The sequence below is a fragment of the Pseudonocardia sp. CA-142604 genome, assembly GCF_050948475.1.
GTDB lineage: Bacteria > Actinomycetota > Actinomycetes > Mycobacteriales > Pseudonocardiaceae > Pseudonocardia > Pseudonocardia alaniniphila.
In genome coordinates this window covers 1,421,504-1,649,807 of sequence record NZ_CP192045.1, presented here as the reverse complement: position 1 = coordinate 1,649,807, position 228,304 = coordinate 1,421,504, and the positions used below count along the sequence as shown (strand labels likewise).

Annotated in this window: 213 protein-coding genes and 2 tRNA genes (1 of these 215 only partly in view); 103 read left to right on the top strand and 112 right to left on the bottom strand. The window is 71.7% G+C overall.

Annotated elements, in window-relative coordinates:
• Positions 1-82, bottom strand: partial view of a hypothetical protein gene (locus ACQPZQ_RS07615; RefSeq protein WP_433293441.1) — the 5' portion only. The gene continues 1,766 nt to the left of window position 1, outside the view; 82 of the gene's 1,848 nt are visible here — the first part of the coding sequence; the start codon lies at positions 80-82; the stop codon falls past the left edge of the window.
• 845 nt (positions 83-927) lie between these two features.
• Here ACQPZQ_RS07615 and ACQPZQ_RS07610 point away from each other — a divergent pair.
• From ACQPZQ_RS07610 to ACQPZQ_RS07585, 6 genes are all read left to right on the top strand, one after another.
• Complete coding sequence (locus tag ACQPZQ_RS07610; RefSeq protein WP_433293439.1) at positions 928-1,074, top strand: hypothetical protein; 147 nt, start codon at positions 928-930, stop codon at positions 1,072-1,074.
• A 114-nt stretch (positions 1,075-1,188) separates the two neighbouring features.
• On the top strand, positions 1,189-2,562 hold the full coding sequence (locus ACQPZQ_RS07605) for an NtaA/DmoA family FMN-dependent monooxygenase (protein ID WP_433293437.1): 1,374 nt from the start codon (positions 1,189-1,191) through the stop codon (positions 2,560-2,562).
• Positions 2,559-3,404 (top strand): sulfurtransferase, encoded by an 846-nt coding sequence (locus ACQPZQ_RS07600; RefSeq protein WP_433293435.1) that lies wholly within the window; start codon positions 2,559-2,561, stop codon positions 3,402-3,404. The genes ACQPZQ_RS07605 and ACQPZQ_RS07600 overlap by 4 nt, the downstream gene beginning before the upstream one ends.
• Complete coding sequence (locus ACQPZQ_RS07595) at positions 3,401-4,270, top strand: ABC transporter permease (RefSeq protein WP_433293433.1); 870 nt, start codon at positions 3,401-3,403, stop codon at positions 4,268-4,270. Before ACQPZQ_RS07600 ends, ACQPZQ_RS07595 begins: the two co-directional genes overlap by 4 nt.
• Before the next feature lie 37 nt (positions 4,271-4,307).
• On the top strand, positions 4,308-5,273 hold the full coding sequence (locus ACQPZQ_RS07590) for an ABC transporter substrate-binding protein (protein ID WP_433293431.1): 966 nt from the start codon (positions 4,308-4,310) through the stop codon (positions 5,271-5,273).
• A complete protein-coding gene (locus ACQPZQ_RS07585; protein WP_433293429.1) occupies positions 5,270-6,043 on the top strand; it encodes an ABC transporter ATP-binding protein in 774 nt (257 codons plus the stop codon). The genes ACQPZQ_RS07590 and ACQPZQ_RS07585 overlap by 4 nt, the downstream gene beginning before the upstream one ends.
• Positions 6,044-6,064: 21 nt before the next feature.
• On the opposite strand, the gene ACQPZQ_RS07580 is transcribed toward ACQPZQ_RS07585, so the two are convergent.
• Complete coding sequence (locus ACQPZQ_RS07580; RefSeq protein ID WP_433293427.1) at positions 6,065-7,279, bottom strand: cytochrome P450; 1,215 nt, start codon at positions 7,277-7,279, stop codon at positions 6,065-6,067.
• Positions 7,276-7,845, bottom strand: a complete 570-nt coding sequence (locus tag ACQPZQ_RS07575) for a PadR family transcriptional regulator (protein WP_433293425.1) — start codon at positions 7,843-7,845, stop codon at positions 7,276-7,278. Before ACQPZQ_RS07575 ends, ACQPZQ_RS07580 begins: the two co-directional genes overlap by 4 nt.
• A 182-nt stretch (positions 7,846-8,027) precedes the next feature.
• Between ACQPZQ_RS07575 and ACQPZQ_RS07570 the strand changes: the two genes are divergently transcribed.
• The 5 genes from ACQPZQ_RS07570 to ACQPZQ_RS07550 all read left to right on the top strand — a co-directional run bounded on the left by ACQPZQ_RS07570 (position 8,028) and on the right by ACQPZQ_RS07550 (position 14,040).
• Entirely contained in the window at positions 8,028-8,732 is a 705-nt protein-coding gene (locus ACQPZQ_RS07570) for a TetR/AcrR family transcriptional regulator (RefSeq protein WP_433293423.1), read from the top strand.
• Positions 8,733-8,905: 173 nt separating this feature from the next.
• Positions 8,906-9,391 (top strand): hypothetical protein, encoded by a 486-nt coding sequence (locus ACQPZQ_RS07565; protein ID WP_433293421.1) that lies wholly within the window; start codon positions 8,906-8,908, stop codon positions 9,389-9,391.
• A gap of 43 nt (positions 9,392-9,434) precedes the next feature.
• The gene (locus ACQPZQ_RS07560) at positions 9,435-10,400 is read left to right on the top strand and encodes a hypothetical protein (RefSeq protein WP_433293419.1); all 966 of its coding nucleotides are present in this window, start codon (positions 9,435-9,437) and stop codon (positions 10,398-10,400) included.
• 196 nt (positions 10,401-10,596) lie between these two features.
• Positions 10,597-13,416 carry an ATP-binding protein gene (locus ACQPZQ_RS07555; RefSeq protein ID WP_433293417.1) on the top strand — a complete coding sequence of 940 codons (2,820 nt, stop codon included), beginning with the start codon at positions 10,597-10,599 and terminating at the stop codon, positions 13,414-13,416.
• 27 nt (positions 13,417-13,443) lie between these two features.
• The gene (locus ACQPZQ_RS07550; protein WP_433293415.1) at positions 13,444-14,040 is read left to right on the top strand and encodes a COG4315 family predicted lipoprotein; all 597 of its coding nucleotides are present in this window, start codon (positions 13,444-13,446) and stop codon (positions 14,038-14,040) included.
• A 43-nt stretch (positions 14,041-14,083) separates the two neighbouring features.
• Here ACQPZQ_RS07550 and ACQPZQ_RS07545 read toward each other — a convergent pair whose 3' ends face one another.
• Together ACQPZQ_RS07545 and ACQPZQ_RS07540 are read right to left on the bottom strand one after the other, a co-directional pair.
• On the bottom strand, positions 14,084-14,485 hold the full coding sequence (locus ACQPZQ_RS07545; RefSeq protein ID WP_433293413.1) for a nuclear transport factor 2 family protein: 402 nt from the start codon (positions 14,483-14,485) through the stop codon (positions 14,084-14,086).
• A 129-nt stretch (positions 14,486-14,614) separates the two neighbouring features.
• The gene (locus ACQPZQ_RS07540) at positions 14,615-15,919 is read right to left on the bottom strand and encodes an NAD(P)/FAD-dependent oxidoreductase (RefSeq protein ID WP_433299060.1); all 1,305 of its coding nucleotides are present in this window, start codon (positions 15,917-15,919) and stop codon (positions 14,615-14,617) included.
• 191 nt (positions 15,920-16,110) lie between these two features.
• On the opposite strand from ACQPZQ_RS07540, the gene ACQPZQ_RS07535 reads away from it, so the two are divergent.
• The gene (locus ACQPZQ_RS07535; protein WP_433293411.1) at positions 16,111-16,380 is read left to right on the top strand and encodes a hypothetical protein; all 270 of its coding nucleotides are present in this window, start codon (positions 16,111-16,113) and stop codon (positions 16,378-16,380) included.
• 120 nt (positions 16,381-16,500) lie between these two features.
• Positions 16,501-17,334 (top strand): SAM-dependent methyltransferase, encoded by an 834-nt coding sequence (locus ACQPZQ_RS07530; RefSeq protein ID WP_433293409.1) that lies wholly within the window; start codon positions 16,501-16,503, stop codon positions 17,332-17,334.
• Here the strand turns inward: ACQPZQ_RS07530 and ACQPZQ_RS07525 are convergent.
• Positions 17,304-17,927, bottom strand: coding sequence for a TMEM175 family protein (locus tag ACQPZQ_RS07525; protein WP_433293407.1), 624 nt, complete (start codon positions 17,925-17,927; stop codon positions 17,304-17,306). The genes ACQPZQ_RS07530 and ACQPZQ_RS07525 overlap by 31 nt on opposite strands.
• Before the next feature lie 100 nt (positions 17,928-18,027).
• Here ACQPZQ_RS07525 and ACQPZQ_RS07520 point away from each other — a divergent pair, with 100 nt between their 5' ends.
• Positions 18,028-18,855: an SDR family NAD(P)-dependent oxidoreductase gene (locus ACQPZQ_RS07520; RefSeq protein ID WP_433293405.1), complete on the top strand. Its 828-nt coding sequence runs from the start codon at positions 18,028-18,030 to the stop codon at positions 18,853-18,855.
• Positions 18,856-18,862: 7 nt separating this feature from the next.
• On the opposite strand, the gene ACQPZQ_RS07515 is transcribed toward ACQPZQ_RS07520, so the two are convergent.
• Positions 18,863-19,906, bottom strand: coding sequence for a cupin domain-containing protein (locus ACQPZQ_RS07515; protein ID WP_433293403.1), 1,044 nt, complete (start codon positions 19,904-19,906; stop codon positions 18,863-18,865).
• Between the two features lie 120 nt (positions 19,907-20,026).
• On the opposite strand from ACQPZQ_RS07515, the gene ACQPZQ_RS07510 reads away from it, so the two are divergent.
• Complete coding sequence (locus ACQPZQ_RS07510) at positions 20,027-20,533, top strand: MarR family winged helix-turn-helix transcriptional regulator (protein WP_433293401.1); 507 nt, start codon at positions 20,027-20,029, stop codon at positions 20,531-20,533.
• Between the two features lie 26 nt (positions 20,534-20,559).
• Here ACQPZQ_RS07510 and ACQPZQ_RS07505 read toward each other — a convergent pair whose 3' ends face one another.
• Positions 20,560-20,904 (bottom strand): MerR family transcriptional regulator, encoded by a 345-nt coding sequence (locus tag ACQPZQ_RS07505; protein ID WP_433293399.1) that lies wholly within the window; start codon positions 20,902-20,904, stop codon positions 20,560-20,562.
• A gap of 198 nt (positions 20,905-21,102) precedes the next feature.
• Here ACQPZQ_RS07505 and ACQPZQ_RS07500 point away from each other — a divergent pair, with 198 nt between their 5' ends.
• Both ACQPZQ_RS07500 and ACQPZQ_RS07495 read left to right on the top strand, forming a co-directional pair.
• Positions 21,103-21,477, top strand: coding sequence for an STAS domain-containing protein (locus ACQPZQ_RS07500; protein WP_433293397.1), 375 nt, complete (start codon positions 21,103-21,105; stop codon positions 21,475-21,477).
• Positions 21,478-21,555: 78 nt separating this feature from the next.
• Positions 21,556-22,173 carry an ATP-binding protein gene (locus ACQPZQ_RS07495; protein WP_433293395.1) on the top strand — a complete coding sequence of 206 codons (618 nt, stop codon included), beginning with the start codon at positions 21,556-21,558 and terminating at the stop codon, positions 22,171-22,173.
• Positions 22,174-22,185: 12 nt separating this feature from the next.
• On the opposite strand, the gene ACQPZQ_RS07490 is transcribed toward ACQPZQ_RS07495, so the two are convergent.
• The 6 genes from ACQPZQ_RS07490 to ACQPZQ_RS07465 all read right to left on the bottom strand — a co-directional run bounded on the left by ACQPZQ_RS07490 (position 22,186) and on the right by ACQPZQ_RS07465 (position 27,188).
• The gene (locus ACQPZQ_RS07490) at positions 22,186-23,148 is read right to left on the bottom strand and encodes a PfkB family carbohydrate kinase (RefSeq protein ID WP_433293392.1); all 963 of its coding nucleotides are present in this window, start codon (positions 23,146-23,148) and stop codon (positions 22,186-22,188) included.
• Complete coding sequence (locus ACQPZQ_RS07485; protein ID WP_433293390.1) at positions 23,117-24,142, bottom strand: ADP-ribosylglycohydrolase family protein; 1,026 nt, start codon at positions 24,140-24,142, stop codon at positions 23,117-23,119. Before ACQPZQ_RS07485 ends, ACQPZQ_RS07490 begins: the two co-directional genes overlap by 32 nt.
• 25 nt (positions 24,143-24,167) lie before the next feature.
• Positions 24,168-25,769, bottom strand: a complete 1,602-nt coding sequence (locus tag ACQPZQ_RS07480) for a DNA polymerase ligase N-terminal domain-containing protein (RefSeq protein WP_433293388.1) — start codon at positions 25,767-25,769, stop codon at positions 24,168-24,170.
• Positions 25,770-25,817: 48 nt separating this feature from the next.
• Positions 25,818-26,375 (bottom strand): hypothetical protein, encoded by a 558-nt coding sequence (locus tag ACQPZQ_RS07475; protein WP_433293386.1) that lies wholly within the window; start codon positions 26,373-26,375, stop codon positions 25,818-25,820.
• 111 nt (positions 26,376-26,486) lie between these two features.
• The gene (locus tag ACQPZQ_RS07470) at positions 26,487-26,957 is read right to left on the bottom strand and encodes an SRPBCC family protein (protein WP_241034690.1); all 471 of its coding nucleotides are present in this window, start codon (positions 26,955-26,957) and stop codon (positions 26,487-26,489) included.
• An 81-nt stretch (positions 26,958-27,038) separates the two neighbouring features.
• The gene (locus tag ACQPZQ_RS07465; protein WP_433293384.1) at positions 27,039-27,188 is read right to left on the bottom strand and encodes a hypothetical protein; all 150 of its coding nucleotides are present in this window, start codon (positions 27,186-27,188) and stop codon (positions 27,039-27,041) included.
• 59 nt (positions 27,189-27,247) lie between these two features.
• On the opposite strand from ACQPZQ_RS07465, the gene ACQPZQ_RS07460 reads away from it, so the two are divergent.
• Positions 27,248-28,009, top strand: coding sequence for an IclR family transcriptional regulator (locus tag ACQPZQ_RS07460; RefSeq protein ID WP_433293382.1), 762 nt, complete (start codon positions 27,248-27,250; stop codon positions 28,007-28,009).
• Between the two features lie 99 nt (positions 28,010-28,108).
• On the opposite strand, the gene ACQPZQ_RS07455 is transcribed toward ACQPZQ_RS07460, so the two are convergent.
• The 4 genes from ACQPZQ_RS07455 to ACQPZQ_RS07440 all read right to left on the bottom strand — a co-directional run bounded on the left by ACQPZQ_RS07455 (position 28,109) and on the right by ACQPZQ_RS07440 (position 32,074).
• A complete protein-coding gene (locus ACQPZQ_RS07455) occupies positions 28,109-29,674 on the bottom strand; it encodes an alpha-N-arabinofuranosidase (protein ID WP_433293380.1) in 1,566 nt (521 codons plus the stop codon).
• A gap of 131 nt (positions 29,675-29,805) precedes the next feature.
• The gene (locus tag ACQPZQ_RS07450; protein WP_433293378.1) at positions 29,806-30,282 is read right to left on the bottom strand and encodes a hypothetical protein; all 477 of its coding nucleotides are present in this window, start codon (positions 30,280-30,282) and stop codon (positions 29,806-29,808) included.
• Positions 30,283-30,381: 99 nt separating this feature from the next.
• Positions 30,382-31,236: an IspD/TarI family cytidylyltransferase gene (locus ACQPZQ_RS07445; protein WP_433293375.1), complete on the bottom strand. Its 855-nt coding sequence runs from the start codon at positions 31,234-31,236 to the stop codon at positions 30,382-30,384.
• A 535-nt stretch (positions 31,237-31,771) separates the two neighbouring features.
• A complete protein-coding gene (locus ACQPZQ_RS07440; RefSeq protein ID WP_433293372.1) occupies positions 31,772-32,074 on the bottom strand; it encodes a hypothetical protein in 303 nt (100 codons plus the stop codon).
• On the opposite strand from ACQPZQ_RS07440, the gene ACQPZQ_RS07435 reads away from it, so the two are divergent.
• Positions 32,046-33,623, top strand: coding sequence for an LCP family protein (locus ACQPZQ_RS07435; protein WP_433293370.1), 1,578 nt, complete (start codon positions 32,046-32,048; stop codon positions 33,621-33,623). The two genes, ACQPZQ_RS07440 and ACQPZQ_RS07435, sit on opposite strands and share 29 nt — an antisense overlap.
• A gap of 24 nt (positions 33,624-33,647) precedes the next feature.
• On the opposite strand, the gene ACQPZQ_RS07430 is transcribed toward ACQPZQ_RS07435, so the two are convergent.
• Both ACQPZQ_RS07430 and ACQPZQ_RS07425 read right to left on the bottom strand, forming a co-directional pair.
• Positions 33,648-34,370 (bottom strand): response regulator, encoded by a 723-nt coding sequence (locus tag ACQPZQ_RS07430; protein WP_433293368.1) that lies wholly within the window; start codon positions 34,368-34,370, stop codon positions 33,648-33,650.
• Positions 34,367-36,040 (bottom strand): sensor histidine kinase, encoded by a 1,674-nt coding sequence (locus ACQPZQ_RS07425; RefSeq protein ID WP_433293366.1) that lies wholly within the window; start codon positions 36,038-36,040, stop codon positions 34,367-34,369. The genes ACQPZQ_RS07430 and ACQPZQ_RS07425 overlap by 4 nt, the downstream gene beginning before the upstream one ends.
• A 136-nt stretch (positions 36,041-36,176) precedes the next feature.
• Between ACQPZQ_RS07425 and ACQPZQ_RS07420 the strand changes: the two genes are divergently transcribed.
• The 6 genes from ACQPZQ_RS07420 to ACQPZQ_RS07395 all read left to right on the top strand — a co-directional run bounded on the left by ACQPZQ_RS07420 (position 36,177) and on the right by ACQPZQ_RS07395 (position 41,433).
• Positions 36,177-37,547 (top strand): cation:dicarboxylate symporter family transporter, encoded by a 1,371-nt coding sequence (locus tag ACQPZQ_RS07420; RefSeq protein WP_433293363.1) that lies wholly within the window; start codon positions 36,177-36,179, stop codon positions 37,545-37,547.
• A gap of 292 nt (positions 37,548-37,839) precedes the next feature.
• The gene (gene mihF / locus ACQPZQ_RS07415; RefSeq protein ID WP_241034699.1) at positions 37,840-38,151 is read left to right on the top strand and encodes an integration host factor, actinobacterial type; all 312 of its coding nucleotides are present in this window, start codon (positions 37,840-37,842) and stop codon (positions 38,149-38,151) included.
• A 158-nt stretch (positions 38,152-38,309) separates the two neighbouring features.
• Positions 38,310-39,176: an alpha/beta fold hydrolase gene (locus tag ACQPZQ_RS07410; protein ID WP_433293361.1), complete on the top strand. Its 867-nt coding sequence runs from the start codon at positions 38,310-38,312 to the stop codon at positions 39,174-39,176.
• A gap of 45 nt (positions 39,177-39,221) precedes the next feature.
• Entirely contained in the window at positions 39,222-39,392 is a 171-nt protein-coding gene (locus ACQPZQ_RS07405; protein WP_433293358.1) for a hypothetical protein, read from the top strand.
• A gap of 722 nt (positions 39,393-40,114) precedes the next feature.
• The gene (locus tag ACQPZQ_RS07400; protein WP_433293356.1) at positions 40,115-41,005 is read left to right on the top strand and encodes a ParA family protein; all 891 of its coding nucleotides are present in this window, start codon (positions 40,115-40,117) and stop codon (positions 41,003-41,005) included.
• Complete coding sequence (locus ACQPZQ_RS07395) at positions 41,002-41,433, top strand: hypothetical protein (protein WP_433293353.1); 432 nt, start codon at positions 41,002-41,004, stop codon at positions 41,431-41,433. The genes ACQPZQ_RS07400 and ACQPZQ_RS07395 overlap by 4 nt, the downstream gene beginning before the upstream one ends.
• 89 nt (positions 41,434-41,522) lie before the next feature.
• Here the strand turns inward: ACQPZQ_RS07395 and ACQPZQ_RS07390 are convergent, their stop codons facing one another.
• From ACQPZQ_RS07390 to ACQPZQ_RS07360, 7 genes are all read right to left on the bottom strand, one after another.
• Positions 41,523-42,341, bottom strand: a complete 819-nt coding sequence (locus ACQPZQ_RS07390; protein ID WP_433293350.1) for a DUF1684 domain-containing protein — start codon at positions 42,339-42,341, stop codon at positions 41,523-41,525.
• 49 nt (positions 42,342-42,390) lie between these two features.
• The gene (locus ACQPZQ_RS07385) at positions 42,391-43,542 is read right to left on the bottom strand and encodes an LLM class flavin-dependent oxidoreductase (protein ID WP_433293346.1); all 1,152 of its coding nucleotides are present in this window, start codon (positions 43,540-43,542) and stop codon (positions 42,391-42,393) included.
• A gap of 85 nt (positions 43,543-43,627) precedes the next feature.
• On the bottom strand, positions 43,628-45,310 hold the full coding sequence (locus ACQPZQ_RS07380; protein ID WP_433293343.1) for a dipeptide ABC transporter ATP-binding protein: 1,683 nt from the start codon (positions 45,308-45,310) through the stop codon (positions 43,628-43,630).
• Positions 45,307-46,221, bottom strand: a complete 915-nt coding sequence (locus ACQPZQ_RS07375; protein ID WP_433293341.1) for an ABC transporter permease — start codon at positions 46,219-46,221, stop codon at positions 45,307-45,309. The genes ACQPZQ_RS07380 and ACQPZQ_RS07375 overlap by 4 nt, the downstream gene beginning before the upstream one ends.
• Entirely contained in the window at positions 46,218-47,162 is a 945-nt protein-coding gene (locus tag ACQPZQ_RS07370; protein ID WP_433293339.1) for an ABC transporter permease, read from the bottom strand. The genes ACQPZQ_RS07375 and ACQPZQ_RS07370 overlap by 4 nt, the downstream gene beginning before the upstream one ends.
• 4 nt (positions 47,163-47,166) lie before the next feature.
• Positions 47,167-48,822, bottom strand: a complete 1,656-nt coding sequence (locus tag ACQPZQ_RS07365) for an ABC transporter substrate-binding protein (protein ID WP_433293337.1) — start codon at positions 48,820-48,822, stop codon at positions 47,167-47,169.
• 351 nt (positions 48,823-49,173) lie between these two features.
• Positions 49,174-49,572 carry a hypothetical protein gene (locus tag ACQPZQ_RS07360; RefSeq protein ID WP_433293334.1) on the bottom strand — a complete coding sequence of 133 codons (399 nt, stop codon included), beginning with the start codon at positions 49,570-49,572 and terminating at the stop codon, positions 49,174-49,176.
• A gap of 88 nt (positions 49,573-49,660) precedes the next feature.
• On the opposite strand from ACQPZQ_RS07360, the gene ACQPZQ_RS07355 reads away from it, so the two are divergent.
• From ACQPZQ_RS07355 to ACQPZQ_RS07330, 6 genes are all read left to right on the top strand, one after another.
• On the top strand, positions 49,661-50,380 hold the full coding sequence (locus ACQPZQ_RS07355) for a GntR family transcriptional regulator (RefSeq protein ID WP_433293332.1): 720 nt from the start codon (positions 49,661-49,663) through the stop codon (positions 50,378-50,380).
• 204 nt (positions 50,381-50,584) lie between these two features.
• A complete protein-coding gene (locus ACQPZQ_RS07350) occupies positions 50,585-51,892 on the top strand; it encodes a sugar ABC transporter substrate-binding protein (protein ID WP_433293329.1) in 1,308 nt (435 codons plus the stop codon).
• Positions 51,889-52,872, top strand: a complete 984-nt coding sequence (locus ACQPZQ_RS07345; protein WP_433293327.1) for a carbohydrate ABC transporter permease — start codon at positions 51,889-51,891, stop codon at positions 52,870-52,872. The genes ACQPZQ_RS07350 and ACQPZQ_RS07345 overlap by 4 nt, the downstream gene beginning before the upstream one ends.
• Positions 52,869-53,699, top strand: coding sequence for a carbohydrate ABC transporter permease (locus ACQPZQ_RS07340; RefSeq protein ID WP_433293325.1), 831 nt, complete (start codon positions 52,869-52,871; stop codon positions 53,697-53,699). The genes ACQPZQ_RS07345 and ACQPZQ_RS07340 overlap by 4 nt, the downstream gene beginning before the upstream one ends.
• Positions 53,696-55,114 (top strand): glycoside hydrolase family 3 protein, encoded by a 1,419-nt coding sequence (locus tag ACQPZQ_RS07335; RefSeq protein WP_433293323.1) that lies wholly within the window; start codon positions 53,696-53,698, stop codon positions 55,112-55,114. The genes ACQPZQ_RS07340 and ACQPZQ_RS07335 overlap by 4 nt, the downstream gene beginning before the upstream one ends.
• Positions 55,115-55,202: 88 nt before the next feature.
• Positions 55,203-56,711: a S1C family serine protease gene (locus ACQPZQ_RS07330; RefSeq protein WP_433293321.1), complete on the top strand. Its 1,509-nt coding sequence runs from the start codon at positions 55,203-55,205 to the stop codon at positions 56,709-56,711.
• A 68-nt stretch (positions 56,712-56,779) separates the two neighbouring features.
• Here ACQPZQ_RS07330 and ACQPZQ_RS07325 read toward each other — a convergent pair whose 3' ends face one another.
• The 9 genes from ACQPZQ_RS07325 to ACQPZQ_RS07285 form a co-directional block, all read right to left on the bottom strand.
• Entirely contained in the window at positions 56,780-57,937 is a 1,158-nt protein-coding gene (locus ACQPZQ_RS07325; RefSeq protein WP_433293319.1) for a CaiB/BaiF CoA transferase family protein, read from the bottom strand.
• A gap of 39 nt (positions 57,938-57,976) precedes the next feature.
• Entirely contained in the window at positions 57,977-58,366 is a 390-nt protein-coding gene (locus tag ACQPZQ_RS07320) for a PPOX class F420-dependent oxidoreductase (protein WP_433293317.1), read from the bottom strand.
• Positions 58,367-58,377: 11 nt separating this feature from the next.
• Positions 58,378-59,784, bottom strand: a complete 1,407-nt coding sequence (locus ACQPZQ_RS07315; RefSeq protein ID WP_433293315.1) for an MFS transporter — start codon at positions 59,782-59,784, stop codon at positions 58,378-58,380.
• A gap of 74 nt (positions 59,785-59,858) precedes the next feature.
• Positions 59,859-60,362, bottom strand: coding sequence for a MarR family winged helix-turn-helix transcriptional regulator (locus ACQPZQ_RS07310; protein ID WP_433293313.1), 504 nt, complete (start codon positions 60,360-60,362; stop codon positions 59,859-59,861).
• A gap of 68 nt (positions 60,363-60,430) precedes the next feature.
• On the bottom strand, positions 60,431-61,165 hold the full coding sequence (locus ACQPZQ_RS07305) for an alpha/beta fold hydrolase (protein ID WP_433293311.1): 735 nt from the start codon (positions 61,163-61,165) through the stop codon (positions 60,431-60,433).
• A gap of 13 nt (positions 61,166-61,178) precedes the next feature.
• Positions 61,179-63,353: a phage holin family protein gene (locus tag ACQPZQ_RS07300; protein ID WP_433293309.1), complete on the bottom strand. Its 2,175-nt coding sequence runs from the start codon at positions 63,351-63,353 to the stop codon at positions 61,179-61,181.
• Positions 63,354-63,513: 160 nt separating this feature from the next.
• On the bottom strand, positions 63,514-64,116 hold the full coding sequence (locus ACQPZQ_RS07295; protein ID WP_433293307.1) for a DedA family protein: 603 nt from the start codon (positions 64,114-64,116) through the stop codon (positions 63,514-63,516).
• Positions 64,113-64,955 (bottom strand): MBL fold metallo-hydrolase, encoded by an 843-nt coding sequence (locus ACQPZQ_RS07290; protein WP_433293305.1) that lies wholly within the window; start codon positions 64,953-64,955, stop codon positions 64,113-64,115. The genes ACQPZQ_RS07295 and ACQPZQ_RS07290 overlap by 4 nt, the downstream gene beginning before the upstream one ends.
• A 116-nt stretch (positions 64,956-65,071) precedes the next feature.
• Positions 65,072-66,403, bottom strand: a complete 1,332-nt coding sequence (locus ACQPZQ_RS07285) for an ATP-dependent 6-phosphofructokinase (protein ID WP_433299058.1) — start codon at positions 66,401-66,403, stop codon at positions 65,072-65,074.
• A 274-nt stretch (positions 66,404-66,677) separates the two neighbouring features.
• Here ACQPZQ_RS07285 and ACQPZQ_RS07280 point away from each other — a divergent pair, with 274 nt between their 5' ends.
• The gene (locus tag ACQPZQ_RS07280; protein WP_433293303.1) at positions 66,678-68,105 is read left to right on the top strand and encodes an MFS transporter; all 1,428 of its coding nucleotides are present in this window, start codon (positions 66,678-66,680) and stop codon (positions 68,103-68,105) included.
• A 50-nt stretch (positions 68,106-68,155) separates the two neighbouring features.
• Here the strand turns inward: ACQPZQ_RS07280 and ACQPZQ_RS07275 are convergent, their stop codons facing one another.
• Both ACQPZQ_RS07275 and ACQPZQ_RS07270 read right to left on the bottom strand, forming a co-directional pair.
• Entirely contained in the window at positions 68,156-68,530 is a 375-nt protein-coding gene (locus tag ACQPZQ_RS07275) for a VOC family protein (protein WP_433299056.1), read from the bottom strand.
• Between the two features lie 44 nt (positions 68,531-68,574).
• Complete coding sequence (locus ACQPZQ_RS07270) at positions 68,575-69,429, bottom strand: alpha/beta fold hydrolase (RefSeq protein WP_433293301.1); 855 nt, start codon at positions 69,427-69,429, stop codon at positions 68,575-68,577.
• A gap of 165 nt (positions 69,430-69,594) precedes the next feature.
• On the opposite strand from ACQPZQ_RS07270, the gene ACQPZQ_RS07265 reads away from it, so the two are divergent.
• Positions 69,595-75,297, top strand: a complete 5,703-nt coding sequence (locus tag ACQPZQ_RS07265; protein ID WP_433293299.1) for a carboxyl transferase domain-containing protein — start codon at positions 69,595-69,597, stop codon at positions 75,295-75,297.
• 58 nt (positions 75,298-75,355) lie between these two features.
• On the opposite strand, the gene ACQPZQ_RS07260 is transcribed toward ACQPZQ_RS07265, so the two are convergent.
• Positions 75,356-76,540: a glycoside hydrolase family 3 N-terminal domain-containing protein gene (locus ACQPZQ_RS07260; RefSeq protein ID WP_433293296.1), complete on the bottom strand. Its 1,185-nt coding sequence runs from the start codon at positions 76,538-76,540 to the stop codon at positions 75,356-75,358.
• A 116-nt stretch (positions 76,541-76,656) separates the two neighbouring features.
• Between ACQPZQ_RS07260 and ACQPZQ_RS07255 the strand changes: the two genes are divergently transcribed.
• Positions 76,657-76,809 (top strand): hypothetical protein, encoded by a 153-nt coding sequence (locus ACQPZQ_RS07255; RefSeq protein ID WP_433293294.1) that lies wholly within the window; start codon positions 76,657-76,659, stop codon positions 76,807-76,809.
• Here the strand turns inward: ACQPZQ_RS07255 and ACQPZQ_RS07250 are convergent.
• From ACQPZQ_RS07250 to ACQPZQ_RS07225, 6 genes are all read right to left on the bottom strand, one after another.
• The gene (locus ACQPZQ_RS07250; RefSeq protein ID WP_433293292.1) at positions 76,802-77,800 is read right to left on the bottom strand and encodes a glutathione S-transferase family protein; all 999 of its coding nucleotides are present in this window, start codon (positions 77,798-77,800) and stop codon (positions 76,802-76,804) included. The two genes, ACQPZQ_RS07255 and ACQPZQ_RS07250, sit on opposite strands and share 8 nt — an antisense overlap.
• Before the next feature lie 282 nt (positions 77,801-78,082).
• Positions 78,083-79,606 carry a GMC family oxidoreductase gene (locus ACQPZQ_RS07245; RefSeq protein WP_433293290.1) on the bottom strand — a complete coding sequence of 508 codons (1,524 nt, stop codon included), beginning with the start codon at positions 79,604-79,606 and terminating at the stop codon, positions 78,083-78,085.
• Between the two features lie 173 nt (positions 79,607-79,779).
• On the bottom strand, positions 79,780-80,403 hold the full coding sequence (locus ACQPZQ_RS07240) for a GtrA family protein (RefSeq protein WP_433293288.1): 624 nt from the start codon (positions 80,401-80,403) through the stop codon (positions 79,780-79,782).
• 94 nt (positions 80,404-80,497) lie between these two features.
• Positions 80,498-81,046, bottom strand: coding sequence for a protocatechuate 3,4-dioxygenase subunit alpha (gene pcaG / locus ACQPZQ_RS07235; protein WP_433293286.1), 549 nt, complete (start codon positions 81,044-81,046; stop codon positions 80,498-80,500).
• Entirely contained in the window at positions 81,039-81,785 is a 747-nt protein-coding gene (gene pcaH, locus ACQPZQ_RS07230; RefSeq protein ID WP_433293284.1) for a protocatechuate 3,4-dioxygenase subunit beta, read from the bottom strand. The genes pcaG and pcaH overlap by 8 nt, the downstream gene beginning before the upstream one ends.
• Positions 81,782-82,951 carry a 4-hydroxybenzoate 3-monooxygenase gene (locus tag ACQPZQ_RS07225; RefSeq protein ID WP_433293282.1) on the bottom strand — a complete coding sequence of 390 codons (1,170 nt, stop codon included), beginning with the start codon at positions 82,949-82,951 and terminating at the stop codon, positions 81,782-81,784. The genes pcaH and ACQPZQ_RS07225 overlap by 4 nt, the downstream gene beginning before the upstream one ends.
• Before the next feature lie 80 nt (positions 82,952-83,031).
• On the opposite strand from ACQPZQ_RS07225, the gene ACQPZQ_RS07220 reads away from it, so the two are divergent.
• The 5 genes from ACQPZQ_RS07220 (at position 83,032) to ACQPZQ_RS07200 (ending at position 88,109) form a co-directional block, all read left to right on the top strand.
• Positions 83,032-83,772: an IclR family transcriptional regulator gene (locus tag ACQPZQ_RS07220; RefSeq protein WP_433293280.1), complete on the top strand. Its 741-nt coding sequence runs from the start codon at positions 83,032-83,034 to the stop codon at positions 83,770-83,772.
• Between the two features lie 324 nt (positions 83,773-84,096).
• Positions 84,097-84,822 carry a YoaK family protein gene (locus ACQPZQ_RS07215; RefSeq protein ID WP_433293278.1) on the top strand — a complete coding sequence of 242 codons (726 nt, stop codon included), beginning with the start codon at positions 84,097-84,099 and terminating at the stop codon, positions 84,820-84,822.
• A 216-nt stretch (positions 84,823-85,038) separates the two neighbouring features.
• Positions 85,039-86,037: an acetamidase/formamidase family protein gene (locus ACQPZQ_RS07210; protein WP_433293276.1), complete on the top strand. Its 999-nt coding sequence runs from the start codon at positions 85,039-85,041 to the stop codon at positions 86,035-86,037.
• Positions 86,038-86,214: 177 nt separating this feature from the next.
• Positions 86,215-86,973 (top strand): SDR family NAD(P)-dependent oxidoreductase, encoded by a 759-nt coding sequence (locus ACQPZQ_RS07205; RefSeq protein ID WP_433293274.1) that lies wholly within the window; start codon positions 86,215-86,217, stop codon positions 86,971-86,973.
• A 2-nt stretch (positions 86,974-86,975) separates the two neighbouring features.
• The gene (locus ACQPZQ_RS07200) at positions 86,976-88,109 is read left to right on the top strand and encodes an epoxide hydrolase family protein (protein WP_433293272.1); all 1,134 of its coding nucleotides are present in this window, start codon (positions 86,976-86,978) and stop codon (positions 88,107-88,109) included.
• A gap of 286 nt (positions 88,110-88,395) precedes the next feature.
• Here ACQPZQ_RS07200 and ACQPZQ_RS07195 read toward each other — a convergent pair whose 3' ends face one another.
• Together ACQPZQ_RS07195 and ACQPZQ_RS07190 are read right to left on the bottom strand one after the other, a co-directional pair.
• Positions 88,396-89,688: a competence/damage-inducible protein A gene (locus ACQPZQ_RS07195; RefSeq protein WP_433293270.1), complete on the bottom strand. Its 1,293-nt coding sequence runs from the start codon at positions 89,686-89,688 to the stop codon at positions 88,396-88,398.
• Positions 89,689-89,716: 28 nt separating this feature from the next.
• Positions 89,717-90,709, bottom strand: coding sequence for a patatin-like phospholipase family protein (locus tag ACQPZQ_RS07190; protein ID WP_433293268.1), 993 nt, complete (start codon positions 90,707-90,709; stop codon positions 89,717-89,719).
• A 165-nt stretch (positions 90,710-90,874) separates the two neighbouring features.
• On the opposite strand from ACQPZQ_RS07190, the gene ACQPZQ_RS07185 reads away from it, so the two are divergent.
• Positions 90,875-92,149, top strand: coding sequence for a glycosyltransferase family 2 protein (locus tag ACQPZQ_RS07185; RefSeq protein ID WP_433293266.1), 1,275 nt, complete (start codon positions 90,875-90,877; stop codon positions 92,147-92,149).
• Positions 92,150-92,181: 32 nt separating this feature from the next.
• Here the strand turns inward: ACQPZQ_RS07185 and ACQPZQ_RS07180 are convergent, their stop codons facing one another.
• A complete protein-coding gene (locus ACQPZQ_RS07180; RefSeq protein WP_433293264.1) occupies positions 92,182-92,643 on the bottom strand; it encodes an acyl-CoA thioesterase in 462 nt (153 codons plus the stop codon).
• A 206-nt stretch (positions 92,644-92,849) separates the two neighbouring features.
• Here ACQPZQ_RS07180 and ACQPZQ_RS07175 point away from each other — a divergent pair, with 206 nt between their 5' ends.
• The 3 genes from ACQPZQ_RS07175 to ACQPZQ_RS07165 all read left to right on the top strand — a co-directional run bounded on the left by ACQPZQ_RS07175 (position 92,850) and on the right by ACQPZQ_RS07165 (position 94,931).
• Positions 92,850-93,248, top strand: a complete 399-nt coding sequence (locus tag ACQPZQ_RS07175) for an STAS domain-containing protein (RefSeq protein WP_433293262.1) — start codon at positions 92,850-92,852, stop codon at positions 93,246-93,248.
• A gap of 67 nt (positions 93,249-93,315) precedes the next feature.
• Positions 93,316-93,411, top strand: a tRNA-Sec gene (locus ACQPZQ_RS07170).
• A 125-nt stretch (positions 93,412-93,536) separates the two neighbouring features.
• The gene (locus ACQPZQ_RS07165; RefSeq protein WP_433293260.1) at positions 93,537-94,931 is read left to right on the top strand and encodes an amidase; all 1,395 of its coding nucleotides are present in this window, start codon (positions 93,537-93,539) and stop codon (positions 94,929-94,931) included.
• A gap of 36 nt (positions 94,932-94,967) precedes the next feature.
• Here ACQPZQ_RS07165 and ACQPZQ_RS07160 read toward each other — a convergent pair whose 3' ends face one another.
• Both ACQPZQ_RS07160 and ACQPZQ_RS07155 read right to left on the bottom strand, forming a co-directional pair.
• The gene (locus tag ACQPZQ_RS07160; RefSeq protein WP_433293258.1) at positions 94,968-96,368 is read right to left on the bottom strand and encodes an alkaline phosphatase PhoX; all 1,401 of its coding nucleotides are present in this window, start codon (positions 96,366-96,368) and stop codon (positions 94,968-94,970) included.
• A gap of 195 nt (positions 96,369-96,563) precedes the next feature.
• Positions 96,564-97,667: a PLP-dependent cysteine synthase family protein gene (locus ACQPZQ_RS07155; RefSeq protein ID WP_433293256.1), complete on the bottom strand. Its 1,104-nt coding sequence runs from the start codon at positions 97,665-97,667 to the stop codon at positions 96,564-96,566.
• A 336-nt stretch (positions 97,668-98,003) separates the two neighbouring features.
• Here ACQPZQ_RS07155 and ACQPZQ_RS07150 point away from each other — a divergent pair, with 336 nt between their 5' ends.
• Both ACQPZQ_RS07150 and ACQPZQ_RS07145 read left to right on the top strand, forming a co-directional pair.
• The gene (locus tag ACQPZQ_RS07150) at positions 98,004-98,711 is read left to right on the top strand and encodes a hypothetical protein (protein ID WP_433293254.1); all 708 of its coding nucleotides are present in this window, start codon (positions 98,004-98,006) and stop codon (positions 98,709-98,711) included.
• Positions 98,708-101,953, top strand: a complete 3,246-nt coding sequence (locus tag ACQPZQ_RS07145; protein ID WP_433293252.1) for a bifunctional cytochrome P450/NADPH--P450 reductase — start codon at positions 98,708-98,710, stop codon at positions 101,951-101,953. Before ACQPZQ_RS07150 ends, ACQPZQ_RS07145 begins: the two co-directional genes overlap by 4 nt.
• A 30-nt stretch (positions 101,954-101,983) precedes the next feature.
• Here ACQPZQ_RS07145 and selD read toward each other — a convergent pair whose 3' ends face one another.
• Entirely contained in the window at positions 101,984-103,018 is a 1,035-nt protein-coding gene (gene selD / locus ACQPZQ_RS07140) for a selenide, water dikinase SelD (protein WP_433293250.1), read from the bottom strand.
• 173 nt (positions 103,019-103,191) lie between these two features.
• Between selD and ACQPZQ_RS07135 the strand changes: the two genes are divergently transcribed.
• From ACQPZQ_RS07135 to ACQPZQ_RS07115, 5 genes are all read left to right on the top strand, one after another.
• The gene (locus ACQPZQ_RS07135) at positions 103,192-103,974 is read left to right on the top strand and encodes a hypothetical protein (protein ID WP_241034751.1); all 783 of its coding nucleotides are present in this window, start codon (positions 103,192-103,194) and stop codon (positions 103,972-103,974) included.
• A 97-nt stretch (positions 103,975-104,071) separates the two neighbouring features.
• Positions 104,072-105,415 carry an L-seryl-tRNA(Sec) selenium transferase gene (gene selA / locus ACQPZQ_RS07130; protein ID WP_433293247.1) on the top strand — a complete coding sequence of 448 codons (1,344 nt, stop codon included), beginning with the start codon at positions 104,072-104,074 and terminating at the stop codon, positions 105,413-105,415.
• A complete protein-coding gene (selB, locus tag ACQPZQ_RS07125) occupies positions 105,405-107,252 on the top strand; it encodes a selenocysteine-specific translation elongation factor (RefSeq protein WP_433293245.1) in 1,848 nt (615 codons plus the stop codon). Before selA ends, selB begins: the two co-directional genes overlap by 11 nt.
• 58 nt (positions 107,253-107,310) lie before the next feature.
• Complete coding sequence (locus ACQPZQ_RS07120; protein WP_433293243.1) at positions 107,311-107,724, top strand: anti-sigma factor antagonist; 414 nt, start codon at positions 107,311-107,313, stop codon at positions 107,722-107,724.
• A gap of 286 nt (positions 107,725-108,010) precedes the next feature.
• Positions 108,011-108,304: a WhiB family transcriptional regulator gene (locus ACQPZQ_RS07115; RefSeq protein WP_277398639.1), complete on the top strand. Its 294-nt coding sequence runs from the start codon at positions 108,011-108,013 to the stop codon at positions 108,302-108,304.
• Positions 108,305-108,357: 53 nt separating this feature from the next.
• Here ACQPZQ_RS07115 and ACQPZQ_RS07110 read toward each other — a convergent pair whose 3' ends face one another.
• The 4 genes from ACQPZQ_RS07110 to ACQPZQ_RS07095 all read right to left on the bottom strand — a co-directional run bounded on the left by ACQPZQ_RS07110 (position 108,358) and on the right by ACQPZQ_RS07095 (position 113,401).
• Complete coding sequence (locus ACQPZQ_RS07110) at positions 108,358-108,804, bottom strand: hypothetical protein (protein WP_433293241.1); 447 nt, start codon at positions 108,802-108,804, stop codon at positions 108,358-108,360.
• 298 nt (positions 108,805-109,102) lie between these two features.
• Positions 109,103-111,316 carry a SpoIIE family protein phosphatase gene (locus ACQPZQ_RS07105; protein ID WP_433293239.1) on the bottom strand — a complete coding sequence of 738 codons (2,214 nt, stop codon included), beginning with the start codon at positions 111,314-111,316 and terminating at the stop codon, positions 109,103-109,105.
• A gap of 53 nt (positions 111,317-111,369) precedes the next feature.
• Positions 111,370-112,773 carry an Nramp family divalent metal transporter gene (locus ACQPZQ_RS07100; RefSeq protein ID WP_433293237.1) on the bottom strand — a complete coding sequence of 468 codons (1,404 nt, stop codon included), beginning with the start codon at positions 112,771-112,773 and terminating at the stop codon, positions 111,370-111,372.
• Between the two features lie 94 nt (positions 112,774-112,867).
• Positions 112,868-113,401, bottom strand: coding sequence for an N-acetyltransferase family protein (locus tag ACQPZQ_RS07095; protein ID WP_433293235.1), 534 nt, complete (start codon positions 113,399-113,401; stop codon positions 112,868-112,870).
• Between the two features lie 40 nt (positions 113,402-113,441).
• Here ACQPZQ_RS07095 and ACQPZQ_RS07090 point away from each other — a divergent pair, with 40 nt between their 5' ends.
• On the top strand, positions 113,442-114,005 hold the full coding sequence (locus tag ACQPZQ_RS07090; protein WP_433293233.1) for a helix-turn-helix domain-containing protein: 564 nt from the start codon (positions 113,442-113,444) through the stop codon (positions 114,003-114,005).
• Between the two features lie 51 nt (positions 114,006-114,056).
• On the opposite strand, the gene ACQPZQ_RS07085 is transcribed toward ACQPZQ_RS07090, so the two are convergent.
• From ACQPZQ_RS07085 to larE, 9 genes are all read right to left on the bottom strand, one after another.
• Positions 114,057-115,853 (bottom strand): IlvD/Edd family dehydratase, encoded by a 1,797-nt coding sequence (locus ACQPZQ_RS07085; RefSeq protein ID WP_433293231.1) that lies wholly within the window; start codon positions 115,851-115,853, stop codon positions 114,057-114,059.
• Between the two features lie 17 nt (positions 115,854-115,870).
• Positions 115,871-116,632, bottom strand: coding sequence for an SDR family NAD(P)-dependent oxidoreductase (locus ACQPZQ_RS07080; RefSeq protein WP_433293229.1), 762 nt, complete (start codon positions 116,630-116,632; stop codon positions 115,871-115,873).
• Between the two features lie 15 nt (positions 116,633-116,647).
• Positions 116,648-118,189, bottom strand: coding sequence for a UxaA family hydrolase (locus ACQPZQ_RS07075; protein ID WP_433293227.1), 1,542 nt, complete (start codon positions 118,187-118,189; stop codon positions 116,648-116,650).
• Positions 118,189-119,490: a hypothetical protein gene (locus tag ACQPZQ_RS07070; RefSeq protein ID WP_433293225.1), complete on the bottom strand. Its 1,302-nt coding sequence runs from the start codon at positions 119,488-119,490 to the stop codon at positions 118,189-118,191. Before ACQPZQ_RS07070 ends, ACQPZQ_RS07075 begins: the two co-directional genes overlap by 1 nt.
• Positions 119,491-119,518: 28 nt before the next feature.
• Positions 119,519-120,514, bottom strand: coding sequence for a 4-hydroxythreonine-4-phosphate dehydrogenase PdxA (gene pdxA, locus ACQPZQ_RS07065; protein ID WP_433293223.1), 996 nt, complete (start codon positions 120,512-120,514; stop codon positions 119,519-119,521).
• The gene (locus ACQPZQ_RS07060) at positions 120,511-121,593 is read right to left on the bottom strand and encodes a four-carbon acid sugar kinase family protein (RefSeq protein WP_433293221.1); all 1,083 of its coding nucleotides are present in this window, start codon (positions 121,591-121,593) and stop codon (positions 120,511-120,513) included. The genes pdxA and ACQPZQ_RS07060 overlap by 4 nt, the downstream gene beginning before the upstream one ends.
• 67 nt (positions 121,594-121,660) lie before the next feature.
• Positions 121,661-122,809: a nickel pincer cofactor biosynthesis protein LarC gene (larC, locus tag ACQPZQ_RS07055; RefSeq protein ID WP_433293219.1), complete on the bottom strand. Its 1,149-nt coding sequence runs from the start codon at positions 122,807-122,809 to the stop codon at positions 121,661-121,663.
• Positions 122,806-123,471, bottom strand: a complete 666-nt coding sequence (gene larB, locus ACQPZQ_RS07050; protein WP_433293217.1) for a nickel pincer cofactor biosynthesis protein LarB — start codon at positions 123,469-123,471, stop codon at positions 122,806-122,808. The genes larC and larB overlap by 4 nt, the downstream gene beginning before the upstream one ends.
• On the bottom strand, positions 123,468-124,304 hold the full coding sequence (gene larE / locus ACQPZQ_RS07045; RefSeq protein WP_433293215.1) for an ATP-dependent sacrificial sulfur transferase LarE: 837 nt from the start codon (positions 124,302-124,304) through the stop codon (positions 123,468-123,470). Before larE ends, larB begins: the two co-directional genes overlap by 4 nt.
• A gap of 198 nt (positions 124,305-124,502) precedes the next feature.
• On the opposite strand from larE, the gene ACQPZQ_RS07040 reads away from it, so the two are divergent.
• From ACQPZQ_RS07040 to ACQPZQ_RS07025, 4 genes are all read left to right on the top strand, one after another.
• The gene (locus tag ACQPZQ_RS07040; protein WP_433293213.1) at positions 124,503-124,901 is read left to right on the top strand and encodes an STAS domain-containing protein; all 399 of its coding nucleotides are present in this window, start codon (positions 124,503-124,505) and stop codon (positions 124,899-124,901) included.
• Positions 124,902-124,969: 68 nt separating this feature from the next.
• Complete coding sequence (locus ACQPZQ_RS07035) at positions 124,970-125,410, top strand: ATP-binding protein (RefSeq protein WP_241034770.1); 441 nt, start codon at positions 124,970-124,972, stop codon at positions 125,408-125,410.
• Positions 125,407-126,186 (top strand): SigB/SigF/SigG family RNA polymerase sigma factor, encoded by a 780-nt coding sequence (locus ACQPZQ_RS07030; protein WP_241034771.1) that lies wholly within the window; start codon positions 125,407-125,409, stop codon positions 126,184-126,186. Before ACQPZQ_RS07035 ends, ACQPZQ_RS07030 begins: the two co-directional genes overlap by 4 nt.
• 30 nt (positions 126,187-126,216) lie before the next feature.
• Positions 126,217-127,440, top strand: a complete 1,224-nt coding sequence (locus ACQPZQ_RS07025) for an NAD(P)/FAD-dependent oxidoreductase (protein WP_433293211.1) — start codon at positions 126,217-126,219, stop codon at positions 127,438-127,440.
• Positions 127,441-127,449: 9 nt separating this feature from the next.
• Here ACQPZQ_RS07025 and ACQPZQ_RS07020 read toward each other — a convergent pair whose 3' ends face one another.
• A complete protein-coding gene (locus tag ACQPZQ_RS07020) occupies positions 127,450-127,671 on the bottom strand; it encodes a DUF3618 domain-containing protein (protein ID WP_433293209.1) in 222 nt (73 codons plus the stop codon).
• Positions 127,672-127,793: 122 nt separating this feature from the next.
• Between ACQPZQ_RS07020 and bcp the strand changes: the two genes are divergently transcribed.
• On the top strand, positions 127,794-128,261 hold the full coding sequence (bcp, locus tag ACQPZQ_RS07015) for a thioredoxin-dependent thiol peroxidase (RefSeq protein WP_433293207.1): 468 nt from the start codon (positions 127,794-127,796) through the stop codon (positions 128,259-128,261).
• Here bcp and ACQPZQ_RS07010 read toward each other — a convergent pair.
• Positions 128,251-129,630 carry a 6-phospho-beta-glucosidase gene (locus tag ACQPZQ_RS07010; protein ID WP_433293205.1) on the bottom strand — a complete coding sequence of 460 codons (1,380 nt, stop codon included), beginning with the start codon at positions 129,628-129,630 and terminating at the stop codon, positions 128,251-128,253. The two genes, bcp and ACQPZQ_RS07010, sit on opposite strands and share 11 nt — an antisense overlap.
• A 155-nt stretch (positions 129,631-129,785) precedes the next feature.
• Here ACQPZQ_RS07010 and ACQPZQ_RS07005 point away from each other — a divergent pair, with 155 nt between their 5' ends.
• On the top strand, positions 129,786-130,973 hold the full coding sequence (locus ACQPZQ_RS07005) for a PfkB family carbohydrate kinase (protein WP_433293203.1): 1,188 nt from the start codon (positions 129,786-129,788) through the stop codon (positions 130,971-130,973).
• A gap of 694 nt (positions 130,974-131,667) precedes the next feature.
• Positions 131,668-131,742: transfer RNA gene (locus tag ACQPZQ_RS07000), tRNA-Leu, on the top strand.
• Between the two features lie 38 nt (positions 131,743-131,780).
• Here ACQPZQ_RS07000 and ACQPZQ_RS06995 read toward each other — a convergent pair.
• The gene (locus ACQPZQ_RS06995; RefSeq protein ID WP_433293201.1) at positions 131,781-132,464 is read right to left on the bottom strand and encodes a TVP38/TMEM64 family protein; all 684 of its coding nucleotides are present in this window, start codon (positions 132,462-132,464) and stop codon (positions 131,781-131,783) included.
• A gap of 129 nt (positions 132,465-132,593) precedes the next feature.
• On the opposite strand from ACQPZQ_RS06995, the gene pcaC reads away from it, so the two are divergent.
• Positions 132,594-132,998, top strand: coding sequence for a 4-carboxymuconolactone decarboxylase (gene pcaC / locus ACQPZQ_RS06990; RefSeq protein ID WP_433293199.1), 405 nt, complete (start codon positions 132,594-132,596; stop codon positions 132,996-132,998).
• A gap of 83 nt (positions 132,999-133,081) precedes the next feature.
• On the opposite strand, the gene rdgB is transcribed toward pcaC, so the two are convergent.
• From rdgB to clpS, 12 genes are all read right to left on the bottom strand, one after another.
• Positions 133,082-133,672 (bottom strand): RdgB/HAM1 family non-canonical purine NTP pyrophosphatase, encoded by a 591-nt coding sequence (gene rdgB, locus ACQPZQ_RS06985; protein ID WP_433293197.1) that lies wholly within the window; start codon positions 133,670-133,672, stop codon positions 133,082-133,084.
• Positions 133,669-134,421, bottom strand: a complete 753-nt coding sequence (gene rph / locus ACQPZQ_RS06980; RefSeq protein ID WP_433299054.1) for a ribonuclease PH — start codon at positions 134,419-134,421, stop codon at positions 133,669-133,671. The genes rdgB and rph overlap by 4 nt, the downstream gene beginning before the upstream one ends.
• 85 nt (positions 134,422-134,506) lie before the next feature.
• Entirely contained in the window at positions 134,507-135,292 is a 786-nt protein-coding gene (locus ACQPZQ_RS06975) for an MBL fold metallo-hydrolase (protein ID WP_433293195.1), read from the bottom strand.
• A gap of 10 nt (positions 135,293-135,302) precedes the next feature.
• Positions 135,303-135,704, bottom strand: coding sequence for a hypothetical protein (locus ACQPZQ_RS06970; protein ID WP_241034780.1), 402 nt, complete (start codon positions 135,702-135,704; stop codon positions 135,303-135,305).
• Positions 135,697-136,059 carry a hypothetical protein gene (locus ACQPZQ_RS06965; protein WP_433293193.1) on the bottom strand — a complete coding sequence of 121 codons (363 nt, stop codon included), beginning with the start codon at positions 136,057-136,059 and terminating at the stop codon, positions 135,697-135,699. The genes ACQPZQ_RS06970 and ACQPZQ_RS06965 overlap by 8 nt, the downstream gene beginning before the upstream one ends.
• 76 nt (positions 136,060-136,135) lie before the next feature.
• Positions 136,136-136,972: a glutamate racemase gene (gene murI / locus ACQPZQ_RS06960; RefSeq protein WP_433293191.1), complete on the bottom strand. Its 837-nt coding sequence runs from the start codon at positions 136,970-136,972 to the stop codon at positions 136,136-136,138.
• A 10-nt stretch (positions 136,973-136,982) separates the two neighbouring features.
• On the bottom strand, positions 136,983-137,612 hold the full coding sequence (locus ACQPZQ_RS06955) for a rhomboid family intramembrane serine protease (protein ID WP_433293189.1): 630 nt from the start codon (positions 137,610-137,612) through the stop codon (positions 136,983-136,985).
• Positions 137,613-137,787: 175 nt separating this feature from the next.
• Positions 137,788-138,738: a PLP-dependent cysteine synthase family protein gene (locus tag ACQPZQ_RS06950; RefSeq protein ID WP_433293187.1), complete on the bottom strand. Its 951-nt coding sequence runs from the start codon at positions 138,736-138,738 to the stop codon at positions 137,788-137,790.
• Positions 138,739-138,768: 30 nt separating this feature from the next.
• A complete protein-coding gene (locus ACQPZQ_RS06945; protein ID WP_344725643.1) occupies positions 138,769-139,041 on the bottom strand; it encodes a MoaD/ThiS family protein in 273 nt (90 codons plus the stop codon).
• A 49-nt stretch (positions 139,042-139,090) separates the two neighbouring features.
• Complete coding sequence (locus ACQPZQ_RS06940) at positions 139,091-139,570, bottom strand: Mov34/MPN/PAD-1 family protein (RefSeq protein ID WP_241034786.1); 480 nt, start codon at positions 139,568-139,570, stop codon at positions 139,091-139,093.
• Positions 139,571-139,637: 67 nt separating this feature from the next.
• Entirely contained in the window at positions 139,638-140,189 is a 552-nt protein-coding gene (locus ACQPZQ_RS06935) for a DUF2017 domain-containing protein (protein WP_433293184.1), read from the bottom strand.
• Complete coding sequence (gene clpS / locus ACQPZQ_RS06930; protein ID WP_241035040.1) at positions 140,186-140,482, bottom strand: ATP-dependent Clp protease adapter ClpS; 297 nt, start codon at positions 140,480-140,482, stop codon at positions 140,186-140,188. Before clpS ends, ACQPZQ_RS06935 begins: the two co-directional genes overlap by 4 nt.
• 78 nt (positions 140,483-140,560) lie before the next feature.
• Between clpS and ACQPZQ_RS06925 the strand changes: the two genes are divergently transcribed.
• Both ACQPZQ_RS06925 and ACQPZQ_RS06920 read left to right on the top strand, forming a co-directional pair.
• Positions 140,561-141,868, top strand: coding sequence for a nicotinate phosphoribosyltransferase (locus ACQPZQ_RS06925; protein WP_433299051.1), 1,308 nt, complete (start codon positions 140,561-140,563; stop codon positions 141,866-141,868).
• On the top strand, positions 141,865-142,431 hold the full coding sequence (locus tag ACQPZQ_RS06920) for an isochorismatase family protein (RefSeq protein ID WP_433293182.1): 567 nt from the start codon (positions 141,865-141,867) through the stop codon (positions 142,429-142,431). The genes ACQPZQ_RS06925 and ACQPZQ_RS06920 overlap by 4 nt, the downstream gene beginning before the upstream one ends.
• A 74-nt stretch (positions 142,432-142,505) precedes the next feature.
• Here the strand turns inward: ACQPZQ_RS06920 and ACQPZQ_RS06915 are convergent, their stop codons facing one another.
• The gene (locus ACQPZQ_RS06915; RefSeq protein WP_433293180.1) at positions 142,506-143,411 is read right to left on the bottom strand and encodes a hypothetical protein; all 906 of its coding nucleotides are present in this window, start codon (positions 143,409-143,411) and stop codon (positions 142,506-142,508) included.
• A 138-nt stretch (positions 143,412-143,549) separates the two neighbouring features.
• Between ACQPZQ_RS06915 and ACQPZQ_RS06910 the strand changes: the two genes are divergently transcribed.
• Positions 143,550-145,571, top strand: a complete 2,022-nt coding sequence (locus ACQPZQ_RS06910) for an ATP-dependent DNA helicase (protein WP_433293178.1) — start codon at positions 143,550-143,552, stop codon at positions 145,569-145,571.
• Positions 145,572-145,584: 13 nt separating this feature from the next.
• Here the strand turns inward: ACQPZQ_RS06910 and ACQPZQ_RS06905 are convergent, their stop codons facing one another.
• The 6 genes from ACQPZQ_RS06905 to ACQPZQ_RS06880 form a co-directional block, all read right to left on the bottom strand.
• Positions 145,585-146,298 carry an aminoacyl-tRNA hydrolase gene (locus ACQPZQ_RS06905; RefSeq protein ID WP_433293176.1) on the bottom strand — a complete coding sequence of 238 codons (714 nt, stop codon included), beginning with the start codon at positions 146,296-146,298 and terminating at the stop codon, positions 145,585-145,587.
• A 20-nt stretch (positions 146,299-146,318) separates the two neighbouring features.
• Positions 146,319-147,551 (bottom strand): phosphoserine phosphatase SerB, encoded by a 1,233-nt coding sequence (gene serB / locus ACQPZQ_RS06900; protein ID WP_241034792.1) that lies wholly within the window; start codon positions 147,549-147,551, stop codon positions 146,319-146,321.
• A gap of 22 nt (positions 147,552-147,573) precedes the next feature.
• Positions 147,574-149,328, bottom strand: a complete 1,755-nt coding sequence (ctaD, locus tag ACQPZQ_RS06895; protein WP_433293173.1) for an aa3-type cytochrome oxidase subunit I — start codon at positions 149,326-149,328, stop codon at positions 147,574-147,576.
• A gap of 170 nt (positions 149,329-149,498) precedes the next feature.
• Positions 149,499-150,308 (bottom strand): PIG-L family deacetylase, encoded by an 810-nt coding sequence (locus ACQPZQ_RS06890; RefSeq protein ID WP_433293171.1) that lies wholly within the window; start codon positions 150,306-150,308, stop codon positions 149,499-149,501.
• Positions 150,309-150,381: 73 nt separating this feature from the next.
• Positions 150,382-152,244, bottom strand: a complete 1,863-nt coding sequence (locus ACQPZQ_RS06885; protein WP_433293169.1) for an AAA family ATPase — start codon at positions 152,242-152,244, stop codon at positions 150,382-150,384.
• A 91-nt stretch (positions 152,245-152,335) separates the two neighbouring features.
• Positions 152,336-153,445, bottom strand: a complete 1,110-nt coding sequence (locus ACQPZQ_RS06880; RefSeq protein ID WP_433293167.1) for an NDMA-dependent alcohol dehydrogenase — start codon at positions 153,443-153,445, stop codon at positions 152,336-152,338.
• 271 nt (positions 153,446-153,716) lie between these two features.
• On the opposite strand from ACQPZQ_RS06880, the gene ACQPZQ_RS06875 reads away from it, so the two are divergent.
• From ACQPZQ_RS06875 to ACQPZQ_RS06845, 7 genes are all read left to right on the top strand, one after another.
• Entirely contained in the window at positions 153,717-155,321 is a 1,605-nt protein-coding gene (locus tag ACQPZQ_RS06875; RefSeq protein ID WP_433293165.1) for a benzoate-CoA ligase family protein, read from the top strand.
• Between the two features lie 13 nt (positions 155,322-155,334).
• The gene (locus ACQPZQ_RS06870; RefSeq protein WP_433293163.1) at positions 155,335-155,754 is read left to right on the top strand and encodes a GNAT family N-acetyltransferase; all 420 of its coding nucleotides are present in this window, start codon (positions 155,335-155,337) and stop codon (positions 155,752-155,754) included.
• A 183-nt stretch (positions 155,755-155,937) separates the two neighbouring features.
• Entirely contained in the window at positions 155,938-157,281 is a 1,344-nt protein-coding gene (locus ACQPZQ_RS06865; RefSeq protein ID WP_433293161.1) for an ABC transporter substrate-binding protein, read from the top strand.
• A complete protein-coding gene (locus ACQPZQ_RS06860; protein ID WP_433293159.1) occupies positions 157,278-158,258 on the top strand; it encodes a carbohydrate ABC transporter permease in 981 nt (326 codons plus the stop codon). The genes ACQPZQ_RS06865 and ACQPZQ_RS06860 overlap by 4 nt, the downstream gene beginning before the upstream one ends.
• Positions 158,255-159,133, top strand: a complete 879-nt coding sequence (locus ACQPZQ_RS06855; RefSeq protein ID WP_433293157.1) for a carbohydrate ABC transporter permease — start codon at positions 158,255-158,257, stop codon at positions 159,131-159,133. Before ACQPZQ_RS06860 ends, ACQPZQ_RS06855 begins: the two co-directional genes overlap by 4 nt.
• A complete protein-coding gene (locus tag ACQPZQ_RS06850; protein ID WP_433293155.1) occupies positions 159,130-160,332 on the top strand; it encodes a Gfo/Idh/MocA family protein in 1,203 nt (400 codons plus the stop codon). Before ACQPZQ_RS06855 ends, ACQPZQ_RS06850 begins: the two co-directional genes overlap by 4 nt.
• Positions 160,333-160,364: 32 nt before the next feature.
• The gene (locus ACQPZQ_RS06845; protein WP_433293153.1) at positions 160,365-161,192 is read left to right on the top strand and encodes a sugar phosphate isomerase/epimerase family protein; all 828 of its coding nucleotides are present in this window, start codon (positions 160,365-160,367) and stop codon (positions 161,190-161,192) included.
• Between the two features lie 83 nt (positions 161,193-161,275).
• Here the strand turns inward: ACQPZQ_RS06845 and ACQPZQ_RS06840 are convergent, their stop codons facing one another.
• On the bottom strand, positions 161,276-162,130 hold the full coding sequence (locus ACQPZQ_RS06840; protein WP_433293151.1) for a sugar phosphate isomerase/epimerase family protein: 855 nt from the start codon (positions 162,128-162,130) through the stop codon (positions 161,276-161,278).
• Between the two features lie 17 nt (positions 162,131-162,147).
• Complete coding sequence (locus tag ACQPZQ_RS06835; RefSeq protein WP_433293149.1) at positions 162,148-163,146, bottom strand: LacI family DNA-binding transcriptional regulator; 999 nt, start codon at positions 163,144-163,146, stop codon at positions 162,148-162,150.
• Between the two features lie 158 nt (positions 163,147-163,304).
• On the opposite strand from ACQPZQ_RS06835, the gene boxC reads away from it, so the two are divergent.
• Together boxC and boxB are read left to right on the top strand one after the other, a co-directional pair.
• Positions 163,305-165,002: a 2,3-epoxybenzoyl-CoA dihydrolase gene (gene boxC / locus ACQPZQ_RS06830; RefSeq protein ID WP_433293147.1), complete on the top strand. Its 1,698-nt coding sequence runs from the start codon at positions 163,305-163,307 to the stop codon at positions 165,000-165,002.
• Positions 165,003-165,016: 14 nt separating this feature from the next.
• Positions 165,017-166,429, top strand: coding sequence for a benzoyl-CoA 2,3-epoxidase subunit BoxB (gene boxB / locus ACQPZQ_RS06825; protein ID WP_433293145.1), 1,413 nt, complete (start codon positions 165,017-165,019; stop codon positions 166,427-166,429).
• A 1,791-nt stretch (positions 166,430-168,220) separates the two neighbouring features.
• Here the strand turns inward: boxB and ACQPZQ_RS06820 are convergent.
• Both ACQPZQ_RS06820 and ACQPZQ_RS06815 read right to left on the bottom strand, forming a co-directional pair.
• A complete protein-coding gene (locus ACQPZQ_RS06820; RefSeq protein WP_433293143.1) occupies positions 168,221-169,750 on the bottom strand; it encodes an alpha/beta hydrolase in 1,530 nt (509 codons plus the stop codon).
• A 333-nt stretch (positions 169,751-170,083) separates the two neighbouring features.
• On the bottom strand, positions 170,084-171,130 hold the full coding sequence (locus tag ACQPZQ_RS06815) for a D-2-hydroxyacid dehydrogenase (protein WP_433293141.1): 1,047 nt from the start codon (positions 171,128-171,130) through the stop codon (positions 170,084-170,086).
• Between the two features lie 121 nt (positions 171,131-171,251).
• Between ACQPZQ_RS06815 and ACQPZQ_RS06810 the strand changes: the two genes are divergently transcribed.
• From ACQPZQ_RS06810 to ACQPZQ_RS06800, 3 genes are all read left to right on the top strand, one after another.
• Complete coding sequence (locus tag ACQPZQ_RS06810) at positions 171,252-172,313, top strand: alpha/beta fold hydrolase (protein ID WP_433293139.1); 1,062 nt, start codon at positions 171,252-171,254, stop codon at positions 172,311-172,313.
• Positions 172,314-172,413: 100 nt separating this feature from the next.
• A complete protein-coding gene (locus ACQPZQ_RS06805; RefSeq protein WP_433293137.1) occupies positions 172,414-172,947 on the top strand; it encodes an RNA polymerase sigma factor in 534 nt (177 codons plus the stop codon).
• Positions 172,944-174,227: a VOC family protein gene (locus tag ACQPZQ_RS06800; protein WP_433293135.1), complete on the top strand. Its 1,284-nt coding sequence runs from the start codon at positions 172,944-172,946 to the stop codon at positions 174,225-174,227. Before ACQPZQ_RS06805 ends, ACQPZQ_RS06800 begins: the two co-directional genes overlap by 4 nt.
• Positions 174,228-174,247: 20 nt before the next feature.
• Here the strand turns inward: ACQPZQ_RS06800 and ACQPZQ_RS06795 are convergent, their stop codons facing one another.
• Positions 174,248-174,994 carry an SDR family NAD(P)-dependent oxidoreductase gene (locus ACQPZQ_RS06795; RefSeq protein WP_433293133.1) on the bottom strand — a complete coding sequence of 249 codons (747 nt, stop codon included), beginning with the start codon at positions 174,992-174,994 and terminating at the stop codon, positions 174,248-174,250.
• Positions 174,995-175,095: 101 nt separating this feature from the next.
• Here ACQPZQ_RS06795 and ACQPZQ_RS06790 point away from each other — a divergent pair, with 101 nt between their 5' ends.
• The 5 genes from ACQPZQ_RS06790 (at position 175,096) to ACQPZQ_RS06770 (ending at position 180,275) form a co-directional block, all read left to right on the top strand.
• Positions 175,096-175,995, top strand: a complete 900-nt coding sequence (locus tag ACQPZQ_RS06790; protein WP_433293131.1) for a helix-turn-helix transcriptional regulator — start codon at positions 175,096-175,098, stop codon at positions 175,993-175,995.
• A gap of 62 nt (positions 175,996-176,057) precedes the next feature.
• Positions 176,058-176,477, top strand: coding sequence for an ArsR/SmtB family transcription factor (locus ACQPZQ_RS06785; protein ID WP_433293129.1), 420 nt, complete (start codon positions 176,058-176,060; stop codon positions 176,475-176,477).
• Entirely contained in the window at positions 176,477-177,907 is a 1,431-nt protein-coding gene (locus ACQPZQ_RS06780; protein WP_433293127.1) for a substrate-binding protein, read from the top strand. The genes ACQPZQ_RS06785 and ACQPZQ_RS06780 overlap by 1 nt, the downstream gene beginning before the upstream one ends.
• A 98-nt stretch (positions 177,908-178,005) precedes the next feature.
• Positions 178,006-179,550, top strand: a complete 1,545-nt coding sequence (locus ACQPZQ_RS06775) for an amidase (protein ID WP_433293125.1) — start codon at positions 178,006-178,008, stop codon at positions 179,548-179,550.
• A 245-nt stretch (positions 179,551-179,795) separates the two neighbouring features.
• The gene (locus ACQPZQ_RS06770; protein ID WP_433293123.1) at positions 179,796-180,275 is read left to right on the top strand and encodes a MarR family winged helix-turn-helix transcriptional regulator; all 480 of its coding nucleotides are present in this window, start codon (positions 179,796-179,798) and stop codon (positions 180,273-180,275) included.
• Between the two features lie 157 nt (positions 180,276-180,432).
• Here the strand turns inward: ACQPZQ_RS06770 and ACQPZQ_RS06765 are convergent, their stop codons facing one another.
• Positions 180,433-180,906, bottom strand: coding sequence for a GNAT family N-acetyltransferase (locus tag ACQPZQ_RS06765; protein WP_433293121.1), 474 nt, complete (start codon positions 180,904-180,906; stop codon positions 180,433-180,435).
• A 53-nt stretch (positions 180,907-180,959) separates the two neighbouring features.
• Between ACQPZQ_RS06765 and ACQPZQ_RS06760 the strand changes: the two genes are divergently transcribed.
• From ACQPZQ_RS06760 to ACQPZQ_RS06750, 3 genes are all read left to right on the top strand, one after another.
• Positions 180,960-181,592: a class I SAM-dependent methyltransferase gene (locus ACQPZQ_RS06760; protein WP_433293119.1), complete on the top strand. Its 633-nt coding sequence runs from the start codon at positions 180,960-180,962 to the stop codon at positions 181,590-181,592.
• Between the two features lie 10 nt (positions 181,593-181,602).
• Positions 181,603-182,454, top strand: coding sequence for an MOSC domain-containing protein (locus ACQPZQ_RS06755; RefSeq protein WP_433293117.1), 852 nt, complete (start codon positions 181,603-181,605; stop codon positions 182,452-182,454).
• Positions 182,455-182,542: 88 nt separating this feature from the next.
• Positions 182,543-183,355 carry an MOSC domain-containing protein gene (locus ACQPZQ_RS06750; protein ID WP_433293115.1) on the top strand — a complete coding sequence of 271 codons (813 nt, stop codon included), beginning with the start codon at positions 182,543-182,545 and terminating at the stop codon, positions 183,353-183,355.
• Positions 183,356-183,427: 72 nt separating this feature from the next.
• Here ACQPZQ_RS06750 and ACQPZQ_RS06745 read toward each other — a convergent pair whose 3' ends face one another.
• Positions 183,428-184,228: a TIGR03084 family metal-binding protein gene (locus ACQPZQ_RS06745; RefSeq protein ID WP_433293113.1), complete on the bottom strand. Its 801-nt coding sequence runs from the start codon at positions 184,226-184,228 to the stop codon at positions 183,428-183,430.
• A 229-nt stretch (positions 184,229-184,457) separates the two neighbouring features.
• Between ACQPZQ_RS06745 and ACQPZQ_RS06740 the strand changes: the two genes are divergently transcribed.
• The gene (locus ACQPZQ_RS06740) at positions 184,458-185,312 is read left to right on the top strand and encodes a metallophosphoesterase (protein WP_433293111.1); all 855 of its coding nucleotides are present in this window, start codon (positions 184,458-184,460) and stop codon (positions 185,310-185,312) included.
• 13 nt (positions 185,313-185,325) lie between these two features.
• On the opposite strand, the gene ACQPZQ_RS06735 is transcribed toward ACQPZQ_RS06740, so the two are convergent.
• The 8 genes from ACQPZQ_RS06735 to ACQPZQ_RS06700 form a co-directional block, all read right to left on the bottom strand.
• Entirely contained in the window at positions 185,326-185,955 is a 630-nt protein-coding gene (locus ACQPZQ_RS06735) for a TetR/AcrR family transcriptional regulator (RefSeq protein WP_433293109.1), read from the bottom strand.
• A gap of 115 nt (positions 185,956-186,070) precedes the next feature.
• Positions 186,071-187,324: an alpha-D-ribose 1-methylphosphonate 5-triphosphate diphosphatase gene (locus ACQPZQ_RS06730; protein ID WP_433293107.1), complete on the bottom strand. Its 1,254-nt coding sequence runs from the start codon at positions 187,322-187,324 to the stop codon at positions 186,071-186,073.
• A 143-nt stretch (positions 187,325-187,467) separates the two neighbouring features.
• Positions 187,468-188,211: an ATP-binding cassette domain-containing protein gene (locus ACQPZQ_RS06725; protein ID WP_433293105.1), complete on the bottom strand. Its 744-nt coding sequence runs from the start codon at positions 188,209-188,211 to the stop codon at positions 187,468-187,470.
• Between the two features lie 5 nt (positions 188,212-188,216).
• On the bottom strand, positions 188,217-190,040 hold the full coding sequence (locus ACQPZQ_RS06720) for an alpha-D-ribose 1-methylphosphonate 5-phosphate C-P-lyase PhnJ (protein ID WP_433293103.1): 1,824 nt from the start codon (positions 190,038-190,040) through the stop codon (positions 188,217-188,219).
• Positions 190,037-191,236 carry a carbon-phosphorus lyase complex subunit PhnI gene (locus ACQPZQ_RS06715; RefSeq protein ID WP_433293101.1) on the bottom strand — a complete coding sequence of 400 codons (1,200 nt, stop codon included), beginning with the start codon at positions 191,234-191,236 and terminating at the stop codon, positions 190,037-190,039. Before ACQPZQ_RS06715 ends, ACQPZQ_RS06720 begins: the two co-directional genes overlap by 4 nt.
• A 2-nt stretch (positions 191,237-191,238) precedes the next feature.
• Positions 191,239-191,826 carry a phosphonate C-P lyase system protein PhnH gene (gene phnH, locus ACQPZQ_RS06710; RefSeq protein ID WP_433293099.1) on the bottom strand — a complete coding sequence of 196 codons (588 nt, stop codon included), beginning with the start codon at positions 191,824-191,826 and terminating at the stop codon, positions 191,239-191,241.
• Positions 191,823-192,281 (bottom strand): phosphonate C-P lyase system protein PhnG, encoded by a 459-nt coding sequence (locus ACQPZQ_RS06705; RefSeq protein WP_433293097.1) that lies wholly within the window; start codon positions 192,279-192,281, stop codon positions 191,823-191,825. Before ACQPZQ_RS06705 ends, phnH begins: the two co-directional genes overlap by 4 nt.
• Positions 192,278-193,030, bottom strand: a complete 753-nt coding sequence (locus ACQPZQ_RS06700; RefSeq protein ID WP_433293095.1) for a GntR family transcriptional regulator — start codon at positions 193,028-193,030, stop codon at positions 192,278-192,280. The genes ACQPZQ_RS06705 and ACQPZQ_RS06700 overlap by 4 nt, the downstream gene beginning before the upstream one ends.
• 276 nt (positions 193,031-193,306) lie before the next feature.
• On the opposite strand from ACQPZQ_RS06700, the gene ACQPZQ_RS06695 reads away from it, so the two are divergent.
• From ACQPZQ_RS06695 to ACQPZQ_RS06680, 4 genes are all read left to right on the top strand, one after another.
• Positions 193,307-194,257, top strand: coding sequence for a phosphate/phosphite/phosphonate ABC transporter substrate-binding protein (locus ACQPZQ_RS06695; RefSeq protein WP_433293093.1), 951 nt, complete (start codon positions 193,307-193,309; stop codon positions 194,255-194,257).
• Between the two features lie 53 nt (positions 194,258-194,310).
• A complete protein-coding gene (gene phnC / locus ACQPZQ_RS06690) occupies positions 194,311-195,081 on the top strand; it encodes a phosphonate ABC transporter ATP-binding protein (protein WP_433293091.1) in 771 nt (256 codons plus the stop codon).
• A 101-nt stretch (positions 195,082-195,182) separates the two neighbouring features.
• Positions 195,183-196,856, top strand: coding sequence for a phosphonate ABC transporter, permease protein PhnE (gene phnE / locus ACQPZQ_RS06685; RefSeq protein ID WP_433293089.1), 1,674 nt, complete (start codon positions 195,183-195,185; stop codon positions 196,854-196,856).
• A 29-nt stretch (positions 196,857-196,885) separates the two neighbouring features.
• Complete coding sequence (locus tag ACQPZQ_RS06680) at positions 196,886-197,419, top strand: HD domain-containing protein (protein ID WP_433293087.1); 534 nt, start codon at positions 196,886-196,888, stop codon at positions 197,417-197,419.
• A gap of 7 nt (positions 197,420-197,426) precedes the next feature.
• Here the strand turns inward: ACQPZQ_RS06680 and ACQPZQ_RS06675 are convergent, their stop codons facing one another.
• Positions 197,427-197,744: a hypothetical protein gene (locus ACQPZQ_RS06675; RefSeq protein WP_433293085.1), complete on the bottom strand. Its 318-nt coding sequence runs from the start codon at positions 197,742-197,744 to the stop codon at positions 197,427-197,429.
• Between the two features lie 133 nt (positions 197,745-197,877).
• On the opposite strand from ACQPZQ_RS06675, the gene ACQPZQ_RS06670 reads away from it, so the two are divergent.
• Positions 197,878-199,059, top strand: a complete 1,182-nt coding sequence (locus tag ACQPZQ_RS06670) for an acyl-CoA dehydrogenase family protein (protein WP_433293083.1) — start codon at positions 197,878-197,880, stop codon at positions 199,057-199,059.
• 9 nt (positions 199,060-199,068) lie between these two features.
• Here the strand turns inward: ACQPZQ_RS06670 and ACQPZQ_RS06665 are convergent, their stop codons facing one another.
• Both ACQPZQ_RS06665 and ACQPZQ_RS06660 read right to left on the bottom strand, forming a co-directional pair.
• Complete coding sequence (locus ACQPZQ_RS06665) at positions 199,069-199,839, bottom strand: crotonase/enoyl-CoA hydratase family protein (RefSeq protein ID WP_433293081.1); 771 nt, start codon at positions 199,837-199,839, stop codon at positions 199,069-199,071.
• Complete coding sequence (locus tag ACQPZQ_RS06660) at positions 199,836-201,365, bottom strand: AMP-binding protein (protein WP_433293079.1); 1,530 nt, start codon at positions 201,363-201,365, stop codon at positions 199,836-199,838. The genes ACQPZQ_RS06665 and ACQPZQ_RS06660 overlap by 4 nt, the downstream gene beginning before the upstream one ends.
• Positions 201,366-202,095: 730 nt before the next feature.
• On the opposite strand from ACQPZQ_RS06660, the gene ACQPZQ_RS06655 reads away from it, so the two are divergent.
• Entirely contained in the window at positions 202,096-202,908 is an 813-nt protein-coding gene (locus tag ACQPZQ_RS06655; RefSeq protein WP_433293077.1) for an SAM-dependent methyltransferase, read from the top strand.
• An 11-nt stretch (positions 202,909-202,919) separates the two neighbouring features.
• On the opposite strand, the gene ACQPZQ_RS06650 is transcribed toward ACQPZQ_RS06655, so the two are convergent.
• A complete protein-coding gene (locus tag ACQPZQ_RS06650) occupies positions 202,920-203,861 on the bottom strand; it encodes a glutamate ABC transporter substrate-binding protein (RefSeq protein WP_433293075.1) in 942 nt (313 codons plus the stop codon).
• Positions 203,862-204,002: 141 nt separating this feature from the next.
• On the opposite strand from ACQPZQ_RS06650, the gene ACQPZQ_RS06645 reads away from it, so the two are divergent.
• The gene (locus tag ACQPZQ_RS06645) at positions 204,003-204,758 is read left to right on the top strand and encodes an SDR family NAD(P)-dependent oxidoreductase (RefSeq protein WP_433293073.1); all 756 of its coding nucleotides are present in this window, start codon (positions 204,003-204,005) and stop codon (positions 204,756-204,758) included.
• 15 nt (positions 204,759-204,773) lie between these two features.
• Here the strand turns inward: ACQPZQ_RS06645 and ACQPZQ_RS06640 are convergent, their stop codons facing one another.
• A complete protein-coding gene (locus ACQPZQ_RS06640) occupies positions 204,774-206,477 on the bottom strand; it encodes a bifunctional metallophosphatase/5'-nucleotidase (protein WP_433293071.1) in 1,704 nt (567 codons plus the stop codon).
• A gap of 228 nt (positions 206,478-206,705) precedes the next feature.
• Between ACQPZQ_RS06640 and ACQPZQ_RS06635 the strand changes: the two genes are divergently transcribed.
• From ACQPZQ_RS06635 to fdhD, 7 genes are all read left to right on the top strand, one after another.
• Complete coding sequence (locus tag ACQPZQ_RS06635) at positions 206,706-207,641, top strand: LysR family transcriptional regulator (RefSeq protein WP_433293069.1); 936 nt, start codon at positions 206,706-206,708, stop codon at positions 207,639-207,641.
• 69 nt (positions 207,642-207,710) lie between these two features.
• A complete protein-coding gene (locus ACQPZQ_RS06630; protein ID WP_433293067.1) occupies positions 207,711-208,193 on the top strand; it encodes an NAD(P)H-dependent oxidoreductase subunit E in 483 nt (160 codons plus the stop codon).
• Entirely contained in the window at positions 208,190-209,764 is a 1,575-nt protein-coding gene (locus ACQPZQ_RS06625) for a formate dehydrogenase beta subunit (protein ID WP_433293065.1), read from the top strand. Before ACQPZQ_RS06630 ends, ACQPZQ_RS06625 begins: the two co-directional genes overlap by 4 nt.
• Positions 209,765-209,834: 70 nt before the next feature.
• Positions 209,835-212,660, top strand: coding sequence for a formate dehydrogenase subunit alpha (gene fdhF, locus ACQPZQ_RS06620; protein WP_433293063.1), 2,826 nt, complete (start codon positions 209,835-209,837; stop codon positions 212,658-212,660).
• Positions 212,661-212,663: 3 nt separating this feature from the next.
• On the top strand, positions 212,664-212,891 hold the full coding sequence (locus ACQPZQ_RS06615; protein WP_433293061.1) for a formate dehydrogenase subunit delta: 228 nt from the start codon (positions 212,664-212,666) through the stop codon (positions 212,889-212,891).
• Positions 212,888-214,081: a molybdopterin molybdotransferase MoeA gene (locus ACQPZQ_RS06610; RefSeq protein ID WP_433293059.1), complete on the top strand. Its 1,194-nt coding sequence runs from the start codon at positions 212,888-212,890 to the stop codon at positions 214,079-214,081. The genes ACQPZQ_RS06615 and ACQPZQ_RS06610 overlap by 4 nt, the downstream gene beginning before the upstream one ends.
• Positions 214,069-214,941, top strand: a complete 873-nt coding sequence (gene fdhD, locus ACQPZQ_RS06605; protein WP_433293057.1) for a formate dehydrogenase accessory sulfurtransferase FdhD — start codon at positions 214,069-214,071, stop codon at positions 214,939-214,941. Before ACQPZQ_RS06610 ends, fdhD begins: the two co-directional genes overlap by 13 nt.
• A 103-nt stretch (positions 214,942-215,044) precedes the next feature.
• On the opposite strand, the gene ACQPZQ_RS06600 is transcribed toward fdhD, so the two are convergent.
• The 4 genes from ACQPZQ_RS06600 to ACQPZQ_RS06585 form a co-directional block, all read right to left on the bottom strand.
• On the bottom strand, positions 215,045-215,356 hold the full coding sequence (locus tag ACQPZQ_RS06600; RefSeq protein WP_433293055.1) for a hypothetical protein: 312 nt from the start codon (positions 215,354-215,356) through the stop codon (positions 215,045-215,047).
• A gap of 13 nt (positions 215,357-215,369) precedes the next feature.
• A complete protein-coding gene (locus ACQPZQ_RS06595; RefSeq protein ID WP_241034850.1) occupies positions 215,370-215,597 on the bottom strand; it encodes a hypothetical protein in 228 nt (75 codons plus the stop codon).
• Between the two features lie 70 nt (positions 215,598-215,667).
• The gene (locus tag ACQPZQ_RS06590; protein ID WP_433293053.1) at positions 215,668-217,122 is read right to left on the bottom strand and encodes an MFS transporter; all 1,455 of its coding nucleotides are present in this window, start codon (positions 217,120-217,122) and stop codon (positions 215,668-215,670) included.
• A gap of 160 nt (positions 217,123-217,282) precedes the next feature.
• The gene (locus tag ACQPZQ_RS06585) at positions 217,283-219,019 is read right to left on the bottom strand and encodes an alpha-keto acid decarboxylase family protein (RefSeq protein WP_433293051.1); all 1,737 of its coding nucleotides are present in this window, start codon (positions 219,017-219,019) and stop codon (positions 217,283-217,285) included.
• Positions 219,020-219,224: 205 nt separating this feature from the next.
• Between ACQPZQ_RS06585 and ACQPZQ_RS06580 the strand changes: the two genes are divergently transcribed.
• From ACQPZQ_RS06580 to ACQPZQ_RS06570, 3 genes are read left to right on the top strand one after another with little or no spacing between them, the layout of a single operon-like run.
• The gene (locus tag ACQPZQ_RS06580) at positions 219,225-220,277 is read left to right on the top strand and encodes a FecCD family ABC transporter permease (protein ID WP_433293049.1); all 1,053 of its coding nucleotides are present in this window, start codon (positions 219,225-219,227) and stop codon (positions 220,275-220,277) included.
• Entirely contained in the window at positions 220,274-221,134 is an 861-nt protein-coding gene (locus ACQPZQ_RS06575) for an ABC transporter ATP-binding protein (protein ID WP_433293047.1), read from the top strand. Before ACQPZQ_RS06580 ends, ACQPZQ_RS06575 begins: the two co-directional genes overlap by 4 nt.
• 37 nt (positions 221,135-221,171) lie before the next feature.
• Positions 221,172-222,113: an ABC transporter substrate-binding protein gene (locus ACQPZQ_RS06570; protein WP_433293045.1), complete on the top strand. Its 942-nt coding sequence runs from the start codon at positions 221,172-221,174 to the stop codon at positions 222,111-222,113.
• A 20-nt stretch (positions 222,114-222,133) separates the two neighbouring features.
• Here ACQPZQ_RS06570 and ACQPZQ_RS06565 read toward each other — a convergent pair whose 3' ends face one another.
• Together ACQPZQ_RS06565 and ACQPZQ_RS06560 are read right to left on the bottom strand one after the other, a co-directional pair.
• Positions 222,134-223,051, bottom strand: a complete 918-nt coding sequence (locus tag ACQPZQ_RS06565) for a hydroxymethylglutaryl-CoA lyase (protein WP_433293043.1) — start codon at positions 223,049-223,051, stop codon at positions 222,134-222,136.
• A 1-nt stretch (position 223,052) separates the two neighbouring features.
• Positions 223,053-224,291: a CaiB/BaiF CoA transferase family protein gene (locus tag ACQPZQ_RS06560; RefSeq protein WP_433293041.1), complete on the bottom strand. Its 1,239-nt coding sequence runs from the start codon at positions 224,289-224,291 to the stop codon at positions 223,053-223,055.
• A 121-nt stretch (positions 224,292-224,412) separates the two neighbouring features.
• Between ACQPZQ_RS06560 and ACQPZQ_RS06555 the strand changes: the two genes are divergently transcribed.
• From ACQPZQ_RS06555 to ACQPZQ_RS06545, 3 genes are all read left to right on the top strand, one after another.
• Positions 224,413-225,222, top strand: coding sequence for an IclR family transcriptional regulator (locus tag ACQPZQ_RS06555; RefSeq protein WP_433293039.1), 810 nt, complete (start codon positions 224,413-224,415; stop codon positions 225,220-225,222).
• Positions 225,223-225,446: 224 nt separating this feature from the next.
• Positions 225,447-226,880, top strand: a complete 1,434-nt coding sequence (locus ACQPZQ_RS06550) for an MFS transporter (RefSeq protein ID WP_433293037.1) — start codon at positions 225,447-225,449, stop codon at positions 226,878-226,880.
• A 164-nt stretch (positions 226,881-227,044) separates the two neighbouring features.
• Positions 227,045-228,298: an MFS transporter gene (locus ACQPZQ_RS06545; RefSeq protein ID WP_433293035.1), complete on the top strand. Its 1,254-nt coding sequence runs from the start codon at positions 227,045-227,047 to the stop codon at positions 228,296-228,298.
• The last annotated feature ends 6 nt before the right edge of the window (positions 228,299-228,304 follow it).

Sequence of the window (228,304 nt, the reverse complement as noted above, 5' to 3'; positions counted from 1 at the left end):
CCGCAAGGGCCGGTACGGCTGTGGCCGGTGTGACGAAGCGGCGGCGCCCGCGTGAGGTACGCAAGGCGTGGGACGAGGACACGGTTCTCCTGAGAAGCGATCTGGGTGGGGGGCCGATCGGCCGCGCGCACGGGTCACGCGGCCCAGCTACTCCCCTGTGAGAACTGCCCGGCTCGTCGTCCGGTCCAGAACGGTTCGAGCACGCCGGACGGCCGGGACGGCGCGCTGTGGGAGAAGGGGGCCACGGGAGCTCCGGGATCCAGGGCTGGACGCATTGCGCGCCCGGCGGGTCGGGGGACCGCATGCCGGCGGGTGGCCCGTGGGCCGCGGCGATCGGTCAGGGGAGAACGGACGTCCCCGGACAGGACTGGTCGAAATCGTTCCGGCGCCGGGTCGGCCAGAACGACTCGAGGTCGACGATCAACACGAATGTGACTATGGCGACGGACCGTGTGGAGGATCAACCCATCCGTGGCGGATGTGACGGGACTCACTGTAACACTAGTTGCACAGTCACCCTCTGTGATGTAGAGGATTCAACGAAGTCAAGCCGGAGGACCACTGGCCCATCCGGCTCCACCATACTGCGCTGATCGGTCTAACGGTTGGACGGAAGATCCGTTACGACCAACTGCCGCTTCACCCGGGTTCGCACAGGTCCGACCGGCTCGCCGCAGCCGCGGAGTTCGGGACCACCAGGATGATGCCGGACAATCACCGCTTACCAGACTTCCCCAATTGGCCGGACATTCTTTCCCGCCCCCGAAGCACAGCCCTCAGAAATGTACTGACAATGCGATGCGAATTGCGCGAGATTCGCATCACAACGGCCCATAACATTTGATTTGCGGGAGCTGATGTCTATACCGTCAGATCATTCGGGCGATCGCACCTCGGGCCGCCCGGCGACCGGCGGAAGGAGACGACGTGGACCACAGCCGCGTCGACCCGTCCTACCGCCTGCGTCGTGCTGATGGCGGAACCGACGTGCTGTCCGTCGTCCGCCCCTTGCTGCTCGTTCGCCGCCGGTGCGTCGACCTGCTGAAGGTCGCCACCTGCCTCTGTCGCGGCTGAGTCCGCCGATCGTCATCCGCTTCGGCAGGCGACGGTCGATGCATCTCCCCTTTTTCGTCAGCGGCCGCCGCCCGGCGCGCGGTCCGCCCTTCCGCGCCGAAAGGCAGCTTTCGTATGTCCGAACCAGCCCGTCGGATGCATCTCGGTCTCACGATCTGGCCCACCGGTTTCCATCCAGGAGCCTGGCGCCTGCCCGGATCCCGCAATGACGGCAACTCCAACCCGCGCCTGCTGCAACACGCCGCCCGCACGGCCGAGCGCGGTCGTTTCGACTTCTTCTTCATCGGTGACCGGCTGGTCGGGCTCACCGCCTCCCAGTTCGCGGCGCCCAACGAGGTGCTGCGGCCCGAGGCGCTGACCCTGGCCGCGAACATCGCGGGGATCACCGAACACATCGGGCTGATCACCACGGTCAACACCACCTACTCCGACCCGTACAACGTCGCCCGGGCGGCGGCCACGATCGACCACCTCAGCGGCGGGCGCGTGGGCCTCAACATCGTCACCGGTAAGAACGTCGAGGCGGCGCGCAACTTCGGTCGTGAGCAGCACTGGGACAACGAGCACCGCTACGACTGGGCCACCGAGTACATCCAGGTCCTGCAACTGCTCTGGGACAGCTGGGAGGACGACGCCCGCGTCGCCGACGCGGTGACCGGCCAGTTCGTCGACCCGGACCGCGTGCACCACATCGACTTCGAGGGGAAGTTCTTCTCCGTGCGCGGGCCGCTGAACGTCGAGCGGCCGGTTCAGGGGCAGATCCCGATCATCAACGCAGGGGCCTCCGAACGCTCCCGCGACCTCGGTGCGCAGTACTCCGACCTGCGGTTCACCAACTCCTCGACCCTCGGTCTCGACGGAGCGCGGGAGTACTACGCCGACCTCAAGAACCGGCTGCCGCACTACGGGCGCTCGGCGTCCGACCAGCTCGTCGTGCCAGGCATGGCGGTGTACGTCGAGGAGTCGCAACGGGCGGCGCACGAGGCCTACACGACCCTGCAGGAACTGCTCGAAACCAGCCCGGTGCACCGGGCGCGGCTCTCCGAAGCGCTCGGCGCGGCCGTCACCGACGCGGCGCCGGACGCCCCTCTCGCCGAGGTGGCCGACCTCGCGCAGCTGTCGGAGGACGGCCGCCGCATCGCCGACTCCGCCCGCGAGCTCTACGGGCGCGAGCGCGTGACCGTTGCCGAGGTCAACGCCTCCTTCATCCGCGGCGGGATGTTCAAGGAGGTCGTCGGCTCGCCCTCCCGGGTGGCCGATGTGCTCGAGGAGTGGTTCTCCACGGGCGCCGCGGACGGGTTCATGATCTTCCCGCCGACCGTGCCGCACGGGGTGGAGGCGTTCGTCGACCTCGTCGTCCCCGAGTTGCAGCGCCGTGGCCTGCACCACCGCGAGTACGCCGGGACGACCTTGCGTGAGCACTTCGGCCTTCCCCGGCCACCGAGCCGGTTCGCCACAGCCGCGGCAACGGCGGGGAGCGGGCGATGACCGCGCCCACGGTTCCGGTCTTCGTCGGCGTCGCGGAGCTCGACAAGTGGCTGCACGACAACCCGGAGCGGATCCGCCTGCTGGAGATCCGCTACGACCAGAAGAGAACCGGAGGGGACGACGGCAGCGCGGGGCACCTGCCCGGAGCGGTGATCGTTGACCTCGCCACCGAGCTGTCCCGCACCGACGCGGCCCCGACCGACGGGCGACGGCCCCTGCCGCACCCAGCCGACCTGCAGCGTTCCGCCCGGCGGTGGGGCCTGCGCGCGGACTCCACCGTGGTCGTCTACGACACGAGATCCGGGCTGTCCGCCGCGCGGGCCTGGTGGGTGCTGCGATGGGCGGGGCTGTCGCGGGTGAGCATCCTCGATGGAGGGTTGCAGGCCTGGAGCGCGGCGGGCCACCCGCTCGGTACCGACGAGCCGGAGGTCGCGCCGGGCGACGTGGAGCTCGGCTCGGGCGGCATGCCCGAACTCGACGCCGACGCGGCAGCGGCCCTCGCGGGGCGTGGCCTGCTCGTCGATGCCCGGGACGCGGCCGCGTACCGCGACGGGCACATCCCCGGCGCCCGCAACGTCCCGTCGCAGGGTGTGCTGGCCGCCGACGGGACTCTCGGCGACCGCGACGAGGTGCGCGCGCACTACGGGGTCACCACCGCCGACGCGCCCGTTCCCGGGCTCTCCTGCGGAGGCGGGGTGGCGGGTGCCTTCGCCGTGGCCGCCCTCGCCCACACCGGGGTGACCGCGCCCCTCTACGTCGGGTCGTTCTCGGCGTGGAGCGCCGACCCCGAACGGCCGGTCGCCACGGGAGCCGAACCGGGAACCACCGGGGAATCCCTGTGACGGAGAGCCTGTCGCTCACCCGCGACGGCCGGGCGGGCCGCGTGCCCGGCGACGAGGACACCCGGCGCCCGTCCGATGCCGGGAGCGCGCTGCTGGAGCAGGACCGCCGTGAGGCCATCCGCTTCCGGCGAGCCGTCCTGATCGGCCGTGTGGCCGTGGCGGTCGTCGTGCTCGGCGCCTGGCAGCTCGCCTCCGGCAGGCTCGTGTCGGAGTTCTTCGTCTCCTCCCCCAGCGACATCGTCGGCAGGCTGGTGCAGCTCGTCGCCACCGGGGAGCTGTGGCCGCACCTGACGCAGACGCTCGTCGAGGTGGGAGCCGGGCTCCTCATCGGCGTGCCGCTCGGGATCGCCCTCGGTGTGGCGCTCGGGACGTCACAGCTGCTCAGCGGATGGCTGCTGCCCTACGTGATGGCCCTCTACAGCCTGCCCCGGGTGGCGCTGGCGCCGCTGTTCATCGTCTGGTTCGGGATCGGGCTGCTCTCGAAGATCACCATGGTCGTGACGATGGTGCTCTTCGTCATCTTCTACAACGTCTACCAGGGCGTTCGCGACATCGACCAGGACCTGCTCGACGTGGCCCGCTCGTTCCGGGCGAGCCGCCTGCAGACCCTGCGCTGGATCGTGCTGCCGTCGCTGACGCCCTGGCTGGTCACCGCCCTGCGGCTGTCGATCGGCATCGCGCTCATCGGCGCGGTGATCGCCGAACTGATCGCCGCGAGCTCCGGCCTCGGCTACTACATCAAGCTCTCGTCCAACCTGCTCGACGTCACCGGTGTCTTCGCCGGTCTCGCCGTCATCACCGCCGTGGCGATCGTCCTCGACCAGGTACTGGGGCACGTGGAGCGCCGGGTCGTGCGGCACCACTGAGAAACGTCTCCACCGGAGAAACGAGGACCTCGACCCCATGTCCCTTCCTCTACGCGCGCCACGGCGGTGGGCCGCTGCACTGGTGCTCGCCGCGCTGCTCGCCGCAGGCTGCTCCTCCGAACCCGGCCCGCCGACGATCCGTGTCGGCCTCGTCTGCGGCGGTGTGGGCCTCGCCGCGCTCACGATCGACTCCGGCGCGCTCCCCGGCGGCCTGCAGGCGCAGAAGGTGTGCTTCGACAGCGGCTCAGACGCCGTGCAGGCGCTGGTCGGCGGCAGCATCGACGCGTTCGTCGGCGCGGGTGAGCACGTGATCGACAACCGCGCCAAGGGTCTCGACGTCAAGGGCTACGCGGTCATCAGCGAGGCCCCGCCCTACTCCCTGGTGAGCACCGCAGGCTCCGGCGTCCACACCGTGGGAGACCTCGCCGGGAAATCCGTGGCCGTCACCGCGCCGGGCAGCCTGTCGGACACCGAACTCCAGAAGGCGACTGCCGAGGCGAACGTGCCGTACTCCGGCCTGCGCGTGGTGGGCGCGGGCACCGGCGCCACCATGCAGGCCGCGATCGAGAAGGGCGGCGCCGCGGCGGGAATGGTCAGCGACCCGCTGCTCACCACGATGCTGCAGTCCGGCGCCTTCACCCTCACCTGGAAGCCGGACTTCCGCTACATCGCGCTGGCGGTCATTGCGAAGCCGGACTGGGTGAACGACAACAAGCCCGCGATGCAGGCGTTCCTGCAGGCCCTGCGCGCCACGCAGGACCGGGCGAACGCCGACGTGTCGAGTGTTCTCACCGCCGCCAAGCAGCAGGCCCCGACGCTCGACCCCGCCACGCTGCGCACCGTGGTGGCGGCGACGATGGCCCAGGCCCCGCCGAAACTGACGATCGACGAGGGCCCCTACCAGGACACCACCCAGGTGCTCACGCAGGTCGGGCAGGTCCAACCGGCCAAGATCCCGTCGTTCACCGACTCGTTCGACTTCAGCCTGCTGAGGACGTCATGACGGCGAAGGTGGCGGTGCGCGATCTCCGGGTCGCCTATCGCACGCGGAAGGGCCGCCACCTGGCGCTCGACGGGGCCGATCTCCGCATCGGCCACGGCGAGTTCGTCGCGCTCGTCGGGCCCAGCGGGTGCGGCAAGTCGACGTTGCTCAAGGTCGTCGCCGGGCTGGTCGAGCGCTCCGGCGGCGAGGCGCTGATCGACGGCCGGCCGATCGACGGCGCCCCCGCCGGAGTCGGGATGCTCTTCCAGAACGACGCCCTGCTCCCCTGGCGCACCGTGCACGAGAACGTCCGTCTCCCGCTCCAGGTGGCCGGAGGGGACCGCGCGAAGCAGGACGCCCGGATCACCGAACTGCTCGCCACCGTCGGGCTCGACGGGTTCGCCGGCTACCTGCCGCGCCAGCTCTCCGGGGGCATGCGCAAGCGCGTGGCGCTCGCGCGCACCCTCGCCTCCGACCCGGACCTCTTCCTGATGGACGAGCCCTTCGGTCCGCTCGACGCGCTCACCCGGCGCCGGATCGGGGCGGAGTTCCTGTCGCTCTGGGAGACCCTCGGGACGAGCGTGCTGTTCGTGACGCACGACGTCGACGAGGCCATCACGCTGGCCGACCGCGTGGTGGTGATGAGCGCGGCGCCCGGGCGCGTGCTCGACGAGTTCCCGGTGGCCCTCGACCGGCCCCGCGACGTCCGGGAGCTGCGCTTCACCCCCGCCTTCCGCGACCTGCACGACGCGATCTCCGACGCCCTGGTTGCGCAGGCGAATGTGCCCTGACGCCGGGGGCCGCGCACGGCGTCACCAGGTGACGGGCAGCTCCGACACCCCACCGGTGATGCGGTCGGTGCGCACCACCAGGTCGTCCACTCCCACGGCGAGGCGCAGGCCGGGGAACCGGCGGAACAGGGCGGAGAAGACGGCCGTGAGCTCCGTGCGCGCAAGGCTCGCGCCGATGCAGAAGTGCGCGCCGTGGCCGAACGACAGGTGCGGGTTGGGGCTGCGGCTCGGGTCGAACTCGGTGGCGTCGGCGAACGCCGAGGGGTCGCGGTTCGCCGCGGCGGTGGAGAGCATCACGGCGTCGCCGCGGGCGATCGTGACGCCGCCGATCTCGATGTCCTCGTGGGCGTAGCGGAGCAGGCCGAGGTTCCCGGGCGCCGAGAGTCGCAGGATCTCCTCGACAGTGCGCTGCACCTGGCCGTCGGGGTCGGCAACGAAGGCATCGCGCCGGTCGAGGTCGACAAGCAGCATGAGCACGCCCATGTCGATGCGGCCCACGGTGGTCTCGTGCCCGGCGAACAGCAGCCCCGCGGCCAGGCGGGCCAGCATCGCGTCGGTGAACCGGGGGTCGGCCTCCTGTGCCCGCACCAGGTCGGACACCACGTCCTCCTGGGGATCCGCGCGCTTGGCGGCGGCCAGCCCGCTCATGTACCGCTCGAACTCCACCATCGCCTCGGCCGCGTCGCCGCCGGTACCCATCCGCCCGACCCGGTCGGACAGCCCGTGGAAGTACTCCCGGTCGCCGAACGGCACACCGAGCAGCTCGCAGATCACCAGCACCGGGAGCGGGAAGGCCAGCGTGGCGTGCAGGTCGACGGGCGCCTCCGGGTCGCGGGCCTTCGCCGCCTCCATCGCGTCGAGGCACCCGTCGACGAGCTCCCGCACGTGGTCGCCGAGCAGGCGCATCCGCTTGGCGGAGAACGCCGGGACGAGCATCGCCCGCATCCTGGCGTGGTCGGTCTGCTCGGTCTCGTAGTCACCGGAGGGGCCGTTGAGGATGGCGGCGTCGGACACCGTGGCGGCCTCTGCCGGGTTCGGGTGCGAGCGGCCCAGCCGGGAGTCGCCGAAGAGCGCGCGCACCTCCTCGTACCGGGTGACCAGCCAGGCGGGATCCCCCGCGGGCGTCCGCACCGGGGTGATCGGGGCCTCGGCCCGCAGCACCGCGAGGAGCGGCGCGACCTCGAGCACGTTGGGGCGGTCGAAAGGGAGCTGCGGCGCTGGGGCCGTGGTGGTCATCGGGCGTCCTCCTCGGATGGTGGGGGCGAGCAGGCAGGCGGGGCGGTCGGCGCCGTGAGGGCGCTGCCACGCACGGTGGCGATCCAGTGCTCCTCGGCGTGGGAGCGGCGCAGGAGTTCGTCGAGCACGAGCAGACCCCAGCGGTTGCGCGACGCGTCCGCGGCGGACCGGGCCAGGGCCTGGATGCGGGCCCGGCGTGCGGCGATCGCGCGCTCCCGGGCGTCGAGCACGCCGAACCGCTCGGCGGGGGTGAGCCGCTCGAAATGGCCGACGCGGGACAGGAACTCCGCCTCGTCGGCCGCGAGCTCGTCGGGGAGCTCGGCCAGCATGTCGTGCAGCAGTTCCCGGCCCACGTCGGTGATCGCATAGACATGCCGTGCCGGAGCACCCTGGCTCTCCACGGCGGTCCGCGTCACCGCCCCGGCGTCGTAGAACCGGCGCAGCGCTGGATACAGGGAATTGTTCGACAGTGCGTAGCCGCTGTTCTGCTCGACCCGTCGGCGCAGCTCATAGCCGTGGGCGGGCTGACCGGTGAGGTTCGCGAGCAGCAGCAGGTCGACCCACACCTATGTCACGTTAACTTATTTGATAGCCCTCGCCTACCGCGGCAAAACGGGCGAATCGGGTGCCGTGGGACATATATCCGCTGCTGGGCGGCGTTCCGCGGAGCGGAATCGCGAGGGCTTTGACCACACAAGGAGTTAAACTCTTTCAGGCACACTTCTTATAATTAACTGCCGGAGGACTCATGACCGTCGACAGCCGGTCCGAGAAAACCCGGCCGGATCGGGCCGCCGCCACCCGCGATCGCATCCTCGACGCCGCGGAACGTCTCTTCGCCGAACGTGGGGTGCTGGCGGTGTCGAACCGGCAGATCGGCGAAGCGGCGGGCCAGGGAAACAACTCCGTGGTCGGTTACCACTTCGGCGGCCGGTCCGAGCTGGTGCTCGCCATCCTGCGGCGACACGCGGTGGCCGTGGAGAAGCTGCGTACGGATCTGCTCACCCGCGTCGGCCCCGGATCCGCTCTGCACGACTGGGTCGGGTGCATCGTCCGGCCGCTCCCCGCCCACCTGGCAGAGCTGGGTGACCAGAGCTGGCATGCACGGTTCCTCGCCCAGGCGTCCAACGAGCCCACCTTGCGTGCGGTGATCCGGGCCGACGCCAAGGCGTCACTCAGCCTGCGACAGGCGCGGGAGGGGATGTTCCGGCTGCTCCCCGCCTTGCCGGCCGAGGTCCGCGCCGAGCGCGGCGAGATGAGCCGCCTGGTCGTCGTGCACATGTGTGCCGAATACGAACGGGCGCTGCAGAACGGCGCCGCATCCCCGAACCGCACCTGGGAGATGGCCGCAGCGCGCCTCGTCGACGCCGTCGTCGGGCTCTGGCTGGCGCCCGTGACGCCTGCCGTCCTCGAGCCCGACGCCGCTCAGCGGTGGCGGCAGCTGAGCGGGTGAAACGCAGAATCCACGCCTCGACCACGTCGTCGAGGGGTGGGAGCGTCTCCGGTGGCGCCGCGGAGGTGGCGGTTCCTTGAGCGATCCGCGGGGAGACCCTCACGCCTTCATGGGATGTGTCGGCCCCGGGCACCCTGGACTCTGCACTCGTTCGCCTCATCAAGCTACGAACGGTGATCCCGATGTGCCACCACAGCCTTGACGTGCTCCTCTTCGTCTTCCACGACGCGCGTCGCGCCGCCTCTGTGCTGAAGAGAGCCCGCAGACTGCCCGAGATGCGCCACGTCGCGGTTGTCGCCCGCTCCGCGGACGGGGAGATCCGCGTCGAGGATCGAAGAGCGACCGGCGCGCGCCAGGAGGTGCTGACGCGGGTCATCGATGCGCTCAGCCGGCCGCTGCGTGACCTCGTGCCCTTCGGGAGCGACGGCGCCACAGCGGGACCGCCGATGACGCTGCCCGACACCGGTGCCGGGCTCGCCGCGTTCGCCCGCCTCATCCAGCCCGGCCAGCCCGTGCTGCTCGTCGCGAGCTGCGCAGGCCTCAACAAGACCATGGACGAGGTCGCCCAGTACCTCGGAGCGGCGCTCTACCGGGTCCCGGCCGGGATGCTTCCGGGCTCCCGGTCCTACCGCATCCCGACGACCCCCTGGATGGCCTGACCACAGGCGACGCCGGCCCACCGCCGGCGGATCGGAGAGCGAGATGACCGGAACGACGGCAGGGCACGGCCGCCCCACCTCGTCGACCGGCGCGGACAGCGCCCGATCCGAGCGGATCGCCCAGGCCTGCGCCCTGGGCGATCCGCTCGCCGACACCGTCGCCGCCGAACTGCGCGACCGTGGGCGAATCGCCCGCCGGTCCCTCGCCGGGTTGCTGGCGGCAGGCGACACGGCCGGGACGCTCACGCATGCGCAGGCCGATCTGTGGCACGACGTGCAGTCCGCGGGGGTCGAGGACCTGCTCGGCCGCGGCGCGCTCGTCCACCACCGCGCCGACCCGGAGTTCGTCCGGATCGTGCACGGGGCCAGCTCCGTCGCCCACGTCGGGGCGGCGTCCGACAGCCCCTGGTCGACGAGCCGGCTGGTCCGCGACGGGCGACTCCGTCCCGTAGCGCACCGGCGCGTGGCGGACACCGTGCACTGGGCGGTGAGCGCGCTGGAGCCGGGCAGCCTGCTCGCCGGCGGCCCCGGCCATCGGGCCACGCTGCGGCTGCGCCTGCGGGCCGCCGTTCTCCGCCACGCCCAGCTGCACGGGCTCGCGGCCCACGCCGACCCGGTGCTGCCCGGGACACCCATCACCCAGGTCGACCTCCTGCGCTGCTGGCTCGGCGCCACCGCGCGCGCCCGCGCACTCCTCACCGAGTCGCGTGCCGTGGCCGCGCCCGTCCCTGCCGAGCTGCGCCGGATCTGGCAGCACCTGGGACACCTGCTCGGGGTGCACGCCGAGCTGCTCGACGCGCCGGCCCACCTCCTCGAACTCGCGGCGCCCGGCGGCGTCGACGTCCGGCGGGACTCCTCGCCCGCGCTCACCTCAGCCGTAGCCGTCGCTGTCGTCGACGCGCTCACCGGCGAGCAGCCGCTCGTCCGGTCCCCTCGCGAGCGCATCCTGCGCACCGTCCGGACGGTGCACAGGCGTGCGCAGAAACCTCCGGAGGCGTTCGCAGGCTGAGCCACGTCCTCTCCCCGCAGCGCGCTCCACGTCACACAGTGAGCGGGCGGAGAGAGTCATCTGACCGATGCCCACGCTCGTCTCATCGTCAGACGATGTGGTGCAACGGGACGTTTGCGCGCCATCGGTGCCTGCGCATCGGGGTCCCCAGGCGGACATCGCGGCGTCTGCGATGCGCATGTGATCGGAGAAGACCATGGTTGCGAGTCACGGCGAGGTTCCCCTCCGCGGGCGGGCCGCGGAGCTGGCCGACGTCCGTGAGAGCCTCGAAGCGGTACGCAGCGAGGGCGGTTCGATACTCGTCGTTCGCGGTGCTGCCGGGGCCGGCCGCTCCCGTCTACTCGCCGAGGCCCGCCGGATGGCGGACGCCATGGGGATCCGATCCCTGTCCGGATCGGCCGACCCGCACTCACGGGCGGTGCCGCTCGCCCCGATCATGGAAGCGCTGCTGAACGGTCCGGACCCCGTCCTGGAACCCGATGCGCTGCCGGCCGCCCTCTTCACCAGCGCCGATCATCGTTTCCTGCTCCTGCAGACGATGCGCCAGCAACTGGAGCAGGCATCGCTGCAGGTGCCACTGCTCCTGACCTTCGACGACCTGCAATGGGCCGATGCCGCCACCCTGCTGGCGATGCGCAGCCTGCCCCGCCGGCTCGCGCAGCGCCCGTTGGTCTGGATGTTCGCGGTGCGCGACGGGGCGATGACCGATGCCCTGCGCACGACGCTGGACCAGCTCGCAGCGGCCGGGGCACACACCATCACCTTGAAGCCGCTCGAGACCTCGTCGGTCGAGGCCATCACTCACGACGTTCTGGGGGACGACGTCGACGAGTCGGTGAGACGCCTGGCCGAACGTGCGGCGGACCGGCCGTTGCTGCTCGTCGAACTCCTGCGCGGGGTCGCCGAGAAGCACACGGCCGGTCCGACAGGGGACGACCTCGAGTCGCTCGGAGGGCTGCCAGAGCGGTTCCGGGACCTCGTGGCCCGCACGGTGGAGCGGCTGCCCGACCGGGTGCGCCGGACCGTGCAGATCGCGGCGGTGGTCGGGCCCCGATTCACCGTCCGCCAGCTCGAGGCCCTGCTCGACGAGCCCGCGTCGGCGCTGCTCGAGCCGCTGCGCTCGGCCATCGCCGAGGACCTGATCGTCGCGCACGCCGACCACTTCACCTTCCGTCACGATCTCGTGCGCGAGGCGATCGTGGCGAACCTGCCTGCCGACCTGGTCCGCGGGCTGCGCCGGCAGGTGGTGGACGCCGACCTGCGGGCCGGACGTCCGCTGCCCGAAGCGGCCACCCTCCTCGCCGCCGTGGCGCTACCCGGCGACGCCGAGGCGGTGTCGCTGCTGCGGGAGGCCGCGCTGATGGTGGCGCCGTCGGACCCGGCGGCTGGGGCCGATCTGAGCGTGCGTGCCCTGGAGCTCACCTCGCAGAGGGCGCCCGAGTGGGCCGACCTCGTCACCGAGACCATCCAGCTGCTGCTCGCCGCCGGGCGCGCGGGCCCCGCCGCCGCTCTCGCCGAGCAGTCGCTCGAGGTCCCGCTGGGTCCGGAGGCCGAGGCCCGGGTCCGACTGGGCGGCGCGCTCGTCGGCCTGCAGTTCGCCTTCGTCGACGCGGTGCGGCACTGCCGCACGGCACTCGAGCTGCGTAACCTGTCGCCGTCGCTGCGGGCCGACCTCCTCGCCGTGCTCGCCCTCGCAACGGCGCTCGACGGGGACCCGGAGGCGGCGGGTGAGTTCATCGCGCCGGCGATGTCAGCGGCGCGGGCGTGCGACAACACGCGGGCCGAGGCGGTCACCGTGTGCGTCGGATCCATCGTCGACCTCCACCGGGGCGACTGGCGCACGGCACTGGCCGGTGCCGACGCCGCGGTCGACCTGAGCAAGCGGGTGGAGGTTGCACACCGCCTGAGCGACCCGGAGATCTGGCGGGCGGTGGCACTGGCCGGCGTGGGTCGGCTCGACGACGCGCTGGCCGTCACGGAGCCACAGCAGCGTCAGGCCGGTGTGGGGGCCGGCCTGGCGGTGACCCGCCTCTGGAGTGCCACCCGCTCACGGCTGCTGCTCGAGGCCGGTCGACCGGCCGAGGCACGCGCCGCCGCCGAGGAGGCGCTCGCAATGGTCGACGAGATCGGCCACGGTGACTTCGCCGCAGTGACCGCGATCTGCGCTCTGGGCCGGGTGGCGGTGCTCACCGGGGACGAGGAGGCGCTCGCCACCGCGGAACGCAACGCCCACGTCATGCAGGCGAGCAAGTCGACGTCCGTGCGCAACGCAGGGGCCTGGCTCGCCGCCCTCGTCGCCGCATCCGACGGCGATCCGGGCCGGGCGATCGCGAGCCTGACCGACGGGTCCGCCCGCTACAGCGACAGCGGACCATGGCGCTGCCACCCGCTCGACGTCGCCGATGTGCCCTGGTTCGTGCGGGTCGCGCTCCAAGCCGGGCAGCATGACTTCGCCGAACGTGCGGCCGCGACCGCGGAGCGCCGGTCCGAGTCGAACCCGGACATGCCACTGTTCTGCGCCGTCGGCGCGCACGCCCGTGGGTTGCTCCTGCAGGACCACGAGGAGCTGGCCAGGGCTGCGTCGCTGTACGAGGCAGCCCAGCGGCCGCTGGCCCGCGCAGCCGCGCTGGAGGACGCCGGCAACGCGGCGGCCCGTCACGACCGCGCCGAGGCGGTCCGGTTGCTCGAGACGGCGATGCGCATCGCGGACGAGGCGGGCGCGCAACGTGATGCGGCACGCGTCCGGTCCGCGTTGCGCGAGCTGGGCGTGTACCGGCGCCGCAGCACGCGGCCCTGCACGGGCCAGGGCTGGCAGGCGCTCACGCCGAGCGAGCTGGAGGTCGTGCGGCTCATCGCCCGCGGGGCGACCAACAGGGCCGCCGCCGAGCGGCTCTACGTCTCGCCGCACACGGTGAGCACCCATCTCAAGCACGCGTTCACCAAGCTCGGCGTCACGTCGCGGCTCGAGCTGGCCCGTATCGCGCTGACCCGTGCGCAGTCGAACGTCGTTCCTTGACCCGATGGGTGCCAGGAGGTGCATTCGATGACCGGAGGCCGTGAGGCCTGCAGCTTCCGGCGCAGCAGATGGTGGGCGGGCGCAGGTGCCGCTGCCCTCACGGCGACCGCGCTCCTGGCAACGGCCTGCAGCACCGAGGACGCCACATCGCCCGCGGCGCTGGCGCAGTCTCCTCCGCACGTGAAGGCGATGCCCCTGCCGGAGGCCGACGGCGCGCTCGTCGGGCCGCAACCCACCACCAACCTGGGCACGGTTCTCGTGGACGGAGAGGGCCGCACGCTCTACGAGTACGCGGGCGACACGGAGAACAAATCGGCCTGCACCGGGGACTGCGCGCAGACCTGGCAGTTCGTCCCGGCGCCCTCCCCCTTACCTGCCTCCATGCCCGGGGTGATGGGCGCGCTCGGCAGCGCGGCCCGGCCCGAGGGCGGGCAGCAGCTCACGATCGCCGGTCATCCCGTCTACACGTTCGCCGGCGACGTCGCGCCCGGCCAGACCAACGGGCAGGGCAAAGTCGTCGACGGAAACGTGTGGTCGGCCGTGTCCGCCACCGGCACGCCCGTGCAGAGCTCTCCGGCGGCAGCAGGCCCGGTGACCACCTCGCTCGTCGGTATCCCGTACTGACCGACCGACCGGTCCCCCCTCCGGCCAGCCGCTCACGGGTGACTCAGCAGTATTCGTCGGTGAAGAAGCGGTCCATCCCCTCCAGGTCGTCGAGGTAGGTCTCCACCTGGACGATCCTGCCCGCCCGCACGGTGCAGACCGTGGCGATGTGCTCGTCGAGCACACGGTCGCCGCGGCGGGCCGTGGCGTGCAGCCCGAGCGCGATGTTGTCGCGGCTCACCAAAACGCGCTCGAGCGTCGAGGTCATCCGGTACGTGCCGATCAGCTGTGCACGCGCGATGACGTCGTCGATGCCGGCCGCGGTGCCCGAGATGGCGTTGTGGCCCGGCAGGCTCCACGTGGCGTCAGGACTCATGATCTCGCGGAGCAGCGCCCAGTTCTTCGTGCGCAACGCCCAGAAGAACGCCGTGCCGAGATCGACCTGGGGTGACGCGGTCATGGTCATCAGCTGCCTCCAAGGGGGGGTGGCACCTCATCTTCGAACCATGGTCAGGCCTACGCCGCATACACCACATCACGTGTTGATGGGAGGTCACTCATCGACGCGACGGTGAACGGGGGCGAAATCGGACGATCATCCGGTGCGCGTCCCCTGCTCGGCGCGCCGGGGAAGCTCGGTATCCAACGGTACGGCCGCCGAGCGTACGAGCCCGAGCTGCACTGTCTGGCGGCCCGCGGCGACGTCGAGGATCCAGTCGACCGCGGTGCGCAGCCGGTTGCCCGGCATGCTGAGAAGGTGGTAGCCGCGGGTCACGGCCTTCGCCGGCAGCCCGGAGAGCGGAATGCGCAGCGGGTTGGCCGCGGCCTGAGTGCCACCGAGGTCGACCACGAAACCGAGGTCGTGGTGCTTGTACCGGCGCATCCGCCCGTGGCCGAGCGATGCGGCGACGTTGCGCCCCGCGAGCTTGCCCTGGCGAGTCGCATGCTGGGCGGTCATCGCCGTCACCTCGCCGCGCCTGGTCAGGTCGGGAACCGCGGCGGCATCACCGCAGGCGAAGACGTCGGGGTGCCCAGGCACCACGAGCGTCGGGTCCACCACGAGTCGGCCTTTGAGGGTGGACAGGCCGGTTTCCTCGACCAGCGGGTCGGGACGGACCCCGACACACCAGACGAGGGTCCGCGTCGGGACGAACTCGCCGGTGGTGAGGTGCACGCCCTCGCGGGTCGCCTCCCGGACGGAGACACCCGTCCCCACCTCGACACCCCGATGCCGCAGCACCCGGTCCGCTGCTCGGGACAGGCGTGGATCCAGCTCGGGGAGCACCTTCGGCGCGAGGTCGAGCAGGAGCCAGCGCACCTTCTGATGGCGCAGGTGTGGGTGGCGCTCGACGATCCTGTCGGTGAACAGCGGGCCCTGCGCCGCCACCTCGGTGCCGGTGTAGCCGGCCCCCACCACGACGAACGTGCACCGGGCCGTCCGCTCATCGGGGTCGTCGGTGGCGTCGGCGAGCTCGATCTGCCGGATGATGTGGTCGCGCAGGTAGAGCGCTTCGGCCACGTTGCGGAAGCCGTGGGCGTGCTCGCCGACCCCCGGGATCGGCAGCAGCTTGTTCACGCTCCCCGCGGCGAGGATCAGCCGGTCGTAGCCGAGGCTGTGCGCGCCACCCTCGGGATCTGTGTAGTGGACGGTCCGCTCGTCGAGCGACACCGAATTCACCTCGCCCAGCACGAGGCGCACCCCGGGCAGCGTCGCCGGGAGCGACACCGTGATCCGCCGCGGATCGATCACCGCCGCGGCCACCTCGGGCAGCAGCGGCAGGTACAGGAAGTAGTCCATGGGGTTCACCAGCACGATCTCCACGCCGGAGTCCGGCGGGAGCGCCTTCGTGAGCGAGCGCGCAGCCTCGTACCCGGCGAAGCCTGCGCCGACGATCACCACGCGCTTCGGCGTCGCCCGAGGCGTGCGTCCGTCGAACCCGTCCGGCTGTTCCGCGCGCCCCGTCTGCGTTTCGCGCACCTGCGCCTCCTCCTACCGTCCCCCGGCTCGGATGACCCTCTACCGAAGTCTGCCTGCACATCGGGGGCTACCCGTGGTGGAATCGACACACACGACGGCACGGGGGATACGACATGTGGCTGGTCAGCGGGATAGACGAGGAGCACCGGTTTCCGCAGTGGACCGAAGCCGTCGAGTTCTACCGGCAGATCGTCGGCGACTGGGTGGCTGCCCACGGTGATCCGGACGCCGCAGCGGCGCGCGACCTGACCACCTCCATCGCCGACCTGCCCATGGGTCAGCCCCACCAGGTGGGCTTCCCGGCGAACGGCGGCGACGCGGTCCGCTTCGAGCTGACCTGGGAAGTTCCGTCCGTTGGGATGGATCACTTCACAGCGTGCTGAATGCGATGTCACCCACCGAAAGGTGGGCTTGCGACTTGTGCCGCTGATCACGCTACTCTCTTCGGCGCAAGCATCGGACGGGACTCGGCCGCTGGTGACCGGCCCCGCGAAGGAGGATCCGTGTCGGGTGGTCACTCCGGGTCCGGGCCGGACGGCCAGGGCGCGCGTAGCGGTGCGCGCCGCGACCTGAACTTCCGGAGGCCGTCGATCGCCCGCGTCTACGACTACGTGCTCGGCGGGCGCGACCACTTCGAGATCGACCGCAAGGCCGCCCACAGCTTCCTCAACGTGGTGCCGGAGGCGGGGCAGCTCGCCAAGGACAACCGCCACTTCATGCGCCGCAGCGTGCGCTTCATGGTTGCCGAGGCCGGCATCCGGCAGATCATCGACATCGGCTCCGGGCTGCCGACCGCAGGCAACGTGCACCAGGTGGCGCACGAGATCGACCCCTCGGTGCACGTGGTCTACGTCGACAACGACCCGATGGTGCTGGCGCACGCCATGGCGATGCTCGACGACGACACCACCACGGTGATCACTTCCGACCTCCGCACGCCCGAGGCGATCTTCGACGACCCGGAGACCCACAAGCTCATCGACACGAGCCAGCCGTTCGGTGTGCTCATCGCGGGCATCCTGCACCACCTCTCCGACGAGGACGACCCCGCCGGTATCGCGGCCGAGATCAGGGAGCGGCTCAGTCCCGGCAGCTACCTGGCGATCTGCAACTTCCTCGGCGAGGAGCCACGAGCCAGAGACCTGGAGCGCGGGTTCCTGGACGGTCTCGGATCCGGGCGCTTCCGCACGTGGGAGGAGAACCGCAGCTACTTCGAAGGGCTCGAGATGGTGCCACCCGGCCTGGTGTACGCCAACAAGTGGCGGCCGGACGAGGCCACAGCCAAGGACCATCCGGTGGAGACCCTCTACGTCGGCGGGGTCGGCCGCAAACCCTGACGCGCGGCGCGACGATCCTCCACCCGGCCGAGCAGCGGTGTGACCACCCGGTTCAGCAACGAGCTGAACACGAGCAGCAGGAGCGCGAGGTAGGTCACCCCCGGGACCAGGGCCGTCAGCACGAACGCCACCACGAGGATCGCGGTCGTGCTCACCGCACCTGACGCGCCGACCGGTCCATGGATCATGAACGCCAGCACGGTCAGGCAGACGCTGCTCGCGAGGATCGTCCCGACGTAGAAGACGGCCGTGAACCAGTCGTCGCCGTATCCGCCGATCATCTCTGTCGGAAAGGGCAGCACGACGATCGTGAGCAGCCACGCCATGCTCCAGAACAGCAGCGGCGTGGAGTCGGCCACCACCTTCTCGAACATGCGCCGGTGCACGATCCAGAGGCGCGCGATGACGGCGAAGCTGAGCAGGAAGCTGTAGATCTGCGGCTGGTGCTCGGTGATCACCTCGACCGGAGTCACCCGTGCAGCGACCGACTCTCCGACGGCATCGACCAGCGGCAGCACGAGCAGCGTGATCGCGATCGCGACCACCGCATCGGTGAAGGTGACAAGTCGGTCCAACGGTTTCAGCGCGCTCACGCGGACAAACGTAAAGCACCGGCCGTCACTCTCAGCTCACCTTCAGCTTCCTGGGCGCTTCTCAGCGTCACCACAGGGGCGCCTCCCTAGCGTTCGTTCCATGCCCACCGCACTTGTGACAGGCGCCAGCCGGGGTCTCGGAGCCGTCTTCGCCGACCGTCTCGCCCGACGCGGCATCGACCTCGTCCTCGTCGCCCGCGACCGCGACGGGCTGGAGCGCACCGCGGCGACGGTGCGCGGGCACGGTGCGGTGGCCGAGGTCCTCGTCGCGGACCTCGCCGACCCCGCCGCCAGGGCCTCGGTCGAGCTCCGGCTCTCCGATGCGGACCGGCCCGTCGACATGCTGGTGAACAACGCCGGCTTCGAGGTGACCGACGAGTTCGTGAACAGCGAGCTCCGCGACCTGCAGACCCAGATCGACACGAACATCTCGGCGGTCATGTCGCTGACCCATTCCGCGCTCCCGGGCATGATCGCGCGCGGCAGCGGATCGGTGATCAACGTCGCGAGCTTCGCCGGCTACCTCCCCTCGCCGGGCAGCTCCTACGCCTCGACCAAGGCGTGGGTGCTCGCGTTCACCGACACGATGGCCGCGTCACTCGCGGGCAGCGGCGTCGGCATGATCGCCCTGTGCCCCGGGCGGATGCTCACCGGCAAGCACAAGGCCCCGGACTCACCCTCGCCGCTGTGGCTGGAGCCCGCGGCGGTGGTGGAGCGGTGCCTGCGCGACCTCGAGCGGGGCCGCACGCTCTGCACGCCCGGCTGGATCTACCGCACCGTGGTCGGCACGCTGGAGATGCCGCGCCGCTCGCTGCGTGCGGCCGCGAAGCTCGCAGGCCGCGGGCGCACGCAGCGACGCCCGAAGGCCGGCACACAGCACGACATCCAGTCGTTCACCCGGCCACCCTCGCTCAACAGCGTCGGCTGACTGCGCGTCAGGCCTCGGGTCCTGGCTGGTCGTCGCGCCACATCCCGAGCGCCTGCAAGGCAGGCCGGTTGCTGTAGGAGAAGACGAACGTGTCCTCCGCGGTCGGGTTGACCAGCCGGTAGGGCTGCCAGCCGGGTACCGCGATCACGTCCTTGGGCCCGAAGTCGAAGCGCTCCTCGCCGATCTCGACATGCCCATGGCCCTGCACGACGTGCAGGACGGCGCTGGCGGTGGTGCGGCGGGGCTGCCCGTGGAAGTGCGGGCGCAACCGGCTGATCCGGCAGTCCATGGTCGGCAGTACCGAGCCGCCGGTCCACGGGTTCGTGTACTCCAGCACGATCCCCTCCGACTCACTGCCCTCGGCGTCGTCGGCGATCGCCGCGAACGCCTGCTCGGTCTCCCGCCACGGATAGTTGCCCACGGGCGAGGACAGCCGCTCGGGCTGCTCCCAGGCCGGGTTGAGCCTGCCGTGGATGAACCGGCGGCTGGAGAGGTCATCGGGCACGAGCGATTTCTGCGCACGGTCCCCGAACAGCTCGAAGAATCCTGCTTCGAAAGCGTTCGTGAGCGGGAAGTCGAGGCCATCCAGCCACATCATCGGGTCGTTTCCCTCGTGCCGGTGGTCGTGCCAGTGCCAGCCGGGGGTCAGCAACAGATCACCCGGATTCATGTGGAGTCGTTCACCGTCGACCGTGGTGTATGCCGAGGCGCCCTCGATGATGAAGCGGAAAGCGTTGGCCGTGTGCCGGTGCGCCTGCGCCGTCTCGCCGGGAAGGATGATCTGAATCCCGGCGAACAGGCTGTTCACAGTGGCGGGCGGATCCTGCATGCCGGGATTGACCAGCATCAGCACCCGTCGCTCTGCCTCGTCGAGCGACAGCGTGCGGGTGAAGTGCAGCATCAACGGCCGCAGGGCGGCATAGTCCCACCGATGCGGCAGGGCGACGCTGCGCGGTTCGGGCGAGAAGAGCGACCCGTAGTGCCTCCACAACGGTGCGGCAGCGAGTTCGTCGAGCGTCCGATATGCGGCTTCCGATGATTCGACGGTCAACTTCAGCTCCTTTACCGATAAGTGATACTCAGTACACTGACCATCTATTCGAACTGTAGGACGGGGCATAGCGCGGCGCAAGGACCGGCCGATCCACCGCACGGCATCTAGACTCGCGGTATGTCCTCACGGGCCGACCACCAGCCCTCCGAGGTGGACGAGGACGCGTTCGAGCTACGGACCGCCCCCGGCCACCTCCTACGCAGGCTGCAGCAGGTGCATCGGGAGATCTGGGCGCGGGAAGCGCCCCCGGAGCTCACCTCCGTGCAGTTCGCCGTGCTGAACATCCTCGCCGACAAACCCGGAATCGATCAGCGGATGCTCGGCGAACTCGGCGGAATGGACCGTTCGACCACGGCGGAGATCGTGCGGAGACTCACAGCGAGGCGGTTGCTCGCCCGCTTCCCGGACGCCGCCGACGCCCGCCGCAATCTGCTGCGGCTGACCCCCGCAGGCCGCGAAGCGCGACGCGCGGCGCTTCCCTCTGCCGCCCGGGTGAGCGAGCAACTGACCCATGCCCTCGACGGGCAGGAGCGCAAGGAACTCGTCCGCCTGCTCAACCTCGTGGTCGACAGCCACGACGAGCCGTTCGACCGGCGCCCACCCCCCGGGAGTCGTCCGAAATAAGCCCGCCGGCCGGGGCCGCGGGGCGGTCAGTCGGTGGTGGGCGTTCTCTCGTCGAGTTGCTCCGTCATCCGGGCGATCTCCTGTTCGAGTTCGGTGATCCGCGCCCGGGCCGTGTCGAGATCGTCCTGTAATTCGACGATCCGGACGGCGGCATCGAGGGTGCACCCCTCGTCGAACAGGGCCCGCATCCGCGCGGCGAGCACCAGTTGGCGGCGTGAATAGCGCCGATGTCCGCCACTCGACCGCTGCGGCTTCAGCACGCCGGCCGCGTCCAGGCTGCGCAGGAAGGCCGGCTGGACCTCGAGCAGTTCGGCGGCCTGACCCATCGCGACAGCGGGAAAGTCCTCGTCGTCGAGGCGGCCGACCCCCATGGTTTTCCTCCGCAGATGTGAAGTCAGTGGTGCAGATCCTATCAATCCGTCGCCGCAAATTGCAGCGTCGACGCTGGTCGGCGCCGTTGCGGCGCTGCTCGTCCCCGACTTAGGATCGATTCCTCGGTTGAGCGCACAGCCGGCCATTTCCTGTACGGCCGGCTGTCGCACAGGAAGACCTCCGCGGAGGGAGCACCCGTGACCGAGCTGGGCAACAGGCCCCCGACCACACAGTGCGCCTGCGCGCCACCTCTGCACGTCGACCTCGTGTCGTCGGGCACCGACACCGGGCTGCGAGTCGATGTCCGGCTCGAGGGCGAGCTCGACCTCGCCACCGTCGATCTTGTGACCGATGCGCTCGCCTGTCTGCGCGACGAGCGGCCCGAGCTGGTTGTGATCGATCTCTCCGCTCTGCGTTTCGTCGACGCGCACGGGCTCCGCGCGGTCGACAACATCCACCGCGAGTTGTGCGGCGCAGGGGGCCGCCTCGTCCTGGCCATGCCGAGCCGGCACGTCGCCCGGGTCCTCGCCGTCGCCGAGCTCGACCCACAGATCTCCGTGTGGAGCGCGTGAGACCACGCACGGCGCAGCGATCGACGTTCTGGACATCCCGCGTGTGTAAACGACGCCGAGACCGGCAAAACCTGGGCGGTGACGGTTTACGCAGGAGACGACGGTGCGCGCTCCGGCCGGACGGTCCGGTGGGCGGGGGCGGCCGACCCCGTCGTCGACACGCTGACGATGCACATGCTCGCCGAGCCGACCACGCCGTCGGTCGTGCGCGCCCGATTTCGCAAGTGGCTGGAAGGTCACGGCTGGCCCGCCGACGCCGTGGATGACGTCATTCTCTCCGTGCACGAGGCCGTGGCGAACGTGATCGACCACGCCTACCCGGCCGGATACACGGGCGACGTGGCCGTGACCGCGACCCTCCTTGCCGAGGCGGGCCGGCGGCGGGTCCGGATCGTCGTCCGGGACCGGGGCCGATGGCGCTCGCCGCCGACAGACCCGGGCTATCGCGGGCGCGGCCTCCAGATGGTGCACAGCTGCATGGAGGACGTCGAGATCCTCCCGGGCGTGCACAGCCGGGACGGCACCGAGATCACGATGCTCAGTCCCCCGGTCACACCGGTTGTGGGAGTCGGGCGCAGTTCCCCGGGGCCCAGGAGCACCACCTGCCGTCCGCGGTCCACCGTCGCCGCGCCCGGCGGCAAGGCGCGATCGTTGGCGATCACCTGGCGCTGCCCACCCGTTCCCCCCGCACCCTGACGAGCGCAACCGTCACGACGTCGATGCCAGCAGCACGTCGACCTCCGCACGGCCGGGGGCGGTCGCCGGCCCGCTGCGGGTGACCGCGAGCGCGGCGGCGGCGTTGGCGCGCACCGCGGCGGTGTGCAGGTCCGCACCACGCAGCAGTTCGGCGGCGAACACCCCGCAGTGCGCGTCGCCGGCTCCCGTGGTGTCGACGGCCACGACGGGAAATCCGGGAATGTGTTCGGTGTGGCCGTCGCGAGTGAGCAGGCACCCGGCCGCTCCGTCGCGCACGACGACCACTCCTGGCACGGCGAGCCGGCGCGCGAGCACCTGCGCGGCGGTGCGCAGGTCGTCGGCACCCGAGAGGGTGCGCGCCTCGGGGGCACTGGCACTGAGCATCGTGGTGCGGGCGAGCAACCTGTCCCAGACCGGGCCGTCGACCTGGCCCGCGAGCGGCCCGGGGTCGACCAGCACGCCCGCGCCGTCGACCGTCTCGAGCAGGTCCAGCACAGCGCGGCCCTTCGCCTCCACGAGCAGGCTGTACCCACTCACGTAGACGAGATCCGCGCTGGTCACGGGCACAGCGCCGAGCGCTGCGGGATCGACCTCCGTCTCGATTCCGCTGCCGGTGACGAACGTCCGCTCGCCTGAGTCGTCGACGAGCACGACGCAGACGCCGGTGTCGCCATCGACCGACGCCGGCAGCGAGGCGACGATGCCTTCCGCGGCCAGCGCGGCACGGACCATGTCGCCGAACCGGCCTGCGCCGTGCCCGCCGGCGTAGACGACGGGTGCGCCCGCGCGGGCCGCGGCGGCCATCACGTTGAACCCGCCGCCGGGAAGCAGGTCCACGGCGGAAGCGACCACGTCACCGCCGACGGGCGGCACCCCCGGCACCCGCATCACCAGGTCCAGCACGACCTGGCCCGTGTGCAGGAGTCGACCGGGGCCGCCCCGATCAGGACCGTCGGCCACCGTCGACCCCCGCACGGCGACGCAGCTCCAGCAGCCGGTCGGCCACTGGCGCCAGGTCGAGGCCGTTCACCCGGCAGACCGTGGCGACCAGGTCGCCGGGAAGACCGGCCACACCGTGGTGCGCACCCAGCACCGCGCCGCAGATCGCGCCGACCGTGTCGGTGTCGCCGCCGAGCCCGGCCGCGAGGGTGAGCGCGTCGAGCGGTTCCGTTCCCAGAGCCTCCACCAGCGCGAACGCCGCGACCACCGACTCCTGCGCCGCGACCGAGGTGCCCACCACGTCGGCGACGGCGTCGGCGAGCGCCGCCCGGCCCATGCCGCGCACCCAACCGCGCACCCAGCGGACCCGGGCACCGACATCGCCGCCCGCCCTCCAGTGGCCCCGCCGCGCGCCTGCGGCCGCGGCCCGCTCGGCTGCGTCCAGGGCGTCGGCGAGACTCGCTCCCGCGACGCCGGCCGAGACCGCTGCTGCCACGGCGGCGGCAGCAGCGATCGCAATGCCCGTGTTGTGGGTGACCCTGCTGGCTGCCACCACGGCGTCCACCAGGGCATTCGAGTCGGTGACCGGCACCGCGATCCCGACGGGCGTGATCCGCATCGCGGCGCCGTTGGTTGTGCCGTCGCGGCCGGTCTCGTCGGGCGACTCGCCGTCGTGGAGACGCTGGATCGCCCGTTTCGTCGACGGGCCGAGCAGATCGGCGGAGCCGCGCCGCACCATGTCGGCCTCCCACCGGCTGAGTGCGCGGGCGAACGCGACAGCGTCGATCTCGCCCGCGCCGTCGATGAGCAGGCGGGCGAGCAGCAAGGCCTGCTCGGTGTCGTCGGTGACCGTCCCGGCGGGCAGGCCCGGCGCGATCGGCTGGTCCGGGGCGGCGTCGCGCAGGCCGGTGATCGGCCCGTAGCGCTCGGCGATCCGCGCGCGGGACATCGACTGCGTCGGCATCCCCAGCGCATCACCGAGTGCCAGGCCGGCCAGAGCACCGATCGCGCGGTCCCGGATCCCGTTCATGACCACCCGACGCTACTGCCGGCTGTCAGAGCTCCGGCAACCGCTGGGGCCGTCCGATCAACGGGGCCAACGGGTCGCCCGCACGCCGCATCCGGTCGATCACGGTCCGGATCGTCCAGCGGTCGGGTCGCAGGCCGGGGTCGTCCAGCTCGTCCCAGCGAACGGGCACCGACACCGGGGCCACGGGGGCGGGTCGCGCGCTGAACGGCGCGATCAGCGTCTTGTTGATGGCGTTCTGCGTGTAGTCGAGCCGCGCGAGCCCGTCCCGCCGGTCCTTGTGCCACTCCCAGCTCACGAGGTCGGGCACCGTCCGCCCGACGGCCCGCGACAGCTTCTCCACCCATGCCCTGGTGTCCGCGAAGGTGTAGCCGAGCCCGACGGGCACCCAGATCTGGATCCCCCGCTTGCCTGTGACCTTCGGGGCGGCCGCGACCCCGAGATGCTCGAGGGCGGCGCGGTAGAGGCGGGCGAGCACGACCACGTCCGCGAAGTCCGTGCGCTCGCCGGGATCGATGTCGATCAGCGCCCAGGTGGGCTCGTGTACGTCGGGCAGCCGGGACGTCCAGGGGTTCAGCTCCACCGCCGCGAAGTTCGCCATCCAGACGAGCGACGCCGGCTTGTCGACCACGGCGTAGCACTCCGTCTCGCCCCGATCCGCCTCCTTGTTGCGCCATCGGGTCAGCCACTCCGGCGCGTGGGTCGGCACCTCCTTGTGCCAGAACCCCGGATTCTCGACGCCTTCGGGGTAGCGGTGCAGGTTCACGGGCCGGTCGTAGAGGTACGGGAGCATGTACGGCGCGATGAGCGCGTGGTAGCGGATGAAGTCGCGCTTCGTGACCGGGCTCTCTCCGTCCCTCCCGGGGAACAGCGCCTTGTCCAGGTTGGTGAGCCGGACCTCGAAGCCCTGCACCTGCCACCGGCCCTGTCGCCCGAGCGCGTCGAGTGCGGCGAGCTCGTCCTCGGTGGGCGGGTCCCATGACGGGGGCACCAGGCGCTCCAGTGGGACGGCGGCCTCGGCCGGGGGCAGGTCGCTGCGCCAGAGCGTGTCGGGGGCGGCCGCCACCTCGTCGTTCGTGCGGCCGCTCTTCACCGACAGCGGGTGCTCCTCGGGATCCCACCCCGGCCGCGCGTGCTCGTCGTTCTTGTGGACGAGGATCCACTGTTCCTTGCCGGATCGACCGGCCCCGCCCCGGCGGACCAGCACGAACCGTCCGGCCAGCTTCTCGCCGTGCAGGTCGAAGTGCAGCTCACCATCCTCGACGGCACGCAGAGGGTCGTCGGTGCCGGATGGTTCCCACGTCCCCCGGTCCCACACGATGACGTCGCCCCCGCCGTACTCGCCGCGCGGGATGACGCCCTCGAAGTCGACGTAGTCGACCGGGTGGTCCTCGACGTGCACCGCCATCTGGCGGGCCTTCGGGTCGAGCGTCGGGCCCCTGGGCACCGCCCAGCTCACCAGCACGCCGGCAACCTCGAGGCGCAGGTCGTAGTGCAGGCGGCGGGCTCGGTGCCGCTGCACCACGAACCTTCGCGAACCGTCCGCGGACTCCGATCCGGCCGGCTCCGGCGTGGCTGTGAAGTCACGCTTGGCCCGGTAGGTCGCAAGCCGCTCCTGCTGGTCGGACATGCGGCGGGGGTACCACCGCGGCCGGTTCGCGACTCGCCACCCAGCGGGTCACTCGCAGGCGGTGCCGTCGTTGTCGCTGTCCAGGTCGTAGATGTCGGTGCCGGTCACGCGCACGGGACCACTCGCGTACGCCGGGCCGTTGCCGGAGCCTCCTTCGCAGTCGACGTCGCTGGCGATCGGAACGCACCCGCTGTAGTTCGGATCGCAGTCGTTCCTCGCCGGCGCGGGCTGCGGCTTCGCCACCGGCTTCGGTTCGGGCTTCGGCTTCGGTTCGGGCTTGGGCTCGGGCTTCGGCTGGGGCTGCGGTTGGACCAGCGGCCGGGGCTGTTGCTGGACCGCAGGCTGCGGAACCGACACCTGCTGCCGGACGACGGGCGCCGCCGCAACGGTGGTGGGGGTCGTGCTGGTCGGTGGTGCCGTGGTGGTGGGCGTGGCGGTGCTGGTCTGCGCCGCGGCCAGGGGCTGCGCAGGAGGAGCGGCGGCCCCGCCGCAGCCGGTGGCCATGAGCAGGGTGGCGGCAGCGGCCGCGATCAAGTAGACCCTGGCGCGACGGAACCGTCGTGTCTTCTCGCGGTCGGGACGGGACAGGGGCGGCGGGACGGCCATGTGATCTCCAGTGTGGCGTTGGGCACTGGAAGATCGTGAGCTTTCAACCATCGTTACCGGTTTCGGCGTGTCGTCCCCTGTCGTCGCGCCGCCGATGCGTCGGGCACCAGGTCAGGCCGCCGCTTCGCAGTGGTTCTTGAGGCTGACGCCGAGCGTCTCGCCCCACGCGCAGTTGCAGAACGCGTACCACCGGGCGTCGCTCGACCAGCCCTCCTGACGGAACTCCAGCACCGTGAACTCCTCACCCCTGACGAGCGGCTCGAGCAGCGAGCCGACCCGGTCCCTCCGCACGGTGCGCAGGGCGAAGGTGAAGCGGTGGCCGAGCCAGTCGGATGCCGGGTTCGTGGGGTCCTGGAAGTCGGAGAGGCAGCGCCACTCCACCCACTCGCCCGGCACGAGGTCGACGATCCGCATGCGCAGCAGATCGCCGAGACCGTGGTCGAACTCGACGACCGACCCGATCTCGGGCGCAGCCGTCAGCACCGTTCCCCACCAGGCGTCGAGGCCGTCCTTGCTGGTGATCGCCTCGAAGACCGCCTTGCGGTCCGCGTTGATCCACACCTCGTGATGGATGGTGCCCACAGTTCCTCCTTCGGCCCGGCTTATTAGTAGGCGAAAGCTTACGTAGGCGATCACCAACTCTTCAAGAGCTCCGCCCGCATGTCACCCGGCCAGGAACCCGGCGAGCACCGGGGCGAGGACCTCGGGGTGCTGCAGGACCGCGTGGTCCTCTCCCTCGATCGTGCGGTGCTGGGCGCCGGGGACGGCCGCGTCGACCGCGCGTGCCTGGGCAGGACTCGACGCCAGCTCCAACCGGTATCGTCGCGGTTCTTGAATCACTCCTTTCCCCGTGGCAGAACCGGAGCGCACCCATGACGGTGTCCCGCGCTGCGGGCACCGGTCCGGTGCTGGCCCGCGCGTTGCGGATCCTCGGCGCGTTCTCGGCCGACCATCCGGCCATGACGCTCAGCGAGCTGGCACGCCGCACCCGCCTCCCGGTCTCGACGGTGCACCGCCTGCTCGCCGGCCTCGTGGAGTGGGGCGCCCTGGAGCGCGGCGACGACGGGTACTACCGCGTCGGGCTGCGCCTCTGGGAGGTGGGCGCCCTCGCCCCGCGCGGCCAAGGCCTGCGCGAGCGTGCGCTCCCGTTCCTCGAGGACCTCTCCCAGATCACGCGGGAGAACGTGCAGCTCGCCGTGCGCGAGGGCAGCGAGCTCGTGTTCGTCGAGCGGATCGCCGGCACGGGGGCGGTGCCGGTGCTCACCCGCGTCGGTTCCCGGTTCGCGCTCACCCTCACCGGCGTCGGGCTGGTACTGCTCGCCCACGCCCCCGTCGAGCTGCAGGAAGAGGTGCTGGCCGCGCCGATCGACCGCTTCACACCGTGCACCGTCACCGACCCCGCCACGTTGCGACACATGCTCGCCGACATCCGCAGGTCCGGCTTCGCGGTGAGCGACCGGCAGGTCACGATGGACGCGCTGTCGGTGGCCGTTCCCGTGCAGGACGGCCGCGGCACCGTCGTCGCGGCGGTGTCACTCGTCGTCCGGCACGGAAGCGTTCAGCCGCACTCACTGGTGCCGCTGCTCCGCACCAGCGCGAGAGCCATCTCCCGATCCCTGGCACAGCCCTCCTGACCGCGGGCCGGGCCGCGACATGGACACATGTCGCTCTTCCGGGAGCGCTCATTCCGCCTCAGGTGACCATTTCGCGCACAACGCCACCGAACGCCGGAACTACCGCTCGCGATCGGCCGGTTCGGCGAAGCGCAGGAGCGACCAGGAGGCGGCTGGCAGCTCGACCTGCACCACGCCGTCCCGCATCTCGGGCAGCTCCTGGTAGCGGACGCGCACGGCGTCGGGATCAGCGGCGCTGTTGACGCGCGGCTCGCCTGCGGCGATACCGAGGTGGCCCACCGGCACCCACCGGCCCCGCGGCAGCCGCACGGACGTGCGCAACGGGGCATCCGGCGAGCGGTTGACGAGGAAGACCGACAACGCTGCGCCCGCCGGGTCGGGAACGGCGGGGTCGAGGCTGGGGTCCGGAGCCGGCGCGAGGGTGGCGGTGGCATCGAGTTGGGCGACGTCCCCGTACCGGCCCGTCGGCAGCATCGGCGAGGTGACGGCGGCCTGCAGCACGTCGCCGCGTGCGTGACGTGCGGTCAGCGCGAACGGGTCGAAGATGCTCTGCCGCCAGGCCGGGCCGCCCGGCTCCGTGCGGATCGGTGCGATCACGTTCACCAGTTGCGCCTGGCAGGCGATGGCCACCCGATCGGAGTGCCGCAACAGAGCCAGCAGCAGGTTGCCGACGACGACGGCGTCGAGTGCGCTGTAGTCGTCCTCGATCAGGGCCCGGGTGTCGGCGAACTCCAGGGAGTCCTCGCCGCCGAACCGGGACTGGTACCACACGTTCCACTCGTCGAACGACAGCTTGATCTTCTTGCGGCTGCGCCGGCGGGCACCCACGGCATCGGCGGTGGCGACGACGGCGTCGATCATGTGGTCCATGTCGACGGCGCTGGCCAGGAAGCTCGCGGCGTCACCGTCGTGCTCCTGGTAGTAGGCGTGCAGGGAGACGTAGTCGACGAGGTCGTAGGTGTGTTCGAGGACCTCCGCCTCCCACGCACCGAAGGTCGGCATCCTGCTGTGCGAGCTGCCGCAGGCCACCAGCTCGATCCGTGGGTCCAGCCTGCGCATCCCCCGCGCCGCCTCGGCCGCGACCCGCCCGTACTCGGCCGCGGTCTTGTGCCCCATCTGCCACGGGCCGTCCATCTCGTTGCCCAGGCACCAGAGCCGGACGTCGTGCGGCTCGCGGGCGCCGTTGCGGATCCGCAGGTCCGACCAGGCCGTCCCACCCGGATGGTTGCAGTACTCGAGCAGCTCGCAGGCCTCCTGCATTCCCCGCGTCCCGAGGTTCACCGCGAGCATCGGCTCGGCACCGAGCCTGCGCACCCAGCGCAGGAACTCGTCGGTGCCCACCTGGTTGGTCTCCACGGCCTTCCACGCCCGGTCCAGCCGCACCGGCCGGTCACCGCGCGGCCCGACGCCGTCCTCCCAGCGGTAGCCGGAGACGAAGTTGCCGCCCGGGTAGCGGACGACGGACGCACCCAGCTCGCCGGCCAGCTCCAGGACGTCCCGGCGGAAGCCGTCCTCGTCGGCCGTCTCGTGCCCTGGTTCGTGGATGCCGCCGTAGACACACCGCCCCATGTGCTCGACGAACGAACCGAAGAGCCGGCGCGGTACCGGTCCGACGCGGAACGCCTCGTCCAGAACGACCTCGGCGGCGGCGTCGGTGAGCGGCATCGGCAGAACCTCGTTCCTCGGGGGCGGGACGAACCGTGTCGCCGTCCATCGTGATGCCGCCCCGGCACGCCCTCGACGCGGGGGGCCACCCCCGGGCGTGCGCACACTCGGACGCACGCCCGCCCACTCGCTCAGGCCGTGGCGACCGGCCTCTCGGGCCGTGCGACGCGGCCGACATCCGTGGTCAGAGGCGGGCACGGTAGAACGAAGCGACCGCGCGACTTACCCGTGGTCGCCACGGCCGGCACGCGGCCGGCAAGCTCGCGTTCGGCGTGTTCGACCGTCGCGAACATCGAGAACCGGGCAAGCGCAGCGCTGATCCCGGACGGCAGCAAAGCCTCGCGCCCGGCCAGCCCGCAGAGGTGCAGCCGCAGTCCTACGGCGGCAGCCGCGTCCTCCACCGCGACCAGCGCGGTGAAGTCGTCGGTACCGAAGAATCGCACTTCGCCCAGGTCGATCACCACGTGCCCGGTGCACAGCCCCAGCTGAGCCCCGGCCACATTCGACACTCTGGTGATCGTCGCGGGGTCGAGCACCCCCGCCAGCCGGACCACACGCAACCGCGACCCCCGGGCCTCCACCGACACCTGCGCCCCATCGAAAGGCACCCGACACCTCCTGACCTCGACCCGACTGATCGGGTCCGCCACTTCCGGCGTTGGGTCGATACCCGTTTCCGGGAACCGAAACCTCTCGAGGGACCGCCGTCACACTTTCTCGTGGTCCCCGACGAGTGAGGCCGCCACTTCCTGTGCAAGTACGAGGTCGTGGGGATAGGTGATCTTGAAGTTGCGGGCCTCGCCCGCAACCCATCGGATCGGCACAGCCGGGGCGAACCGCTGCATGCAGGACGCCGTGTCGGTGCCGGCGAAGCCCTCCCGAGCGGCCTGCTCGTAGGCCGCCAGCAGCGGCGCGGCCGAGAACCCCTGAGGCGTCTGCACGGCCACGAGACCCTCCGGCGCCGGACCGGCGAGTCCGCTTCCGCCGGGTCCCGCCGCGGCGAGATCGTCACGGGGCACGCCCGGCACCGCGCCCCCGCACTCCCGCGCTACCCGCAGCACCTCGCGGACGAGCGAGCGGCCGGCGAACGGTCGGGCGCCGTCGTGGATGAGCACCGTGTCGACGCGCCCGTCGCGGATGCGGTCCGCCAACTGTCGCAGACCGGCGAGCTCGGACTCCTGACGGGTCGAACCCCCGGTCACGACCTCCACGGCGGCGTCCACCTCACGGTCGATCACCCGATCGGCGAGCTCACGGTCCTCGGCCCGCACGACGAGAACGAGCGGGCCGATCTCGGGCAGCACCGCGAACATGTTCAGCGAGATGCCGATCATGATGCGCCCCGCGACGGGCAGATAGACCTTGTTGCTCTCGCCGCCGACGCGCGTGCCGCTGCCGCCGGCGAGCACCACAGCCGCCGCGCGTCCGACTTGCCCGGCCGCAGCGCCACTGCGCTCGCCGGTGGCCGCATCCCCCTGCTGACCTGCGGCTGTATCGCCGAGCCTGCCGGCGGGCGCACCGCCCCGCTGTTCGGCCGCTGCGCGGCTGCGCTGATCGGGCACGCGGTCAGTGGAGCGCCAGTGGGGCCACCGGGTCAAGCGGGTCACGACGTGCGATAATTCTCAACTCGCACCGAATGACGCGCGCTCCGACGGCCTCCGTCGGCCGCAGGTGCCGGGTCGCGGCTCGGGCTTTCGGCCCGCCCGCCCGGGAACCACGGCGGGGGTCCGAACGTCTCACCGGAATGGGGTACCAGCTGGGCGAATTTCCTCCCACCGAGGTGCGCCGTGGAGCCACTTGTCACGGGCAGTAGGCTCCGGCGGGCTCACCGCCGAGTCCTGGTTGTTCCCTATTCGTTCGGATGCAGGGAGTGGGCACGGTGAACGATGAAAGCCGGCGCTCCCCGCGCGGCGGCGGCCAACCCCTGCCCCCGCAACAGCCATGGCCGCGGCGCAGCGAGCGCGAACAGCGCCCCGCACCACCCCGCCACGCCGAGCCACCGCCGCGGCGTGCGCCCAGGTCCGCAGACGCTCCACCCCGGCCCATGCCGCCCCGGCGCGTCGATCGCACCAACGACTCCGAGCTGCCGACGCGGCCTCAGCCCCGGCTGGCCCACGAGCGCAAGTCGTCGGTGACGCCGCACCCCGGCAGCACCGCGCCGCCCAGACCGAAGAGCCCCGGGACCAGGACCTCCGCTCCGCGGACGCACTCGGCACGCTCGGGCGGGACGACGATCGGGCGGGCGACCCCCACCACGAAGTCCGACACCACGATGATCCCCGCCGCGAAGGGGTCCGGCGCCACGCGCTCAGCGGCGAAGGCAACGCCCACGTCGACGAGGAGCGGGTCCTCCCGGGTGGGTCCGAAGCGGGTGTCCTCCGCTGACGGCTCGACCGCCACGGGCGCCACCACTTCGCGGAGTGCCCGGCGCCGCAGCGGCACCGGCCGCCCTCGACGCACGCTCGGCCGGGCGCTGCTCGCCACCGCAGCGTCCACAGTGGCCCCGGGCTCGGGCCACCTGATGCTCCGCCGGCAACGCACCGGCGCACTGATCCTCGGCGTGTTCCTGCTGGCCCTCGTCTTCCTCGTGGCACTCGGGGTCAGCGCACGCCGGTCGGCCATCCTCGAGAACCTGCTGTCAACGCGCGTCCTCACGATCATCGCGATCGGCTGTGTGGTCGTCGCGCTGGCCTGGATGGCCGTGATCGTCCGCACGTACATGCTGGCCCGGCCGTCGCGGCTGGCCGCCGGTCAGCAGGCACTCGGCGTCGGGGTGGTGGTCGTGCTCTGCCTCGTGGTCGCAGCGCCGCTCGGGTTCGGCGCCAACCTCGCCAACTCGCAGCGCTCCCTACTCGACTCGCTGTTCACCGGCGGGGGCGGCACAGCTGTGGCCGAGGCCATCGCCAAGCCGCGGCTCAACATCCTGATGGTCGGGAGTGACGCGGGGCCGGACCGCAAGGGCACCCGCACCGACACGATGATGGTGGCGAGCATCGACACCAGAACCAGCCGCACCACGCTCTTCGCGCTCCCCCGCAACATCGGCCACGCCCAGTTCCCGCCGGGGTCGCCGATGGAGGAGAAGTTCCCCGACGGTTTCTACGACGAATCCGACCCGCTGTCGGGCAACTACCTGCTCAACGCGGTGTACGCCTACGGGCTCGAGTACCCGGCGCTCGCACCGTCGGGGCCCACCGCCGACCCCGGGCTGAACCTGCTGCACCAGACCGTCTCGTACATGCTCGGGCTGCAGTTGGACTACTACGTCGAGGTCAACATGGCGGGGTTCGCGTCGATCATCGACGCGCTCGGCGGCCTGACCGTCGATGTCGGACCCAACCGGCTCCCGGTCGGCGGCATCACCCCGAGCGGCCAGCACGTGGCGCCCGACTACTACATCCCGGCGGGCGTGCAGAACCTCAACGGCGAGCAGGCACTCGCGTTCGCCCGCTCCCGCACCGGTTCCGACGACTACACGCGGATGGGACGCCAGCGCTGCCTGCTCCAGTACATCTTGGAGCAGAAGAGCCCCGCCGACCTGCTGACGAACTTCCAGGGCGTCGCGAAGGCCACCACGAACAGCGTGGCGACGAACCTCCCGCAGCAGGTCCTGCCCCAACTGGTGTCGCTCGCGGGCAACGGCAACCTGACGCTGGAGAGCGTGTCGTTCGACCCCAACCTGCCCGACCCCAATGAGGACGACGGCAAGTTCAACACCCTGTGGCCGGACTTCGAGTACATGCGCGACGTCGTGCAGAGCTCGATCAACAAGCCACCACCACCGCCGCCCGCCGCGACCGGGGCGCCGAACCCCGCGGCCGACCCGACTACCGCGCCGACCACCACCAAGAGCAGGTCGGGCAGCACAGCCACCACCAAGGCCGCCCCGGAATCCTCTGCATCCTCGGACGCCTCGCAGCCGCAGTCGCTCGCCGCGTCCTGCAACTGAGCGGCGGGCGGGCAGCGCCACCGGTCAGGGCACCGCACCACCGGGCGCCGCTCGTCGTCCGGGCACTCCGGCGGCCCGCCACCGGTACTCCACCTGTGGACGACCGGTGCTCCCGTACCGGGAGTGCCGCTCGGCGAGACCCGCCTCCGCCAGGTACTCGAGATAGCGCCGGGCCGTCACGCGGGACGCCCCGAGGCCCTCGGCCACCTCGGCGGCGGTGAGCCCGGCATCCCCGGCCGCAGCCAGTCTGCGGGCCACGGCATCGAGGGACTCGCGGCTCACACCCTTCGGGAGGCCGCCGGCGGGAGCGGGCGCACGCAGGGTGTGGAACAGGCCGTCGACGTCCTCCTGCGCGACCATCGGGCCCGCGCCGAGCCGCGACCGGTACTCCAGGAAGCCCTCCAGCTTCGTGCGCACCGCGCTGAACGTGAACGGCTTGACCAGGTACTGCGTGGCGCCGAAGGAGATCGCCGCCTGGACCACGGCGAGATCGCGCGCCCGCGTCACCATGATGACGTCGGTGGTGTGCCCCGCGGCCCGCATCCGGCGCAGCACCTCGAGCCCGCTGGTGTCGGGCAGGTGCACGTCGAGCAGGACGAGTTCCACCGTGCGGCTGTCGAGCAGCCGCAGCGCCTCGGCCCCCGATCCCGCGCTCCCCACCACCTCGAAACCGCGCACGCGGCCGACGTAGCTGGCGTGAGCGGCGGCCGCGATGGGGTCGTCCTCGACGATCAGGGTGCGAATCATGCCCTCACCAGCGGGAGGTGCACAGCGAACTCGGCGCCCCGCGCGCGGTCCCGTCCGGATCGGTCCACATCGGCTCCGTCCGTTTCGGATGATCCCAGCTCGGCCCCGTTCCGGCCGGGGGCGTCCCCATCGGACGTACGGAGCCGCACCCACCCGCCATGCCGCTGGGCCGCCTGCCGTGCCAGCGCCAGCCCCAGACCGCGGCCCAGCCCGTCGTGCGGCTTGGTGCTCCAGCCCCGCTCGAAAGCGCGCTCGCCGTCGTCTGCTGCGATCCCGGGACCGCTGTCGGTCACGCACAGCTCCACGGCGTCGCCGGTGACGCGGGCACTGATCCGGACCCAGCGAGGTGCGGGGGCGTCCTCGGCGGCGTCGATCGCGTTGTCGAGCAGGTTGCCCACGATCGTGACGAGGTCGCGGGGGTCGGCGATCCCGGCCGGCACCCGGGTGCCCTCGGCCACCTGCAGCGTGACGCCCCGCTCCCCCGCCTCTGCCGCCTTCCCGACGACGAGAGCCGCCAACTCGGGCACGGCGATCCCGACCAGCACGGCGTCGGTGAGCTGCTGGGACACGGCGAGCTCGGACGCCGCGAACTCCAGCGCGTCGTCCGGGCGGCCGAGCTCGATCAGCGAGATCACGGTGTGCAGCTGGTTGGCCGCCTCGTGGGCCTGGGCATTGAGCGAGTCGGCGAAACCGCGGATCGTCTGCAGCTCGCTGACCAGGGCCCGCAGCTCTGTGTGATCGCGCAGCGTCACCACGGTGCCGAGGTGCCGCCCCGCCCACCGCGCAGCTCCCTGGCTCACCACCACGATCCGGTCGGCCGTCAGATGGATCTCGTCCTCGCGCGCCTCACCGGTGGCGAGCGCGGCCCCCAGCTCGGCCGACAGCCCGATCTCGTCGACGCGACGGCCCTGCGCGTCGGGCGGCAGCGCCAGCAGCCGCTGGGCCTCGTCGTTGACCAGCTGCACCCGCCCGGAACGGTCGAGCAGCAGCAGTCCCTCCCGCACGGCGTGCAGCACCGCGTCGTAGTACTCGTACATGCGCGCCAGCTCGGCCGGCCCGAGGTCATGGGTGCTGCGCCGCAGCCACCTGCTCACCAGCCACGAACCGGCCGCGGCGAGCAGCAGCGCCACGCCCGCAGCCCCGAGCACCAGCGGCATCTCGCGCTGCAGCTCCCGTGACACCTTCACGACCGTGCGCCCGACCGACACCAGCGCCACGACGTTCCCATGGTCGAGCACCGGGACGACGGCACGCACCGAGGGACCGAGGGTGCCGGTGTAGGTCTCCGTGAACTGCTGATCCCCGCGCTTCGCCGGCTCGATCGTGCCCTGGAAGACCTGCCCGATCTGGGCCGGGTTCGGGTGCGAGAGGCGGATGCCGTCCAGCCGCATGACGACGACGAAGTCGGTGGCGGTGTCGATCCGGATCTGCTCCGCGAGGGGCTGCAGCACGGCCACGGGGTCGCGCTCGCCGAGGGCGGCGCGCACGTCCGGCGAGGCGGCGAGGGTGTGCGCGATACCGAGCATCTCCTCCGCGGCCGCGTCGCGGTTGGTCTCGTTCAACTGGACGTACGTGGCCGCCGCGACCCCCGTCAGCACGATCACCACGATCGCCGCCTGGAGTGCGAAGAACTGGCCGGCGAGGCTCCACCGGCTGCGGCGCCTGGCCACCGTCGTCACCGCCCGTCGTACGAAATGAACGAAATGGTGACGGCCACCACGTCGCCCCGCATAGTCGCCGCGATAGTTGCCGGTACACGGGTGCCGGCGCAACGTCCGACGCTGCCGTCGGCTCCCCGGAGGACACGTGTCAACCACCGAAACACCGCCCAAGAAGGACCGGACCCACTACCTGTACATCACCGTGATCGCCGCGGTCGTGCTGGGGGTCGTCGTCGGTCTGGTCTCGCCGGACCTGGGCAAGGACCTCAAGCCCCTCGGCACGGCGTTCGTCAACCTGATCAAGATGATGATCTCCCCGGTCATCTTCTGCACGATCGTCCTCGGCATCGGATCGATCCGGAAGGCCGCGACGGTCGGCCGCGTCGGCGGCCTGGCTCTCGCCTACTTCATCGGCATGTCCACGTTCGCGCTGGCGATCGGGCTCGTCGTCGGCAACGTCCTGCAGCCCGGCACCGGGCTGCAGCTCGCCGAGGCCGCGCACTACAACGCGCCCGAGGCCGAGTCGCTGTCGGACTTCCTCGTCGGGATCATCCCGACCACGCTCTTCTCCCCGCTGGTCGGCGACAGCGTGCTCTCGACGCTCTTCGTCGCGCTGCTGGTCGGTTTCGGCGTGCAGGCCCTCGGGCGCTCGGGCGAGCCGATCCTGCGCGGCGTGAAGCACATCGAGCGGCTCGTCTTCCGGGTGCTCGCGATGGTCATGTGGGCGGCCCCGATCGGCGCGTTCGGCGCGATCGCGGCAGTGGTCGGCGAGACCGGCTGGTCCGCGGTGATCGCACTGTTCCAGATGATGGCCGCCTTCTACCTGACCTGCGCGATCTTCGTGTTCGTGGTGCTCGGGCTCGTGCTGCGGCTCGGCGCCGGGATCAACATCTTCTCGCTGCTGCGCTACCTGAGCAGGGAGTTCCTGCTCATCGTCTCCACCTCGTCGTCCGAGTCGGCGCTGCCGCGGCTGATCGCGAAGATGGAGCACGTCGGCATCTCCCGTCCCGTCGTCGGAATCACGGTCCCGACCGGCTACTCGTTCAACCTCGACGGCACCGCGATCTACCTGACGATGGCGTCGATCTTCATCGCCGACGCGCTCGGCAGGCCGATGTCGATCGGCGAGCAGATCGCGCTCCTGCTCTTCATGATCATCGCCTCCAAGGGTGCGGCCGGCGTCTCCGGCGCCGGGCTCGCCACGCTCGCGGGCGGGCTGGCCTCGCACCGTCCGGACCTCGTCGACGGCGTCGGCCTCATCGTCGGGATCGACCGGTTCATGTCGGAGGCCCGCGCGGTCACGAACTTCGCAGGCAACGCCGTCGCCACCGTCCTGATCGGCAACTGGGTCGGCGAGTTCGACCGCGAGCGCGCCGAACGCGTCCTGAGCGGTGCCGAGCCCTTCGACGAGGCCACGATGCTCGACGACGACCACGGCTCGGCCGAGCCTGCCGACCGGGACGCGGAGACCACCGCGCCGACGCCGCAGAAGCGAGCCGAGGACGCCACGGTCTGACCCCGAACGGACGTATCTCCCGGGCCGGGACGGACCCGCAGGCGTTTCGTCGAGGTCAGGGCGGGTAATCCCGGCGGCCTCCACCGTCGACACGGACGGCGAGGTGTGGGTCGCGCGCCACGCGGCTCCACCCCCTCTCGTACCTGGGCGGATACGCCCATTCGAGTGACACACGAGGGCCCGCCGCGAGGGGTGGTTGTGCGTGGCGTTGCACGGTTCTGTCAGGCTGAGCAGTGAAGATGACCTGCGGACATCCGATTCGCGGTGTCCGCACGGAGAGGAGAACCACGACATGGCACTGCCCACGCTTACGCCAGAGCAGCGCGCTGAGGCCCTGAAGAAGGCCGCCGCTGCCCGCACTGCCCGCAAGGAGCTGCGCGACGCGATCGCCCGCGGGGAGCAGACCATCCCGGCGGTACTCGACCGCGCGAAGTCCGACACGGTCGTCGGGAAGACGAAGGTGGCCGATCTGCTCAAGAGCCTTCCCGGCTACGGGCCGGCCAAGGTCTCCGCGCTGCTCGAGCAGACGGGCATCGACGCCTCCCGGCGCGCAGCCGGACTCGGCGAGCGCCAGCGCCAGGCGCTGCTCGACGCCCTGAAGTAGACCCGCACCACCACCACCTGCGTCAGGCGCCGTGAGAGCGGCCCCGACGCTTCGGCCCGTGACTGGTACCCGGCGTTCGCGCCGGGACCGGCCACGGCGGGCGAGTTCGTCTGCGCTCCGGATCGACACGCACCACTGCCGACCGGCAGGCTGTGCCCGTGGAACGCTACGTCGATGTCGCCCCGGGCGTCCGGCTCTGGGCGGAGGACATCCCCTCGACAGGCCCGCAACCCGGTGAGCCGCTGCTGCTCGTGATGGGAGCCGGTACGTCCGGCGTGGCCTGGCCAGACGCCCTGATCGAACTGCTCGCGGAACATCACCGGGTCATTCGCTACGACCATCGCGACACCGGCCGCTCCTCCACAATGTTCGAGGAGGAGCCCTACGGAATCACCGATCTCGCGAGGGACGCCGTCGCCGTCCTCGACGCCTTCGAGGTCCCACGTGCCCACGTCGTGGGCATGTCGATGGGTGGCCTGCTCGTGCAGCTGATGCTGCTCGACCACCCCGAGCGGCTCGCCTCCGCCACCCTGTTCTGCACCGGTGCCCTGGCGATGCAGGGCGCGCCGGAGCTCCCCGAGCCCGAGACCGCCCTGCTGCGGCTGTGGGGAGAGCTCGACGACCCCCGCGACGCCGAGGGCGAGCTCCGCTGGCGTGTGGAGCACTGGCGTCTGCTCAACGGCTCCGGCACCCCGTTCGACCCTGCCGAGTTCCGTGCGCTCGAGGAACGCGTCGTCGCGCACGCCGGCCGGACCGAGGCCGTGGTCGCCCACGCCCGCATGGACACCAGCGGGCTGGACCGCGGGGCCGAGCTCGCCACCGTCACGGTGCCGACGCTGGTGATCGAGGCACCGGAGGACCCCGCGTACCCGCCGCCGCACTCCGGTCACCTCGTCCGGACCCTCGGCCAGGCCCGGCTGGTCCGGATTCCGGGAATGGGCCATGCCATCAACCACACGGTCGTCTCGCCGCTCGCCGCGGCGATCCTCACCCAGACCACCCAGACGGCCACTCCGGCAGCCTGACCGGCCGCCCCGCCCCGCCGACCGAGACGACGAGAGGTACGGAGCATGGGAATCGAGGATCCGGACGCCGACGTGGCCGAGCAGCACCAGCCCGTCGATGACGACGACAGCGCCGACACCGTCGAGGACCCCGACAGCCTGCCGCTGGAGGCCGACCCGGCCGACGTCGCCGAGCAGCGCGAGATCGTGCCCGAGTACGACGACGACGCGAGGTAACGCCCGGGCGACCGGTTCCGATGTACGACGCCGAGCCGGTCACCGGGCGTCCCTGGTGTCACAGGAGACCCGGCTGCCGCGCGTTCGATCCCATACGGTGGACAACCACTGTCATCCGACCGGGTGGTTTATCGAAGGTTCCCATCGGCGTGGATGGCCGGACACGCCGGTCGACCCCTCGGCTCGGGCCCGCTCGGCGATGCGGAGCGACAGCTGCCGCCACACGATTCGGGCGCCCTTTCCTTCATTTCTCACACCCGTGCGAAGGAGCGCCGATCGACGGCGCGGAGTGCTTCTGTTTCGCAACGTAGCCGTGCGATCACCGAGTGTCTACGCGACGAGAGTTGCTGATGTTGCTCCCGATCATCGCCATCGACCCGGACGGCACGCCCGTACGGGAGCAACGGGCCTCTCACCTGCACCTCCGGCAGAAGCCGGGCACGTAGGGCAACTCCGGCGGCGAGCGCTCGCGAAGCCGCGGCGCCGCGGCGCGTCGAGCCGCCCCCCGATCGGTTCGGAACGTCCCTCCGTAGCGCACCACAACGCCGTGGAACGCGAGCGCGATTTCGCGTCAGAACGACACTCCCGCGCGCGGCCCCGCCCGGCCCTCGAACAGCCCGTCGTCGCCCACCGAATGGGTTACACGACACGCAGTGACCTAGGAGCGGGGCGGTTCGGCCCATATGGCATCGTTCCCGCCGCGTGACGCGGGGAGGAGAACGGTGAAGGTCATCTCGATCATCAACCACAAAGGCGGAGTGGGTAAAACCACCCTCACCGCCAACCTCGGCGCCGGGCTCGCAGCCCGGGGTCAGAAGGTGCTACTCGTCGATCTGGACGCACAGGCCAGCCTGACGGTCTCGTTCTTCACCCAGAGCGAGTGGACGGCCGACCTGCTGCCGAGCAGGACCATCAAGCACTGGTTCGACGGCATCGGCACGACGGAGGCGATGGCAGATCCATCATCTCTCGTATCGTCGCCGCCGCGTGTCCACGACAAGCTCGCTCGCAGCAGCGGCACGCTCAGCCTCATCGCCGCGCACCGCGACCTCTCCGACATCGAGACCGAGCTGGCCGCGGAGCTCCTGAGCGAGCCCAAGCGCTTCGCGGAACTGCACGGGCGGCTGCGCGACGGCCTCGTCCACCCGGCCTTCGCCGACTACGACGTCGTACTGATCGACTGCGCGCCGAACTTCGGCCTCATCGCGAAGAACGCCGTGGCGGCGAGCGACCTGCTGCTGATCCCCACCAAGCCGGACTACCTGTCGACCAACGGCATCGACTCGCTCGGACTGAAGATCCGGTCCTTCATCGAGGAGTACAACGACTACTCCCCGGTGCCTGTCGAGCGCCCCGCAGCGGCGGTCGTCTTCACCATGGTCCAGAACCACGACGGAGCGCCCATCGAGGCCCAGCGCAGCGTCATCAGCCGCATCGTCGCCCGCGAGGTGCCGACCTTCGCCACGACCATGCGGGACAGCAAGTCGGTCTACGGGCCCGCGCCCGAGCACGGGGTGCCGGTGATCCTCGGCGGCACCGGCCGCGCCCAGACGCGCGAGCTGCGCGACATGGTTTCCGAGCTCTCAGGCCGCCTCGAAGGGATCGCTGCATGACAGGCACGACCACCACCGCCCCGCTCACCGCAGCCCTTCAGCAGGCCACTGAGATGGTCAGGACGCTCACCCCGCAGCAGCTCGACGATCTCGCCGCCGGCCGCGGTGAGCTCGTCTTCCGTCGCGCCCCGCACGCCGCCAGCACCCGTTCCAGCGCCCCCACCCGCAGGCCCCGCCCCGAGGTGGACGTCAGCGCGGACGTGGCGGAGATCAACCGCCTCGGCACGCCCGGCGAGGTGGACGACTACCTGCACCAGCACGACGGCCGGTTCACCGTGCCGGTCCTGCGGCAGATCGCCAGGGCGCTCGGCCCGACGGTCCTGACCACGGGACGCACCAAGGCCGAGATCCGGCGCGACATCGTCGCGGGTACCGCAGGCTTCCGCACGCGGTCGGCCGCGATGTCCGGCGGAGCCTGGGCCAAGTAGAGCAGCGCGAGAAAACTACGAGCCGCACGTCAGCGCCCTCGGCGGGGCGTTGACGTGCGGCTCGCAGTGGTCACGGGGCCGATACGCGACTACGCGCGATCGGGCCGCAGCGGGCTGCGCTCCCCCGCCTCCACGGCTACCGACAGCATGTTGCCCGCGGGCGGCAGCGGGCAGGTGGCGAAGTCCGTGAACGCGCACGGCAGGTTGACCACCCGGTTCAGATCCAGGGTCAGCGTGCCGTCGGCCGCAGGGTCGTCCGTGCGCACGACCCGGCCGCCCGGGTAGGTGGAGACGCCCGAGGTGGCGTCGCGGAAGTGCAGTGACAGGCCACCGGCCTTCCCTGCCATCGCGACGAGCACGTGCTCCTGCCCGTAGAGCTGGAAGCGCACCTCACCCACGGCCGTCAGGTAGTGGTGGAGCCCCTCCACCACGGCGTCCACGGTGACCGGGCGCGGGCCGGCGTAGGGCTCGAACCGTGCGTCCAGCACCCAGCACTCGTCCACGGGGAACGTCGGCACGCCCGTGAAGGCCGTGCGCGTGATCGCCTCGGGGTCGCGCACGCGGATCGCGTGGGAGTCGGTGCGGCGGACGACCTCGATGACGGCGTCGCCCCTCTCGACGAGGGAGCCGGGCAGGCCGTCCATCGGGTGCAGAGTGACCGTGCCGTCGATCGGGCGGGGCTCCCGTACCGAGCGGACCACGAGCCCGTCGGCGGCCGTGGCCGTGACCACCACGCCATCCGGAGTGGCGCTCCACAGGCCCGGGATCCCGTCGAAGCCTGCGGGCTCCGGCGTGAGCCAGTGCAGGGCGGTGAGGCTCAGCCAACCGTGCGGAGCGCGCAGCTCCTCCTCGCGCTCGCGGTGCCAGCTGCTCCAGCCGCGCACCAGGTCGGGCAAAGTGCTCGTCATACCGGTTCCAACGCCGGTCGATCTCGGTTCATGCCAGGATCATGCCTCCTCATCCAGCGGCCCAGGCCTTTGCGAGTAGCTCGTAGCTGCGCACCCGGTCGGTGTGCTCGGTGGTGATCGTGGTGACGATCAGCTCGTCGGCCCCGGTCACCCGCGCCAGCGTCCACAGCTTCTCCACCACCGTGGACGGCGAGCCGACGATCTGCGTGGACACCCGGTCGGCCACCGCGGCCCGTTCCTCGTCCGTCCACACGCGCGCTCTCGCCTGCTCCGGCGTCACGTAAGGCTCGGCGCCCGTGCCCCTCCGGATGCCGAGGACCCACTGGCCGTAGGGCGCGGCGAGCTCCTCGGCGGTGGCGTCGTCGTCTGCCACCACGACGTCGGCCGAGACGGCGACGTAGGGCCGTTCCAGGCGGCGCGGACCCGTCCCGGGCCGGAACGCCGTGCGGTACGCCTCGACCGTGTCCAGCACGGACGACGGCACGACGTGGTACGCGGCAGCGAGCGGCAGGCCGGCCGCACCCGCCGTCGTCGCGCTGTCGCCGCTGCCGGCCGCGAGCACCCAGACCTCGAGATCCGCTCCCTCGGCCACGGCCACGTGCAGTGGGAGGCCGTCCGCAGCGATCGCCGTGCCGTCCAGGTAGGACAGGATGTCGGCCACCTGCTGTGCGTAGTCGGCCGATGCGGTGTCGAAGCTGATGCCGAGCAGGGGTGCGAGCACGGTCACCCGCGCCGGGAGGCCACCGCCCGGCGGCGGGGTCGGGATCAGGAGGCCGTCGACGACCCGGTCCTCCGGCGGGGTGCCCCCCGAAGCGGGAGAAGCCGCCTGCGCAGCGGGCGACCGGCGCCGGGACGGCCCGGTGCGCCCGAGGCCCAGGTCGATCCGTCCGGGGTGCAGAGCGGCGATCTCGCCCATCTGCTCGGCGGCCACCATCGGCAGTGCGGGAGGCATCAGCACTGCGCCCGAACCGACCCGGATCCGCTCGGTCGCCCCGGCGATCATCGCGACCAGCACCGGCGCCGACGACGACGCGACTCCGGTGACCCCGTGATGCTCGGCCACCCAGAACCGGTTGTAGCCCGCTCGGTCTGCGGCCCTGGCGAGGTCGACCGAGTTGCGGATCGCGTCGGCCGCGGTGCCGCCCGCGGGCACCGGCGCGAGGTCCAGGATCGACAGGGGAAGCTCCGGGTGACTCGTCATCCCAGCGTCTCCTCCCGGGAGGTCGCTCGGCCGGGATCGATCGCGGTGCGCTCCACGGCTCGCGTCGGAACGGTCGTCACAGTCGTCATGTGCCCACTTCCAGGGTCGGTACGCCGCGCCGCCGCCCGGCGATGGCGGCGAGCAGCTCTCGGGTGTAGTCCTCACCCGGGGCGTCGAACAGCTCGGCGGTCGGGCGCAGCTCCACGAGCCGCCCGTCCCGCATGACGCCCACGCGATGCGCGACCCTGCGCACCACGGCGAGATCGTGGGAGATGAACAGGTATGCCAAGCCGGCACCTGCCTGCAGCTCCGCCAGCAGATCGAGCACCTGTGCCTGCACCGAGACGTCGAGCGCCGACACCGGCTCGTCACAGACTACGAGGTCGGGTGAGAGCGCCAGCGCACGTGCGATCGCGACACGCTGGCGCTGACCGCCGGAGAGCTCGACGGGCCTGCGCACCAGCACCGACGCCGGCAACGCCACCTTCTCCACCAGCTCAGCGGCTCGGCGCCGCTGCTCGGTGGCCGATCCGACCCGGAAGGCCCGCAGGGGCTCGGTGACGACGTCCTCCACGCTGAATCTCGGGTCCAGCGAGGCGTAGGGGTTCTGGTAGATCAGCTGCGCGCGCCGGCGAAGCTCCCGCCAGTCCTTCCCCTTCGCCCTCGTGATGTCCGCGCCGTCGAAGATCACCTGCCCGGCCGTCGGGTCGGCGAGCCGCAGCACGAGCCGCGCCGTGGTCGACTTGCCCGACCCCGACTCGCCCACCAGCGCGAGCGTCTGGCCGCGGGTGATGGTGAAGCTGACGTCGTCGACGGCGCGCAGCACGCCTCGGCGGCCGTTCACCCGGGGCAGCGGGAAGTCCTTGACCAGGTTGCGCACCTCGACGAGCGGCTCGCCCGCGGGGGCGGGCGCCGGGGCCGGCTCCGTGGAAGCGGGGCGCAGGCCCGGTGCGCTCGCCAGCAGCGTGCGCGTGTACGGGTCGGACGGGGAGGCGAGTATCGGGCCGACCGGCCCTTCCTCGACGATCCTGCCGCCCGACATCACGAGGATCCGGTCGGCCCGGTCGGCGGCCACCCCCAGGTCGTGGGTGATGAGCAGCACCGCGGTGCCGGACTCGCGGGTGAGCTCCTCGAGATGGTCGAGGATGCGGCGCTGCACGGTCGCGTCGAGCGCGCTGGTCGGTTCGTCGGCGATGAGGAGCCTGGGGTTCGCCGCCACCGCGATCGCGATCAACACCCGCTGCCGCATGCCACCGGACAGCTCGTGCGGATACTGCCCGGCCCGAACCCGCGGGTCGGGCAGCCCGGCCCTGGCCAGGAGCTCGATCGCGTCGATCGCCGCCCGGCGCCGGTCGGCCAGCCCATGAACACGCAGCGCCTCCGCCACCTGCGTGCCGATCTTCTGCACGGGGTTCAGCGACACCGTCGGGTCCTGCGGGACGAGCCCGATCCGGCGTCCGCGGATCGACCGCATCGCCTTCTCCGGCAAGCCCGCCAGCTCCTCGACCGGCCCCTGTCCGGTGGCGAGCCGAATGCTTCCCCGCGCGACCGTGCCGCCCGGCGGCAGCAGCCCGATCACGGCCTGGGCCAGCGTGGACTTGCCCGACCCCGACTCCCCCACGACCGCCACCACCTCGCCGGGCGCCACCGTCAACGACGCGCCGCGAACGGCATGCAGCAGCCCGCCGGCCGTCCGGTAGGAGACGTCGAGGCCCTCGACCTGCAACAACGGCTCGGCTGACGCGGAGCGTTCGGTCGACCCGCTCATGACGCCCGGCTCCATTCCCCGTCCAGTGCGCGGGAGATCCGGTTGACCGACAGCACGGTCGCGGCGATCGCGAACCCCGGCATCGCGCACAGCCACCAGGAGGCGGCGATGTAGTTGCGGCCCTCCGCGATGAGCGACCCCCATTCCGGAGCAGGCGGCGGCGCCCCGTAACCGAGGAAGCTCAGCGACGACACCGCGAGGATCGCCAGGCCGAACTCCAGCACCGCGAGCACCAGCACAGGCCCGGCCGCGTTGGGCAGCACGTGGCGCACCAGCGTGACGCGCCACCGCGTCCCCACCGAGCGCGCCGCCTCCACGTAGGTCGACTGCCGGATCCGCAGCGTCTCCGCCCGCATCACCCTGGCGAAGTTCGCGACGCTCGCGATGCCGACGGCGATCGCCACCTTGATCGTGCCGTAGCCCAGCGCCGTGATCAGGGCCAGCGACAGCAAGATCGCCGGGATCGCCATCAGCACGTCGACCACACGCATCAGGCCCTCGTCGACCCACCGCCCGACGAACCCGGCGAGCAGGCCGATGAGTCCACCGACCACCAGCGCCACGGCGACCGCGATCACCGTGGCCTGCAGCGAGAGCGCCGCCCCGTGGACGACCCTGGTGTAGACGTCGCGGCCCAGGTAGTCGGTGCCGAACACGTGGGCGGCGCTGGGCGGCTGGAGCTTGTCCGCCGGCACGCCCGCCGCTGGGTCGCCGCTCGCCAGCACCGTGGGCGCGAACGCCGCGATCAGCACCAGCACGACGAACACGATCGACACGACGAGCCCGGGCCTGCGCACGAAGAAGCGCAGCGCGCGGGCCACCCGCTCCCGCGGCGTCGCGGCGACGGGCTGTGCGGTGGTCGAACCCCGGGGGACCTCGCCCAGGGGTTCCCTGATCAGCAGTTCGGTCATACCGCCGCTCCCGTCGCGATCCTGGGGTCGAGCACCGGATAGATGAGGTCGACGAGCAGGTTGACCGCGACGAACACCGCGGCGGCGAAGACGACGATCCCCTGCACCAGCGGGATGTCCTGGACGCTCACGGCCGAGACCGTCAGCCTGCCCAGCCCTGGCCGGGTGAACACCGTCTCCACCACCACCGAGCCGGCCAGCAGGTTGCCGACCACGTACCCGAGCACGGTGAGCGCCGGGAGTGCCGCGTTGCGCAGCGCGTGCCGCAGGTGGATCGCCACGCGTCCGGCGCCCTTTGCCCGTGCGGTGACGACGTAGGGCTCGTCGAGAGCGGCCGAGAGGCTCTTCGCGAGCACCTGCGCCACGAGCGCACCGGTCGGCAGGCCGAGAGTGATCGCCGGGAGCACCAGCGACTCGAGCCCCTTCGCCCCCACCGAGGGCAACAGCCGCAGCTGGAAGGAGAAGACCTGCACCAGCATCAGCCCGACCCAGAACACCGGCAGCGACACGGCCAGCGACGGCAGGGCCATGAGCAGCTGCCGCAGCCAGCGGGCCGACGTGTAGGTCGCGACGAGCGCCACCGCCCCGCCGAACACGATCGCGAAGGCCAGGCCGGCCACCGAGATCTGGATCGTCGGTGGCAGGGCCTCCCGAATCGCTTCCCCTACGTCCTTCCCGGATTGGATGGACGTGCCGAAGTCGCCGTGCAGGGCGTCCCACAGGCGGGTGCCGTACTGCACGATCAACGGCTGGTCGAGGCCGTAGCGGGCACGCAGCGCGTCGAGGGCCTCCGGGGTGAGCGGCTCGCCGTCGAGCCCGCCGCTGGCCATGGTGGCCACCGGGTCGCCGGGCAGCAGGTAGAGGACGACGAACGAGACCGTGAACGCCGCCCAGAGCACCCCGATCGCCAGTGCGACGCGTCTGACGAGGTAGATGGCCATCGCGCTACTCCGACTTCCAGGCATCGTGCAGGACGATCCGCGACGACGCGTCGAACGTGACGTCGTGGGTGTTCTCCGCGACGCCGAGCACCGTGGTCAGCTCCACCACCGGCACCGCATAGTCGCGCTGCAACAGCAGGCCCTGCGCCTGGCCGACGAGCCCGGCTCGCTCGGCCGCGTCGGGCTGCGCGGCCTGCTCGGCCAGCACCTGGTCGAGCGGCCCCGGCGGGAGCCGGTAGAAGTTGGCGCTCTCCGTGGAGTAGGAGGTTCGCAGGACGTCCGGGTCGGGGCGGGTCGTGTTGCCCCAGGTCGCCTCGAAGTCACCGCTCTGCTGCACCGGCGTCAGGTCGGAGATCGGCCGTTCCCGCAGCCGCAGGTCGATCCCGACCTTCCTGACCTGTTGCTGGATGAGTTCCAGCGCGGGCTTGTTCGTGGCCGCGTTGGCGAAGAACGTCAGCTCGATCGAGAGCGGCTGCCCCGCCTTGGCCCGGATGCCGTCCGGGCCGGGGACCCAGCCTGCCGCATCGAGGGTGGCGGCCGCCTTCGCCGCGTTGAACCCGAGCTGCGCCGACGCGTCGGCGTACGACGGCGTGCTGGACGCCAGCACACCGGTCGCCGGCTTGGTCTGGGAGGTGTAGACGGCTTCGGCCACCTCCCGCCGGTCGATCGCGAGCGACAACGCGTCCCGCACGGCAGGGTCCGACACGATCGGCTTCTGGAGGTTGAAGAAGATCCCGAACGGGATGCCGGGGTTCGCCCTGGCCAGCAACTTGACGCCCACCGCCGTGAGCGGGGCCTCGTCCTGGGGGCCGATGCTGCTGATCGCGTCGACCTCGCCGGACTGCAAGCTCCCGGTCCGCACGCCCGACTCGGGGACGACGCGGAACTCGATGCTGTCCAGGTAGGACTCGCCCCGGTGCTTCCACAGCGAGGAGCCCCAGTCGTAGCCGGCCCGCTTGGTGAGCACCGTCGACTGGTTCATGGTGTAGCTCTCGAGCACGAACGGACCCGACCCCACCACCCCCGCGCAGCGCTCGTCGTCGCTCCGGGCGACCGAGGCGGGCGAGAGGATCCCGAGGCTGAACGTCGAGGTGCCCTGCAGGAACTGCACGTTGGGATGGCTGAAGGACACCGTGAACGTCGTCGGGCTGGTCACGGTGGTGCCCTGGTAGCTCGCCAGGTAGCTCTTCGCCAGCGGGGCGCGCGCACCCAGGTGCGGCACCCTGTCGATGTTGGCCGCCACGGCGTCGGCGTCCAGCGGGGAACCGTCGCTGAAGGTCACCCCCTCGCGCAGCGTGAACGTGTACGAGGTGGCGTCGGGATTGGTCTGCCATGTGGTGGCGAGCCACGGCTTGATCTCCCCGGTGACGGGGTCCTGGTCGGTGAGCGAGTCGACGATCTGGCGCATCGGGTAGATCGAGTCGTTGCTTGTCACCTGCTGCGGATCGACGCAGCCCTGGTCACTGCCCACCGCGAAGCGCAGCGTGCCGCCGGGCTGTGGTGGGCCCGCGGCGGCACCGCCGGATTTCGCGCCGCCGGTACCGCACGCGGCCAGCACGAGCGCCGCGACCGCACCGAGTACGGGTATGGCGAGCCGGCGGCGGGGAGCAGGCCGGGAGATCGATGTCGTCGGGGAGGAACTGACGTCCGATGCGGACATGAGGGTGTGCCACTTTCCGCGGCGACGGCCGCGACAGTCGGGGAGAGCAGAGGGACCGGGCGGACTCAGGCCCGACAGCAGGCGCCGGCGACGCGCAGCAGGTCGATGTGCAAGCGGTGGCGGCAGCCGGTTCCGCGGTAGAACGAGCTCACGTGCCCCCCTCGACTCCGGCCAGGGCACCCGATCGCAGGGCGAGGGTGCTACGGCGCCGTCGAACCACGTCTCTCGGACGGATGGATCGGACGGTACGTAACGGTGCGCGGACGATCAACCCGGCAGAACGAGCCGCTCCTGTGACGTGGAGCGCTCCCGGCTCGCGATATCCCGGGCCAGGCGCACCGCAGCCGGGCGTCACGCTCCTGCGCCGGCCACCTCGCGGTCGAGCACGGCGGCGACCCGCCCGGCCCACCGCTCGTGCGCGGACTGCCGGGTGACACCGGCGGCGTGCGCGATCTCCTCCCAGGTGGCGCCGTGGCGCCGCAACCCGATGAGCACGGGCAGCGGGTCCATCCCCGCGCCGAGCCCGATGCGCAGCTGCAGCAGTTGCCAGGCCCGCTCGCGGCGGAGGGGAATGTCGGTGCCCTCCTCCGCATGCCATTCCACGCTGCCGGGCAGGGGCGGCTTCCCGAGAAGCGCGTCGGCCTGCCGGCCCGCCTCGGTGACCGCCGCGACCTGCACCGCGCCTGCCGCTGCCGTGACGTCGACGGTGAGGGCGATGGCCACGAGATCGTCCGCGTCGAGATCGAACATCTTGTCAGGATGATCCTGACAAACAACGCTGTCAACCACCCGGGCGTTGCGTTGGCCCTGGACGCGATCCTTGGTGTACCAATGGGCTATGAGCGCGCCGCCCAGCGAGACCGACAAACAACGGCGGCTGCGCGCGCACCTCGGCGAGCTGATCGCCGCCATGGCACCCGGTGAACCACTCCCGGCCGAGCGCGACCTGGCACGCGACCTGGGCGTCGCCCGGATGACGCTGCGCCGCGCGGTCGACGGGATGGTGGCCGACGCACTTCTGGTGCGCCGGCAGGGTGCGGGCACGTTCGTCGCGCCGGCGAAGGTGGCGCACCGCCTCTCGGCCAACTCGTTCTCCGCCGACATGCGCGCCCGGGGCCTGCGCCCGGGCAGCCGCACGCTCTCGAGCAGCCGCGAGCCCGCCGGCGTCATGCTGGCCGCGCTGCTGGAGGTGCCCGCGGGCTCTCCGGTGCTGCACGTCCGCAGGCTCCGGCTCGCCGACGACGAACCCATGGCCGTGGAGGACCTGCACGTCCCGGGCGACCTCGTGCCGGGCCTCACGGGTGCCGATCTCGAGGACCGCTCCTACTACGAACTGCTCGCACAGCGCTTCGGCCACCGCATCGTCTCGGGCACGCAGACCGCCGAGGCGGCGTTGACCGGCGCGGAGGACGCCACCGTGCTCGGCATCGAGCCGGGTGCTCCGGCCTTCTGCTTCGAACGCACCTGCCGCGTGGACGGCGGGCGCGTGGCGGAGTTCGTGCGATCGGTCTATCGCGGCGACCGCTACCGGATCATGGTCGACATCTTCCCGTCCTGACCCCCGGCCCGGCCCCTCGATTCGCCCGGAACCGGGCGCGCCCTCCGTGGCCTGCGGCGTCATCCGATCTTCGCGCTCATGATTGCCCAGCGCGGTCTTGACGCCGCAGGGGTGACGAGCGCTACAGTTTCGGACATTTAGACCTCTGGTCTCAATGAGCGGTCTGCTCTGCTGCACCCATCGGAAGGGGAACCCATGTGGTCGATGCCCGGATCCCGGGGGGCGCGGCGTAGCACCGTCCGCGTCGCTGCCCTCCTCGCCGCCTCGGCGCTGGCTCTCACCGCCTGCGGCGGTTCAGGGGGCGGCGAGGCTGCCGACGCGGGCGGCGATCGCACCCTCACCGTCTGGATCATGGAAGGCACCAACCCCGACGCCCGCCCCTTCTTCGACGAGCTGTCCACCGCCTTCCGCAACCAGACCGGCGCCACGCTCGACGTTCAGTACGTGCCATGGGCGTCGGCCCACGACAAGTTCGTCACCGCGATCGCCGGAGGCACCACGCCCGACGTGGCCGAGGTCGGCACCACCTGGACCGGCGAGTTCGGCGACGCGGGCGCGCTGGCCGACCTCACCGGGCGGGTCCAGCAGGCGGGCCTGTCCGACGGCCTGGTCACGGGCCTGACCGAGGCCGGCACCGTCGGCGACGCCCTCTACGGGATGCCCTGGTACGCGGGCGTCCGGTCGATCGTCTACCGCACCGACGTCTTCACCGAGGCCGGCGTCACCCCGCCGACCACGTGGGACGAGCTGGCTGCGGCGGGAGAGAAGATCAAGGCCGCCCGCCCGGACATGGTCCCGTTCCCGGTGGCCGGGGACAACGAGTACGGCGTCTACCCCTTCATCTGGGGAGCGGGCGGTGAGATCGCCACCCAGAACGGCGGCAACTGGACGAGCACCCTCGACACACCCCAGGCGCGCCAGGGCATCCAGTTCTACGCCGACCTCGCGCTGAAGCACGGGCTCTCCACTCCTGCCGCGGCCACCTGGAAGGAGACCGACCTGCAGGACGCGTTCGCCAAGGGCCAGGCCGCGATGATCATCTCGGGGAGCTGGACGCCGAAGGCGATCCTCGAGGCAGCGCCGGACCTCCAGGGCAAGATCGGCGCGTTCCCGATCCCCGGTCCCACCGGCGGCCTCGCCCCGTCGTTCCTGGGCGGCTCGCACCTGTCGATCTTCGAGGCCAGCCCCAACCAGGACCTCGCCTGGCAGCTCGTGCAGCTGATGAGCACCGGTGACTTCGCCGCGAAGTGGGGCACGGAGTCGAGCTTCTTCCCCGGTACCACCGCGCTGCTGCAGGAGGCCGCGCAGTCGTCCGATCCGCTCGTGGCACCGTTCGCGAAGCAGATGGTGGAGGCCGGCCGCAGCGTGCCGGTGACTCCGCTCTACGGGCAGGTCCAGGGCAAGAAGACGGTCCAGGCGATGATGGCCGCAATCCTCAACGGCACGCCCGTCGACCAGGCCACCTCGTCCGCCACCGCGGAGATGAACCAGATCTTCGCCGGCGGAGCGTGACCGACGTCGTGACGACGCTCCGGGAGCGCACCCGTCCGGGACGCGGGACGGCCACCGCCGGCCCGCGCCCCCGACGCTCCCGCCACACCGGCGCCCGGGCTGCCCGGCCCTGGCTGCTGCTCGCGCCCGCTCTGCTCGTGATGGGCGGGCTGCTGCTCTACCCGCTGGTGCAGGTCGTGGTGATCTCGCTGCAGGACTTCGGCCTGCGGCAGCTCGTGTCCGGCCGCACCAGCTGGGTCGGCTTCGACAACTACGTCGAGCTGCTCGGCAACGGCGACCTGTGGCGCACGGTCCTGCCCAACACCGTGGTGTTCGCGGTGGTGGCGGTGGCGCTGACGGTGGTGGTCGGCACCCTCGTGGCGCTGCTGCTGGCCCGGCTGCGCCCGTTCACCCGTGGCGTCGTCACCACGGCGATCATGCTGGCCTGGGCCGTGCCGGCCGTCACCGGAACCTACGTCTGGGTGTTCCTGTTCACCCCGGGCGACGGGCTCGCGGTGCAGGTCCTCGACGCACTCGGCCTGGCCGACGCCGCCACCACCAACCCGTTCGCCTCCCGCTTCTCCTTCTACACGGTGGCCGCCCTCAACGTCGTGCACCACGGCTTCCCGTTCGTGGCGCTCACCGTGCTCGCCGGGCTGCTCACCGTGCCGCAGGAGGTGACCGAGGCCGCGATCGTGGACGGCGCGGGCGCGTGGCGGCGCTTCTGGTCGGTCACCTTCCCGATGCTGCGACCGGTCTTCGCCGTGGTGACGGTGCTGTCGACGATCTGGGACTTCAAGGTGTTCACCCAGATCTACCTGATGCCCGGCGGCGACGGCGTCAACCGCGACGTGCTGAACCTCGGCACATGGTCCTACGTCGAGTCGTTCGCCCAGAACCGCTACGGGCTCGGCGCGGCGATCGCCGTGGTGCTCACCGCGCTGCTGCTGATCATCACCGTGGGCTATCTGCGGCTGCTGTTCCGTGAGGAGGAGCTGTGACGGGTCATGCCTCACCGATGAGACGTGCGCTGCGCGGGCTCGGGGTGGCCGCGGTGCTCGTCTTCACGCTCTTCCCGGTCTGGCTCATGGTCGCAACGGCGCTCAACGGGCGGGCGAACGCGGGGTCGCGTTCACTGTGGCCGCAGGAGTGGACGCTCGAGAACTTCACGTTCGTGATCGGTGAGGGCGGCTTCGGCCGGTATCTCATGAACTCGCTGCTCGTGGGGCTCGGCACCGTGCTCGCCGGCGCCCTGCTCGCGCTGCTGGCGGCCGTTGCCGTCTCCCGGTTCCGCTTCCGGTTCCGCACATCGGTGCTGGTGATGATCCTGATCATCCAGATGGTGCCGGTGGAGGCGCTGGTCATCCCGCTCTTCATCCAGGCGCGGAGCCTCGGGGCGCTCGACACGCTGCTCGGGCTCGTCGTCGTCTACCTCGCGTTCTCCCTGCCGTTCGCGATCTGGACGCTGCGCGGGTTCGTCGCCGCGGTGCCCGTGGAACTGGAGGAAGCGGCCTACCTCGACGGGGCGTCGTGGGGGCGGATGTTCTGGTCCGTTCTGCTGCCACTGGTCGCCCCGGGCCTCGTGGCCACGAGCGTGTTCTCCTTCATCACGGCGTGGAACGAGTTCATCTTCGCCCTGACGTTCATGGCCAACCAGGACAACTACACCGTCGCCGTCGGGCTGCGCCGCTTCTTCGGGCAGTACGGCACCGACTGGGGCGCGGTGATGGCAGCCTCCACACTGATCACGGTGCCCGTCATGGTGTTCTTCGTGATCGCGCAGAAGAGGCTGACCGACGGGCTCGTGGCCGGGGCGGTGAAGGGGTGACCCCCGGAGCGGCCGGCACGGACGGGCGGCTGGTCGACGCCGTGCTGATGCCCGGATTCAGCGGCGAGACGGTGCCCGACTGGCTCGCGCGAGCCGTCGACGGCGGGCTCGCGGGCGTGTGCGTCTTCGCCTCGAACGTCGGACCGGCGTTCACCGAGCTCACCACCGCTCTGCACGACCGGCGCGCCGGGATGCTCGTGGCGTCCGACGAGGAGGGCGGGTCCGTCACCCGGCTCGACCACCGCGACGGTTCGTCCTGGCCGGGCGCCGTCGCGCTGGGCCGCCTCGACGACATCGGCGTGACGGAGGCGGTCGCCGCGGCGATGGGCCGTCAGTGCCGGGCGGCGGGCGTGGACATCGCACTCGCGCCGGTGGTCGACGTCAACGACGAGCCGGAGAACCCGGTGATCGGCATCCGGTCCTTCGGAGCCACCCCGGACCTGGTGGCGCGGCACACCGGGGCGTTCGTGCGGGGGCTGCAGGGCGCAGGCACGGCGGCCACGGCGAAGCACTTCCCCGGCCACGGCTCCACCACCGTCGACTCGCACCGGGCGCTCCCCGTGGTCGACGCCGACCTGGCGACGCTGCGGTCGCGCGACCTGCCCCCGTTCGCGGCGGCCGTCGAGGCCGGGGTGCGCTGCGTGCTCACCGCACACGTGCTGTTCCCGGCCCTGGACGACCGACCGGCCACGATGAGCGCGGCAGTGCTCGGGCTGCTGCGCCGCGAGCTCGCTTTCGAGGGCGTGGTGATCAGCGACGCCGTCGACATGGAAGCCATCGCGGGCACCGTCGGACGCGGGGCGGGTGCAGTCGCCGCGGTGGCGGCGGGCGTCGACCTCGTGTGCATCGGCAATCCCGCCAACGGCTACGACGACGAAGCCGTCTACCTCGAGGTACGCCACGCCCTGCTCGCCGCGCTGGCCGACGGCACGCTCACCCGGCCCCGTATCGCCGATGCGGGGCGGCGGGTGGCGCAACTGGCGGAGTGGGTGCGCGGGGCCAGGATCGCGGCGGACGGCCCCGCCGACGACCTCGGCAGGCAGATCGTCCGGCGCGTCGTGGAGGTGCGCGGGGACGTGCGGGTCGGGGCGGCTCCGCATCTGCTCGATCTCACGGGTCCGGCGAACGTGGCGGCCGGGCGGCGCCGGGAGCCGTGGCTGGCTGCGGCACTGCGCCTGCACGACCCGGGGGTCACCGCGGGCGGGCGGGACCTTCCCGATGCCGGGAAGCCGCTCGTCGCCGTCGTCGCCGGCCCGTCGGCGGCGCTGGACGCCGTGCGCGACGCCCGGCCCGACGCGGTGGTCGTCCATGTCGGGATGCCGGACCGCTGGCGGCCCTCGGCCCCATCCGTGACGGTGTGGGGCGACGGGCGTGCGCAGGCCGATGTCGCTGCAGAACTGCTGATGGGAAGGTGAGGAGAGCAGGGGTGACCGGCGGGATTTTCGTGCGGTTTCCCAGACACTCCTCAGGCAGTTCCCAGGTTCCGGGCGCATCGTCGTTCTCATGAGCGACGAGCAGAGGGAGCAGGGCCGGGACGCGAGCGCCTCGACCGATGGCCCCCGCACCGACCAGCACCCCGCGCAGTCGTACGCGCCCGGTCCGGAGAACACCGTACCTGCCATGGGACCGAGCCCCGTGGGAGCGAACAGCATGGGATCGAACTACGCGGGCGCTGAGCAGCCGGCGGGCAACCCGTATCAGCACTCCACGGCCGCATACCCGCCGCCGAACAGTGGCTTCCCCTACGGCCCGCCGCCGCCCACGCCGGGACACCAGCCGCGCAAGCCGCGCGCGATGGTCGGCATCGTCGCGGCCGCGTTGATCGCCGGACTCGTCGGTGGCGGGGCAGCCTTCGGCGGGGCCTATGCCCTCACGGGGAGCCACCCGGTCAACACCATCCTCACCTCCTCCCCCGCCAGCCCCGCGTCCACCAACGCCACACCGGGCACGGTGGCTGCGGCCGCCCAGAAGGCCATGCCCAGCACGGTCGACATCCGCGTCGAGCTTCCTCAGGGCTCGGCCGAGGGCAGCGGCGTGATCCTCACCGCCGACGGCGATGTGCTCACGAACAACCACGTCGTGGCGGGCTCCACCGGGCAGATCGTCGTGACGCTCGCCGACGGCAGCCAGCACAACGCCACGGTGGTCGGCACCGCGCCGAGCTACGACCTCGCCGTGATCAAGCTCCAGGGCGTCTCCGGTCTCACCCCGGCCACGCTCGGCCAGAGCTCGAGCCTGCAGGTGGGCCAGCAGGTCGTCGCGATCGGGTCGCCGCAGGGCCTGACCGGCACCGTCACCACCGGCATCGTCAGCGCCTTCAACCGCACCGTCCAGGTGCAGGGCGAGAACGGGACCGGCGTCGTCTACAACGGCCTACAGACCGACGCCCCGATCAACCCGGGCAACTCCGGCGGCCCGCTCGTGAACCTCGACGGCCAGGTCATCGGCATCAACTCCGCCATCGCGACCGGCGGCGGGCAGAGCGAGGGCAGCGTCGGCCTGGGCTTCGCGATCCCCGTCGACCAGGCCAAGCGCGTGGCGCAGGAGCTCATCAACACCGGCACGGCGACCAAGCCGGTGCTCGGCGTGCAGGGCAACGCGTCGGCCACGGCGTCGGGCGCCAGCGGGGGCGCACCGATCGCCGCCGTGCAGGCCGACTCACCGGCCGCGCAGGCGGGGATCGCCGCCGGTGACGTCGTCACCAAGGTCGGCAGCGCCCAGGTCCAGGACTTCGCCGATCTCATCGCCCGGATCGGCTCCTACGCCCCCGGCCAGCAGGTGCCGCTCACGATCTCCAACGGCAGCGGCAGCACCCGCACCGTCAACGTGACGCTGGGCAGCCAGCCCGACAAGAGCCCCACCACCGCCGGCGGGCAGAACGAGGGCGGCAACCAGAACCCCTTCGGTGGCCAGAACCCCTTCGGTGGGAACCCCTTCGGCGGCAACGGCGGCGGGAACGGCAACGGCGGCGGAGGCAACGGCGGGGGCGACGACAACCCCTTCGGCAACTGACCGGAGCACTCCAGCGCGACGCCACCTTCACGCGGCTGCGTGGAGGTGGCGTCGCTGTGTGTGGGGTGTCAGGAGCTGCCGAGCAGCCAGTCGCGGATCTCGGCCCCGTGGGCGCCGAGCGCGGGTGGCGGCAGGCGGTAGGACGGTGGGGTGGCGGAGTACGTCACAGGGTTGCGGACGCTCGGGACGCCACCGGGTGCCACCACGGGGTCGAGCCCGAGCCGCTCGGCGAGGGCCAGCCCGTCGTCGATGGTGTTGATCGGGCCGCACGGCACCCCGGCAGGCGCGAGGATGTCGAACCACTCCTGCGCCGACTTGGTGGCGAGGCGGGCCAGCAGCAGCGGACGTAGCTCGTCGCGGTGGGCGTTGCGGTCCCCCATCGACCCGAAGCGGGGGTCCTCGAGCAGCTCGGGCGCACCGATCGCGATCGCGAGCCTGCGGAACTGACCGTCGTTCGCCGCGATGACGATCAGCTCGCCGTCGCCGGTGGGGAGCGGCTCGTAGGGGAACAGGCTCAGGTGGGCGTTGCCGAGCCGCCCGGGCACGACGTCGCCGGTCAGCACCGCCGACGTCTGGTTGACCAGCCCCGACAGCGCGGCGGAGAGCAGGTTCGTCTCCAGCTTCTGCCCCTCGCCGGTTCGCTCGCGGTGTTGCAGCGCGGCAAGGATCGCGACTGCTGCGTGCAGCCCGGTGATCACGTCGAACACGGCCACCCCGGCGCGGTAGGGCGGACCGTCGGCGGATCCCGTGAGACTCATCAGCCCGGACGTGGCCTGCACCAGCAGGTCGTAACCCGGCAGCGCGGCCCCGGCGGCGGTGCCGAAGCCGGAGATCGAGCAGTAGATGATCCGCGGGTTCCCCGCCGCCACGGTCTCGTGGTCGAGCCCGAACCGCGCCAGACCGCCCGGCTTGAAGTTCTCGATCATCACGTCGGCGCGCGCGGCGAGCCGCTGTGCCACGTCGAGGTCGGCAGGGTCGGCGAGGTCGAGCACGATGGAGCGCTTGCCCCGGTTGATCGCCAGGTAGTAGGTGGCCGTGCCGTCGGCCGACCTGGGTGGCACCCACGTCCGCGTGTCGTCGCCCGTGCCCGGGCCTTCCACCTTGATCACCGTGGCACCGAGATCGGCGAGCAGCATCGTGGCGTAGGGGCCGGCGAGAATGCGGGAGAAGTCGGCGACGACCACGCCGGCCAGGGGGCCGGTTGCCGGCTGGTCCTCATCGAGCACGCACCGACCCTATGCCAGCGACGCGGCGTGCCCCCGTCGTCACACCGAGAAGCCGGTGACCTTGCGCGGCGTGACGCGGACGATCAGCCGGCGCACCGTGTCGGGCTCAGCAGGCGGGTCCTCACCGAGGTACTTATGCGAGAGCCTGCGTGGCAGCGCCTTCTCCGGATCCGCGACGAGCTCCGCTGTGCCTGCGATGTCGATGGACCGGTAAGGGTTCGCGGTGTCGAAGACGGTGAGGCTGATCCGCGGGTCGTGGGCGAGGTTGCGTGCCTTCCGGCGCGCCGCCGTCACGGAGAACAGCACGGTGTCGCCGTCCCTCATGATCCAGACCACCGACGTGTGCGGATCGCCGTCCACGTTCAGCGTCGCGACCGTGGCGAAGTTCCGCCCGTCCAGCAACGCGCGCGTCTCGTCGTCGAACGTCATGGGAAACGACCTCACTTCTTGTTCAGCACGGTCAGTGCGATCAGCGCGGAGACGGCCACGGAGGCCGCGGCGACCGCGAAGGCCAGGTGGTAGCCGGCCGCGAGAGCCTCCTGCAGCGGAGCACCGGCGGCCGTCGCCCCGTCGGTACGAGCGGTGGCGAGCGCGGCCAGCGCCGCGATGCCCAGCGCACCGCCCACCTGCTGGCTGGTGTTGGCGAGCCCCGAGGCCAGTCCGGCGTCGGCGGGCGTGGCGTCGGACATCATCACGGTCGTCACGGCCGGGAGGCTGAGCCCGGCGCCGACACCGAGCACCAGCATCGACGGCAGCACGTCCGTCACGTAGCTGCCGACCGGATCACGGGTCAGCAGCAGCAGGCCTGCCACGAGAAGCACCTCGCCGGTGAGCAGCACCGCGCGCGGCCCGAACCGCCCGATCAGCCGTCCCGACCAGGCGAGCGAGACCACCGCGATCGTCACCGGGATCGGCAGGATCGCCAGGCCGGTCTGCGCCGGTGGGTAGCCGAGGGCGCGCTGCAGGTACAGCGTCGCCGTGAACTGGAAGCCCAGCATGCCGGCGACCATGAGCATCTGGACGAGGTTGCCGCCGGACACCGCGCGCGAACGGAAGATGCCGAGCCGCACGAGTGGCTCCGCGGCCACCCGCTGGCGGACGACGAACCCGGCGAGCAGTGCCGCTGCCAGCACGCCGAGACCGAGCCGCATCCCGGACCCCGACTCGTCGACGATCGCGAACACCGCGAGCATCAGCCCGGCCGTCACGAGCGCACCACCCAGCACATCGGGCCGCGCAGCACCGCTGATCGGGCGGTCCCGCTCGATGAGGCGCATCGACAGCAACGCGGCGACCAGCCCGATCGGCACGTTGACGAGGAAGATCCAGCGCCAGCCGACCGTCTCGGTGAGCACGCCGCCGAGCAGCGTTCCGATCGACGCCCCCGCCGCGCCCACGAACGCGTACACGCCCATCGCCTTCGCCCGCTCCGCCGGCTCGGGAAAGAGCCCGACGATCATGCCGAGCACCACGGCCGACGCCATCGCCGCGGCCACCCCTTGCAGGAACCGGGCCGCGACGAGCATCCCGGCGCCGGTGGCGAGCCCGCAGAGCAGCGAGGCGAGGACGAAGAGCACGAGGCCGGAGACGAGCATCCGGCGCCTGCCCAGGAGGTCGCCGAGCTTGCCGGCGAGCAGGAGCAGCCCTCCCAGGGGAACGAGGTAGGCGTTGACGGTCCAGGCCAGGCCGGAGGCGGTGAAGCCCAGGTCGGCCTGCACCGCCGGAAGCGCCACGCTGACGATGGTGCCGTCGAGAATGATCATGAGCATGCCCGCGCACAGGACCGTGAGGGCAGCCCAGCGGGAGCGGGTCGTGCGTTCGGCGCGTTGCGTGCCGAGTGACGTCATGTCGGGAACCTCCTGGATCGTGAACCAGGAGGGACCGTAACAGATAGTTTTTTTCTAGACTATCTAGATCGGCATCATGAGCTTCGGGACGAACGCTGGGACCGCCGCCGGGGCGTGTTCGGAGTGGGCTCCACGGCGGACAGGGGGCCGTCGGCCCCGACCAGCGCGACCAAGGCGTCCAGGAAGGCGGCGCGCTGCTTCTCGGGCAGGACGGCGAGCACGTCCTCGTAAACCCCGTCGATCACCGTGCGAGCCTTGCCGACGACCTCCCGGCCCGAGTCGGTGGTCTGCACGATCCGCGCCCTGCGGTCCTCGGGGCAGGGCGTGCGCCGGGCCAGACCGGCACCCTCGAGGTTGTCCATCGTGACGACCATGGTCGTCTTGTCGAGCAGTGCGATCTCCGCCAACTCGCCCTGGGTCAGCTCGCCGGGCGCCGCCTTGGTGAGCACGCAGTAGTCCCGCGGCGTGATGTCGAGATCGGCGAGCGCAGTGGTCATCCGAGCGGCGAGCGCCTGGCTCGCCTTGTCGAAGAGGTAGCTGAGATCGCCACGGATCTCGTCGTTGCTCCGCTGGACCATGCAGCGATGGTATCGATGTTCTGTCATGGGATCATCCCGTAGCGGAACGATCCAGACCGAAGCAGTGGTCAGCGCAGCAGCTCGGCGGCCGTCGCCTCCGGTGCGGTGATCATCGCGTCGTGCCCGGTGGCGATCTCCCGCCACTCCCAGCCTTCCCGGCGCGCGATCGCCTGGCCCGCGAGAAGCGTGTGGAAGGGCGGGTCGGTGCAGCGGATGTAGGTGATCGGCACTCCTTTGCCCAGCGGGTCGCGCAGCCCGAACGACTCAGTGTAGGACCGCAGCGGATGCGGGGTGAGCCGCCGGTCCACCCACGCCAGGTCGTCGGGATCGGACAGGCCGAACACGGTGGCAGGCGACGGCCCGAACGCCAGCCCGGTCGGCGACGCCTTCGCCGACGCGACGCGCTCCTCGATCACGTCGGGAGGCACACCGTCGAACCCGGACGCGCCCGGTTCCACCACCAGCCCGTCGAGCAGGACGATCCGGCGCAGCCGGTGCGGCACCCGGTCGGCGACGCCCAGCGCGACCAGCGCGCCGAAGCTGTGCCCGACCAGCACGACGTCGCGCAGTTCCTCGTTCTCCAGCACCGCGACGATGTCCTGCACCATCGTGGCCGGACCGACGTCCTCGGTCAGCAGGTGGGCCCGCTCACCCAGGCCTGTGAGCGTCGGCGTGAAGACCTCGTGGCCCGCCGCGCGGAGCAGGCGCGCGACCCGCACCCAGCACCATCCGCCGTGGCCGGCGCCGTGCACCAGCACGAAGGGATCGCGATGTGCTGCCTGATCGCCCGCGGCCTCGCTCATGACCGACAGTCTGTCAGGGAACCTGCGAGCGATGTGCGACGTCGTCCACGGCCACGCCGCGCGTCGCCGACACGCCGACCGCGGGCTCCGGATGCCCGAGATGGGTCAGCCAGCCGCGCAGCACCCGGTGCAGCGCCTCCGCGCCCACGATCTCCCCGGGCGCCGGCAGCTCCGCGGGATGGATCAGGAAACCCCTCGACTGCGGGCCGCCCATCCCCCCGTGCGAGCCGACGTGCGGTTCGAACGGTGAGGCGTCGCCCGTGACGGGGTCGTAGCGACTGTTGATCATGATGTCGGGGCAGTGGTCGAACTCGTCCACGCGCCGGACGAGGTCGGCGGCGTGCGGCCCGTAGCCATCGAGCGGGTCCTCGCCGATCACCCGTCCGGTGGCCAGCCGGTGCACTCCGTCGCGGCCGAGCACCACCGGCCCGAACTCCGCGCTGCGCACCAGCAGGAAGCCGACCCCCGGGTGGTCGACGAGGGACGGCAGCAGGTCGGGGAACTCGCGCTCGATCGTCTCCAGCCCGACCCGGCCTTCGTGCTCGGTGAACGACACCATCGCCACGTGGCCCGAGGCGACCACGACCACACCGGGCGCGACGCGGGTGACCGCACCGGGCGCACCGCTCACGGTCCGCGGCCGGTCGGCCTCCGAGCCCGTCCGCTCCACGCGCGCCCGGAGCCTGCGTGCGATCGGCCCGCTGCCCGTGGACGCCGCGGCCAGGGCCGCGCCCACCTGCCAACCCTCCGCAGGCCTGCGGGCATCCGAGTTCACGCCGCGGCGCGGCTCCGGCTGGGGAGCCCCGCACAGGCGCCCGACCAGCGCCTCGACCGACTCCCCGAACCGGTGCGTGAACGCCCAGCCCTGCGTCTGGCCGTGGTCCGACAGCGCCACGATGTGGTACCGGCGCGGTGCGAGCTGGGTGGCCCGGTGCAGCCTGCCGATCTGCTGGTCGATCGCGCGGAGCACCGCGAGCGCGTCGAACCGCTCCACGCCCGAGTGGTGGGCCACCTCGTCGTACCCGAGGAAGTCGGCGTAGACCACGGCCCGGCCGGCGAGCATGTCCTCGATGATCGCCGAGACGACCACATCGCGGACGATCACCGTGGTGGCGCTGCGCGCGAACGGATAGAAACCGCCCCGGTTCACGCGCGGCAGCACGCCCGCGCGCCGCTGCCGGGTGGACGCGGAGATCTCGCGGACGACGTCGACCAGCGCACCGGCGAGCGTCCGGAGCGTGTTGGCCGGGTTCGCGAAGTAGGCGTAGTAGCCGGCCCCCACCCCGTCCGACCCGCGGCGCCGGCGGGCCGCCCCGGCCAGGAGCGGCAGCGCGCTCATCGTCAGGCTCACGTGCTCGGCGTCGCCGGTGAAGAGGTTGCCGTGGCCTGCGCCGTCGACGCTGAGCAGCCCACCGCCGTCGGAGTGGCGCCGCTCGATCTCGGCGGCGTCCTCGGGATGCGAGCACGCCATGACATGGTCGCGGTCCTTCTCGTACCAGCGGAACCCGAGGATGTCGGAGTTGTCGCCGTGCAGGATGCCGCAGACGCTCGCGCCGGTCTGGGAGCTCCAATCCGTGTGCCAGTCGGTGAGCCGGTGGCTCCCGTCGGCCAGCCAGCGCGCGAAGGTCGGCATGTCCCCGTCACGCACCGCGCGGCGCACCGTGTCCATGCCCAGCCCGTCGACCTGCAGGAACAGCACGCCGGGCGGCATCTCGGCGTCCCCGCCCGTACCCCGGCGCGCCCTGCGCCGCGCGGCCCGGCGGAAGAACAGCTCGTCCTCGTCGAGCGCCAGCAGGCTCGACCCGAGCGCTCCGAGAGCGGACACCGCGACCGCGACGACCACCGCCGTCTCGAAGTCGGCGATCACCACACCCGGCACGGCGAAGGAGATCGCCAGCACCCCGGCGCCGAGCAGCAGGAACGACCCGATCCCCAGCGTGAACACCGCGATCGGCAGCGCGACCCGCAGGATCAGCGGCCACACCACCCCGCTGAGCACCCCGAACAGCAGCGCGCACACCGTCGGCTGCCACCAGTCCGCCATCGAGAAGCCGGACAGCCACACGTCGAGCAGCCGCAGCGCCGCCGCCACCAGCACCCAGACGAGAAGCACCCGCGCGGCGACCCGCCCGCCCCGCAGCAGCCGTCCGGCACCGTTCCGCGCCCCGGTCTGCGCTCCCCCGCTCATCGCTCGCCCTCGCTGCGCTCGGTCGGCGCTGCGCGAAGGCGCTGTATCGATGATTCACTCGCAAGCTCGCGCTGTATCGATGATTCACTCGCAAGCTCGCGCTGTATCGATGATTCACTCGCAAGCTCGCGCTGTATCGATGATTCACTCGCAAGCTCGCTCATCGGTCCGCTTCCCGGCGCCTGCGCCGTACGTACGTGGCCACCAGCGAGCTGAGGCCTCCGACCACCAGCACGAGCAGCGCCGCCAGGAGCGTCGCGATCAACGGGTTGTCGAACAGCCCGCCGCTGACGATCCCCAGCGCGGCGTACGCGATCGCCCACAGCAGGCACGCCGCCACCGCGGCCGGCACCAGCCGGCGCCACGGGTAGCCCAGCGTGCCCGCGGCGAGCAGCACCGGGATCCGCCCGGCCGGCACGAGCCTGCCCACCACGACGAGCTGCCAGCCCCGTGTGGCGAACCGCGTGCGGGCGGCGGCGAGACGCTCCGGCGGCTGGCCCCGTGCCACCCAGCGCAGCGCCGCATCGCTGCCGACCCTGGCCACGCCGAACGTCGCCAGATCACCGAGCAACGCCCCCACCGTGGCCAGCAGCACGACGATCGGAAGCGACAGGTGATCCGTGGTCGTCGCGATCGCGGCCGCGGCTCCGACCACCGCGCCGGTCGGCACGACGGGCACCAGCGAGCCGAGCAGAACTCCGCCGAAGACGGCGGGATAGCCGATCGCAGAAGGGTCCGTGAAACCGCCCGCCAGCGCGATCACCGCGCATCCGGTGCCGGCGGCGTGCCGGGCAGCGACGACGGGTGCGGAAGGGCGACCGTGGCGCCCGGCTCGGTGATCGCCACGCAGGTGGCCTCGCCCGTGGCCGTCACCGCGTCGGCGAACGTCCTCGGCGGCTCGACGAGCAGCCGGCGCATCCGCGCACCGGCGCGCCCAGGGGCCCCCACCAGGCCGGCGACGGCCAGGGTGCCCCAGTGCACCGGCACCGCCACGCGGGGGCGCAGCATCTGCACCGCCGCGGCGGCGCGAGCCGGGTCGAGGTGGCCGGGACCGAGCGTCGGCCCCCACCCCCACACCGGCAGCAGCGCGACGTCCAACGTGGGCCCGGCGAGCTCGGCCATGCCGGGGAACAGGTCCGTGTCGCCCGCCGCGTAGACCCGCACGTCCCGGCTCGTCAGCATGTGGCCCATGGCCAGTGCCTGCGGACCACGCGTGGAACGGGGTCCCCAGCGGTGCCCGCTGTGCACGGCCGGCACGCCGGTCACCCGCAGGTCGCCGTCCTCGAGGTCCTCGCCGGGGGCGAGCTCCTCGACCCGGGCGATCCCGCGCCCGCGCAGCCAGTCGCCGGCACCCCGCGGGACCACCACCCGCGCGCTGCGCGGCAACCGGCGCAGCGACGGCAGGTGTAGGTGGTCGCCGTGCAGGTGGGAGATCAGGACGAGGTCGACGTCGTCGAGGTCGCCCGGCGCCGGGGTCGGCCCTCCGACCCGTCGTAGCGGCCCGATCCCCCGCGTCAGGACGGGATCGGTGAGCACCACCCGGCCGGCCAGCTCCATCCTCACCGTGGAGTGACCGAGGAACCGCATAGCCAGGCCGCGCACCGGATCAGTATCGCGGGCGAGCCGCCGACCCCGCCTCGCGAGGTGAAGATCGTCGCGAGGTCGGGGTTTGCGCCCCCGCCGGGGCCGATTCCCGGATCTCGCGGCGATCATGACGGTCAGCCGAAGCGGACGGGTTGCCCCGTGGACTCCAGCACCGCCATCCACAGGTCGCCGTGGGGGTCGACCTGGTTGCGCCGGCTCACCGCCACCCCCATCGGGATGTGGACGAACCGGCGCCGGTAGCGGCCCACCACCATCGCCGTGCGCCCCGACATCGCCGCGTGCACGGCCGCCTGCGAGAGGCGCACGCAGTAGACGGAGTCGTAGGGATTGGCCGGCACGCTGCGGATGGCGTAGCTCGGGTCGATGTAGCGGATGGAGGTCTCCACCCCGGCGTCGGCGAAGTGGTCGCCGATCCGCCGCCGCAGGTAGGGCCCGATGTCCTGCAGGCGGGCGTTGCCGGAGGCGTCGCTCCCCGCGCCCGCGTCCGGGAGCAGTTCCTGCCCCGCCCCCTCGGCCACCACGACGACGGCGTGCCCCCGCTCCGCAACGCGGCGGCGCAGGTGCGCGAGCAGCCCTTCATCGCCGTCGAGCGCGAAGGGCACCTCGGGGATCAGGACGGCGTCGGCGCCGCTGCGGGCCAGCGCGGCGTAGCAGGCGATGAAGCCGGAGTGCCGGCCCATGAGCTTGACCAGCCCGATCCCGTTGGCCGTGGACTTCGCCTCCACCTGCGCGGCGCGGATGGCGTCGCTCGCGAGGCTGAAGGCGGTCTGGAAGCCGAAGCTCTGGTCGATGTAGGGGATGTCGTTGTCGATGGTCTTCGGAATGCCCACCACGGCGATCAGCAGGCCGCGCTCGGCCACGGTGCGCGCGATCTCCATCGCCCCGCGCATCGAGCCGTCCCCGCCCACGACGAACAGCACGTTGATGTGCAGCCGCTCCAGGCAGTCGACGATTTCCTCGGGGTCCTGCGGCCCGCGGGACGTGCCGAGCACCGTGCCGCCGTCGGTGGCGATGTCCCGCACGGATTCCGGGGTCAGCTCGACGACGTCGTGCCCGTAGTCGGCGACGAAGCCCTGGTAGCCGTTGCGGATGCCCACCACGCGGCGCACGCGGTAGTGGTAGGTCAGTGTGCGGACGAGCCCGGCGATCACGTCGTTCAGGCCGGGACACAGACCGCCGCACGTGACGATCGCGGCCCGGGTCTTCGACGGGTCGAAGAAGATCTTCCGCCGCGGCCCGCAGGGCTCCATCCCGGGCAGCTCAGCGGCCGGCACCCCGCGGGAGCTGATGCCGGCGAGGGTGTCGTCGAGCAGCACGCGGTCCAGCTCGTCGACGTAGTGCTCGGTGGTCTGGCGGGCGTCCAGCAGTGGCGCCATCGGCGAGGTGATCCGGCACGCGCCGAGGCTGGTGATGGACAGGTCGGGTGTGGGACGGATGCGCGACAGCTCGACGACGGTGCCCTGCTGGTCGCCGGAGGAGGAGAAGGCAGTGCTCACGAGCGCTCCCCTGATCGACGGGACGACCACGCCGCGGCACCGGGGACGCTGGTCTTCTTGACCGTTCCAGGATGCCGCGTCCTCCGGGGCGGTGGCTAGTCGGTACCGGCGCTCCCGACACTTCCGCAGGGACGATCCGGACTGATCTGCATCGACGTGATGTTCCTCCCGGATCGGGGCAAAAAGCTTGCTTATGGCAACGATCGCGTGCTCATGTGGACAGGTGGTCGCACCGTCAGCCCGCCCGGCACTCGTGATCGGCGTTCTCGCATCGTGTGGGCTGGCGGTCTCGGTGATGCAGACCCTCGTGGTGCCGCTCCTGCCGCAGTTCCCGCGGCTGCTCTCGGCCTCCCCCGCCACGGTGGGATGGCTCGTCACGGCCACGCTGGTCGCAGGCGCGGTGTGCGCGCCCGTGCTCGGCAGGCTCGGGGACATGTACGGGAAGCGGCGCCTGATGCTCGTGGCGCTCGCGATGGTGACCGCCGGATCGACGCTGGGCGCACTCGCACCGAACATCGGCGTGCTGATCGCGGCCCGCGCGCTGCAGGGCGCCGCGATGGGCGTGATCGCGCTGGGGATCAGCATCATGCGCGACCTGCTGCCCCCCGAGCGCGTCGGAAGCGGGATCGCCCTGATGAGCTCCTCGCTCGGCATCGGAGGAGCGATCAGCCTCCCGATCACCGGCCTCGTCGCGCAGCAGGCGAGCTGGCGGTGGCTCTTCGGGGCGGCAGCGGTGCTGAGCGCGCTGCAGTTCTTCCTGGTCCGCGCGATGGTGCGGGAGTCGCCGCAGCGCTCCGGCGGCCGCTTCGACCTCCCGGGAGCCGTCGGGCTCGGCCTCGCGCTGGTCTGCGTGCTGCTCGCGATCTCGAAGGGCGCCGAATGGGGCTGGAACAGCCCGCGCGTGCTCGGCCTGCTGGCCGTGGCCGTGGTGCTGTTCGCGGCCTGGGGCCGGCTCGAGCTGCGGGTGCGATCGCCGCTGGTGGACCTGCGCGTCTCGGCCAGGCCCACAGTCCTGTGGACGAACATCGCATCGGTCCTCATCGGCTTCGGGATGTTCGCGGGCTTCCTCCTGACCACGCAGGTGCTGCAGGCCCCCACAGCGAGCGGCTACGGATTCGGGCTCTCCCTCGTCGCCGCCGGTGTGGTGCTGCTCCCGATCGGCGGGGCCATGACGATCTTCTCGCCGGTCTCGGCACGTGTGTCGCGCCGCCGGGGCGCCCGCACCACGCTGGTGCTCGGCACGTCCGTGCTCGCCATCGGGAACGTCGCGATGGCGACGCTGCCAGGATCGATCCCGCTGGTGATGGCGGCGTCCACCGTCACGGCCATCGGGGCCGCGCTCGCCTACTCGGCGCTGCCGCTGCTCATCATGGACGCGGTACCCGCGTCCGAGACCGCGGCGGCCAACAGCCTCAACACGCTGATGCGCATGCTCGGCACCTCCTCCTGCAGCGCGGTCGTCGCCGCTGTCACCACCAGCCTGACCATGGCGGTGGACGGACAGGTGCTGCCCTCGGCCGCCGCGTACACGGTGGTGTTCCTCGCTGCGGCGGTCGCAGCAGTGGGCGGGGCCGTGATCGCCGCCGTCACGCCGGCGAGGCAGGCCGGCACGGTGGCCCCGGAGCCGGTGGCAGCGGCAGCACGGGCCTGACGCGGTCGCGCCGGAACCGCGTCACGGGACCATCCCGCCGGGAGTTCGGGCTACCGGTGGTGCCGGGAGTCCCGGCGGATCGGGTGGTCGGCCGGGACCTGCACCAGCACGATCCGGGTGCCGTCGGGGTCGGTGATCCACATCTCGTGCAAGCCCCAGGGCTCCTGGCGCGGTTCACGGACCACGTGGGCGGCAAGCTCTCGGTGCGCGGCGGCCAGGTCGCGCACCTGCAGCCAGAGCGCGATCGCCTCGCCCGCCGGTTCCTGCGCGCTCCCGGAAAGCTCCAGATAACCGCCTCCGAGGAAGAACACGGTGCCACCGGGGAACTCCCTGAAGATGGCGAGCCCGAGCACGTCCCGGTAGAAGTGCAGGCTTCGCTCCAGGTCGACCGGGTGCAGGAGCACCCGGGAGGCGAGGACCTCCATCAGCACCACCGGTCACAGGCCATGGCGGACGACCCTAACGCACGTCAGCCCGGATGCTCCCGGAACTGCTCGAGAAGGAGGTCGGCGAGCTGATCGGGCGCTTCCTCCAGGATCCAGTGGCTCACGCCCCGCATCTCGACGTAGCGGAAGGGCCCGGCGACCTCGGTGTGCGTCAGCTCCGTGGACTGCCGGGTGATGGCCGTGTCGCCGTCGCTCCACACGAACAGGGTGGGCACCTGCACGGGCGGGGTGTCGTCGGAGAAGGGGCCGGTCAGCAGGGCTCGGTACCAATTGATCGCGGCGGTCAGCGCCCCCGGGTCGGCGAGCACGGCCGCGTCCCGTTCCGCGGCGGGCCGGGACTGGCCGGAGCGCTGCAGGGCGGCCACGAGCCTCGGGGAGAACGGGCGCCCGCCCGCCCCGAGGAAACGCTCCGGCAGGAGCGGAAGCTGCAGTGCGTAGATGTACCAGGACGCGAGCGCCTGCCTGGTGGTGAACAGCGAGCGGACGTACACGCCGGGCGGCGGCACCGAGATGGCGTTGAGCGAACGGACGCGGCCGGGGTGGCGCGCCGCCAGCGACCAGGCGACCGCGGCGCCCCAGTCGTGCCCGACGAGGTGCACGCGGCCCGCCGGGCCGACCAGCGAGTCGATGACGGCCAGCGCGTCGCCGACGAGGCCGGACATCCGGTAGGCACGCCTGCCCCGCGGGCGGGCGCACGGCGAATAGCCGCGCTGGTCGGGGGCGAGCGTCCGGAAGCCTGCCGAGGCGAGCCGGTCCGCGACGGCGTCCCATGCCGTGCCACGCTGTGGGAATCCGTGCAGCAGAAGAACCGGGACACCATCGGCCGAACCGCGCTCGTGAACGTCGAAGGTCAGGTCACCGTGGGTCACCGTCAGCACACGAGCATCATGCAATGCCGCTCACTCGGGGGGTTACCCGCTCGTCGGTTGTGCGACAGCGGGAGGTCGAGTTGGGTGGGCCCGGGCCGGGAGTTCCAGGCGCTACGGTCCCCGCCGGTACTGCCGCGGGAGGGGCCGTGGCACCAGTGACGAGAGTGAGCAGATGTGACGGATCAGTCGTTCCACCGGGTCGTCATCGTCAACCGCGGGGAACCGGCAATGCGGTTGATCAATGCGGTACGCGAGTGGAACGCCGAGGTCTCATCACCCGGATCTCCCGAATCCCTAGGCGACCGGCGGGAGCTGCGCACGATCGCGCTGTACACGGCGGTGGACCGGCACGCGATGTTCGTCCGCGAGGCCGATGAGGCGGTGTTGATCGGGCCGGACGATCCGGACCAGGCCTTCGCCGCGAGCCCGTACCTCGATCACGCGGAGCTGGAGCGTGCGCTGCGGGAGGCGCGGGCCGACGCGGTGTGGCCGGGCTGGGGCTTCGTGTCGGAGAAGGCCGACTTCGCACGCCTGTGCCGCGAGCTGGGCATCGTGTTCATCGGCCCGTCGCCCGAGGTGATGGAGCGGCTCGGCGACAAGATCGCCGCGAAGAAGCTGGCCGAGGAGGTCGGCGTGCCGCTGGCCGCGTGGAGCGGCGGCGCCGTGGCCGACGTCGCCGCCGCGCGGGAGCACGCGGAGCGGATCGGCTACCCGCTGATGGTCAAGGCCACCGCCGGTGGTGGTGGCCGCGGCATCCGCCGCGTCGACTCGCCCGAGCAGCTCGAGGAGGCCTTCGAGCGGGCGAGCTCCGAGGCGTCGAAGACGGCGGGAGATGCCACGGTCTTCCTCGAGCGCGCGATCCGCGGCGGGCGGCACGTCGAGGTGCAGGTGGTCGCCGACGCCGACGGCGACGTGTGGACGCTCGGGGTCCGCGACTGCTCGGTACAGCGGCGCAACCAGAAGGTGATCGAGGAGTCCGCCTCCACCGCGCTCGACGCGGAGCAGGAGGAGATCCTGCGCGCGTCGGCGGCCGAGCTCGTCCGGGCGGCGGGCTACGTGAACGCCGGCACCGTCGAGTTCCTCTACGAGCCCGGGGAGCGGCTGCTGTCGTTCCTCGAGGTCAACACGCGCCTGCAGGTGGAGCACCCGGTCACCGAGGCCACCACGGGCATGGACATCGTCAAGCTGCAGCTGCACGTCGCCGCGGGCGGCAGGCTCGCCGACATCGCGCCGGAGGCCCCGCCCGCCCGTGGGCACGCGATCGAGGCGCGGCTGACGGCGGAGGACCCGGAGCAGGGCTTCGCACCGGCCCCGGGGCGCATCGAGCACCTGGCCCTGCCCAGCGGGCCCGGGATCCGGGTGGACACCGGCGTCTGCTCCGGCGACCTGATCCCGCCGCAGTTCGACTCGATGATCGCCAAGGTGATCGCGTGGGGCCGCGACCGGGGCGAGGCGCGGGCCCGGCTGTCCCGGGCGCTGCGCCAGACCGCCGCCGTGATCGACGGCGGCACCACCAACAAGGCGTTCCTGCTCGACCTGCTGGACCGTCCCGAGATCCTCTCCGGCGACACCGACACCACCTGGCTCGACGCCATGATGGCGAACGGCTACTCCCCGCCGCGACGGCTCGACGTCGCACTGCTCGCCACGGCCGTCGAGGCGCAGGACGCGCACGTGGCACGCCAGCGCGACCGGCTCTTCGCCTCCGCCGAGCGCGGCCGCCCCGAGGTGGGGCACGAGACCTGGCACCAGGTGGACGTGCGCGCTGCGGGCCAGTCCTACCGGCTGCGCGTGGCCCAGGCCCGGGGCAACCGCTACCGCGTGGAGCTCGACGGCCACGTCGTGGACGTCGACGCCGAGCGCACCGGACGCTTCGAGCGCAAGCTCACGGTCGCCGGGCAGACGTTCGCGGTGCTCTCGGTGCCGCAGGGCTCCGACTACCTCGTCGAGGTCGACGGGGCGGTGCACCGCATCTCCGGCGGCGAGGCCGGCCTGGTCCGCGCGCCGGCGCCCGCGATGGTGGTCTCGATCCCGATCAAGCCCGGCGACGTCGTCGAGGCGGGTGACGTCGTGGCGGTCGTGGAGAGCATGAAGCTCGAGACGGCCCTGCGCGCGCCCGTGGCCGGACGGGTCTGCGAGATTCTCGTCGCCCCGAACACGCAGGTGGAGGGCGGCACGAAGCTCGTCCGCCTGGAACCCGACGCCGACGCGGCGGGCGCGGGCGACGGTGAGCGCGCCGACCTCTCCGGGCTGGCCGGGCCGCCCGCGGTCGGGGCCGACGCCGCCGCCGTGGCCGCGGATGCGCTGATGTCGCTGCGGTTCCTCGTGCTCGGCTTCGACATCGACGAGCGCGACGCCCGCCCGCTGCTGGCGGCCCTCTCCTCGGCCCGGAACGCGCTCCCCCCGGACGACGCCCGCGTGCTCGCAGGCGAGACGGCCGTGCTGCGCATCTTCGCCGACCTGTGCGCGCTGTCGCGCAACCGCCGGGGCCCCGAGGACGAGACGCAGCAGATCGACCCCGCCGGCGAGGAGGCCCGCAACCCACAGGAGTTCCTGCACGCCTACCTGCGCTCCCGCGACGCCGACGCCGAGGGCCTGCCGGAGTCGTTCCGGGAGAAGCTGCGCCGCGCGCTCGCGCACTACGGCGTGCCGGACCTGACGCCGGCCGCCCCGGTCTCCGCCGACGCCCTGAACAGCGCGCTGTACCGGATGTTCCTCGCCCACCGCCGGGCCACCGCCCACGTCCCGGTGGTGCTGGAGCTGCTGCAGTGGCGGCTGCTGCACCCCGGCTCGCTGCCGGAGTCGACGCGTGAGGAGTACCAGCACACCCTCGACCGCCTGGTCCGCGCCACCCAGCTGCGGCACCCCGTCGTCGGCGGGTTCGCCCGCCGCGTTCGGTACACCTGCTTCGACGAGCCGGTGATCGCCGCAGAGCGCGCGGCGGGCCAGGCCAAGGTGCGCGCCGAGCTCGACCGGCTGTCCGACGACCCCGCCGTGCGCGCGGGGCAGATCGACACGATCGTCGCGGCAGCAGAACCGATCCTCGGCGTGTTCGGCGAGCGGCACCACGCGGCGATGCTCGAGGTGATGACGCGGCGGTACTACCGCGGGCGGACGCTGACCGACGTCCGGCTCGAGGACCGCGGCGGGCGTCCGCTGCTCACCGCCGCCTACTCCCTCAAGGACGGCGCGCGACCCCTCGACCGGGTCGACGACCTCGGCCCCGACCAGGCAGCGCATCTCGAGCAGATCGTGCTCGCCACCACGGTGCACACCGCGCCGGACGCCCCACCCGCGGGCGATCCGATGGCCGTGCAGGGCGACCTGCGGCGGATCATCTCGCAGCTGCCGGACAGCTGCACCGTGCTGCTCGACCTCTACGTCATCGCAGGCGAGGCGCCGGACGCCGACCCCGAGCGTTCCGCGGAGAAGATCAGCGCGATGCTGGGCAGGCTGCCCAACCGGCTCGCGCGTGTGGCCGTCGCGGTGCGCAGGCCCGGTGGCGACGAGCGCTCGGCGTGGTTCACGTTTCGGCCCGACCCCACCGACCGCCGCCCCGTCGAGGACCGCACACTGCGCGGGCTGCACCCGATGGTCGCCGAGCGGCTCGGCCTCTGGAGGCTCTCCGGGTTCGAGCTGACCAGGCTGCCCTCGCCGATCGACGTGCACCTCTTCCGCGCCGTCGGCAAGGACGTGCCCGGCGACCGCAGGCTGATCGCGCTGTCCGACGTACGCGAGTTGACGGTGCTGCGCGACGAGCGGGGCCGCATTCGCGCGCTGCCGCAGCTGGAGCACGTGCTCGACGCCTGCCTGGACGCCATGCGCTCGGCCCGGGCCACCGATCCCGGCGACGCCAAGGTGGACTGGAACCGGGTGCTGCTCTACGTCTGGCCCGTGGTCGAGGTGCCCGTCGACGAGGTGGACTCGGTGATCCGGGTGCTGGCCCCGCGCACCGAGGGGCTCGGCCTGGAGCAGGTGCTGGTGCAGTTCCGCCACTCCGGCGGGGACGGCGACCACGAGCCGCGCGACCTCCTGCTGCGGATGTCCCGCCCGCCGGGCGCCGGCCTCACCGTCCAGGTCACCGAGCCGCCGACCGCTCCGCTGCGGGAGCTGGACGCCTACGCGCAGAAGGTGATCCGGGCCCGCCGCCGCGGGGCGGTCTACCCGTACGAGCTGGTCCCGATGCTGCTGCGCGATCCCGACCGCCGCGGTGCCGACGCACGAGCAGCCGAAGCCGTGCGGGGGGTGTTCACCGAGTACGACCTGGATCCGGACGGTGCCCCGGTCGTGGTCGACCGCGCTCCCGGCGGCAATACCGCCAACATCGTGCTCGGCACGGTCACCACCCCGTCGCAGCGCTACCCCGAGGGCATGACGAGGGTGGTCCTGATCGGCGACCCGACCAAGGCGCTCGGTGCGCTCGCCGAACCGGAGTGCCGGCGCGTGCTCGCCGCGATCGAACTGGCCCGTCGTTTCGACGCGCCCATCGAGTGGTTCGCGGTGTCGGCCGGGGCCAAGATCGCGATGGACTCCGGCACGGAGAACATGGACTGGATCTCCCGTGTGCTGCGCGGGATCATCGAGTTCACGCAGGACGGCGGTGAGATCAACGTCGTCGTCACGGGCATCAACGTGGGCGCCCAGCCGTACTGGAACGCCGAGGCCACGATGCTCATGCACACCAAGGGCATCCTCGTGATGACGCCGGACAGCGCGATGGTGCTCACCGGCAAGCAGTCCCTCGACTACTCGGGCGGCGTGAGCGCCGAGGACAACTTCGGGATCGGCGGCTACGACCGGATCATGGGCCCGAACGGGCAGGCCCAGTACTGGGCGCCGGACCTGTCCGGCGCGGTGGACGTGCTGCTCACGCACTACGCCCACACCTACCGGGCGCCCGGCGAGCGGTTCCCCCGCCCGGCACTCACGGCCGATCCGGTGGATCGCGACATCAGCGACTCGCCGCACTCCGGCCCCGGCTGCGACTTCACCAGCGTGGGCGAGGTGTTCACGGCCAACCCGGGGCGCAAGAAGCCGTTCGACATCCGCTCGCTGCTCTACGCGGTGGCCGACTCCGACCACCCGACGCTGGAGCGCTGGGTCGACATGATCGACGCCGAGGGCGTCGTGGTGCTCGACGCGCACCTGGGCGGGCAGCCGATCGCGCTGCTCGGCATCGAGTCGCGCCCGCTCCCCCGCCGCGGGCGCCCGCCGGTGGACGGGCCCACGACGTTCACGGCAGGCACGCTGTTCCCGAAGTCGTCGAAGAAGACGGCCAGGGCGATCAACGCGGCCAGCGGGAACCGGCCGCTGGTGATCCTGGCCAACCTCTCCGGCTTCGACGGGTCACCGGAGTCGTTGCGCCAGCTGCAGCTGGAGTACGGCGCCGAGATCGGCCGGGCCGTGGTCAACTTCGACGGCCCGATCGTGTTCTGCGTGGTCTCCCGCTACCACGGCGGTGCGTTCGTCGTGTTCTCCGGAACGCTGAACGACAGCATGGAGATCGCCGCCGTCGAGGGGTCCTACGCATCGGTGCTCGGCGGGGCGCCCGCCGCAGCGGTCGTGTTCGCGGGCGAGGTGAACAAGCGGACCGCCGCCGACCGGCGCATCTCCGATCTCGAGGGGCGCATCGCGGAGGCCCGGCAGGCCGGCGCCGAGTCCGAGGCCGCCCGGCTCACCTCGGAGCTCGCGGCCCTGCGTCCCGGCGTGCGGTCGGAGATGCTCGGGCAGGTCGCCGACGAGTTCGACACCGCGCACAGCGTGGAGCGGGCACAGCGGGTCGGGTCGGTGCACTCGATCATCGATCCCACGCGCCTGCGCCCCTATCTCGCCGACGCCGTTCAGCGCGGTATGGCGAAGACGGGATCGCACCGCTAGCGAGCAGCCGGCGACTCGGCCCGTCGCTCGACGGGCCGAGTCGTACGGGGCGCTCCGATCAGGAGCAGACCTGCTTGGCCTTCAGCACCCTCGTCACCGCGGCATCGTTCGCCGCGGGGTCGATGCGGCCCGCCTGCAGGTCCTGTTCCAGCCGGTCCAGCACCGGGGTGACGCGTCCGCCGCTGGACCACAACGCCATGTCGGCACCTGCAGTCAGGGCTCGTTCGACGGCCGTGGGCAGGTCGAAGGTGTCGGTGATGGCCTTCATGGCGCCCAGGTCGTCGGTGAGCACGAGACCGTCGAACCCGTAGTCGGTGCGCAGGAGGTGGTAGGCCGCGGGCGTGAGCGTGGCGGGCAGGTCGGTGGTGAGCCCCGGCACGTCCAGGTGCCCGACGAGCACGCCCGTGCGGCCGTCGGCGAGCGGGCCCCCAGGGCCCAGGAGGGTGGCGTAGGGACGCAGGTCGTCGGTCCGCAGTTGGTCGAGCGGCGGGGTGGTCGCCTTGCCCTTGTGCGAGTCGCCGACAGCACGGCCGTGGCCGGGGAAGTGCTTGAGCACGGTGAACACGCCCGCCTCGCGCTCGCCCTCGGCGAAGGCGGCCGCGTACTTCGCGACCGTGTCGGGGTCGGTGCTGAAGGAGCGGTCCCCGATCACCGCGTTCGCCGGCTGATTACCCATGTCGACGACCGGGGCGAGATCCATCGTGATCCCGCGGGCGAGCTGCTCACGACCCCGCTGGAGGCCTTGCTCCTTCACCTGCGCCGGCGTCATCTGCGCGGCCATCACCCGTGCGCTCGGCATGTTGCCGTCCAGGGCGTCGATGCGCTGCACGCGCCCGCCCTCGTCGTCGACGGAGACGGCGACCGGGATCCGGGCCATCGCCTGCACACCGCGCAGAGCCTGGTTGGTGAGCAGCTGGGTGGGGTTGTCGCCGACGAAGATGCCGCCCACCTGCGTGGCGCGCACGGTCTCGGCGGTGGTGGCCGGGTCGGAGGCGTCGACGCCCACCATGAGCCGCTGCGCGAGCTTGTCCCGCGGGCTCATCGCGTCGACGACGGCAGCGCAGCGTGGCAGCCGGTCCGCGCCCAGGTTCGCGCCGGTGAGCGGCGGCGCCGGGGCGGGCGGTGCTGCGGCGGCGGGCAGCGCGGTGAGTGCGGCCATCGTGGCCGCCAGCAGCGCGGCGAGGGAACAGGCCCGGGAGCGCCCGGGCCTCGCGGGCAGGAAGAAGCGTGATCGGCTCGACATCGCACGCCATCCTTCCCCCGCGAGCCGCCGCGCGGGGGGCGGGGGACAGCGAGGCCAATCACAGGCCCCCGTCGACGTCACGGCTCGTCGGCGCTCCGTCCGCCGATGTCCTGCGCGTGGCGGAAAACACCGCAGTGATCAGCGGCGGCGTCTACGACCTCGTGGTCGCTCTGTCCGCCGCACGGGCCGGCGACGTGTTGCTGAGCCTCGATCGGCGTGCCGCCACCACCTACGGCGCCGCGGGTGTCGATTACGAGTTGCTCAGCTGATCGCGGGCACCCGCTCGCCCTCAGGCGGGGGACCGGGCGGGGTGCCGTCGCCGAACGGGCGGCCGCCGAGCGCTTCCCGCCCGTGCGGGGTGAGCCAGTTCCGGACGTCCGGGCCGAGGGGCACCACCCGGGTCGGGTTGATGTCCGTGTGCACCCCGTAGTAATGCTGCTTGATCTGCTCGAAGTCGATCGTGTCGCCGAAGCCCGGCGTCTGGAACAGGTCGCGCGCGTAGGCCCACAGCACCGGCATCTCGGTGAGCTTCTGCCGGTTGCACTTGAAGTGGCCGTGGTAGACGGCGTCGAAACGCACGAGCGTGACCCAGAGCCGGATGTCGGCCTCGGTGATCGTGTCGCCGACGAGGAAGCGACGCGCCTCGAGCCGCTCCGACAGGACGTCGAGCCGGGCGAACAACGCCCGGTAGGCCTGCGCATAGGCGTCCTGGCTGTTCGTGAAGCCGCACTTGTAGACGCCGATGTTGACGTCCTCGTACACCGCCTGGTTGATCTCGTCGATCTCGGCCCGGTGCTCCACGGGGTAGAGATCCGGCGCGCCGTCGCGGTGGAAGGCGGTCCACTGGGTGGAGAAGTCGAGGGTGAGCTGCTGGAACCCGTTGGTCACCACCTTCCCGGTGGCGATCTCCACCACGGCGGGGACCGTGATGCCGGCGTCGAAGCCGGGGTCGGCCTTGCGGTAGGCCTCACCGAGGTACTCGATGCCCAGCACCGGGTCCCGGTTGTCCGGGTCGAGGTGGAACCGCCAGCTGCGCTCGTCGTGCAATGGACCTGCTAGACCCATCGACAGCACGGGCTCCAACCCCAGCAACCGGCGGACGATCACGCTGCGGTTCGCCCACGGGCACGCCCGAGCCACGACCAGGCGGTAACGACCGGCCTCCACCGGCCAGGGAGACGAGCCGTCGGACGTGATCCGCTCGTTCAGTGCCACAGGCTTGTACTCGAATGCCTCGCTGCTGGACTGTGTGGCAGTCATACCTGCAATCTAGGCCGCGCCGCCGTTCACGCAGAAGCCACGACCGACGCGCCCTCGGCACGAGGCTCGGACCGTGTGCGACGAGGGAGGGCGACGCCGTGAACGTCGCCGCCCCTCGTCCGCCCGCGGCGTCCCTCGAGACCGGTCCCCTCGTCCGTCCCGTCCGCAAGCAGGACAAGTCTCGATCGGGAGTGCGCCGCTCGCGCCCGGGGTGACCACGGGCTCGACCCCGGGTGCAGGCCCGTGGGGGACGACCGGGGACCGTTTCGCGCGGCCCGATCGTCAGGGCCGGACGAGCTCCGCTGCACGTTCGGCGATCGCGTAAACGGTGGCGTTGGTGTTGGCGCTCACCGGCGTGGGCATCACGGAGGCGTCCGCCACCCGCAGCCCCTCGACGCCGCGCACTCGCAACTCCGGGTCGACCACGGCGTCGTCGTCGGTACCCATGCGGCACGTTCCCGCGTAGTGGAAGTAGCTGTGCAGACTCCGGCGCAGGTAGGCACGCAGCTCGGCGTCGTCCTGCACGTCGGTGCCCGGCTGGGCCTCCTCACCCCGCCAGGACGCGAAGGCGGGTGCGTTGCCGAGCTCACGGGCGGCGCGCAACCCCTCCACAGCGGCGTCGAGGTCGCGGCTGTCGGTGTAGTAGCCCGGATCGATCACCGGGGCGCTGCCCGGCACGGCCTCGGCCAGCCGCACCGAACCGCGGCTGAACGGCGCCATCAGCGAGACGACGATCGTGTAGCCCGCACCTCGCTCCGGGCCCGGCACCTTGTCGTTCAACAGCGGCGCGATCGCGCAGAAGAGCTGCAGGTCGGGCCAGGGAGCTGCGGCGACGCTGCGCATCGTGCCCTTGGCCTCGCCCCCGCCGTTGCTCGTCGAGGCGACGACCGGCTGGACGGAGTGGTAGACGATGCCGCTCATGGGGTGGTCATGGAAGTTGGCGCCCACCCCGGCGAGGTCGGCGAGCACGTCGATCCCGAGCTCACGCAGGTGGGCCTGCGGACCGATGCCGGAGAGCATCAGCAGCTGCGGCGTGCCGATCGCGCCGGCCGTCAGGACGACCTCGCCCCCGCTCTGCACGGTCACGGTGTCGCCGCCGACGCTGTACTCGACCCCGGTACAGCGCTCGCCGTTGAACAGCAGCCGGTGCACCAGCGCGTCGGTGACCACGTCGAGGTTGGGGCGCTCGAGCGCGGGCCGGAGATAGGCGTCGGCGGCGCTCTCCCTCCTGCCGTCGACGATGGTGTACTCGGCCCAGCCGAACCCCTCCTCCAGGCCGCTGTCGATGTCGTCCACGATCGGATGCCCGACCTGGCGAGCTGCCTCCAGCGCGGCCTCGGTGAGCGGGTGCGGCGAGGTGGGCGACCAGAGCCTCAACGGCCCGTTCCGGCCGCGCACCGCAGGGTCGCGGCCCGCGGCGTGCTCGCTGCGCATGAAGTAGGGCAGCAGGTCGGTGAACCCCCAGCCGTTCGCCCCGGCCGTGACCCACGCGTCGTAGCTCGCCCGGTGGCCACGGATGAAGGACAGCGCGTTGATGGCGGAGGAGCCGCCGAGGGCACGGCCCCGCGTCAGCGCCACCCGTCCGATGCCGGGCGTGTCCACCGACTCGTTTCCCCAGTCCATGGAGGAACCCGCGAGGGTGGGCCACGCCCGGGGGTCGGCCGCGGCGGCCAACGGCTCCCGGCCGCCTGCCTCGAGAAGGAGAACCCGGGTATCGGCGTCCTCGGACAGCCGGGAGGCGAGCACGCAGCCCGCAGTACCGGCACCGACGACGATGACGTCATAACGGCGTACAGGAGCCCCCACAACCAGCCCTTCTTCCGAATGCGATCGGCACACGTCCCACACGAACGCTGCCACGCCCGACAAGCCGATCGCCCCGTGATTCCCACCGGTGCGGCTGGGAACCGGCGATCGGCCGGGGCGGGCGAAGGTGCACCGACGCCCGGGAAAGCTGCCGCGGATGACCGGCGGGACCGTCAGCCCAGCTGTTCGGATCCGCGCGCCGCGCGTTGCGACGTCCCGGAGCCTTCCGACCGCGAGTCGTCGTGGGCGTCCGGCTCGAACACCCAGTACCGCAGGACGAGGAACCGGCCCAGACCACCGAGAACGCTGGCCACGGCCACCGCAACGGTCTGCTCCCAGGCGGTCGGGGAGTCGATCGTGGCCGCGAGCAGCATCAGCACCGCGGAGCTGTAGAAGGCGTAGAACAGCACCGTGCCGCCGCTCTGCACGTGGGAGCGCAGCCAATGCACCCGGGCGCCCTCGAAGGTGAACCGGCGGTTCGCCTCGGTGCTCACCACGGTGCTCAGGACGAGGGCCACCAGATTGGCCGGGATGGTGTCCCACCACGTCCGCAACAGCAGGAAGATCACGGCGTTCACGAGCGTGCCCAAGCCGCCGATCACCGCGTACCGGGCCAGCTGCACGAGCAGCGGGTGGCGCTGCTCGTGCCCCGACGGCCCTCGACCGGACGGCATGCCGCCCAGCGGAGCGCCCACCGGGAGCGCTGCGCCCGCCACTTCGACCACGTCCCCCCACAGCTGCGCGAACCTCGTGGTCCCCGTTATCGCAGGGGCGTCGATGACCACGCTGTTCGTCACCTGTGACAACGATGTGGACGATCTCCGATTCCCGAGATACCTACATCGTGCAGTGATCGTCGCCACCTGGCGCAACCGGGGGTCGCGGACGTCGTCAGACGGAGAGGAAGACGGTCTCCCCGGCGCCCTGCAGGCGGATGTCGAAGCGCAGCTCGTCCGGGCCCGCGTCCTGAGCCACCAGCGTGGCCGCCCGCTCCGGCGGGAGCGACGCGAGCAGCGGGTCGGCGGCGTTGGCCGCGGCCTCGTCCGGGAAGTAGATCCTCGTCACCACGCGGTCGAGCAGGCCGCGCGCGAGCACGGTGACGTCGATGTGGGGCGCCTGGCCGTCACCGATCGCGCCGGGCTTGACGGTGACGATCTCGAAGCGGCCATCCCCGTCCGTCGCGCAGCGCCCGAAGCCGCGGAACCCGGAGCCCGTCGCGCCCCGCGGGTCGTCCGGGTGGTCGAAGCGGCCGTCGGCGTCGGCCTGCCACGTCTCGACGAGACCGTCCACGACCGGTGCACCGGCTCCGTCGGTGAGAACCCCGGAGATCCGGATCGCCCCGGGCGTGCCCTGCGGCACGACGAGGTGCCCCTCCAGCCAGGTGAGCCCGAGGCTCAGGAACGGTCCGACGGTCTGCGACGGGGTCAGCAGCTCACTCATGGGGCTCCTCGAAGGGGGTCTGCTCGCGGCCGCGGAGGACGATGTCGAAGCGGTACGCCAGTGCCCATTCCGGGCGCGTGGCCGACAGGTCGAACGTCGAGACCATCCGCTGCCGGGCGGCGGGGTCGGGCACGGAGTTGAAGATCGGGTCCTGGTCGAACAGCGGGTCGTCCGGGAAGTACATCTGCGTCACGAGCCGCTGGGTGAACGACCGGCCGAACAGCGAGAAGTGGATGTGCGCAGGGCGCCAGGCGTTGTGGTGGTTGCCCCACGGGTAGGCGCCGGGCCTGATCGTGGTGAACGAGTAGTTGCCCTGGGCGTCGGTCACGACGCGACCGCCGCCGGTGAAGTTGGGGTCCAGCGGTGCGGGCCAGTTGTCCACGACGTGGGCGTAGCGGCCTGCCGCGTTGGCCTGCCACACCTCGACGAGCGTGTTCGGCACCGCACGGCCGTCGCTGTCGAGCACGCGGCCGAAGACGACGATCCGCTGCCCGATCGCCTCACCGGCGTGCTGCGTGGTCAGGTCGTTGTCGTTCGGGCCGATGTCGCCGGTGAGCAGCGGGCCCGTCACCTCGGTGAGCCGGTGACGCAGCACCACGGGCGCCTGGGACGGCGCTCGCAGGCCGGTGCTCCGGTAGCCCCCGAACGACAGTGCCGGGTGGTTCCCCTCCGCGGCCGGGCGGTAGCCGGCGGGATGCGGGGTCGACGTGGTGGGTTGCGATTTCGCGAGTTCGGTCAACGGTTCTCTCCATGGGGCAGGCCGACGTAGTTCTCGGCGAGGGAGGTGGCCGCCGCGCGGGAGGTCACCGTGTAGTGCAGCTGGGACAGCTGCAGGCGACGGGCGAAGGGGTCGGGCTCCGGGGAGACGTGCAGCATCGAGGTCATCCACCAGGAGAAGTGCTCGGCCCGCCACACCCGCCGCAGACAGGTGTCGGAGTAGGCGTCCACCCCGGACTCGTCGCCGTGGCGGAGGTAGCCGGTCAGGGCCTCGGCGAGCACGCGCACGTCGGCGATCGCGAGGTTCATCCCCTTCGCGCCCGTCGGCGGCACGATGTGCGCGGCGTCGCCCGCCAGGAAGAGCCGGCCGTGGCGCATCGGCTCCGCCACGAAGCTGCGCATGCCGGTGATGCTCTTCTCGATGAGCGGCCCCTCGTTGAGGGTGAAGCCGTCGGCGGCGAGTCGGACGCCCAGCTCGTCCCAGATCTGCGCATCCGACCAGGTGCCCGCGTCGGTGTCCGGCGGCACCTGCAGGTAGAGCCGGGTGATCTCGGGGCTGCGCATCGAATACAGCGCGAACCCGCGCGGGTGGTTGGCGTAGGCGAGCTCGTGCTGCGTGGGAGCGGCCTTCGCGAGGATGCCCAGCCAGGCGTACGGGTACTCGCGGTCGAACATCTGCGGCTCGAACGTGCCACGGCTGATGCCGTGGAAGCCGTCGCACCCGGCCACGGCGTCGCACCGCAGCTCCTGCCGCTGTCCGTCGGCATCGGTGAAGCCGATCACGGGTGCGTCGGCGAGCCCGTCGATCGTCACGTCCGACACCTCGAACCGGAGATCCCCGCCGTCGCGCAGCCGGGCGGCGATGAGGTCCTTCACGACCTCCTGCTGGCCGTAGACGGTGATGCCGCGCCCGACGAGGTCGGCGAAGTCGATGCGGTGGTCACCACCGTCGAAGCGCAGGGAGATGCCCTCGTGCGGCATACCCTCGCGGTCCAGCCGCTCGGCGAGCCCGACCTCGCGTAGGAGTTCCACCGTGGGGTGCTCCAGCACGCCCGCCCGCACCCGGCGCTCGACGTAGTCGCGGCTGCGCGCCTCCAGCACCACCGAGTCGATACCGACGCGGGCCAGGAGGTGGGACAGCAGCAATCCTGCCGGTCCGGCTCCGATGATCCCGACCTGCGTTCGCATACCGGCAAGACTGGCCTACCGACCTGCAAGCGCTCGACTCGGCTTCCGCTCACCGGAAGCCCGAGGCAGACTGGCTCGCGATGGCACAGTCGGTCACGGCCCGTGTTCTCCAGGTGCTCGCCGCGTTCAGCGCCGAGCGCCCCGAGCTCACGCTCACCGAGATCAGCAGACGCACGGCGCTCCCGCTGACCACCGCGCACCGCATCGTCGGCGAGCTCGCCGAGTGGGGCGCACTGGAGCGCGCCACCGATGGCCGCTACCGCGTCGGGCTCCGGCTCTGGGAAGTAGGAGCGCTCGCCCCCCGCGGGCTGGGGCTGCGCGAGACGGCCATGCCGTTCCTGGAGGACCTCTACGAGGTGACCAGGCAGAACGTGCAGCTCGCCGTGCTCGACGGCGACGAGGTGGTGTACGTGGAACGGCTGTCAGGACGCGGCGCCGTGCACGTCCTCACCCGGGTCGGCGGCCGGCTGCCGCTGCATGCCACAGGCGTCGGGCTCGTCCTGCTCGCCTTCGGCGGGGCAGAGCTGCAGGAGAGGGTGCTCGCCGGCGCCCTCAAGCGCTACACGGATCGGACGCTGTGCGACCCCGAGGACCTGCGCCGGGCGCTCGCCGAGGTCCGCCGCACGGGCGTGGCGGTCACCGCCGGCCACGTCGAACTGGTCGCCACCTCGGTCGCGGCGCCGGTGCGGGGACCGCGAGGCGACGTGGTGGCCGCCCTCTCGGTCGTGGTGCCCTCCGCCAACTCCGACACAATGGCGTTCGTCCCGGTCGTCCGAGCCGCCGCAATGGGGATCTCCCGGCGCCTCAGTGCCCCCGACTGATCCTTCCGGGCGTCGGAAGTGGACGGCCAGCCGCTCGGCATCGGGCCGACCCTGGTCGGTGACGACGCCGAAGGAAGCCCCGATGGCCACCACGCTTCAGGTGCACGACCTCGTCGTCTTCGGCGTCACGGGTGCTGCGCGGTGAGGACGCCACGGTGAGGACACCACATGGGTGAGGACACCACATGGAGGACATTGCGCGCGCACTTGTCGACCTCGGCGCCGCCCGTGGGCAACGATGAGAACAGACGGCACGGATGCGAGGACGGTCCTGTTCGCCGGGTGCCGACGCGGGGTGGTTCCGTCGGGTACCGAGGAGGTGGAATGGCGAGCGCCGGGTCGCGGCTGTGGACCGAGCTCGCGCGGCACGAGGCGGACGGCCCGCTGCCACTTCTTCTGCTGGTGCTCACCCTGACGACGGGTGTGCTGGACGCGGTCAGCCTGCTCGGCCTCGGCAGGATCTTCGTCGCCAACATGACCGGCAACGTGCTGATCGTGGGGTTCGCGATCGCGGGGACACCGGGGTTCTCGCTGGCCGCCTCCGTGGCGGCCCTGGTGGGATTTCTCCTCGCGGTGTTCGTCGGAAGGCGGCCCGTCGAACGGTGGTACGGCCACCGTGGCCGGCTGGTGCGCAATGTCGCGGCCATCGAGTTCGGGCTGCTCCTGGCCGCTCTCGTCGTCGCGATCGTCCGTCCCGCCGCTCCCGACACGCCGAGCACCGTGGTCGTCGCCGCGATCCTGGCCATCGCGATGGGCCTCCAGAACACGACCGTGCGCCGCCTCGGGGTGCCGGACCTAACCACCACCGTGATCACGATGACGATGGTCGGCATCGTGGCGGACCGCGGGATGTCCGCCCGGGTCAAGGCCGCGCGCCGGATCCTCGCCGTCGTGATGCTGCTCGTCGGGGCGATCGCGGGAGCGTTACTGATGCTGCATGCCGGTATCGTCCCGGCGCTGGTGGTCGCGACCGCGCTGCTCGGGATCGTGTTCCTGGTCGCCGCCGTGCGCAGCCGCCGTCTTGAGACCTGGCAGCTCGGAAAGAACTGAGGCATCGGGTACCCGCAAGTGATCATGGCTCGGTCGGCCCCTCGAGCTGCGCGAGCGACGCTGCCGTTGCGTCTGCTTCCGGCCCAGCCGTGATGATCGTCCCCGCGTGGTCGGCCCTCCCACGACGGGCCCGGTCGCGCCGTTATCCCCTACCGGCCGCTCCGTAACCTCCTGGGACTTGCGCGTCAGTAGTCGTTGACACGACGATCACCCCCCGTGGACGTCGTCGAGTTCCGCCCCGAGCCCGAGCAGTACGCATGGACATTCGGTGGGGTTGCACCCACCCACCGCATCACGCCCGGCACCGTGCTGCGGCTGTGGACGGAGGACGCCTTCTCCGGCCGGCTGCAGCGCACCTCCGACAAGCCGTCGCAGGTGCTGGACATGACCCAGGTGAACCCGCAGACGGGGCCGTTCCACGTCGAGGGCGCTGAGCCGGGCGACACGCTCGCACTACACATCGTCGACCTCACCCCGGCACGGGACTGGGGGGCGTCGACCACCATCCCGTTCTTCGGCGCGCTCACCGGCACCGACCGCACCGCCCTGCTGAACGAGCCGCTCCCCGAGCAGACCTGGATCTACCAGCTCGACCGCGCCCGGGGCACCGTGCTCTTCGAGGCCCAGCGCTCGCAGCTCGAGATCGAACTGCCGCTCGCCCCGATGCTCGGCACCGTCGGTGTGGCGCCGCCCGGGCGCGAGGTCCGCTCGAGCCTGGTGCCCGACACCTTCGGCGGCAACATGGACACCCCTGAAATGCGGGCGGGCACCACCTGCTTCCTCGGCGTGAACGTCGAAGGTGCCTTGTTCTCGGTCGGTGACGGCCACTACCGCCAGGGCGAGGGCGAGAGCTGCGGCACCGCGGTCGAGGGCGCCATGAATGTGACGCTGATCGTGGAGTTGATCAAGGGTGGCGCTCCGGCGTGGCCCCGGCTGGAGCACGACGACCACTACGCCGTCGTCGGCTCGTCCCGGCCGCTGGAGGACGCCTGGCGGGCCAGCCAGGTCGGCATGGTCGGTTGGCTCGGCGAGCTCTACGGGCTCGACCCGCTCGACGCCTACCAGCTGCTCACCCAGATCAGCCGCTCACCGCTGGCGAACGTCTGCGACACCAACTACAGCGCGGTCACCAAGATCGAGAAGGCACTGCTGCCCGGCGCGGACGCGTACGGGGGCATGCACCGCCATCTGCGTGACCAGGCCCGCAGCCTTTAGTGCCGAGGAAGCGAGGTCGTCTTACCCGCCTCCGGCGCCCAGGCGGCGCCTCGCGGCGTTGTCGTCGGCGCCGATACAACAGCGGTATCGGCGCCTCCTCCGCCTTGCGATGCATCCGCCTGGACACCGGATCCGGGCAAGGAACCCCGTTTCCGCGACACTAAGAAAGGACCTTCGATGGATCTACAGCTGACAGGCCGGATCGCACTGGTCACCGGCGGCACGAAGGGCATCGGCCGCGCCGTCGTGGAGGGCCTTGCCACCGAGGGCGCCAAGGTCGCCTTCTGCGCTCGCACCGAGGCCGATGTCGCCAAGGTCGAGGCGGAGCTGCGCGGCGCGGGCCACGACGTCACCGGCACCGCACTCGACGTCGCCGACGCCGACGCGCTCACCGCATGGGTGGCCGCATCGGCGCAGCACTACGGCGGTATCGACATCGTGGTGGCCAACGTGAGCGCCCTCTCGATCGGCCCCGGCCCGGAGCACTGGAAGCCGAGCTTCGAGGTCGATCTCATGCACACCGTGCGCACGGTCGACGCGGCCCTCCCGCACCTCGAGGCGAGCGGCGTCGGATCCGTCATCGCGGTGTCGAGCGTCTCCGGCCGGGAGGTCGACTTCGCCGCGGGCGCGTACGGCGTGATGAAGGCAGCGCTCGTGCACTACACGTCCGGGCTCGCGTTCCAGCTCGCCGGGAAGGTTCGCGCCAACGCCGTCTCGCCCGGCAACACGTACTTCGAGGGCGGCGTCTGGCACAGCCTCGACCAGAACGACCCGGAGTTCTTCGCCCAGGCGCTCGGGCTCAACCCCACCGGCCGGATGGCCACCCCGGAGGAGATCGCCTACGGCGTCATCATGCTGGCGAGCCCCCGGGCAAGTTTCATCACCGGTACGCATCTCGTCGTCGACGGCGCCCTCACCCGTGGGGTACAGCTCTAGGCATGCGCGAGTTCCGAGTCGAGGTCCCCGAGACCGAGCTGGACGACCTGCGGGAGCGGATAGCCCGCACCCGCTGGCCCGAACCGGCCACCTCGCCGGGCTGGACTCAGGGCGTGCCGCTGGACTACGCCCGCGAACTCTGCAGCTACTGGGCCCGCGAGTACAACTGGCGGCGCTGCGAGGCCGAGCTCAACGCGCTCCCGCAGTTCCGCACCGGACTCGACGGCGGCGGTGACGACACCGTCGAGGTGCACCTGATCCATGCCCGCTCCCCGCACCCCGGCGCGTTGCCGCTGCTGCTCACCCACGGCTGGCCGGGTTCGGTCGTCGAGTTCCTGGACGTGATCGAGGCCCTGACCAACCCGCCCGACCCCCGCGACGCGTTCCACCTCGTCGTGCCGTCGCTGCCCGGCTACGGCTTCAGCGCCAAGCCCACGGTTCCCGGGTGGGGCATCGAGCGGATCGCCACGGCGTGGGCGCAGCTCATGGACCGGCTCGGCTACGACCGTTACGGCGCTCAGGGCGGCGACTGGGGCTCACTGATCACCTCCGCCCTGGGCACGGGCGCCCCGGAGAGCCTCGTCGGCATCCACCTGACGATGCCGCTCGCCGAGCGCCCGCCGGACGCCGAGGCCCAGCCGCTCACGGTCACGGAGAAAGAGGCCTTCGCCGCGCGCGAGATCTTCCAGAAGCTCGGCACGGGCTACTCCAGCGAGCAGTCCACCCGGCCGCAGACGATCGGCTACGGCCTGCTCGACTCGCCGTCGGCGCAGTGCACCTGGATCGTGGAGAAGTTCTGGGACTGGACGGACTGCGCCGGTCATCCCGAGAACGTCATCTCACGCGACCGGCTGCTCGACAACGTCATGCTCTACTGGCTCCCCGGCAACGGCGCGTCCTCGGCGCGGCTGTACTGGGAGAGCTTCAAACGGCGGCGGATGGACGAGGTGCCGGTGCCCACCGGCGTCACCCAGTTCCCGCAGGAGCTCGTGCGGCTGCCCCGGCACTGGATCGAGCGGCGCTACACCGACCTGCGGCACTGGAGCGAGCCGAAGACGGGCGGCCACTTCGCCTCGCTGGAACAGCCCGAGGTCTTCGTGGACGAGCTGCGCACGTTCTTCCGCCCGCTGCGCTGACTTCCCGTGGGCTGACTTCCCGTGGGCTGACTTCCCGTGGGCTGACTTCCCGTGGGCTGACTTCCCGTGGGCTGACTTCCCGTGGGCTGACTTCCCGTGGGCTGACTTCCCGTGGGCTGACTTCCCGTGGGCTGACTTCCCGTGGGCTGATCCCTGCCTCAGGTCCGGTCGCCGCCGACGACGACGGCGGCCGGACCGACCCCCGACGGGCCGGGCTGCCAGAGCGATCACCACCGGGAGATTGCAATGTAGGTGCAGCGAGACCGGTCGGCCACTCGGAGCGCGATCACTCCGCCCGGCGCGGCGCGGCCGCTTGCAGCAGCAGGTGCATCCCGAGGTCCGTCGAGCGCTCCCGCACGTCGGAACGCCCGCCCGGAAGGCGCGGATCGCGCGCCAGCACGAGACCGTCGCCGGTGGTGACACAGAAGCAGACGTAGCCGACCGGCTTGGCCTCCGTGCCGCCGTCGGGGCCGGCGACACCGGTGATCCCGACGCCGACGTCGGCTCCGAACCGCTCCCGGGCGCCGTCGGCGAGAGCGCGCGCCACCTCGGGCGACACCGCTCCGTGCTCCTCGATCATCTCCGCCGGCACGCCGAGCAACTGCGTCTTCGCGGTGTTCGAGTAGGCCACGACACCCCCGGCGACGTACGCGGACGAGCCGGGCCGGTCGACCAGCCGCGACGCGAGCATCCCGCCCGTGCACGACTCGCCGGTCGCAACGGTCCAGCCACGCTCCAGCAGCGCACGGGCGAGCAGCTCGTCGGTGGTGGAGCCGTCGTCGCTCACCAGATGCCTCGCGTGCCGGGCCGCGAGAGCACCGTGCAGCTCGGCCGCGAGGACCGCGGCGCCGGGCTTCGGACGCAGATCCACCTCGAGCTCGGAACGGCGCAGGCAGGTGGTCACCTCCACCCCGGAGAGATCCATCTCGGAGTCGAACTCACGCAGCGTCGACGCGATCTCGGACTCGGGCAGCCCGAAGAACCGCAACGACAGCGACGTCGCCGCGGGCACCCCGGCGAGCAGCTCACGGAACGGCGGCGCCTCGAGCGCGGCGGGCCACATCCCCTGCAGCTCACGGGGCGGCCCGGGCAGCACCACCACGAGCGGGCCGCCCGGCCGTGGCACCACCAGCCCCGGCGCCGTGCCGACCGGCAGCAGGGCCGTGGCGCCCCGCGGGACCATCGCCTGCTTGCGGTTGGCCTCATCGAGGGCGGGGCCGCCGAAGCCGGTACGGGTCGCCCAGCCGCGAAGGATGCCGGCGATGTGCTCGCGAAGGTCCTCGTCGAGAACCAGCTCGACGCCTGCGAAGGACGCCACTATCTGAGCGGTCAGGTCGTCCGCCGTCGGCCCGAGGCCCCCGCTCGTGACGACCAGTACGCAGCCCGAGTTCACGGCGAACCGCAGTGCGGCGTCGAGATCGTCGGGGCGGTCGCCGACGAGCAGCACGTGCGCGACCTCGAAGCCGAGCTCGCCCAGTTCACGGGCGAGCCACGGGCCGTTGCGGTCGGTGATCGATCCCGTCAGAAGCTCGCTGCCCGTGACGATGACGGCCGCGCGCGGCCGCTCCCCTGACTCCATGCCACCGACGTTATCCGCCGGAAGCGGATCAGGCGGGGTCGAGGTCGCGCCGCTGCGCGGCGACCGACTCGATGGCCGCGACGACGGACTCGTCGCCGACCCGCACCGCCTCGCCCACCAGCGCCGGATCGACGCACAGGGAACCCATGCCGACCGATCGGGAAGGCCCGATCGCCGCCAGGTGCCCGGGACCGCGGTCCGGATGGGCGGCATCGGTGACCAGCCGCAGGTCGGCGCCGTAGCGGCGGGATCCCTGCGCGACCGTGCCCAGCCCCGGCACCACCCTGTCGAGGGCCCGGGCCCAGAGCGACAGCCCCGCGTCGGCGTCGGGATGCAGGTCGTCGGTGCCGCGGCAGAGAACGACGAGCACGTGGGTGGCCCCGCCGCGCAGCGCCCGCGCCATGGCCAGCGGCTCGCCCACCGACCCGTCCACCCAGCGGCGCCCCCCGTAGGAGACCGGTGGGCCGCAGAGCAGCGGGATCGACGCGCTCGCCCGCAGCGCCAGCCGCCAATCCGCGACCGTCTCCATCCCCTCCAGGGTGTGCGCGCTGAGGTCACCCGCGTCCGTCGCCACGATCCGCAGCGACGCCGGGGTCTTGCCCAGCTCGTGCCACGCCATCGGCTTGCGGTCGTCGAGCACCTCGTGGATCAGGTGGTCGAGCGCCACGACGGGACGCCTGCTGCCGAGCCTGCGCATGTTGATGAACACGTCGGTGCAGAGGTCCTCGGGGTAGCTGGCCGCGCAGGCCGCGGCGTCTCCCGTGAGGAAGGCCGCCGCGCTGAAGGCCCCCGACGACGCGCCGTACACCTCGTCGAACGCCGGGACCAGACCAGCCCGGTCCAGCGCCCGCAGCATGCCGGCGACGTAGGCGCCCCGCATCCCGCCGCCGCCGATGACCAGGGCAACCCGGTGATCGTCCGAACGCTCTCCTGGCTCACTCCCCTCGGCCCTGCGATCCAGCAGGACGCTGATCACATCCCGGTCGCCGTGGAGGAAGGGGACGAGCGCCGCCGATGCCACGGCAGAAGGGTACGTGCCGCCTGGCGCATTTCTCAGGGTGGCCACAGACGTCTCGCAGACCAGTCCGGACCGATGGACGCGAAAAGGACACACCTCACCCTTCGGACTGTCCGATTCCCCTTAGCGTTCCTGCGCCCCCCATAGCCCAACTTTGGAAGGCCCCGGTTGTCCCCCTGGACCCCTCCTCATTCGCCGACCTGGGTCGGCGAGCTGGACCGCCGTGCCGCCGTCTCCAACCTCGTGGTGGCCCCCCACTTCACCGCGGCCCGGCTCCTCGTCACCTCGAGCGGCGCCCCCGTCGGCATCGCCGAACTCCCGCTCGTCGCCGGCATCGCCCGCGCCGCCACCGTCCGTGCCGCCATCGACGTACAACTCGGCGAGGTACCCGACCCACCCCTCCCCCCGTGGTCCGGCGAACCGCTCACCGTCGTGGTGGCAACAAGAGGACGCGCGAGCAGCCTGGAACGTTGCGTGCGCGCCGTGCTCGCGGGCGACCACCCCGACATCACCGTGCTCGTCGTGGACAACGACCCCACCGACGACCGCACGGCCGCTGCAGTGCGCGCTATCGGCGACCCTCGCGTCCGGTACGTGCTCGAGCCGCGCCGGGGCGCGTCCGTCGGCCGCAACCGCGGCCTGCACGAGGCCGACACGGCGATCGTCGCCTTCACCGACGATGACACCGAGCCGGACCGCGGCTGGGCCGGACGCATCGCAGGCGCGTTCGCTGCCGACCCCACGCTCGCCTGCGTGAGTGGCCCCGTGCTCGCCGCGAGCCTCACCTCCGCCGAGGAGGTGGCCGCCGACAGCGCACTGGCCTGGAACAAGGGCTTCGAGCGACGGCACTACTCGCTCGACGAACCGCCGGCCGACTCCGCGATCTTCCCGTTCTCCCCCGGGCTGTTCGGGATCGGCGCCAACCTCGCGGTGCGCGCCGAGGCGGCGAAGGCGGTCGGCGGTTTCGACGAGGCACTCGGACCGGGTTCCCTCACCCACGGCGGTGAGGACTGCGAGTTCATGGTGCGGCTCATCCTCGCCGGCCACGTCCTCGGCTACGAGCCTTCGGCCTGGGTCTGGCACCACCACCGCACCAGTCCGGCGGCCTTGCGCGCCCAGGTGGAGGGCTATGCGGTCGGACTCGGCGGCTTCCTCACGAAGATCGCGCTGGACCGCCGGGCCCGTGCGGTGGCGGCTCGGCGGATCCCCGCTGCGCTCGCGCAGCTGCGCCACATCTCCGAGCGGGAGAGCGAGGCGGGGCCCGCGATGCCTGCGGGCGCCACCGGCATGCGCCTGCGCGGTCTCATGACGGGTCCGGTCGCGTACCTCTGGGGCAGGCGGGTCGCCCTGCGCGCAGGCGGCCGGGTGCCACCCCTCGTGGCACCGCGCCGGCCCGCGCCGTCCGAGTCGCTCGACCTCACACCCACCGGGCTGCTCCTCTGACCCTTCGGTCACACAGGCGCCGGAGCGGCGGGCTACCCCAGCCCGAGTCGCTCCGGCGCCGTGGCGATCTCCGCCAGTCGCGCCCAGGGCTCCGCCACCAGACGGCGGGCGGCTGAGTCCAGCACACCCATGCGGCAGGTGATCTCGGCCGCTACGGTCTCGGAGTCCGCGCCGTCGGTGCCCGTTGCGTCCTCCGTGCGGCAGCGGCGAATCGTGTGGGCCATCTCGAACGTCTTGCCCGTCCCGAACGTCATCCGGGAGTCGACATCGACAAGGTCACCGTGACGCAGCTCGCGGAGGAACCGCACGTGTGTCTCCAGGAGCACAATCCCCAGGCCGTGCTCCTGGAGCCGGGCCATCGAGCAGCCGGCCGCGGTGAGGTGCTCGGTGCGCGCGTGCTCCCCGTACTGGTGGTACACGGCATGGTTGACGTGGCCGTTCGCGTCGATCTCGTAGCTGCGGACGTTCACGCGGACGGAGAACCGGTCAGGCATCCTGGCAGCATCTCTCAGCCTGCACGGCCATGGCGCCCCGCCCCGACGAGATCACCTCGATCCCGCCGTGGCCGCACTCCCCTGCGGGGGGACGCCGCGGAGGGGGTGTTGTCGACGCCCGGGAGGGGCGCCCGTAAGGTTGAAGCGCGGTTGAGACAACAGCCCGCCCCACCAGTCCACGACGTCATTTCGAGGAGCCGGTGCGCATGAGCGGCGATTTCCCCGTCGAGTCCGGAGGCGCAGCAGCTTCCGACGACATCGGCGAGGTCGTCCGGTTCGACGTCGTCGGCCACGGTGACGGCGCCAGGGTGATGCACGTGGTCGGTGAGATCGACACCCTCACCGCTCCGGTGCTGCGCGACCGCGTGACCGAGCAGCTCGCCGAGGTCACGCTGCTGGTCCTCGACCTCACCGATGTCTCGTTCCTCGGTTCGGCCGGGCTCGCCGTGCTCGTCGCGGCCAAGGACGAGGCCGAGCAACGGAAGTGCCGCCTCCGGCTGGTCCCGGGCTCGCGCATCGTCACCCGCGCGTTGGAGGCCACCGGTCTGCTCGGCCTGTTCGAGATCGCCGACGGCGTCCCGCAGGCTCTCGAGGTCAATCGCTGACGCCGGATGTCCAGCGCGGGAACAGGCGCCGTCACCGGCACAGCTACGGCCCGATAGCCTTCCGCACGGAGGCGTAAGGGCGCCTGGTGGCCCCCGCGGTCTTCAAAACCGACGTGGCCGAGCATCTCGGTCAGGCGGGTTCGATTCCCGTCCGCCTCCGCCATTCCTGCCTCGACCTGGAGCGATGAGCCGCTCCCCCGGCCCTGAACCGGACGCGCGGCAACACCTCGACCGAACGCCTCGGCGGGTCGTTCGCGGATAACCGCTGATCAGTGCGATTGTGGGGGGATGGAGGCCCTCGACCTGACTGCGCTCACCGCGGCCGAGATCGTCGAGCGCGTGCACGACGGGCGGCTCAGTGCCGTCGAGGTCGCCCGAGCCCACCTCGCCCGGATCGCTGAACGCGAGCCGTGGGTAGGTGCGTTTCAGGAGCACACGCCCGAGCGTGTGCTCGCCGAGGCGGGGGCCGTCGACTCTCGGCCCGACCGCTTCGCCCTGCCGCTGGCGGGGGTTCCGGTGGCGGTGACGGACAACGTGGACGTCGCCGGCTACCCGACCCGGCACGGCTCGGCGGCCACCTCCGGTGAACCGGCCCGGCGTGACGACGAGCTGGTCAAGCGGCTGCGCGGCGCCGGGGCCGTGATGATCGGCAAGACCCGGATGTCCGAGCTCGGGATCTGGGGCTTCACACACTCGGCGCTCGGCGTCACCCGCAACCCGCTGGACCTCGAACTGGATCCCGGCGGGTCGAGCGGCGGCGGCGCGGCGGCGGTGGCGGCAGGGATGGCGGTGCTCGCGCTGGGCACCGACGGCGGCGGTTCCATCCGCATTCCGGCGGCGTACTGCGGGGTCGTGGGGCTCAAGCCGGGCACCGGCGTCGTGCCGCTGCCCGGGGGCGCGCCGGAGCACTGGTGCGGGCTCACCGCCGCCGGTCCGATCGCCCGCACGGCCGCGGACGCCGCGCTGATGCTCGGCGTGCTGAGCGGGCGGGGTGATGCCGAGCAGCGCGACATCGACTCGGGTGACCTCTGGCCGGCGCGCATCGCACTGTCGTTGCGCGATCCGTCGCCCTCACCGATCGGGCGCCTGCATACCGACCACCGGGCGGCCGCTGTGGGGGCCGCGGCTCGGCTGCGCGCGGAACCGGGTGGCGCGACCGTCGCCGTGGCGGACCCGCCCTACCCGCGGAACCTGGCTTCGCTCTGGACGCGGCGGTGGCAGGCGGGAGTCGCCTCTGATCTCGCCGACCTCGGCCTCGACGACACGGATGTGGAGCACCGCACCGCCACGCTGGCGCGCAAGGGCCGCCGGGTGCTGCGGTTCCGGCCGCCGTACCCGGAGGCCGCCGCCGTCTGGCGAGAGCGGTTCCTCGACTGGCTCGACGCGGGCGGCCACGACATGCTGCTGACCCCCGCGGTGGCGAGCCCACCGCTGCGCGCCGGCGCCCTGCTCGGCCGCCGGTACCTACCGACGCTGCTGGTCTCGGCCGTCCGCGCCCCGTACACGCAGGCGTGGAACCTGGCCGGGCTGCCCGCCGTGGTCGCCCCGGTGACGGTTCGCGGCGCACCGGTGGGTGTGCAGCTCGTGGGCCGGCCGGGCGACGAGCCGAAGCTGCTCGCCGCCGCGGCACGGCTGGAGTGGCGGGCGGTGCCTGCGCTGGCCGCCTCCGCCAGGGGCCGGTGATCGGGGGACCCGGCCCCTGGCTCTGAGCACGGCTGGTTACTTCTGCGTCTTCCAGGGACCGGTGATCGCGAACATGATCCCCGGAGTCTGGATGTTGCCGAACAGCACCTTCTTGTCGTTCGAGTAGACCGGACCGGTGAACTCGCTGCCGTTGCCGAGCTCGTTGCGGGCCATCGGGAACGACTCGCCCTTCTCGGAGATGCCCAAGAGGTGCTGCACGCCCTCGCCGTCCTCGGCCACGATCAGGCCACCCCACGGGGAGACGGCGATGTTGTCCGGGCCGTCGAACGCGCCGTCCTGGTCCGGGTTCGGGTTGACACCGAAGCGGACCTTCAGGGTGAACGTCTCGCGCTTGGGGTCGTAGAACCACACCTGGCCGTCGTGCTCAACCGGGCTGTCCTCGTTGCGCGCGAAGCTCGTGGCGATGTACGCGCCGTTGTCGCCCCACCAGGCGCCCTCGAGCTTGTGCCCGCGAGTGACCTGGTCGCCGGTGAACTGCTTGCGCGTGGAGGTGGTGCGGGCGTCACGGTCGGGCACGGGGGTCCAGGTGACGTTGTACGTGGTGCCGATCTCGGTGGCGCGCGACAGGTCGTCGACGAAGGCGCCGCCCTTGTCCGTGCAGCGCATGGCGGCGAGCACACCGTCGGTCGGGCCGAGCTCCTTCAGGCCGCCCTTCTTCGGCTTGAAGCCCTTCGGCGCCTCCCAGCGGTAGAGCAGGCCGTTCGGGCCACCCGCGTCCTCGGTGAGCAGGATGTTGCCCGACTTCGGGTCCACGACCGCGGCCTCGTGGGCGAACCGGCCGAGAGCCTTGATCGGCTGCGGGTTCTTGTTGGCCTCCTGGTCGAACGGGTCGACCTCGAAGACGTAGCCGTGGTCCTTGGTGCGGCCGCCAGAGCCGGCGAGCCCCTCGGTCTCCTCGCAGGTCAGCCAGGTGTCCCAGGGGGTGATGCCACCGGCGCAGTTGGTGGCGGTGCCCGCGATCCCGACGAACTCGCGGACCCGCTTGCCGTCCTTGTCGGTCTCGACGATCGTGCAGCCGCCCGCGCTGCCCTCGTCGTAGGTGAGGCCCTCGAGGTGCGGCACCGGCAGCTTCGTGGTCGCGAAGGGGTCGCCGAGCTCGTGGTTGTTGACCAGAACCGTGCCACCACCCTTCGCCTTGAAAGCGCCGGTCCCGTCGTGGTTGCTCGGCGTGAACTCGCCGGACTCCAGCTTCGTCACACCGGCCTCGGTGACGACCGTGTACTTGAAACCCTCCGGAAGGGCGAGGCGCTTCGCGGGGTCGGCCACCAGCGGGCCGTATCCCACGCCGGCCGGCGCCGGAGCGGCGGCCGCGTTGGGCGCGGTGAGCAGGACCTCGCTCGCCCCCAGCAGCACGACACCGGCACCGGCTGCGGCAGTCCCGCGCAGGAACCCGCGGCGGGACATTCCGTTCGTCATCGATGTTCTCCCTGTCACGTACGTGGCCGATCGAGTTCACCCGACCGGGTGGTGGCCGGGCGACACGTTCGCCGATCTACACGGCTGGGAGATGAACGGGGAGCGACGCACACAGGACGCACACAGGACGGTCATCGACGCCGTCCGGGGAACAACCGATCGACCAGGACGAACAGGCCGAGCGGGGTGAACGGGTCAGGATTGTGGCGGCGCCCACTCCCCCGTCGCCAGGAACCGCTCGATCGCGGTCGTGTACGGCGCGAGATCCATCCCCTGAGCGGCCACCCAGCCGTCGTCGTAGTAGCTGTGCCGGTAGCGCTCACCGCCGTCACAGATCAGCGTGACGATGCTGCCGCGCACCCCGGTGTCGAGCATCCGGGCCACCAGTTGCCACACCCCCCAGAGATTGGTGCCCGTGGAGCCGCCACCCCACCGTCCGGTGACGGCGTGCAGGTGCCGCACCGCGGCGACGCTGGCCGCGTCCGGCACGGGGATCATCAGGTCGATCAGGGAGGGGACGAAGCTCGGCTCCATCCGCGGCCTGCCGATGCCCTCGATCCGGGAGGGCATGCCGGTGGCGTAGTCCGGGGCGCCCGTGGTCCAGCCGGGGAAGAACGCCGAGTTCTCCGGATCGACCACGGCGAGACGCGTCGGGTGGCGCCGGTAGCGGAGGTAGCGGCCGAGGGTCGCGGACGTCCCGCCGGTGCCGGCTCCCATCACGATCCACTCCGGTACCGGATAACGCTCCAGCGCGAGCTGACTGAAGATCGACTCGGCGATGTTGTTGTTGCCCCGCCAGTCGGTGGCGCGCTCCGCGTAGGTGAACTGGTCGATGTAGTGCCCGTCGCACTCCGCGGCGAGCCGCTGCGCCTCCGCGTACATGTCCGGCGCGCGGTCCACGTAGTGGCACCGCCCGCCGTACCGTTCGATCAGCGCGATCTTCTCCGGGCTCGTCGACCTCGGCATCACCGCGACGAACGGCACCCCGATCAGCCGGGCGAAGTAGGCCTCCGAGACGGCGGTGGACCCCGAACTCGCCTCGACGACGGTGGTGCCCTCGACGATCCATCCGTTCACCAGCGCGTAGAGGAAGAGCGAACGGGCGAGCCGGTGCTTGAGACTGCCCGTCGGGTGCACCGACTCGTCCTTGAGGTAGACGTCCACACCCCACTCCGCCGGCAATGGGAACGGGTGCAGGTGCGTGTCGGCCGACCGGTTCGCATCGGCCTCGACGAGCCGGATCGCCTCGGTCACCCAGGCGCGGGTGCGGTCACAGGATCGGTCGACAGGCTCGGTCACGAGCGCCAGTGAAGCGCACCGGGACCGGACCGGCCCCGCTGAGGCCGCGGGTACCCGTGCACTCCCGCCTGCCGGACGACCCCGGGACAGCCCGAACAGGAGATCGCTGACCAGCGAAAACCCGTTGTGCTTGGCGTCTAGCCGACCGTAGCCGCAGGCGGGGCCGTTCGCGTGAGCCGGTGGGGGCGAATGGCTCATCTCGCCCGGTACGAGGCGTCTCGGTATTGACCGGGCACCGCGGACGCCCGTACTACAGGCCCGGGACTGGGCGTCCCGGCGGGGAACGACGACCGGGCTGGCCGGTCCCGGGCGCCCGTGGTCCCGAGGGGACCTCCCATGGCAGCAGCCACTCGGCACGACACCGGCAGCACACCGGTCATCGCCAGGCCAGGGCTGTTCCACGCCAGGATGGCCGGCATCTCCGGCGTGGTGTTCGCGGTGTTGTTCACCGTCGGGCTGGTGCTGCTCCAGCAAGCGCCGGACCTGGAGGCCTCGGACGCCGATTACGTCGCGTTCTACAGCTCGGGATCCGGCAACGTGCTGGTCGCACTCGGCCTGTACGTCGTCCCGTTCGCCGGCATCGCCTGCCTCTGGCACATGATCGCGACGCGCACCCTGCTGCAGGTGCTCCGCCCGGCCTCGTGGTCGCAGATCCCGCACTGGCTCCATCTGGCCGCGGGAGTGCTGTTCGTCGCGATGCTCTACAGCGGCGCGGCCGCGGTCGGCGCGGTGGCCCTGCTGTCCCAGTTCTCGAACGTCCCGGCGCCCGCACCCGACGTCGCCCGCGCGCTCTCGTCGGTGGGCTACTCGATGGTCTTCGTCTACGGCGTCCGGGCCGCCGGCGTGTACATGATCACCACCACCGGGCTCGCCAGGCTGGCCGGCGTCCTACCGCGCTGGCTCGCCGCAGCGAGCTACGTCGTCGCCGCATTCCTGCTGGTCAGCGTGACCTTTCATCCCGCGATCCTGCTGGTGTTCCCGGCCTGGGTGCTCATGATGAGCATCCTGCTGCTCGCGCACCGGCCGATTGGAGAAACACCATGAGTGAGCCGATCGGACTCGACGAGATACCCGGTCCCCGAGGGCTCCCGCTGCTGGGCAACATCTTCGACCTCGATGCCCACAACCCGATCGACGCGCTGGTGCGAATGGCCGGTGAATACGGGCCGCTGTTCAAGCTCAACGTCCCCGGTGGCATACGGCTCTTCGTATCCGGGCCCGAACTGGTGAACGAGATCTGCGACGAGCAGCGCTTCGACAAGCAGGTCGGCGGAGGCCTGTCCAACCTGCGCCGCGGCGGCATGTCGAACGGGCTCTTCACCTCCCGCACCGACGACCCGTTGTGGCACCGCGCGCACAACATCCTGATGCCGCCCTTCAGCCAGCAGTCGATGCGCGACTACATGCCGAAGATGCTCGACATCGCCGATCAATTGATGGAGAAATGGGGGCGGCTCAATCCGGGCGAGGACGTGGACGTGCCCGCGGACATGACCAGGCTGACCCTCGACACCATCGCGTTGTGCGGATTCGGCTACCGGTTCAACTCGTTCTATCGCGATACCCCGCACCCGTTCGTCGAGGCGATGGTGCGTTCACTGACAGAGGCGCAGACCAGGGTCCGGCAGACGAAGCTGCAGACCCGGCTGCGGGTCCGCGCCCAGCGTCAGGCGGAGGAGGACCAGGCGTTCATGAACGACCTGGTCGACCGGCTGATCGCCGAACGCCGCGCAGAGGGGGACGCGGCCGACACCACCGACCTGCTCGGACGAATGCTCGTGGGCGTCGACAAGCAGAGCGGTGAGCGGCTGCCCGACGCCAACATCCGAGCGCAGTGCATCACGTTCCTCATCGCGGGCCACGAGACGACCTCTGGCCTGCTCTCCTTCGCGATCTACTACCTGCTCAAGAACCCGGACATGATGGAACGGGCGCGCGCCGAGGCCGACGACGTGCTCGGCACCTGGGCCTGGCCGACCTTCGAGCAGGTCCAGCGGCTGACCTACATCAGGCAGGTGCTCGACGAGGCCCTGCGGCTCTGGCCCACGGCCCCGGCGTTCAGCCGCTACCCCTACGAGGACACCGTGATCGGCGGCCGGTACGCGATCCCCGCCGACACCACCCTCAGCGTGGTGATTCCGGCGCTGCACCGCCAGACATCGGTGTGGGGCCCGGACGCGGAGGAGTTCAACCCGGACCACATGAGCCCCGAGCGGCTCGTCGGCATTCCCCCCAACGCGTACAAGCCCTTCGGCACGGGGCAGCGGGCGTGCATCGGGCGGCAGTTCGCGCTGCAGGAGGCCACGCTCGTACTCGGCATGCTGCTGCAGCGGTTCGAACTCGTCGACCACCTGGGCTACGAGCTGAAGACCAAGACGACGCTGACCGTCAAGCCGGACGAGTTCCGGATCCAGGTCCGGCCGCGCAGCGACGTCCACATCGAACGGGGCGCCGTCCCACCGGTGGCGACCGAGAGCCCCGCCCGCACCGAGTCCATCACCACCGCTGCCGCCGCGGAGGTCGCCCCTGCGGTGGCACGGCACGGCACCCCGCTGTCGGTGCTGTTCGGCTCGAACCTCGGCACGGCCGAGGGCATCGCCACCCGGCTGGCGCAGGAGGGCACGGAACGCGGCTTCGACGTGATGCTGGGCGCGCTCGACGACCACGTCGACGACATGCCCGCGAGCGGGGCCACAGTGATCGTGTCCTCGTCCTACAACGGCACGCCGCCGGACAACGCCGACGCGTTCTGCCGATGGATCACCGGAGCGGGCGACGGGGCCGCCGAGGGCGTCGCGTACACCGTCTTCGGCTGCGGCAACACCGAATGGGCAGCCACCTACCAGGCGGTGCCCACGCTGCTGGACGAGCAGCTCGAGGCCCACGGCGGCCGCCGCGTGCACCGCAGGGGCGAGGGCAACGCGGCCGGTGACTTCGACGCGCAGTACCGCGACTGGCACAGCGACCTCTGGTCCGACCTCGCCACCGCGCTCGACCTGCCGGCCGAGGTCGGCGCCGCCGTCGACTCCGGACCGCGGCTGTCCCTCACGTTGACCAACCGGCAGCTCACCAACCCGGTGATCGTGTCCTACCGGGCCCGCCCGGGGCGGGTCACCGTCAACCGGGAGCTGCTGATCGGCAACGGCAAGCCGGTCGACCGTTCCACCCGGCACGTCGAGATCGCGTTGCCGCCGGAGATGCCCTATCGCGCCGGTGATCACCTCGGCGTGCTCCCGCGCAACAGCGTCGACCTGATCCGGCGGGTGATGGCGCGCTTCGGGCTGGACGCCGGTCAGTACGTCACGATCATCCCGCGCAGCGGTACCCACACCCACCTGCCGATCGAGGAGCCCGCACCGTTGCTCGGCGTGCTCGGCAGCTGCGTCGAGCTACAGGACGTGGCCACGCGCGACGACATCCAGACCCTCGCCCGTTACACCACCGACCCGGACCAGAAGGCCCAGCTCGAGTCCTTCGCCGGCGACGACGAGGAGGCCCACGCCCACTACACCGAGCACGTGTTCACGCCGAACCGGTCGGTGCTCGACCTGCTCGAGGCCTTCCCGGCGTGCGAGGTGCCCTTCGAGGTCTTCCTCGACATGCTGCCTCCGCTGCGCCCGCGGTACTACTCGATCTCGTCGTCACCGATGGCGGATCCGGCGGTCTGCAGCATCACGGCAGGTGTGCTCCGCGGGCCTGCCCGCTCCGGGGTGGGGACGTTCACCGGGATCTGCTCGGGGCACCTGTCGATCGTCCCGGAGAACGGCACGGCCTTCGTGTTCGTCCGCGAGCCCTCGATCCCGTTCCGGCCGCCGGAGAACCCGCACGTGCCGATGATCATGATCGGCGCCGGCACGGGGCTCGCACCTTTCCGCGGATTCCTGCAGGAACGGGCGATGCTGCAGCAGCAGGGAGTGCCGATCGCACGGTCGCTGCTCTTCTTCGGCTGCCGCCGCCCGGACACCGACATGCTCTACGCGGACGAGCTGAGGACGTACGAGGAGCGGGGGGTGGTGCGCGTGGAGAACGCGTTCTCCCGGGCCGACGCCCGCTGCCGGTACGTCCAGGACGCGATGCTCGACTGCTCCGACGAGGTGTGGAGCCTGTTGCAGCAGGACGCCGTGGTGCTCGTGTGCGGCAACGCCGGGACGATGGCACCGGGCGTCCGCGCCGCCCTGCAGAAGATCTTCCGAGCCCAGACCGGCGCAGGCGAGTCCGATGCCGAGGCATGGCTCGCCGGCCTACGCAGCGCCGACCGCTACCTGGAGGACATCTGGGGCGGCTGAGCGCCGCCCCAGCGCAACGAGCTACGGGGCTCAGCGAAGGGTTATGCGGCCCGTGCCCGTGCGGGCGCGACCGATCACCGTTGCGGGGGCGCCAAGCCGCGCCACCGCCTCGGCTGCCCGGTCGGGCGCGGCGCCGAACAGGAGGCCGCCGGAGGTCTGGGCGTCGGCGAGCAGCAGGACTTCCAGCTCCGCGAACCCGGCGGGGTCCACCGACGGGGCCACCCAGTCGCGGTTGCGGCGAGTGCCCCCGGGGATGGTCCCGGCCTCGGCCAGCGCGCGCGTGCCGGGCAGGAACGGCACGGCGGCCACATCCAGGTCCACGTCGACACCCGAGGCTGCCGTCATCTTCGACAGGTGCCCCAGCAGCCCGAACCCGGTGACGTCGGTGCAGCCGGTGGCGCCGGCGGCCACGGCGGCCACCGCCGCTGCGGAGTTGCTCGCCGTCATCGACGCGACCGCTGCCTCCTGCACCTCGGGCGAGGCGGTGCCCGCCTTGATCGCGGTGGTGGCGATACCGACCCCGAGGGCCTTGGTGAGCACCAGAACGTCCCCGTCCCGGAGCCCGGAGTTGGTGAGGATCCGGTCCGGGTGCACCTCCCCGACCACGGCGAGCCCGTACTTGGGCTCCGGGTCGTCCACGCTGTGGCCGCCGACCACGGCGAACCCGCTCTCCGCGCCGATCTCGGCCCCGCCGGCCAGCACCTCGGCGAGCATCGACGTCGGCAGCTCCGACGACGGCCAGGCCACGAGGTTCAGCGCGAACAACGGGTGTCCGCCCATCGCGTAGACGTCGGACACCGCGTTCTGTGCGGCGATCCGGCCCCAGGTCCGGGGGTCGTCGACCAGCGGGGTGAAGAAGTCGGTGGTCGCGACCAGCGCACGGTCGGCGTCGAGCCGCCACACCGCGGCGTCGTCGCCGGTCTCGGTGCCGACCAGCAGGTCGGGGTGGGACTGCGGGGTCAAGGTGCGCAGCACGGTGGCGAGCTCGCCGGGAGCGAGCTTGCATGCGCAGCCCGCGCCGTGGCTGAACTGCGTAAGGCGGCGGGAGAGGGTGGATTCCGACACACCTCGAGCGTAGGAGTTCCCGGCGGCGATGGCAGTCAGGACGAACCCGACCAAACCGGCTACCGCACGAAATCACCCGCCTGTCGATCTCGGGTTCAGTTTCGCTCGTTCGGGGGAACAAACTACGCGCCGTGACGATCAGCGGCCAGAACCCTGCTCACGGAGTCCCGAACGTGCAGAGCGCAGGAACCGGCGGCCCGTCATCAGGGGGAGCGTCCTTCGACGTGGTCAGGCGCGGGTACGACCGCGATCAGGTCGACTCTCAGATGCGGGAGCTGCGCGACCGGCTGGCCTCCGCGGAAGCGGCCCGCCAGGGCGCAGAGCAGCACGCCCGCGCCACCGAGAAGGAGATGCGGGCCCGCGCCGCGGCTCAGGCGGACGCACCGATGTCGCAGGACAGCTTCGGGTTCCGCGCCGAGAAGATCCTCCGGCTGGCCGAGCGTGAGGCGGCCGACGTCCGCAACCGCGCGGCCAACGAGGCCACGGCGCTCCTCGAGCAGGCCCGCGCCGACGCGGAGCGGCACCGCCACGAGGTGGAGCAGGCGCTGATCGCCCGGTCGGCCGAGCTGGACCAGGAGGCCACCCAGCGCAACGTCGCTCTGCAGGAGCGCGAGCAGCAGGCCGCCGCCACCCTCGCCGCGGCCCGCGACGACGCCGCCCGCATCACCGACGACGCGCGGCACGCCGCCGACGCCCTCGTCAGCGAGGCGCAGGCCCGTGCCGAGGAGGTGCGCCACCGCAGCGAGCAGGACCTCAAGCGCCGTCGCGAGGCCGCCGAGCAGGAGCTGCGTCGCGTCGAGGGGCTGCACGAGAACGTGCGCAGCGAGATGGGCAGGCTTCACAAGCTGCTCGGTGCCGAGCTGACCACGGGTCCGGAGAGCGCGCCGTTCGGCGGCGACGGCGCCGACGCCCCCGCGGCCCGGCCTGTTCAGCGCGAGCGTTCGACCGTCGGCTGAACCGGCCGCCCGATCGGCGGCGGCGTAGCTCCCCGCGCCGCCGCCGAAGGCCCCGGCTGCGAAACGTCGACGTGTTGCCTGGTCGTAGGGTGGTCTCGTGACCACGGTGGATCCGCGGCGACGGGTGCCGCGAACCGACGCGGTCCTGGCCGAGCCACGGATCGCAGCCGCGGCCGAGCGGCTCGGCCGAGCGCTCGTCAAGTCGGCGGTCATGGCCGCGCAGGACCGCGCCCGGCGAGGTGAGCTGCCGGTCGAGCAGGAAGCGGTCGTGAGCGCCGTTCTCGACTCGTTGCCGACCACCGCCACGGGCCTGCGACCGGTGTTGAACGCCACCGGGGTGCTGCTGCACACCAACCTGGGACGGGCCCCGCTCTCCGCGGCAGCCCGGGCCGCTCTTGACCTGGCCGCCGGCACCTGCGACGTCGAGCTCGATCTCGCCACCGGCGGGCGTGGTCCCCGCGGCGCCGCGGCCATCGACGCACTCCTCGCCGCCGTGCCGGGTGCCGCTGCCGCCCATCTGGTCAACAACGGTGCCGCCGCGCTCGCGCTGGTGGCCGTCACCCTCGCGAGCGGCGGTCCCGACGGCCGCCGCGAGATCGTCATCGCGCGCGGCGAGCTCGTCGAGATCGGCGACGGGTTCCGCATCCCCGAACTGCTCACGGCCACCGGGGCACGTCTGTGTGAGGTCGGCACCACCAACCGCGTGAGCCGCGCCGACTACGCCGCCGCGGTCGGTCCCGAGACCGCGCTGATCCTCAAGGTGCACCCGTCGAACTTCGTGATCAGCGGCTTCACCCGATCCGTCGAGATCGAGGAGCTCACCGATCTGGGTGTGCCGGTCGTCGCGGACATCGGCTCCGGTTTGCTGGCGCCGCACCCGCTGCTCCCCGACGAGCCCGACGCCGCGAGCTCGCTCGCGCGCGGGGCCACCCTCGTCACGGCCTCGGGTGACAAGCTGCTCGGCGGCCCGCAGGCCGGGCTGCTACTCGGGGCGCCCGGTGAGGGAGCCCAGCTCGTGCAGCGGATCCGGCGCCACCCGCTGGCCAGGGCGATGCGGGTGGACAAGCTCACCCTGGCCGCGTTCGAGGCCACCCTCCGCGGCCCGGCGCCGCCCACCAGAGCCGCGCTCGACGCCGACCCGGCAGCCCTGCGTGGTCGCGCGGCGCGGGTGGCAGGCTCGCTCGCCGAGGCGGGCGTGGACGCGGTCGCGGTGGACTCCGCGGCCACCGTCGGCGGTGGGGGCGCGCCCGGCGTCACGCTGCCGAGCGCCGCGATCTCGCTGCCCGAGCGGTATGCGGACGCACTGCGCGCCGGTGAGCCTGCCGTGCTCGGACGCGTCGAGCACGGGCGCTGCCTGCTCGACCTGCGCGCCCTGTCTCCTGATGCCGACGCCGCCCTCACCGCTGCGGTGCTCGCCGTGGGAGCAGGTCGTGAGCGGTAACGAGGGGCGGTCCGCCCGTGCCGTGATGGCCACCGCGGGGCACGTGGACCACGGCAAGTCCACGCTGGTCCGCGCGCTCACCGGGATGGAGCCCGACCGGTGGGCCGAGGAGCGCCGCCGCGGAATGACGATCGACCTGGGCTTCGCGTGGACCACGCTCGAGTCGGGCACCACCGTGGCGTTCGTCGACGTTCCGGGCCACGAGCGGTTCGTCACCGCAATGCTGGCCGGGGTCGGGCCCGTGCCCGCCGTGCTGCTGGTCGTGGCCGCCGACGAAGGGTGGATGCCGCAGTCCGCCGAGCACGTCGACGCGCTCTGCGCCCTCGGTGTGCGCCACGGGCTCCTGGTGATCACCCGAAGCGACCTCATGGAGCCGGAGCTCGCTCGCGACGAGGCGCTCGAGCACCTGGCCGGTACACCGCTCGCCGGCCTGCGGACCGTCTGCGTGTCGGCGGCGACCGGCGCCGGGCTCGACGAGCTGCGCGACGCGCTGGACGACCTGATCGCCGGCCTGCCCGCGCCGGACACCACGGCGGACGTGCGTCTCTGGGTGGACCGTGCCTTCACCATCCGGGGGGCCGGCACGGTGGTCACCGGCACGCTCGGGGCCGGGCGTATCCGTGTGCACGACGAGCTGGAGCTGCTCACGGCCGAGGGCGCTCGCACGGTGAGCGTGCGCGGTCTGCAGAGCCTCGGCGCCGACGCCACCGAGGCCGCCGGCGTGTCCCGGGTGGCGGTGAACCTGCGCGGAGTGCCCCGCGAGGCCGTGACCCGCGGCGACGTGCTGCTGGCCCCCGGAGCCTGGCTCGCCACCGACCTGCTCGACGCCCGTCTGCATGGGATCCGCGACGGCATCCCCGTCGACGTCGACGACCTGCCCGCCGAGCTGAGCCTGCACATCGGCGCGGCCGCCGTCACGGCCCGGGTACGGCCGCTCGGCGCGGACACCGTGCGGCTGCGGCTGCGCCATCCACTCCCGCTGCGCGTCGGAGATCGGGCCGTGCTGCGCGATCCCGGGCGTCGGGTGGTCGCTGCCGGGCTGACCGTGCTCGACGTCCGTCCGCCCGACCTGCGCCGCCGCGGAGCCGCCACCAGGCGCGGAGCCCAGCTCGCGACGATGACCAGCGTCGCGTCCGCGGCCGCGGAGCTGGCCCGCCGCGGCATCGCGCGCCGCAGCGAGCTGATCGCCATGGGCGTCACCCGCCCCGACGTGGACGCCGTGGCACGCGTGGCGCCAGGGGCGGCCGGGTGGCTGGTGGATCCCGGGCGGGCCACCGAGATCGCGGCCGAGATCGCGGCCGCAGTGGCCACGCACGACACCGCCGACCCACTCGACCCCGGCCTGCCCACCGAGGCCGCGCGGCGGGCCGTCGGCCTGCCGGAGCCGCGGCTGGTGGAGGCCGTGCTGCGCCACGCCGAGCGGGCAGGAAGCGATACCGGCCTCGTGCTGCGGGACGGGCGGGTCGTGCGATCGGCGGCACGCTCGCTACCGCCCGCGGTTCGCGCCGCGATGGACGCGCTGCGCGCCGACCTGGAGCGCACCCCGTTCGCGGCGCCGGAGGCTGCGCGCCTTTCGGAGCTCGGGCTGGGTCCGCGACAGGTCGCCTCGCTCGTCAAGACGGGCGAGCTGATGCGGATCGCCGACGGCGTCGTGCTCCTCCCGGGCGCCGACAAGCGTGCCCTGGAGGTGCTCGCCGACCTCGGTCCTGAGTTCACGCTCAGCGCGGCACGCCAGGCACTCGGTACCAGCAGGCGGGTCGCCGTCCCGCTGCTCGAGCTCCTGGCCAGCGCCGGACACACCGTGCGGACCCCCGACGGGGGTCACCGTCTCGTCTGAGACCAGGACGAGTGTCTGGAGTGGCACAGCTGCCACGTGGCCCCTACCGTGAGCCTCGATGTCCGAGACCCGTGAAAACCTGCCCGCCGATCCGCCCTCCGCCAGGCGGGGCGGCGACGTCGACGACCAGATCACCCTGGGCCAGCAGAGCCCTGCACCCGGGCAGGTCGTGATCGAGGTCGGAGGCGAGGTCGACATGCTCACCTCCCCTCAGCTGCGCTCTGCCGTGATCGAACAGTTCGGCACGGAAGCGGGCGTGGAGCTCGTGGTGCTGGCCCTCGACGGCGTGTCGTTCCTCGGCACAAGCGGCTTGGCCGTCCTCATCGAGGTGCGCGAGGCGGCCCACGCCGCGGGTGTGGAGCTTCGGCTGGCGTGCACCGCGCGTCGCGTTCTCCGCCCGTTGACGATCGCCGGGCTGGTGCCGCTGTTCGACATTCACGACACGGTCGAGCAGGCCTTGGCGGCCACCTAGCCCAAGTGAGTGACCTGTGACAGGCGTGAGCTGTATCACACCGGATCGGGCGAAGAGCGGCGTCGCCCGAGAGCGTGGAGGCGCCCACGCCGCGTAGGCGGCGCTCTGAACTGCTCGAACGGCGGAGCAGACGTCCCACGGGCGGCCGCGGCACCGAGCGTTCGGCCAGCGCGGAACGCCGGCAGCTCCCTCATGTCCGATTGGGGGGTGTTTGGCCCCTCAACCAGCCGGGAACGACGTCGTGGATTCGCCGAGTGCCGTCGGGCACGAACGACAAGAGGTGACGATGAGCGACGTCAGCCGGCTTCCCGGCCCGATGGACCATGCGTGGCAGTGGCAGCGGTTGGGTTCCTGCCGGGGGATGGACAGCGCCGTGTTCTTCCACCCGGACGGTGAACGCAATCCATCCAGGGCGCGCCGGACCGCACAGGCCAAAGCCGTCTGCCACCGATGCCCGGTGATCGAGCAATGCCGGGAGTTCGCTCTACAGACCCGCGAGCCGTTCGGAGTGTGGGGCGGCTTGGCGGAGTCGGAGCGTCGCGTGATCCTGGAGCAGCGCGGCGTGCCGCTGGCGAGCTGAGCGGCCAGAACGGCACGAGGGGTGGTCCGCGCCAGGACCACCCCTCAGCGCTGTCAGGCGCCTTCCTCGCCGACGACCGACAGCTCGAGGCAGAGGTAGCGCAGCAGAGGAATGCCGTACACCTGCGCGATGCGCCGGGCGGCCCGGTTGACGACGGCGCGTGCGGCGTCGGCGGGCGCCGGGACGGGTGCCAGGCAGTAGACGCCCGGCTCCGGATCGAAACCGACGAGTTCGCTGATCGCCGCCACGACGTCGTGCTCGGCCCAGGGCCCCAGCGGCTGGCGGAGCCCCAAGCGGTGCAGGTGCAGGCCGGGAACGCCGAGTTGGTCCACATCGGCGCGGAGTTCGTCGTACCGGTCGTCGAAGCCGTCGCCGTACCCGTCGAGCGCCTCGACCACGGAGCCAGTTACCGGCTCGTCGTCGGCGATGATCAGCACGTCGATGTGCGGGAATGCGGCGACCGCTCGCGCCAGATCCGACTCGGGCCGTAGTAGCTCCATCGCAGTGACGGCAACTGCAACGGCCCGTCGCCTCTGCAGCGAAACAGGCGATCGTTCGATGACAGATGTTGCCATCGGTGCGGAGATCGGAATCTCCGGTACCGCGACCATGTAGTACGTCCCCCTAGACGCGTGCCGACCCCTCGCCCCCCGAGGCGCCTCCCTTTCTGTTGAGGATTGAACCGGCAGGTCGCTATGGGTTGCTCGTTTCCCGCGACCTCGAACGACAAGCGGCGCGCCGGGATCCGCAAACGGCCCTACTACCAGCCGGTAACTCATTCCGGCTCTGATACGCCGTTCAGCGCTCGGCTGTAACGAGTCGATCATCGATGCGGACGGCGAGCAGCGCGACATCGTCGCGGAGGCGGTGCGGACTACAGGCCGCCAACAGCTGGTCGACGACGGCTTCTGGTTCTGATCGGGGCTCCATCGCGGCGAGGGTGCGCTCCAGCAGCTCGGTGCGCTCGTCGGCGTCCTCCCCCGCGATGTCGGTGAGCCCGTCGGTGTAGAGCAGCAGGATCGAGCCGGGCGGACAGCGCAGCACGGCCTCCGTGCGCCCCGGGTCGGCCGCCCGGCCGAAGCTCCGTACGGCCCCGATCATCGGGGAGGTGTGCTCGTCGAGCCGCCGGAGCGTGCCGTCCGGCCCGAGCAGCAGCGGCGCGGGGTGCCCGGCGTTGGCGTAGCGCAGGAGCCGATCGTCGCTGCCCTCGATCGGTTCGATCCGCGCGTACACCGCCGTGGCCATGGCCGCCATCTCCAGGCCCTGCACCAGCTGGTCGCAGCGGTCCAGCACCGACCCGGGAAGGCCACCGTCCCAGGCGTAGGACCGGACGACGCCGCGCAGCTGTCCCATCGCGGCCGCGGCCTGCAGGTCGTGCCCCACCACGTCACCGACCGCCAGCCCGACGGATCCGTCGGGCAGCTTGAGCACGTCGTACCAGTCCCCGCCCACCTGGTTGCCGTCGACGCCCACCAGGTAGCGCGCCGCCACCTGCAGTCCCTCGACCTCCAGCACGGCAGGCAGCAGGCTGCGTTGCAGGGTGACCGCCGCGGCGTGCTCCACCTCGTACAGGCGGGCGTTGTCGACGGTGAGGCCGGCGCGGCCGGCGATGTCGGTGGCCAGGTGCAGATCCCGCGAGCCGTACCGACGTCCGTAGGGATGCTGCGTGACGAGGGTGAGCGCCCCGAGCACCCGGCCACGCGCCCGTACCGGCACGACCATGACCGACCGCATCCTCAACGTGTCGTACACGGCGGCGGCAGCAGGGTCCTCGGGGTAGCGGTCGTCGCCGTGCTCGGGCAGCTCCGGCACGAGGACGGGACGATCCCCCACGAGCACGCTCCCGGTGTCGCTGCCGCTGCTCGGCCGGTTGCTGCGCAGCCTGCCCAGCTCCTGCATGCGCGCCTCGTCGGCGAGCTCCCTGGCCGCCACTGCGATACGCAGCGGCACGCCCGTGCCCGGCCGATCCAGCAGGTCGACGGCGCACACGTCGGCGAGCTCCGGCACGAGGCTCCGCGCGAGCCGCTCGCACGCGTCGGTGACGCCGAGAGCACCGGTCATCTGCGTGGTCGCCTCGGCGAGCAGCCGCAGTTGGCTGCGGGCCTCCTCGGCCTCGGCGAGCGCGTACCTGCGCTCCTGCTCGACGATCACCCGCTCGGTGACGTCGGTCTGCACGCCCACGAAGTTGATCAGGTCGCCCTGGCCGTCGAACACGGGGGAGATCGAGACCTGGTTCCAGAACGCGGTGCGGTCGCGCCGGTAGTTGAGCAGCAACTCGGTGATCGGTCTGCGGCGCTGGAGCGCCTCGTGAATGCGCTGCACCGCCGCCCGATCGGTGTTGGGTCCCTGCAGGAACCGGCAGTCCCGCCCGACGATCTCGTCGTAGGAGTAGCCGGTGAGCTTGCAGAACGAGGGGTTGACCCAGATCAACGGGTTCTCGCCGTCCCGCGCGACGGTGATGGTGAATGACATGTCCGTGGCGATGACGGCTCGGTCGCGCAGCATCTCGAGCCGCCGCCGATCGCCGTGCTCGGTGCCGGAGAGCTGGAGGAACACCACCAGCGCGCGGGCGTCAGTGCCGTCGCCGAAGCCGGAGGGCACCATCCCGGCGGGCGCCTGGGAGAGGCTGAAGCCGGTGACCCAGAGCAGCCTGCCCTCGCTGGCGTCGCGCTGGGCGGCGGTGACGCGCCCGCCCCGTCGCGCCGCGTCGGTCACCGCCACCGGCTCCCCCGCCACCGGCACGCCGCTCGCCACGAGCGACAGCGGTGAGCGGGTCTCGCTCATCCGCCTGCCCCCGAGGTCGGTGAGCCCCGCCGCGTCGCTCCAACCGTCGATGGCGACGGGCAGCCGCACGCGGTGACCCGTGAGCTCGATCGCAGCCTCGTTCGCGTAGACGACCTGCTGTCGTTCGAGGTCGATCACCAGGACTGCGGCGGGAGCGCCGTTCAGCACCTGTGGAAGGTCTGCAACGGGGTGCGCCGTGCGGGCACCGAGGTCTCTGCCAGCCTCCACCCGCCCCAGGGTAGGGCGGCACGCCGTTTGCCGCGCCCCGATGTCCGGAGCGACTAGCCGATCCCGAGGCCGAACACCTCGAGCAGCGTGTAGATGCCGAGCAGGCCGATGGCCAGGCTGCTGACGACGAGCAGGGTGTTGAAGGCCGAGCCGCCACGCAGCCGCGGATCGGTCTCGGTGCTGCGCAGGTACCAGACCGCCACCACCGTGGCCACGAGGAAGATGCCCGTCATCACGCCGCCGATCTGCACCATCACCACCGGCGACTGGATGGTGAGGTAGACGGCCGCCCACAGGAGCGGCAGGGCGACCGTGAAGATGCGGATCCAGCGCAGCCGCGCAACGGGGTCCTGCCAGTCGAGCACGCCCATCGTCGCGAGCAGGTTGACATACATCCGCGACCAGCTGGGCACGGCCGCCCACATCGTCGAGCCCAGCACGGCGATGGCACCGATCAGGAAGGCGATGCTCGCCCACTCACCGAGCACGTCGGTGTAGATGCGCGAGAGCGTGGTGATCATCCCGTTGCCCTCGGGCACGAGGCCCTGAGGGTTCAGCACCGCAGCGCCCATGAGATAGAAGGCGAGCGTGCCGAAGGTGTAGACGAGCCACGAGACGAACGCGTCCTTGTACATCACGCGGATCCAGCCGTTGGCCCGGCGCACCCAGGCCTCGCTGCCGTCGTTCGGGCCGGTCCACCGCGCGTAGCCCTTCTCGATGCACCAGTACGTGTAGAACGTGATCTCGTCGGCGCCGACGCCGGTGATGCCGAACATCGCGATCGCGGCACCGACCGCACCCGCGGGAATGAGGAACGTCAGCCCGCTCGCCACGTCACCGGCGCCGTAGGCGAACGGCGTGAAGGGCAGGCCGAGGGCGATGCCGACCGTGACGAACGTGAAGATCACCACGAGGAGCACCGCTCCCCGCTCGATGAGCCGGTACGAGTTCGTCCAGAGCAGGGCGATGCTGCCCAGCGCGAGCATCGACGTCCAGATCAGGAGCGACTGGAAGGCCAGAGGGTCGGGCCCGAACGGCAGCAGGATGCTGAACGCCACGGCCGTGCCGCCGATGATGCCGCCGAGCTGCAGCAGCTTGGTGAGGGCCAGCACCATCCACAGGACGTTGACCCAGCCCATCCGGCCGATCCTGGGCGGCACCCTGTTGTAGCCGGTGAGCGCGGGCTGCCCGGTCGCGATGGTCCAGCGCGCCAGCTCGACCTGGACGGCGACCTTCACGAACGTGCTGAAGATGACCAGCCAGAGCAGCGCGAAGCCGACCTCCGCGCCCAGCGTGGTGGTGGCGATGAGCTCGCCCGATCCCACGATCGACGCACTGAGGATCAGCCCCGGGCCGAGGTAGCGGAAACTGGCCCTCCACCCGACCGGCGGATCCTTGATCCCCTCCGGCGTCAGGGTGTACGGATCGGTGCTGGTGGTCTCGGGTGTGGCAGACATTCGGCCCCCGTCGGCGTTGACAGCGAGTACCCGATGATGGACAGATACCCCCGATCGGGTCAATGCGACATATGCACCGCGGGGCGCCGCACGGTCACACGAGCTCGGGTGGCGCCTCCGCCTCGGCGCCGATCGCTCGTTGCATGAAGGCCACGTCGTGCCACCTGCCGTGCTTCCAGCCGACGCGGCGGAAGGTGCCGATCTCCTCGAACCCCATGGCGCGGTGCAGGCCGACGCTCGCGTCGTTGGGCAGCGTCATGCCCGCCACGACGGTGCGGAACCCACGCTCGGCCAGCCGGGCGAGCAGCGCCTCGTAGAGCACACGTCCCCCGCCGGTGCGCTGCCTGCCGCGTGCGAGATAGACGCTGACCTCGCACGACCAGTCGTACGCCCGCCGCCCGCGGAACGGGCCGCCGTACGCGTAGCCGATCACCTGCCCCTGGTCCTCCAGCACGAGCCAGGCGTGCGTGCGCACGGCGTCGGCGATGCGCCGGGCCATGACCCCGGGCTGGGGCGGCTCGCTCTCGAACGAGATCGCCGTGTCGGTGACGTAAGGGGCATAGATCTCCGCGCAAGCCCGGGCGTCGGCGTCGCATGCGTCCCGGATCCGGGCGGACACAGCAGTCATGGCAACGATAGTAAGCAAATCGGCCCCTATAGTGACAGTTGTGTCCGACTCGCTCTCCGCTTCGCTCGCCGCGACGCTCTCCGCCGCCCGACGATCTCGCGCCCTGTCGGCCAGTGCTCTCGCGGAGCGCTCCGGTGTCTCGCGAGCGATGATCGGCAAGATCGAACGCGGCGAGGCGCAGCCCACCGCGGTCCTCCTCGGCCGCCTGTCGGCGGCGTTGGGTATGACGCTGTCCGAACTGGTGGCCCGCGCCGAGGGCGGCGACAGGCGCCTCGCACGGGCCGCGGACCAGCCGACGTGGACCGATCCGGAGACCGGCTACCGTCGCCGTGCCGTGTCACCGATCAGCGGCGGGCCGCTGGAGCTCGTCGAGGTCGAGCTGCCGGCGGGCGCGGAGATCTCGTACGCGGCCGACACCTACGCCTTCAGGCACCACCAGATCTGGATCCTGGAGGGCCGGCTGCTCTTCCGCGAGGGCGACACCGACCACGAACTCGACGCCGGCGACTGCCTTCAGCTCGGCCCGCCGGCCCCGTGCACGTACGCGAACACGACCCGCGAGCCGGTCCGCTACCTGGTGGCGCTGACGAAACGCGCCACCTGACGCGACGACCGGAACCCCGCAGCGGCGGATGTCCCGGTCGTCGGTGGCGCGTCAGTGGTTGTCGCGGGGTATGCCCATCGTCTGGGCCACACGCTGGTAGGCCACCGCGGGCTTGAGGACCATGCCGCCACTGAGCTGGTCGACCATCGAGCGCTGGATCTCCTGCCACGGCGTCTGCGACGGGGGCATCGGGTAGCCGCCCGCCTCCTCCAACTGCCGCCGGCGCTCCGCCAGCTCCCCGGGATCGACGAGGACGTCGGCGGCGCCCGTGTTCAGGTCGATGCGCACCGTGTCGCCGGTGCGCAGCAGTGCCAGCCCGCCACCGGCCGCGGCCTCCGGGGAGGCGTTGAGGATCGACGGCGAGCCGGACGTGCCGGACTGGCGGCCGTCACCGATGCACGGCAGTGAGTGCACCCCGCGCTTGATCATCGCCGCTGGGGGCTGCATGTTGACCACCTCGGCCGAGCCCGGATGACCCAACGGCCCGCCACCGCGGATGACCAGCACGGAGTCCTCGTCGACGGCGAGCTCGGGGTCGTCGATCCGGGCGTGGTAGTCCTCCGAGCCGTCGAAGACGACGGCCCGGCCCTGCAGGACGTTCGGATGGTCCGGGTCGCTCAGGTACCGCTCGCGGAACTCCGGGGAGATCACGCTCGTCTTCATGATCGCGCAGTCGAAGAGGTTGCCGCGCAGCACGAGGAACCCCGCGTCGCCGACCAGAGCGTCGTCGAAGGTGCTGATCACGTCGCGGTCACTGGCCACCGTGGCGCGGCAGTTCTCCCCGATCGACGCCCCGTTCACGGTGCGGGCGTCCTCGTGGATGAGACCGTGCGCCATCAGTTCGTTGATCACCGCGGGCACGCCGCCTGCGCGGTGGAACTCCTCGCCGAGGTACTTGCCTGCCGGCTGCATGTTGACGATCAGCGGAACGGTGAGCCCGAGACGCTGCCACTCGTCCATCTCCAGCGGCACGCCGATGTGCCGCGCGATCGCGGTGATGTGGATCGGCGCGTTCGTCGACCCGCCGATGGCGGAGTTCACGACGATCGCGTTCTCGAAGGCCTCGCGGGTGAGGATGTCGGAGGGCTTGAGGTCCTCGTGCACCATCTCCACGATCCGCCTGCCGGTCGCGTGGGCGATGCGTGCACGGTCGCGGTGCGGAGCGGGGATCGCCGCGCAGCCGGGAAGGCTCATCCCGAGCGACTCGGCGAGGGCGTTCATCGTGGACGCGGTGCCCATCGTGTTGCAGTGCCCCGGCGACGGCGCCGACGACGCCACCAGCTCCACGAACTCGGCCTCGTCGATCTCACCGGCGGCCAGCATCTCCCTGGCCTTCCACACGATGGTGCCCGAGCCGGTGCGCTCGCCGTTGTACCAGCCGTTGAGCATCGGGCCACCGGACAGCACGATCGCCGGGATGTTCACCGTGGCCGCCGCCATCAGGCAGGCGGGCGTGGTCTTGTCACACCCGGTGGTGAGCACGACCCCGTCGAGCGGGTAGCCGTAGAGCACCTCGACCAGGCCGAGGTAGGCCAGGTTGCGGTCCAGCGCCGCGGTGGGGCGCTTGCCGGTCTCCTGGATGGGGTGCACCGGGAACTCGAACGCGATGCCCCCCATCTCCCTGATGCCCTCGCGCACGCGGTCGGCGAGCTGCAGGTGGTGGCGGTTGCACGGCGAGAGGTCCGATCCGGTCTGCGCGATACCGATGATCGGCCTGCCCGACTGCAGCTCCTCCCGGGTGAGGCCCCAGTTCATGTACCGCTCGATGTAGAGCGCCGTCATCCCCGGGTTGTCCGGGTTGTCGAACCACGCCTGGCTGCGAAGGCGACGTTGCCCGTCGGCGTTCATCCATGCTCCGATCTCGGTCAGGGGGTGAGCTGGCCGCCGTTGATCTCGATCACCTGGCCGGTGATGTAGCCGCTCATCGCCGGCGATGCGAGGAACAGCACAGCGCCGGCACACTCGTCGGGCCGCCCGGCACGGCCCATCGGGATGCCGCTGAGCATCCCCTTCATCTGCGCGTCGGACGTGTGGCGATCGTGGAACGGGGTGGTGATGATTCCCGGCGCGATCGCGTTGACCCGGATCCCCTCGGGCGCGAGCTCCTTGGCCAGCCCACGGGTGAAGGTGCTGACCGCGGCCTTCGCCGTGGCGTACACGACCGAGCCGCCTGCACCGCCGGTGCGCGCGGCCACGGAGGTGACGTTGACGATCGATCCCGATCCCTGGCGGCGCATCACCGGCACGGCCTGCCGGCTCGCGGCGAAGACCGACGTCATGTTGACGTCCATCACGCGCGCGTAGTCGACGTCGGACGTCTCCGCCACCGGGCCGCGGCGCAGGAGGTCACCGGCGTTGTTCACGAGAACGTCCAGCCGCCCGAGCCGGGCGACGACGTCGTCGACGACCGCGGCGGCCCCGTCGGGTGGCGCGAGATCGCCCGAGACCTCCACGGCCGTGCCCCCGGCCGCCCCGATCGCGGCGACGACCTTCTCGGCCCCCTCGCGGTTGCGGTGGTAGTGCACCGCAACGCGAGCACCGTGGCGGGCGAAACCTTCGGCGACAGCCGCGCCGATCCCGCTGCTCGCGCCCGTGACGAGCACGACCTGATCACTGAAATCGAGCATCCCGTCCGTCCCTCATCACATGACTGCCCCGAGTTGCCAGGGCACGAACTCCTCTTGACCGAAGCCCAGCTCCTCGCTCAGGGTCCGGCGACCGGACGCCGTCTCGAGGATCAGCTCGAAGAGCTCACGACCGACGTCCTGCACCGACGCGGCACCGTCGGCGATGACCCCGCAGTTGAGGTCCATGTCCTCGGCCATCCGCGTGTACATCTCGGTGTTGGTGGCGAGCTTCAGGCTGGGGGTCGGCTTGCAGCCCAGCACCGAGCCACGCCCGGTGGTGAAGCACATGACCGTGGCTCCGCCCGCCACGATGCCGGTGACCGAGACCGGGTCGTATCCCGGCGTGTCCATGAACGTGAATCCCTTGTCGGTGACCTTCTCGGCGTAGCGGTAAACCGCCGTCAGGTTCGTCGTGCCGCCCTTCGCGACGGCGCCGAGCGACTTCTCCAGGATCGTCGTCAGCCCGCCGGCCTTGTTGCCCGGCGAGGGGTTGTTGTCCATCGACCCGTGGTTGTCGGCGGTGTAGCGCTCCCACCACCGGATCCGCTCGACGAGCCGGTCGGCGACCTCCCGGCTCACCGCCCGGCGCGTCAGCAGGTGCTCGGCGCCGTAGATCTCCGGGGTCTCGCCGAGCACCGCGGTGCCCCCGTGGCGCACGAGCAGGTCGACGGCGGCGCCCAGCGCGGGGTTCGCCGTGATGCCGGAGTAGGCGTCCGAACCGCCGCAGTTGAGCCCGAGCACGAGCTCACTCGCGGGGACCGTCGTGCGGCTCACGTCGTTCGCCGCCGGGAGCATCGCCTGCAGTGCCGCGACGCCCGCCCGCATCGTGGCGGCTGTGCCGCCCTGTTCCTGGATCGTCATCGTCCGCACGGGCGTGCTGGGGTCGATGTTCCACTCGTCGGCGACGCCGGAGATCTGGTTGACCTCGCAGCCGAGCCCGAGCAGCAGGAAGCCTGCGAAGTTCGGGTGCTCGGCGTAGCCGGTGAGCGTGCGCTGCAGGACGGCGAGGCCCTCGCCGTCGGCGGCCATCCCGCACCCCGTGCCGTGGGTGAGGGCCACCACGCCGTCGACGTTCGGGAAGGCGTCGAGCAGGCCGGGGCGGCGGAACTGGTCGGCGATCAGCTTGGCCGTGGTGGCCGAGCAGTTCACCGACGTGAGGATGCCCAGGTAGTTGCGGGTGGCCACGCGACCGTCGGCGCGGACGATGCCCTGGAAGGTGGCGCGCTCGGCCTCGGGCACCATCTCGGTGGCCGTGACGTCGGACCCGGGGGCGTAGTCACGCTCGAACGCCTTGAACTCGACGTTGTGCGTGTGCACGTGGTCGCCGGGCTCGATGGCCGTCGTGGCGAACCCGATGATCTGGTTGTACTTGCGCACGGGCTCGCCCACCGCGATGGCTGCCGTGGCGACCTTGTGCCCCCGCGGCACGGCCCGGCTCAGCGTGAGCCCGCCCGCGGTGGTGCCCTCGTCCAGATCGCGGAAGGCGACCACGACGTTGTCGGCCTCGTGCAGCCGTACACCGATCTCGTCGACATCCACCGACGATGCCCTGCTCATCAGCCCTCCAGCTGCCCTTCGTCGTCGAAGACCATCGGAACGGCCTCACCCGTGACCTCCAGGCCCGGGTGGGCCAGCACCTGTTCGCGCAGCGACTCCGACACCCACAGGTGCTCGAGGTCGAGGGTGTTGCGCATGCGGACGAGCGTGACCCCTTCGAGATCCGGCCGTCCGCAGGTGAGGATCGCGGCGGCGATCGCGCTCCGGTCGGTGGCCATCGCCATCGGCACCTGCGCGCGCTGCGGGCCGCCGAGGCCGGAGGTCATCGCGTTGATGTAGACGGCCTCCAGATCGATCCGCTCCAGCAGCCGGAACGGCACGAAGTCGGCGAGGCCAACGCCCACCGCGTTGCCGTGGGAGGCGTCGCTGACGTCCAGCACCGCGATGTTGGTGATGCGCGGGCGCTCGAACTCCGCGCTGCCGCGGATCATCATCCGGCCGATCACGTTGGTGTCCATGCCCGCACCGGAGTAGTTCTTGCCCAGGAGATCGATCACGGCCACGTCGATGTCGTCGAAGGGCAGGGTGGCCATCCTGCGCTTGGCGTCCAGGAGCAACTCCGCCTCGACGGGGCCACCGATGTCCTGGGCCGCGACCAGCTCGATCCGGGCCGCCCGGTCACCCGCGTTCTCGATGATCGCGAGGCCGCCGAGCACCTTGCCCGTCTCGACGATCCGGCGGGCCACCTGCGGGATCCACACGCCGAGGTTCGCGGGGCCGTACCGGTGGATGCCCTCTGCGCCGCGCCGCTTCCCCAGCCCGATGGCGACGATCTTGGCAAGCCCGCTCTCCACCTCGTCCGAGAAGTCGGTGTGGGCCTTGATGCGGTTGACCGCGAGGATGCCGTCGGCCTTGGCCGCGTTGGCGTCGAGGTGCACAGCCGGGCCGTCCGGCACCCGGTCCAGCTCGACCGTCTCCATCGTGGCGTGGATCGGCATGCCGAGCGACTCCTCGGTCATCCCGAGCTCGGCGAGCAGCTGCACCTGTCCCTCGGCGGTGGCGCCGCCGTGCGAGCCCATCGCCGGCACGACGAACGGCTCGGCGCCGAGCGATCGCAGCCACTCCCCCGCCGCGCGCACCACCGCGGACTTGTCGTGGATGCCGCGGCTGCCGGCCGTGATCGCCACGGTCATGCCGGGGGTGACGCGGGAGCGCAGCGGCTCCAGGGCCGCCGCCGTGGCCGCCGCGACGTCCTGGATACGCGTGTCGTCGAAGAGCTGGCGGACGGGCAGCAGGTGCGGGAAGGGCGCGTCGAACTCCAGGCCGCGGACGGCCTCGAACGGGCCCAGGTGGTTGGTCACTGCTTTTCCCTCATGACGGCCTCTCCCCTCATGCGCGGGCGGCCGCGCGGGCCTGCGCCATCGCCGCCCCGACGGTGATGGCCTCGACGAGGCTGTCGGCGCTGGCCTTGCCGGTGCCCGCGATGTCGAAGGCCGTGCCGTGGTCGACGCTCGTGCGCACGATCGGCAGCCCGATCGTCGCGTTGACGCCGGTCTCGAAGCCGAGCACCTTCACCGCGATGTGGCCCTGGTCGTGGTACATCGCGATGGCCACGTCGAAGTCGCCCGCTACGGCCCGCCCGAACAGCGTGTCGGCCGGCCACGGTCCGCTGGCCGCGATCCCCTCGGCCTTCGCCTGCTCGATCGCCGGCGTGATGACCTGTGCCTCCTCGTCGCCGAAGAGGCCGCCCTCGCCTGCGTGCGGGTTGAGCCCGGCGACACCGACGGTCGGCTTGTCGATGCCCATGTCGCGGAGGGCGGCGTGGGCGAGCCGGATCGTGGTCAGGACGCGCTCGGTGGTGACGCGCTCCAGCATCGTGCGGATCCCGACGTGGGTGGTGACGTGCACGACGCGGAGCTTCAGCGCGGTGAGCATCATCGCGAAGTCGGTGGTGCCGGTGAGGTCGGCGAGGATCTCGGTGTGGCCGGGGTAGGGGTGGCCGGCGAGCGCGATGGCCTCCTTGTTCAGGGGCGCGGTGACGATGCCGTCGATCTCACCCGCGAGCGCGAGCGACACCGCGAGCTCCACGCCCTCGAAGGCGATCTGGCCCGCCTCGGCGGAGAGCTGCCCGACGGGCACGGCGACGTCCGACGGCACGGGGAGCACGTCGAGCGTGCCCGGCTCGAAACGCGCCTCCCCGGGGGAGGACACAGCACGCAGGGCAGGCGGGTCGGGCACGACCGCCGCGGCGGCGCGCAGGGCCTCGAGACTGCCGATCGCGAGCAGCCGCGCCTCCGCGACCCGCGGATCACCCGCTGCCTTCAGTGTGACCTCCGGTCCGATGCCGGCAGGGTCACCAACGGTCAGCCCGAGCAACGGCGTCATGGGCGCACCTCCAATGCCTCCGCGGCGCGGCACAGTGCGTCCTTCGCACCGAACCCGCCCGACTTGGTGACCACCGGGATAGAGCGGTCCCTCATCACCATCTCACCCTGCGGCAGGCCCGGCGTCACTTCCGAGAGCAGGCACACCTCGTGAGCTCCGAGGACGGTCGCCACCGCGAGGGCGGTGGCACCGCCGGTGAGAACGAGCCCGGCGGACGGCGCAGCGTCCACCACGGTGGTCACGACCCGCGCGAGCTCCGCGGTCAGCGCCACCGCCTGCGGGCTGTCCGGTTCGACCTCGCCGGTGACCTCGCAGGTCAGCACGATCCGGCGGCCGGCACGCAGGGCAGCCGCCACGGTGGCAGCCGGGGACGTCCCCCCGGGACGGATCACCACGAGCTCGGCCCCGCAGCCGATGGCGTGCTCCACCTGCGCCGTCGTGGCGGCATGCGCGGTGCCGACGACGAGCAGCACACCCGTCGCGGCCGCTCGGGCTCCGCCCCGTCGGGGCCGGGGTTCGCGCAGGGCGGCGAGAGCACGGGAGAGCCCACCCGAGCCGACCGCGACGGACCCGTCCGCGACGATCCCGCGGGCGATCTCCGTCAGGTCGTCGTCGGTCTCGGCGTCGGCCACGCGCACACCGGGCGGGAAGTGGTCCGCCACGCGTTCCACGGTCGTCTCACCGTGAACGACGAGCGCGCCGTGCCGGACCGTTCGGCCCTGGCCGGGAAAGGCAGGGGTGGCGACGGCGCCACCGCCGCCCCAGGCGTCCAGCGCGACCGCCACGTCGGCGCGCACCCGCCCGCGCAGCGTGGAGTCGATCTTGACGAACAGCATCTCGGGACCCCAGTCCCGGATGCGGGAGACCGTGGCCCGCATCCGCCGCGCGGCTTCGGCTTCCAGCCGCCAGCGGTTGTCGGTGAGCAGGGCGAGCACCTCCGCGTCCGCGGGCAGCACGTCGCAGGTGGGCAGGACGACCGAGACATTCAGCCCGCGGGCGGCGAACGGGGCTGCGGCGTCGGCGGCGCCCGTCAGGTCGTCGGCGACGATGGCAAGGTGACGGACGGTGCCGGGAGCCACTCGTGCGATGACCTCCGTCGGGAGGGAAACGGCCGCTTCCGAGGCTATGTGGATGCGCTTTCCAAAGTCAACGCGCCTCCTCTGACCCGGCGCTACGGGCCCGGCGCGCGACCTCCCGCAGCGGCAGGCCGAGTGCCGTCGCCGCGGCGGCGACGTCGTCGTGCTCGGGCTTGGAGCCCCAGGGACCGTGCTTGACCCGGACCGCGTGCCCGTCGACGTCCACGGTCACGGTGCTGCGGGGCAGCGCCAGCCGGTCGACGGTGGTGCGCCGCAGCCCGAGGCTGCCGGTCTCGGCGAGCACGATCCGTTCGCAGTCACCTGCCCGTTCCGGCGCGGCGAGCACGTGCACGGTGTGCGCCGGGCGCCCCTTCTTCATGATGATCGGCGAGAGCCAGGCGTCCGCGGCACCGGCGTCGAGCAGCAGCCCGACCAGGTGGCCCAGCACCTCGCCCGTGACGTCGTCGACGTTCGTCTCCAGCAGCACCATCGCCGCCCCGGCTCCCGATGCGGCCCCCGCGGCCTCGCCGAGCAGGGCCTGCAGCACGTTCGGACGGTCGGCGGGGTCACGGCTCCCCGCGCCGTAGCCGACGGACTGCAGCGCCATGGTCGGCACCGGCCCGAACCGTGCCTCCGCGGCGACGAGCAGTGCGGCCCCGGTGGGCGTGACGGTCTCCCCGCTGCCGGTCCCCGTGACCTGTGCGCCGGCCGACGCGAGCAGCGCCGCGGTGGCAGGCGCGGGCAGGGGCAGGATGCCGTGCCTGGTCGAGACGGTGCCGGTGCCCAGGGCGAGCGGCCCGCAATGCACCTCCGTGACGTCGAGCAGATCCAGGGCCGCGGCGACGCCCACGGTGTCGACCACCGTGTCCAGGCCGCCGATCTCGTGCAGATGGACGACGCCCGGATCGGTGCCGTGGATGCGCGCCTCGACCTCGGCGATCGCCCGGACGGCGCGCGCGGCCAGTGGCAGCTCCGCCCGCTCGACGTGCGCGAGCAGGGCAGCCGCCCGGCGCTCGGTCGCCGTGTCCTCCACGGTGACGAGCGCCCTGGTGGCCGACATGCCCCCGCGCGTGACGCGCGCGGCGTCGAGGCTCCAGCCTGCGAGACCGGTGCGCGCCACGGCCTCGCGGACGCCGTCGAGCGGGGCACCCAGGTCGAGGAGGGCGCCGAGCAGCATGTCCCCGGAGATTCCGCTCACAGGGTTGAGCCAGAGGATCATCGCCCGACCGCCATCCGGTGCGCCGCCACCGCTGCACCGAACCCCGAGTCGATGTTCACCACCACGAGCCCGGGGGCGCACGAGCTGAGCATCGCGAGCAGCGGGGTGACCCCCTCCAGCGTCGCGCCGTACCCCACCGATGTGGGCACGGCGATCACCGGACAGCCGACGAGACCGCCCACGACGCTCGGGAGCGCACCCTCCATCCCGGCGATGCAGATCACGGCGTCGGCTCCGGCGAGAACCTCGACCTCACCGAGCAGCCGGTGGATACCGGCCACCCCCACGTCCCGCAGCTCGAGGACGTCCAGGCCGACCGCGCGGGCCACCGCCGCGGCCTCGGCCGCCACCGGTGCGTCGGACGTGCCTGCGGAGACGACGACCACCCGGAACGCCCGTGCCGACGCGGGCCGCCACACGAACAGGCGGGCGGCCGGGTCGTACTCCCCACCGGGCACGGCCACGGCGACGACCGCCGCGGTGGCCTCCTCGAGCCGTGTGACGAGCACCGGCCCCTCGTTGGCGGCGAGCAGTGCTCCCACCACGCCGATGATCTGCTCCGCCGTCTTGCCCGGGCCGTAGACCACCTCCGGCAGGCCGAGCCGCCGCTCCCGGCCGGTGTCGGCCCGCGCGTACCCGAGGTCCTCGAAGCCGTCCGTCACGGCGCGCTGCGAGTGGGCATGCCGAGCAGGACGTTCATCCGACCGCTGGCGAAGCCCTGCAGGTCCAGCGCGCAGAAGTCGAAGCCTGCCGAGCGGACCACCGCGTCCAGCTCCCCGCGCAGCTGCGCAGCCCGGGGCACCTCGTCGGCGGGAACCTCGATCCGCGCGACCGCGCCACCCGCGTGGACCCTCACCCGGCAGACGGGGAACCCGAGCTCGCGCACCCCCACCTCGGCGATCTCGACGCGATGCAGCACCTCCGGCGTCACCGGGTCGCCGTACGCCACCCGGGACGAGAGACACGCCGCGGCCGGCTTCTCGGCAGTCTCGAGGCCGAGGGCCACGCTCACCTGGCGCACCTCGGCCTTGCCGAACCCGACGTCGAGGAGCGGGGCGATCGCTCCCCGCTGGCTCGCGGCCCGCTGGCCCGGCCGGTGGTCGCCCAGGTCGTCCATGTTGGTGCCGAGAGCGATGCGGGCACCGGACAGGGTGGCCAGCGGCGCGAGCGCGTCGAACAGTGCCGTCTTGCAGTGGAAACAGCGGTCGGCGCCGTTGGCGACGTACTCGGGCCGGTCGAGCTCGTCGGTGTCCACCTCCACGTGGGCGATGCCGCGGCCACGGGCGAACTCCTTTGCGGCGACGCGCTCCGCGCGCGGCAGACTGGCCGACACCGCGGTGACCGCCACAGCACGCTCACCGAGCTGCTCGGCCGCCACGGCGGCCACGAGGGCCGAGTCGACCCCTCCCGAGAACGCCACGAGCAGTCGCTGCTCGCTGCGCAGCCGACCTCGCAGAGCGGCGAGGAGGGCATCCACCGGTAGTTGCGTGCGCACCAGGTCACTGTATGTGTGCCGTGCGGGGACCCACCACCGGACAGCGGTGCTGCGTACCGACGCACGTCGGCGCAAGGGTAGGGTTTCGCCTGACGCGCCCGAGACCCCATCGTTTCGACCGAGGTACTTGCGGAGCTCCGGTTGGTGCTTCCTCGATCCGGCCGGGCCAGCGTCTGACAGGCGCCGGAGGTGGAGACCATGCCCGACCCCGCACAGCCCGGGTCGAATGCGCCCGCTGCCGATCCGGTCGGCGAGTTCCTCGGCACTGTCATCACGCGGCCCCGGCCCGGCACCGTCGTCCTCGAGGTGCAGGGCGAAGTGGACACCCTCACCGCACCCCAGTTCTCGGCCGCCGTCGACGAGCTGATGAACGATCGCACGAGCAGGCTCGTCGTCGACCTCACCGGTGTGACGTTCCTGGCGTCGAGCGGTCTGGCCGTCCTCATCCAGGCGGCGCACCGGGCCGACGAGCGCGGTGCAAGACTTCGGCTGGCCGTGAGCACCCGGGCCGTCCGGCGTCCGCTGGAGGTCACCGGCACCGACCAGCTCTTCGACATGTACGCCGACGCGCGCCACGCGACCGGCGACGATGATTGATCCCTCACACAGCGGGTAGCAAGATGACCGATCACGTTCCCAGCACGACCGGAAGGAGACCCGGCAGCGTGTCCGACCTGGACGGCCTCTCGCCCGCCGAGACGCTCGACGGGGCCTCGACCGTCGAGGTCCGGACGTCGGCGAGCGCCGCGCTGATCCCCACGATCCGCGCCGTCGCCTCGGACCTGGCCGCGCGAGCGGACTTCGACCTCGACGCCATCTCCGATCTTCGGATGGCCGTCGACGAGGCCTGCGCCACCCTGGTCGACGTCGCCGCACCGTCCTCGATGCTGCTGTGCACCTTCATGGTGCGTTCGGAGCGCATCGAGGTGCACGCCGAGGTACAGGCCCGGCACCCCGATGCCGCGGTGTCCACCGACACGTTCGGATGGCGCGTACTCCAGACCCTCGCCGACGACGTCGCCGTGCACCACGAGCCCGGTGTCGGCGGAGCGGGGCCCACCGTCGGCATCCGCCTGGACAAGCGCTCCGGCGATCTACCACGGTGACCAGGGCCGATCCCGAGTACGGCCACCTCGCTCCCCTGCTCGAGCGGTATGCGGCGCTGGAGCCGGACGACCCTGACCGCGAGAGGCTGCGCGAGGAGCTCGTTCGCGGCTTCCTGCCGGTGGCCCAGCACATCGCGCGCCGGTTCTCCAACCGGGGCGAGCCGCTCGACGACCTCGTGCAGGTGGCGACCGTCGGTCTCATCAACGCCATCGACCGGTACTCCCCGGAACGCGGCAGCGACTTCTTCTCCTTCGCCGTGCCCACGATCAGCGGCGAGGTGCGCAGGCACTTCCGTGACCTCGGCTGGTCGATGCGGGTGCCGCGGCGGCTCAAGGACCTGCACGTGTCCATCAACGGTGCGGTCTCGGAGCTGTCGCAGAACCTGGGCCGGGCACCGAAGCCCACCGAGATCGCCGAGCTCCTCGGCGTACCGGTGTCGGACGTGCTCGAAGGGCTCGAGGCCTCGGAGGCTTACCGCAGCTCGTCGCTGGACGAGATGCTCTCGTCCGAGCAGGGCAGCGCCACCGTGGGAGAGCTGGTCGGCGCGGCCGACGCGGAGCTGGACCGCGTCGACTTCCGCCAGGCACTGCGTCCCGTACTGGCCGAGCTCGCCGAACGCGAGCGGACCATCGTCCTGCTGAGGTTCTTCGGCAACATGACGCAGACACAGATCGCCGATCGCGTCGGGATCTCGCAGATGCACGTCTCCCGCCTACTGGCCCAGACCCTCGACCGGCTTCGCTCGCGGCTGGACCCAGAGACCCGCGTCAGCTGACCTTCGGCTCGTTCCTGCGGAGGGAGACTCATGACCGGCCAACCCGAACACGTGATGATCATCGGAGCGGGCCTCGGCGGCCTGCGCACCGTCGAGCAGCTGCGCTCGGCGGGATACCAGGGACGGATCAGCCTCGTGGGCGCGGAGCAGCACGCTCCGTACGACCGGCCGCCGCTGTCCAAGCAGATCCTCACCGGCGACTGGGATCCCGCGCGCACCGCGCTCGCCGGGCTCGACGAGCTCGAGGACCTGGGCGTCCGCGTCCACCTCGGGATGGCGGCCGTGGCGCTGCGGCCCGGCGGTGGCGGCACCGGCTGGAGCCCGGGGGCCACCTCCGGCCACGAGCTCGAGCTCTCCGACGGCGCCACGCTGCACGGTGACGCCGTGGTGATCGCCACCGGCCTGGTGGCCCGCGCGCTGCCCGGACAGCCCGACTCCGTCCACACGCTGCGCACACTGGACGACGCACTCGCCCTGCGCGCCACCCTTACGCAGATCGAGTCGCTGCTCGTCGTGGGCGGCGGTTTCATCGGCGCGGAGGTGGCGAGCGCGGCCCAGCAGCTCGGGGTCGCCGTCACCGTCCTGGAGGGCCTACCCGTGGTCCTCGCCCGCGCGCTCGGGCCCGACGTCGGGGCGATCGCCGGCCGACTGCTCGTGGAGGGCGGCGTCGACCTGCGCACCGGCGTGAAGATCACCGGGTTCACCGACTCCACCGGCCCCGGCGTGGGCGTCGAGCTGGCCGACGGCTCGAGCGTCTCGGCCGACGCGGCGGTGGTCGGCATCGGCGGCGTTCCACGGCTGGACTGGCTGGCGAGCTGCGGGCTCGACCTCGGCAACGGTCTGCCCTGCGGTCCCACCGGCCGGATCCACGGGCTCGACGCCGGGTGGGCCGTGGGCGACGTGGCTGCGTGGGACGACCCGGTGCACGGTGAGCGCTACCGCGACGAGCACTGGACGAGCGCCTCCGACCAGGCCGCGGTGGTGGCTCGCGACATCCTCGGCGCCGCTCCCCCGCCCGCGACCGTTCCCTACTTCTGGTCCGACCAGTTCGGTCTCAAGATCCAGCTCCTCGGCCGCCCGGAGCTGGCCGACTCGGTGGTGCCCCTCCACGGTGAGGGCTTCGACGGAGGTCCCGTCCGCGGCACTGTGGCCGGGTACCTCGACGGCGACCGGCTGGTGGCCGTGGTCGGCTTCGGTGCGGCCCGAGTCGTCACCCGTTACCGCATGCAGGTGGCCGAAGGCGCAACCCTGTAGGGCCCGGGGTCAGCGGAAGAGGCGGCGGATGAACGCGATGGCGAGCAACGCCCCCACGGCCATGAGGCCGTAGCGGATCCTGGGGTCGTCGAGCTGCTCGTGCACGCTCTCCTTGCCCGCGTCCACCAGGCGCTTCGGGCTGGCCCGCTCGCCCAGCGCGTCCAGGCTCTCGGCGAGCGCGTCCCTGGCCTGCTCGATCTCACGCTGGATGGTGTCCGGGTCGCGCGCCACGATGCCTCCTGCAGTTCGCACGGTCGAGGAGATGCCACCGTAGATCACGCGCGCCACAGCGCTCGGCACGGCTGGGGCGGGTCGGCGCGCCACCCCCCGGCCGTGGTGCGAGTATCGCCGGCATGAGTACTCGACTGGCGGTGGGCGACGCGGCCCCGGACTTCACCCTCTCCGACGCCGACGGCAAGCCGGTGTCGCTTTCGGACTATCGCGGTCGCCGGGTCATCGTCTACTTCTACCCCGCGGCCAGCACTCCGGGGTGCACAAAGGAGGCGTGCGACTTCCGCGACAGCCTCGCCGATCTCGGCGACGCCGGGCTCGACGTCATCGGCATCTCGCCGGACAAGCCGGCCAAGATCGCGAAGTTCCGCGACGCCGAAGGCCTGAACTTCCCGCTCCTCTCCGACCCCGACAAGGAGGTCCTCACCGCGTGGGGCGCCTTCGGGGAGAAGAAGATGTACGGCAAGACCGTCACGGGCGTGATCCGCTCCACGTTCGTGGTCGACGCCGACGGCAAGATCGAGGAAGCCCAGTACAACGTGCGTGCCACCGGGCACGTGGCGAAGCTGCGCCGGGAGCTCAAGATCTGAGCCGCCCAGGGCCCAGCACCGCGGCCACCCCGGGGAGCGCCGCCCGGTAGGCGGCCACGAGCTCGCGCGCCACGGAGACGGAGCCGACGAGGGGATGCTGGGCGAACGCGCGCACCGCCAGCGTCACGGAGCCCGTGAACGCGGCCTCGATCGTGTCCTGCTCCACTGCCTTGACCTGCTGCAGCAGCCCGAGCATCGAGCCCGGCAGCGGATCGGTGGCCAACGGTGTGACGCCGTGCGGACCGACCATGCAGGGCACCTCGACCACCGCGGCCGCCGGCAAGCCCGGCACCGCCGAACCGTTGCGCACGTTGAGGATCAGCATGCGCGGTGAGCCGCCTGCCAGGGCCGTCATCAGCTCGAGTGCCACCTGCTGGTAGCCGCCCGCCGCGACGTCGGCCGCCTCACGCTCCCCCGCACCGCTCGCGCGGCGGCTCTCCGCCATGTAGGTGGCATCGCGCTCGTCCCGTGTGCGCGACCAGCGGCGCAGGGCGTCCTCCGGGTCGGCGGTGGCCGCCGCGTCGTAGAAGCGAGCCTGCTGCTCGGCGAGGAACTCGCCCCGGGTGATCGGCTCGGACCGGATCGCCGCCACCGCCTCCGGCGTCCGATAGAAGTAGTAGAGGTACTCGTTGGGCAGTGCCCCGACGGTGCGCACCCAGTCGGCGCCCATCAGCCGCACCTCCTCGATGGTGCGCAGCGCCGAGTCGTCGGCGAGGAGGTCGGGCAAGCGGTCCACGCCGTTCACGCGCAGCGTGCGCAGCCAGCCCAGGTGGTTGAGCCCCACGTAGCCGACACCGAGACCGCCCCCCTCCCCGCCGGCCGGGGCGTCGCGCAGGCCCATGCCCTCGACCGCCCGGAGCGCCCGCTGCGCCAGGCCGACCGGGGAGTCGCAGATGCCGACCACCCGCTCGCCGAGCACGCGCTGCATCGCCTCGGTGATCATGCCGGCAGGGTTGGTGAAGTTGATCACCCACGCGCGCGGCGCGACCTCGGCCACACGCTGCGCCACCCGCACCGCCACCGGCACCGTGCGCAGCCCGTACGCGATGCCTCCCGCGCCGACGGTCTCCTGGCCCAGCAACCCGTGCGCCAGCGCGACGCGCTCGTCCACGGTCCGCCCGGCCAGCCCGTCCACCCGGATCGCCGAGAACACGAACCGCGCACCCCTCAGCGCCTCGTCGAGATCGGTGGTGGTGTGCACGGCCGGGGCGCCCGGCCGGTCCATCCGGGCCAGCACGGCGCGGATCGCGGCCAGTCGCGACGGCACCACGTCGTGCAGGACGACCTCGGTGACCGGCGAGCCGCCCGCCAGCGCGGCGTAGACCAGGGGGACCCGGAAGCCCCCGCCGCCGAGGATGGTGAGTCTCACGCGAGCGCCTGCACGAAGTGAGCCACCCGCCGACGGTAACGCAGGCGCCACCCGCCGCCCGCGGGCCACGGGACGTGGCCCCGCGTTCGCGTTGCCACACGCGCGGACAAGGCGGCAGTATCCGAAGAGCACCACCAGAGGGGGATGAGTTCGCCGTGACCAGCGCAGCGTGGAGGGCGGTTCCCGATCCGGAGGCATTGCCGGTGGGGCCGCTGACCTTGCCGCACGAGACGGTCTGGTGGGACCCCCTCGTCGACGTGCGCGACGCCGACTGGCCCGCCATCGACGTGTTCATGTCCGGCACGGTCTTCCTCGACATCGTGTTCACCGGCCTGCCCACCCTCCCCGCCGCGGGCACGGAGGTGTGGGCCGGGGGGATGGCCTCCTGCCCCGGGGGCATCGCCAACCTGGCGATCGCCTCGGCCCGGCTCGGGCTGCGCACGAGCCTCGCGGCAGGCTTCGGCGACGACGTCTACGCCGACTTCTGCTGGCGCACCCTCGCCGGGCAGGAACGGGTGGACCTGTCCCGCTCGCGGCAGTTCGCGGGATGGCACTCGCCCGTCACGGTGTCGATGGCCGTGGATCGCGACCGCAGCATGGTCACCCACGCCCACCACCTCCCGATCAGCGCCGACACCCTGATCGGCACGCCCCCACCCTCACGGGCTGTGATCACCAGCATCGGCGGTGGGGCCGCCGAGCCGGTGCTCCCCGACTGGGTCGTCCAGGCCAGGGCGAACGGGTCGATGATCTTCGCCGACGCCGGCTGGGACCCCACCGGAGCCTGGGACCCCACCTTGTTCACCACGCTCGACGGGTGCGACGCGTTCATGCCGAACGCCGTGGAGGCCATGAGCTACACGCGCACCGACAGCCCGCGCGACGCACTGCACCGGCTCGCCCGCCACGTCCCGCTCGCCGTCGTCACCTGCGGGGGCGACGGGGCAATGGCCGTGGACGCCGTCACGGGCGAGGAGGCGTCGGTCCCCGCGCTACCGGTCGATGCGCTCGACCCCACCGGCGCAGGCGACGTGTTCGGGGCCGGCCTCGTGCTGGGCACGATCGCGGGCTGGCCCCTCGAACACCGACTGCTGTTCGCCGGGGTCTCCGCGGCGCTCGCCGTGCACGAGTTCGGCGGTTCGCTCGCCGCTCCCGGGTGGGGCGACATCGGGGACTGGTGGCGGCAGGTCGAGGCACGGGCCGCCGCGGGTCACCGGGGAGCCGACGAGCTGCGCCGCCGCTACGGCTTCCTCGACGCCCTGGTGCCCCGCACCCACGTCTGCGGTGTCCGGCGTGCAGCCGCCACCATCGCCCGCCAGTCGGACCTGACCCGTCCCGTCTGAGCGGGTTGACCAACCCGGGGCCATCATCGAACATGTGTTCGATATGATCCCGTCGTGCCCCGCGCCCGAAGCTGGACCGACGAGCAGCTCGCCATGGCGGTGGCCGCGAGCCGCACGCTGAGCGAGGTCTGCCGGCGACTGGGACTGCAACCCGGCAAGTACGACGTGCTCAGGCGCCACATCGAACGTCTCGGACTGGACGCCTCACACATCCCGAGGTCCACCGTCGGTTCACCGCGCACGCGTACCGGGTGGACCGACGACGATCTCGCGGCGGCCGTGGCGGCGAGCGACTCCGTCTCGGAGGTCAGCCGCCGCCTGGGCTACACGCCGAACGGCGGGGTCCATCGGATGATCGTCGGTCGCATCCGGACGTCCGGCCTCGACACGACGCACTTCACCGGCACTCGCTGGGCCCGCGGGCGGGCCCTCCCCCGGAGGACGATCCCGCTGGAGGAGATCCTCGTCGAACGCTCGACCTATCGCGGCAGCTCCAAGCTGCGACGACGCCTCATCGCCAGCGGGCTTCTGCAGGCCAAATGCGCCAACTGTGGGCTCGACTCCTGGCAGGGACGCGCCCTCCCTTTGCACCTGGACCACGTCAATGGGGACCACACCGACAATCGATTAGAGAACCTCCGTATCCTTTGTCCCAACTGCCACTCCCAGACCGACACCTGGTGTGGCGTGGACCGCCGGCGTAGCCCAACTGGCAGGAGGCCCTCCGTTTAGGTCGGAGACAGTGTGGGTTCGAATCCCACCGCCGGCACCCGTACACCCCTGCCCGAGAGGCGCTCGCCGAGAGCGCTACCCGGCCTGAGCCTCCCCCGATACCCCCTGCGTCGCAGGGGGTATCGGGTCGTCGATCGGGCGGCGACGCGCCACCAGCAGCGCGCCGGTCAGACCCAGCAGCCCCGACACGACCGACACGGCGAACATGGCCGGGTGCGGGCTGCCGCCCACCGCCGCGTCGCCCAGCACCACGATCGCGACCGTGCCGGGCAGCACCCCGAGCACGGTGCCCAGCAGGTACGGCAGGAAGCGCACCCCCGACAGCGCCGAGGCGTAGTTCATCACCGCGAACGGCACGGCCGGGATGAGACGCAGGGACACCATGGCGAGCAGCCCGCTCTGGTCGAGCCGACTGCGCACCCAGGCCACTCCACGGCGGTGGGCGTGCCGCTCCGCCATCCGGCCGCCGATCAGCCGGACCAGCCAGAAGGCCAGCACCGCGGCCAGCGTGGTGCCGGCGACGGTGAGCAGCAGTCCCAGCACCGAGCCGAACAGCACGCCAGCGGCCACAGTGAAGACCGTGCGCGGCACCGGAGTGATCGTGATCGCACCCTGGAGCAGCACGAACAACACCGGCGCCCAGAGCCCGGCGCTCTGCACCGTCTGGCGTACATCGGGGACACCGTCGCGCAGAAGGAAGGCGGCGATGCCGGCCACCACCAGCACAGCGGCGCCTGCGGCCACCCTCCTCCAGGTCATACTTCGACCGTACCGACGGAGGCGTCGACAACACGTCGACGGGTGCAGTACGCCACCATCAGGCCACCGCCCCGCCACCGCGCGCTCACCGAACGACCCGCGCCGCAGCGGCGGCTACGGTGGACCATCGTGACCACCGAGCCTCAATCCCCCGCTCTCGACCTCGATCTCGACCCCGACGGGCTCGCCGTGCGCCGCGAGGTGCTCGGGCCCGATCACGTCGACGCGGCACTCGCCCGTGCCGACGACATCACGGGCGAGTTCCAGGAGATGATCACCCGATACGCGTGGGGTCACATCTGGACCCGCCCCGGCCTGGACCGGCGGATGCGCAGCGCGATCACGATCACCGCCCTCGTCGCGCACGGGCACTACGCCGAGCTGGAGCTGCACCTGCGCGCCGCGCTGCGCAACGGCCTCACGCGGGCGGAGATCGTCGAGGTGCTGCTGCAGAGCGCGATCTACTGCGGAGTGCCCGCCGCCAACTCCGCGTTCGCCGTAGCCCGCAGGATCCTGAACGAGGACGCATCCTGAGCCGTCGTCGCAGGGCTGGTGGGTTCCTCGCAGAGGCCGCGGGCCCTGCGAGGACGACAGCGCCTCTGCGACGACGGACCGGGCTACCGCAGGTCGCGTAGGTGTGGGAGGAGGGCGCGCATCGCCCGGCCCCGGTGCGAGGCCGCGTCCTTCTCCTCCGGGCTGAGCTCGGCGCTGGTGCGCTGCTCCCCGTCCGGCACGAAGATCGGGTCGTAGCCGAACCCGCCCGAGCCGCGGGGCCCGCGGACGATCCGGCCGGTCCACTCGCCGTGCACCACGGTCTCCAGGCCGCCCGGCACCACGAGCGCCGCGGCGCAGACGAACGCCGCTCCCCTGCGCTCGTCGGGCACGTCGGTGAGCTGACCCAGCAGCAGCTCCAGGTTGGCCACGTCGTCGCCGTGCCGGCCCGACCAGCGGGCGGAGAGCACGCCCGGCATGCCGTTGAGGGCGTCGACGGCGAGCCCCGAGTCGTCGGCCACGGACGGCAGCCCGGTGGCGTTCGCCGCGTCCCGTGCCTTCGCCAGCGCGTTCTCCGCGAACGTGGCTCCGGTCTCGGGCGCGTCCGGGAACTCCGGGACGTCGGCGAGCCCGACGATCTCGACGGGGCCGTCCGCGAGCATCCGCCGCAGCTCGGCGAGCTTGCCCGTGTTGCGGGTGGCGAGCAGCACCTTCACGGCTGTGTCGGCAGCGTGCCGGGGTAGGGCTCGGCGAGCGCGGCGGCCTGCAGGTCGGACAGCTCCCGGATGCCCGCGAGCGCCGTGTCGAGCATGGCGTCGAGCGTGCTGCGGGTGAACGTGGCGCCTTCACCCGTGCCCTGGACCTCGATGAGCGTGCCGGTGTCGGTGGCGACGACGTTGGTGTCCACCTCGGCGCGCGAGTCCTCCTCGTAGGGCAGGTCCAGCCGGACCCGCCCGTCGACGACCCCCACGCTGACGGCCGCCACGCGGCACGAGAGCGGCTTCGGGTCGGCGAGGCGGCCGTGCGCCCCGAGCCAGGTGACGGCGTCGGCGAGCGCCACGTAGGCACCGGTGATCGCTGCGGTGCGGGTGCCGCCGTCGGCCTGCAGCACGTCGCAGTCCAGGGCGATGGTGTTCTCGCCGAGGGCGGCCAGGTCGATGCATGCGCGCAGCGAGCGGCCGATCAACCGGCTGATCTCGTGCGTGCGGCCGCCGATGCGGCCCTTGACCGACTCACGGTCGCTGCGGGTGTTGGTGGCCGAGGGCAGCATCGCGTACTCGGCGGTGAGCCAGCCCAGGCCGGACCCCTTGCGCCAGCGCGGCACGCCTTCCGTGACGCTCGCGGCGCACAGCACCTTGGTGTCGCCGAACTCGACGAGCACCGAACCCGCCGGGTGCTTCTGGAAGCCGCGGGTGATCGTCACCGGCCGTAGCTGGTCGTCGGCTCGGCCATCCAGCCTGGCCACGTCGCGGGCACTGCCATCCGTTCGTGTCACGCGCGCCAGCTTAGGTCGCCGGGTCGGGAGCCCACGTCCGGCGGGAGGGACGAGGTCAGATCGTGTACGCGGCGTCCGGGGCGACCAGCTCGACGGGCCCGCCGAACGCGGCCTTGGCCTCGGCGAGCAGCTGGTCGCCGTCGAACCACGCCGGGACGTGCGTCACCAGCAGCCGTCCGACGCCGGCGGCCTCGGCGTGCTCGCCCGCCTGCCTGCCTGAGAGGTGTACACCACGCGGCGGCTCCGACCAGGACTCGGTGACGTGCGGCCAGGTGGCCTCGCAGAGCAGCACGTCGGCGCCGCGCGCCAGCTCCACCAACCCGTCGCACGGGCCGGTGTCGCCGCTGTAGACGAGGCTGCGCCCGCCGTGCTCGACCCGGACGGCGTACGCGTCGCAGGGGTGGTCGACGGTCCGGGCGCGCAGCGTCACATCGGCGACCGTGCCGGTTGCGCCGTCGGAGAGCGGGTGGAAGGTGAAGACGTCTGTGAGATCGGTGACGGCCCGCTCGGCTGCCGAGGCCGCGAACGCGGCGGCGAACCGGTCCGGCGCCTCGACCGGGGCGTGCACGGGCAGCGGGCGGGTCGTGGGGTCGAACGGCGGCCGTGGGTGGAAGCGACGGTGCACCGCGAGCGACGCGAAGTCGGCGCAGTGATCGGGGTGCAGGTGGCTGAACACCACCCCGTCGAGCTCCCACGGGTCGAGATGGCGCTGCAGCGCGCCCAGCGTGCCGTTGCCCAGATCCAGCACCAGCCGTGCGTCGCCCGCCTCCACGAGGTAGCCGGACGCCGGCGAGGCCGGACCGGGGCCGCTGCCGGAGCAACCGAGAACGATCAGCCTCATGGGCCGCACGCTAACGCGCGCGTGTGTGCCGCAACCACCACAAGCCGATGAACGGAAGGACCAGCGGCACGAAGCCGTAACCCCGCCCGTACACCGACCACACCGTGTCGTCGGGGAAGTCGGCGGCGTCGAACACGGTGAGCGTGCCGACGACCAGCACTCCGACCAGCTCGAACCCGACGGCGGCCCAGGCCAGTTTGCGGGCGCCGGGCCCACGCCCGTTCAGCCCGATCGTGGCCAGGATGTAGACGACACCGGCCAGCGCGGAGAGCAGGTACGCCAGCGGCGCCTCGTCGAACTTCGTGGCGATCTGCACGAGGGCACGCGCGGTGGCCGACAGGGCGAACACGCCGTACACCGCGATGAGGACCCGGCCAGGGCCGGACGACGTGGCACGGGCGGGCTCAGGCACCTGCGTCCCACAGACCCTGCAACCGCCACACGGCCACCGCGGTGGCGATCGCCCCGACAGCCACGACCGTGCCGCCCCAGCGAGTGGGCTCGGCGGTGGCGAACTGCGTGGCGATCGGGAGCACGCACACGGACACGACGAGGTAGATGAGGAACGTCGTGGTCTCCGGCAGCGTGACGCCGCCGAAGATCCGGACGGCCGCGATCGCGGCCTGCACGAGCAGGAGCGCCTCCACGACGCCCACCGCGCGCTTCGTCCAGACGTCCGGCGGCCGGTTCAGTGCTGTCGTGACCACGCCGTAGACGGCCAGCGCAGCAAGTGCCACGAGAACCACGATCTCCAGCGCCCCGATCACGCTGGGACGGTACCTGAGCGGCCACGACCCGCCCGCTCGGCATGGACCGGCGACGGGTGACGGCGGCGAGGGAACGTCAGCGGGCGAGCGGCGTCTGTTCCGTGGCCGGACCGAGAGCGGCGACCTGCCCGATCTCCGGACCGAGGAAGCGACGGCCGAGCCTGCGGAACGGCTCCGGGTCGCCCGTGGCGAGGAACTCGTGCGGGCCCGGCGCCGGGGCTCCGGGGTCGCGGGCGAGGTCGGCGTCCATGAGCAGGCGCACGAGGTCCTTCGCGGTCTCGTCGGCGCTGGACACCAGCGTGACCTCCGGGCCCAGGACGATCTGCAGCACGGCCGCGAGCAGCGGGTAGTGGGTGCAGCCGAGCACGAGCGTGTCGACGCGGGCGCGCTGGAGCGGTTCGAGGTAGCTCTGGGCGAGACCCAGGATCTGGCGCCCGCTCGTCATGCCGCGCTCGACGAAGTCGACGAAGCGCGGACACGCCACCGCCGTGACCTGCACGTCGCGGGCCGCCTGGAACGCGTCGGTGTACGCCCCTGACGCGATCGTGGCCCGGGTGCCGATCACCCCGATCCGCCCGGTGCGGGTGGCTGCGACAGCCCGCCGGACCGCCGGGCGCAGAACCTCCACGACCGGCATCGGGTAGCGCTCCCTGATGTCCGGGAGGCAGGCCGCCGTGGCCGTGTTGCAGGCGACGACCAGGGCCTTGACCCCGCGCTCCTGCAGCGCGTCACCGACGGCGAGCGCATGCCGGCGCACATCAGCGATCCGCAGCGGGCCGTACGGGCCGTTCGCGGTGTCGCCGACGTAGATGACCCGCTCGGCGGGCAGGAGGTCGATGACCGCCCTCGCGACCGTGAGGCCGCCGACGCCCGAGTCGAAGATTCCGATCGGGGCGTCGATGTCTGAGGGCACGAGCAGGATTCTAGGCGCCGAGGATCGGGGCAGGGCGGGATCGTCGGTCGGCCCGCGCCACGAGCCGCGCGGCCAGCAGCCCGGCCACCGCGCCGAACAGGTGCGCCTGCCAGGAGATGCCTGCCTGACCGGGGAGGATGCCGAACAGGATGCCGCCCCAGATCACGAACAGCGCCACCGCCAGCAGGATCTGGCGGCCGCTGCGGGCGAAGAACCCGCGGGCGAGCAGGAACACCAGCCAGCCGAAGATCAGCCCCGACGCACCGACAGTGGACGTGTTCTCCGGGCCGATGAGCCACACACCGAGCCCGCCGAGCAGCCAGATCATGGCGGTCACGACGACGAACTGCCGGAACCCGCCCGCCATGGCGAGGAACCCGAAGACGAGGAACGGCACGGTGTTGGCCAGCAGGTGGGGCCATCCGGCGTGCAGCAGCGGGGCCCAGATGATGCCGTCCAGCCCGTCGAGCGTGCGCGGCACGATTCCGTCGTCGTCGAGGCGCAGCGCGGTGAGCTGGTCGACGAACTCGGCGAGGTACAGCACGCCGGTGAAGAGCAGCATGAAGAACAACGAACGCACCGGCGCGGGCGGGAGCACCCGCGCGATCGACCGACGGGACGCAGGCGCGGGGACGACCATACGATCGAGGCTACCCGCGCCAGGCAGCGGTTCCGTGCCTCTTCAGCGTTCCTTCAGCGAGTTCAGCCGTGCTCCACAGTTTCACGGCCGGTGCCCGGGCCCGCTGACACCCCGGACGAGCGGCACGTCGGTCCGAACGGGCCGGCCGAGCGCGCCGCTCGTGCGCGGAGGGCAGCTAGGCCCAGAGCTGGCCCTCGATGCCGTTGACCGCGGCGTCGAGTTCGCCCGCGTAGGCGCCTGTGGACAGGTACTTCCAGCCCGCGTCGGCCACGATGATGGCGATGTCGGCGGACTCGCCCGCTCCCGCCGCCTTCTCCGCCACGGCCAGCGCGGCGTGCAGGATGCCGCCCGTGGAGATGCCGGCGAAGATGCCCTCCTGCTCGACGAGCTGGCGCGTGCGGCGCAACGCGTCGCGCGATCCGACGCTGTAGCGCGCCGTGAGCACCTCGGGGTCGTACAGCTCGGGGACGAAACCCTCGTCGAGGTTGCGCAGCCCGTACACCAGCTCGCCGTAACGCGGCTCGGCCGCCACGATCTGGATGTCGGGCTTGTGTTCCCGCAGGTAGCGGCCCGTGCCGACGAGCGTGCCCGTGGTGCCGAGGCCCGCGACGAAATGCGTGATCTCCGGGAGGTCCCGCAGAATCTCGGGGCCGGTGGTGCGGTAGTGGGCGTCGGCGTTGGCCGGGTTGCCGTACTGGTAGAGCATCACCCAGTCGGGATGCTCCACTGCGAGCTCCTTGGCCAGGGCAACAGCCTGGTTGGAACCGCCTGCGGCAGGCGAGGAGATGATCTGCGCGCCGTACATCTCGAGCAACTGCCTACGCTCGACGGAGGTGTTCTCCGGCATCACGCAGATCAGCTCGTAGCCCTTGAGCTTGCACGCCATCGCGAGCGAGATGCCGGTGTTGCCGGACGTGGGCTCCAGCACGGTGCAGCCCGGCTTCAGCAGGCCGTCCGCCTCCGCTTTCTCGATCATGGCGAGAGCGGGGCGGTCCTTGATCGAGCCCGTGGGGTTACGGTCCTCGAGCTTCGCCCAGAGCCGCACGTCCGGCGAGGGCGACAGGTTCGGCAGGCCGACGAGCGGGGTGTTTCCCACCGCGGCGAGCAGCGAGTCGTAGCGGGCCATCCCTGGCCTTCCTTCCCGTCGCCTGGTCTCTCAGCCGCCGGCGACGGCAGGCAGGATCGTGACGGTGGAGTTCTCGCCGACCGGTGCCTCGAGGCCGCCGGCGAACCGGACGTCCTCGTCGTCGACGTAGATGTTGACGAAGCGGTGCAGCGACCCGTTGTTGACCAGGCGCGCAGCGATGCCGCTGTGCCGCGACTCGAGGTCGTCGATCACCTCGCCGACGGTGCTGCCCTTCGCTTCGACGGACTTCTCGCCGCCGGTGTGGGTGCGAAGGATGGTGGGGATGGATACGGACACGGCCATGGCGATGCTCCAGGTCGGGTGGTTCTGAACGGTCGTGGCAGGGTGGGCGTCAGACCGACGCGTCCCTGTCGGGGACGTCGTCCGCGCCGGTGTGCGCGAACATGTAAGACTCCACGACCTCAACCTGTTCCTCGTTGACCACACCGTCCACGATGCGGAACGACCGGAGCTCGTGCCCGGTGTGGTTCGGCTCGGCCTGCTCCCGTGTGGATACGAGCACGTAGTGCGCGTCGGGCTCGGAGGCGAGCGAGATGTCGGTACGCGACGGGTGGGCCTCTGTTGCGGTGTGCGAGTGGTAGATCACCACGGGCACCTCGTCGCGGGCGTCCATGTCACGGTAGAGGCGCAGCAGGTCACCGGAGTCGAACTCGTAGAACGTGGGCGACCGGGCCGCGTTCAGCATCGGGATGAACCGCTCCGGCCGATCGGAGCCCTCGGGCCCGGCGATGACACCGCACGCCTCGTCGGGATGGTCCCGGCGGGCGTGGGCGACGATCTCCGCAACGAGATCGGCTCGGATCACCAACACCCCGACAGCCTACGTCGCGAGGGCGCTTCATCCCACTCCAGCGGGACGGCTCACACCTCGCGGTGGCTCAGCGCACCTGCATCCGGCTCTGCACCAGCGCGTCCTGAACGAACGTGAGCCAGTGGTAGACGCCGATGTGCGTGGCGCGAGGGTCGTCCGGCGGCAGCTCCTCGGGCATGTCCTCGCTCACGTCGAGGGCGGTGCCGAGGGCGAGCCGCACGTCGTTGAGTGAGGCGAGCCAGGCGTCGGCCTGTTCGGGTGTGAGCTCCACCCGGCCGCCCGACTCGGGCAGCGTCTCCAGCAGCACGGCAGCCGCGGAGTCCTTGGCCTCGATCAGCTCCGGTTCGTGCAGGGAGCGCAGGCCTGCGGCGAGGTCGGCGTCCTCGGTGGTGAAGTCGGGTAGCAGCCGGGCGAGGACGCGGTCGGTGGGGCGGGTCGACGGGCCGGTGCGCATGCCGGTGAGGGCCGCCAGCTCGTCGGAAGGGTTGTCGTCGGCCCTCCCGGCGAGGATCTGCCGGACCTCGCCGACGAGGCCGCGCAGCACAGCGGCCTCCTGCGGCTCGAGCGAGGCCACGAGCCGGGCCCGGCCTCCGCGGCCGGAGCGCTTCCAGCCGTTCACGCGCGTTGCATGGTGGCCCACAGGCCGGCGGCGTGCAGCTTCGCGACGTCGGCCTCGATCTTGTCCTTGTCGCCTGCCGACACCGCCGCCTTGCCCTTGTGGTGAACGTCGAGCATCAGCGCGGTGGCCTTCGGCTCCGGGTAGCCGAAGAGCTTCTGCAGCACGTAGGTGACGTAGGACATGAGGTTGACTGGGTCGTTCCACACGATCGCCTGCCAGGGCGTGTCCAGCACCGTGTCCTCGGCAAGGTCCGGATCCACCTGGCGCGTGGGTGTGGGTAGCGGCGCGGCCATGCGGTCCATGGTGACACCTCGGCCATGGACGCCGCGAGGCAACATAGGCTCCACCGCATGACTGAGCGGGCAAGGGCGATGAGCGGCAGTCCGTCGTCGGCCGGGGTCAGTACGGCGCTGCTCACCGACCGGTACGAGCTGACGATGGTGGCCGCCGCGCTCGCCGACGGCACCGCCAAACGCCACTGCGTATTCGAGGTGTTCGCCCGCCGGCTCCCGGAGGGCCGCCGCTACGGAGTCGTGGCCGGCACGGGCCGGTTGCTGGAGTCGATCGAGCGGTTCCGGTTCGGCGAGCAGGAGCTGCGGACGCTCGCCGACGTCGTCGATCGCGAGACGCTCGACTGGCTGGCGGACTACCGCTTCTCCGGCGACGTGGACGGCTATCCGGAGGGCGAGCTCTACTTCCCCGGCTCGCCCATCCTCACGGTGAGCGGCGCGTTCGCCGACACGGTGGTGCTGGAGACGCTTGCCCTGTCGGTCCTCAACTACGACAGCGCGGTCGCCTCGGCCGCCTCCCGGATGGTCACGGCCGCGGCGGGCCGGCCGATCATCGAGATGGGCTCGCGGCGCACGCACGAGGCTGCAGCGGTCGCCGCCGCCCGCGCCACCTACCTTGCCGGGTTCGCCGCCACGTCGAACCTGGAGGCCGAGCGCCGCCACGGCATCCCCACCGCAGGCACCGCCGCCCACGCCTTCGTGCTCCTGCACGACGACGAACTGGGCGCGTTCAAGAGCCAGGTGGCGACCCTCGGGGCGGACACCACCCTGCTCGTCGACACCTATGACATCCGCCGGGGCATCGAGCTGGCGATCGAGGCGGCTGGCCCCGGGCTCGGCGCCGTGCGCATCGACTCCGGCGACCTCGGCGAGCTGGCCCGGCAGGCCCGCGACCAGCTCGACGCCCTCGGCGCGAAAAACACCAGGATCGTGCTGTCCGGCGACCTCGACGAGTACGCGATCGCCTCCCTGCGCGCCGAGCCCGTCGACTCCTACGGCGTCGGCACGTCGGTGGTCACCGGGTCCGGCGCGCCCACCGCGGGCCTGGTCTACAAACTGGTGGAGGTCGACGACAAGCCGGTCGCCAAGCGCAGCGCGGCCAAGGAGTCCCGCGGCGGGCGGAAGTCGACGCTGCGGCGCTACAAGCCGACGGGCACGGCCATCGAGGAGGTCGTCCACCCCGTGGCCAGCCCGCCGAAGATGGGTCCGCACGACCGCGTGGTGCCGATCCCGCTGATGCGCGGTGGCGAGCAGGTGGCGGGCCTGTCCACGCTGGAGGAGTCGCGCGAGCACCTGCGCGCCGCGCTCGTGTCCGTACCGTGGGAGGGGCTCAAGCTCTCGCGTGGCGAGCCCGCCATCGCCACCGTGTTCGAGGACGGCAACCGTTGACTCGTGCTCTGATCGTCGTGGACGTCCAGAACGACTTCTGCGAGGGCGGCTCGCTCGGCGTCGACGGTGGCGCGGCGGTGGCGGCCGCGATCTCGGCCGCCCTGCAGGCCGCGGAGCAGGGGCGCCACTGGGATCACGTGGTGGCCAGCCGTGACCACCATGCCGACCCGGGCGCCCATTTCTCCGACGCCCCCGACTTCGTCGACACGTGGCCGCCGCACTGCCGGACCGGCAGTCCGGGCGCGTCCTTCCACCCGGAGCTCGACGTCGCGCGGATCGAGGCGGTGTTCGACAAGGGCCTGCACGAGGCCGCGTACTCCGGATTCGAAGGCGTCGAGCCGGGTGGCACGAGCCTGGGCGCCTGGCTGCGCGCCCACGACGTCGACACAGTGGACGTGGTGGGCATCGCCACCGACCACTGTGTGCGCGCCACCGCACTGGACGCCGCCGCGGCGGGCTTCACCACCACGGTGCTGCTGAACCTGTGCGCAGGAGTAGCCCCGGAAACGACAGCGAAAGCGCTGGAGCAAATGCGAACAGCAGGGATAAAGCTGGTGCACTAGGGCCGAAGATGTCGTGGAGCCGTAGTGCTGTCGGTGGTGGCTGATGGACAGCACTACGGCTCCGGAGTCGGGTCTCAGACCGAACGCATGCGGAACGGTTCCAGGCGTGCGGCCAGGTCGCCCGGGTCTCCGTCCTCCTCCGGGAGGTGGTGGGCGCCCACCGCCTCGGCGAGCCCGATGCAGTGCGGCCCGTCGAACAGGCCGCACGCGTAGCGCACCGAGGCGTCGTCGAGGTCGAGCACGCCGACGCGGAGCTGGTAGATCCCGGGGTAGCGCACCTCGTCGAGGTAGTCCACGCGCAGCGAGCTCGGCGAGAGGCCGTCGAGCGGGCCGCCCGTGGGGTAGCCGAGCACGTCGAGGTGCAGCTCGGCGAGGCCGTCGAGGTACCAGCCCGCCAGCGCCACGTTGTTGACGTGCCGGTTCGGGTCGAGGTCGCCGAAGCGGGTGCGGACGTCCAGCCGGAACGGGTACGCCTCGCGCACGGTGCGGGCCGGACCGCGCTGCAGGCGGGTGGGTTCGGGGGCGTCCATGCGCAGGGTCTTCAGCGCGTCGCGCACAGGCTCGGGCAGCGGCGCCGGTCCCCCGGTCGTCGCGTGCACGCTGACCGACTCGCCCGTGGCCACGCACTCGTCACCGGCGTAGACGCCGTAGGTGTAGGCGAAGGAGGAGGTGCCGATGTGGCTGACTCCGATACCGATGCGGTACTGCCCGGCCTCGATTCGCGCCCCGACGGCGCTGCGGGCAGCCACCTGAAGGGGGGCCAGCACGTCGACCCGGACCGAAGCCAGCAGCAGCCGCATCCGCCCGACCAGGGCGGCACCGAAGACGTCCCGTTCGACGGCGATGCGCGCGTCTTCGAACCACCGCACGAGCGCGTCGCGCCCGATGCGCCGGCTCGGGTCCAGATCGCTGTACCGGGCGGCGTGCTCGATCAGCACCGGGTAGTCCGTCGGGCGGAGCATGAGCTGGGTGTGCGTCACTCTGCTCATGATGGCGGCACCCGGCCGCGACCCGTGGGCCACCCCGCCCGGGATCACGTGTGAGCCTCGCAACGCAGGTCGGGGGCCGGATCGGCGGTTCTGCCCCGGGTCAGCAGGGGCTGGGGGTAGCCTCCCGGAGTGCCCACCACGACCGAGCTGCCCGGCGTGGCGGAGCTTCTGGAGGCGGCTGTCACAGCGGTCGGCGGCCGGCGCCGCGAGGGCCAGGACGCCATGGCCCAGGCAGTGCGCAGAGCGATCGCCACCGGCGAGCACGTGGCCGTGCAGGCCGGCACCGGCACGGGCAAGTCGCTGGCCTACCTGGTGCCCGCCATCCACCACGCCGTCGCGAAGGGCGCCACGGTCGTGGTGTCCACCGCCACCATCGCGTTGCAGCGCCAGCTGGTCGACCGCGACCTCCCGCGCGTCGCCAAGGCCCTCAAGCCGCTCCTCGGCCGGGCGCCCACGTTCGCGATCCTCAAGGGCCGTCGCAACTACCTGTGCCTCAACAAGCTCCACGGCGGTGACGAGCAGGACCCTGCCGACGAGCTGTTCGACCCCTTCGCGATCTCGGCGATGGGTCGCCAGATCAAGCGCCTGCACGAGTGGGCCGACACCACCGACAAGGGCGACCGCGACGAGCTGGTGCCGGGCGTGCCCGACTCCACGTGGCGGCAGGTCTCGGTCACCGCACGCGAGTGCATCGGGGCGGCGAAGTGCCCCGTCGGCGACGACTGCTTCGCGGAGCGGGCCCGCGCCGAGGCCGGCCACGCCGACATCGTCGTCACCAACCACGCGCTGCTGGCGATCGACGCGCTGGAGGGCCGCCCGGTGCTGCCCGAGCACGACGTCGTGGTGGTCGACGAGGCGCACGAGCTGGTCGACCGGGTCACCGGGGTGGCCACGGCAGAGCTGGCCTCTGGCGTGGTCGGCATCGCGGCCCGCCGGGTGGGCAAGCTGGTCGACCAGGCGGTCGCCGACCGGCTCGCCGAGGCAGGTGAAGGCCTCGCGATGGTGCTGGAGGACCTTCCGCCCGCACGGTGGGACAGCCTGCCGCAGGCCGCCGTGGGTGCCCTGTCGGCGGTCCGCGACGCCGCCGCGGCCTGCAAGCAGTCACTCGGGTCCGAACGGCGTGAGGACCCCGAGGCCGCCACCGGCCGGAAGGTCGCGCAGGCGGCGCTCGACGAGCTGGCCGACACCGCTGTCCGCCTGCTCACCGCGTTCGAGGAGCCCGATCCGGCGAAGCGGCGCGACGTCGTCTGGCTCGGTGAGCAGGGGCCCGACGGCGCCCGGCACAAGGTGCTGCGCATCGCGCCGCTGTGGGTGGGCGGGCTGCTGCGAGAGCGGCTGTTCGGGCGGTCCACGGTGGTGCTGACGTCGGCAACGCTGGCGCTGGGCGGCAACTTCGACGCCCTCGCCCGCCAGTGGGGCCTGCCGCCGGAGAAGGCGGCCGACACCGGCGGCGAGAACGACCCGATCCCCGATCCCGACGCGCCGAAGTGGTCGGGCCTCGACGTCGGCTCGCCCTTCGCCCACGGCCGCAGCGGCATCCTCTACGTCGCGAAGCGGCTACCCCCACCGGGCCGCGACGGACTGCCGCCTGCCTACCTCGACGAGATCGCCGGTCTGGTGGAGGCGGCGGGTGGGCGCACCCTGGGGCTGTTCTCGTCGATGCGCGCGGCCAAGCAGGCCACCGAGGCGCTGCGCGGCAGGCTCGACACACCGCTGCTGTGCCAGGGCGACGACTCCACGATGCAGCTGGTGAAGAAGTTCGCCGAGGACGAGCCCACCTCGCTCTTCGGCACGCTCTCGCTCTGGCAGGGCGTCGATGTGCCGGGGCCGTCGCTCTCGTGCGTGATCATCGACCGCATTCCCTTCCCGCGCCCTGACGACCCGCTGGTCGCGGCGAGGCAGCGCGCCACCGACGCCCGCGGGGGCAACGGCTTCCTCACGGTGTCGGCCACCCACGCGGCTCTTCTGCTCGCCCAGGGCGCCGGACGGCTGCTGCGCGGCATGGACGATCGCGGCGTCGTCGCGATCCTCGATCCTCGTCTGGCCACGGCCCGCTACGGCGGATTCCTGCGTGCGTCGCTGCCGCCGTTCTGGCCCACCGACGACCGGGAGAAGGTGCACGGCGCGCTGCGGCGGCTGCGCGGAGCGTGACGACGAGCCGGGCTCAGCTCGGTGGCGTGGCGATGCAGGTGATCGTGCCCGGCGCCACCTCGGTGAAGCCGGCGTCCCGCACGGCCACTCCCTCGCCGCCCTTCACGCCGTCGCACAGCTGCGCCCAGTGATCGCCGCGGGCCTCGCGCACGGCGAACGACGGCACGGCCGTGAGGCCCTGGGCGGCGGCGTAGAGCATCGAGGCGTGCCCGACCTGCGCGGCCGCCTTGCCCACGGTCATCTCCAGGTCGGCGTTCACCCAGATCACCGGCACCCCGGGCGGGGGCGGACCGGGTTCGTCGGACGGCAGCTCGGTACCGCCGATCTGCAGGCGGGACACCACCTTCGGCACGTCGTCGACCGGCCCGGGCAGCAGCGCCCGCGCCTCGGCCGGACCGTCGGGCGAGTCGACCACGCACGTGACGCCGGGAAGCTCCTGCACCGCCGCCCAGTGCGCGCCGCGGGCCCGCCGGGCGATCTTGCGGATGCGGCCGGCCACCCACGTGGCGACGGCGTCGTGCCACTCCCCTCCGGGCTCGGCACGCGGGTCGAGACAGACGGCGAGTGCCGCGTCGGCCGCAGCCTCCAGCACCGGGGTGCGCGGGGCGGGCGGCCGGTCCAGCCGGAGGACGACCGGCATGGCCCGCACCACGCCGTCCGGCTCCGGCGGGATGCCGGTGTCGCGCCGCACGTATCGCGCGGCGAGCGGCTCCAGCACGCTGGTCATGTCATGAGGGGCGGGGCTGGTCACGCGATCGGCACCCGACGCAGCACGCCCTCGGCGGCGTCCGCGTGCTCCACCTCGTCGCGGGTGATGCCGAGGACGAACAGCACCACGTCCAGGTAGGGATGGGAGAGCGCGGCGTCCGCCACCTCGCGCAGCGCGGGCTTGGCGTTGAACGCGATGCCGAGCCCCGCGGTGGACAGCATGTCGATGTCGTTGGCTCCGTCACCGACGGCGACGCACTGCTCCAGCGGGATGCCGAACGTCTCGGCGAACCGGCGCAGGGCCACCGCCTTCGCCGGCCGGTCGACGATCTCGCCGAGCACACGCCCGGTCAGCTTGCCGTCGACGATCTCCAGCTCGTTGGCGGCGCAGAAGTCGAGCCCGAGCTCGTCCACCAGACCGCTGATCACGCGGGTGAAGCCGCCCGACACGACGCCGCAGCGGAACCCGAGACGCTTGAGCGTGCGGATCGTGGTGCGCGCGCCGGGTGTGAGCTCCAGCTTCGCGGCGACCTCGGCGAGCACCGACTCCGGCAGCCCTTCGAGCACCGCAACGCGCCGCTGCAGCGACTCGGCGAAGTCCAGCTCGCCGCGCATGGCCGCCTCGGTGACCGCTCGGACCTCCTGCTCGGCGCCCGCCCGGGCCGCGAGCATCTCGATCACCTCGCCCTGCACGAGCGTGGAGTCGACGTCGAACACGATCAGCCGTTTGCTGCGGCGGCTGAACCCGGCCCGCTCGACGGCGACGTCAACGCCTGCGGTGCGGGCCACCTCCACGAGCCGCGCGCGCAGCGTGCCGGGCGGATGGGCCTCGCTGCCACCGGCCGGATCCGGGGAGACCATCAGCTCGAGCCCGGTGACGGGGTAGTCGGCCACCCGGCGGATGGAGTCGATGTTGGCTCCCACACCGGCGAGCGCCTGCGCGATCGCCCCGAACGCGCGTGCCGTGATCGGGCTCCCGATCACCAGCACGACGTGTGTGGCGCGCTGCCGCACCGACCGATCGTCGGGCACCTCGAGCGAGGTCTGCACGTTCATCGAGATGCTCGCCATGGCCTGCTCTACGGCCTCCTGGAGGCCTTCGGGGTCGTGGTGGGCGGCTACCAGCGCGCCCAGCGTGAGCTGACCGCGGATCACCACCTGCTCGACGTCGAGCAGGTCCACCCCGTGCCGGATGAGCGCGGCGAACAGCACCGAGCTCACGCCGGGCCGGTCCGGGCCGGTGACCGTGATGAGGACGGTGGTGTCTGTCATTCCGTGAAGCGTAGGAGATCGGTCACCGTGACCGCGGATCGCCGTTCGGTTGCGACTCCGGCGCTGTGTGCTGGGCCGCCACCTCGTACGGCGACGGCCTGCCGCCGGAGTGCGCCTCCTCACGGAAGCGCTCCACCAGGTGCGGGTAGTGCAGCTCGAACGCCGGACGCTCCGAACGGATCCGCGGCAGCTCGGTGAAGTTGTGCCGCGGCGGCGGGCAGCTCGTGGCCCACTCCAGCGAGTTGGCGAAGCCCCACGGGTCGTCCACCGTGACGATCCGCCCGTAGCGGTAGCTGCGGAAGACGTTCCAGATGAACGGAAGCGTGGAGGCACCCAGCACGAACGCCCCGATCGACGAGACCATGTTGAGTGTGGTGAACCCGTCGGTGGGCAGGTAGTCGGCGTAGCGGCGGGGCATGCCCTCGGCGCCCAGCCAGTGCTGCACCAGGAACGTCAGGTGGAACCCGACGAACGTGAGCCAGAAGTGCACCTTGCCGAGGGTGTCGTCCATCATCCGGCCGGTCATCTTCGGGAACCAGAAGTAGATGCCGGCGTAGGTGGCGAACACGATCGTGCCGAACAGCACGTAGTGGAAGTGCGCCACCACGAAGTAGGTGTCCGAGACGTTGAAGTCCAGTGGCGGGGACGCCAGCAGGATGCCGGTGAGGCCGCCGAAGAGGAACGTGACCAGGAAGCCGAGCGCGAACAGCATCGGCGTCTCGAAGGTCAGGTGGCCCTTCCAGAGCGTCCCGATCCAGTTCACGAACTTGATGCCGGTGGGGATCGCGATCAGGAAGGTGGTGAAGGAGAAGAAGGCCAGCAGCACTGCCCCGGTGGCGTACATGTGGTGCGCCCACACGGCGCCGGACAGCGCACCGATGGAGATCGTCGCGTAGATCAGGCCCTTGTAGCCGAAGACCGGCTTGCGCGCGAACACCGGGAAGATCTCGGACACGATGCCGAAGAACGGCAGCGCCACGATGTAGACCTCGGGGTGGCCGAAGAACCAGAACAGGTGCTGCCAGAGGATCGCGCCGCCGTTGGCGGGGTCGAACACGTGCGCCCCGAGCTGCCGGTCGGCCAGCAGGCCGAGCAGCGCCGCGGTCAGCACCGGGAACGCGATGAGGATCAGGATCGCGGTGACGAAGATGTTCCAGGTGAAGATCGGCATCCGGAACATCGTCATGCCGGGCGCGCGCATGCAGATGATCGTGGTGATGAAGTTGACGCCACCGAGGATCGTGCCCAGACCGGACAACGCCAGTCCGACGATCCACAGGTCCGCACCCGCTCCGGGCGTGTGCACCGCGTCGGACAGCGGCGTGTAGGCGAACCAGCCGAAGTCGGCCGCGCCGCCGGGGGTGAGAAAACCGGACAGTACGGTCAGCCCACCGAAAAGGAACAACCAGTACGAGAAAGCATTGAGCCGCGGAAATGCGACGTCGGGGGCACCGATCTGCAGCGGCACGATGTAGTTGGCGAAGCCGAACAGGATCGGCGTCGCGTACAACAACAGCATGATCGTGCCGTGCATGGTGAACAGCTGGTTGTACTGCTCGTTCGACAGGAACTGCAGTCCCGGTTCGGCCAGCTCCGCACGCATCAGCAGCGCCATCGCGCCGCCGGCCAGGAAGAACCCGAACGACGTCACCAGGTAGAGGATGGCGATGTCCTTGGGATCCGTGGTGTGGAGCATCTTGACCAGCACGGATCCCTTGGCCGACCGCCGGGCCGGATAGGGGCGCGCGGTGATCGGCCTGGGGGCGACGGCTGTCACTGAGCCTCCTGAAACTGCCTTGCCGATTGCATTTGGCCTTGTCGAACTGATGGGTGATCGGTGCTACGAACCCAGCGTGGATCGTAGCTCTACCCGTCGTCGAAGGCTTGCCCCGGCCCCGGTATCCCGGCGTGACACATCGCCCGAGAAACAGGCGTAAAGCGACATAACTATCGCAATGGGCTGAAAAGTTCCTCGAACAAGTCGGGGGTCGCCGCCGGGCTCGGCAACGGGTCGACGACGTAGAACTCGACACCCATCCCCATGGCGAACAGCGGGTCCGGCATCGCGAGGAGGAAGTGGTCGGGAGCGATCTGGCTCGCGTGAGCCCGCATCGAGGCCTTCTTCTGCTCCACGAAGTCCACGGCATCGACGCGGTGGGTGATCTCGCTCTCGGGCTTGCCGAACGTCGGCTCGTCGAGCGCGGGGAGCTCCCAGCCCTCGGGCAGCTGCCCGGACTTCGCCATCCCGCGGATGCCCCGCGTCATCCAGTCGCGGTTGACGGTGCTCTGTGCCACCACGGGCACGGCCGACAGCTCCGCGGCGCGGCGGCCCACGCGGTGCACCTGGATGTGGTCGGGGTGCCCGTAACCGCCGTTGTCGTCGTAGATCGTGAGGACGTCGGGCTCCTCCTCGTCGAGGATCACCGAGAGGAGCCGGGCGGCGTGGTCGACGTCGGCCCGCCAAAAGCAGAACGGGGCGTCGTTGCTCGGCTCGCCCATCATCCCGGAGTCGATGTAGGGGAGGAACTCCACGCGCTTCGCCCCGATCACGGCGGCCGAGTCGTAGCACTCCGCCGAACGGCGCACGGCGAGCTGCTCACCGTCGGCGAGGACGCCGGGCACGGGTTCGCCCAGCTCGCCACGGGTCGCGAAGACGAGAACAACGCGGTGACCTGCGGCAGCGGCGCGGGCGAGAGTGCCCGCCGAGCCGATCGACTCGTCGTCGGGATGTGCGTGAAAGGAGACAATTGTGCCCACCGCGCGAGACTATCTCCGCCGCGAGATCCGGCTCCCGGCCCTGCGCAGGGCGAACAGCCGGATCTCGGGGCGATCAGGTGAGGATCCGCGTCAGTGCCGGGCCGACGTCCGCGAGCCGGCGCACGGTCTGTGCCCGCCCGCCCGCTCGCGCGGCCAGTGCGGACGCCGCGGCCTCGGCCTCCGCGCCGCCCAGCGGCACCAGCACGTGCAGCCGGTCGATCCCGGCGAGTGCCTCCGCGGGCTCGTCGCCCGCGGTGTGCTGACAGTCCGAGAGCAGCACGACCAGCCGTTCGTCGGCCACCGCTCCGGCGAGCTGGCGCGATGCCTCCCGCAGCCCGGCCGCCAGGTCCGTGAGGCCGTGGCCGCGCAGAGCGACGAGGTCGGAGAGCAGCTCCTCGGGCGGACGGCGCACGCCCTGCGCCTGCAGCACCCGCACGCCGGCACCGAACGCGATCACCGCGGGCTCCAGCTTCCCGTCGGCCGCGACGACGACTCCCGCCGCGGCCACCGCCGCCAGCGCGACGGCGAGACCCTGCATGGATCCGGAGATGTCGACGACCAGGCACACGGCCCGCCGGTGTGCGGTCCAGGTGCGGGTGACGATGTCGTCGGTCTCCGGCCTGCGCGACGGACCGGGCGACCAGCCGTCGAGCGTGCGATCGAGGTCGAGATCGCCGTCCATGCCCCGCGCGGGCCCGAGCCGTCGCGTGCCCCGGGCACGCGCCGGTCCGACCCGGCCGAGCTGGATGAACACTCGGCCGGCCAGCCGCCGCGCCGCGGCACGCAACTGCGCGTCGGTGGCCACGGCGAGATCGGCCAGCAGTGCGGCAGCGGCCTCGGGTGACTCGGCGAGCGCCCGGTCGAACGCCTCGGCGTCCAGGGAACCGAGCTCGGGAGAGACCTCGGCGAACTGCTCGTGACGCGCGCCGAGCTCGCCGCGTCCGAGGGTGCGCTCCCCCCGGTTGCGGTGCGGACGCTCGCGGGATCGGCCCGCCGCTCCCGGCGGCGGGCCGTCAGCTTTTCCCGGGCTGCCGGATTCCGGCTCGTCACCGGGCTGCGGCGGTGCTGCGGCGTCCTCCGGCCAGAGCCGGTCGAGCAGCTCGTCGATCACCGACTCCGCGGTGCGGTCGACGCCGTCGGCCACCCGGATCCGCCCGGACAGCGCGGCGTAGGCGGCGTCGCGCGCGGTCTCCCGGGCGAGCGTTGCCTCGCCGCGCAGCTCCGTCAGCCCGGTGAGCACGAGCGCGAGGTCGATCGCCCCGCGCACCGACGAACCCATCCGCACGTCCCGGTGGGTGCGGGTGGCCCGGGTGAGCGACACGGCGAAGTCGGTGACCCAGCCCGTCACGCCGCTGACCGAGGCGGTGATCGCCTGCTCGCCTGCCTCGTCCTGGTAGCCGAGCACCACCCGGCACATCCGGTCGGCGATCGCCTGGCTGACGCGCGCGGTGCCGACCGCGTCGAACGGGTTCATCGCGGCGATGAGCCGGAACCGCGGACCGGCGCGCACGGTGCCCAGCCGCGGCACCGCGATCTCGCCCTCCGTGAGCACGGTGATGAGGACGTTGAGCGTCTCCTCGGGAACCCGGTTGAGCTCCTCGAGATAGAGCAGCGCTCCCCCACGCATCGCGGTGAGCAGCGGCCCGTCGACGAAGCTCGCGGGCAGGTACCCCTCGGCCAGCACCTGCGACGGGTCGAACGCGCCGATCAGCCGGGCCGGGGTGAGCTCGGCGTTCCCCTCGACGAAGACGACCTGCTGCACCGCGTCGCGGGCGATCGAACGCAGCAGTGTGGACTTCCCCGTGCCGGGCGGACCCTCGATGACGACGTGCCGGCCGGTGGCGAGCGCGACCGTCAGCACCTCCCGCTCCCGGCGTAGCCCGACGACGGGGATGGGCGAGGAGGTCTGTGACGGTGGAGCGGTCACGGGCGTCACGGGTGGCACCACCTTCGGAAGCGGCCGCGCCGGGCCCGCTGAGCACGGGCCCGGCGCGTCACGGGTATGGCGGACTGTGTCTCCGGTGCGGTCAGTAGACGATCACGCCCCGGACGTTCACCCCGTTGACCAGGTCGTCGTAACCCTTGTTGACGTCGTCGAGGGTGTAGGTGTTGGTGATCAGCTCGTCGAGCTTGATCTGCCCGGCCTGGTACATGTCCACCAGCCGCGGGATGTCCTTGAACGGGTCGCCCGAGCCGAACAGCGAGCCCTGGATCCGCTTCTCGAACAAGGTGAGCAGCGCGCCCGGGATCTCGATCGTGTTCTTGGTCGGGTCGGCCAGGCCGGTGACGACGACCGTGCCGCCCTTGCGGATGGCGTGGAAGGCGTTGGTGGTGACCTCGGTGTCGACCACCCCGACCGTGACGATCGCCTTGTCGGCGCCGACGCCGCGGGTGAGCTCCTGGATCAGTGCGTGGGCCTCCGCGGCGGTGGCGCAGGAGTGCGTTGCGCCGAGCCGCTCGGCCATCTCGCGCTTGTTGGACAGCGGGTCGATGGCCACGACGTTGGTGGCGCCGGCGAGCGCCGCACCCTGCACGGCGTTGATGCCGATGCCGCCGACGCCGTAGATCGCGATGGTGTCACCGGCCTGGGTCTGCGCGGCGTGTACGGCCGAGCCGAAGCCGGTGGGGACACCGCAGCCGATCAGAACGGCCTTGTCGAGCGGGACGTCGTCGGCGACCTTGACGCAGGAGCCCTGCGAGATCACGGCGCGCTCGGAGAACGTGCCGAGCATGCACATGCCGCCGATGTCCTCTCCGGAGTCGGAGTGGAAGCGGTAGGTGCCGTCCGGCAGGTTCCCGTCGAGGATCGAGGCGCCCATGTCGCAGAGGTTGGTCATCCCCGCCGCACAGAACCGGCATGCGCCGCACACCGGCAGGAACGAGCAGATGACGTGGTCGCCGGGCTTGAGCCGGGTGACGCCCTCCCCGACCTCCTCGATGATCCCGGCACCCTCGTGGCCTCCGACGATCGGGAAGCGGGGCACGATGTCGCCGTGCCGGAGGTGCTCGTCGGAGTGGCATAGCCCGGCGGCGACGTACTTGATCAGCACCTCGCCTGCCTTGGGCGGGTCGAGGGTGAGCTCCTCGATCTCGAACGGTTTGCCCACCCCGCGCAGCACCGCGGCCTTGGTCTTCATCGACCCTCCAGACATCAGCCTTCGTTGGCTGAACGTGTGACGTGAGTGTCTCCGGCAGGCCCCCCGGACGCCGACACCTGCCCCATCGCCCGGGTGTGCCTCGTCACCATTCGTATCAGCACGGGCATGCCAGCGGAAGGCCGCGGGACCCGAAGATCAGGGCCGTTCAGGCGACACAGAGGGGACGATTTGATCTTCTACTGATCTGTAGCGGCGCAAGATGAAGCTGTAGTGTCTGGCCACCCGAACCGGCATGGGAGAGAGCGCCGTCATGACCGAACTCTTGAACGCCGCGGAGTACCTCACGGAACGCCGCGTCGCCGCGGGCGACGGCGACCGTGTGGCGATCATCCATCCGGGCGGGAGCCTCACCTACGGGGAGCTCGTCGGCGAGGTACGCCGGGTCGCCGCCGGGCTCGTCGCGATCGGCGTGCGCCCCGAGGAGCGGGTGCTGATGTGCATGGCGGACGACGTCGAGCTCGCCACGGCGATCCTCGCCACCATGTACATCGGAGCAGTGGCCGTGCCGTCCTCGACGATGCTCACCGGTGGCGAGCTGCACAAGCTGGTGACCGACTCGCGCGCCCGCGTGCTGCTCGGCGACACGCGGTTCGCCGACGCCGTGACCACCGCTGCGACGGACGCCCCCGACCTGCGCCACGTCGTGCTCACCGCGGACGCCGTGCCGCAGGTCAGCGGCCCGGACACACTCACATGGCAGGCCCTGCTCGACGGTGGGCGCGACGTCGAGATCGGTGCCGCCTACCGCACCTGGGACGAGTCGCCCGCGCTGTGGCTCTACACGTCGGGCACCACGGGCACCCCGAAGGGCGCCATGCACCGGCACGCCGACATCCGCTACGTCTGCGAGACCTACGCGGATCAGGTGCTCGCCGTGGGACCGGACGACGTCTGCCTGTCGGTGGCCAAGCTCTTCTTCGCCTATGGCATCGGCAATTCACTGTTCTTCCCACTGGCAGTGGGCGCGACCACGGTGCTGGAGCCGTCTCGGCCGAACCCGGCGCTGTACGCCGACCGCGTGGCCGAGCACGGCGTCACGCTGTTCTTCGGCGGTCCGAGCTTCTGGGGCCCGCTGATGGCCGCGGACCTCCCGCGGGAGAAGTTCGCGACCGTCCGCAACGGAGTCTCGGCGGGCGAGACGCTTCCCGCCCGGATGTTCCACAGCGTCCGCGATCAGTACGGCTTCGAGATCCTCGACGGCATCGGCTCCACCGAGGCGCTGCACATCTTCATCTCCAACGTCGCAGGCAAGGTCGTTCCCGGCAGCTCCGGATTCCCCGTCCCCGGGTACCGGGTGGAGCTGCGCCGCACCGACGGCAGCGTGATCGAGGGGGCGGGCGAGTCCGGGATGCTCTACATCGCGGGCGACTCGATCTGCACGGGCTACTGGTGCCGCACCGAGGTGAACCGGGCGGTGTTCCAGGGCGAGTGGATGCGTACGGGCGACCAGTACGTGCGCGGCGAGGACGGGAGCTACACCTGCCTCGGCCGGGCCGACGACGTGCTCAAGGTCGGTGGGATCTGGGTGAGCCCCACCGAGGTGGAGACGAGGCTGCTGGAGCACCCGGCGTTGGCCGAGGCCGTGGTCGTCGGCGTGCCGGATGCGGACGGGCTCGACAAGCCGGTGGCCTACGTCGTGCCGCGGCCGGGCATGGCGGTGGACCAGGACGAGATCATCGCGTTCTGCCGGGCCGGGCTCGCGTCGTTCAAGCGGCCCCGGCTCGTCGTCGAGGTGGACGAGCTGCCCAGGACGGCCACGGGCAAGATCCAGCGCTTCCGCCTGCGCGCCCTCGCCACCGCCACCGAGGCACCGGTGCCCACCACGGCAGCGGACGTCGCGGAGGTGCAGTCATGACGGAGGTGCGGCCGTGAGGTGGGTCCGGGAGACGCCCGCGCACTGGGACGCCGACAAGCAGCGCGTGCTCGGCGACCTGGCCCCGGAGCTGTTCGGCTTCGGCAGTCCCGGCGTCGGCGACGTCCTCGCCGACGAATGGTGGCGAGTGGAGGACGGCGACCAGGTCCTCGGCTACGGCCGGCTCGACGACACCTGGGGTGACGCGGAGATCCTCGTGCTCGTGGATCCGCGGCGGCGCCGGTCCGGAGTCGGCGCGTTCATCCTCGCGCGGCTGGAGGAGGAGGCCGCGGCCCGCCATCTGAACTACATCTACAACGTCGTGCCGGACCGTCATCCCGATCCCGAGAAGGTCACCGGCTTCCTCGCCGCGCACGGCTTCACCCCCAACGCCGTGGGCGAGCTGCGCAAGAAGGTGCCGACCGAGGGGGCCTGACACCCCGGCCCCTTCCATCGGACGCGAGGGCCGTTCAAACCGGATCTATCGGACCGGAGTGCCGATCGTCTGGTCGCCGGGACTGCAAATTCCTGCAAGGGATTGTGCCCCCGGATGCAGCCTGCCTATCTTCGGGCCCCAGCAGGCGGGTCCGCGGCTGCGATCAGACAAGGAGGTCTGACGATGTCCGGTCGAAGGTTCCTGGCGTTGGCGGGTGTGCTCGGGGTGGCGGTGACCATCGCGGCGTGCGGGGGCGGGTCGAGCAGCGGCGGCGGTGACCACGCCGGGCAGACGCTGCAGGTCTACCTCAGCAGGCAGGCGTCCTATCCCGACCAGCAGCAGCAGTGGATGCAGCACATCAAGGACGAGTTCCAGAAGAAGACCGGCGCGACCGTCGAGTTCGAGACCTACAGCTCCGCCACCGAGGAACAGCAGAAGATCCAGACCTCGGTGGTCTCGGGCCAGGGCCCGGACATCTACGAGATCGGCACGACATTCACCCCCACCGCCTACTCCAGCGGCGCGTTCCTGAAGTTCGGCGACGAGCAGTGGGACGCCGTCGGGGGCCGGGACCGGTTCGTTCCCTCCACGCTGGCGATGTCCGGCCCCGACGAGGCGGACCAGATCGCGGTGCCGTTCTCGTCGATCCCGTTCGTGCTCGTCTACAACACCCAGATGTTCGCCGCCGCGGGCATCGACGGGCCACCGTCCACATGGGACGAGCTGGTGGCGGACGCGAAGAAGCTGACCCAGGGCGACACGTACGGCCTCGCGATGGACTACAAGGACAACTTCTCGCCCTGGAAGTACGTCTGGATGTTCGCCCAGCAGTACGGCAACCCGCTGGTGGAGGGCACGACCGCCCGGATCGACGACCCCACGGTCGCGCGGGCGTACGACGCCTACTTCGGGTTCCTCACGAAGGACAAGATCGTGAACCCCGACGCGGTCAACTGGTCCTCGCCGGACGCCACGGCGAGCTTCGCGGCCGGGAAGTCCGCGATGTTCGCCATGACCAGCACGAGCGTCATCCCGACGCTCGCCAAGTCCCCCGTGGCGAACTCGTACGCGTTCGCGCCGATGCCGACCGTCCCGCCGGGCGAGAGCGCACTGCCCTCAGGCGGCGTGCCCGCAGCCAGCATCGTGTCCGGTCAGAACCTCGTGGTCGCGTCCTACTCGCCGCAGCAGGACCTGGCCCTGCAGTACGTGGAGCTCGTCACCTCGGAGGCCGAGCAGAAGCACTTCTCCGACGTGTTCGGGGTGCTGCCGGTCAACGCGGCGGCCGCCGACTCGGTGGCCAGCGGGAAGGATCAGTACGGGCCGGTGCTGGAGGCGGGCAAGCAGGCCAAGCCCACTCCGTTCACCGGAGCGTGGTCGGAGATCCAGCTGGGGCTGACGAACATCACGGTGCAGTCGCTCGCCGGGCTGAGCGCGGGCTCGGTGCCGCCCGACCAGGTGCAGCGACAACTCGCCGACCTCCAGAAGACCGCGCAGGCGGCCGTCGACAAGGCGGCGGCCGCCCGGTGAGCCTCACCAGCCCGGCGGACCGGCCACCCACGGCGACCCGCCCGGCCGCCGTGACGGCCGGGCCGAAGCGGACAGGCCCGGCCCGGCCGGCCCGGCGAAGGCAGGGGCCACTGTGGCTGCTGACGCCGGGCGGCCTGCTGCTGCTCGTGGTGGTCGTCGTGCCGTTCGTGCTGGCGCTGTGGATGTCGGTCACCGACCTGGACCAGTACACGCTGCGGCAGTGGGCGGGAGCGCCGTTCCTCGGCCTCGGCAACTACGTCGAGGCCGTCGCATCGGGGCCGCTGCTGCACAGCGTGTGGCTGAGCGTCGCGTTCAGCGTGCTGACCACGGTGCTGACGCTGCCGCTCGGGCTCGCCGCGGCGTTCGCCGCGCACGACAGCTTCCGGGGCCGCGGCCTCGTGCGCTCGATCTTCCTCATCCCCTACGTGCTGCCGACCTTCGTGGTCGGCACCGTCTGGCGCATCGCGCTCGGGCCCGACGGCGCGGTCAACACCGTGCTCGGCAGCGTCGGGATCGACGGGGGCAACTGGCTGATCGGGGATCGCACCTTCTGGACGCTCGTGCTGGTCGACACCTGGGCGGCATGGCCGTTCGTGTATCTGCTCTGCCTCGCCGGCCTGCAGTCCATCGGCCGCGAGGTGCACGAGGCCGTGGCCGTTGACGGGGCGTCGTGGTGGCAGAAGACGGTGTACATCGTGCTGCCGAGCCTGCGCGGTCCCCTCCTGCTGGCGGTGATCATCGCGACCCTGCACCACCTCAACAACTTCACGCTGCCGTTCGTGCTGTTCGGCTCGCCCGCCCCTGACGAGGTGAACGTCCTGCCGATCGCGATCTACTCGGCCTCGTTCCAGACGTTCCGCTTCGGCCTCGCCGCGGCCATGTCGGTGGCCTCGCTGGTGCTGGTGCTGATTCCGCTGCTGTTCTACCTGCGCGCCGTGCGGCTCGACACCGGGCTGGAGAAGGGGGCGCAAGTGTGAGCGCCACCGGCCGCAGGCGTTCCGGTGTGGACGCCACCGCGATCCTCCCGCCGGGCCTGCGCCGCGGCGTGATCGCTGTGCTGGTGCTGCTCGTACTGGCACCGTGCGCCTACATCCTCGCGGCCTCCGTGATGCCCGACATCGAGGTGGCCTCGGGCACGGTCGTTCCCAGCAGCGTCACGCCGGAGAACTGGATCGCGATCTGGACCACGGTGCCGCTGGCGCAGGGCCTCGCCACCAGCGTGCTGGTCTGCGGTGTCGTCGCCGTGGTCTCGGCGCTGCTGGCGGTGGCCACCGCCTACGTCCTCGTCCGGTTCACGTTCCTCGGGCGCGTCACGTTCCTGCGGGCGCTCGTGGGTCTGCAGAGCGTGCCCGGCACGTTGCTGCTGCTCCCGCTGTTCGTCGTCTACGCCTCGGCGCCCACCTACCTCGGCATCACGGTGGTGGGCACGACCTGGGGCCTGATGATCACCTACCTGACGTTCGCGCTGCCGTTCGCGACCTGGGTGATGGTCACCTATCTCCGAGGCATGCCCGTGGAGCTCGAAGAGGCCGGGCTCCTGGACGGCCTGAGCCGCATCGGGGTGCTGCGCCGCATCGTGCTCCCGTTGAGCGCGCCCGGACTCATCGTCGCCGCGATCTTCTCCTTCCTGCTGGGCTGGAACGACGTGCTGTTCGCGAGCGTGCTCACCCAGCCCCGAACCCGTACGGCAGCCGTCGTCCTGCAGGCGTTCGGGGCTTCCCAGGAGGGTGGGGCGCTCCCGCTGTACGGGCAGGTCATGTCGTCCGCCGTGGTCTGTGCCGTGCCCGTCGTCGTCCTGTACCTGATCTTCCAGCGCTACCTCGTGGGTGGCCTGACCGGAGGGCTGAAGTGAACGATTCCGTGCCGCATGCACCCGTACGGTTCGCCGTCGTCGGTTGCGGGGTGATCGGACGCCTGCACGCGGAGGTCCTCGCCGCCGGCGCCGATACCGCGCTGAGTGTGCTCGTGGACACCGATCCAGCTGCGGCGGACGCCGTGGCCGACCACGTGGCCGAGCTGTTCGGTGACCGGCCGGCCGTCACCACGTCCCTGACCGATGCGCTGGCCCGCGACGATGTCGACGCCGTCGCCGTCTGCGTGCCCAGCGGTGCGCACGCCGCGGTCGCGGTGCCGGTTCTCGAATCCGGGCGCCATCTGGTGGTGGAGAAGCCGCTCGACGTCAGCGTGGCAGCGGGCCGGGCCGTCGCCGAGGCCGCGGCCCGCCACCCCGGCCTCGTCGCCGCCGTGATCAGCCAGCACCGTTTCGACCCGGCGAGCGTGGCCGTCCACGAGGCCGTGACGCGCGGGGAACTCGGCAGGGTCACCTCCGCCGTCGCGACGGTGTCGTGGTGGCGCAGCCAGGGCTACTACGACTCCGGCGACTGGCGCGGCACCTGGGATCTCGACGGGGGCGGCGCGCTGATGAACCAGGGCGTGCACACCGTCGACCTGTTGTTGTGGTTCCTCGGCCGGCCGATCGACGTGGTGGCCCACACGGCGCTGCTCGCCCACGAGCGGGTGGAGGTGGAGGACACCGTGGCCGCCGTGGTCCGCTTCGAGTCCGGCGCGCTCGCGACGCTGCACGCCACCACGGCGGCCTACCCCGGCCTCACCGTCCGGCTGCAGGTGATGGGCGACGCCGGCTCGGCGGTGGTGGACAACGACCGGCTGTTCTACTTCCACAGCGCCCACCGCTCCAGCGTGGAGGCGGCCGGGGACGCCGGCGTGGGGCCGAACCGCGGGATCGGCGGCGACGGCAACCAGGCGGCTCAGCTCGTCGGGCCGGAGGAGAGCGGGCAGCAGGTCGGAGGCGGCCCGGGCACCAGCGCCATGTTCGTCGGCCACCACCGTCAGTACCGCGACGTCCTCGAGGCGATCCGCACGGGCCACGCGCCGGGCGTGACCGTTGCCGACGCCCTGCTCGCCCTGGCCACCGTGCAGGCCGTCTACGAGTCCGCCCGGACCGGCACGGCGGTCGCGATCGCCGATGTGCTCGACGGCCGGATCGTGCCCACGCCCGAACCACCCCGGCGACCCGCCGCGGTCAGCTGAGCCCCCTTCCGCCCTGACCCGAGGAGCAGCCCGTGTGGACCCTGTCCGGCTTCGCCGACGAGATCTCCCCCGACCTGGACGAGCAGGTGCGCGTGCTCAGGGAGCTGGGAATGACCCAGCTGGAGCTGCGCGGCGCCTGGGACACGAACGTCTCCGACTTCGACGACGAGCAGGTGGAGCGCATCGCCCGCACCCTCGACGCGGCAGGCATCACCGTGTCCTCGATCGGCTCACCCATCGGCAAGGTGCCGGTGACCGCTGACCTCGACGAGCACGTGGCCCGCTTCCGCCGCTGCGCGCAGGTTGGACGCCGGCTCGGCGCACCCTACGTGCGGGTCTTCTCCTTCTACCCGAGGGACGCCCGGGATCCCGCCGCCGACCGCGACACCGTCCTGCGTGGCATGTCGGCGCTGGCAGCAGCGGCCGAACAGCACGGGGTCGTGATGCTGCACGAGAACGAGAAGGCGATCTACGGGGACGTCCCCGACCGCTGCCTCGACATCGTCGAGTCCGTGGGTTCGCCCGCGCTGCGCCTCACCTGGGACCCCGCCAACTTCGTGCAGTGCGGTGTCCGGCCGTTCAGCGAGGGCTACGAGATGCTGCGCCCGTACGTGGAGTACATCCAGATCAAGGACGCGATCGCCGCGACCGGCGAAGTGGTGCCGGCCGGGAAGGGCGACGGCGAGGTGGCACAGACCCTGGCGGCCCTGCGCGCCGACGGATTCGACGGCTGCTTCTCACTGGAGCCACATCTCGCGCAGGCCAACGCGCGCGGCGGGTTCAGCGGACCGGAGCTGTTCGCCACGGCGCACGCGGCGTTCACGGGACTGCTGCGCGAGCAGGACATCCCGTTCCGGTAGAGCCCATTTCGCCCCGCCGGGCCTGGCGATCACTCGCCCCGGCCCGGCGGGCAGCCCGAGCTGTGCGGCGGACCGCGATCCGGTCAGGCCGCCACCGCGGCCACCCTGGCCGCCCGCAGGTAGGCGAGGTTCGCGGCCGTGCGCTCGGCCAGCGGCCGGTCGGTGGAGAAGTCCTCCACCGTGACCCAGCCGTCGTAGCCCAGCTCCGTGAGGTGCCGCAGGTACGCGCTCACGTCGGCCTGGCCGGTCGGCAGCTCCGCCCACGCGTGCTCCCAGCGCACGGTTCCGTCCGCCTCGGTCTCCGCGGGTCGCCACACGCAGTTCTTGACGTGCACGTGCGCCAGGTAAGGGCCGAGCATCTCCAGGCCCGCCCGCACGTCCTCCCCGCCTTCGATCACGAGGTTGCCGAGGTCGTGGATCACCCCGACGGCGGCCGGGTCCAGCCCGTCGAGCAGACGCAGCGCGGCAGAGGAGCTCGAGACGACGGTCTGGTGGTGCAGCTCGACGAGGACCTTGACGCCGTGGCGGGCCGCCCGCCCGGCGATGTCGGCGAAACAGGTGCGGGCGTGGGCGAAGAGCTCGGGGTAGAGCGCCGTGCCGAGCGCGGGCGTGCGCACCCGCACCTGGCCTGCGCCGAGAGCGGCGGTGGCAGCGAGCAGGCGGTCGACGTCGGCGTGCTCGTCACAGAGGGCGTAGCCCCCGACCCCGGAGAACCGCAGGCCCGCCCCCTCGGTGAGCTCGCGGATCCGCGGCACGTCCCGCTCCAGAGTGGTGAGCGGCCAGGTGCAGCGGTTGCCTGCCCAGAATCCCGGTTCCGGGGCGTCCTGCTGGTCGACCACCCGCCACTCGACGCCGTCCCACCCCTGCGCGGCCAACCGCTCCACGGCCTCCTGGGGTGTCCATTGCGGCAGTGCGGCGGTGAAGACCGAGAACCTCACGGGTTCCTCCCTGGATGTCACTGACGGGGTTTTCTCCTGGCGGGGACGGGTCCGGTCGAGCCGCGGATCGTCAGCACGGCAGGCACGGTGTGCACGCGCGGCGGAGGCGCCACCGGCCGCAGCTGCTCCAGCAGCATATCCGTGGCCAGCCGCCCGACCTGCTCGATCGACGCGGTGATGGTGGTCAGCGGTGGGTGACAGAAGTCGGCGCCGAAGGTGTCGTCGCACCCGACCACGCTCATGTCGTCCGGCACCGCCACCCCACGGGCGAACAGCCGCTGCAACACGCCCAGCGCGATCAGGTCGTTGAAGGCCATCACGGCCGTCACACCCGCGTGCACGGCGGCGTCGGCCGCTGCCGCACCCGCCGCGCGGGTGGGCGGGAACGGCCCGAGGCGCCGGACCGACAACCCGGCCTGGCGCGCACCCAGCTGCACGGCCCGCCAGCGCCGTCCGTTGGACCATGACGACCGCGGGCCGGACAGATAGGCGACATCGCGGTGGCCGAGCGAGGCCAGGTGGTGCACGGCCTGGACCATGCCCGACGGGGTGTCGATCACCACCGAGGTGACTCCGGGCGTGCTGCGGTTGACAGCGGTGAGCGGCACCGAGCGGGCCGCCTCGCGCAGCGCGTCGTCGCCCAGCCGCGACGCCCCCAGCACCAGGCCGTCGGCGCCCTTCGCCGCGGTCGCGATGTGCTGGTGCTCCAGCTCCACGGACTCGTTGGTGTCGATCAGGATCTGGCTGTAGCCGGCCGCGGCAGCCTGGGCCTGAGTGCCCCGGACCAGGTCGAAGAAGAACGGGTTGGTGATGTCGGGAACGAGGAGCGCGAGCGTCATCGACCGGCCCGACATGAGCGAGCGGGCGGCGGTGCTCGGCTGGTAGTCCAGCTCGGCGGCGGCGGCCAGCACCCGCTCGCGGGTGGCGGCGTTGACGAGGTCGGGCCGGGAGATGGCCCGCGACACCGTGGAGATGGAGACCCCACAGGCGCTGGCCACGTCGTGGATCGTCGCCATGGCCCCCCTGCTCGCACCGTTGCGATGCGGCGGTCGGGACCCGCCGCGCACTGCACGTTACTGCAAGCGCTTGCGCCGGGTAAGGCTCTCAAAGTTCTACACACATGGCCCGTCGAGCGTTGATGTTGTAGAGTGTTGGGCGACCCACGGAGGAGCCGATGACGACCACCGCAGATCCCGACCAGGCCGCGATCCCGGCGGTCTCGTTCGACACCGAGCCTGCGTCGTACCGGCACTGGAGCCTCGACATCGACGGGGAGATCGCCTACCTCCGCCTCGACATCGACGAGGCGGGCGGCATCGTCCCGGGCTACGAGCTGAAGATGAACAGCTACGACCTCGGCGTGGACATCGAGCTCTACGACGCCACGCAGCGGTTGCGCTTCGAGCACCCGCAGGTCCGGGCCGTGGTCCTCACCAGCGCGAAGGACCGCAACTTCTGTGCGGGCGCGAACATCCGGATGCTCGCCCAGAGCTCGCACCCGTGGAAGGTGAACTTCTGCAAGTTCACCAACGAGACCCGCAACGGCATGGAGGACGCCACAGCCAACTCCGGCCAGACGTACCTCGCGGCCGTCAACGGCACCGCCGCGGGTGGGGGCTACGAGCTCGCTCTGGCGTGCGAGCAGATCCTGCTGATCGACGACAACTCGTCCGCGGTGTCGCTGCCGGAGGTGCCGCTGCTCGGTGTACTGCCCGGCACCGGCGGGCTCACCCGGGTCACCGACAAGCGCCGGGTTCGCAAGGACCGCGCCGACGTCTTCGCGACGCGGCCCGAAGGAGTGCGCGGCAAGCAGGCTGTCGAGTGGAAGCTCGTCGACGAGGTGGTGCCGAAGCGGGTGTGGGACGAGACGGTGCGCGAGCGGGCCACCGCCGCGGCCGCCCGCTCCACCCGTCCCGCTGACATGCAGGGCATATCCCTCACCCCGCTGCAGCGCGAGGAGACCACCGACGGCATCCGCTACCAGCACGTCGAGGCCCGCTTCGACCGGTCACAGGGCCTGGTGGAGATCACCGTGCACGGCCCGGAGGGGGACGTCCCCGACACCGTCGCGCGAGTGCACGAGCTCGGCGCCGACTTCTGGCCGCTCGCGATGACCCGCGAGCTCGACGACCTCATCCTGCGGCTGCGCACCAACGAGCTGGAACTCGGCACCTGGATCATCCGCACGAAAGGCGCCGTCGAGCACGCACTCGCATTCGAACGGGTCATCGCGGAGCACTCCCGCGACGACTGGCTGGTCAACGAGATCCGCCACTACTTCAAGCGCGTGCTCAAGCGTCTCGACGTCACGTCGCGCTCGCTGATCGCGCTGATCGAACCCGGCTCGTGCTTCGCCGGCGCGCTGCTGGAGCTGGCGCTCGCCTGCGACCGGCAGTACATGTTGGAGGGTCTGCTCGAGGAGGACGCCCAAGAGGGCGAGCCGGCGCAGATCGTGCTGAGCGAGAGCAACTTCGGCGCGTTCCCGATGAGCAACGGACTGTCCCGTCTGGCGTCCCGCTTCTACGGCGATGACGACCACGTCGCCAAGCTGCACCAGGAGACCGGCCGCCGGATCGAGGCCGTCGAGGCCATGGAGCTGGGCCTCGTCACCGACGCCCCGGACGACATCGACTGGGAGGACGAGATCCGGATCATGCTGGAGGAGCGCGCCTCCCTCTCCCCCGACGCGCTCACCGGCATGGAGGCGAACCACCGGTTCGTCGGACCGGAGACCATGGAGTCGCGCATCTTCTCGCGGCTCACCGCGTGGCAGAACTGGATCTTCGTTCGACCCAACGCCTCCGGCCCCGACGGCGCGTTGCGTAGGTACGGCACGGGACGCAAGGCCGACTTCGACCGCAAGCGAGTCTGAGAGCAGAGCGAATCATGTCGATCGACTACTCCGAGAAGATCCCGAACAACGTGGATCTGGCCGGCGACCGCAAGCTCCAGCGCGCACTGGAGAGCTGGCAGCCCAACTTCCTCAACTGGTGGAAGACGATGGGCCCGGCCGTTCCGACCGAAGACGTGTACCTCCGTACGGCGGTCGCCGTGGGCCGCGAGGGGTGGGCCCACTTCGACCACGTCGCCATGGAGGAGTACCGGTGGGGGGTCTTCCTCGCCGAACGCAACGCCGACCGGCGGATCGCGTTCGGCGAGCAGAAGGGCGAGCCGGTCTGGCAGCAGGTCCCCGGCGAGTACCGCGCCGACCTGCAGCGGCTGATCGTCATCCAGGGCGACACCGAGCCCGCCTCGGTGGAGCAGCAGCGACGGCTCGGCGAAACCGCGCCGTCGCTGTACGACCTGCGCAACCTCTTCCAGGTCAACGTGGAGGAGGGCCGCCACCTCTGGGCGATGGTCTACCTGCTGCACGCCTTCTTCGGTCGCAACGGCCGTGAGGAGGCCGAGGCACTGCTGCAGCGCAACTCGGGCGACCTCGACAGCCCGCGGATCCTCGGCGCGTTCAACGAGGAGACGCCGGACTGGCTGTCGTTCTACATGTTCACCTACTTCACCGACCGGGACGGGAAGTACCAGCTCGGCACGCTGAAGGAGTCGGCGTTCGACCCGCTGTCGCGCACCTGCGAGTTCATGCTCAAGGAGGAGGCGCACCACATGTTCGTCGGCACCACGGGTGTCGACCGCGTCGTGGCCCGCAGCGCCGAGCTGATGCGCGAGCACGACACCGAGGACATCGCCCCACACGGCGGCATCCCGCTCGACGTGATCCAGAAGTACATCAACTTCCACTACTCGGTCTCGCTCGACCTCTTCGGCTCCGAGCAGTCCACCAACGCCGCCAACTACTTCACCGCGGGCCTCAAGGGACGCTGGCAGGAGGAGCGGCGCAAGGACGACCACGTGCTCACCGAGGATTCGGCCCACATCCAGCTCGTCCGCGACGGCGAGCTCACCTCGGACGAGGTCCCGGCGCTGCTGGCGCTCAACAACGACCTGCGCACCGAGTACATCTCCGACTGCCAGAGCGGGCTCAAGCGCTGGAACCGCGTGCTCGAGCAGGGCGGCGTCGACCGGCGGCTGACACTGCCGCACGTCGGGTTCAACCGGGACGTCGGCCTGTTCTCCGAGCACCACATCACGCCCAAGGGCGATCTCGTGGGCGCCGACGTCTGGGAGGCCAACCGCGACAGGTGGCTGCCCACCGAGGCCGACAAGACCCACGTCCGATCCCTCATGCGCCCGGTCTACGAGCCCGGCAAGATCGCGGGCTGGATCGCCCCGCCGTCGCACGGCATCAACGACAAGCCGTTCGAGTACGAGTACGTCCACTTCCCCTGAGCCCGCGCCCGTCAGACGCCCTCCACCGTCCCCATCATGATCACCGGCTGGGGACGCGGAGGGGCACCCAGCACAGCTGCCGCGCCCGAAACAACGATCACCACGGGGCGCCGGCCCCGGGCGGGCACGTGATCATCAATTCGGGACGCGCAGCCGCGCCTGACACAGCCGGCGCGGCTCGAACAACGATCACCACACAGCGCAGGGCCGCAGCGGCGCCATGATCACCAGTTCGGGGCGCGCAGCCGTCCCCAGCACAGCTACCGCTCCCAAAACAACGATCACACCGGTGGGCAACCCGCCCGCGGGATCAAGCGGGGTTGCCCACCCGCATCGAAGCCAGCCCGCCGCAGCCACCGCCCGAATGCCCTCCCACCGCGGCCGCCCCCATCATGATCACCAGTTGGGAGCACACAGCCGCGCCAGACGCAGCTGCCGCGTCCCGAACAACGATCACCACGCAGCGCCGAGCCTGAGCAGCACCATGATCATCAGTTCGGGACGAGCAGCCGAGCCGAACACGGCTACCGCTCCCCAAACAATGATCACTCCACCGCGGAGCCCGCTCGCGGGGCCGAGGTGACCAGCGGTTGGCACCGACTGGTCAGCCGCCGCGCCACCGCCACACTCGCCCACCGCGGCCGCCCCACCATGATCACCAGATCACCAGTTGGCGCACAGCTCGCCCATCATGATCACCAGTCGGGGACACACAGCCGCACCCGACGCAGCTACCGCTCCACAAACAACGATCACCGCAGAGCACCGGCCCGCACCGGCACCAAGATCACCAGTTCGGGACGCGCAGCCGTCCCCAACACGGCTCCCGCTCCCCAAACGATGATCACGCCACCGCGGAGCCCGCTCGCAGGGTCGAGGTGACCAGCGGTTGGCACCGACTGGTCAGCCTGCCGCGCCACCGCCCACGCTCGCCCACCACGGCCGCCCCCACCATGATCACCGCTTGGGGACACGCAGCCGCACCCGAGCCAGCTGCCGCTCCCCAAACAACGATCACCAGGGGGCGCCGGCCCCGGAGCGGCACCATGATCACCGGTTCGGGACGCGCAGCCGTCCCCAGCACGGCTCCGGCTCCCCAAACAACGATCACGCCACCACGCAGCCGCCCGCGGGGTCGCGGTGGCCAGCGGTCGGCATCGTCGAGCCCAGGCCGCCGCGCCACCGCCCACACTCGCCCACCACGGCCGCCCCCACCATGATCACCACTTGGGGACACGCAGCGGCGCCCGACGCAGCTGCCGCTCCCCAAACAACGATCACCAGGGGGCGCCGGCCCCGGAGCGGCACCAAGATCACCAGTTCGGGACGCGCGGCCGTCCCCAGCACGGCTCTCCCGCTCCCGAAACAACGATCACGCCACCGCACCCGCCAGCGGGCTCGACCGGATCGCCGGTCGGCACCGTCGAAGTCGGCAGCCCGGCGCAGCCACGGCCCGCACACCCGCTCACCGCGGCCGCCCTCACCATGATCACCACTTGGGGACACGCAGCCACGCCCAGCGCAGCTGCCGCGGCCGAAACAACGATCATCACGCAGCGCCGGCCCGCAGCGGCGCCATGATCACCAGTTCGGGACGCGCAGCCGTCCCCAACACGGCTCCCGCTCCCCGAACAATGATCACGCCACCGGGCAACCGCCCGCAGGATCGTGGTGATCATCGGTCGGCGCCTCGGAGAAACCCGGGGATCGAGCGGCGGCGGGCTGCTCACCCACCGTCGCCTGCAGGCGTCCGACCCCCACGGACCGGACACCCGCAGGTGGGCCGGACGGTTACGAGACCGCCAGTGCGGTCGGGGTCGGCTGCGGGAGCGGAGAGCACTGCGCGTCCGAGGTGTCGCCGGACTTGCGCTTGGGCAGCGTGCCGTTGGCGAGGTAGTCGGCGACGTGGTCGTTCACGCAGTCGTTGCCGCTCGAGAGCGACGCCGCGTGCGTGGTGCCGCCCGTGCCTTCCACCAGCGCGGAGTTGGGGAACTCGCGGCGGGCCTGGAGGGCGCCCTCGTAGGGCGTGGCACCGTCGAGCGTCTCGCTGACCAGCAGCAGGTTCTTCAGCTTGCTGCCGTCGATCTTCACCGGCTTGTCGGCTCCCGGTTTGACCGGCCAGAAGGCGCAGGGCGCGTTGTACCAGGCGTTTGCCCAGGCCTCGAACGGCGCCTTGGCCGCCACCTTCGTGTTGTCGTCCTGCCAGGTGTTCCAGTCGGTGGGCCAGGGCGCGTCGGTGCACTGCACCGCGAGGTAGATGGCGTAGTTGTTGTCGTCGGTGGGCGAGCCCGAACCGTCGTAGACCGCCTTCAGCGCCCCGGCGTCGCCGTCGTGCACCCAGCGTGAGAACGCGCTCGCGACGGTCTCGTAGTTGCGGACGTCGTAGCCCGCTCCGAGGAAGAGGTCGGTGAACTCGTCCGGCCCGATCTGACCGCCGGCCGGTTTCTGGCGCAGCTTGTCCTTCTCCGAGTAGAAGAGTTTCTCGACGTCGTCGCCGCTGTTGCCGAGCTTGTAGATGTTGTCGTTCTTGGCGATCCAGTCGAAGAAGATCTTCTCGTTGCGGTCGAACGCGACGTCCTGGCTGAGGTTCGCCTCGTACCAGACGTTCCGCTCGTCGACCACGCCGTCGAGCACCATCCGGCGCACCCGGTCCGGGAACATCGTGGCGTACACCTGGCCGATGTAGGTGCCGTAGGAGAAGCCGTAGTAGTTGATCTGGTCGGTGCCGAGCGCCTTCCGGATGCTCTCCATGTCGTTGATGGTGTCGACGGTGGTGAGGTGGTTGAGGAGGGCGCCGCCCTTCGCCTTGCAGGCCTGGGCGTAGGACTGCGCGCGCTTCAGCCAGGCGGCCTCGGTGCCCGTGTCGGGGTCGTAGTCGGGCCGGTTGTAGCCGCCGTAGTCGGGGATGCAGCTCAACCTGGGCTCGCTCGACCCGACACCGCGCGGGTCGAAGCCGATCCAGTCGTAGCTCGAACCGACGTTGCGCGGCACCGCGCCGCCGAGGAGCGAGAGCCCGAGGCCGGAACCGCCCGGCCCGCCCGGGTTGACGAGCATGACGCCCTGGTACTGGTTGTCGGGCACGGTGTGCTTCACCATCGACACCGCGAGCTTGATCTTCGTCTTCTGCGGTGCGGAGTAGTCGAGCGGCACCTCGACGGTCCCGCACTGCGCCGACGCGGCCTTCAGCGGTTCGGCGGCGCACGGCGCCCATGCCACCGGTGGTGGCGTGTAGTCGGGCGTGGCCGCGCTGGTCTGCACGGCGGCGTGCGCCACCGCCGGCGCGAGCGCCGGATGGCCCGCCGGTGCGACAGCGGCCCCCACCGCCACAAGCCCAGCTGCCGCAACAATCGTCACAATTCTGCGCACGCATGCCCTCCGACTTCTGCCCCGATGCGAGCGACAGATCCCCCTACGAGCGACACGTCACTCTGCGCTATCGCCGCCCAAACCTCAATCCGAGGCACGGCCCGCCGAGGGCAGATGACCACAGGTGGAACCGCTCGACGGTTTCCCGCTGTGTCCCGCCGCCCTCCACACCGGACAGACGGGTCCATAAGGGCCCCAGGCAGCCCCACGCGGGCAAAAGTGTGATCTGCGTCTCGGCGAGGGCGGCAATGCGCACCTGGCCGGTCGCGCTCCTCCGTACAGACGCCGCTAGTAGAACTCGACGGTGTTCACCACATTGCGCAGCGGGCGCCCGTCGAGGAGCCGGCCGGCGTTCTCCGCGAAGAGCTCGGCGATCCGCCGGTCCTCCGCCGCGGTGATGGTGGCCGTGTGCGGGCTGATCAGCACGTTCGGTAGCTCCCACAGCGGGCTGGCCGCATCAAGCGGCTCCACCGCGAACACGTCGAGCGCCGCGAAGCCGATGCGCCCGTCGCGCAGGCCGTCGATCAGGGCGTCCTCGTCGATGACCGTGCCACGGCCGACGTTGACGATCGTCACGCCGGGCCGGACGGCGGCGAGCACGTCGGCGCTCACCAGCTTCTCGGTGGCGTCCGTGCCGGGAAGGGTGACGACGATGCCGTCGACCCGCCCGACCACTGCGGCCAGCTCGTCGGGATGCACCAGCTCGGCCACACCGTCCACGGGTTCGCCGCGCCTGCTCGTGCCGATCACCCGCGTGCCGAGCGCCGCGAGCACCCTGGCGACCTCGCTACCGATCCCGCCGAGCCCGACCACCAGCACCGTCTGCTCCCTCAACTGGGCCACCGGCCAGCGGCCCCACCGGTGCGCGGCCTTCTCGACGAGCAGCTTCGGCAGGTTCTTCGCCCCCGCCAGCAGCCCGAGCAGCACGAACTCCGTGAGCGGGGCCGCGTGGACACCCGCCGACGTCGTGAAGATGACGCGGTCGAGCTGCTCATGGGTGAGGCCGGCCGCCTTCACGTGGGCGCCTCCCCCGGCGGCCATCGTGTGCACCCAGCGCAGGCCCGGGTTGGCCTCGACGGCGCGGCGCAGCTCGGCGGGGCGGTCGTCCGGGATCCCGTAGAGCGCCTCCGCCGCGTCGAGCATCTTCTCGAAGCGCTCCCGCTGCTCCGGGGTACGGACGAACGACGGATCGCCGGCGTGGTCGGCCGGGTAGCGCACCGGCGGGAGCAGTTCCTGGTCGCGCACCAGGTCGATGCGCGGCTCCAGACGCTCGATCAGCCCGCACAGCTCCTCGCTCAGGGGCGTCGCCACCGCGACCCGGAGCCGATCCTCCACCCGCCACCTCCTGCTCCGACCGCCGCTGCCGTCCGCGGCTTCGGTGACACACCCTGTCACGACGACGTGCGGCCCCGCTGCGGACCTTGCCCGGCGGACCGACACCCGAGAGCATCCGCGCATGACCCTGCCACCGACGGCGCTGCTCCCCGGCGTACGTTCCGCGACCGTCGACACCGACCGCATCCGCATGCACTACCTCGAATCGGGCCCGGCCGACGGCACGCCGATCGTGATGGTGCACGGAAACCTCTCGACCAGCCGTTTCTTCGAGCACCTGATGCCCGAGCTCCCGCAGTACCGGGTGATCGCGCCGGACATGCGCTGCTTCGGCGACTCCGAGCCCGCTCCCGTCGACGCGACCCGTGGCCTCGCGGACTGGGCGGACGACGTGTTCGCGCTGGTCCGCGCCCTCGGAATCGACGAGCCGCCGCATCTCGTCGGCTGGTCGACCGCAGGTGCGGCGATCGCCCGGTACGCGATGGACCGGCCCGTCGCGTCGCTGACCTTCCTCGACCCCGTTTCGCCCTACGGCTACGGCGGCGTGCGAGCCGACGGCACACCCTGCTTCCCCGACTTCGCAGGTACCGGCGCCGGCACCGTCAACCCCGAACTCGTGCGGCGCATCACCGCCGGCGACGACTCGGACGAGAGCCCGCTCTCCGTCCGCAACGTCTTCAACGCCTTCTACGTCGCACCGGGCCATCGCGAGTCGCCCGAGCGCGAGGACCTGCTCGTCGCCGAGATCCTCAAGACGGTGACGGGCGAGGCCAACTACCCGGGGGACCTCGCGACCTCGCCGAACTGGCCCGGGATGGCCCCCGGCACGTCGGGCCTCCTCAACGCGCTGTCCCCCAAGTACTGCAACTGGGCGGGCATCGTCGACCTGGATCCCAAGCCTCCCGTCCTCTGGACGCACGGCAGCGCCGATCTCGTGGTCGCCGACGGCTCGTCGCTGGAACTGGGCACGCTCGGCGCATCAGGGGCCGTCCCGAACTGGCCGGGGCCGGACGTGTTCCCGCCGCAGCCGATGGTGAGCCAGATCAGGGAGGTGCTGGAGCGCTACGCGCAGGCGGGCGGGAGGGTCCGCACCGAGTTCTTCGACGGGTCCGGGCACGCCCCGCATCTGGACGCCCGCGAGAAGTGGCTCGCGGTGTTCACGGAGTTCCTGACGTCCACCTGACGCCGCGAGTCGCGCGTTCCGACCGGCGAGTCGCCTCGGCTCGCTGGTCGGATCGGGTGAACCACCGTCGGAGAGCGCGCCCGCGCGCCGATGAAGAGGTGTGCACAGCGGCGAGAGGGTCCGGCCGGACGCCGGTGCCGTACTGCTCGACCTCTACGACGTAGCGCTCCCTCAGGTCTACGGCTACCTGCTGGCGCGCTGCGGCTGGCAGGCCCTCGCGGAGGAGTTGACGGCGGAGACCTTCCTCGCCGCCGTCGCCGCGTGCCGGCGTGAACCGCCCCCGGCTCCCACCACGGCATGGCTCATCGGCATCGCCCGCCACAAGCTGATCGACCACTGGCGCGCCGCCGAGCGTGAACATCGCGGGCAGATCACCGTGGCTCTGGCCGAGCCGGGCCCGGTGGACGACCCGTGGGAGGAGCGGCTCGACGCGATGCTCGCCCACGAGGTGCTCGACGCGCAGACCAGCACCCACCGCGCCGCGCTCACCCTGCGCTACCTCGACGGGCTGCCGGTGCCCGATGTCGCGCAGGTCCTGGGCCGCACCGTGCACGCCACGGAAGCGCTGCTGGTTCGCGCGCGGAGCGCGTTCCGCCACAGCTACGCGGCAGTCGAGAAGGAAGGCCCGCGATGACCGACGCCTTCGACGCTCTCCGCATCCCCGACGCTCCTGCAGCGCCCGACCTGGAGTTCGCCAGTGGCCTGCGCGCCCGCGTCGAGCACGCCCTGCTCGCCCCACGGGAAGCCCCCATGTCCGTCACCGAGGCGACGACCACCGATGTGGCTGCGCCTTCCCGGTCGCCCACTCAGCCGCCGTCTCAGCACACCATCACGCCGTACCTCGCGGCCGCCGACGCCCGCGCCGCCGTCGACTTCTATGTCGACGCGTTCGGCGCCGCAGAGCGGGGCGAACCGATCGTGATGCCGGACGGCCGCATCGGGCACGTCGAGATCGAGGTCGGCGACAGCGTGCTGATGCTCGCCGACGAGTACCCGGAGATGGATCTCCTGGCCCCGGTCACACGCGGCGGCCCCAGCCAGTCGCTGCGCCTCGAGGTCGCCGACCCGGACGCGGTGGTGCATCGCGCGGTCGCCGCGGGCGGCGTGCTGGAGCGTCCTGTGGCCGACTCTCCCCACGGCCGCGGCGGCGTGGTGCGGGATCCCTCCGGCCACCGGTGGATGGTGTCGCGTGAAGCCCCGTCGGCTGCGGCGCCACGGCCGGGAGACGTCGTCTACACCTCGATCTGGACAGACGACGTCGAGCGGGCCGAGCGGTTCTACGAGGCCGTGCTGGGCTGGGTGACGGCTCGCGGGTACGGACCCCAGGACCGTCAGGTGACGAATGCGGGCGCCCGGCTGGGGCTCTCCGGCGGGCACGCCCGGCCCACCGCCATGCTCTGCTACGCCGTGCCCGACGTGGACGCCGCCGTCTCCGTGGTGCGGGCCGCCGGTGGCAGGGCGGGTGAGCCCGCCGACGAGCCCCACGGCCGCGTCGCCGACTGCGTGGACGACATGGGCGTGCCCTTCGCGTTGTGGACGGGTGCGTCCGCCCCGGCCCCCGCATCCGAGGCCCGCCCCGCGATCGCCCACCTCGTGTTGCGGACGCCGGACGCGCGGCGCGCGCGGGCGTTCTACGGCACGGTTCTCGACTGGGGTTTCGTTCCCGCCCGTGTCCCGGACGGGTGGAACGTCCGAACGGCGGGGTACGAGCCGCGGCCGCGCACCTCGATCTGGGGCGGCCACTCCGAAGACGCGGCGGTGGTGCCCGCGTTCGCCGTTGCCGATCTCGCCGCCGCGGTGGATTCCGTGCGCGAGTCTGGAGGCACCAGCACCGAGCCCGAGCAGCGCCGGTTCGGGAGGGCGGCCGAGTGCCGCGACGACCAGGGTGGGCACTTCCAGCTCGTCGAGCGCTGAACCGGCCCGAGAAGGGCTGCTTACCAGGGCAGAGAGCCGGAGCGGTCGAAGAACCGGCCGGTCGGGCCGTCCGGCGCCACGGTCGCGAGCGCGACGACGGCGTCGCTGCCCTCGTCCACGGTCTGGACGCCGGAGTTGCCGTTGAGGTCCGTGGCCGTGTAGCCGGGATCGGCGGCGTTGATCCGGAACTCCGGCAGCGCCCGCGCGTACTGGCTCATGACCATGTTGAGAGCCGCCTTGGACGACGGGTAGGTGAGCCCCACGATCCGCGACTCCAGCCGCTCCGGGTCGCCGGTGATGGTCATCGAACCCATCCCGCTCGACACCATCACGATCCGCGGCGCGGCCGAGCGCCGAAGCAACGGCACGAACGCCCTCGTCACGCGGACCGGCCCGAACACGTTCGTCGCGTAGCAGGCGAGCATCTCCTCGGCGCCGGTGTCCAGCGCCGACACCAGCGGCCCGACGATCCCGGCGTTGTTCACCAGCACGTCGAGCCGCCCGTAGCGGCTCGCGACCTCCTTCGCGGCGCTCGCCACGGACTCGTCGCTGGTGACGTCCAGCGGGAGCACCGTGACGTCACCGTCGAGGCCTGCGGCTGCGGCCGCCCCCCGCCGGGCGTCGCGCGCCCCCAGCAGCACCGTCCAGCCGCGCTCTGCCAGCCGGCGCACGGTCGCCAGGCCGATGCCCTTGTTCGCGCCGGTCACCAGCGCGATCGTCGTTCCGCCCATGGGCGTCATCCCGGATGTTCCCGTCGTTTCCGTCATACCTCGACGGTGCGGCGGGGCGGGGCCGCCTACCAGGGCCGACTCAGCCCGGGACGGCTTGTACCAGGCTGCGAGGGCGCTACGTACGCCATGCTCGTCCTGTGGACCGCACCGAGTTCGGCAGCACGCTTCGCACCTGGCGCGAGCGGCTCCGCCCGTCCGACGTGGGAGTGCCGGCAGGGCTGCGCCGACGCACGCCGGGGCTGCGGCGTGAGGAGGTCGCCGCTCTCGCGGGCGTGTCGGTCGACTACCTGACACGGCTCGAACAGGGCCGCGGCCCGCGCCCGTCCGACGGGGTGCTGTCCGCGCTGGCCAGAGCGCTGCGGGTCACCGACGCCGAGCGGGACCACCTCTTCCACCTGGCCGGCAGCGCCCCGCCCCTGCCGGGCCGGATCCGCAGCGCCGTCCGGCCGAGTGTGCTGCGGCTGATGGACCGCTTCACCGATCTCCCCGCCCTCCTCCTCGACGCGAAGAGCGACGTTCTGGCCTGGAACCCGATGGCGGTCGCGCTGCTCGGGGACCTGTCGTCGATCCCGCCTGCCCAGCGCAACATCGCGAGGCAGGCATTCACCGGGACACACCGGGTCGAGTTCCACGCCGGGGAGCGCGAGCGACTCGATCGAGCCCTGGTCGCCGACCTGCGCCGATGCGCCGCCCGTTACCCCGCCGACCCGGATCTGCAGCGCCTGGTGTCGGACCTGCGAGCGGCGAGCGCCGACTTCGAACGACTGTGGACCCTGCGTGAGCTCGACGAACGTCACGGTGAGACGAAGCGGATCCACCACCCGGAACTCGGCGCGCTGGAACTGGACTGCAACGTGCTCGAGGTGCGTGGCGACGATCAGGTGCTGCTGGTCTACTCCGCCGCACCCGGCACACCGGCCGCCGAAGCGCTGCAACTGCTCCGTGTGATCGGTCTGCAAGACGTAGGTCACATCTCGACGGGCTACGCTCAAGCTCCTGTACAAGGTCAGGACATCACTCAGGGGGGCCGGCAGTGAGCGAGCCTGCGAGTGAATCAGTGTGCAGCGAGGGCGAGCGATGAGCAGGAGGGACGACCGAGGTGGTTGCTGATGAGGCGTTCGACGCCCTCGCGGATCCGGTTCGCCGCGAGATCCTCACACTGCTCTCCCAGCGCGACGAGTGCAGCGCGGGTGAGCTGTCCGATCAGATCAGCCGGGTCGGCCGCACGGCCGTCTCCAGCCACCTGCGTGTACTGCGCACCGCGGGGCTCATCGCCGAACGCCGCACCGGACGCTTCCGCTACTACTCGGTGGACCCCACCGGGCCTGCGCAGGAAGTGATCCAGCTGCTGATCGAGCTGTTCCAGGGATCGCTCGACGCCACGAAGGCCGCTGCCGAGAACACCGCGGCGAGCACCGACCGGGTGAGCATCGCCCGCTCCGGCACGGCGACCGCGCCCGCGTCCCGGCCGGTCGCCGGCGCAGCCCACCCCGACGGGTCCGTCCGCCGAGCCATGTGATGGGCCGGCTCGCGCTCACCGCCGAACAGCACGTCGACGCGCCGCCGGAAGCGGTTTTCGCGCTGTTCGGCGCAGGCGCGGGCGCGGGTTGGGTCTTCGACGCGGTGTGCGACCGGGTCGCCGTCGGCGCGGTCGTCACGTTGCAGGCGCCGATGTTCGGCGTGGCCGCGGGCCCGGTGGAGATCCTCGGCCGGATCTCCGCGGTCCGTGCGCCGTCGCGCATCGAGATCCGGCACGACCAGCCGTGGCGCGGGCGGCTACGGGTGCACGTCGACCCCGACGGTGCCGGCACCCGGGTCCGCCTGATCGCCGACCTCGACGATGCCGGTCTCCACTGGCTGATGCGCCGCCGCGGGTTCACCGTGCCCGACGGCGCCCTCGAGGGCACCCATCCCGTGGGCCTGCTGACGAGCAAGTCCGGGCCGGCCAGCGTGTTCGCGTCGGGCACCGAGAACCTCGCGGCGATGGCCGTCGACGAGATCAACGCCGAGGGCGGCGTCAACGGCAGGCCGATGCGGCTGGTGGTCGGGGACGATGCCACCGACCCCCGGCTCGGCACGATCGAGGCGTGGCGGCTCGTGAACGCGGGCTGCCGGGTGATCATGGCGAGCACGACGTCGGCCACGTTCTCCCGGGCCGCCGACGAACTGCGCGACTCGGGCGTGCTGATGGTCCAGCCCGTCATGAACGAGGGCGGCAGCGGCGGCGCGCTGCGCGTTCAGCTCGGGGAACGCCCCGAGAGCCAACTGCGGGCCGCGACGCGTCCGATCATGCAGGTGGCGGGCGGGCGCCGGTGGTTCCTCGCGGGCAATGACTATGTGTGGCCCCAGGTGGTGCACAGCACGGCTCGGCGGGTGCTCGCCGAGGACGGCGGCACCGTGGTGGGAGAGACCTTCGCCCCGCTGGGCACGCGCGACTTCGCGCCCCTCATCGAGGACGTCCTCAACTCCGGCGCCGACGTCATCCTGTCGTCCTTCGTGGGAGCCGACCTGGTGCACTTCGAACGGCAGTGCCACGCGATGGGCGTCCGCGACCGGTGCCGCTCCCTCGCGCTCGCCCTCGACGAGCCCACCCGCGAGCGCATCGGTGACGACGCCGCGGCCGGCATGTGGGGGGTCTCGGGCTACTTCGAGGAGCTTCCCGGCGACGTCAACGAGGCGTTCCTGCAGCGGTACCGATCGGCGTACGGACCGTTCGCGCCGCCGGTCTCGAGCATCACGGAATCGGTGTACGAGGCGATCCATCTCTACGCCAAGGCAGTCCGGCGCGCGGCTGTCGACGACCTGGAAGACATCGCTCGCGAGCTGCGCGGCAGCCGCGACGCCTTCCCTCGCGGTGAGGTCGCGGTCGTCGGACCGGAGACGGTGCGCCAGCGCATGTTCCTGGCAGAGGCGACGAGAGGCGGGTTCCGCGTAGGCCTCCCGGGTTGACGTTCGATCACAACTTCGCCATCGCGCCAATGATCGTTGACGCGTCCCGTATCGCCTCGTTACGGTGCGTTGTTTGCCGACTGCGAGGAGATTCCCGGATGCCCGTTCAGCCGCCTGATCCGTCGATCCTCTCCACGGTCGCCGAGAGCTACGGCCTGGGTCTGACCGACACCGACGTCGCGTCCTTCACCCCGCTGGTGCACGGCGTGCTCCAGTCGTGGGACGTCGTCGAGCGGCTGCACGCCGAGGTCGAGCCGGGGGTTCCGGAGCGGGCCTGGACGCGTCCGGAGGCGGCGGACAACCCGCTGGGTGCCTGGTATGTGACCTGCGAGGTGACCGGAAGCGGTGAGGGTCCGCTGGCCGGGCGCACGGTGGCGGTCAAGGACAACACGGCGGTGGCCGGGGTGCCGATGATGAACGGCTCCGCCACCGTGGAGGGCTTCGTTCCGCGCCGGGACGCCACGATCGTCTCCCGGATGCTCGATGCCGGCGCCACGATCGCCGGCAAGTCGGTGTGCGAGGACCTCTGCTTCTCCGGCGGTTCGCACACGTCACGCACGGGACCGGTGCGCAACCCGTGGGACCCGACCCGGTCCAGTGGCGGGTCTTCCAGCGGTAGCGCGGCGCTTGTCGCCTCCGGTGCGGTCGACTTCGCCACCGGCGGAGACCAAGGCGGGTCGATCCGCATGCCCGCATCTTTCAGCGGGATCGTCGGGCACAAGCCCACCCACGGCCTCGTGCCGTACACGGGCGCGTTCCCGATCGAGCAGACGATCGACCACGTGGGCCCCATGACGCGCACGGTGGCGGACGCCGCACTGGTGCTGAGCGTCATCGCCGGGGTGGATGGGTACGACCCTCGGCAGCCGGCCAACCTCGTCGTCGACGACTACGTGGGCGCGCTCGAGCGCTCGGCGGAGGGACTGCGTGTCGGCGTGGTCAGCGAGGGCTTCGGGCACCCGAACTCCGACCCGGACGTCGACGACGCCGTCCGCGAGGCCGTCGAGACCCTGCGCGAGGCCGGCCTCACGGCCGAGGACGTCTCGATCCCCTGGCACGCACATGGGCTCAAGCTCTGGGACGTCATCTCCATCGAGGGCGCCACGGCGCAGATGGTCGACGCCAACGGCTACGGGCTGAACTGGCAGGGCCTCTACGACCCCGAGCTGATGGAGTTCTACGGCAACAAGTGGCGTGAGGACGGCAGCGAGTTCTCCGAGACGGTCAAGCTCGTGTTGCTCTCGGGCCGGTACTCGCTCGACCGCTACCGGGGCAAGCACTACGCGATGGCCCGCAACCTGACCTCGCACCTGCAAGCGGCCTACGACGAGGCGCTGTCGCGTTTCGACGTGCTGGTCATGCCGACCACACCGATCCAGGCCTCGGTCATCCCGGCCGACGACGCCCCCCGCGAGGAAGTGATCGCCCGGGGCCTGGAGATGGTGGCCAACACCGCTCCCACGGACGTGTCCGGGCACCCCGCGTGCAACGTGCCCGCCGGGATGGCGAACGGCCTCCCGACCGGGATGATGATCATCGGGAAGCGGTTCGACGACGCCACCGTGCTGCGCGTGGCCCACACGTTCGAGCAGGCGGTCGGGGGCTTCCCGGCCCCGACGACCGTTGCGGTGGCGGGCGCCTAGCACCGTCCCCTGAGCCTGCGGCGGACCCACCCGTCCCCCTCCGGGTGGGTCCGCCGCCTCGTCAAGGCGTCGGCTGCTGCGTGCCGCCGCCTGTGCACGCACCGCTGTCGCCGCCAGCCGGCCACCGCACCGCGGGCATACCCTGTCTCGGGGTCGGGTCCTTACCTGGATCCCCACGTGGACAGGCGAGCATCTCGTCGCAGCACAGTTCTCGATCTCCCGCGCGACAGAGTCGAGGAGGCGACGTGGATTCCGACGAGCTGCGGTCGGAAATCGACATATCGATGTGGCGGTTCATCGCCGACGTCGTGCTACGCACCCAGGCCGTTGCCCAGCAGGTGGGCCTCGGGGGGAGCGACTGCCAGTTCGTGGCCCTGCTGGGCGTGCACGGTCCGCTCACCGCGGGCCGTCTCGCCGAGCTGAGCGGGCTGACCACCGGCACCGTGACAGGGGTGCTCGACCGGCTGGAGAAGGCCGGGTACGCGCGGCGCGTTCGGGACGCCACCGACCGGCGGAAGGTGCTCGTGACCCCGGTGCCCGAAGCGATGGAGACCCTCGCGGAGCACCACCGGGCCCACAGCGAGCATCTCGACGCCGTGCTGCGTCGCCGGGACGCAGCTCAGCTGCAGGTGATCGCCGACTTCCTCGCGGAGCTGTGCGCCCCGGGCCTCTCGTCCGGCTCGCGGGACGGCGGGAGCGGCACCACAGTGAGCAGCGGGAGCTGACCGTCCTCGGCCCGGTTGGGGCGCCGGACGTGGGCGACCACCCATCCGGTGCTCCGGGCGTGGCCCTGAACGAACGACACCCTCATCACCTCCGCCTCCAGTGGAGCACGAGCCACCGACAGGCCGGAGCGCGACCGGGCGGCTGAGAAGGGCGCGGCTAGTTGAGCGTGCGGGACATGCACAGGCTCAGCGGCGAGTCGGCGTACTCCCCGAAGCGCTCGACCTCGACGTACCCGGCACGGCGGTAGAGCTCGACGGCCTCGAGCTGGCGAGCTCCGGTCTCGAGCACCACGCGGTCGGCGAAGAGTGCCTCGGCCTCGGCCTCCAGCGCGCCCAGGAGCGCTCTGCCGATCCCACGACCGCGAGCCTGCGGCCGGACGTACATCCGCTTGATCTCGGCGACCCCCGGTTCACGCAGCCGCACGGCTCCGCAGCCGAGCAGGTCGCCCGTCGTCTCGTCGACGGCGGCGAGCAGCACCCCGCGGCCGGCGCTCACCTCGGCCGCGTCGAGCCGGTCGTGGACCGCGCCCGCCTCCGGGTACAGGTCGTGCAACTCGGCGTCCAGCTCCCCGATCAGCTCGCGCACTGCGGGCTCGTCGATGGCCACGGACTCGATCCGTACGGACGACATCGGCGCAGGATATCGACGCGCGGATGATCACGACGCTTCCTAGGATCCAGCCGGTGTCCGATATCGCCACCACCTCCGCCGCCGCCTTCGACGCCGCCGCCGGCACCTACGACGAGGACCTGCACCACGTCGGGATCGCCGAAGAGCTGGTCCGCGGGCTGCAGCCGACCTCCCCACCAGCACTGGTCGTCGACGTCGCCACCGGCACCGGTTTCGCCGCGTTCGCCGCGCTCCGCCGGCTCGCGGCGCAGCGAGTGGTGGGCGTCGACATCTCGCAAGGCATGCTCGACCGGGCACGCGCGAAGGCACCACACGAGGACCCCGACGGCCGGATCGAGTGGCGCCACGCGCCCGCGATGCCGCTCGACCTCGTCACGGGCTCCGCCGACGTGGTGCTCTGCGCATCGGCGCTGCATCTCCTCGGCCGCGATGCGCTGCACGAGTGGCTGCGTGTGCTGCGTCCGGGTGGACAGGTGGCGTTCAGCGTGCCGATGGCCGAGGACTTCCATCCGTCGCCCGAGTTCCGTCGCATGGTCGAGAGCCACCTGTCCGTTCCGAAGGACGCGGCGGATGCCGTCGGAATCGCCCACGCAGCCGGGTTCACTGGAGCGCACGCCGAGATCCTTCTCCCGGCCTCGGAACGCCCGCGTCGCGTGTTCATCGTCCTGGCGCAGGCACCGCTGTAGCGTGGATCGAGTGGCCAGGGTGGTGTCGTTGCTGCACTATCCGATCAAGGGATGCGCCGGCACGCCGGTGTCCGGGTCGGTCGTGACCGCTGCCGGGCTCGCCCACGACCGGTCGTTCATGGTCGTCGACCACGACTACGTCTTCCGGACGCAGCGGCGGGATCCCCGGCTCGCGGTGATCCGTCCGGAGGTCCGCGACGACGGCGACGTGCTGACGCTGCACGCGCCGGGCATGGCCGAGCTGTCCGTGAAGGTGGATCGCGACGGCGCCCGCCGCGGCGTCGACCTCTTCGGCAACAGCTACACCGGGATCGACCAGGGCGAGCCGGTTGCCCGATGGCTGACCGAGGTGCTGGACGCGCCGAGCCGCCTCGTCCGGGTGCCGCCGGAGCACGACCGCGCGACCGACGGCGAGACGCCGGGCACGGCGGGCTACGCCGACAGCGCGGCCGTGCTCCTCATCGGCCGGACGTCGCTCGACCTGCTGCATGCGCGGCTCGTCGAGCAGGGTGGCGAGCCGCTGCCGATGAACAGGTTCCGCCCCAACATCGTCGTCGACGGGTGGGACGAGCCGCACGTCGAGGACAGCGTCCGAAGAGTCACGATCGGGAACGTGCTGCTCGGCTACACGAAGCTCGCCATCCGCTGTGCCGTCACCCTGGTCGACCAGGAGACAGGTGCCCGGGCGGGTCCGGAGCCGCTCCGCACGCTCGCCACCTACCGCCGCTCTGCCGCTGGCGGAGTGACCTTCGGCGCGAAGTTCGCCGTGCTCCGCGCGGGCGAGCTGGCCGTGGGCGACGAGGTGCAGGTGGAGCGCTGGGCCGCCGCGGCCGGCTCCATGCCGACCTCCCGCCGCCGATGACGACGGCCGAGCCGCCGCCCGTCTCCCAGCTCCATCTCGGCAGGCTTGTGACGAGGCCACTCCGCTGCCCGCTGGTAGCGTCGATCACGTGGCCAAGGTCGTATCCTTGATGCATTACCCGATCAAGGGCTGCGCCGGCACCGTGCTCAGCAACGCCGCCGTGACCGCCGCCGGGCTCGCCCACGATCGCTCGTTCATGGTCGTCGACGACGACCATGTCTTTCGGAACCAGCAGAGCGCCCCTCTCCTAGCAGTGATCCGGCCGGAGATCTGCGACAAGGGCGAGGTGCTCACGCTGCACGCACCGGGCCTACCCGCGCTGCCCATCGAGGTCCACCGCGAGGGCGATCGCACGGACGTCGGCCTCTACGGCCTTCGCTACACGGGGATCGATCAGGGCGAGCTTGCGGCCGAGTGGCTGACCGAGGTGCTCGGCTCCCGGAGCAGGCTCGTCCGGGTGCCGCCTGATCACGTCCGCACGACCGGTGGCGAGACGCCCGGAAGGGCGGGCTTCGCGGACTGCGCCGTGCTCCTCGTCAGCATCTCGTCGCTCGACCTGCTGCACTCGCGGCTCGTCGAGCAGGGCGGTGAGGCGCTGCCGTTGGACCGGTTCCGGCCCAACATCGTCGTCGACGGGTGGGGTGAGCCGCACATCGAGGACGGGCTGCGCCGCGTCACGATCGGGAGCGCGCGGTTCGGCTACGCGAAGCTCGCCATCCGCTGCTCCGTCACGATGGTCGACCAGGAGACGGGCATCCCGGGCGGTCCCGAACCGCTGCGCACGCTCGCCTCCTACCGGCGCGCGCCGGAGGGCGGGGTGACCTTCGGGACGAAGCTGGCCGTTCTACAGGCAGGCGACCTATCGGTAGGCGACGAGGTAGAGGTAGACCGCTGGGCCTAGGCCACGGCACACATCAGCGAGGTACCGCACAGATGTCCGGCGGTGTGCACCGTGGCCACACGGTGTGTGCGGTCAACGTTTGCTCCGCGGGAAGGCTCCCGGCGCTCGGCCGGGGCCTGGTTCTCCCGCGAAGGCCTGGGCGATCGAGATCCACTCGGTGGCTACGGGGCCGACGACCTCCAGGTCCGTGTCGGCGACGTTGCGGCGCTGAGTCACGACGAGGCAGAAGTCCAGCGCGTCGCCGCTCACGCGGTCGGCCGCGTCGGCGTCGCCCCAGGTCCAGACGTCCCCGGACGGCCCGACGAGCTCCACCCGCACGGGGGCGGACGGGGCGGCGCGGCCGTGGAGCGCGAAGCTGAAACCGGCGGTGCGCACGCCCAGGTGGGCCACGTGCCGCAGCCGGTCGGTGGGCTCCCGGCGGACGCCGAGCGCGTCGGCGATGTCCTGGCCGTGGGCCCAGGTCTCGAGGAGCCGCGCCGTGACCGATGTCGCCGCGCTCATGTCCGGGCCGTACCAGGGCAGCCGGGCCGAGGGGTCGAGCGTCCGGAACGTGTCGATGAACTCCTGCCGGGCCTGCAAGAACCAGGACCGCACCTCGGCGGCGCCCATGTGGGCGTGCTCGGCCGCCACCCGGTCGGGATGGTCGGTCCCGGCCTCCGCCTCCGCGACGCGCCGGAACTCGGTGGGATCCACCGCAGCCTGCCGGGCCAGCTCGTCGAAGAAGGCGAGGTGGGTGAGCTGGTCGCGGATGTCCCAGCCCAGGGACGGGGTGGGGGTGCTGATCGAGTCGTCGTCGAGACGGGCCACCAGCGCGCCCACCGCGTCGGTCTCGGCCTGCAGGTCATCCAGCAGCGCCGTCATCGACACGGCCATCGTCAACGTTCCTCCACCTTCTCGACGATAACCGCGAGCGGTGCGCCGGCGTCTACGGTCTGCCCCACACCCGCGAACCCCTCACCGACGACACTCTCGGCCGGGACTTCACCGGATGCTCCATCTTCATCGCCTCGACCGCACCTGCAGGCGGGCCACGCGGAGGATGCCGTGAGTTCACCCGGAATCGCTTGCCCGCGCTCGCCACGCCGACCGAGGATCTCCGGTCGTGACCCCCGAGCACACCCTGATCCAGCTCACCGACCTCCATCTCGTCGCCGAGCCCGGGGAGCTGCGCCATGGCGTCGACACGGCCGACGCACTGGCACGCGCGCTCGCCTCGGTGGAGGAGTCAGGGGTGCGGCCCGCCGCACTGCTGTTCACCGGCGACCTGGCCGACGCGGGCGAGCCCGGTGCGTACGAGCGGCTTCGCGAGATCGTCCAACCGGTCGCCAGGCGTCTCGGTGCTCCCGCGCTCTTCGCCATGGGGAACCACGACGACCGCGCCGCACTGCGGCGGCACCTCCTGGGAGTGCGCCTGCGCGGCGAACCGGGGGACACCGCCCCGCTCGACCACGTCACGTGGGTCGGCGGCCTGCGGATCGTCGTGCTCGACAGCACCGTGCCCGGACACGTCCACGGCGAGCTCTCCCCGGCCCAGCTCGCCTGGCTGGAGGCCGAACTGGCCGAGCCGGCACCTGCCGGCACGGTCCTCGCGCTGCACCATCCGCCGCTGCCGACGTCCTCCCGGCTCTCCGCGGACATCCAACTGCGCGACCGGTCGACGTTCGCCGCGATCCTCGCCGGAACCGACGTGCGCGTCGTACTCGCCGGGCACACCCATGTGGTGAGCGCAGGCGCAGTGGCCGGGATCCCGGTGTGGATCGGCGGAGCCACCTCCTACATCAGCGACGCCCTCGTCCCGGCGGGCGGGGAGCGCACGCTCAACGCTCCGTCCGTGAGCCGGATCGACCTGTTCGCCGACGCCGTGGTGACCGCGGCCGTGCCCGTGGGCGCGGAGCACGGGACCGCTCTGTCCGCAGTGCAGGTGACGCAGCGGATCGCCGAGTTCGGCGTGGCCTGACCGGGAGCGGCGATCAGCCCGCCGGGCGCCTGTACACCCCGTGCCACTGCGAGACGGCGAGCTCGCGGGCGATCAGCGTGTCGCGGGCAGGGTCGCCGACGGCGACGTGGCGGGCGATGACCGCGGCGCCGCCGACGGCCAGCGTCCAGCCCGCGAGGGCCGGGTCGACGTCAGGGGCGAGGCGTCCTGCCTTCTGCTCCTCCGTCAGGCGCACCACCGCGCGCTCGGCGAACCGGCCGATCTCCTCGGTCCAGTACTCGCGGACCTCCGGGTCGTAACCGGCCGTCTCGGTGATCGCCGCCAGCACCGCCCCGTGATCGCGGTAGTAGCGGATCATGCGTTCGTACAGCGCGGTGAGCCCGTCGGGTCCGCCGCCCGGACCGGTCGGACGCCAGTCCTCGCCGAGGTCGAACAGCTCGTCCTTCAGCGAACCGGCGAGCCGGACCAGCAGCTCGGTCTTGTCCCGGAAGTGCAGATAGAACGTGGAGCGCGCGATCCCCGCCTCGGCGGCGATGCGCTGCACCCCCAGCTCGGTGAACGGCACGCCCCCCACGAGCAGTCGCTCGGTCGCGGCCAGCACCTGGGCGACCGCCGCCGCACGGCGGTCGGGGCCCTGGGGCCGGGGGCGCGTGATCGAGGGCACCCGCGGATCCTATTTCGCCCGAACCCTGTGCCACCGGGCACACCACGGCGCCACCGTGCACACGTCCTGACGTGTGCACGGCGGCCATCGGGTGGGCGCGGTCAGCGGACCTTCGTCAGAAGGTCTCCTCCGCGCGCAGCACCGACCGGACCACGGGCCAGGGGTCACCCGCCTGCAGCAGGACGAGGTCGGCGCGCAGCCCGGCGTCGAGCCTGCCGCGGTCGGTGAGCCCCGCGGCCTCCGCCGCACCCCCCGTGATCAGCGCGATCGCCGCAGGCAAAGACATCACACCGCGTGTTGCGAGCAGGAACGCGGCGGCGGTGAGCCCCGACGGGAGGTAGTCCGACGCCAGCGCGGTCAGCAGCCCGCGGCTCGCGAGGTCGCTGCCGGAGACGTTGCCTGCGTGCGACCCGCCACGCAGGACGTTGGGGGCTCCGGCGATCACCGGCAGTCCCCGCTCGCGTGCCGCCTCGGCCGCCTCCAGGGTGGTCGGGAACTCGGCGACCGAGCCGCCCCTGGCCACGAGCTCGTCGATCTCGACCGCGCTTGCGGGGTCGTGGCCGAGCAGCCGGATCGCCCCGGACCGGGCCAGCCGGCCCAGCCAGTCGAGGGCCTCCTCGCGAACCGTGAGCCGGCCCTCGCGCTCGACGATCAGCTGGTCGACGTGGTCCTTGGCCTCGCCGTCGCTCAGGCCCCGGGTGCCCGCCACGTACCGCTCGTAGTGGCGGCGGTCGGCGTACTGACCCTGCCCCGGGGTGTGGTCCTCGTGGGAGACCAGCAGGGGCATGCCGTCCGGATCCGGCAACGTGTCGAACCGCTCCCGCAGCGCGGCAATGCCCTCCGGGGAGCGGACGTCGAGCCGGTGGAGCAGGCGGTGGTCGACGGGCGCCGTCCCGCGCGCCGTGACCGTGACGATCAGCTCCAGTGTGCGGGCGATCGAGCGCTGCGTGGAGGGAGAGGTGCCCTCCTCGAAGGACGCCCCGTGGAAGACCGTGGTGACACCCGCGGCGCGCAGCTTGCCCTCGAAGGACAGGATCGCGAACTCCCACGGTAGGCGCGCCGACGGTCGGGGCAGGATCTCCCGCTCCAGGCCGTCGGAGTGCACGTCCACCACGCCCGGCACGCACAGCAGCCCGGCACCGTCCACATCGGCTTCCGACCCGGCCGGCTGCGGCGCCACCTCGGCGATCCGCCCGTCGCGGACGGCGATCCACGCATCGTCGACGACCCGGTCGGGCAGCACCGCCCTGACGTGGCCCAGCACGTAGTCGGCCGGCGGTAACCCCAGCGTCCAGCGCGCCGACGTGCCACTCGCCTGCTCGGTGAGCACCGAACTCAGCACCGATTCGTTCGCAAGCTCACTCTGCACCGATGATTCGTTCGCAAGCTCACTCTGCACCGATGATTCGTTCGCAAGCTCACTCTGCACCGATGATTCGTTCGCAAGCTCACTCTGCACCGATGATTCGTTCGCAAGCTCACTCTGCACCGATGATTCGTTCGCAAGCTCACTCATGCAGCACTCCCCAGCAGCTCCGTGGGCGCGCCGTAGCGCTGCACCCGTCCCGACCCCAGTTCGACGACGCGGTCGGCCAGCCTGCGCATCGCGTCGGCATCGTGGAAGACCGCCAGCACCGCGACGCCGTGTGCCGTCAGGGACGCGACGAGGTCGAGCGCGCGTTCCCGGTTCGCCGGGTCCAGCGCCGACACCGGCTCGTCCAGCAACAGCAACCGAGGCGGCCGCACGGTGCCTGCCGCCAGGTTGATCCGCTGCCGCTCACCGCCGGACAGCACCCCACAGTCGACGTCCCACAGCGCCTCCTCGATCCCGAGGGCGCGCAGCGCAACGGCCGCCGCATCGAGCGCCTCCGCACGGTCGAGGCCTCGCCTGCGTGCGGCAGCCGCCACGACCTGCAGCGGGCCGGTCCGCGGAGGCGCGGTCAGGAACTGGGCGACGTAGCCGAGCTCGCGGCCGCGCAGCCGGGCCATGGCGCGGTCCGGGAGTGTCGTCAGCTCGATGCCGCCGAGGCGCACGCTCCCGGCGTCGGGGAGGTAGCTGCGATACACGCAGCGCAGCACGCTCGACTTCCCCGCACCGCTCGGGCCGGCGAGCGCCACGTGCTCACCGGCGGCCACGTCCAGATCCACGCCGTCGAGGGAGACCACGGTGCGCCCGTCGACGGTGTGCAGGGTGAAGGTCTTGCACAGTCCCCGGACTCGCAGGACCGGTTCCTGCTCCGGGCCGTCCGTACTCACGGCGGTCACCTCCGTGCCGCGGCCACGAGCCGCTGGGTGTAGGGGTGGTGGGGGTCGGAGAAGAGCTGGTCGGTGAGCCCATGCTCGACCACCCGGCCGAGCTGCATCACCACCGCCCTGTCGGTGAGCGCCTCGATCACCGCGAAGTCGTGGCTCACCACCACAGCGGCGACGTCCCGCTCGGCGAGCAGCCCGCGCAGCAGGTCCAGCACACCGGCGGCGACGGAGGCGTCGAGCCCGGTGGTCGGCTCGTCGAGAAGCAGCACGGCAGGGTCGGTCGCGAGCGCCTTCGCGATCTGGACGCGCTGGCGCATGCCGCCGGAGAACGTGCGCACCGGGTCGTCCATGCGGGAGAGCGGAACCTCGACCCGGTCGAGCAACTCCGCCGCGCGCCGGCGGATCGCGTGGTAGCTGCGCCACCCCGCGGCCGTCAGGCGCTCGGCGATGTTGCCGCCCGCCGAGACGCTGAGCGCGAGCCCGGCCGACGGGTCCTGCTGCACGTAGCCGAGCACGTCGATACGCAGCCTGCGCCGCGCCGCCGCGTCCAACGCCAGGAGCTCGGTGGCGCCGCCGTCGAGGGCGGCCAGCCGGACGCTTCCCGTGGTGGCCTCCTCCTCCCCGATGACACAGCGCAGCACCGTCGACTTGCCGGAGCCGGACTCGCCGATCAGGCCGACCGCCTCGCCGGGAGCCACGTCGAACCCGACGTCCCAGGCGGCGACGATCGCCCCGGTGTCGGGGCTGACCGCGGTGCCGTGCTCCGGGCCCGTGCCCGCGATGGCCGCGGCGCCGCCCGGGCCGTGCACCTTGCCCAGACCCGCCACTCGCAGCGTCCACTCCTCGCCCGCGGCCGCGAGTCGCGGGGTGGTCGTCGCGGGTGCCGGGCCGACCGGCGCGACCGGGCCCGACCGGACCCGTCGCGAGGGATCGGGCAGCATGCGCAGCGGCGCCACCGCGGCGTGCGCGGCGAGGTCGGCGTCGCCCGCGGCCACCCGGGTGCACCACTCCGTGTCGCTGCAGATCGTGCGACCGCCACCGCCCTCGACGAGGAACGTGTCGGCCGAGCCGCAGAGCGCGCACCGCTGCTGCGGGCCGCCCTCCACCTCGAACGGCACGTCGTCGAACGTCAGCGGCTCCACGTCCGTGCCCGGCGGCACCGCGTAGATCCGCTTCTCCCGGCCCGCGCCGAACAGGCTCAGGTGCGGAGCCTGGTGCAGCCGCGGGACGTCCCAGCGCGGGATCGGCGTGGTCGCCATGACATAGCGCCCGCCGACGAGCACCGGGTAGCCGGTGGACTTGGTGATCACGCCGTTGCGCACCAGGTCCTCGTACAGGCTCACCCAGATCGAGGCGTAGTCGCCCTCGGCGTGCATCCGGTCGCACTCGGCGGTGGAGCGTTCCACTCCACGCAGCGGTTCGGGCACCGGCACCTGCAGCACGAGCACGTGCTCGTCGGTCAGCGGTTGCTCGGGGATGCGGTGCCGGGACTGCACGATGGTCGCCTCCCGGCTGTCCGTCGTCTCCTCGCAGCCCTCGGTGGCGGCGATCATCCGGCGGAGGTTGGTGGCATTGACGCCGGCGTCGTCGCCCTGGTCGATCACCTTGACGGTGTCGTCGGCGCCGATCACGGCCAGGGTGACCTGCAGCCCGCCCGACCCCCACCCGCGTGCCACCGGCATCTCCCGCGAGCCGAAGGGCACCTGGTGGCCCGGCACGCACACCGCGGTCAGCGCGGCCCGGCGGATCTCCCGCCGCGCGCCCTCGTCGAGCAGCCCCTGCCCCTCCTCGCCCGAGTCGATCTCGGCGAGCAGGTCCACGACGGCGGTCATTCGCAGTCCTTCCCGATCGGGTCCGCCGCGCGCGGCCGCTCCCCGGTCCCGCGCACGGCGAGCTTCCGGTCGACCATCGAGCGGAAGGTCACGTAGTGCGGCAGCTTGAGGTGCTCGAGGAAACCGCCGGAGTCGAGCCCGTCGACGGTGAGCAGCAGCAGCTGCTCCAGCGGGGTGTCGCGGCCGAAGCGGCGGCACGCGATGTCGAGGTTCGCCATGGCGATGGCCTTGCGCTCGTTGTGCCCGAAGCACAGGCCGTACCCGAGGTCGAAACGGCCGCGGTCCTCGTCGGCCCCGTCGAGATCCTCGATCGCCTCGGTCTCGGTGGCCCGGAAGTGCCCGACGGTCACCGGCGCGCCGGTGTGCGGGTGCTTCACCCGCAGCGGCAGCCTGCCGTGGCGGACCTCGCCGAGCGTGACCTCGTGGACGTTCCCGTCCGGGCCGAGGATCGAGCGGTACCACAACCCGACGAGCGCGCCGGTCTCCGCGCGGGCCATGCTGGCGAGCACCGCCGAGCGCGGTGCCGGCGGGCGAGCCGGGCGGCGGGTCACGTCGAATGGCTCGGGGCGGGGAGCCGTGGGGTCGGCAGGCCGGTGGTCGACGAGCAGGTCCATCTCACGCAGCAGCTCCGAGAACCGCCGCGGCCTGCGCTCGTCCGGCCGCTGCGAGTCGCCCGTTCCCAGCCCGCGAGTCGTCCCGTTGGCGTCCGCGAGTCGCCCGTTGCCGTTCTGCGAGTCGCCCGTTTCGAGCCCGTGAGTCGCCCCGTTGCCGTTCCCGTTCGTGGCCGCGGGCGGCCCGTCGAGACGCTCGAGCAACCGCCCCGTGTAGTCCGACGTGCGACCGAGCAGCTGCGGCCCCTCGGGCGTGCGGTGGGCCGGGACGATCCGGCGCAGCACCACCATCTCGTCGGGGTTCACCGGCTCGCTGCGTGCCAGCCTGGGCAGCGCCGAGCGATGGGCGCGCACGAGGTGCGCAGCCTCCAGTGTGTCGCCCTCGGCCTGACGGAACGCGTGGGCGGCGGTCTGCTCGTCGTAGAGCCCGGCCTCCCCCATCACACGGTCCACGGCCAGCCGGAACCGCGCTGTGATCTGGCCGGTCTCGGCCCACGGCGCAGGCGCGTGGTCGCGCGAGCGGCGCACCAGGTCCTCCGCGGCCAGAATGGCCTCCAGGCCGCCGCGGGCTCCTGAGTACCCCATGGTCAGCTCCCTTCGTTCGTACGCGTGCTGCGCGGCAGGCCGACGCAAGCGCCGTCGGAGTCCACGAGCAGCAGGTCGGCGCCCGCGGGGTAGGCCACCGCGGCGCGGACGTCGAGCCAGCCCACCGGAAGCCCGGCGGGGGCGATCACGGCACCGGGCGCCACCCCGGGGCCCTCCAGCCGCACGACCGGTCCCCCGGTCAGTGCGGGCACGGCGAGCGCGACCAGCGCGGCCTCTTCCGGGTCGGCCGGAGTTCCCACCCGGACGGCCCGCAGCTCGTCCGCGGTGATCGGCCGCAGCGCCGCCACCAGCCGCGCCTCCCCGAGGACGGCACCGGGCGCCGACGTGGCGGTCATGACGGCCCGCAGCCACTGCGCGCTGTCGGCGCTCGTGGCGTCGAGCACGCACACGGGTGTGTCGAGGTCGGCGAGGGCGAGGAGCGGTACCAGCGCCGCCGGCACCCCGGCAGGCGCAGGCAGGTGCGTCGTCGTCCCCGGCCGGGCCAGGGCGTCGAGCACCGCGCGGAAGACGCGTTGAGCGTCCCGATTCCCGGGCCGGACCAGGGCGGGTGCCGCCTCGATGCTGGTCATGCGAGCTCCTCGAATGCGACCACGGTGGGGGCGAGCACGGCCCATTCCGCGGCCTCGGCAGCGGCCTGACGTGCAGCGACACGGCGGCACAGCGCGGCCACCTCGCCCGCCATCGGCCTGTCGGCCTCCGCCTCCGCGTCGCACACGGCCGCGGCGAGGACCGCCACCCGGTCGTCGCCGAGACGCATCGCCCATCCCCTTGTGCCGGCCAGCTCGACCTCCGCACGGCAGGCGAGCACGTCGCCGAGCAGGAACCGCTCGTGGCCCACCGGCTCCATTACCTCGGTCGCCACGCAGCCGACCTCGGGTGGGACGAGCACCGTCAGCTGGGCACCGTCGGCGAGGCAGCCGTCGGCCAGCGCCACGAGCTCGGCGGTCCCGGCCAGCGCCAGCAGCCCCGCACGTTCCTCCCGTCGGCCCGCTCGACGCCCGGTCGTTCGCTCCGATGTGGTCATTCCGCTCCTCTTCGTCCTTCCCCGAGCTCCACCACCACGCGGAGCGCATCCGCGCGCATCCATGAACTGCTGCACATCACCGGGCTCCCCGCATCGCCGTCCCGGCTGAGGCTCTCGACCAGCCAGACCGGTGCCGCCGACTCCATCTGCAGGCCCGCGACCACGTCCGGCGGCGGCACGTCGAGACTCACCCGGCTCCACGAGCGGACCGGACAGACCCGTCCGACCTGGCGCAGCACGAGGTCGACGGACTCCGCGGCGTGCAGCGCCGCGCCCAGCTCGGGCACGATCGCGACGGGGATCCATTCGTGCGTCGCGGCAGCGAGCAGGTCGTCGATGTAGGACTGGCGGCGCAGCCGGTGCGCCGGCGTGCCCGGCGGCAGGTCGAGCAGCTCGGCAGGCTCCGGCGGCAGCGCCACCACGTCGACCCCGCGGACCACGGTGCGGGGCCGGGCGCCCGCCGCGGACACCGTTTCGTGCCAGGACGGTCGCCGGTCGTGGGAGATGACGTAGTCGATGCGCCGGTTGACGAAGGTGCCTGCGCCCTGGATCCGGCGCACCAGCAGGCGGCGCTCCAGCTCCTGGAGGGCCGCCCGGGCCGCCGCCCGCCCGACGCCGAACCTCAGGGTGATGTCGTGCTCCCCGGCGACCCGCGCCCCCGGTGGTAGCCCGGCAAGCTCGCTCGCCAGCTGCTCGGCGATGTCCAGGTACCGCCTGCCCCGGGTGGTGACGGTGGTGGCCGCGTCCATGGGCGCAACGCTGCCCCTCGGACTTGTCCGGACAACTCCACGAACGCGAACGCCAGGCGGTCCGCCGGTGAACCCCATGAGCGCTTGTCGTGGCCGAGGCGGGCAATTGGGATCAACGCCGACTTGACCGGGCATCGGAGGGGAACCGTTGCCCTGCGTTCAGCCACCCGCAACCCGGGGGACCGCACCCCAGCATCGCCGGCTCGGACCCTCGGCGCTGATGTCGGACGGCCGGATGGTCCGACGCTTCCTACTGACAGGGAGACACCACCTCAGATGAAACGCACTCTCCGCCGCGTGCTCCCCGCCGTGGCCGCAGCTGTGCTGTTCGCCGCTCTCGCCGCGTGTGGCGAGAGCGCCTCCACCGCCGGCCAGGGTGGAGGCGGGGGCGCTGACCCGGACACCCTGGTGTTCGCCGCGGTGCCGAGCGAGCAGACGACGACCCTCCAGCAGAACTTCCAGCCCGTGCTCGACATGCTCGCCAAGGTGACGGGCAAGAAGGTCGAGTTCCGCCAGGCGACGAACTACGCCGCGGTGATCGAGGCGCAGCTCTCCGGGCAGGTCCAGATCGCCCAGTACGGTCCGCTCTCCTACACGATCGCCAAGAAGCAGGGCGCCCAGATCAAGGCCGTCGGCGCGCAGATCACCGCAAAGGGCGCCGCACCCGGCTACAAGTCCTACGCCATCACGAAAACGGGCTCCCCGATCAAGTCGATCAAGGACTACGCGGGTAAGAACATCTGCTTCGTCGACCCGGACTCGACCTCCGGATACCTCTATCCGACCGCCGAGCTCCTCGAGAACGGGATCAACCCGCAGACCGGTGTGCACCCGATCTTCGCGGGCGGCCACGACGCCTCCGTGCTCGAGGTGGCCTCCGGCCGTTGTGACGCCGGGTTCGCCGAGGACTCGATGGTCGACACGACACTCATCCAGTCCGGCCAGCTGAAGCCGGGAGAGATCACCACGCTGCTCAAGTCCGAGGAGATCCCCGGCTCGCCGGTCGCGATCAGCACCTCGCTCTCCCCCCAGCTGCAGCAGACGCTCACCGATGCCTTTCAGAACAAGGCCAACGTCGACTACCTGACGGCCAACGGCTTCTGCAAGGGGGCCTGCACGATCGGCGACGGCGGTGGATGGGGCTACGCCCCGGTGGACGACGCGTTCTACAACACGATCCGCCAGGTGTGCGACGTCACCAAGAACAAGAGCTGCACGCAGGCATGAGCGGCGACAGAAGAATCAACGGCACGGCGCGACATGCCGGCGGAGCGCCGGTCGTGGAGTTCGCCGGCGTCACGAAGCGCTTCGGCCCGCAGGTGCTCGGCCTCGATGACATCAGCCTGACCGTGCACGCGGGCGAGGTGGTCGCTCTGGTCGGCCTGTCCGGCTCGGGGAAGTCCACCCTGCTGCGGCACATCGACGGCCTGCACCTGCCGACGGCAGGCAGGGTCCAGGTACTCGGCGTCGACGTGGGCTCGGTGCGCGGGAGCGCCCTGCGGACGCTGCGGCGCCGGATCGGCTTCGTCTTCCAGCAGTTCGAGCTGGTGGGGAGCCGGACGGTGCTGGAGAACGTGTGCACCGGCGCACTCGGCCGGCTCCGTGGTCCCCGCCTCGGCCTGCCGACGTACCCGAAGGCGGTGCGCCGGGAAGGACTGGAGCACCTCGACCGGGTGGGACTCGCCGACCGGGCGTTCCAGCGGGCGGACACCCTGTCCGGCGGGCAGCAGCAGCGGGTCGCGGTGGCTCGCGCGCTGATGCAGCGACCCGAGGTGTTGCTGGCCGACGAGCCGGTGGCCTCCCTGGACCCCGAGTCGTCCGAACAGGTCATGGCCCTGCTGAAGACGATCAGCCGGGAGAACTCGCTCACGGTGCTGTGCAGCCTCCATCAGGTGGATCTGGCGCTCGGCTGGGGCGACCGGATCGTCGGGCTGCGCGGCGGGCGCACGGTGCTCGACCTGCCCACCGCCGGGCTCGACCGTGAGCAGGTGATGGCGGTGTACTCGCGCGTCGGTGCTGCCGCGAGTGCTCTGCTGACGACCGCACGCTGATGTCGGTCCCCTCCCCACTGCGGGAGACCCCGGTGCCGGCTGCTCGTCCGCCGGCACCGGGGCGCCTCACGACGCGCCCTTCGGCCGGGACGGTCTCGGCCGTGCTCGTGCTGCTCGTGCTCCTGGCCGCCTCGCTGTGGTCGGTGGCCGAACTGCGGATCAACGTCGCAACCTTCGTCGACGGCGCTCACCAGGCCGTGGCATTCACCCGGCGGACGCTGCCGCTGGACTTCCCGCCGGTGCTGGAGATCCTCCGGCTCTGCGGGCAGACACTCGGCATCGTCATCCTCGCCACCCTGCTCTCGACGATCCTGTCGGTGCCGCTGGCCTTGCTCGCCGCCTCGAACACGACGCCGAACAACCCGAGCCGGCTCGGTGCCCGCAGTCTGATCGTCGTCGCTCGCGCGGTCCCCGACGTCGTGCTGGCGATCGCCTTCGTCAGGATCTTCGGCATCGGCGCGCTCACCGGCGTGCTGGCGATGGGCCTGCACTCCATCGGGATGATCGGCAAGATGTACGCCGACGCGATCGAGCACGTCGACGCCGGACCGCCCACAGCACTGCGCGCCACCGGCGCCACGCGGCTGCAGCAGATCGCAGGCGGGGTGCTTCCCGCGGTGCTGCCGGCGTTCGTCGCGGTCGGGCTGCACCGGCTCGACATCAACCTGCGCGTCTCCGTCGTGCTCGGCTTCGTGGGCGTGCAGGGCATCGGCTTCGCGATCGCGGAGTCGATGGCGGTGCTCGACTTCCAGCGCGGCATCGCACTGTCGCTGGTCGTGCTCCTGCTGTGCGTCGTCGTCGAGCTGATCTCCGGGTCCATCCGCACCGCCCTGCTGGGCCGCGCCGCGGCCGGGCCGTCGCGAGGTATCGCTGCCGGCGTCACCCGGCTCGCCACCCGCCGCTCCGCGTCCGGGAAGGCCGACGACGAGCGCCTCGACCTCGACGTCGATCTCGTCCGTGATCCGCGCCTGCGCTCGGCGGCCGCGCTCGTCTCCGGGCGGACCACCCCGCCATGGACCCCCCGGCGGATCGCCTCGGCCGCCTACGCGGCGATCACGCTCGCGGTGATCGCCGCGTCCTTCATCGGTTCGGGCATCTCGCCCGTGGAGTTCTTCGAGTCGCTCCCCGAGACGATCCACAGCATCGGACTGTTCTTCCCGCCCCAGACCGGCGGCCTCTTCGGAACGCTCTTCGAGCAGTTGCTCGTGACCGTGCAGATCGCGCTCGCGGCGACGCTGTTCGGCGTGGTGCTGTCCCTCCCGATCGGGGCGCTCGCGGCCCGCAACGTCGCTCCCACACCGGGCGTCGCGAACGCGTTCCGGCTGGTCATCCTGCTCATCCGCGGCATACCGGAGCTGATCCTCGGCATCGTGTTCGTGGTGATCACCGGCCTTGGTGAAGTGGCGGGCGCGGTGGCCCTCGGGATCGGCGCGGTGGGCTTACTCGGCAAGCTGGTGGCGGACTCGCTGGAGGAGGTGGACGCGGGGCCGGAGCACGCGCTGCAGGCCACCGGGGGGTCTCGGTGGCAGGTCTTCTTCGCCGCGACGCTCCCCGCGGGCTCCCGTGCACTCGTGGCGCACGTGCTCTACCTGCTCGACACGAACATCCGGTCGGCGACGCTGCTCGGCATCGTCGGTGCGGGTGGGATCGGCTTCTATCTGCTCAGCGCCTCGCAGGTGCTGCAGTTCGGTGTCGTCACGACCATTCTGATCATGATCTTCGTGACGGTGATGCTCGTCGAGCTGCTGGCGCTCTGGCTGCGCGGGCGGTTCTGAACAACCTGACCGAGGAGACGACGTCTGCCATGAAACTCCGTGAGACCGTCCGCGACACCATGCGCACCGACCTGCTGGCGATGGCCGAGCTGCCCTACGGCGGGGAGGACGTGGACCAGCTCGCCCACGCGCTCCAGGCGGGCACCCTCGCCGTCGCGGCGGGGAGCCGGCCCGCGCTGGTGGCCGCCGCATTGCTGCACGACGTCGGCAGGGTGCCGCGCGTGATGGCCGCGTTCCCGGAGACTCCGCACGAGGAGGCCGGCGCGACGTACGTCAGCGACCTGGTCGGCGCCGAGGCGGGCTGGCTGGTGGGGTCACACGTGCTGGCCAAGCGTGCGCTCGTGGCCACCGACCCGAACTACTTCGCGCTGCTGTCGCCCGCCTCGGTGCGGAGCCTCGCCCGGCAGGGCGGCGCCGCGGACGAAGAGGAGGTGGAGCATTTCCTGCGCCATCCCCTCGCTGCCGATGCGATGCAGCTGCGGCGGTGGGACGACCAGGCCAAGGATCCGCAGGCCCGGCCGCTCCCGATGGACGAACTCCTGGACGCCGCCCTCGGCGGCTGACCACGTCCTAGGGCCGAACCCGCACCACGACCTCGGTGTCGGTGACGCGCTCGACCCCGACGGTGAAGCCCTCGGCCTGCGTCTCCCCGCCCACCGGCGCCGTGATGCGCTGGCCGGCGACCTCCAGTTCCGCCGTGCCCGCGTTCACCCCGACGAGCTTGGCCTCGATGCCCAGCACGGACACGGCGGCGGCGCCGTCGCGGGGGAAGGTGATGGTGCAGCCGTCGAGACCGCAGTCGGTGTTCGAACCTGCGCCCCCGCATCCGGCGATGAGGACGAGAGCGGTGAGTGAGGAGAGGACGAGCGCTGCGGGGCGACGGGTCATGATCGCCATGGTACGTGCCCGCTGGTCCGTTTTGTCCGGGTACCGTTGCCACCCGGGGAGATCCATCACCTGTCAGCGAGGCGGCCGATGCAGTAGGCAGGGACTCGTCCGCACACCCGACCTGGGGGGAACGATGAGCGAAGGGCCCGCTGCCGAGCGGCGTGTGGAGTTCGTGGCCGTCGCCGACCGGCTGGCCGGGCGCTTCGCCGAGCGCGCCGCAGCCCACGACGTGGAGGCCAGCTTCCCGCACGAGAACTATGCCGACCTCGCCGACGCCGGGTTCCTGCGGCTGACCGTTCCCGAGGAGCTCGGCGGACTCGGGGCGGGACTCGGCGACGTGCTGGCGGTTCTCGAACGGCTCGCGACGGGCGACGGGGCCACCGCGCTCGCCGTCACGATGCACATCTCCCCGCTGGGTCAGTGGAGCACCGTGTGGCGGCGCACCGGAGCCCCGCGACTGGCCCACCTGCTGCGACAGGCAGCGGAAGGCTCGCTGGTGTGGGCGGCCGTGACCGGCGAGCCGGGCATCCGCAACGACATGACCGACGCCCGCACGGCCGCCGAGAAGGTCGACGGCGGGTTCGTCCTCACCGGCCGCAAGGTCTTCGCGACGAACACGGCGGTCGCCACGCACTTCTCCACCACCGCCCGCCACGAGGCCGCCGACGGCGGGCCGCGGCTGCTGCTCTGCCAGGTGGCGATGGATCAGCCGGGTGTGCGGGTGCACCCCACCTGGAACGCGATGGGGATGCGTGCCACGCGCAGCGACGACCTCGAGCTCGACGGCGTCTTCGTGCCCGACGAGCAGATGGTGCACTCGCTGCCGGTCGGCCACCTGGACACGCGGGTGCTCGAAACCGTCTGGTCGTGGGCGATGCCGTCGTTCGGAGCGGTCTACACCGGGATAGCCGCGGGAGCGCTGGACTGGACCGTCCAGCGGGTCCTGCGCTCAGGGCGGGCTGACGACCCGGTTGTCCAGGACGTGATCGGCGGGTGCCGGATCCTCCTCGACACCTCGCGGGCGATGCTGGCGAGCCACGTGGACAAGGTGGAGAACGGTCGCCTCCTCGACCGCGGAGTGCAGGGTGGGCTGGCCTGGTGCGCCACGGTCAAGTACGTGGCCGCCACCAACGCGGTCGAGGTGCTGCAACGGCTCGTCGACGTCGTGGGCGGGCCCGCCTACACCAGGTACCAGCCGTTCGAGCGCATGTGGCGCGACGTTCAGGCCGGTCCGATCATGCCGATGGGCAACCTCGCCGCCCGCCGTCTGGTCGGCGCCGACGCGCTCGGCGTGACCGTCGCGCCGGTCAGCTGACCGGCTGAGTCACGGGCCGGTGAACGACCCGTGCCTGCCCGCGCCACCGGCGAACCGCGCGGCACCGGCGGTGGCGTCGGCCGCCAGCGACACCTGGCCGTGCGCGAACTCCGCGTCCAGTGCGTCGGCCTCGGAGAGCCCTTCCTGATCGAGCACGGAGAGCCGGTCGCGGCGCATGCAGGTCTGCGGGAACGCCGCCAGCTGCGTGGCGAGCTCGTGGGCTGCGGCGAGGACCTCCCCTACCGGTACCACCCGGTTGGCAAGGCCGATCGCCAGCGCCTCCGCGGCGTCGACCGGGCGTCCGGTGAGGATCATGTCCATCGCCCGGCTCGTGCCGATCAGGCGCGGCAGCCGCACCGTGCCACCGTCGATCAGCGGGACGCCCCAACGACGGCAGAAGACGCCGAACACGGCGCTCTCGTCGGCCACCCGCAGGTCGCACCACAGCGCCAGCTCCAGCCCACCGGCCACGGCGTACCCCGACACCGCGGCGATCACCGGTTTCGACAACCGCATCCGGGTCGGACCCATCGGGCCGTCGCCCCGGGGGTCGACGCGGTTGCCGCGCTCGGTACCGACCGCGGTCAGATCGGCGCCCGCGCAGAAGACACCGCCCTCACCGTGCAGCACGGCAACCGCGGCGTCCTCATCGGCGTCGAACGCACGGAACGCGTCGGCCAACTGCTCGGCGGTGGCTCCGTCGACGGCGTTGCGGCGCTCGGGGCGATGCAGGAACACCGTGGTGACGGGTCCGTCACGCTCCACGCGGACCGCGGTCACGACCGGCCCCACAGCGGGTCACGCAGCGCGCGGCGCAACACCTTGCCCACCGGCGACAGCGGGAGCGCATCGACCACGTGTACCTCCTTCGGGACCTTGTACCCGGCCAGCCGGGCACGGACCGCACCCCGCAGCTCCTCGGCGGCCGGCGGCTGCACGCCCGGCCGGAGCGTGACGAACGCGGTGACCGCCTCCACCCACGTCTCGTCCGGCGCCCCGACGACGGCGGCCGCGGCGACGGCAGGGTGCGTGAGCAGCGCGTCCTCGACCTCACGGGGATAGACGTTGTACCCGCCCGTGATGATCATGTCGCTCGTGCGGTCGACCAGGGTGAGGTAACCGCGCTCGTCGACCCGGGCGAGGTCACGCGTGCGTACCCACCCGTCGGTCGTGATCGTCTCTGCGGTCAGCTCCGGCGCCGCGTAGTAACCCGCCATCGCGAACGGGGCGCGCAGCTGCAGCTCGCCCACCTCGGCCACGCCCAGCGGCGTGCCGTTCTCGTCGGCCACCCGTACTTCGGCGTCCACGGACGGGTGCCCGCAGCTGCCCCACAGGCCCGGATCGGCGTGGTCGGCCTTGTCGAGCACGGTGATCGCGAGCGGGGCCTCGGTCTGGCCGTAGTACTGCACCAACCGCGGTCCCCACAGGTCGAGCACCTGCTCCAGCAGCGGGCCGGGCATCGGGCTCGCCCCGTAGAAGGCCGTGCGGAGGTGGGAGACGTCGGAACGTTCGGCTGCGCCCGACGCGACGAGCATCCCCAGCATCGTCGGCACCAGGTTGATCTCGGTGGCGCGGTGTGCGGCGACCGCGTCGAGGAAGGTGGCGGGGTCGAACCCGGGCAGCACGGCGGAGACGGCGCCGCGGACCCAGTACGGGAGCACGAAGGTGCCGCTCGCGTGGATCAGCGAAGCCGCGTGCAGCATCACCGAGTCCGGCCCGGGAGAGACGAGGTTGGCCAGGACGTTCGCCGCGATCGCGGCCCAGCTCGCCTGGGTGTGCACCACGGCCTTCAGCGCACCCGAGGTACCCGAGGTGTAGACCACGATGACGGGGTCGTCCGGCTGCGCGGGGAGCAGCGGATCGCGACCCGAGGCGGCTGACATCTCCGTGATCAGGTCGGGGGCGTCCACCACGTCGGTCGGGCCCAGGCACGCCGGCCGCAGCCCGTCGAGTCGCGCCACCAGCTCGCTCGCCCGCTCCGCGAGCGCGGGGGTGTGCACCAGCAGTTGCACTCCGGTGGCCTCGATCATTCTGGCCTGCTCGTCCGGCGCCAGCCGGGGGTTGAGCGGGACGCGTGCCACGCCGGCCTTGAGGCACGCGAAGTCGATCGGTACGGACCACAGCCCGTTGTCGACCAGCAGCCCGACCCGCGCACCCCGCTCCACCCCGAGCCCGCCGAGCACGTGGGCCAACCGGTTCGCCGCGCCGTCGACCTCGGCGAAGGTCATCGACTCGGCTCCGGCGACCACGGCCGTACGCCCACCGTGCCGGGCAGCACCCCGGCGCACCAGTTCGACTGCCAGCATGGGCATCTCCCCCCTGATCGCGCCCGAACCTACCTGCCCCGGCAAGGCAGGCGGGGGATCGCGGAAAGGCCGGGACAGAGCCCCATCCGGGTGAATGTGAGAATCCCGGACACCCGGCCGAAACACCTCGTGCGACGCCGTGCGCCGATCACGCCGGTGCAACGGACCGCGTTCCCATCGGAGCACGCGGGGCGGAACCGGCATCCGGCCGACAATCATCAGATGGACGAAATCCCAGGTCACGGCGTGGATGAGGGCCGTCATGGCGACCGCGACCGATCTACTGCCTTACGCGCGACAACCGGCCGTCGGCCGGACGCAGTCGCGCTCGTCCGGGTCGGCAGCCATAACCGTGACGTGACAACTGGCCGGATTCCGGAAATGGGCCGGTTAACAGTTCTCCGGCCTCCTGCGAGCCCTGAGAGAACCGCTCGGCGCCAATCCCCCCGGGAGTCGAGCGGCCAGTCACGGTCCCGCTGGACTTCACGGTCCAGCGGGACCGTGGCGCCCTTTCACGGCCCGGCCAGTAGCGCAGAGCGTGATCTCCGGTGAGTCGCGCCGCGGCCCGACTGCCCCGAACAGGACGGGCGCGAGGCTTCCCGAGCGACCTGAGCCGACATCCCGATCCCGTACGGACGGATCGGTCAACGGCGGTCCCAACCGCCATGATCGTCCTAGACTCGGCGCGCTGTCGACCGTGTCGGTTCGAGACCGAGGAGTGAGAACCACCATGTCGAGTGCCGCACCTCCGTACGTCGACACGACGAAGGCCAGCGTCGCGAGGGTCTACGACGCCTTCCTGAACGGCACCGACAACTACGAGATCGACCGTGAGGTTCTGCGCCGCATCCAGCAGGTGGCTCCCGAGGCCACCTTCCTCGGCCGGGACAACCGCGAGTTCCTGAACCGGGCCAGCCGGTTCATCGCCGGACAGACCGAGATCACCCAGTACCTGGACTGCGGCTCGGGTCTGCCCACCGCGGAGAACACCCACCAGGTCGTGCAGCGCATCCATCCCGAGGCGCGCGTGGTGTACGTCGACAACGACCCCGACGTACTCAGCCACGGCAGGGCGCTGCTCGAGGAGAACGACCGCACCCACCTGATCGGGGCCGACATCTTCCAGCCCGGCCAGGTGCTGGACAACGAGGTGGTGCGCAAGCAGCTCGACTTCTCCGAGCCCATCGCGCTGTACCAGTGCGGCACCCTGCACCACTACACGGGCGAGCGGAGCGCCGAGATCATGCGCGAGTACATCGACGCCCTGCCGTCGGGCTCGTACGTGGCACTGAGCCACTTCTTCGACCCCGAGACCACAGAGGACAGCGCGCTCGCCCGGAAGATGGAGGACATCTTCCTGCACAGCCCGATGGGCAGCGGCATGTTCCGTACCCGCGCCGAGATCGAGAGCATGTTCGCCGGGCTCGAGCTCGTCGATCCCGGCCTGGTGTTGTGCGCCGACTGGTGGCCGGACGGTCCTCGCGTCAAGCCGCTGGTGCCGGTGCAGCGCTGCATCGTCGGGGCGGTCGGCCGCAAGCCCTGAACGCGCCGATATCAGGAGCCCGCGACGGAGCCGATCGCCGGCGGGGTGGGTGCACCGCCGCTCACGACCGTGCCGAGGGTCGCCTTCCACAGCTTCGCCCAGCTGCCGGTGACGTAGATCTTCTGGAGCCACTCGTCGACGAAGGCCTTGGCCGTCGGGTCGCCGAGCGGGAGCCCGATGCCGTAGGACTCCTGGGTGAACGGCTCACCGACGACCTTCACCCCTGGGTCGGTGCTCGCGTCGGAGACGAGGATCACCTGGTCGATCACGTACGCGTCGGCGCGGCCCTGCTGCACCGCGGCCACGCACTCGGAGTCGTGCTCGAACGTCACCAGGTGGGCCGCGGGGGCCGCCCTCTGCAGCGCGAGCACCGCGGTGGAGTTCGCCTGGGTCGCGACCGTCTTGCCGTTGAGGTCACTGACGCCGTGGATGGCCCCGTCGCCCGCCCTGACCATGATCGCGTCGCCCGAGGAGTAGTACGGGCCGGCGAAGGCGACCTTCGTCGCACGCTCCGGAGTGATCGAGTAGGTGGCGACCACCGCGTCCACCGCGCCGTTCTGCAGCAACGGCTCGCGGGTGTCCACGTGGGCCGGGGTGATCGCGACGGCGTTCGTGGGCTTGCCGGTGATGTAGTGCGCGAGCATCTCCGCCAGCCCGGCGTCGAACCCGGTGACCCTGCCGGTGGTCGGATCCCTGAGGGCGAAGAACGGCGTGGTGTCGCCGCTTCCGACCTTCAGGGTGCCCCGCCGCCTGATCTTGTCGGCCCACGAGCCCGGGGGGATCGACGCCGGGTCGGCGACGGGTGAGTTCGCGATGATCGCGTCATACCGGTCCGTGTCGGTCGTCCCCGGAAGCATGTGGGCTGCGCCGGAGTCGGCACACCCCCCGAGGGCGACGACGCAGGACAGCACGGTTACGAGCACCCCCAATGCCCGAATGGTCACAATGCGCATCGTCATCACCCCCAAGTCGCCGCGATATTGCACGCAGCGTAACCAGGCGCGGAATGACAGGGATGGCAGTCAAAGCACCCGCACCTGGCCATGCGACCCGTCGTACTGTCGAGATCCGGTACCGACGAGGAGGACACCCCCGTGGCGAACACCGGCATCGACTCGGTTCTGCGCGATCGCGTGGCTCTGATCACCGGGGCCTCCGGTGGTATCGGCCAGGAGATCGCCCGGAGGCTCGCCGAGAGCGGCACCGATCTCATGCTCACCTACGGCAGGCATGCCGACGAGGCCGAGCACGTGGCTGACCTGGCCCGCAAGCTCGGCCGCTGTGCCGAGGTCATGCAGGCCGACTTCGCGGACCCCGACAGCCCGGCCCGGGTCGTCGCCGCGGCCCGCGAACGGCTGGGGGACGTCGACGTGCTGGTCGCCGCGGCAGGCGTGGCCGAGCAGAGGTCATGGCCGGACGTCGACGGGGCGCTGTGGGACGAGAGCATGACCGTCAACGTCCGCGCCCCGTTCTTCCTCACCCAGCAGATGCTGCCCGGGATGATCGAGCGCGGGTTCGGCCGGATCCTGCTGTTCTCCTCGGTGGCGGCGTTCACCGGCGGGGTCATCGGGCCGCACTACGCGGCGGCCAAGGCGGCGCTGCACGGCCTGACGCACCACCTTGCGGCACGCGTCGCCGACACCGGTGTGACCGTCAACGCGATCGCTCCTGCCCTCATCGCGGGCACTAGGATGCTGCCGCTCGCGCCGGACGACCCGGTGCCCCCGATGATCCCCGTCGGCCGCCTGGGCACCACCGAGGAGGTGGCCGACCTCGCGCTCGCCATGCTCCGCAACGGCTACCTGACCAACAAGATCATCGCGCTCGACGGCGGTGCGTACCCCGACTGAGGCGCTCCCGTCCGGTCAGGACACGGTGATCCGGTCGGTGGCCGGGGGTGCGACCGGGCCAACCTCGGTCAGGTACGCGGCGAGACCGTCGATGTCGAGGCCACCCACCACCCGGTTCGTGCCCTGGGTCAGCACGGAGAAGCCGTCGCCGCCGTCGGCAAGGAAGCTGTTGACGGTGATCCGATAGGTGGCCGCGGGGTCGACCGGTGTGCCGGCGATGCCGAGCGCGCCGACGCGGGTGCCCGAGCAGGGGTCGGCGGCCGTTCCCGACACCCCGTTGGGATCGACCGTGTAGGCCACCGACCCCGACGGCTGCAGCGTGCGTTCGGCCACGAACTGCTGTTCCAGCAGGCAGTCCAGCTGCGCGCCGGTGAGGTCCACCGTGGTCAGGTAGTTGTTGAAGGGCTGGACGGTGAAGGCTTCCTCGTAGGTGACGGGGCCGGCGTCCAGGTCGGCACGCACGCCACCAGGGTTCATGAAGGCGGCCACCGCACCCTGCTCCTGGTCGGTGGCGGCGAGCTGAGCGTCGGCGATGAGGTTGCCCAGCGACGACTCGCCCACCAGGGTGCCGAACAGCGGTTCCTGGGCGCGGGTGAGAGCGGCCGTGGTCTCGCCCACCTGACGGGAGGCGATCGGCCCGAGCAGCGTGCGGTACCGCGCGACGAGCTCGGTCTCCGCCGGGTCGGCCGGGACGTCGCGGCCCACCACCACGTTGGTGGCCGTGGCCGTCAGCACGTTGCCGGTGGCCGGGTCGATCTGCAGGTCGATGTCGGTGACCAGGCGCCCGAACGAGCTCGCGCTGGTGACGACCTTGCCCGCGATCACGCAGTTGTAGGCCTGGTGGGTGTGGCCGCTGACCACCACGTCGATCGCCGGGGAGAACCCTTCGGCGATCGGGACGATCGGCCCCTGCAGCCCGGTGCAGTCGTTGATGCCGGCGTTCGGAGCCTGCGTGCCGCCCTCGTGCAGGAGCACCACGATCGCCTCGACACCCTGCTTCTGCAGCTCCTCCGCGTACCGGTTGCCCGTCTCGATCTCGTCGCGGAACTCCAGCCCGGCCACGCCGGATTGCGTGACGATGTCCGGCGTCCCCTCCAGGGTCATCCCGATGAACCCGATGCGGACGCCGCCCACGTCCTTGATCGCGTACGGATCCAGCAGCGGTTCGCCGGTGTCGGTGACGAACGCGTTGGCCGAGAGGTACTGGAACTCCGCGCCCTTGTACGGCCGTTCCTGGTCGGCGCAGCCGTCGGCGGGGTGACAGCCGCCGTTCTGGATGCGCAGCAACTCGTCGGCGCCCTCGTCGAACTCGTGGTTGCCCACACTCGCCACGTCGAGCCCGGCCAGTCCGAGTGCCTCGATCGACGGTTCGTCGTGGAACGCGGCCGACAGCAGCGGCGAGGCCCCGATGAGGTCACCGGGGGCCACGGTGATCGTGTTCTCCTGCTGTACCTGGCCGGCGAGCTGCGCGAGCTGGGTGGCGAGGTACTCCACACCACCGGCCGGGACGCCGGCGATCGTGCCGCTGGAACCCGTCGGCGGTTCGAGGTTGCCGTGGAAGTCGTTGAGTGCGAGCAGTTGCACCGCGACCGGCTCGGGGCCGGTGTCCCCGCCGTCTCCGTCGCCTCCGCCAGTGGTGGCGGCGGTCAGCGCTCCGGCGAGCAGCACACTCGCGGCCACCAGCACAGCGCGCCGGACCGGACGTGACGACCGAGGCATACGAGGTCCTCCACTGGCTACTGCGCGGAACTGTGCCACAGCGGACACCACGAACCGGATCATGCTCGCATGATCGGATGAACAGGGCATTGCCGACGCTCGGCCGTTGAGCACCGAACGTGGAAGCCCGGCCGCGTCACGGCCTGGTCACCGGACGGGAACAGGCGACTCGCGGGGGTGCGCGACCCCGGCTTTGCGCTTCTGCCTCCGCGCCGGTATCCCTGTCCGGTGCTCCTGCGCCAGCTGGAATATCTCAGCGCCCTCGCGCGGGAACGTCATTTCGCCCGAGCGGCGGCCGCGTGCCACGTCTCGCAGCCTGCGCTGTCTGCGGCGATCCGCAGGCTGGAGGCCGATCTCGGGGTGCAGATCGTGCGGCGGGAGCGGCGCTTCGGCGGGTTCACGCCGGAGGGCGAGCGGGTGGTGCTGTGGGCACACCGCATGCTCGCCGACCGCGACGCGCTCCGGCAGGACCTGGACCGGATGGCAGGTGGTCTCACCGGGCGGCTCCGCATCGGCGCCATCCCGACGGCGCTGACCGCCGCGCCCCTGCTCACCGGCCCGTTCAGCGAGCTGCACGGGCGGGTGCGGATCTCCTTCGAGTCGTTGTCCTCCCGCGAGATCGTGCGCAGGCTGGCCGAGTACGAGCTCGACGTCGGTATGACCTATGTCGACGGTGAACCGCTCGGCGGCGCGGTGCGCACCGTCCCGCTCTACCCGGAGCGCTACCTGCTGCTGACGCCCGACAACTCGCCGCTCGCCGAGCGGACCACCGCCGCGTGGGACGACGCTGCGACGCTGCCGCTCTGCCTGCTGTCGCCGGACATGGAGAACCGGCGGATCATCGACCGCGCCTTCACCGACGCAGGTGTCGCGGTGGAGCCGATGCTGGAGGCCGACGCGGTGTCGGTGCTCTACGCGCACGTCGCCACCCACCGGTGGTCGACGATCATCGCGCACGCATGGTTGCATCTGTTCGGCGTCCCTGATGGGATGCGCATCGTTCCCATGATCCCGCCGGCCTCCAGCCATCGCATCGGCCTGGTCCTTCCCGACCGCGTTCCGGAGCCGATGCTCGCGCGTGCACTGCTCGACGTCGCGGGGTCGGTGGACATGCGTGCCGCGCTCGACCAACTGCTCCGTCGCCACGTCCGCAGCCGTTCATAGCTCGCGCTTATCACGGGATAGGCAAGATTGCTTTGAACTGTGGCACCTCAGAGCGGGACACTCGCGACCATGACGACGGACGTCACGGATCTCGCGGCAGTACGCGCTGAGCACGTACGCAATATCGCGACAACGCTGCGGGACGTGCGCGGCCCGCTCTTGCCGATACTCCACGCGATACAGGAAGACCTGGAGTACATCGATCCGGCGGACATACCGGTGATCGCCGACGTGCTCAACCTCGCGGTCGCGGAGGTCCACGGCGTCGTCACCTTCTACCGCGACTTCCGGCGCGCCCCCGGCGGCCGCACCACGGTGCGGGTGTGCCAGGCGGAGGCCTGCCAGGCGGTTGGCGCCGAGGCGCTCGGCGAGCACGCGAAGCGACGCACCGGCGTCGGTTTCGGTGAGACCACCTCCGACGGCGCCGTCACGCTCGACGAGGTCTTCTGCCTCGGCAACTGCGCCCTCGGTCCGGCGGTGCAGGTGGGCGACCGGCTGCACGGCCGGGTCACCCCCGCCCGCCTCGACGCACTGCTGGGAGAAGCCCGATGACTGGACGTGTGCGGGTGTTCGTGCCGCGGGACTCCGCCGCGCTGTCGGTCGGTGCCGACGAGGTGGCCGAGCGGATCGCCGCTGCCGCCGGCACCGCCGGCCGTGACGTCGAGGTGGTGCGCACCGGTTCGCGCGGAATGCTCTGGCTGGAGCCGCTGGTCGAGATCGAGACGGCCGAGGGCCGCGTCGGCTACGGGCCGGTCGCGCCGGAGGAGATCGACGGCCTGGTCGCCGCGGGCCTGCTGGACGGCGCACCGGAAGGCCTCGGACTCGTCGAGGACCTGCCGTGGATGCAGCGTCAGCAGCGGGTGACGTTCGCCCGCGTCGGGATCGTGGACCCACGCTCGGTCGACGACTACGAGGCCCACGGCGGCTACGCCGGGCTCCGGGCCGCGCTCGCGAAGACCCCGGCCGAGGTCGTCGAGGAGGTCGTGGACTCCGGCCTGCGCGGCCGCGGCGGCGCGGGCTTCCCCACGGGCATCAAGTGGCGCACGGTGCTCGGCGCCCAGTCCGACGTCAAGTTCGTCTGCTGCAACGCCGACGAGGGCGACTCGGGCACGTTCGCCGACCGCATGCTGATGGAGGGCGACCCGTTCACCCTCATCGAGGGCATGACGATCGCCGCCTACGCCGTCGGCGCCACCGAGGGCTACATCTACGTGCGCTCGGAGTACCCGGAGGCCGTCGAGGCGCTGAACGCGGCCATCGAGTCGGCCCGGCAGCGCGGCCTGCTCGGCGAGCGGGTGCTCGGCTCCGACCTGACGTTCGACGTGTTCGTGCGGGTCGGCGCGGGCGCCTACATCTGCGGTGAAGAGACCTCGATGCTGGAGAGCCTCGAGGGCAAGCGAGGCATGGTGCGCGCGAAGCCACCGATCCCCGCCCTCGAGGGCCTCTTCGGCCGCCCCACCGTCGTCAACAACGTGCTGTCGCTCGGCTCGGTGCCTGCGATCCTCGCCCACGGCGCCGCCGCGTACGCGGAGCTGGGCACCGGCCGCTCGCGCGGCACCAGCGTCTTCCAGCTCGGCGGCAACATCGCCCACGGCGGCATCTTCGAGACGCCCTTCGGGATCACGCTCGGCGAGCTCGTGCAGGACCTCGGCGGCGGCACGGCCTCCGGCAGGCCCGTGCGTGCGATGCAGGTCGGCGGACCGCTCGGGGCGTACGTCCCGGCGGAGCAGTTCGACCTGCCGATGGACTACGAGTCGTTCGCCGCGGCGGGCGCCATGCTCGGCCACGGTGGCGTGGTCGTGTTCGACGACACGGTGGACATGGCCGCGATGGCCCGGTTTGCCTTCTCCTTCTGCGCGGAGGAGTCGTGCGGGAAATGCACGCCCTGCCGCGTCGGCGCCGTCCGCGGTGTCGAGACGATCGACCGTATCCGCGCAGGTGAGGACCGCACGAAGAACCTCGTGCTGCTCGACGACCTGTGTGAGCTCATGACCGACGGATCCCTCTGCGCCATGGGTGGGCTCACCCCCATGCCGGTGTTGAGCGCGGTCCGCCACTTCGGCGAGGACTTCGGCGTCCCGGCGACCACCACCACAGGAACAAGCGACGGGGGCACACCATGAGCGAGCTCGCGAGCGAATCATCGACACAGCGACTCGTCGAAGCCACGACCGAGCGAAGCGAGGGAGCGCGATGACTCTGCTCAAGGAGCCCGACTTCGGAACGCCCGCCCGCGAGGGTGCGGCCACCGTCGAGGTGACCATCGACGGCGTGGCCGTGACCGTGCCACCGGGAACGTCGGTCATGCGCGCGGCCAAGCAGGCCGGGCTCGACATCCCCAAGCTCTGCGCCACCGACAGCCTCGAGGCGTTCGGCTCCTGCCGCCTGTGCGTCGTCGAGATCGACGGCGCCCGCGGCACGCCGGCGTCCTGCACCACGCCGGTCGCCCCCGGCATGGTGGTGCGCACGCAGACCGAGAAGCTCGGGAAGCTGCGCCGCGGGGTCATGGAGCTCTACATCTCCGACCACCCGCTCGACTGCCTCACCTGCTCGGCCAACGGCGACTGCGAGCTGCAGGACATGGCAGGCGTCACGGGGCTGCGCGAGGTCCGCTACGGATCCGGTGTCGATGCCGGCGCCAACCACATGGACGCCCCCAAGGACACGTCCAACCCCTACTTCGACTTCGACGCCTCGAAGTGCATCGCGTGCTCCCGTTGTGTCCGCGCCTGTGACGAGGTGCAGGGCACCCTGGCCCTCACGATCGAGGGCCGCGGCTTCGACTCGAAGGTCGCCGCGGGCGCAGGCGTCTCGTTCATGGAGTCCGACTGCGTCTCCTGCGGCGCGTGCGTGCAGGCCTGCCCCACGGCCACGCTGCAGGAGAAGTCGGTGGTCCAGCTGGGCATGCCCACCCGCTCGGTCGTCACCACCTGCGCGTACTGCGGCGTCGGCTGCTCGTTCAAGGCCGAGCTGCGCGGCGACGAGCTGGTGCGGATGGTGCCCTTCAAGGACGGTGGCGCCAACGAGGGCCACTCCTGCGTCAAGGGCCGGTTCGCGTTCGGCTACGCCAGCCACCCCGACCGCGTGATGTCCCCGATGCTGCGTGACTCGATCACCGACCCGTGGCGCGAGGTCTCCTGGGACGAGGCCATCCAGTTCACGGCACGGCGGCTGCGGGAGATCCAGGCCGAGCACGGCTCGAGCTCGATCGGCGCGATCACCTCGTCCCGGACGACGAACGAAGAGGTCTACGTCGTCCAGAAGATGGTGCGCGCGGTCTTCGGCAACAACAACGTCGACACCTGCGCCCGCGTCTGCCACTCCCCCACCGGCTACGGGCTCAAGCAGACCTTCGGCACCTCGGCCGGCACGCAGGACTTCAAGTCCGTCGCCAAGGCCGACGTGATCATGGTGATCGGGGCCAACCCCACCGACGGCCACCCCGTGTTCGCCTCGCGGATGAAGCGGCGGCTGCGCCAGGGCGCCAAGCTGATCGTCATCGACCCGCGGCGCATCGACCTCGTCCGCTCGCCCCACATCGAGGCCACCCACCACCTGCAGCTCGCGCCCGGCACCAACGTCGCGATCGTCAACGCGATGTCGCACGTCATCGTCACCGAGGGGCTCGTCGACCGGCAGTTCGTGCAGGAGCGCTGCGAGGACGTCGAGGCGTGGGAGAAGTTCATCGCGCAGCCGGAGCACAGCCCCGAGGCCGTCGAGGAGATCACCGGGGTTCCCGCCGCCGAGGTCCGCGCCGCGGCCCGGCTCTACGCGGAGGCCGGCAACGGCGCCATCTACTACGGCCTCGGTGTCACCGAGCACAGCCAGGGCTCGACCACGGTCATGGGCATGGCGAACCTCGCGATGGCCACCGGCAACATCGGCCGCGACGGCGTCGGGGTCAACCCGCTGCGCGGGCAGAACAACGTGCAGGGCTCCTGCGACATGGGCTCGTTCCCGCACGAGCTGCCGGGCTACCGCCACGTGTCCGACGACGGCGTCCGTGACGTCTACGAGCAGCTCTGGGGAGTACCGCTGCTCGAGGAGCCGGGCCTGCGCATCCCCAACATGTTCGACTCGGCCATCGAGGGCTCGTTCCGGGCGCTGTTCGTGCAGGGCGAGGACATCGCTCAGTCCGACCCGAACACCAACCACGTGCACGCCGCGCTCGCCGCGCTGGATCTGCTCGTCGTCCAGGACCTCTTCGAGAACGAGACGGCGAAGTTCGCCCACGTGCTGCTGCCCGGCACGTCGTTCCTGGAGAAGGACGGCACGTTCACCAACGCCGAGCGGCGGATCAACCGGGTGCGCCCGGTGATGGCGCCGCAGACCGGCAAGCAGGAGTGGGAGATCGTCTGCGAGATCTCGCAGGCGATGGGCTACCCGATGCACTACGACAACTCGTCGCAGATCATGGACGAGATCGCGATGACCACGCCGACGTTCGCCGGCGTCTCCTTCGCCCACCTCGACAAGGTCGGCAGCGTGCAGTGGCCGTGCAACGACGCGGCCCCGAACGGCACGCCGATCATGCACGAGACCGGGTTCGTGCGCGGCAAGGGCCGCTTCGTCGAGACGGTCTACGTGCCCACCCGCGAGCGCAGCACGCGGAAGTTCCCGCTGATCCTCACCACCGGCCGGATCCTGTCGCAGTACAACGTCGGCGCGCAGACCCGCCGCACCGCCAACGTCGCGTGGCACCCCGAGGACATCCTCGAGCTGCACCCGCACGACGCGGAGGTGCGTGGGGTCAACGACGGCGACATGGTGTCGCTCTCCAGTCGTGTCGGACAGACCACCCTTCGGGCGGTACTGTCGGAACGAATGCCGGTCGGCGTGTGCTACACGACCTTCCACCACCCGGTCACGGGAGCCAACGTCATCACCACCGACAACTCCGACTGGGCCACCAACTGCCCCGAGTACAAGGTCACGGCCGTCCAGGTCGGCCTCACACCGGAGCAGGCCGCCGTGCGCGAGGACCTGGCGCAGCGACCGGTCGTCACGGCAGGAGACTGATCGATGTCCATCAGCACAGTCCCTCCGCACGTACGGCTGGCCAACGAGGTCGCGGAGCAGTTCGGCCACAAGCCGCTCGAGGTGGCCGCCGCCGAAGTCGCCGCGCACCTGCGGGACTTCTGGGAGCCGCGCATGAAGAGGGCGCTCCGGGAGCACGTGGCGGAGGGCGGCGAAGGGCTCGACCCGGTGGCACTCCGCGCGGCCGAACTGCTCGGCCAGGCGAGCTCATGAGCACCGCGTTCGCGCCGCCGACTACGTCCCTCGCCTGGGACGCGGCCCGCGAGCGCGCTCACGCAGCCGGGCACCCTCTGCCCGCACAGTCGGTCCCCCTCGCCTCCGCCGTCGGCACGGTCCTCGCCGCCCCGGTGGTGGCGCCGGCGAACGTGCCGCCGGTGGACCGCTCGGCGATGGACGGCTACGCCGTGTGCGGCTCCGGCCCATGGACGATCGTGGGCCGGATCGACGTCGCCGGCGTGCCGTCCGTGCACCTGCGCGACGGCGAGGCGTGCGCTGTGGTCACCGGCACCGCCGTCCCGCCGGGTACCACGGCGGTGCTGCCCGACGAGGACGCCGTCCTCGACGGGCACCTGCTCGCCGGCACGCTCAGACCGGGCGCACACGTGCGACGCGCAGGTGAGGAGTGCTCGGCCGGTGAGGAGCTGCTGCCGGCCGGCACGCTCGTGCGCCCTGCCGTGCTCGGTCTGGTCGCCACGCTGGGCCTGGACCGCCTGCCGGTCCGGCCACGCCCGCGCGTCGCGGCGATCGTCACGGGCAACGAGCTGGTCACCGAGGGTGCACCGGGGCCGGGGCGGGTGCGCGACGCCATCGGCCCGATGCTGCCCGGTCTCCTCGCACGGGCCGGTGCCGACGCGATGCCCGACGTCCGGCTGCCCGACTCCCGCGCACTGCTTCTCGAAGCGCTGGCCGACGCCGACGCCGATCTCGTGCTCGTCTCGGGGTCATCGTCGGCGGGTCCGGCCGACCACCTGCGGCCCGCGCTCGCCGCGCTCGACGCAGAACTCCTCGTCGACGGCGTGTCCTGCCGGCCCGGCCATCCGCAGGCGCTCGCCCAGCTGCCCGACGGCCGACTGGTCGTGGGGCTGCCCGGCAACCCGTTCGCCGCGCTTGTCGCGTTCCTCACCCTCGCGCTCCCGGCCATCACCGCGATGCGCGGGGAGCCGTTGCCTGCGCTGGTCGCGGCGCCCGTCCCGGGCGGTCTTCCCCGCCATGCGATGAGCACCCGGCTGGTCCCGGTGCACGTCGGCCCGCAAGGCGCCGTTCCCGTCGGGCACGCCGGATCGGCGATGCTGCGCGGGGCCGCGGTCGCCGACGCGCTCGCCGTGATCGACCCTGGTCCGGCCGCGGCAATCGCCGCGCGCCTCCTTCCTCTCGACCCGGGAGCCCGCCCATGGGGCGTCTGATCGCTCGTCGTCCGGTACTCCGCGTGACGGCCAAGGGGGCCGTGCGACGGCCCGACTCCATCGCCGTCGAGGAGCCACTGGAGCTGCGGGTCGGCGGCCGCGCTCTGGCGGTCACGATGCGCACGCCAGGCCACGACGTCGAGCTCGCCCACGGCTTCCTGCTCACGGAGGGCGTGATCGGGAGCGCCGCCGACATCCGCGACGCGCGCTACTGCGACTCCGTCGACGACGAGGGCCGCAACACCTACAACGTCCTCGACGTCGGGCTCGCGCCGGGCGTGCCCACCCCGGATCCCGGCGTGGAGCGCAACTTCTACACCACGTCCTCGTGCGGCGTGTGCGGCAAGGCGTCGCTCGACGCCGTGCGCCTGCGCTCCCGGTACTCCCCCGACGCCGACGAGACGCGAGTGGCCGCCGAGGTGCTCGCCGACCTGCCCGACGAGCTGCGCCGGCGCCAGCAGGTGTTCGACCGCACAGGCGGGCTGCACGCGGCGGGGTTGTTCAGCGCCACCGGTGAGCTCCTCGTCGTGCGCGAGGACGTCGGTCGGCACAACGCCGTGGACAAGGTGCTCGGGTGGGCGCTGCTGCAGGGCCGGGTGCCGGCGAGCGGCCTCGTGCTCACCGTCTCCGGACGCACGTCGTTCGAGCTGGCCCAGAAGGCCGTCATGGCAGGCGTGCCGGTCATCGCGGCCGTGTCGGCGCCCTCGTCCCTCGCCATCGAGCTGGCCGAGGAGTGCGGCCTGACGATGGTCGGCTTCATCCGCAACGGCTCGATGAACATCTACACACACAGCGAGCGGGTCCTGCTGCCCGAGAGCGCCCCGGAGCCCGCGCGCAACCCGGTCCTCAGCACGTCCTAGCCAACCTCGCCGATTACGACGTTGCCCCGGCCTGTCGGAGAAGAACTCGATGTCACCGGCGGGGTCCCGGAACCCTCCGGACACGGGAGCCCCAGGGCCCTGGCTACCTCGGTAGGCCGTACATGGCGGCGATCGCCACCTCGACGGCTTCCATCTGTTCCGGGGTCGCCGTGCCGGCGTGCTCGACGAGCCGCCGGCGCATCACCGCCTCGGAGGACATCGCTGACGCCCACCCGTGTGGGTCGATCCGGGCGGACAGCAGCCCGCCGGGATCGGTGGCGTTGATGTGGAGCCCGCGGACGGTCGGTGTGGTCTCGTCACGGTTGATCCCGTCCGCGGAGACGATCAGGCGGAGCGTGGACTGGCCAGGACGTTCGAGGACGGGCCGATAGATCCAGATTTCGCCGCGCAGCACGGCGGCGATCGTGTCAGGCCGACAGGGAAGCGATCCGCTCGGCCTCGGCGTCCTCGATGTACGTGGGGTGCTCGGCGTACCAGGCGGCGTGCTGGCGCACGGAGTCGGCGAGCGCCAGCTCGTGCAGCTGGCGGGCCGCAGCCTCGGCCATGGAGCCCCCGCGCGTGCGGGCGCAGGTGCGCAGCCAGCGCGCGGTGGCCGCGTCGACCTCGACCTCGATGCGCTCCACTTCGTGTGCCATGAGCGCGAGGATACGGCACTCGGCACTTCGGGCAGATCGCTTGGTGAGAGGCAGCAACGCGGGCTACCGGCTACCTCGACTGGACGGCCACGCCCTGGGCGACCGGCACGTCCTGGGGGAACTCCTCGTCGAACACCTGGGCCTTGCGCATCCCCCACTTGCCCGTGGTCACGACGCCGATCACGAACATCGCCGCACCCGTCCCGGCCATGATCAGCCAGCCCAGATGAGCGGCGGCGACGAAGCCGGTCGACAGCGGTCCGACGATCCGCGCGGTCACCACCGAACCGAGCACCGCCACGCCGAGCGTGGCCCCCACCTGCCGGCTCGTTGATGCCACGGCCGCCGCGACCCCCGCCTGCGAGGCGGGCATCCCCGAGACGGCCGCGTTGGAGACCGGCGGGTTGATGAAGCCGAACCCGATGCCGAACACGGTGTAGGCGAGGACGACCTCCACCACCGACGACTGTGCCGTGAGCACCGAGAGCAGCAGCGAGCCCGCTGTGATCGCCACGGTTCCGGCCGCCAGCGGGATCCGTGGACCGTGGGTACCGACGAGCCGACCCGACAGCGGCGCGAGCACCCCGGTCATCACCGCCATCGGCAACGTGAGCAGTCCTGCGTGCAGCGGTGAGTACCCACGCACTTCCTGCAGGTACAGAGCGTTGAGGAAGAGGAACCCGGACATCACGGCGAACGACCCGATCGCGATCAGCGTGGCGCCCGTGAAGGGCGGGCTGGCGAAGAAGCGCATGTTCAGCAGCGGCTCGTCCACACGCTTCTCGTAGCTGACGAACGCGATGGCGGACGCGACCGCCACGAGGAAGCTCGCGACGATCCACGGCGACTCGATGCCCTGGCCGGGCGCCTCGATGATCCCGTACGTCAGCGTGGCCAGCAGCACGATCAGCAGCAGCTGTCCGACCGGATCGATCGGCCGGGGCCGGGCCGAGCGGGACTCCGGGACGAACCGGGCGACGAGCAGCACGGCGGCCAGGCCGATCGGGACGTTGATCCAGAAGACCGACCGCCAGCCGATGCTGTCCACCAGCAGGCCACCGAGCACCGGCCCGAGCGCCCAGCTCAGACCGACGACCGCACCCCAGACACCGATGGCCTTGGCGCGCTCACGACGATCCATGAACACGTTCGTGATGATCGACAACGCGACGGGATTCAGCATCGACCCGCCCACCGCCTGCAGCATCCGGAACACGATCAGCAGTCCGATGCCGGGGGCGATGCTGCACAACAGTGATCCGAGGCTGAAGAGCACCAGGCCCGTCTGGAAGACCCGCTTCCTGCCGATCCGGTCGCCCGTCGAGCCGGCCAGCATGAGGAAGCTCGCGAGCACCACCGTGTAGGCGTCGATCACCCATTGCAGGCTCGACACGGAAGCCTGCAGCTCGTTGCCGATCGAGGGCAGGGCCAGGTTGACGATGGTGTTGTCCAGCCCGACGATGAACAGCCCCATGCAGCAGATCGCCAAGACCGCCATCTTGCGGCGCTGGTCAAGTTCGGGCATGCCCACCCCAAAAAAAAATCGCGGATAGTTAGCACGCTACAACGACTTTCCCAGCGCGGACCGTCTCAAGCTGGGATGTCCGTCACCCCCGCGCGGCGGTCGCGCAAGATCCGTTTTCTGCCCTCCCCCGCAGCCGTCAGCGGGACGAATCACCCGTGCTCTACCCGGCCTGTTCGACCGATGCGGACGGCGCACCGTTCGCGCGAGCGGCCCCGCGGCCGAGCTCGACGAGCATCTCGGGGGCGTCGGAGGGGTCCAGAACCGCTTCGATGAGCACCAGCCGGTCCGTGCGCTCCCGGGCCGCGACGAGCGCCTCGGCGAGCTCCGCTCGGGTACGGACCGTCGTAGTGAGCGAGGGCACGCCGGGCGCGAGCACGGACGGCAGGGCCGACCAGTCCCATGGGGTGATGTCCTGGTACACCGCTTTAGGACTCTGGATCGCGCGCTCGATCGTGTATCCGGCGTTGTTGATCAGCACGATGATCGGGGTGTGGCCCCGGTGCAGGATCGTGGCCAGCTCCTGCACCGTCAGCTGGGCGGCACCGTCGCCGATGAACAGCAGACTGCGGCTCTCCGGCCTGGCCAGGCAGATCCCGAGGGTCGCCGGCAGGGTGTAGCCGATCGAGGACCAGATGGGCTGCGCGAGAAGGTCGCTGTCGTGTGACATGTGCAGGCCCAGCGCCCCGAACAGGGCGGTGCCGCTGTCCGCGATCGCGGTCACCCCGTCCGGCATCCACCGCTGGATCTCCGCCCAGAGCTGAGCCTGCGTCAGCGCGTCCGACGCCGGCCCTTCCGCGACCTCCGGCCTGGTCAGCGGCGGAAGCGGAGGCAGCGGAGCGAAGTCCCGCTCGGCGGCCGTCTCGTGCAGGATCCGGACGGCGTCCTCCATTCGCACGCCATGGAAGAGGGAGGCGCCGATCCGGGCGGTCTCGAAACCGAGCTCGACGGCGTCCTCGGGCGTGAACCGGTGGGTGAAGAGCCCGGTGAGGACGTCGCTCAACGTGGTGCCGGCCAGCACCAGCAGCGGTGCGAAGTCGACGGCGTCCCGGGTGATCTCCGATCTGGTCATGCCTCCCATGTAGGTGCCGAGGCTCGCGGGATGCGCCTCGTCGAGCATCGCCTTCGCGCCGGCCTGGGTCGCGATGCGCACGCCGGGAAGGTCGGCCAGGGCGGCGAGCTCACCCTCCAGCCGCCGCCGGTGCACCCGCGGACCGGCGAGGACGGTCAGCGAGGGGTGCTGGGCCAGCAACGCCGTCAGTGCGTCGCGGAACTGCTGAACGGAGGTCGGGTCGCTGGGCGAGCGGCGCAGCGGGAGGGCGAGGTTCGCAGCCGGGACGCGCGCCACCGCGACGTCGGCAGGAATGCCGAGGTAGACGGGCTTGCACTCGTTGATCGCGGTCAGCAGCATCCGGTCGATCTCGGCCACCGCTGTTGCGGCACGCAGGACGGCGCCGGCCGCGGTCACCTCACGGTAGGCGCGGACGAAGTGGTCGTGGTCGCCGTCCACCAGGGTGTGGTGCAGCAGGAGCCCGTCGGCCCGGGCGCGGCTCGGCGGCATCCCCGACACGAGCACGAGGGGGACGTCCTCGGCGTAGCTTCCGGCCACGCCGTTCATCGCCGACAGCTCGCCGACGCCGTAGGTGGTGAGCACCGCGGCGACGCCACGGCGGGCCCTGGCGTAGGCGTCGGCGGCGTACGCCGCGTTCAGCTCGTTGGTGCAACCGACCCACTCGACGCCAGGGACCGTGAGCATCTCGTCGAGCATGCTGAGGCTGAAGTCGCCGGGGAGCCCGAAGACGTGATGGCCGTCGAGCTGGCACAGGCGGGTGGCCAGGTACGCGCTCACGGTGACCGTTTCACCCTGGTGCGGGAGTGCGGCCGCGGTGGTGTCGGGCATGGTTCCCCTCGGCTCTGCCATTACGGCGGGATTCCGCGTACAGACGAGCCTGGCCGATCGGAGAGCTCCTGTCGTCCGACCGTGACGACGGTCGCGCCGTGCAGCCACCCGGGCTGGGGCGGTTGATCACGGGAAACACCTGCCCATATGATCAGGCGATCAACTGTCGTGCAGGGTGCGGTTGCGGGAGCGGGAGGCGTACCAGGTGACGGGCGTACGCGTTCGGGGCCGCTTGCGGACGCCCGCTGTGCTGGCCGTGCTCACCGTCCTGCTCGTCGTCACGGCGATCCTCTCCGCCGGTGTCGGAGCCGAGGCCCTGCCGCCCGGCGCGGTGCTGGATGTCCTGCACTCCCGGCTCACCGGTGGCGTGCCGCCGGATCTCGCCGAGGACACGATCGTCTGGGACCTGCGGGCACCGCGCTCGCTGCTGGCGATCATCGTCGGGGCCGGGCTCGCGATCGCGGGAGCGGGCATCCAGACGCTGGTCCGCAACCCGCTCGCCGACCCGTACGTGCTCGGGGTGTCCTCTGGTGCCGCGGTCGGCGCCACGGCTGTCATCACGTCAGGGGCGCTGGCGGCGGCCGGCACCTGGGCGCTCTCGGCCGGCGCGCTGCTCGGCGCGCTGGCCGCGGCGCTGCTCGTGTACGCCGTCGCACTGGCACAGGGCGGGTTGACGCCGCTGCGGCTCGTCCTCACCGGCACCGTTCTGGGCTCCGCGTTCTCGGCGGTGGCGAGCTTCCTGGTGTTCCGCAGCGCCGACCGCGCGGCAGCCGAATCGGTGCTGTTCTGGCTGCTCGGGAGCCTGTCGGGGGCCGCGTGGGACGAGCTGTGGCTGCCCTTCGGCACGGTGGTGGTGCTCGGTGGGCTGCTGCTCGCAGGCAGCGGCTGGCTCGATGCCCTCGCTGCGGGTCCGGACACGGCGGCCGCGTTGGGCGTTCCGGTCCGGGCGGTCCGCAACGTGCTGTTCGTGCTGCTCGCCGCGCTCGTCGGCGTGCTCGTGGCCGTCTCCGGCGGCATCGGCTTCGTCGGGCTCGTCCTGCCCCACGTCGCGCGGCTCCTGGTCGGCGCGCGCCACCGCGCGATGCTGCCCGTGGCCGCCCTCTCCGGCGCCGTCTTCCTCCTGCTGGTCGACATCGCGGCCCGGGTGCTGGTGCGCCCGGTCGAGGTCCCGCTGAGCGTCGTGACCGGCCTGATCGGTGCCCCGGTCTTCCTCGTGCTGATGGGACGGCGCCGTTACCGCTTCGGCTCGGCGTCATGACGCCCCACCTGAGCGCGAGCGCCGTGTCGTGTGCGATCGGGCGCCGTACGGTCCTCCGCGACGTCGATCTCGACGTCGCCCCCGGCGAGACGATCGGCATCGTCGGCCCGAACGGCAGCGGGAAGTCCACCCTGCTGCGCGTCCTCGCCGGGATCCGGCCCGCCACGGCCGGTGAGGTCCGGCTCGACGGCAGGCCCGTGCACCGGCTGACGGCCCGGGCCCGGGCGCGCTCGATCGCCTTCGTCGGCCAGGAGGAGGAGCTTCCCGCCGACCTGCTCGTCGGGGAGTTCGTGGCCCTCGGCCGGGTGCCCCACCGCTCACCGTGGGCGGGCGGCGATACCGCCGAGCGCGAGGCGGTCGGCCGGGCGTTGCGTGCGGTCGAGATGGCCGACGCCGTGGAGCGACCCGTCGAGCAGCTCTCCGGCGGGGAGCGCAGGCGGGTCGTGCTGGCCCGAGGTCTCGCGCAGGACGCCGCCCTCCTGCTGCTCGACGAGCCGACCAACCACCTCGACGTGCGCCATCAGTTCGCCCTGCTGCACCTCGTGCGACGGCTCGGCCGGACGGTCGTGCTGGCCATGCACGACCTGAACCTGGCTGCGGACCACTGCGACCGCATCCTCGTGCTCCACGACGGCAGAGCCCGCGCGGCAGCCGCACCGCACGACGCCCTCACCCCCGAAACGGTGCGGACGGTGTTCGGGGTCGACGCGACCCGCGTCACCCACCCCGTCACCGGCGCGACCCATCTGCTGCTGCAGCCCCACACCTGGAGGAACGATGCCTCGACGACCCCGCCTCAGGACGGTGCTGGTGTCGGTGTGCTCGATGGTCGCGCTGGCGGCGTGCGGGAGCGGTGACACCACCACGCCCGCCGGCGCTCCCCCAGGAGACACCGTGACCGTGACGAACTGCGGGGCGCCCGCGGAGTTTCCCGCGCCGGCGTCGCGGATGTTCGTCAACGACGGCAACCTGATCTCGATGGTGCTCGCGATCGGGGCGCAGGACCGCGTCGCGGCCGTCTCGAGCATCCAGCGCGACGCCGACACACTGCGCCGTCACTACGGTGCGGCCGCGGTCGACGGGCTGCACGACGTCTCGCCGCAGTCGTACCCGGGGCGTGAGACGGTGCTGGCCCAGCGGCCGGACGTGATGGTGGCCGGCTGGAACTACGGCTACGCCGAGGACGACGGCCTCACCCCGGACTGGCTGCGGAGCCAGGACATCGCCCCGTACGTCCTCACCGAGAGCTGCCGCTCCGGCGACACCGGGGCCCGCGGAATCGTCGACCCGTGGACGGCGCTGCGCGACGATCTCACGAACCTGGGCACGATCACCGGCCGGGAAGCCGAAGCCCGAAAGGTCGTGGACGACATCAGTGCCCGCCTCGCCGCCCTGCAGCAGGCTCCACAGGCCGGCACCCCGCCGACGATCTTCCTGTTCGACAGCGGCACCGACACCGTCTACTCCAGTGGTCGATTCGGCGCACCTCAGGGGATCATCACGGCCGCGGGCGCCCGCAACGCACTCGATGACGTCGCCGACACCTGGACCTCGGTGTCCTGGGAGCGCATCGCGGCGAGCCGGCCCGACGCGTTCCTCTTCGTGGACTACCCCCCGCAGTCCTACAGCGAGAAGATCGCGGTGCTCCGGGCGCGTGACGGGATCAAGGACCTGCCTGCGGTGCAGCAGAACCGGTTCCTCAACCTGCCCTACGGCCTCTGGACCTCCGGCCCCTTGAACATCGACGCCGCCGAGCAGGTACGCAAGGCGCTCGAGGGCTGGGGCCTGGTGCCGCCGTCGGCGCTGCAACCGGCATTCGACGACACCGCACCCTGAGCGGCTCGGCCGCCCGGACCTCAGTTCACGCCGACAGCCACCCGGGGCTTTGCGACGAGGGACAGGGCGGAGTGCAGCGGATGACAGACCACGGCGGCGAGCAGGTCGCGGGCCTCCGCCAGCTTCTCCGGGTCGATCCCGGTGTGCACACCCTCCCGGTGGAAGAAGTGCACGAGGTCGTCGGTGGCGATGTTGCCCGACGCGCCGGGAGCGAAGGGGCATCCGCCGATTCCGCCGAGCGCCGCGTCGAAACGCCTGATCCCGAGCCCGAAAGCGGCCCACGCGTTCGCCGAGGCCATGCCGTAGGTGTTGTGGAGGTGCAGGCCGAGTGGCACCTCGGGCACCGCATCGCGGGCGGCCATGACGCCGCGGGTGATCGCGCCCGGGTGTGCTGCACCGATGGTGTCAGCGAGATGCACGACCTCGGCACCGAGCTGGACCAGCCGCTTCGCCGTCCTCGCGACCTGCACCGGCGGCGTGTCGCCGTCGAACGGGCACACGAACGCGGTCGCGATGGACGCCTCGATCCTCACGCCGGCGTCCCGCAGCACCTCGGCGGCCGGAGCGAGACGGTCGAGCGCGACGTCAGTGGTGACCCCGGCGTTCGCTCGGCTGTGGCCGTCGGTCGCCGAGACCACGAACCGGACGGATCGGGCCCCGGCCTCGACCGCCTGCTGGGCGCCGAACTCCGTGAACACCAGGGTGTGCAGCGCAGCCGTGGCATCCCGTGCGAGGACTTGCAGCACCGCGTCGGTTCCGGTCATCTGCGGAACCTTCCGGGTGCTCACGAATGCGCCGACCTCCAGGGAGCCGAGACCGGCGGCGAGCAACAAGCGGCCGAGCCGAACGCGATCCTCAGCAGCGACGATGATCGGCTCGTCCTGCAATCCGTCACGGAGCACGACGTCGGTGATCAGCACGTCACGGTCGGGTTCCATGTCAGATCACCCCCTCTGCGCGCAGCCGCTCGCGCTCCGCGGCATCGATCCCGATGGCGCCGAGCACCTCGTCGGTGTCGGCACCGAGCTCCGGACCGAGCCATCGGGTACTGCCGGGACAGTGTTCGAGACGCGGTACGACACCGGGGAACACGACGTCCCGCTCGTCGTCGGCGGCGATACGCACGTGGTGGCGCTCGTGCATCCCGCGCTCGGCGAAGTGCGGGTCCTTGGCGATCTCCTCCGCCGTGAGGATGGGGCCGTTCGGCACGTCGGCCGCGACGAGCACCGAGGCGACCTCGTCCTGGCTGTGGGCGGCGGTCCACGTGCCGATCGCCGCGTCGAGCTCGTCGGAGTGGGCGACCCGGCCGGCGTTGTCGGTCAGCCGCGGGTCGGTGGCGAGATCGGGCCGCCCGATGGCGTGCATGAGCCTGACGAAGATGCCGTCGCCGTTACCGCTGATCACGATGTAGCGGCCGTCGGAGCAGCGGTAGGTGTTCGACGGGGCGATGCCGGGGAGTCCGGAACCCGCCTGCTCGCGCACGACGCCGAATGCGTCGTAATCGGGCACGAGTGACTCCATGAGGGAGTACACGGCCTCGTACAGCGCGACGTCGACGACCTCGCCGCTCGCTCGCTCACGCGCCAGCAGACCCATCAGCGCCCCGATCACCGCGTAGAGACCGGCCACGGAGTCGGCGAGGCTGATGCCGACCCGGGTGGGAGGCAGGCCGGGATTGCCGGTGAGGGCGCGCAGGCCGCCGATCGCCTCGGCGACCCCGCCGAACCCCGGCCTGTCCCGGTACGGCCCGGACTGCCCGTACCCGGAGACCCGCACGACCACCAGCTGCGGGTTCTGCTCGCGCAGCCGGTCGGGGCCGAGACCCCAGCGCTCGAGGGTGCCCGGCCGGAAGTTCTCGAGGACGACGTCCGATTGCGCGGCCAGCCGCAGGACGATGTCACGGCCTTCGCTGCTGCGCATGTCCACTGTCACCGATCGCTTGTTGCGCCCCAGCGTGCGGAACAGCAGGGATGTCTCCCCACCGTGCAGGCGCCATCGACGCAGCTCGTCGCCACTACCGGGACGCTCGATCTTCACGACCTCCGCGCCGAAGTCGCCGAGCAGCCGCCCGGCGGTCGGTGCGGCGATGAAGTTTCCGAGCTCGAGGACGCGGATCCCGGCCAGAGGGCCCGCGCTCGCAGTGCCGGTCGCGTCGAGCTTCGCCTCAGCGATCGTCATACGACCATCTCCCATCGCCCACTTCATGAAGGTTCGCACCAGAATGTGAGTCGACGCTCTAGTCGTCAAGCGACAGGTCGATACGATGCGGGAGGTCACACTCGGGACAGGAGGTGGAGGCATGGCGGAGGATGACAGCCGCGCGTCGGTGGTGCCCGTACTGGTGCTTCGCAAGATCACGCAGATTCTGCGGTCTTTCAGCGTCGACCAGCCGGAACTGACGCTGCAGCAGATCATCCGCACGACCGGCCTCCCCGCGAGCACCTGCCAGCGGCTCGTCCGCAATCTGGTGGTCGAGGGGTTCCTGGATCGCGAGGACGACCGCTACCGCATCGGGCTGGACTTCGTGCAATGGGCGGCACCCGGCACCTTCGGGCTCGACCTCGTGCGGCTCACCCGGCCCGCGCTGCAGGCCCTGCGTGACCGCACCGGGGAGACGGCCTGCCTCTACGTCCGCCACGGCCCGTTCCGCACCGTGGTCTCGCTCGCCGAGTCCCGCCACCCCGTGATCCGCCTGTTCGTGGTCGGGATGGTCATGCCGCTACACGCGGGATCCGCAGGTAAAGTGCTCCTTGCCTGGGACCCGACCGCGCGCCAAGAAGCGGTTCGGCACGGTTTGGGCAGATTCACCGATCACACCGTGGTCGACATCGACGAACTCACCGAGCAGCTCGCCGCCATCCGGCGGGCCGGCTTCGCAGCCACCTTCGAGGAGCGTGACGCCGGCGCGGCGTCCATCAGCGCCCCCGTATTCGGACTCAACGGCGAACTCGTCGCCGCCCTCGGGGTCGGCGCACCGCTGCAGCGAGTGGGCCCGGCCGATGTCGACCGGTTGGCGCCGATCGTCATGGAACTCGCCCGCGACGCCTCCCGCCGCATCGGCTTCCGCGCCGATGCCCCCTTCGCGGTCCGCTCCGCCACCGAGCTCTGACCGACGCCGCGCAGACCCGTCGCCGCGGCCGGCGAACGGGCGCGCACACCGATCCCGCGAAGCTTCTGCACCGGCTCGTCCCTTGTGTCCGGTGTGCTTTCCGCAATGCCGGGCAACGCCCTTGACGGTCGTGATCCCTCACCCGCAGCATGAAAGACAGCGTTCACATCGTGGTTCTAACAACCAGCGCTGTGTCCGACTGTCCGACCGTTCAAGGAGGATCGATGCCCGAGACACGTGGGACGCAGAGGCTGCCTGAGTCTCCGCTGCTGACGACCGGGGATGTCGCAGAGCGGATCGACCGGCTGCCCGTCACTCCCACACAGCGGCGCGCCACGATCGCCGTGGGTCTCGGCCTATTCTTCGAGTTCTACGAGGTCTTCCTCACCGGCGTGCTCACCAGTGTGCTCGTCGGCGAGTTCGGGCTCACCAAGGCGGAGCTCCCGCTGGTCCTCGCTTCGACGTTCATCGGGATGTTCATCGGCGCGCTCGTGCTGGGCCGGCTCGCCGACCGTCTGGGCCGGCGCGGGGCGTTCCTGCTCAACCTCGCGGTCTACTCGGTCTTCTCCCTGCTCGGGGCGTTCAGCATGAACGCGGCATGGCTCGTGGTCACCCGGTTCCTGGCCGGAGTCGGGCTCGGGGCTGAGCTTCCGCTCGCTGACACCTACCTCACCGACCTGCTGCCGGCGCGGCGGCGCGGCAAGTACATCGCCTGCGCCTACACCATCGGCTTCATCGGAGTGCCGGTCGTCGGGTTCGTCGCCCACTCCCTCACGGCGACGACCTGGATCGGCATCGAAGGCTGGCGCTGGATGTTCGTGATCGGCGGGGTGGGCGGCTTCATCGTGCTCCTCCTGCAGCGTGGACTGCCGGAGTCGCCGCGGTGGCTCGAGTCGGTGGGGCGCACCAAGGAGGCCGATCGGATCGTCTCCCGGCTCGAGGCGGAGGCGGGAGGCCCGGTCGAGCCGCCTCTCGCTGCCACGGAGCCCGTGACCACCGAGGCGCCGCCGGCGCGGGTGGCCGCACCGCGGCTGACGGGAGTGCGAGCCCTGCTGGTACCCCCCTACAACAAGCGCACGGGCATGATGCTCGTGTTCCACGTGTTCCAGACAATCGGCTACTACGGCTTCGGCACGATGGTGCCGCTGGTACTCGCGGCGAAGGGGTACCCGGTCTCGGAGTCACTGCTCTTCACGGGGCTGACCTACCTCGGTTATCCGATCGGATCGGCGCTGTCGCTCCCCCTCGTGGAACGGTTCGAGCGCAAGTACCTGGTGGTGGCCGCCGGGCTCGCGATGGCGGTGTTCGGCGTCGCCTTCGGGCTCTCGAACACGATGGTGCTGATCCTCGTGTTCGGATTCCTCTACACCGCGGTCAGCAACGTGTTCTCGAACGCGTACCACATCTACCAGGCGGAGATCTTCCCGACGCATCTGCGCTCGACGGCATCGAGCGGGACGTACGCCCTGTCCCGCCTGGTGACGGCGGCCATGCCGTTCGTACTCGTCCCCGTGCTCGCCGGGGCGGGCGTCAGTGCGCTCTTCGCGATCGTGTGCGCAGCGATGGTCGTGGTCGCCGTGGACGTCACCGCGCTCGGGCCACGCACCACGGGGCTTCGCCTCGAAGCCGTGAACAGCGAGTCTCTCGTGGACCACTGAGCCCCGACGGGCGACGAGAGACCGGCCCGCACCCCTCCCGGCTGCCCTCCGGGAGGGGTGCATCTCACTCTCCCCACCGTCGTAAATGCTCCTAACGTGGCTAGCGAGGAATAGGTCAGCGTCGATCCCAGGTCCTCGGTTCGGTCTCGAGGAGAACAAACGACGTGAAGCCTGTCGACGCGACCGCGGCCACGGCACAGGCCCCGACGGAAAGGGATGGGGCGCCCGGCATGCGGCGGGCGCCCCTGTCTCGTGGTCTCGTACTGCTGATGGCCCTCGCCAGCGGGGCGGCCGTCGGCAACCTGTACTACACCCAGCCGCTGCTGGACGTGATCGCCCGCGATCTGCACATCGGCCAGGGCACGGCGGGCCTGCTGGTGACCACGACCCAGGTCGGGTACGCCCTGGGGATCATGTTCATCGTCCCGCTCGGGGACATCCGCAACCGCCGGCGCCTGGCGCCGGCGATGATGCTGCTCTCGGCGGTGTGCCTGGCCGCCTGCGCCGTGGCTCCGGGCATCGTGATCCTGCTCCTCGCTCTCATAGCGGTTGGCGTCACGACGGTGGCCGGGCAGATCTTCATCCCGTTCGCCAGTGATCTGGCCGACAACGCCCGGCGCGGCGAAGTGGTCGGCATCGTGCTCAGTGGAGCCCTCACCGGCATCCTTGCTGCCCGTGTGGTCAGCGGGCTGATCGCTGGTGCGCTGGGCTGGCGGGCCGTGTTCGTCATCGCGGCGGTGCTCATGCTGGTGCTCGGCCTGGTGGTGGCCCGGATGCTCCCGCACGACATCCCGCGCGCCCACCAGCCCTACGGGGCGCTGCTGCGCTCGATCTTCGGGCTGGTCCGTCGCGACACGTCCCTGCAGGTCGTGCTGCTCTACGGAGCGATCAGCTTCGGGTCGTTCTCGCTCTTCTGGACCGGCCTGACGTTCCTGCTCAGCGGCCCGCCCTACGGCTACTCGACGTTCGTCATCGGGCTCTTCGGCCTTGCCGGGCTCCTCGGCGCGCTCGCCGCGCAGGGTTCCGGGCGACTACACGACCGGGGCTGGTCCACCCGGGCGACCGGACTGTCCTGGCTGCTCGTGATCGTGTCCTGGGCGATCTGCGACCTCGGCAGGCTCTCCCTCCCGTGGCTGTTGATCGGGATCGTCCTGCTCGACGTCGCCACCCAGTCCCAGCGCATCCTCAACCAGGCCCAGATCTTCGCCGGCTCACCGGAGGCCCGCAGCCGCGTCAACACGGCCTACGTCACCACCAACTTCATCGGCGGTGCGATCGGGTCCGTCGTCGCCTCCGTGCTGTGGGCCTACGGCGGGTGGAGCGCTGTCTGCCTCGTCGGCGGCGTGCTGTGCGCCGCCGCGTTCGTACTCTGGCTGGTGACCGTCGTCCGGTCCCGGGCAGTGGCGGCCCGCGTCTGACTCTTA

Coding starts and splice junctions, on each gene's coding strand:
- ACQPZQ_RS07605 (WP_433293437.1), top strand. CDS start 1,189: ATGTCCGAACCAGCCCGTCGGATGCATCTCGGTCTCACGATCTGGCCC.
- ACQPZQ_RS07600 (WP_433293435.1), top strand. CDS start 2,559: ATGACCGCGCCCACGGTTCCGGTCTTCGTCGGCGTCGCGGAGCTCGAC.
- ACQPZQ_RS07590 (WP_433293431.1), top strand. CDS start 4,308: ATGTCCCTTCCTCTACGCGCGCCACGGCGGTGGGCCGCTGCACTGGTG.
- ACQPZQ_RS07585 (WP_433293429.1), top strand. CDS start 5,270: ATGACGGCGAAGGTGGCGGTGCGCGATCTCCGGGTCGCCTATCGCACG.
- ACQPZQ_RS07580 (WP_433293427.1), bottom strand. CDS start 7,279: ATGACCACCACGGCCCCAGCGCCGCAGCTCCCTTTCGACCGCCCCAAC.
- ACQPZQ_RS07570 (WP_433293423.1), top strand. CDS start 8,028: ATGACCGTCGACAGCCGGTCCGAGAAAACCCGGCCGGATCGGGCCGCC.
- ACQPZQ_RS07560 (WP_433293419.1), top strand. CDS start 9,435: ATGACCGGAACGACGGCAGGGCACGGCCGCCCCACCTCGTCGACCGGC.
- ACQPZQ_RS07555 (WP_433293417.1), top strand. CDS start 10,597: ATGGTTGCGAGTCACGGCGAGGTTCCCCTCCGCGGGCGGGCCGCGGAG.
- ACQPZQ_RS07550 (WP_433293415.1), top strand. CDS start 13,444: ATGACCGGAGGCCGTGAGGCCTGCAGCTTCCGGCGCAGCAGATGGTGG.
- ACQPZQ_RS07545 (WP_433293413.1), bottom strand. CDS start 14,485: ATGACCATGACCGCGTCACCCCAGGTCGATCTCGGCACGGCGTTCTTC.
- ACQPZQ_RS07535 (WP_433293411.1), top strand. CDS start 16,111: ATGTGGCTGGTCAGCGGGATAGACGAGGAGCACCGGTTTCCGCAGTGG.
- ACQPZQ_RS07520 (WP_433293405.1), top strand. CDS start 18,028: ATGCCCACCGCACTTGTGACAGGCGCCAGCCGGGGTCTCGGAGCCGTC.
- ACQPZQ_RS07510 (WP_433293401.1), top strand. CDS start 20,027: ATGTCCTCACGGGCCGACCACCAGCCCTCCGAGGTGGACGAGGACGCG.
- ACQPZQ_RS07505 (WP_433293399.1), bottom strand. CDS start 20,904: ATGGGGGTCGGCCGCCTCGACGACGAGGACTTTCCCGCTGTCGCGATG.
- ACQPZQ_RS07485 (WP_433293390.1), bottom strand. CDS start 24,142: ATGAACGGGATCCGGGACCGCGCGATCGGTGCTCTGGCCGGCCTGGCA.
- ACQPZQ_RS07480 (WP_433293388.1), bottom strand. CDS start 25,769: ATGTCCGACCAGCAGGAGCGGCTTGCGACCTACCGGGCCAAGCGTGAC.
- ACQPZQ_RS07475 (WP_433293386.1), bottom strand. CDS start 26,375: ATGGCCGTCCCGCCGCCCCTGTCCCGTCCCGACCGCGAGAAGACACGA.
- ACQPZQ_RS07460 (WP_433293382.1), top strand. CDS start 27,248: ATGACGGTGTCCCGCGCTGCGGGCACCGGTCCGGTGCTGGCCCGCGCG.
- ACQPZQ_RS07455 (WP_433293380.1), bottom strand. CDS start 29,674: ATGCCGCTCACCGACGCCGCCGCCGAGGTCGTTCTGGACGAGGCGTTC.
- ACQPZQ_RS07430 (WP_433293368.1), bottom strand. CDS start 34,370: ATGATTCGCACCCTGATCGTCGAGGACGACCCCATCGCGGCCGCCGCT.
- mihF (WP_241034699.1), top strand. CDS start 37,840: ATGGCACTGCCCACGCTTACGCCAGAGCAGCGCGCTGAGGCCCTGAAG.
- ACQPZQ_RS07405 (WP_433293358.1), top strand. CDS start 39,222: ATGGGAATCGAGGATCCGGACGCCGACGTGGCCGAGCAGCACCAGCCC.
- ACQPZQ_RS07395 (WP_433293353.1), top strand. CDS start 41,002: ATGACAGGCACGACCACCACCGCCCCGCTCACCGCAGCCCTTCAGCAG.
- ACQPZQ_RS07390 (WP_433293350.1), bottom strand. CDS start 42,341: ATGACGAGCACTTTGCCCGACCTGGTGCGCGGCTGGAGCAGCTGGCAC.
- ACQPZQ_RS07385 (WP_433293346.1), bottom strand. CDS start 43,542: ATGACGAGTCACCCGGAGCTTCCCCTGTCGATCCTGGACCTCGCGCCG.
- ACQPZQ_RS07380 (WP_433293343.1), bottom strand. CDS start 45,310: ATGAGCGGGTCGACCGAACGCTCCGCGTCAGCCGAGCCGTTGTTGCAG.
- ACQPZQ_RS07375 (WP_433293341.1), bottom strand. CDS start 46,221: ATGACCGAACTGCTGATCAGGGAACCCCTGGGCGAGGTCCCCCGGGGT.
- ACQPZQ_RS07370 (WP_433293339.1), bottom strand. CDS start 47,162: ATGGCCATCTACCTCGTCAGACGCGTCGCACTGGCGATCGGGGTGCTC.
- ACQPZQ_RS07365 (WP_433293337.1), bottom strand. CDS start 48,822: ATGTCCGCATCGGACGTCAGTTCCTCCCCGACGACATCGATCTCCCGG.
- ACQPZQ_RS07360 (WP_433293334.1), bottom strand. CDS start 49,572: ATGTTCGATCTCGACGCGGACGATCTCGTGGCCATCGCCCTCACCGTC.
- ACQPZQ_RS07355 (WP_433293332.1), top strand. CDS start 49,661: ATGAGCGCGCCGCCCAGCGAGACCGACAAACAACGGCGGCTGCGCGCG.
- ACQPZQ_RS07350 (WP_433293329.1), top strand. CDS start 50,585: ATGCCCGGATCCCGGGGGGCGCGGCGTAGCACCGTCCGCGTCGCTGCC.
- ACQPZQ_RS07330 (WP_433293321.1), top strand. CDS start 55,203: ATGAGCGACGAGCAGAGGGAGCAGGGCCGGGACGCGAGCGCCTCGACC.
- ACQPZQ_RS07320 (WP_433293317.1), bottom strand. CDS start 58,366: ATGACGTTCGACGACGAGACGCGCGCGTTGCTGGACGGGCGGAACTTC.
- ACQPZQ_RS07315 (WP_433293315.1), bottom strand. CDS start 59,784: ATGACGTCACTCGGCACGCAACGCGCCGAACGCACGACCCGCTCCCGC.
- ACQPZQ_RS07310 (WP_433293313.1), bottom strand. CDS start 60,362: ATGGTCCAGCGGAGCAACGACGAGATCCGTGGCGATCTCAGCTACCTC.
- ACQPZQ_RS07305 (WP_433293311.1), bottom strand. CDS start 61,165: ATGAGCGAGGCCGCGGGCGATCAGGCAGCACATCGCGATCCCTTCGTG.
- ACQPZQ_RS07300 (WP_433293309.1), bottom strand. CDS start 63,353: ATGAGCGGGGGAGCGCAGACCGGGGCGCGGAACGGTGCCGGACGGCTG.
- ACQPZQ_RS07275 (WP_433299056.1), bottom strand. CDS start 68,530: ATGGAGGTCCTCGCCTCCCGGGTGCTCCTGCACCCGGTCGACCTGGAG.
- ACQPZQ_RS07260 (WP_433293296.1), bottom strand. CDS start 76,540: ATGTCGAGCCGATCACGCTTCTTCCTGCCCGCGAGGCCCGGGCGCTCC.
- ACQPZQ_RS07250 (WP_433293292.1), bottom strand. CDS start 77,800: ATGACTGCCACACAGTCCAGCAGCGAGGCATTCGAGTACAAGCCTGTG.
- pcaG (WP_433293286.1), bottom strand. CDS start 81,046: ATGAGTGAGCTGCTGACCCCGTCGCAGACCGTCGGACCGTTCCTGAGC.
- ACQPZQ_RS07225 (WP_433293282.1), bottom strand. CDS start 82,951: ATGCGAACGCAGGTCGGGATCATCGGAGCCGGACCGGCAGGATTGCTG.
- ACQPZQ_RS07220 (WP_433293280.1), top strand. CDS start 83,032: ATGGCACAGTCGGTCACGGCCCGTGTTCTCCAGGTGCTCGCCGCGTTC.
- ACQPZQ_RS07215 (WP_433293278.1), top strand. CDS start 84,097: ATGGCGAGCGCCGGGTCGCGGCTGTGGACCGAGCTCGCGCGGCACGAG.
- ACQPZQ_RS07205 (WP_433293274.1), top strand. CDS start 86,215: ATGGATCTACAGCTGACAGGCCGGATCGCACTGGTCACCGGCGGCACG.
- ACQPZQ_RS07200 (WP_433293272.1), top strand. CDS start 86,976: ATGCGCGAGTTCCGAGTCGAGGTCCCCGAGACCGAGCTGGACGACCTG.
- ACQPZQ_RS07195 (WP_433293270.1), bottom strand. CDS start 89,688: ATGGAGTCAGGGGAGCGGCCGCGCGCGGCCGTCATCGTCACGGGCAGC.
- ACQPZQ_RS07180 (WP_433293264.1), bottom strand. CDS start 92,643: ATGCCTGACCGGTTCTCCGTCCGCGTGAACGTCCGCAGCTACGAGATC.
- ACQPZQ_RS07175 (WP_433293262.1), top strand. CDS start 92,850: ATGAGCGGCGATTTCCCCGTCGAGTCCGGAGGCGCAGCAGCTTCCGAC.
- ACQPZQ_RS07165 (WP_433293260.1), top strand. CDS start 93,537: ATGGAGGCCCTCGACCTGACTGCGCTCACCGCGGCCGAGATCGTCGAG.
- ACQPZQ_RS07160 (WP_433293258.1), bottom strand. CDS start 96,368: ATGACGAACGGAATGTCCCGCCGCGGGTTCCTGCGCGGGACTGCCGCA.
- ACQPZQ_RS07150 (WP_433293254.1), top strand. CDS start 98,004: ATGGCAGCAGCCACTCGGCACGACACCGGCAGCACACCGGTCATCGCC.
- ACQPZQ_RS07145 (WP_433293252.1), top strand. CDS start 98,708: ATGAGTGAGCCGATCGGACTCGACGAGATACCCGGTCCCCGAGGGCTC.
- ACQPZQ_RS07120 (WP_433293243.1), top strand. CDS start 107,311: ATGTCCGAGACCCGTGAAAACCTGCCCGCCGATCCGCCCTCCGCCAGG.
- ACQPZQ_RS07115 (WP_277398639.1), top strand. CDS start 108,011: ATGAGCGACGTCAGCCGGCTTCCCGGCCCGATGGACCATGCGTGGCAG.
- ACQPZQ_RS07110 (WP_433293241.1), bottom strand. CDS start 108,804: ATGGAGCTACTACGGCCCGAGTCGGATCTGGCGCGAGCGGTCGCCGCA.
- ACQPZQ_RS07100 (WP_433293237.1), bottom strand. CDS start 112,773: ATGTCTGCCACACCCGAGACCACCAGCACCGATCCGTACACCCTGACG.
- ACQPZQ_RS07095 (WP_433293235.1), bottom strand. CDS start 113,401: ATGACTGCTGTGTCCGCCCGGATCCGGGACGCATGCGACGCCGACGCC.
- ACQPZQ_RS07085 (WP_433293231.1), bottom strand. CDS start 115,853: ATGAACGCCGACGGGCAACGTCGCCTTCGCAGCCAGGCGTGGTTCGAC.
- ACQPZQ_RS07080 (WP_433293229.1), bottom strand. CDS start 116,632: ATGCTCGATTTCAGTGATCAGGTCGTGCTCGTCACGGGCGCGAGCAGC.
- ACQPZQ_RS07075 (WP_433293227.1), bottom strand. CDS start 118,189: ATGAGCAGGGCATCGTCGGTGGATGTCGACGAGATCGGTGTACGGCTG.
- pdxA (WP_433293223.1), bottom strand. CDS start 120,514: ATGACGCCGTTGCTCGGGCTGACCGTTGGTGACCCTGCCGGCATCGGA.
- larC (WP_433293219.1), bottom strand. CDS start 122,809: ATGATCCTCTGGCTCAACCCTGTGAGCGGAATCTCCGGGGACATGCTG.
- ACQPZQ_RS07040 (WP_433293213.1), top strand. CDS start 124,503: ATGCCCGACCCCGCACAGCCCGGGTCGAATGCGCCCGCTGCCGATCCG.
- ACQPZQ_RS07025 (WP_433293211.1), top strand. CDS start 126,217: ATGACCGGCCAACCCGAACACGTGATGATCATCGGAGCGGGCCTCGGC.
- bcp (WP_433293207.1), top strand. CDS start 127,794: ATGAGTACTCGACTGGCGGTGGGCGACGCGGCCCCGGACTTCACCCTC.
- ACQPZQ_RS06995 (WP_433293201.1), bottom strand. CDS start 132,464: ATGACCTGGAGGAGGGTGGCCGCAGGCGCCGCTGTGCTGGTGGTGGCC.
- ACQPZQ_RS06975 (WP_433293195.1), bottom strand. CDS start 135,292: ATGAGGCTGATCGTTCTCGGTTGCTCCGGCAGCGGCCCCGGTCCGGCC.
- ACQPZQ_RS06955 (WP_433293189.1), bottom strand. CDS start 137,612: ATGGTCGTCCCCGCGCCTGCGTCCCGTCGGTCGATCGCGCGGGTGCTC.
- ACQPZQ_RS06950 (WP_433293187.1), bottom strand. CDS start 138,738: ATGGCCCGCTACGACTCGCTGCTCGCCGCGGTGGGAAACACCCCGCTC.
- ACQPZQ_RS06945 (WP_344725643.1), bottom strand. CDS start 139,041: ATGGCCGTGTCCGTATCCATCCCCACCATCCTTCGCACCCACACCGGC.
- clpS (WP_241035040.1), bottom strand. CDS start 140,482: ATGGCCGCGCCGCTACCCACACCCACGCGCCAGGTGGATCCGGACCTT.
- ACQPZQ_RS06925 (WP_433299051.1), top strand. CDS start 140,561: ATGAGCGGCAGTCCGTCGTCGGCCGGGGTCAGTACGGCGCTGCTCACC.
- ACQPZQ_RS06905 (WP_433293176.1), bottom strand. CDS start 146,298: ATGACCAGCGTGCTGGAGCCGCTCGCCGCGCGATACGTGCGGCGCGAC.
- serB (WP_241034792.1), bottom strand. CDS start 147,551: ATGACAGACACCACCGTCCTCATCACGGTCACCGGCCCGGACCGGCCC.
- ACQPZQ_RS06880 (WP_433293167.1), bottom strand. CDS start 153,445: ATGAAGACCAAGGCCGCGGTGCTGCGCGGGGTGGGCAAACCGTTCGAG.
- ACQPZQ_RS06875 (WP_433293165.1), top strand. CDS start 153,717: ATGACCGAACTCTTGAACGCCGCGGAGTACCTCACGGAACGCCGCGTC.
- ACQPZQ_RS06865 (WP_433293161.1), top strand. CDS start 155,938: ATGTCCGGTCGAAGGTTCCTGGCGTTGGCGGGTGTGCTCGGGGTGGCG.
- ACQPZQ_RS06835 (WP_433293149.1), bottom strand. CDS start 163,146: ATGGCGACGATCCACGACGTGGCCAGCGCCTGTGGGGTCTCCATCTCC.
- boxC (WP_433293147.1), top strand. CDS start 163,305: ATGACGACCACCGCAGATCCCGACCAGGCCGCGATCCCGGCGGTCTCG.
- boxB (WP_433293145.1), top strand. CDS start 165,017: ATGTCGATCGACTACTCCGAGAAGATCCCGAACAACGTGGATCTGGCC.
- ACQPZQ_RS06810 (WP_433293139.1), top strand. CDS start 171,252: ATGACCCTGCCACCGACGGCGCTGCTCCCCGGCGTACGTTCCGCGACC.
- ACQPZQ_RS06800 (WP_433293135.1), top strand. CDS start 172,944: ATGACCGACGCCTTCGACGCTCTCCGCATCCCCGACGCTCCTGCAGCG.
- ACQPZQ_RS06795 (WP_433293133.1), bottom strand. CDS start 174,994: ATGACGGAAACGACGGGAACATCCGGGATGACGCCCATGGGCGGAACG.
- ACQPZQ_RS06780 (WP_433293127.1), top strand. CDS start 176,477: ATGGGCCGGCTCGCGCTCACCGCCGAACAGCACGTCGACGCGCCGCCG.
- ACQPZQ_RS06775 (WP_433293125.1), top strand. CDS start 178,006: ATGCCCGTTCAGCCGCCTGATCCGTCGATCCTCTCCACGGTCGCCGAG.
- ACQPZQ_RS06765 (WP_433293121.1), bottom strand. CDS start 180,906: ATGTCGTCCGTACGGATCGAGTCCGTGGCCATCGACGAGCCCGCAGTG.
- ACQPZQ_RS06745 (WP_433293113.1), bottom strand. CDS start 184,228: ATGGCCGTGTCGATGACGGCGCTGCTGGATGACCTGCAGGCCGAGACC.
- ACQPZQ_RS06720 (WP_433293103.1), bottom strand. CDS start 190,040: ATGACCGCCGTCGTGGACCTGCTCGCCGAGATCGACTCGGGCGAGGAG.
- ACQPZQ_RS06715 (WP_433293101.1), bottom strand. CDS start 191,236: ATGGGGTACTCAGGAGCCCGCGGCGGCCTGGAGGCCATTCTGGCCGCG.
- phnH (WP_433293099.1), bottom strand. CDS start 191,826: ATGACCAGCATCGAGGCGGCACCCGCCCTGGTCCGGCCCGGGAATCGG.
- ACQPZQ_RS06705 (WP_433293097.1), bottom strand. CDS start 192,281: ATGACCACATCGGAGCGAACGACCGGGCGTCGAGCGGGCCGACGGGAG.
- ACQPZQ_RS06700 (WP_433293095.1), bottom strand. CDS start 193,030: ATGGACGCGGCCACCACCGTCACCACCCGGGGCAGGCGGTACCTGGAC.
- ACQPZQ_RS06695 (WP_433293093.1), top strand. CDS start 193,307: ATGAAACGCACTCTCCGCCGCGTGCTCCCCGCCGTGGCCGCAGCTGTG.
- ACQPZQ_RS06680 (WP_433293087.1), top strand. CDS start 196,886: ATGAAACTCCGTGAGACCGTCCGCGACACCATGCGCACCGACCTGCTG.
- ACQPZQ_RS06675 (WP_433293085.1), bottom strand. CDS start 197,744: ATGACCCGTCGCCCCGCAGCGCTCGTCCTCTCCTCACTCACCGCTCTC.
- ACQPZQ_RS06670 (WP_433293083.1), top strand. CDS start 197,878: ATGAGCGAAGGGCCCGCTGCCGAGCGGCGTGTGGAGTTCGTGGCCGTC.
- ACQPZQ_RS06660 (WP_433293079.1), bottom strand. CDS start 201,365: ATGCTGGCAGTCGAACTGGTGCGCCGGGGTGCTGCCCGGCACGGTGGG.
- ACQPZQ_RS06655 (WP_433293077.1), top strand. CDS start 202,096: ATGTCGAGTGCCGCACCTCCGTACGTCGACACGACGAAGGCCAGCGTC.
- ACQPZQ_RS06650 (WP_433293075.1), bottom strand. CDS start 203,861: ATGCGCATTGTGACCATTCGGGCATTGGGGGTGCTCGTAACCGTGCTG.
- ACQPZQ_RS06640 (WP_433293071.1), bottom strand. CDS start 206,477: ATGCCTCGGTCGTCACGTCCGGTCCGGCGCGCTGTGCTGGTGGCCGCG.
- ACQPZQ_RS06630 (WP_433293067.1), top strand. CDS start 207,711: ATGACGACGGACGTCACGGATCTCGCGGCAGTACGCGCTGAGCACGTA.
- ACQPZQ_RS06625 (WP_433293065.1), top strand. CDS start 208,190: ATGACTGGACGTGTGCGGGTGTTCGTGCCGCGGGACTCCGCCGCGCTG.
- fdhF (WP_433293063.1), top strand. CDS start 209,835: ATGACTCTGCTCAAGGAGCCCGACTTCGGAACGCCCGCCCGCGAGGGT.
- ACQPZQ_RS06615 (WP_433293061.1), top strand. CDS start 212,664: ATGTCCATCAGCACAGTCCCTCCGCACGTACGGCTGGCCAACGAGGTC.
- ACQPZQ_RS06610 (WP_433293059.1), top strand. CDS start 212,888: ATGAGCACCGCGTTCGCGCCGCCGACTACGTCCCTCGCCTGGGACGCG.
- fdhD (WP_433293057.1), top strand. CDS start 214,069: ATGGGGCGTCTGATCGCTCGTCGTCCGGTACTCCGCGTGACGGCCAAG.
- ACQPZQ_RS06595 (WP_241034850.1), bottom strand. CDS start 215,597: ATGGCACACGAAGTGGAGCGCATCGAGGTCGAGGTCGACGCGGCCACC.
- ACQPZQ_RS06590 (WP_433293053.1), bottom strand. CDS start 217,122: ATGCCCGAACTTGACCAGCGCCGCAAGATGGCGGTCTTGGCGATCTGC.
- ACQPZQ_RS06585 (WP_433293051.1), bottom strand. CDS start 219,019: ATGCCCGACACCACCGCGGCCGCACTCCCGCACCAGGGTGAAACGGTC.
- ACQPZQ_RS06575 (WP_433293047.1), top strand. CDS start 220,274: ATGACGCCCCACCTGAGCGCGAGCGCCGTGTCGTGTGCGATCGGGCGC.
- ACQPZQ_RS06565 (WP_433293043.1), bottom strand. CDS start 223,051: ATGGAACCCGACCGTGACGTGCTGATCACCGACGTCGTGCTCCGTGAC.
- ACQPZQ_RS06560 (WP_433293041.1), bottom strand. CDS start 224,291: ATGACGATCGCTGAGGCGAAGCTCGACGCGACCGGCACTGCGAGCGCG.
- ACQPZQ_RS06555 (WP_433293039.1), top strand. CDS start 224,413: ATGGCGGAGGATGACAGCCGCGCGTCGGTGGTGCCCGTACTGGTGCTT.
- ACQPZQ_RS06550 (WP_433293037.1), top strand. CDS start 225,447: ATGCCCGAGACACGTGGGACGCAGAGGCTGCCTGAGTCTCCGCTGCTG.